At 69.2% G+C, this 226,875-nt stretch carries 201 protein-coding genes, 1 tRNA gene, 5 pseudogenes and 2 CRISPR repeat arrays (2 of these 209 cut by a window edge); of the genes and pseudogenes, 124 read left to right on the plus strand and 83 right to left on the minus strand.

Annotated features, from left to right (window positions below; all coding sequences use genetic code 11):
• The 3 genes from mutS to BN940_RS18315 form a co-directional block, all read right to left on the minus strand.
• Positions 1-2,216, minus strand: the 5' portion of a protein-coding gene (gene mutS, locus BN940_RS04535) for a DNA mismatch repair protein MutS (RefSeq protein ID WP_043680618.1). Its footprint begins 382 nt before the window's first position; 2,216 of the gene's 2,598 nt are visible here — the first part of the coding sequence; its start codon is at positions 2,214-2,216; its stop codon lies off the left edge, out of view.
• Positions 2,217-2,503: 287 nt separating this feature from the next.
• Positions 2,504-2,893 carry a type II toxin-antitoxin system HicB family antitoxin gene (locus tag BN940_RS04540; RefSeq protein ID WP_043680621.1) on the minus strand — a complete coding sequence of 130 codons (390 nt, stop codon included), beginning with the start codon at positions 2,891-2,893 and terminating at the stop codon, positions 2,504-2,506.
• A 24-nt stretch (positions 2,894-2,917) separates the two neighbouring features.
• Complete coding sequence (locus BN940_RS18315; protein WP_084330515.1) at positions 2,918-3,100, minus strand: type II toxin-antitoxin system HicA family toxin; 183 nt, start codon at positions 3,098-3,100, stop codon at positions 2,918-2,920.
• A 169-nt stretch (positions 3,101-3,269) separates the two neighbouring features.
• On the opposite strand from BN940_RS18315, the gene BN940_RS04545 reads away from it, so the two are divergent.
• From BN940_RS04545 to cas3f, 3 genes and pseudogenes are all read left to right on the plus strand, one after another.
• The gene (locus BN940_RS04545; protein ID WP_043680624.1) at positions 3,270-5,312 is read left to right on the plus strand and encodes an OPT family oligopeptide transporter; all 2,043 of its coding nucleotides are present in this window, start codon (positions 3,270-3,272) and stop codon (positions 5,310-5,312) included.
• Positions 5,313-5,426: 114 nt separating this feature from the next.
• A complete protein-coding gene (gene cas1f / locus BN940_RS04550) occupies positions 5,427-6,434 on the plus strand; it encodes a type I-F CRISPR-associated endonuclease Cas1f (protein WP_043680627.1) in 1,008 nt (335 codons plus the stop codon).
• Positions 6,431-9,825, plus strand: a pseudogene (cas3f, locus tag BN940_RS04555) (type I-F CRISPR-associated helicase Cas3f). Before cas1f ends, cas3f begins: the two are co-directional and overlap by 4 nt.
• A gap of 32 nt (positions 9,826-9,857) precedes the next feature.
• Here the strand turns inward: cas3f and BN940_RS04560 are convergent.
• Together BN940_RS04560 and BN940_RS04565 are read right to left on the minus strand one after the other, a co-directional pair.
• Entirely contained in the window at positions 9,858-10,169 is a 312-nt protein-coding gene (locus tag BN940_RS04560) for a HigA family addiction module antitoxin (protein ID WP_043680630.1), read from the minus strand.
• A gap of 52 nt (positions 10,170-10,221) precedes the next feature.
• Positions 10,222-10,504: pseudogene (locus BN940_RS04565) on the minus strand (type II toxin-antitoxin system RelE/ParE family toxin).
• A gap of 179 nt (positions 10,505-10,683) precedes the next feature.
• Here BN940_RS04565 and csy1 point away from each other — a divergent pair.
• The 4 genes from csy1 to cas6f are packed head-to-tail and all read left to right on the plus strand — an operon-like array spanning position 10,684 to position 14,734.
• Complete coding sequence (gene csy1 / locus BN940_RS04570; RefSeq protein ID WP_043680632.1) at positions 10,684-12,060, plus strand: type I-F CRISPR-associated protein Csy1; 1,377 nt, start codon at positions 10,684-10,686, stop codon at positions 12,058-12,060.
• Positions 12,057-13,100 (plus strand): type I-F CRISPR-associated protein Csy2, encoded by a 1,044-nt coding sequence (gene csy2, locus BN940_RS04575; RefSeq protein WP_052355608.1) that lies wholly within the window; start codon positions 12,057-12,059, stop codon positions 13,098-13,100. The genes csy1 and csy2 overlap by 4 nt, the downstream gene beginning before the upstream one ends.
• 36 nt (positions 13,101-13,136) lie before the next feature.
• Positions 13,137-14,162: a type I-F CRISPR-associated protein Csy3 gene (gene csy3, locus BN940_RS04580; protein ID WP_043680635.1), complete on the plus strand. Its 1,026-nt coding sequence runs from the start codon at positions 13,137-13,139 to the stop codon at positions 14,160-14,162.
• Positions 14,163-14,167: 5 nt separating this feature from the next.
• The gene (gene cas6f / locus BN940_RS04585; protein ID WP_052356039.1) at positions 14,168-14,734 is read left to right on the plus strand and encodes a type I-F CRISPR-associated endoribonuclease Cas6/Csy4; all 567 of its coding nucleotides are present in this window, start codon (positions 14,168-14,170) and stop codon (positions 14,732-14,734) included.
• Positions 14,735-15,095: 361 nt separating this feature from the next.
• Here the strand turns inward: cas6f and BN940_RS04590 are convergent, their stop codons facing one another.
• Positions 15,096-16,409, minus strand: a complete 1,314-nt coding sequence (locus tag BN940_RS04590) for an IS1380 family transposase (protein WP_043680420.1) — start codon at positions 16,407-16,409, stop codon at positions 15,096-15,098.
• A 102-nt stretch (positions 16,410-16,511) separates the two neighbouring features.
• Positions 16,512-17,319: direct repeats of the CRISPR family, unit length 28 nt; unit sequence GTTCGCTGCCGCGCAGGCAGCTGAGAAA.
• 154 nt (positions 17,320-17,473) lie between these two features.
• On the opposite strand from BN940_RS04590, the gene BN940_RS04595 reads away from it, so the two are divergent.
• On the plus strand, positions 17,474-18,988 hold the full coding sequence (locus tag BN940_RS04595; RefSeq protein ID WP_148304855.1) for an IS5 family transposase: 1,515 nt from the start codon (positions 17,474-17,476) through the stop codon (positions 18,986-18,988).
• Between the two features lie 65 nt (positions 18,989-19,053).
• Positions 19,054-22,385: a CRISPR direct-repeat array (repeat unit 28 nt; unit sequence GTTCGCTGCCGCGCAGGCAGCTGAGAAA).
• Between the two features lie 201 nt (positions 22,386-22,586).
• Positions 22,587-23,660 carry a phosphogluconate dehydrogenase (NAD(+)-dependent, decarboxylating) gene (gene gnd / locus BN940_RS04600; RefSeq protein WP_043680638.1) on the plus strand — a complete coding sequence of 358 codons (1,074 nt, stop codon included), beginning with the start codon at positions 22,587-22,589 and terminating at the stop codon, positions 23,658-23,660.
• Positions 23,661-23,908: 248 nt separating this feature from the next.
• On the opposite strand, the gene BN940_RS04605 is transcribed toward gnd, so the two are convergent.
• Together BN940_RS04605 and BN940_RS18820 are read right to left on the minus strand one after the other, a co-directional pair.
• Complete coding sequence (locus tag BN940_RS04605) at positions 23,909-25,069, minus strand: methyl-accepting chemotaxis protein (protein WP_052355609.1); 1,161 nt, start codon at positions 25,067-25,069, stop codon at positions 23,909-23,911.
• A 343-nt stretch (positions 25,070-25,412) separates the two neighbouring features.
• Positions 25,413-25,604 carry a hypothetical protein gene (locus BN940_RS18820; RefSeq protein WP_148304884.1) on the minus strand — a complete coding sequence of 64 codons (192 nt, stop codon included), beginning with the start codon at positions 25,602-25,604 and terminating at the stop codon, positions 25,413-25,415.
• 17 nt (positions 25,605-25,621) lie between these two features.
• On the opposite strand from BN940_RS18820, the gene BN940_RS04610 reads away from it, so the two are divergent.
• Positions 25,622-26,470: a mechanosensitive ion channel family protein gene (locus tag BN940_RS04610; RefSeq protein ID WP_052355610.1), complete on the plus strand. Its 849-nt coding sequence runs from the start codon at positions 25,622-25,624 to the stop codon at positions 26,468-26,470.
• 103 nt (positions 26,471-26,573) lie between these two features.
• Here the strand turns inward: BN940_RS04610 and cysE are convergent, their stop codons facing one another.
• Positions 26,574-27,590, minus strand: coding sequence for a serine O-acetyltransferase (cysE, locus tag BN940_RS20285; protein WP_084330516.1), 1,017 nt, complete (start codon positions 27,588-27,590; stop codon positions 26,574-26,576).
• Positions 27,583-28,464, minus strand: a complete 882-nt coding sequence (locus BN940_RS04620) for an RNA methyltransferase (protein ID WP_148304885.1) — start codon at positions 28,462-28,464, stop codon at positions 27,583-27,585. Before BN940_RS04620 ends, cysE begins: the two co-directional genes overlap by 8 nt.
• A 40-nt stretch (positions 28,465-28,504) precedes the next feature.
• Here BN940_RS04620 and BN940_RS04625 point away from each other — a divergent pair, with 40 nt between their 5' ends.
• Positions 28,505-29,287: an inositol monophosphatase family protein gene (locus BN940_RS04625; protein ID WP_043680642.1), complete on the plus strand. Its 783-nt coding sequence runs from the start codon at positions 28,505-28,507 to the stop codon at positions 29,285-29,287.
• Between the two features lie 12 nt (positions 29,288-29,299).
• A complete protein-coding gene (locus tag BN940_RS04630) occupies positions 29,300-30,877 on the plus strand; it encodes a TerC family protein (RefSeq protein WP_043680645.1) in 1,578 nt (525 codons plus the stop codon).
• 73 nt (positions 30,878-30,950) lie between these two features.
• Here the strand turns inward: BN940_RS04630 and BN940_RS04635 are convergent, their stop codons facing one another.
• The 3 genes from BN940_RS04635 to BN940_RS04645 form a co-directional block, all read right to left on the minus strand.
• Complete coding sequence (locus BN940_RS04635) at positions 30,951-31,715, minus strand: UDP-2,3-diacylglucosamine diphosphatase (protein WP_043680647.1); 765 nt, start codon at positions 31,713-31,715, stop codon at positions 30,951-30,953.
• Positions 31,708-32,217 (minus strand): peptidylprolyl isomerase, encoded by a 510-nt coding sequence (locus tag BN940_RS04640; protein ID WP_184142929.1) that lies wholly within the window; start codon positions 32,215-32,217, stop codon positions 31,708-31,710. The genes BN940_RS04635 and BN940_RS04640 overlap by 8 nt, the downstream gene beginning before the upstream one ends.
• 154 nt (positions 32,218-32,371) lie before the next feature.
• Positions 32,372-33,097 carry a tetratricopeptide repeat protein gene (locus BN940_RS04645; protein WP_148304886.1) on the minus strand — a complete coding sequence of 242 codons (726 nt, stop codon included), beginning with the start codon at positions 33,095-33,097 and terminating at the stop codon, positions 32,372-32,374.
• Positions 33,098-33,255: 158 nt separating this feature from the next.
• On the opposite strand from BN940_RS04645, the gene cysS reads away from it, so the two are divergent.
• The 7 genes from cysS (at position 33,256) to BN940_RS04680 (ending at position 40,569) form a co-directional block, all read left to right on the plus strand.
• Positions 33,256-34,698, plus strand: a complete 1,443-nt coding sequence (gene cysS, locus BN940_RS04650) for a cysteine--tRNA ligase (protein ID WP_043680653.1) — start codon at positions 33,256-33,258, stop codon at positions 34,696-34,698.
• A gap of 2 nt (positions 34,699-34,700) precedes the next feature.
• Positions 34,701-35,354, plus strand: a complete 654-nt coding sequence (locus BN940_RS04655) for a DNA-3-methyladenine glycosylase family protein (protein ID WP_084330517.1) — start codon at positions 34,701-34,703, stop codon at positions 35,352-35,354.
• Between the two features lie 45 nt (positions 35,355-35,399).
• Positions 35,400-36,362, plus strand: coding sequence for an acetyl-CoA carboxylase carboxyltransferase subunit alpha (locus tag BN940_RS04660; RefSeq protein WP_043680657.1), 963 nt, complete (start codon positions 35,400-35,402; stop codon positions 36,360-36,362).
• Between the two features lie 232 nt (positions 36,363-36,594).
• Positions 36,595-37,557, plus strand: a complete 963-nt coding sequence (gene tilS / locus BN940_RS04665) for a tRNA lysidine(34) synthetase TilS (RefSeq protein WP_052355612.1) — start codon at positions 36,595-36,597, stop codon at positions 37,555-37,557.
• A 41-nt stretch (positions 37,558-37,598) separates the two neighbouring features.
• Complete coding sequence (locus BN940_RS04670) at positions 37,599-38,867, plus strand: aspartate kinase (protein WP_043685884.1); 1,269 nt, start codon at positions 37,599-37,601, stop codon at positions 38,865-38,867.
• Between the two features lie 71 nt (positions 38,868-38,938).
• Positions 38,939-39,031 (plus strand) — tRNA-Ser (locus BN940_RS04675).
• A 395-nt stretch (positions 39,032-39,426) separates the two neighbouring features.
• Positions 39,427-40,569, plus strand: a complete 1,143-nt coding sequence (locus BN940_RS04680) for a YbfB/YjiJ family MFS transporter (protein ID WP_052355613.1) — start codon at positions 39,427-39,429, stop codon at positions 40,567-40,569.
• Between the two features lie 30 nt (positions 40,570-40,599).
• Here BN940_RS04680 and BN940_RS04685 read toward each other — a convergent pair whose 3' ends face one another.
• On the minus strand, positions 40,600-41,130 hold the full coding sequence (locus tag BN940_RS04685; RefSeq protein WP_409360353.1) for a hypothetical protein: 531 nt from the start codon (positions 41,128-41,130) through the stop codon (positions 40,600-40,602).
• Positions 41,131-41,287: 157 nt separating this feature from the next.
• Here BN940_RS04685 and BN940_RS04690 point away from each other — a divergent pair, with 157 nt between their 5' ends.
• Positions 41,288-42,292 (plus strand): ATP adenylyltransferase family protein, encoded by a 1,005-nt coding sequence (locus BN940_RS04690; RefSeq protein WP_198408290.1) that lies wholly within the window; start codon positions 41,288-41,290, stop codon positions 42,290-42,292.
• Positions 42,293-42,305: 13 nt separating this feature from the next.
• Here BN940_RS04690 and BN940_RS04695 read toward each other — a convergent pair whose 3' ends face one another.
• Both BN940_RS04695 and BN940_RS04700 read right to left on the minus strand, forming a co-directional pair.
• Positions 42,306-43,535 carry a nucleoside recognition domain-containing protein gene (locus BN940_RS04695; protein WP_043680664.1) on the minus strand — a complete coding sequence of 410 codons (1,230 nt, stop codon included), beginning with the start codon at positions 43,533-43,535 and terminating at the stop codon, positions 42,306-42,308.
• The gene (locus BN940_RS04700) at positions 43,529-44,689 is read right to left on the minus strand and encodes an alpha-hydroxy acid oxidase (protein ID WP_043680667.1); all 1,161 of its coding nucleotides are present in this window, start codon (positions 44,687-44,689) and stop codon (positions 43,529-43,531) included. The genes BN940_RS04695 and BN940_RS04700 overlap by 7 nt, the downstream gene beginning before the upstream one ends.
• A gap of 172 nt (positions 44,690-44,861) precedes the next feature.
• Between BN940_RS04700 and BN940_RS04705 the strand changes: the two genes are divergently transcribed.
• The 4 genes from BN940_RS04705 to BN940_RS04720 all read left to right on the plus strand — a co-directional run bounded on the left by BN940_RS04705 (position 44,862) and on the right by BN940_RS04720 (position 48,452).
• Positions 44,862-45,233, plus strand: a complete 372-nt coding sequence (locus tag BN940_RS04705) for a type II toxin-antitoxin system RelE/ParE family toxin (protein ID WP_043680669.1) — start codon at positions 44,862-44,864, stop codon at positions 45,231-45,233.
• Entirely contained in the window at positions 45,223-45,546 is a 324-nt protein-coding gene (locus tag BN940_RS04710) for a helix-turn-helix domain-containing protein (protein ID WP_043680672.1), read from the plus strand. The genes BN940_RS04705 and BN940_RS04710 overlap by 11 nt, the downstream gene beginning before the upstream one ends.
• 276 nt (positions 45,547-45,822) lie before the next feature.
• A complete protein-coding gene (locus BN940_RS04715) occupies positions 45,823-46,980 on the plus strand; it encodes a porin (protein WP_043680674.1) in 1,158 nt (385 codons plus the stop codon).
• 296 nt (positions 46,981-47,276) lie between these two features.
• On the plus strand, positions 47,277-48,452 hold the full coding sequence (locus BN940_RS04720; protein ID WP_052355615.1) for a porin: 1,176 nt from the start codon (positions 47,277-47,279) through the stop codon (positions 48,450-48,452).
• Positions 48,453-48,572: 120 nt separating this feature from the next.
• On the opposite strand, the gene BN940_RS04725 is transcribed toward BN940_RS04720, so the two are convergent.
• A complete protein-coding gene (locus tag BN940_RS04725; RefSeq protein WP_043680676.1) occupies positions 48,573-48,965 on the minus strand; it encodes a type II toxin-antitoxin system HicB family antitoxin in 393 nt (130 codons plus the stop codon).
• 10 nt (positions 48,966-48,975) lie between these two features.
• The gene (locus BN940_RS18325; protein WP_084330806.1) at positions 48,976-49,158 is read right to left on the minus strand and encodes a type II toxin-antitoxin system HicA family toxin; all 183 of its coding nucleotides are present in this window, start codon (positions 49,156-49,158) and stop codon (positions 48,976-48,978) included.
• A 340-nt stretch (positions 49,159-49,498) separates the two neighbouring features.
• On the opposite strand from BN940_RS18325, the gene BN940_RS04730 reads away from it, so the two are divergent.
• The 16 genes from BN940_RS04730 (at position 49,499) to BN940_RS20290 (ending at position 65,257) form a co-directional block, all read left to right on the plus strand.
• Positions 49,499-49,768, plus strand: coding sequence for a CopG family antitoxin (locus tag BN940_RS04730; RefSeq protein WP_043680679.1), 270 nt, complete (start codon positions 49,499-49,501; stop codon positions 49,766-49,768).
• Positions 49,769-50,068: 300 nt separating this feature from the next.
• Positions 50,069-50,428, plus strand: coding sequence for an NADH-quinone oxidoreductase subunit A (locus BN940_RS04735; protein WP_043680682.1), 360 nt, complete (start codon positions 50,069-50,071; stop codon positions 50,426-50,428).
• 13 nt (positions 50,429-50,441) lie between these two features.
• A complete protein-coding gene (locus BN940_RS04740) occupies positions 50,442-50,918 on the plus strand; it encodes a NuoB/complex I 20 kDa subunit family protein (RefSeq protein ID WP_043680684.1) in 477 nt (158 codons plus the stop codon).
• A gap of 40 nt (positions 50,919-50,958) precedes the next feature.
• Positions 50,959-51,573: an NADH-quinone oxidoreductase subunit C gene (locus BN940_RS04745; protein ID WP_043680687.1), complete on the plus strand. Its 615-nt coding sequence runs from the start codon at positions 50,959-50,961 to the stop codon at positions 51,571-51,573.
• Between the two features lies 1 nt (position 51,574).
• Positions 51,575-52,828, plus strand: coding sequence for an NADH-quinone oxidoreductase subunit D (locus BN940_RS04750; protein ID WP_043680689.1), 1,254 nt, complete (start codon positions 51,575-51,577; stop codon positions 52,826-52,828).
• Positions 52,829-52,856: 28 nt separating this feature from the next.
• Positions 52,857-53,342 (plus strand): NADH-quinone oxidoreductase subunit NuoE, encoded by a 486-nt coding sequence (gene nuoE / locus BN940_RS04755; RefSeq protein WP_043680702.1) that lies wholly within the window; start codon positions 52,857-52,859, stop codon positions 53,340-53,342.
• Entirely contained in the window at positions 53,339-54,706 is a 1,368-nt protein-coding gene (gene nuoF / locus BN940_RS04760; protein WP_043680705.1) for an NADH-quinone oxidoreductase subunit NuoF, read from the plus strand. The genes nuoE and nuoF overlap by 4 nt, the downstream gene beginning before the upstream one ends.
• Positions 54,707-54,720: 14 nt before the next feature.
• Positions 54,721-57,051, plus strand: coding sequence for an NADH-quinone oxidoreductase subunit NuoG (gene nuoG, locus BN940_RS04765; RefSeq protein WP_043680708.1), 2,331 nt, complete (start codon positions 54,721-54,723; stop codon positions 57,049-57,051).
• Entirely contained in the window at positions 57,051-58,124 is a 1,074-nt protein-coding gene (gene nuoH, locus BN940_RS04770) for an NADH-quinone oxidoreductase subunit NuoH (protein WP_043680711.1), read from the plus strand. Before nuoG ends, nuoH begins: the two co-directional genes overlap by 1 nt.
• Positions 58,125-58,134: 10 nt before the next feature.
• Positions 58,135-58,623 (plus strand): NADH-quinone oxidoreductase subunit NuoI, encoded by a 489-nt coding sequence (gene nuoI, locus BN940_RS04775; protein ID WP_043680713.1) that lies wholly within the window; start codon positions 58,135-58,137, stop codon positions 58,621-58,623.
• 16 nt (positions 58,624-58,639) lie between these two features.
• Positions 58,640-59,266, plus strand: a complete 627-nt coding sequence (locus BN940_RS04780) for an NADH-quinone oxidoreductase subunit J (protein ID WP_043680718.1) — start codon at positions 58,640-58,642, stop codon at positions 59,264-59,266.
• Positions 59,263-59,571: an NADH-quinone oxidoreductase subunit NuoK gene (gene nuoK / locus BN940_RS04785; protein ID WP_043680720.1), complete on the plus strand. Its 309-nt coding sequence runs from the start codon at positions 59,263-59,265 to the stop codon at positions 59,569-59,571. The genes BN940_RS04780 and nuoK overlap by 4 nt, the downstream gene beginning before the upstream one ends.
• 7 nt (positions 59,572-59,578) lie before the next feature.
• Entirely contained in the window at positions 59,579-61,657 is a 2,079-nt protein-coding gene (gene nuoL / locus BN940_RS04790; RefSeq protein ID WP_043680721.1) for an NADH-quinone oxidoreductase subunit L, read from the plus strand.
• Complete coding sequence (locus BN940_RS04795; protein WP_148305030.1) at positions 61,654-63,156, plus strand: NADH-quinone oxidoreductase subunit M; 1,503 nt, start codon at positions 61,654-61,656, stop codon at positions 63,154-63,156. The genes nuoL and BN940_RS04795 overlap by 4 nt, the downstream gene beginning before the upstream one ends.
• A gap of 12 nt (positions 63,157-63,168) precedes the next feature.
• Positions 63,169-64,653 (plus strand): NADH-quinone oxidoreductase subunit NuoN, encoded by a 1,485-nt coding sequence (gene nuoN / locus BN940_RS04800; protein WP_043680724.1) that lies wholly within the window; start codon positions 63,169-63,171, stop codon positions 64,651-64,653.
• Positions 64,654-64,912: 259 nt separating this feature from the next.
• Positions 64,913-65,257 carry a DUF2818 family protein gene (locus BN940_RS20290; RefSeq protein ID WP_420864854.1) on the plus strand — a complete coding sequence of 115 codons (345 nt, stop codon included), beginning with the start codon at positions 64,913-64,915 and terminating at the stop codon, positions 65,255-65,257.
• Between the two features lie 120 nt (positions 65,258-65,377).
• Here BN940_RS20290 and BN940_RS18825 read toward each other — a convergent pair whose 3' ends face one another.
• Positions 65,378-65,749, minus strand: coding sequence for a PilZ domain-containing protein (locus BN940_RS18825; RefSeq protein ID WP_043680727.1), 372 nt, complete (start codon positions 65,747-65,749; stop codon positions 65,378-65,380).
• Between the two features lie 224 nt (positions 65,750-65,973).
• Here BN940_RS18825 and BN940_RS18830 point away from each other — a divergent pair, with 224 nt between their 5' ends.
• Complete coding sequence (locus BN940_RS18830) at positions 65,974-66,537, plus strand: hypothetical protein (RefSeq protein ID WP_148304888.1); 564 nt, start codon at positions 65,974-65,976, stop codon at positions 66,535-66,537.
• 98 nt (positions 66,538-66,635) lie between these two features.
• On the opposite strand, the gene BN940_RS04820 is transcribed toward BN940_RS18830, so the two are convergent.
• Positions 66,636-67,730: an alpha-hydroxy acid oxidase gene (locus tag BN940_RS04820; protein WP_043680732.1), complete on the minus strand. Its 1,095-nt coding sequence runs from the start codon at positions 67,728-67,730 to the stop codon at positions 66,636-66,638.
• A gap of 238 nt (positions 67,731-67,968) precedes the next feature.
• Between BN940_RS04820 and BN940_RS04825 the strand changes: the two genes are divergently transcribed.
• The 3 genes from BN940_RS04825 to serB all read left to right on the plus strand — a co-directional run bounded on the left by BN940_RS04825 (position 67,969) and on the right by serB (position 69,585).
• Complete coding sequence (locus BN940_RS04825) at positions 67,969-68,340, plus strand: type II toxin-antitoxin system RelE/ParE family toxin (RefSeq protein WP_043680734.1); 372 nt, start codon at positions 67,969-67,971, stop codon at positions 68,338-68,340.
• Positions 68,333-68,656 carry a helix-turn-helix domain-containing protein gene (locus BN940_RS04830; protein WP_043680736.1) on the plus strand — a complete coding sequence of 108 codons (324 nt, stop codon included), beginning with the start codon at positions 68,333-68,335 and terminating at the stop codon, positions 68,654-68,656. Before BN940_RS04825 ends, BN940_RS04830 begins: the two co-directional genes overlap by 8 nt.
• 77 nt (positions 68,657-68,733) lie before the next feature.
• Entirely contained in the window at positions 68,734-69,585 is an 852-nt protein-coding gene (gene serB / locus BN940_RS04835) for a phosphoserine phosphatase SerB (RefSeq protein ID WP_043685896.1), read from the plus strand.
• On the opposite strand, the gene BN940_RS04840 is transcribed toward serB, so the two are convergent.
• The 5 genes from BN940_RS04840 to BN940_RS04860 all read right to left on the minus strand — a co-directional run bounded on the left by BN940_RS04840 (position 69,582) and on the right by BN940_RS04860 (position 74,086).
• Entirely contained in the window at positions 69,582-69,932 is a 351-nt protein-coding gene (locus BN940_RS04840; RefSeq protein WP_043680738.1) for a type II toxin-antitoxin system HicB family antitoxin, read from the minus strand. The two genes, serB and BN940_RS04840, sit on opposite strands and share 4 nt — an antisense overlap.
• The gene (locus BN940_RS04845; protein WP_043680740.1) at positions 69,929-70,183 is read right to left on the minus strand and encodes a type II toxin-antitoxin system HicA family toxin; all 255 of its coding nucleotides are present in this window, start codon (positions 70,181-70,183) and stop codon (positions 69,929-69,931) included. Before BN940_RS04845 ends, BN940_RS04840 begins: the two co-directional genes overlap by 4 nt.
• A 99-nt stretch (positions 70,184-70,282) precedes the next feature.
• Positions 70,283-70,963, minus strand: coding sequence for a Fe2+-dependent dioxygenase (locus tag BN940_RS04850; RefSeq protein WP_043680743.1), 681 nt, complete (start codon positions 70,961-70,963; stop codon positions 70,283-70,285).
• Between the two features lie 40 nt (positions 70,964-71,003).
• Positions 71,004-71,846, minus strand: coding sequence for a tetratricopeptide repeat protein (locus tag BN940_RS04855; protein ID WP_420864845.1), 843 nt, complete (start codon positions 71,844-71,846; stop codon positions 71,004-71,006).
• Between the two features lie 2 nt (positions 71,847-71,848).
• Positions 71,849-74,086, minus strand: coding sequence for a TonB-dependent receptor (locus tag BN940_RS04860; RefSeq protein ID WP_043680746.1), 2,238 nt, complete (start codon positions 74,084-74,086; stop codon positions 71,849-71,851).
• Positions 74,087-74,281: 195 nt separating this feature from the next.
• Here BN940_RS04860 and BN940_RS04865 point away from each other — a divergent pair, with 195 nt between their 5' ends.
• Complete coding sequence (locus tag BN940_RS04865) at positions 74,282-76,399, plus strand: S9 family peptidase (protein WP_084330809.1); 2,118 nt, start codon at positions 74,282-74,284, stop codon at positions 76,397-76,399.
• Here the strand turns inward: BN940_RS04865 and BN940_RS04870 are convergent.
• The 4 genes from BN940_RS04870 to BN940_RS04885 all read right to left on the minus strand — a co-directional run bounded on the left by BN940_RS04870 (position 76,396) and on the right by BN940_RS04885 (position 84,586).
• On the minus strand, positions 76,396-77,712 hold the full coding sequence (locus BN940_RS04870) for an MFS transporter (RefSeq protein WP_043680754.1): 1,317 nt from the start codon (positions 77,710-77,712) through the stop codon (positions 76,396-76,398). The two genes, BN940_RS04865 and BN940_RS04870, sit on opposite strands and share 4 nt — an antisense overlap.
• Positions 77,703-79,853: a TonB-dependent siderophore receptor gene (locus BN940_RS04875; RefSeq protein ID WP_084330522.1), complete on the minus strand. Its 2,151-nt coding sequence runs from the start codon at positions 79,851-79,853 to the stop codon at positions 77,703-77,705. The genes BN940_RS04870 and BN940_RS04875 overlap by 10 nt, the downstream gene beginning before the upstream one ends.
• A gap of 328 nt (positions 79,854-80,181) precedes the next feature.
• Complete coding sequence (gene mfd, locus BN940_RS04880) at positions 80,182-83,724, minus strand: transcription-repair coupling factor (protein ID WP_043680756.1); 3,543 nt, start codon at positions 83,722-83,724, stop codon at positions 80,182-80,184.
• Between the two features lie 28 nt (positions 83,725-83,752).
• On the minus strand, positions 83,753-84,586 hold the full coding sequence (locus BN940_RS04885) for an SIS domain-containing protein (RefSeq protein ID WP_043685907.1): 834 nt from the start codon (positions 84,584-84,586) through the stop codon (positions 83,753-83,755).
• 330 nt (positions 84,587-84,916) lie between these two features.
• Between BN940_RS04885 and edd the strand changes: the two genes are divergently transcribed.
• On the plus strand, positions 84,917-86,749 hold the full coding sequence (gene edd, locus BN940_RS04890) for a phosphogluconate dehydratase (RefSeq protein ID WP_043680759.1): 1,833 nt from the start codon (positions 84,917-84,919) through the stop codon (positions 86,747-86,749).
• A 10-nt stretch (positions 86,750-86,759) separates the two neighbouring features.
• Here the strand turns inward: edd and pgl are convergent, their stop codons facing one another.
• Genes pgl through zwf form a run of 3 tightly spaced genes read right to left on the minus strand, consistent with a single transcriptional unit; the run spans position 86,760 to position 89,880 of the window.
• Positions 86,760-87,422, minus strand: a complete 663-nt coding sequence (pgl, locus tag BN940_RS04895; RefSeq protein ID WP_043680761.1) for a 6-phosphogluconolactonase — start codon at positions 87,420-87,422, stop codon at positions 86,760-86,762.
• Entirely contained in the window at positions 87,419-88,429 is a 1,011-nt protein-coding gene (gene glk / locus BN940_RS04900; RefSeq protein WP_043680764.1) for a glucokinase, read from the minus strand. The genes pgl and glk overlap by 4 nt, the downstream gene beginning before the upstream one ends.
• A complete protein-coding gene (zwf, locus tag BN940_RS04905; protein WP_043680766.1) occupies positions 88,426-89,880 on the minus strand; it encodes a glucose-6-phosphate dehydrogenase in 1,455 nt (484 codons plus the stop codon). Before zwf ends, glk begins: the two co-directional genes overlap by 4 nt.
• Positions 89,881-90,001: 121 nt before the next feature.
• On the opposite strand from zwf, the gene BN940_RS04910 reads away from it, so the two are divergent.
• The 8 genes from BN940_RS04910 to BN940_RS04945 all read left to right on the plus strand — a co-directional run bounded on the left by BN940_RS04910 (position 90,002) and on the right by BN940_RS04945 (position 97,023).
• Positions 90,002-91,027: a LacI family DNA-binding transcriptional regulator gene (locus BN940_RS04910; RefSeq protein ID WP_043680767.1), complete on the plus strand. Its 1,026-nt coding sequence runs from the start codon at positions 90,002-90,004 to the stop codon at positions 91,025-91,027.
• Positions 91,028-91,205: 178 nt separating this feature from the next.
• Positions 91,206-91,880: an amino acid ABC transporter permease gene (locus tag BN940_RS04915; RefSeq protein WP_043680769.1), complete on the plus strand. Its 675-nt coding sequence runs from the start codon at positions 91,206-91,208 to the stop codon at positions 91,878-91,880.
• Positions 91,877-92,533, plus strand: coding sequence for an amino acid ABC transporter permease (locus tag BN940_RS04920; protein WP_043680771.1), 657 nt, complete (start codon positions 91,877-91,879; stop codon positions 92,531-92,533). Before BN940_RS04915 ends, BN940_RS04920 begins: the two co-directional genes overlap by 4 nt.
• Before the next feature lie 78 nt (positions 92,534-92,611).
• On the plus strand, positions 92,612-93,421 hold the full coding sequence (locus BN940_RS04925) for a transporter substrate-binding domain-containing protein (protein WP_043680775.1): 810 nt from the start codon (positions 92,612-92,614) through the stop codon (positions 93,419-93,421).
• Between the two features lie 20 nt (positions 93,422-93,441).
• A complete protein-coding gene (locus BN940_RS04930) occupies positions 93,442-94,212 on the plus strand; it encodes an amino acid ABC transporter ATP-binding protein (protein ID WP_052355618.1) in 771 nt (256 codons plus the stop codon).
• 9 nt (positions 94,213-94,221) lie between these two features.
• Complete coding sequence (locus BN940_RS04935; RefSeq protein ID WP_043680778.1) at positions 94,222-95,019, plus strand: TIM barrel protein; 798 nt, start codon at positions 94,222-94,224, stop codon at positions 95,017-95,019.
• Positions 95,006-95,956 carry a sugar kinase gene (locus tag BN940_RS04940; RefSeq protein WP_043680780.1) on the plus strand — a complete coding sequence of 317 codons (951 nt, stop codon included), beginning with the start codon at positions 95,006-95,008 and terminating at the stop codon, positions 95,954-95,956. Before BN940_RS04935 ends, BN940_RS04940 begins: the two co-directional genes overlap by 14 nt.
• Before the next feature lie 98 nt (positions 95,957-96,054).
• Positions 96,055-97,023: a 2-hydroxyacid dehydrogenase gene (locus BN940_RS04945; RefSeq protein ID WP_043680783.1), complete on the plus strand. Its 969-nt coding sequence runs from the start codon at positions 96,055-96,057 to the stop codon at positions 97,021-97,023.
• 147 nt (positions 97,024-97,170) lie between these two features.
• On the opposite strand, the gene eda is transcribed toward BN940_RS04945, so the two are convergent.
• Positions 97,171-97,797 carry a bifunctional 4-hydroxy-2-oxoglutarate aldolase/2-dehydro-3-deoxy-phosphogluconate aldolase gene (gene eda / locus BN940_RS04950; RefSeq protein ID WP_043680786.1) on the minus strand — a complete coding sequence of 209 codons (627 nt, stop codon included), beginning with the start codon at positions 97,795-97,797 and terminating at the stop codon, positions 97,171-97,173.
• Between the two features lie 456 nt (positions 97,798-98,253).
• On the opposite strand from eda, the gene BN940_RS04955 reads away from it, so the two are divergent.
• The gene (locus BN940_RS04955) at positions 98,254-98,994 is read left to right on the plus strand and encodes an IspD/TarI family cytidylyltransferase (RefSeq protein ID WP_052355619.1); all 741 of its coding nucleotides are present in this window, start codon (positions 98,254-98,256) and stop codon (positions 98,992-98,994) included.
• Positions 98,995-99,024: 30 nt separating this feature from the next.
• Complete coding sequence (gene ispF, locus BN940_RS04960) at positions 99,025-99,516, plus strand: 2-C-methyl-D-erythritol 2,4-cyclodiphosphate synthase (RefSeq protein ID WP_043680789.1); 492 nt, start codon at positions 99,025-99,027, stop codon at positions 99,514-99,516.
• A 10-nt stretch (positions 99,517-99,526) separates the two neighbouring features.
• On the opposite strand, the gene BN940_RS04965 is transcribed toward ispF, so the two are convergent.
• From BN940_RS04965 to ompR, 3 genes are all read right to left on the minus strand, one after another.
• Positions 99,527-100,075, minus strand: a complete 549-nt coding sequence (locus BN940_RS04965) for a peroxiredoxin (protein ID WP_043680791.1) — start codon at positions 100,073-100,075, stop codon at positions 99,527-99,529.
• 92 nt (positions 100,076-100,167) lie between these two features.
• Entirely contained in the window at positions 100,168-101,535 is a 1,368-nt protein-coding gene (locus BN940_RS04970) for an ATP-binding protein (protein ID WP_043680794.1), read from the minus strand.
• 57 nt (positions 101,536-101,592) lie between these two features.
• Positions 101,593-102,327, minus strand: a complete 735-nt coding sequence (gene ompR, locus BN940_RS04975) for an osmolarity response regulator transcription factor OmpR (RefSeq protein WP_043680797.1) — start codon at positions 102,325-102,327, stop codon at positions 101,593-101,595.
• 132 nt (positions 102,328-102,459) lie between these two features.
• Between ompR and tsaB the strand changes: the two genes are divergently transcribed.
• Genes tsaB through BN940_RS04985 form a run of 3 tightly spaced genes read left to right on the plus strand, consistent with a single transcriptional unit; the run spans position 102,460 to position 104,692 of the window.
• Positions 102,460-103,263 carry a tRNA (adenosine(37)-N6)-threonylcarbamoyltransferase complex dimerization subunit type 1 TsaB gene (gene tsaB / locus BN940_RS20215; RefSeq protein WP_338075602.1) on the plus strand — a complete coding sequence of 268 codons (804 nt, stop codon included), beginning with the start codon at positions 102,460-102,462 and terminating at the stop codon, positions 103,261-103,263.
• The gene (gene rimI / locus BN940_RS20220; protein ID WP_338075610.1) at positions 103,260-103,697 is read left to right on the plus strand and encodes a ribosomal protein S18-alanine N-acetyltransferase; all 438 of its coding nucleotides are present in this window, start codon (positions 103,260-103,262) and stop codon (positions 103,695-103,697) included. Before tsaB ends, rimI begins: the two co-directional genes overlap by 4 nt.
• Positions 103,694-104,692, plus strand: coding sequence for a uracil-DNA glycosylase (locus BN940_RS04985; protein WP_052355620.1), 999 nt, complete (start codon positions 103,694-103,696; stop codon positions 104,690-104,692). Before rimI ends, BN940_RS04985 begins: the two co-directional genes overlap by 4 nt.
• A gap of 1 nt (position 104,693) precedes the next feature.
• Here the strand turns inward: BN940_RS04985 and lplT are convergent, their stop codons facing one another.
• The gene (lplT, locus tag BN940_RS04990) at positions 104,694-105,998 is read right to left on the minus strand and encodes a lysophospholipid transporter LplT (protein ID WP_043680800.1); all 1,305 of its coding nucleotides are present in this window, start codon (positions 105,996-105,998) and stop codon (positions 104,694-104,696) included.
• 178 nt (positions 105,999-106,176) lie between these two features.
• On the opposite strand from lplT, the gene smc reads away from it, so the two are divergent.
• The 3 genes from smc (at position 106,177) to ligA (ending at position 112,887) form a co-directional block, all read left to right on the plus strand.
• The gene (smc, locus tag BN940_RS04995; RefSeq protein WP_043680803.1) at positions 106,177-109,710 is read left to right on the plus strand and encodes a chromosome segregation protein SMC; all 3,534 of its coding nucleotides are present in this window, start codon (positions 106,177-106,179) and stop codon (positions 109,708-109,710) included.
• A gap of 19 nt (positions 109,711-109,729) precedes the next feature.
• Positions 109,730-110,716 carry a cell division protein ZipA C-terminal FtsZ-binding domain-containing protein gene (locus tag BN940_RS05000; RefSeq protein WP_043680807.1) on the plus strand — a complete coding sequence of 329 codons (987 nt, stop codon included), beginning with the start codon at positions 109,730-109,732 and terminating at the stop codon, positions 110,714-110,716.
• 86 nt (positions 110,717-110,802) lie between these two features.
• Positions 110,803-112,887 carry an NAD-dependent DNA ligase LigA gene (gene ligA / locus BN940_RS05005; protein ID WP_043685918.1) on the plus strand — a complete coding sequence of 695 codons (2,085 nt, stop codon included), beginning with the start codon at positions 110,803-110,805 and terminating at the stop codon, positions 112,885-112,887.
• 77 nt (positions 112,888-112,964) lie between these two features.
• Here ligA and BN940_RS05010 read toward each other — a convergent pair whose 3' ends face one another.
• The 4 genes from BN940_RS05010 to msrB are packed head-to-tail and all read right to left on the minus strand — an operon-like array spanning position 112,965 to position 115,077.
• Positions 112,965-113,747: a peptidylprolyl isomerase gene (locus BN940_RS05010; protein WP_043680808.1), complete on the minus strand. Its 783-nt coding sequence runs from the start codon at positions 113,745-113,747 to the stop codon at positions 112,965-112,967.
• Positions 113,744-114,031 (minus strand): BolA family protein, encoded by a 288-nt coding sequence (locus BN940_RS05015; protein WP_043680811.1) that lies wholly within the window; start codon positions 114,029-114,031, stop codon positions 113,744-113,746. Before BN940_RS05015 ends, BN940_RS05010 begins: the two co-directional genes overlap by 4 nt.
• 40 nt (positions 114,032-114,071) lie before the next feature.
• Positions 114,072-114,656, minus strand: coding sequence for a septation protein A (locus BN940_RS05020; RefSeq protein WP_043680814.1), 585 nt, complete (start codon positions 114,654-114,656; stop codon positions 114,072-114,074).
• Between the two features lie 25 nt (positions 114,657-114,681).
• Positions 114,682-115,077, minus strand: a complete 396-nt coding sequence (msrB, locus tag BN940_RS05025) for a peptide-methionine (R)-S-oxide reductase MsrB (protein WP_043680816.1) — start codon at positions 115,075-115,077, stop codon at positions 114,682-114,684.
• 232 nt (positions 115,078-115,309) lie between these two features.
• On the opposite strand from msrB, the gene BN940_RS05030 reads away from it, so the two are divergent.
• From BN940_RS05030 to BN940_RS05045, 4 genes are all read left to right on the plus strand, one after another.
• Positions 115,310-116,479: an ABC transporter substrate-binding protein gene (locus tag BN940_RS05030; protein ID WP_409360367.1), complete on the plus strand. Its 1,170-nt coding sequence runs from the start codon at positions 115,310-115,312 to the stop codon at positions 116,477-116,479.
• Positions 116,480-116,564: 85 nt separating this feature from the next.
• Positions 116,565-117,602: a branched-chain amino acid ABC transporter permease gene (locus BN940_RS05035; protein ID WP_043680819.1), complete on the plus strand. Its 1,038-nt coding sequence runs from the start codon at positions 116,565-116,567 to the stop codon at positions 117,600-117,602.
• A complete protein-coding gene (locus tag BN940_RS05040) occupies positions 117,602-119,461 on the plus strand; it encodes a branched-chain amino acid ABC transporter ATP-binding protein/permease (RefSeq protein WP_052355621.1) in 1,860 nt (619 codons plus the stop codon). The genes BN940_RS05035 and BN940_RS05040 overlap by 1 nt, the downstream gene beginning before the upstream one ends.
• Positions 119,458-120,258: an ABC transporter ATP-binding protein gene (locus BN940_RS05045; protein ID WP_052355622.1), complete on the plus strand. Its 801-nt coding sequence runs from the start codon at positions 119,458-119,460 to the stop codon at positions 120,256-120,258. Before BN940_RS05040 ends, BN940_RS05045 begins: the two co-directional genes overlap by 4 nt.
• Positions 120,259-120,547: 289 nt before the next feature.
• On the opposite strand, the gene BN940_RS05050 is transcribed toward BN940_RS05045, so the two are convergent.
• The 10 genes from BN940_RS05050 to BN940_RS05095 all read right to left on the minus strand — a co-directional run bounded on the left by BN940_RS05050 (position 120,548) and on the right by BN940_RS05095 (position 129,235).
• Positions 120,548-121,516 (minus strand): branched-chain amino acid ABC transporter permease, encoded by a 969-nt coding sequence (locus tag BN940_RS05050; RefSeq protein WP_043680821.1) that lies wholly within the window; start codon positions 121,514-121,516, stop codon positions 120,548-120,550.
• Entirely contained in the window at positions 121,513-122,400 is an 888-nt protein-coding gene (locus BN940_RS05055) for a branched-chain amino acid ABC transporter permease (RefSeq protein ID WP_043680824.1), read from the minus strand. The genes BN940_RS05050 and BN940_RS05055 overlap by 4 nt, the downstream gene beginning before the upstream one ends.
• A gap of 87 nt (positions 122,401-122,487) precedes the next feature.
• Positions 122,488-123,693 (minus strand): ABC transporter substrate-binding protein, encoded by a 1,206-nt coding sequence (locus tag BN940_RS05060; RefSeq protein ID WP_043680827.1) that lies wholly within the window; start codon positions 123,691-123,693, stop codon positions 122,488-122,490.
• A gap of 63 nt (positions 123,694-123,756) precedes the next feature.
• Positions 123,757-124,467, minus strand: a complete 711-nt coding sequence (locus BN940_RS05065; RefSeq protein ID WP_043680828.1) for an ABC transporter ATP-binding protein — start codon at positions 124,465-124,467, stop codon at positions 123,757-123,759.
• The gene (locus BN940_RS05070; RefSeq protein ID WP_043680831.1) at positions 124,464-125,246 is read right to left on the minus strand and encodes an ABC transporter ATP-binding protein; all 783 of its coding nucleotides are present in this window, start codon (positions 125,244-125,246) and stop codon (positions 124,464-124,466) included. Before BN940_RS05070 ends, BN940_RS05065 begins: the two co-directional genes overlap by 4 nt.
• Positions 125,247-125,499: 253 nt before the next feature.
• A complete protein-coding gene (nth, locus tag BN940_RS05075) occupies positions 125,500-126,138 on the minus strand; it encodes an endonuclease III (protein WP_043680834.1) in 639 nt (212 codons plus the stop codon).
• On the minus strand, positions 126,135-126,743 hold the full coding sequence (locus BN940_RS05080; RefSeq protein ID WP_043685930.1) for an RnfABCDGE type electron transport complex subunit B: 609 nt from the start codon (positions 126,741-126,743) through the stop codon (positions 126,135-126,137). Before BN940_RS05080 ends, nth begins: the two co-directional genes overlap by 4 nt.
• A 147-nt stretch (positions 126,744-126,890) precedes the next feature.
• On the minus strand, positions 126,891-128,108 hold the full coding sequence (locus BN940_RS05085) for a polyhydroxyalkanoate depolymerase (protein WP_043680836.1): 1,218 nt from the start codon (positions 128,106-128,108) through the stop codon (positions 126,891-126,893).
• A 188-nt stretch (positions 128,109-128,296) separates the two neighbouring features.
• Positions 128,297-128,623, minus strand: a complete 327-nt coding sequence (fdxA, locus tag BN940_RS05090) for a ferredoxin FdxA (protein WP_043680839.1) — start codon at positions 128,621-128,623, stop codon at positions 128,297-128,299.
• 108 nt (positions 128,624-128,731) lie between these two features.
• Positions 128,732-129,235: a flavodoxin family protein gene (locus tag BN940_RS05095; protein WP_043680842.1), complete on the minus strand. Its 504-nt coding sequence runs from the start codon at positions 129,233-129,235 to the stop codon at positions 128,732-128,734.
• 98 nt (positions 129,236-129,333) lie between these two features.
• Between BN940_RS05095 and BN940_RS05100 the strand changes: the two are divergent.
• The 4 genes and pseudogenes from BN940_RS05100 to accD all read left to right on the plus strand — a co-directional run bounded on the left by BN940_RS05100 (position 129,334) and on the right by accD (position 134,666).
• Positions 129,334-131,528 (plus strand): annotated as a pseudogene (locus BN940_RS05100) (RelA/SpoT family protein).
• Positions 131,529-131,671: 143 nt separating this feature from the next.
• Positions 131,672-132,871, plus strand: a complete 1,200-nt coding sequence (gene trpB / locus BN940_RS05105; RefSeq protein ID WP_043680845.1) for a tryptophan synthase subunit beta — start codon at positions 131,672-131,674, stop codon at positions 132,869-132,871.
• 79 nt (positions 132,872-132,950) lie between these two features.
• On the plus strand, positions 132,951-133,781 hold the full coding sequence (gene trpA, locus BN940_RS05110; protein ID WP_043680848.1) for a tryptophan synthase subunit alpha: 831 nt from the start codon (positions 132,951-132,953) through the stop codon (positions 133,779-133,781).
• A gap of 6 nt (positions 133,782-133,787) precedes the next feature.
• On the plus strand, positions 133,788-134,666 hold the full coding sequence (gene accD / locus BN940_RS05115) for an acetyl-CoA carboxylase, carboxyltransferase subunit beta (protein ID WP_043680851.1): 879 nt from the start codon (positions 133,788-133,790) through the stop codon (positions 134,664-134,666).
• 93 nt (positions 134,667-134,759) lie between these two features.
• On the opposite strand, the gene BN940_RS05120 is transcribed toward accD, so the two are convergent.
• Positions 134,760-136,160, minus strand: coding sequence for an MFS transporter (locus tag BN940_RS05120; RefSeq protein WP_043680854.1), 1,401 nt, complete (start codon positions 136,158-136,160; stop codon positions 134,760-134,762).
• A gap of 129 nt (positions 136,161-136,289) precedes the next feature.
• Complete coding sequence (locus BN940_RS05125) at positions 136,290-139,451, minus strand: Rne/Rng family ribonuclease (protein ID WP_043680858.1); 3,162 nt, start codon at positions 139,449-139,451, stop codon at positions 136,290-136,292.
• A gap of 469 nt (positions 139,452-139,920) precedes the next feature.
• On the opposite strand from BN940_RS05125, the gene BN940_RS05130 reads away from it, so the two are divergent.
• The 4 genes from BN940_RS05130 (at position 139,921) to BN940_RS05145 (ending at position 143,378) form a co-directional block, all read left to right on the plus strand.
• On the plus strand, positions 139,921-140,895 hold the full coding sequence (locus tag BN940_RS05130) for an RluA family pseudouridine synthase (RefSeq protein WP_043680861.1): 975 nt from the start codon (positions 139,921-139,923) through the stop codon (positions 140,893-140,895).
• Positions 140,892-141,608 (plus strand): HAD-IA family hydrolase, encoded by a 717-nt coding sequence (locus BN940_RS05135; RefSeq protein WP_084330523.1) that lies wholly within the window; start codon positions 140,892-140,894, stop codon positions 141,606-141,608. The genes BN940_RS05130 and BN940_RS05135 overlap by 4 nt, the downstream gene beginning before the upstream one ends.
• A 124-nt stretch (positions 141,609-141,732) precedes the next feature.
• Positions 141,733-142,707, plus strand: a complete 975-nt coding sequence (gene msrP / locus BN940_RS05140) for a protein-methionine-sulfoxide reductase catalytic subunit MsrP (RefSeq protein WP_043685935.1) — start codon at positions 141,733-141,735, stop codon at positions 142,705-142,707.
• Complete coding sequence (locus tag BN940_RS05145; protein WP_043680863.1) at positions 142,707-143,378, plus strand: protein-methionine-sulfoxide reductase heme-binding subunit MsrQ; 672 nt, start codon at positions 142,707-142,709, stop codon at positions 143,376-143,378. The genes msrP and BN940_RS05145 overlap by 1 nt, the downstream gene beginning before the upstream one ends.
• A gap of 170 nt (positions 143,379-143,548) precedes the next feature.
• Here BN940_RS05145 and BN940_RS05150 read toward each other — a convergent pair whose 3' ends face one another.
• Together BN940_RS05150 and BN940_RS05155 are read right to left on the minus strand one after the other, a co-directional pair.
• The gene (locus BN940_RS05150) at positions 143,549-144,259 is read right to left on the minus strand and encodes an SAM-dependent methyltransferase (protein ID WP_148304889.1); all 711 of its coding nucleotides are present in this window, start codon (positions 144,257-144,259) and stop codon (positions 143,549-143,551) included.
• Complete coding sequence (locus BN940_RS05155; protein ID WP_043680874.1) at positions 144,253-144,861, minus strand: Maf family nucleotide pyrophosphatase; 609 nt, start codon at positions 144,859-144,861, stop codon at positions 144,253-144,255. Before BN940_RS05155 ends, BN940_RS05150 begins: the two co-directional genes overlap by 7 nt.
• 206 nt (positions 144,862-145,067) lie before the next feature.
• On the opposite strand from BN940_RS05155, the gene BN940_RS05160 reads away from it, so the two are divergent.
• The 18 genes and pseudogenes from BN940_RS05160 to rarD all read left to right on the plus strand — a co-directional run bounded on the left by BN940_RS05160 (position 145,068) and on the right by rarD (position 161,189).
• Entirely contained in the window at positions 145,068-145,517 is a 450-nt protein-coding gene (locus tag BN940_RS05160; RefSeq protein ID WP_052355623.1) for a YceD family protein, read from the plus strand.
• Positions 145,518-145,582: 65 nt separating this feature from the next.
• Entirely contained in the window at positions 145,583-145,765 is a 183-nt protein-coding gene (gene rpmF, locus BN940_RS05165) for a 50S ribosomal protein L32 (protein ID WP_043680877.1), read from the plus strand.
• A 31-nt stretch (positions 145,766-145,796) separates the two neighbouring features.
• Entirely contained in the window at positions 145,797-146,855 is a 1,059-nt protein-coding gene (gene plsX, locus BN940_RS05170) for a phosphate acyltransferase PlsX (RefSeq protein ID WP_043680879.1), read from the plus strand.
• 21 nt (positions 146,856-146,876) lie between these two features.
• Complete coding sequence (locus tag BN940_RS05175; RefSeq protein WP_043680882.1) at positions 146,877-147,851, plus strand: beta-ketoacyl-ACP synthase III; 975 nt, start codon at positions 146,877-146,879, stop codon at positions 147,849-147,851.
• Positions 147,852-147,875: 24 nt separating this feature from the next.
• Positions 147,876-148,808 carry an ACP S-malonyltransferase gene (fabD, locus tag BN940_RS05180; RefSeq protein WP_043685940.1) on the plus strand — a complete coding sequence of 311 codons (933 nt, stop codon included), beginning with the start codon at positions 147,876-147,878 and terminating at the stop codon, positions 148,806-148,808.
• A 1-nt stretch (position 148,809) separates the two neighbouring features.
• On the plus strand, positions 148,810-149,550 hold the full coding sequence (fabG, locus tag BN940_RS05185) for a 3-oxoacyl-ACP reductase FabG (RefSeq protein WP_043680885.1): 741 nt from the start codon (positions 148,810-148,812) through the stop codon (positions 149,548-149,550).
• A gap of 187 nt (positions 149,551-149,737) precedes the next feature.
• Positions 149,738-149,977, plus strand: a complete 240-nt coding sequence (gene acpP, locus BN940_RS05190; RefSeq protein ID WP_043680887.1) for an acyl carrier protein — start codon at positions 149,738-149,740, stop codon at positions 149,975-149,977.
• A 259-nt stretch (positions 149,978-150,236) separates the two neighbouring features.
• A complete protein-coding gene (fabF, locus tag BN940_RS05195) occupies positions 150,237-151,466 on the plus strand; it encodes a beta-ketoacyl-ACP synthase II (protein ID WP_043680890.1) in 1,230 nt (409 codons plus the stop codon).
• 31 nt (positions 151,467-151,497) lie between these two features.
• Positions 151,498-152,097 carry an RNA polymerase sigma factor RpoE gene (rpoE, locus tag BN940_RS05200; protein WP_043680893.1) on the plus strand — a complete coding sequence of 200 codons (600 nt, stop codon included), beginning with the start codon at positions 151,498-151,500 and terminating at the stop codon, positions 152,095-152,097.
• A 9-nt stretch (positions 152,098-152,106) separates the two neighbouring features.
• Positions 152,107-152,613 (plus strand): sigma-E factor negative regulatory protein, encoded by a 507-nt coding sequence (locus BN940_RS05205; protein WP_043680896.1) that lies wholly within the window; start codon positions 152,107-152,109, stop codon positions 152,611-152,613.
• On the plus strand, positions 152,613-153,602 hold the full coding sequence (locus BN940_RS05210; RefSeq protein WP_043680898.1) for a MucB/RseB C-terminal domain-containing protein: 990 nt from the start codon (positions 152,613-152,615) through the stop codon (positions 153,600-153,602). Before BN940_RS05205 ends, BN940_RS05210 begins: the two co-directional genes overlap by 1 nt.
• Before the next feature lie 26 nt (positions 153,603-153,628).
• Positions 153,629-155,116, plus strand: a complete 1,488-nt coding sequence (locus BN940_RS05215) for a DegQ family serine endoprotease (RefSeq protein WP_052355624.1) — start codon at positions 153,629-153,631, stop codon at positions 155,114-155,116.
• A 92-nt stretch (positions 155,117-155,208) separates the two neighbouring features.
• Positions 155,209-157,002, plus strand: coding sequence for a translation elongation factor 4 (gene lepA, locus BN940_RS05220; protein WP_043680900.1), 1,794 nt, complete (start codon positions 155,209-155,211; stop codon positions 157,000-157,002).
• A gap of 21 nt (positions 157,003-157,023) precedes the next feature.
• Complete coding sequence (gene lepB, locus BN940_RS05225) at positions 157,024-157,911, plus strand: signal peptidase I (RefSeq protein ID WP_043680903.1); 888 nt, start codon at positions 157,024-157,026, stop codon at positions 157,909-157,911.
• A pseudogene (rnc, locus tag BN940_RS05230) lies at positions 157,911-158,654 on the plus strand (ribonuclease III); the annotation flags it as partial. The gene lepB and the pseudogene rnc, both read left to right, overlap by 1 nt.
• 122 nt (positions 158,655-158,776) lie before the next feature.
• Positions 158,777-159,691: a GTPase Era gene (gene era / locus BN940_RS05235; protein ID WP_043680906.1), complete on the plus strand. Its 915-nt coding sequence runs from the start codon at positions 158,777-158,779 to the stop codon at positions 159,689-159,691.
• The gene (recO, locus tag BN940_RS05240; protein WP_043680909.1) at positions 159,684-160,274 is read left to right on the plus strand and encodes a DNA repair protein RecO; all 591 of its coding nucleotides are present in this window, start codon (positions 159,684-159,686) and stop codon (positions 160,272-160,274) included. The genes era and recO overlap by 8 nt, the downstream gene beginning before the upstream one ends.
• A gap of 15 nt (positions 160,275-160,289) precedes the next feature.
• Positions 160,290-161,189, plus strand: coding sequence for an EamA family transporter RarD (gene rarD, locus BN940_RS05245; RefSeq protein ID WP_043680912.1), 900 nt, complete (start codon positions 160,290-160,292; stop codon positions 161,187-161,189).
• Between the two features lie 40 nt (positions 161,190-161,229).
• Here the strand turns inward: rarD and BN940_RS05250 are convergent, their stop codons facing one another.
• The 3 genes from BN940_RS05250 to BN940_RS05260 form a co-directional block, all read right to left on the minus strand.
• A complete protein-coding gene (locus BN940_RS05250) occupies positions 161,230-161,931 on the minus strand; it encodes a Bax inhibitor-1/YccA family protein (protein WP_043680914.1) in 702 nt (233 codons plus the stop codon).
• A gap of 155 nt (positions 161,932-162,086) precedes the next feature.
• Positions 162,087-162,548 (minus strand): DNA polymerase III subunit chi, encoded by a 462-nt coding sequence (locus tag BN940_RS05255; protein ID WP_043685948.1) that lies wholly within the window; start codon positions 162,546-162,548, stop codon positions 162,087-162,089.
• Positions 162,545-164,059 (minus strand): leucyl aminopeptidase, encoded by a 1,515-nt coding sequence (locus tag BN940_RS05260; protein ID WP_043680917.1) that lies wholly within the window; start codon positions 164,057-164,059, stop codon positions 162,545-162,547. Before BN940_RS05260 ends, BN940_RS05255 begins: the two co-directional genes overlap by 4 nt.
• 60 nt (positions 164,060-164,119) lie before the next feature.
• Here BN940_RS05260 and lptF point away from each other — a divergent pair, with 60 nt between their 5' ends.
• Entirely contained in the window at positions 164,120-165,235 is a 1,116-nt protein-coding gene (lptF, locus tag BN940_RS05265) for an LPS export ABC transporter permease LptF (RefSeq protein WP_043680920.1), read from the plus strand.
• Positions 165,236-165,389: 154 nt separating this feature from the next.
• On the opposite strand, the pseudogene BN940_RS05270 reads toward lptF, so the two are convergent.
• Positions 165,390-166,298, minus strand: a pseudogene (locus BN940_RS05270) (LysR family transcriptional regulator); the annotation flags it as partial.
• A gap of 275 nt (positions 166,299-166,573) precedes the next feature.
• Between BN940_RS05270 and BN940_RS05275 the strand changes: the two are divergent.
• The 3 genes from BN940_RS05275 to BN940_RS05285 all read left to right on the plus strand — a co-directional run bounded on the left by BN940_RS05275 (position 166,574) and on the right by BN940_RS05285 (position 170,567).
• Positions 166,574-167,788 (plus strand): ABC transporter substrate-binding protein, encoded by a 1,215-nt coding sequence (locus BN940_RS05275; RefSeq protein ID WP_043680924.1) that lies wholly within the window; start codon positions 166,574-166,576, stop codon positions 167,786-167,788.
• A gap of 89 nt (positions 167,789-167,877) precedes the next feature.
• Complete coding sequence (locus tag BN940_RS05280; protein WP_043680927.1) at positions 167,878-169,371, plus strand: CoA-acylating methylmalonate-semialdehyde dehydrogenase; 1,494 nt, start codon at positions 167,878-167,880, stop codon at positions 169,369-169,371.
• A gap of 233 nt (positions 169,372-169,604) precedes the next feature.
• Entirely contained in the window at positions 169,605-170,567 is a 963-nt protein-coding gene (locus tag BN940_RS05285; RefSeq protein WP_043680930.1) for a CysB family HTH-type transcriptional regulator, read from the plus strand.
• On the opposite strand, the gene BN940_RS05290 is transcribed toward BN940_RS05285, so the two are convergent.
• The 5 genes from BN940_RS05290 to BN940_RS05310 all read right to left on the minus strand — a co-directional run bounded on the left by BN940_RS05290 (position 170,564) and on the right by BN940_RS05310 (position 175,161).
• Positions 170,564-171,307 carry an ABC transporter ATP-binding protein gene (locus BN940_RS05290; protein ID WP_052355625.1) on the minus strand — a complete coding sequence of 248 codons (744 nt, stop codon included), beginning with the start codon at positions 171,305-171,307 and terminating at the stop codon, positions 170,564-170,566. The two genes, BN940_RS05285 and BN940_RS05290, sit on opposite strands and share 4 nt — an antisense overlap.
• On the minus strand, positions 171,304-172,038 hold the full coding sequence (locus BN940_RS05295) for an ABC transporter ATP-binding protein (protein ID WP_043680934.1): 735 nt from the start codon (positions 172,036-172,038) through the stop codon (positions 171,304-171,306). The genes BN940_RS05290 and BN940_RS05295 overlap by 4 nt, the downstream gene beginning before the upstream one ends.
• Positions 172,039-172,105: 67 nt before the next feature.
• Positions 172,106-173,053, minus strand: coding sequence for a branched-chain amino acid ABC transporter permease (locus BN940_RS05300; protein ID WP_043680936.1), 948 nt, complete (start codon positions 173,051-173,053; stop codon positions 172,106-172,108).
• The gene (locus BN940_RS05305; RefSeq protein WP_043680938.1) at positions 173,050-173,913 is read right to left on the minus strand and encodes a branched-chain amino acid ABC transporter permease; all 864 of its coding nucleotides are present in this window, start codon (positions 173,911-173,913) and stop codon (positions 173,050-173,052) included. Before BN940_RS05305 ends, BN940_RS05300 begins: the two co-directional genes overlap by 4 nt.
• Positions 173,914-173,943: 30 nt before the next feature.
• Positions 173,944-175,161, minus strand: a complete 1,218-nt coding sequence (locus BN940_RS05310) for an amino acid ABC transporter substrate-binding protein (protein ID WP_043680942.1) — start codon at positions 175,159-175,161, stop codon at positions 173,944-173,946.
• Positions 175,162-175,420: 259 nt separating this feature from the next.
• Here BN940_RS05310 and BN940_RS05315 point away from each other — a divergent pair, with 259 nt between their 5' ends.
• The gene (locus BN940_RS05315; RefSeq protein WP_052355626.1) at positions 175,421-175,846 is read left to right on the plus strand and encodes a DUF2325 domain-containing protein; all 426 of its coding nucleotides are present in this window, start codon (positions 175,421-175,423) and stop codon (positions 175,844-175,846) included.
• A 100-nt stretch (positions 175,847-175,946) separates the two neighbouring features.
• On the opposite strand, the gene BN940_RS05320 is transcribed toward BN940_RS05315, so the two are convergent.
• Positions 175,947-176,720 carry a C40 family peptidase gene (locus BN940_RS05320; protein WP_084330526.1) on the minus strand — a complete coding sequence of 258 codons (774 nt, stop codon included), beginning with the start codon at positions 176,718-176,720 and terminating at the stop codon, positions 175,947-175,949.
• Positions 176,721-177,134: 414 nt separating this feature from the next.
• On the opposite strand from BN940_RS05320, the gene BN940_RS05325 reads away from it, so the two are divergent.
• The 3 genes from BN940_RS05325 (at position 177,135) to acs (ending at position 182,984) form a co-directional block, all read left to right on the plus strand.
• Positions 177,135-179,021: a propionate--CoA ligase gene (locus tag BN940_RS05325; RefSeq protein WP_043680945.1), complete on the plus strand. Its 1,887-nt coding sequence runs from the start codon at positions 177,135-177,137 to the stop codon at positions 179,019-179,021.
• Positions 179,018-180,457: an MFS transporter gene (locus BN940_RS05330; RefSeq protein WP_242404271.1), complete on the plus strand. Its 1,440-nt coding sequence runs from the start codon at positions 179,018-179,020 to the stop codon at positions 180,455-180,457. The genes BN940_RS05325 and BN940_RS05330 overlap by 4 nt, the downstream gene beginning before the upstream one ends.
• Positions 180,458-181,004: 547 nt before the next feature.
• Positions 181,005-182,984: an acetate--CoA ligase gene (gene acs / locus BN940_RS05335; protein WP_043680948.1), complete on the plus strand. Its 1,980-nt coding sequence runs from the start codon at positions 181,005-181,007 to the stop codon at positions 182,982-182,984.
• A 163-nt stretch (positions 182,985-183,147) separates the two neighbouring features.
• Here the strand turns inward: acs and BN940_RS05340 are convergent, their stop codons facing one another.
• Positions 183,148-184,056, minus strand: a complete 909-nt coding sequence (locus tag BN940_RS05340; RefSeq protein ID WP_043680951.1) for a LysR family transcriptional regulator — start codon at positions 184,054-184,056, stop codon at positions 183,148-183,150.
• A 202-nt stretch (positions 184,057-184,258) separates the two neighbouring features.
• On the opposite strand from BN940_RS05340, the gene BN940_RS05345 reads away from it, so the two are divergent.
• Both BN940_RS05345 and BN940_RS05350 read left to right on the plus strand, forming a co-directional pair.
• Entirely contained in the window at positions 184,259-185,998 is a 1,740-nt protein-coding gene (locus tag BN940_RS05345) for a methyl-accepting chemotaxis protein (RefSeq protein WP_052355627.1), read from the plus strand.
• Between the two features lie 99 nt (positions 185,999-186,097).
• Positions 186,098-187,411, plus strand: coding sequence for an IS1380 family transposase (locus BN940_RS05350; protein ID WP_043680954.1), 1,314 nt, complete (start codon positions 186,098-186,100; stop codon positions 187,409-187,411).
• A gap of 169 nt (positions 187,412-187,580) precedes the next feature.
• Here the strand turns inward: BN940_RS05350 and BN940_RS05355 are convergent, their stop codons facing one another.
• The 3 genes from BN940_RS05355 to BN940_RS05365 form a co-directional block, all read right to left on the minus strand.
• Positions 187,581-188,234 (minus strand): MarC family protein, encoded by a 654-nt coding sequence (locus BN940_RS05355; protein ID WP_043680956.1) that lies wholly within the window; start codon positions 188,232-188,234, stop codon positions 187,581-187,583.
• Positions 188,234-189,880, minus strand: coding sequence for an electron transfer flavoprotein-ubiquinone oxidoreductase (locus tag BN940_RS05360; protein ID WP_043680959.1), 1,647 nt, complete (start codon positions 189,878-189,880; stop codon positions 188,234-188,236). Before BN940_RS05360 ends, BN940_RS05355 begins: the two co-directional genes overlap by 1 nt.
• A 312-nt stretch (positions 189,881-190,192) precedes the next feature.
• Positions 190,193-190,903: a TetR/AcrR family transcriptional regulator gene (locus BN940_RS05365; protein WP_084330527.1), complete on the minus strand. Its 711-nt coding sequence runs from the start codon at positions 190,901-190,903 to the stop codon at positions 190,193-190,195.
• Positions 190,904-191,005: 102 nt separating this feature from the next.
• Here BN940_RS05365 and BN940_RS05370 point away from each other — a divergent pair, with 102 nt between their 5' ends.
• The 17 genes from BN940_RS05370 to BN940_RS05450 all read left to right on the plus strand — a co-directional run bounded on the left by BN940_RS05370 (position 191,006) and on the right by BN940_RS05450 (position 207,844).
• Positions 191,006-191,965 carry an SDR family NAD(P)-dependent oxidoreductase gene (locus tag BN940_RS05370; RefSeq protein ID WP_084330528.1) on the plus strand — a complete coding sequence of 320 codons (960 nt, stop codon included), beginning with the start codon at positions 191,006-191,008 and terminating at the stop codon, positions 191,963-191,965.
• Between the two features lie 15 nt (positions 191,966-191,980).
• The gene (locus BN940_RS05375; RefSeq protein WP_158386231.1) at positions 191,981-193,651 is read left to right on the plus strand and encodes a class I adenylate-forming enzyme family protein; all 1,671 of its coding nucleotides are present in this window, start codon (positions 191,981-191,983) and stop codon (positions 193,649-193,651) included.
• 58 nt (positions 193,652-193,709) lie between these two features.
• Positions 193,710-194,156, plus strand: coding sequence for a VOC family protein (locus tag BN940_RS17845; RefSeq protein ID WP_052355628.1), 447 nt, complete (start codon positions 193,710-193,712; stop codon positions 194,154-194,156).
• A gap of 44 nt (positions 194,157-194,200) precedes the next feature.
• Positions 194,201-195,001, plus strand: a complete 801-nt coding sequence (locus BN940_RS05385; protein WP_043680967.1) for a MaoC/PaaZ C-terminal domain-containing protein — start codon at positions 194,201-194,203, stop codon at positions 194,999-195,001.
• 9 nt (positions 195,002-195,010) lie between these two features.
• Positions 195,011-195,805, plus strand: coding sequence for an alpha/beta fold hydrolase (locus BN940_RS05390; protein ID WP_198408291.1), 795 nt, complete (start codon positions 195,011-195,013; stop codon positions 195,803-195,805).
• A 117-nt stretch (positions 195,806-195,922) separates the two neighbouring features.
• On the plus strand, positions 195,923-196,681 hold the full coding sequence (locus BN940_RS05395; protein ID WP_052355629.1) for an SDR family NAD(P)-dependent oxidoreductase: 759 nt from the start codon (positions 195,923-195,925) through the stop codon (positions 196,679-196,681).
• Positions 196,674-198,041: an amidase gene (locus BN940_RS05400; protein ID WP_043680973.1), complete on the plus strand. Its 1,368-nt coding sequence runs from the start codon at positions 196,674-196,676 to the stop codon at positions 198,039-198,041. Before BN940_RS05395 ends, BN940_RS05400 begins: the two co-directional genes overlap by 8 nt.
• Positions 198,042-198,079: 38 nt before the next feature.
• Positions 198,080-198,844, plus strand: a complete 765-nt coding sequence (locus tag BN940_RS05405) for an enoyl-CoA hydratase/isomerase family protein (RefSeq protein ID WP_043680975.1) — start codon at positions 198,080-198,082, stop codon at positions 198,842-198,844.
• A gap of 55 nt (positions 198,845-198,899) precedes the next feature.
• Entirely contained in the window at positions 198,900-199,907 is a 1,008-nt protein-coding gene (locus BN940_RS05410) for a zinc-binding dehydrogenase (RefSeq protein WP_052355630.1), read from the plus strand.
• 99 nt (positions 199,908-200,006) lie between these two features.
• The gene (locus tag BN940_RS05415) at positions 200,007-201,035 is read left to right on the plus strand and encodes an ABC transporter substrate-binding protein (protein ID WP_409360349.1); all 1,029 of its coding nucleotides are present in this window, start codon (positions 200,007-200,009) and stop codon (positions 201,033-201,035) included.
• Positions 201,036-201,257: 222 nt separating this feature from the next.
• Positions 201,258-201,998: an ABC transporter permease gene (locus BN940_RS05420; protein WP_242404298.1), complete on the plus strand. Its 741-nt coding sequence runs from the start codon at positions 201,258-201,260 to the stop codon at positions 201,996-201,998.
• Between the two features lie 2 nt (positions 201,999-202,000).
• A complete protein-coding gene (locus BN940_RS05425) occupies positions 202,001-202,804 on the plus strand; it encodes an ABC transporter permease (RefSeq protein ID WP_043680979.1) in 804 nt (267 codons plus the stop codon).
• Complete coding sequence (locus tag BN940_RS05430; protein ID WP_043680981.1) at positions 202,797-203,876, plus strand: ABC transporter ATP-binding protein; 1,080 nt, start codon at positions 202,797-202,799, stop codon at positions 203,874-203,876. Before BN940_RS05425 ends, BN940_RS05430 begins: the two co-directional genes overlap by 8 nt.
• Before the next feature lie 192 nt (positions 203,877-204,068).
• Positions 204,069-204,509: an acyl-CoA thioesterase gene (locus BN940_RS05435; protein ID WP_043680984.1), complete on the plus strand. Its 441-nt coding sequence runs from the start codon at positions 204,069-204,071 to the stop codon at positions 204,507-204,509.
• Between the two features lie 108 nt (positions 204,510-204,617).
• A complete protein-coding gene (locus tag BN940_RS05440; protein WP_043680987.1) occupies positions 204,618-205,313 on the plus strand; it encodes a CoA transferase subunit A in 696 nt (231 codons plus the stop codon).
• Positions 205,314-205,324: 11 nt separating this feature from the next.
• On the plus strand, positions 205,325-205,978 hold the full coding sequence (locus tag BN940_RS05445; protein WP_043680988.1) for a CoA transferase subunit B: 654 nt from the start codon (positions 205,325-205,327) through the stop codon (positions 205,976-205,978).
• A 51-nt stretch (positions 205,979-206,029) separates the two neighbouring features.
• A complete protein-coding gene (locus BN940_RS05450; RefSeq protein WP_409360363.1) occupies positions 206,030-207,844 on the plus strand; it encodes an aminopeptidase P family protein in 1,815 nt (604 codons plus the stop codon).
• 84 nt (positions 207,845-207,928) lie between these two features.
• On the opposite strand, the gene yghX is transcribed toward BN940_RS05450, so the two are convergent.
• Complete coding sequence (gene yghX, locus BN940_RS05455) at positions 207,929-208,816, minus strand: YghX family hydrolase (protein ID WP_043680991.1); 888 nt, start codon at positions 208,814-208,816, stop codon at positions 207,929-207,931.
• A 270-nt stretch (positions 208,817-209,086) separates the two neighbouring features.
• Here yghX and BN940_RS05460 point away from each other — a divergent pair, with 270 nt between their 5' ends.
• The 4 genes from BN940_RS05460 to ftsB all read left to right on the plus strand — a co-directional run bounded on the left by BN940_RS05460 (position 209,087) and on the right by ftsB (position 213,394).
• Entirely contained in the window at positions 209,087-210,784 is a 1,698-nt protein-coding gene (locus BN940_RS05460) for a CTP synthase (RefSeq protein ID WP_052355632.1), read from the plus strand.
• Between the two features lie 29 nt (positions 210,785-210,813).
• Positions 210,814-211,668 (plus strand): 3-deoxy-8-phosphooctulonate synthase, encoded by an 855-nt coding sequence (gene kdsA, locus BN940_RS05465; RefSeq protein WP_043680994.1) that lies wholly within the window; start codon positions 210,814-210,816, stop codon positions 211,666-211,668.
• Between the two features lie 147 nt (positions 211,669-211,815).
• On the plus strand, positions 211,816-213,102 hold the full coding sequence (gene eno, locus BN940_RS05470) for a phosphopyruvate hydratase (protein WP_043680996.1): 1,287 nt from the start codon (positions 211,816-211,818) through the stop codon (positions 213,100-213,102).
• Positions 213,103-213,118: 16 nt separating this feature from the next.
• A complete protein-coding gene (gene ftsB / locus BN940_RS05475; RefSeq protein WP_043680999.1) occupies positions 213,119-213,394 on the plus strand; it encodes a cell division protein FtsB in 276 nt (91 codons plus the stop codon).
• A gap of 86 nt (positions 213,395-213,480) precedes the next feature.
• Here the strand turns inward: ftsB and BN940_RS05480 are convergent, their stop codons facing one another.
• From BN940_RS05480 to BN940_RS05540, 13 genes are all read right to left on the minus strand, one after another.
• Positions 213,481-214,353: a TadE/TadG family type IV pilus assembly protein gene (locus tag BN940_RS05480; RefSeq protein WP_148304892.1), complete on the minus strand. Its 873-nt coding sequence runs from the start codon at positions 214,351-214,353 to the stop codon at positions 213,481-213,483.
• Between the two features lie 278 nt (positions 214,354-214,631).
• On the minus strand, positions 214,632-215,564 hold the full coding sequence (gene hslO / locus BN940_RS05485; protein ID WP_043681001.1) for an Hsp33 family molecular chaperone HslO: 933 nt from the start codon (positions 215,562-215,564) through the stop codon (positions 214,632-214,634).
• Between the two features lie 34 nt (positions 215,565-215,598).
• On the minus strand, positions 215,599-216,120 hold the full coding sequence (locus BN940_RS05490; RefSeq protein ID WP_043681004.1) for an RDD family protein: 522 nt from the start codon (positions 216,118-216,120) through the stop codon (positions 215,599-215,601).
• A 233-nt stretch (positions 216,121-216,353) separates the two neighbouring features.
• On the minus strand, positions 216,354-216,542 hold the full coding sequence (locus BN940_RS05495; protein ID WP_043681006.1) for a hypothetical protein: 189 nt from the start codon (positions 216,540-216,542) through the stop codon (positions 216,354-216,356).
• Positions 216,543-216,669: 127 nt separating this feature from the next.
• Positions 216,670-218,382: a THUMP domain-containing protein gene (locus BN940_RS05500; protein ID WP_043681009.1), complete on the minus strand. Its 1,713-nt coding sequence runs from the start codon at positions 218,380-218,382 to the stop codon at positions 216,670-216,672.
• A 6-nt stretch (positions 218,383-218,388) separates the two neighbouring features.
• The gene (locus BN940_RS05505; protein WP_043681011.1) at positions 218,389-218,805 is read right to left on the minus strand and encodes a CopD family protein; all 417 of its coding nucleotides are present in this window, start codon (positions 218,803-218,805) and stop codon (positions 218,389-218,391) included.
• 28 nt (positions 218,806-218,833) lie between these two features.
• Entirely contained in the window at positions 218,834-220,099 is a 1,266-nt protein-coding gene (locus tag BN940_RS05510) for a glutamate-5-semialdehyde dehydrogenase (protein ID WP_043681012.1), read from the minus strand.
• Positions 220,100-220,190: 91 nt separating this feature from the next.
• Positions 220,191-221,240 carry a DNA polymerase III subunit delta gene (gene holA / locus BN940_RS05515; RefSeq protein WP_043681015.1) on the minus strand — a complete coding sequence of 350 codons (1,050 nt, stop codon included), beginning with the start codon at positions 221,238-221,240 and terminating at the stop codon, positions 220,191-220,193.
• A 3-nt stretch (positions 221,241-221,243) separates the two neighbouring features.
• Entirely contained in the window at positions 221,244-221,864 is a 621-nt protein-coding gene (locus tag BN940_RS05520; RefSeq protein ID WP_242404274.1) for an LPS-assembly lipoprotein LptE, read from the minus strand.
• 9 nt (positions 221,865-221,873) lie between these two features.
• Positions 221,874-224,525, minus strand: a complete 2,652-nt coding sequence (leuS, locus tag BN940_RS05525; protein ID WP_043681018.1) for a leucine--tRNA ligase — start codon at positions 224,523-224,525, stop codon at positions 221,874-221,876.
• 185 nt (positions 224,526-224,710) lie between these two features.
• On the minus strand, positions 224,711-224,878 hold the full coding sequence (gene rpmG / locus BN940_RS05530) for a 50S ribosomal protein L33 (RefSeq protein WP_003810296.1): 168 nt from the start codon (positions 224,876-224,878) through the stop codon (positions 224,711-224,713).
• A 23-nt stretch (positions 224,879-224,901) separates the two neighbouring features.
• Positions 224,902-225,138: a 50S ribosomal protein L28 gene (rpmB, locus tag BN940_RS05535; RefSeq protein WP_043681023.1), complete on the minus strand. Its 237-nt coding sequence runs from the start codon at positions 225,136-225,138 to the stop codon at positions 224,902-224,904.
• 64 nt (positions 225,139-225,202) lie between these two features.
• On the minus strand, positions 225,203-226,420 hold the full coding sequence (locus tag BN940_RS05540; RefSeq protein WP_242404275.1) for a Bcr/CflA family multidrug efflux MFS transporter: 1,218 nt from the start codon (positions 226,418-226,420) through the stop codon (positions 225,203-225,205).
• 150 nt (positions 226,421-226,570) lie between these two features.
• On the opposite strand from BN940_RS05540, the gene BN940_RS05545 reads away from it, so the two are divergent.
• Positions 226,571-226,875, plus strand: the start of a protein-coding gene (locus tag BN940_RS05545) for a class I SAM-dependent methyltransferase (protein WP_409360360.1). The gene runs 907 nt beyond the window's last position; the window shows 305 of its 1,212 coding nt (coding positions 1-305); the start codon lies at positions 226,571-226,573; its stop codon lies beyond the right edge, outside the window.

Consider the following 226,875-nt stretch of genomic DNA (forward strand, 5'->3'; position numbering starts at 1 on the left):
TGCGTGGCGAACAGCGTCAGGGCGCGGTTGTGCGTCAGCAGCCGGTGGGCGATCGCCCAGGCCAGCGCCAGGCCGTCGTAGGTGGACGTGCCCCGGCCGATCTCGTCCATCAGCACCAGGCTGCGCGGCGTGGCCGCCCCCAGGATCACGCCCGCCTCCATCATCTCCATCATGAAGGTCGAGCGCCCGCCCGCCAGGTCGTCGGCCGCGCCGATGCGCGTGAAGATGCGGTCCACCGGACCGATGCGCGCCCGCGCGGCGGGCACGTAGCTGCCGGCGCGCGCCAGCAGCGCGATCAGCGCCACCTGGCGCATGTAGGTGGACTTGCCGCCCATGTTCGGCCCCGTGATGAGCAGCATGCGGCGCTCTTCGTCCATGCGGCAGTCGTTCGGGGTGAAGGACTCGATGCTGTGTTCCACCACCGGATGGCGGCCCGCCTGGATGTCCAGGCAGACGTCGTCGGACAGCTCCGGCGCCACCCAGCCGTGGGCGCGCGCGTGGTGGGCCAGCCCGGCCAGCGCGTCGATCCGCGCCAGGGCGGCGGCACTGCGCGCCAGGGCCGAGGCGTGCTCCGCCGCCTGCGCCAGGATCCGCTCGTACAGCAGTTTCTCGCGCGCCAGGCCGCGGTCCCGGGCCGACAGCACCTTGTCCTCCCAGGCCTTCAGTTCGGGCGTGATGTAGCGCTCGGCGTTCTTCAGCGTCTGGCGGCGGCGGTAGTCGTCGGGCACCTTGTCGGCCTGGCCGCGCGTGACCTCGATGAAGAAGCCGTGAACGCGGTTGTATTCCACCCGCAGGTTGGCGATGCCGGTGCGCTCCCGCTCGCGGGCCTCGACTTCCAGCAGGAAGGCGCCGTTGTCGCCCGCCAGCTGGCGCAGTTCATCCAGTTCGGCATCGTAGCCCGGGGCGATCACCCCGCCGTCGCGCACCATCGGGGCGGGTTCGGCGGCGATGCCCCGCGCCAGCAGCGCGTGCAGCGCCGGGTCCACGGGCACGTCGCGCAGGCAGTCGGCCAGCAGCCCCCGGGCGTCGAAGGCGGATGCGGTGGCCTGCGCCAGCGCGTCCAGCCCCGCCAGCGCCTCGCGCAGGCTGGCGAGTTCGCGCGGGCGGATCGTGCCCAGCGCCAGGCGGGTCGCCATGCGCTCCAGGTCGGGCAGCGGCCGCAGCGCGTCGCGCAGGGCGCGCAGCGCGCCATCGGCGTCCGGCGCCCGCAGGAACTGCGTGATCACGTCCTGTCGGGCGCGCGCCTGCGGGTTGTCGCGCAGCGGCGCCTGCAGCCAGCGGCGCAGCTGACGGCTGCCCATGGGCGTGCGGGCGTGGTCCAGTGTGCTGAACAGCGTCGGACCGTCGCCGCCGTTCAGCGTGTCCGTGATTTCCAGGTTGCGCCGCGTGGCCGGGTCCAGCACCACGTAGTCGCCGCCCGCGTCCACCGCCAGGCTGTGCACATGGTTGAGCGCCTGGGCCTGCGTCGCCCCGACGTAGCGCAGCAGCGCGCCCGCCGCCCGCGTCGCCAGCGGCAGGTGGTCCAGTCCGAAGGCGCCCACGTCGTTCACGCCGAAATGGCGCAGCAGCGTGTCGCGCGCGCCGTCGGCCTCGAAGTGCCAGTCCGGCACCCGGCTGATCGCCGCGTCCAGGCCGCAGGCCTCCAGCGCCCCGGTGTCCGCCTGTTCCGCGCAGACCAGCTCGGCGGGCGCGATGCGGCCCAGTTCCGCGTCCAGCAGTTCCGATGTCGATTCGCAGGCCTTGAAGTCGCCGTTGGCCAGGTTCATCCAGGCCAGGCCCACGGTCTCGCGCCCGTGGCCGCGCCCCGTGATCAGGGCCGCGATCCGGCGGTCGTCGTCGGCCGGCAGCAGCGCGTCGTCGGTCAGCGTGCCGGGCGTCACCACCCGCACGATCCGGCGTTCGACCGGCCCCTTGCTGGCGCCCGGGTCGCCGATCTGCTCGCAGATGGCGATGGATTCACCCATCGCCACCAGCCGCGCCAGGTAGCTTTCCATGGCATGGTGCGGCACGCCCGCCATCGGGATCGGCGCGCCGTTGGACGTGCCGCGCTTGGTCAGCGTCAGGTTCAGCAGCCGCGCCCCGCGTTCCGCGTCGTCGTAGAACATCTCGTAGAAGTCGCCCATGCGATAGAACAGCAGATGCGACCCGGCCTGGGCCTTGAGCTGGAGGTACTGCTGCATCATGGGGGTGTGGCCGGAGAGATCGGGGGTGGACATGGACGGAATGCTGACAGGGGGTGGAACGGGGAGGTACGTATTATCGTTCAATGGGGCGGGGGTGTCAGGGGGAGGGGTGTGTCAGTGAGCGATGGTTCTGGCACGGGGACCCTTTGTTTGCTGCCGCGCAGGCAGCTTAGAAATGCGCCAGGCCGTCCGCAATCTGGATGATGCCGTTTGCTGCCGCGCAGGCAGCTGAGAAAACAGGGGGCGCGACAGCGCTGGTTGTGGCGGTAATGTGCGTTGTTGCGCAAGCAGCGAAGGAGTGCCGGACTCGGGCCCTCACTTCAAGTTTCCGCCATTTCTCGCTCGGCTGCTTTTGCCAGGAAGGCGGAGCGCGATAAGTGCTGGGCCTTGGCCATGGCATCGATGCGATGCACCAGGTTTTCCGGCAGGCTGATGTTCAGGCGAACGGCCTTGGTGTTGACCTTGGACAGGTCGATATCCACCATCATCCAAAAGCCGCCCTCGAAGTCCTCGTGACCTTTCCAGGCTTCGGGTGCGCTGGGCCCGGGGATCGCTTCGGTTTCGCCATGGAAGTGCGCCTCGACGGCTTCCTGGGCGGCGCGGGGCAGATCCTGCAATTCGTCGGCGCCGGCAAAGCAGCCGGGGAAGTCGGGGAAGGACGCGCCGTAGGCACTGTCGCGGTCCTTGTGCACGTGGATCGGATAGAGCATGGGGGTTTCTCCTGGCCGGGTCGTTTATCGGAGACCGGCCTGTTTGAGGATGCTGCGTTGTGTCGGTAGGGGCAGTTCCTTCTTAGGGTGGGGCACCGTGACCTTGCCGGGCTTGGTCGGATGCTTGAACTGGTGATGCGACCCAACGGTATGCACCAGATACCAGCCGTCGGCCTTCAGTTGCTTGATAAGGTCTGTGCTGTTCATTTGTGTAATTATACACAACACACAAGAATACACAATGATGATAGGCACTGGAGAAAGCCGGTATTCAACAAAGATCGGGTGGCGGTTTGAAAGGGCTGTTTCACAGCGGGTCGCTGCGGGTGGATACAATGCGCGGATGACTGTTTTCCCCCGAGGATCGCACACCATCATGCCCAAGTCGCACGCATCGCTGAAGGAACTCACCCTGCGGGGCGTGATCCTGGGCGCCTTGATCACCCTGGTGTTCACCGCCTCCAACGTCTACCTGGGCCTGAAAGTGGGCCTGACCTTCGCGTCCTCGATCCCGGCGGCGGTGATTTCCATGGCGGTCCTGCGGGCGTTCCGGGACTCCAATATCCTGGAGAACAACATCGTCCAGACGCAGGCGTCCGCGGCGGGCACCTTGTCCGCCGTCATTTTCGTGCTGCCGGCGCTGCTGATGATGGGATACTGGACGGGGTTCCCCCTGCTGCAGACCGCCATGATCTGCGCCTGCGGCGGGATTCTGGGCGTGGTGTTCACCGTGCCGCTGCGGCGCGCGCTGGTGGTCAACAGCGAACTGCCGTATCCGGAAGGCGTGGCCGCGGCCGAGATCCTGAAAGTCGGGCAGAAGCCGGGCGGTGAGGATGGCGGCGAGACCCGGCCGGCCGGCGGCTTGCGCGAGATCATGCTGGGCGGAGTGCTGGCGGGCGGCTTCAGCCTGCTGACGAGCGGCCTGCGCGTGGCTGGCGACAGCGTGAGCCATTGGTTCAGCATCGGGCGCGCCGTGTTCCAGTTGCCTCTGGGCCTGTCCTTCGCGCTGGTCGGGGCGGGCTATCTCGTCGGCATCGTCGGCGGCGTGGCGATGCTGCTGGGCGTGGTGCTGGCCTGGGGCGTGGCCGTTCCCTGGCTGACGTGGCTTTCGCCCATGCCCGAGGGCGCCAGCCTGGCCAGTTTTGCCACCGGCGTCTGGGTCTCCAAGGTGCGCCTGATCGGTGCAGGCATGATCGCCGTGGCGGCCGTCTGGACGCTGTTGACGCTGATCCGGCCGATGGTCGAGGGCATGCGGATTTCCCTGTCGGTGTTCAAGCAAGGGCCGGGCGAGTCGGGGCTGGACCGCACCGACGCCGACCTGCCGCCCAGGCTGCTGCTGAAGCTGACGCTGCTCATGATCCTGCTGCTGGGCGCGACCTTCCAGTCCTTCGTGGCGGACTCGGGCCTGCCCACGCTGGCCGCCTGGACCCTGGTCGTGGCCGGTGTCGTGCTCGCCTTCGTCTTCGGCTTCCTGGTGGCGGCCGCCTGCGGCTACATGGCAGGCCTCGTCGGGTCGTCGGCCAGCCCGATCTCCGGCATCGCCGTGATCGCCATCCTGGCCTCGTCCATGATCTTCATCGGCATCGGCCAGGCGCAGGACCTGCTGGGCAGGCCGGAATCCGTACGGTTCATGACGGCGCTCGCGCTGTTCTGCACCTCGGTCGTCGTGGCCGTGGCGGCGATTTCCAACGACAACCTGCAGGACCTGAAGACGGGCTGGCTGGTGCACGCGACTCCGTGGCGCCAGCAGGCGGCGCTGATCATCGGCTGCGTGATCGGCGCGGTGACGATCCCGCCGGTGCTGGGGCTGCTTTACGAGGCGTACGGCTTCATCGGCAGCCTGCCGCGCGCGGGCATGGATCCCGCGCAGGCCCTGGCCGCGCCGCAGGCATCGCTCATGATCACCATTGCGCAGGGCCTGTTCAGCCATACGCTCGACTGGACGTACATCCGCATCGGCGTGCTGGTGGGGGCCGCGCTGATCGTCTTCGACTGGATTCTCGGCCGGTTCAGCCGGTTTCGCGTACCGCCGCTGGCGGTGGCCATGGGCGTCTACCTGCCGCCCACGGTGGCCACGGCGCTGTTCGTCGGCGCCCTGATCTCGTGGTTCGTGCGGGGCCGCGTCCGCGCCCAGGCGCTGCAGGCCGGTGCGGACCGCGCCCGCTGCGAGCAGGCAAGCGAACGCACGGGGACGTTGTTCGCCTCGGGGCTGATCGTGGGCGAGAGCCTGGTGGGCGTGGTGCTGGCCATCGTGATCGTCGGTTCCATGGCCTCCGGCGGCGGCGATGCGCCACTGGCCGTGGCGGGTCCCGGGTTCGCGCCGATCGCCACCCTCATCGGGCTGCTGGCTTTCGTCCTCATGTGTGTCGTGTTCGTGCGGCGCGTGCTGGGGGCGGCGGGGGCGGTTGGGAGGGGGTGAGGCGTCGGAGGGAGGGACGCCGCGTTGGCCTGCAGGCTGCGCGGACGCTTGCAGGATGGCCTGGCCCTCAGAGTTTTCTACGCGGCCCTCGTCCTTTGTGTTACAAAAGGATTCATGGATGATATCGCGGCTTCCGACCTCAAGACGATCCTGCACTCCAAGCGGGCCAATATCTACTGCCTGGAGCATTGCCGGGTGCTGGTCAACGGAGGCCGCGTCGAGTATGTGACGGACGCGGGCAAGCGTTCCCTGTACTGGAACATACCGATCGCCAACACCACCAGCATTTTGCTGGGAACAGGGACTTCCATCACCCAGGCCGCGATGCGGGAACTGGCCAAGGCCGGCGTGCTGGTGGGCTTCTGCGGAGGCGGCGGGACGCCTTTGTTCTCCGCCAACGAAGTCGACGTCGAGGTCGCCTGGCTCAGTCCGCAAAGTGAATACCGGCCGACGGAATACCTGCAGGCATGGGTGGAATTCTGGTTCGATGATGCCCGTCGGCTGGTCGCCGCCAAGGCTCTGCAGCAGGCCCGCATCCGACGTCTGGGCGCAGAGTGGCGCCAGGCGGGTTTGCGGGAGTCCGGCTTCAATGTGAATGTCGAGCGGCTGGACGGCTTGCTGGCGCAGAGCGCGCGGCGTGTGGATCAGGCCGGTGAAACAGTCGATCTGCTGACCGAGGAAGCCAGACTGACCAAGGCGCTATTCAAGCTGGCCGTCGACGCGGTTGGCTATGGCGAAGACTTCACCCGGGCCAAGCGCGGGTCCGGCGTCGATCCCGCCAACCGTTTCCTGGATCATGGCAATTATCTTGCCTATGGGCTGGGTGCCACGGCATGCTGGGTGCTGGGCTTGCCGCATGGTCTGGCGGTCCTGCACGGCAAGACACGGCGCGGTGGGCTGGTGTTCGACGTGGCGGATCTGGTGAAGGACGCCTGCATCCTGCCACAGGCTTTCCTGTCCGCCATGCGGGGCGATGATGAGCAGCAGTTCCGCCGCAACTGCATCGAGGCGCTGACGCGCGGCGAGTCCCTGGATTTCATGATCGATGCGGTCAAGGACATCGCCATGACGGCCGCCCGCCAGGCTGCTCCAGTCGCTTCGGGCCGTGAAGGCAAGGCATGAATGTCCTGCTGGTTTCCCAATGCAGCAAGCGGGCTTTGACGGAAACACGCCGGATCCTGGATCAATTTGCCGAGCGGCGGGGCGATCGGACCTGGCAGACCGCGATGACCCGGGCAGGTCTGGATACCCTGAGGAAGCTGCTGCGCCAGACGGCGCGCAAGAACACGGCCGTGACCTGTCACTGGATCCGGGGCCGGGATCATAGCGAACTGCTGTGGATCGTCGGCGATGCCCGGCAGTTCAACGCCGAAGGCGCCGTGCCGACGAACACGACCGCAAGCGACGTCCTGCGGCGCGACGACGAGAATGATTGGCACAGCCTGCGGACGATCCGCAGAATTGCCGCCCTGGCCGCGCTATTGCATGACCTGGGCAAGGCGACCCAGTCCTTTCAAGAGCGTTTGCAGCACAAAGCACCCCAGGAAAGGAACCGCTATCGCCATGAGTGGGTCTCCGTGCGCCTGTTCCAGGCATTTGTCGGCCAGGATGATGACGCAGGGTGGCTGCGGCGCTTGATCGATGGGGGCGGGGAAAACGTCGACGGAGAGCGTTTCGAGGCTCCCTGGCTGGATCATAGGAAAGGCCGCCTGTTGCGTGACGGCCTGGATGCGGCTGCGCGCGACAACAAGCCGTTCGCTTCATCGGACAAGGGTCTGCCTCCCCTGGCTCGGGCGGTGGCCTGGCTGGTGCTGACGCACCACCGCCTGCCCGCCCTGCCGTACAGCGCAAGCGAGTCCCTCGAGTCGACCCGTTTATGGCATGGCCGATCACCTCGAGGGGTGAATGGCCGGACCCTGGATGCCGTCTTGAGCCAGATCGACGCGGACTGGAACGAGCCTTGGGGCGAGCAGCCGGCAATATCCAAAAGGAAGATCGAACCCTATTGGAAATTTCTCCACGGCTTGCCGGTGCGAACCTTGAAATGGCGCAAGCGGGCCGCGCGCATCGCCCGGGATCTGCTGGGGGATTTGCCGGGGATCGAGGACTGCCTGGGCGATCCCTACATCATGCATGTATCGCGCCTGGCCTTGATGCTGGGGGATCATCACTATTCCAGCCTGGAAGCGGAAGAGGATCGAACCACGGGAGAGAAGGATTTTCCCTTGTTCGCCAATACCCGGCGCAAGACCGGCGCATTGTTGCAGCCGCTGGACGAGCATCTGCTGGGCGTCGAGTTGCATGCGGGCCGGATCGTGCATTCACTGCCGGTCCTGACGCGGGATCTGCGCCATTTGGCCGGGCACCGGGGGCTGAAAAAACGCAGCCTGAATCCTGCGTTCCGCTGGCAGGACAAGGCGGCTGATCTCGCCGCCGGAGTGCGCTCGCGCGCGGCGGATCAGGGTGCCTTCATCGTCAACATGGCATCGACCGGCTGCGGCAAGACATTGGGAAACGCCCGGATCATGAATGCGCTGGCCGACCCCGTGCTGGGCCTGCGCTGCGCATTCGCCGTCGGCCTGCGCACCCTGACCTTGCAGACGGGCCGGGTATTTCAGAAAGACCTGGGCCTGCCGGATGACGAACTGGCCATCCGGGTCGGGGCGCGGCCAGCCGCGAGCTGTTCGAGTATTACGCGCAGCTTGCCGAAGACAGCGGTTCCGCCTCCCGGCAATCCTTGCTGGACGAGACCACCCATGTCGTCTACGACGGCGATGACCGCCATCCGGTGCTGGATCATCTGGGAAAGGATGCCGGGGTCCGGCGCTTTCTGGCGGCGCCCCTGCTGGTTTGCACCGTCGATCATCTGACACCGGCCACGGAGGGTTTGCGGGGTGGCCGCCAGATCGTGCCCATGCTGCGTTTGATGACGGGAGACCTGGTGCTGGATGAGCCGGACGACTTCGATCTGTCCGACCTGCCGGCGCTGGCTCGTCTCGTGCACTGGGCGGGCTTGCTGGGTGCGCGTGTCCTGGTGTCCTCGGCGACCTTGCCGCCCGCACTGATCCAGGGCTTGTTTATGGCTTACCTGGAGGGCCGCCGCTGGTTCCAGCGCAATCGCGGTGCCCGGCCGTCGGAAGCGCCCTCCGTGTGTTGCCTCTGGATCGATGAATTCGCGCAGACCCACGCGGACTGTCCGGATACGGAACGATTCGGTCAGGCGCACCAGACTTTTGCTGCGGACCGTGCCCGGCGGCTGGGAGAGCAGGCGGTACGTCGCATGGTCCGCCTGCTGCCGTTACCTGGGGAATTGGGCAAGCTGGATCAGGCGAGCCGTCGGGGCGCCTTTGCCGGCCTCCTGCGGGATGCCGCTTTGGATTTGCATGCCGTGCATTGCACCGAAGACCCGCATAGTGGCAAGCGGATCAGCTTCGGCCTGATCCGCATGGCGAATATCGACCCGTTGTTCGAGGTGGCCCTGGCTTTGTTCCGCCTCGGGGCGCCTCCAGGAGTGCACGTCCATCTGTGCGTCTACCACGCCCGGTTTCCGTTGTTCCTGAGATCCCGGATCGAACATTTGTTGGATACCGCCTTGGATCGGCGTCAGGAGGCCGCCGTGTTCGACCTGCCCGACGTGCGCCGGCGCATCGACGCGGTGGAGGCCCGGGATCAGTTGTTCGTGGTGCTGGGATCCCCCGTGACCGAAGTCGGGCGCGATCATGACTATGACTGGGCCGTGGTCGAGCCCTCTTCGATGCGGTCGCTGATTCAGCTCGCGGGCCGGGTGTGGCGTCATCGCCGTGACAAGGCCGTGTCACAGCCCAATCTGCTGGTGTGCGACAGCAATCTGAAGCATTTCGACAGGCCGGGCCAGCCTGCTTTCTGCCGACCGGGTTTCGAGAGTCCGGACTATCCCCTGCGGCCGCACCGTCTGACGGCGCTGCTGGCGCCCTGGCTGGATGGCGATCAGCGCATGCCCATCGACGCGCGGCCGCGAATCGTTGCGCGCGCCGGATCGGATCGCCTGCCCGCCGGTAATCTGGTCGATCTCGAACATGTCCGGATGGAGCATCAGATGCTGCCGCCGGAGCGGGTGCATGCATTGAACGCCACCAGCTTCTGGTTGCGGGACCATGCGCGGCTGACCGCTTTCCTGCAGCAGGCGCAGCCGTTCCGTGATCAGCCCCAGCCCGATGTGGAGGTGGTCTGGTTGCCCGATGAGGACGATGTGCTCCGCCTGTACCGAGTCGAGGAGGGCGAGCGGAGGTTTCTGGAACTTCATGTTTGCATCGATGCCAGCCAGCGCTGGGATGTGCCGGACGCTGCGGTTCGGGGCGAGGGGATCGGTTGCTGGAGTGTGGAAGAGGATTTCGCGCGCTGCATGGCGGATCAGGCCGAGGCCCTGGGCCTGTCCCTGGACGCATTCGCCCAGCGCTATGCGCGCGCTACGCTGCCCGCCAGTGAGCAAGGCTGGTTCTGGCATCCGGCGCTGGGGTTTGCGGTGAAGGGGTGACGGGACTGGAAGCTGGATCGGCAGGTCGCCGCTTATGCTGGAACGGATTCCATGGGGCGGAGCGTTGCCAGCGCCGTCTGCAACTCTGGGTTCAGTTCCGCGGTTCGCAGATCGAAAGAGGCCTGGAGATTCAGCCAGGATTGCGCGTCACCGCCGAAATAACGGGCCAGGCGCAGCGCGGTATCTGCCGTGATGCCGCGCCGTTCGAGCAGGATGTCGTTGATGCGGGAGGCGGGGACGAGCAGGTGGCGAGCCAGCGCATTGGCGCTCATTCCCAGGGGGATCAGATAGTCCTCGCGCAGGACCTCGCCGGGATGTACGGGGCGCATGCCGTTTTTGATCATGTCGGAGTCCTCCTGTTCCTGTCGACGTGTCATTTGCCATCGAGGTATTCCGTCAGTGATAGTCCACGATCTCGACCTCTGCCGGGCCTTCGTCTGTCCAGATGAAGCAGATGCGCCACTGGGCATTGATCCGGATGCTGTAGCGCCCCAATCGATCTCCCGCCAACCTTTCCAGGCGGTTGCCGGGCGGGCTGCGCAAAAAAGTCCAATGTGGCCGCGGCGTCCAACTGTGCCAGCTTGCGTTCAGCCGCCCGTTGGATGTTGGCGAAGCGGCGGGTGCTGCCAGTCATGAACAGACTCCGGCTTTCCTCGCAGAGGAAGGATTGGATGGTCATGTGTGCACCATTTTATACCGTTTACCGGGATTCGGGATGCTGCCTGTGCGGCAGAAAGGATGACTGTTACGAGAAAGTCTCACGAACAGTTTTCTCAGCTACTTGCTCAGTAGATTACCTATTCAAAAGTTTCACAAACAGTGGTATTGTACCTAAAACAGTTCTATGTTGGGGGATTCATGTCGAAAGCACAAGACCTCGCAAGACAAATTCATCACATCCGTGAAGTGATCGCGGCTTTTCTGCAAGACCGCCTGGAAGCCAAACTGTCGAAGTTGCCAACGGACGATCCCAAGCGGGAGGACCTGATCGCCCAATACCAGCCCGCCGCCTGGCTGGAAGATGCCGCCCGGCGTGTCCGCCAGATCCAGGCGGTAACGCATGCTCTGAAGGCGGTGCATCCCGACGCGCGAGGCACCAACCTGTTCGTGGAGCCATCCGGGATGACGCCTCACGCGGTGGTGGGCAGTCATGTGCTGGGAGCCGGGTTTGCCAGTGACGTGGTCGGCAATGCGGCGGCGCTGGATGTCTATAAATTCCTGAAGCTGGAGGTCGATGGCCGTGCGCTCCTGGATTGGCTGTCGGAGGATGACCCGGCCGCGGTACAGGCGCTGAGTGATGATGAGACCAAGGCGCGGGAGTGGCAATCGGCGTTTGTGGGGTTGGTGCAAGCCCGCGATGAAGATGTGGCAAGCCATGCCCTGGCCAAGCAGATCTATTGGCTGGCGGGTGAAGACGCCGCCGATGATGCGCAATATCACCTGCTGGCCCCGTTGTATGCGACATCCCTGGCTCAGTCCGTCCATGAGGTGCTCCAGGAAGGCCGGTTTGGCGAAGCCAACAAGGCTGCTCGGGCCGCACGAAGGGAGGGCAGGGAGCACGAGGGCGTCTTCCGTGACTACCCCGCGTTGGCTGTGCGCAAGCTGGGCGGCACGAAGCCACAGAATATTTCTCAGCTCAACTCGGAGCGTGGCGGGGTCAGCTATCTGCTGGGTTCATTGCCTCCGCAATGGGACCTGAGCGTGTACCGCCAGTTCTGGGGCGTGACCTCTGTGTTCGGGCCTGTATTGATGCGGTATGGCGATGTGAGGGCGACTCTCCGAGCCTTGCTGCGTTTCCTGCGAAAAGACCCGCCATCCAACATGGAAACCCGAAATCGGGTGGATGCCTATGTGGATCGTCTGATCGATGAACTGGTCGCCATGGCCAGCGAAATCCGGCGCAGCTTGCCCACGGGCTGGACGGCAGATCCTCGGTGCGTGCTGGTCCGTGAGGAGCGGTTCTGGCTCGACCCATGGCGCGCCGAAGAAGACAGCGAGTTTCGCAGTGGCTGGCTGTTCATGGACTGGCCGGCGCAGATCGGCCACCGCTTCGGTAATTGGCTGAACGGACGGCTCAGAGAGCATTTCAAGTACGTCGGTGAAATCGAGCACCGTCAGTGGAAAAAAGAGCTGCTGCTCGATGAGGATGAAGCAGGCTGGGCGCGTGCCTTGCATGAACTGCGGACAGACCTGGATGCGCCGCACTACATCCCGACGCGGGAGGGCACCGTATGAATCTGAAAGACCGGGAACCCGACGGCTTGCTGGTTCTGCCGCATGTGCGTGTCCAGAATGCCAATGCGATTTCCAGCCCGTTGACGCATGGCTTCCCATCCATGACGGCCTTTCTGGGTTTCATGTGGGCGCTGGGGCGCAAACTGGCGCAGGCGGATATCCCCCTGAAGCTGGAAAAGATCGGGGTGATCTGCCACTGGCATCAGGAGCAGACCCAGGAGGGTTACGTACGGACTTTCCACCTGACCCGTAATCCGGTGGACAAGGATGGCAGCACGGCCGCCATCGTTGAAGAAGGCCGTATCCATCTGGACCTGACCTTGGTATTCCAGCTGGGCGTGGTCGAGCAAGAGGGCGAGACGCATTCCCTGTTTCGCAGCGATGGAGCATTGCGCCAGAAAATCGCCTGGGATATTCGGGATCTGGTGGGGGCCATGCGGATTGCCGGCGGGTCTGTGTTGCCGCCAAAACCTGGTCCCGGTATTCGAGTCACGCCGTCGCTGATCGGTTGGCCCGACCAGGAAGCGGAGCGGCAGGCACTGTTCCGGCGCTTGCGTCGCCAGTGGCTGCCGGGATTCGCTCTGGTGGGGCGGGATGACTTGCTGCAGCGGCGTCTCGAGCAACTGCGCCTGCAGGATCGGGGGGCCACCGTGCTGGACGCCTGGCTGGATCTGTCCCGTTTCAATTACCGCAGTGGCCGGGACGAGAAAGATCGTGTCATCTGGACCCATGATCGGCCCGAGGGTTCGGGCTGGATCGTGCCCATCCCTGTCGGCTATGCCGCTTTGTCGGATTTGTACGCGGGTGGGCAGGTCGCCAATGCGCGCGATCAGACCACACCGTTCCGGTTCGTGGAGGGCGTGTATTCCATCGGCCAGTGGATCGGCCCGCATCGTTTGCAACGCGTCCAGGACCTGCTCTGGTGGGGCGAAGCGCATGACGACGGACTCTACCGCTGCTGCAACGGCTATGAGCCCTTGCTGGAGGAAGATGACGCCGAGTATCCATCCTATCCGCCGATGAGCGCGGAAACCCTTTGATTGCAATCCACTATTCATCAGGAAAGGAAATCTGCCATGTCCTTGAAAACCGCTTCCGTCCTTGCGTTTGAGCGCAAGCTGGACCCGTCCGATGCCTTGTTCGCCGCGGGGCAGTGGGATGATCAGTCCGAAGCCGACCAGTGGCCTGCCGTCGGCATCAAGGAAAAGTCCGTGCGCGGCACGATTTCCAATCGCCTGAAGGCCTCCGAGCAGGATCCCGCCAAGCTGGATGCCGCGATTGAGAACCCGAATCTGCAGACGGTGGATGTGGCCGCTCTGCCGGCCGATGCGGATACGCTGAAGGTGAGCTTCACGCTGCGCGTGCTGCCCGGAACCGGGAAACCTTCCGCTTGCAATAGCGCGGAGTATGAAGCCAAGCTGCTGCAGGTGGTGGGTGGTTATGTCGAGGCCAATGGCTACACCGAACTGGCGCGCCGGTATGCCCATAACCTCGCCAATGGCCGTTTCCTGTGGCGCAACCGGGTCGGTGCCGAAGAAGTGAGCGTGATCGTCTCCCTGCTGGAGCGGGGGAGGGTCACGCAAAGCTGGACTTTCGATGCCTTGTCCTTGGGACTGAGGAATTTCGAGGCGGGTGGCGCGCAGGCGGACCGGGATGCCGTGGCGGCCTTGATCGCGGACGGTCTGGCGGGCAAGCGCCATGTCCTGCTGCAGGTTACGGCTTTCGCCCGGATCGGGGCGGGTCAGGAGGTCTTTCCTTCTCAGGAACTGGTGCTGGAGCGGGGCCGGGGTGACAAGAGCAAGACGCTCTACGATGTGGGTGGCGTAGCCGCCATCCATTCCCAGAAACTGGGCAATGCCATCCGGACCATCGATGATTGGTACAGCGGGGCGGACGGTCTGGGACCCATCGCGGTGGAGCCGTATGGCTCCGTCACGACGCAAGGCAAGGCCTATCGCCAGCCCAAGGTCAAGCCGAGCCTCGACTTCTACAATCTGTTCGATGACTGGGTGCTCAAGGATAAGGTCCCCGATATCGAGCAGCAGCATTTCGTCATGGCGGTGCTGGTGCGGGGCGGCGTGTTCGGCGATGCCGGGAAGTGATGCCCATGATCACCCACTACATCGACGTCAGGTTGCTGCCTGATCCCGAATTCAGCCAGGCCCACCTGCTGGGGGCCTTGTATGCCAAGTTTCACCGCGCCTTGGTGGGCTTGGGTGCAGATGCAATCGGAGTCAGTTTCCCTCAGTACAGCATGCAGCCGCGCACCCTGGGGCGGATCATGCGGGTGCATGGCAGCGACAGTGCCTTGAATACCTTGCTGTCCACCGACTGGCTGCGAGGGATGCGTGACCATGTGGAGTTGGGGGCTTTGTCTGCCGTGCCACAGGATGTCCAGCATCGCCGTCTGCTGCGCCGCCAGTTCAAGACCAGTGCGGAGCGTCTCCGTCATCGACGAATGCGCAGAAAGGGGGAAACCTACGAGCAGGCGGTGCAGGCCATCCCCGACAGCGTGGAACGGCAGCCGGACCTGCCCTATGTGCAGTTGCGCAGCGCCAGCACGGGGCAGCGGTTTTGCCTGTTCCTGGCCTTGGGGGACGCGGAACCGCAGCCCGTGGCCGGTGTGTTCAATACCTATGGCTTGAGCAGCACGGCCACACTGCCCTGGTTCTGACCCTTTTCTGAGGGGTTCTTGCGATCCCCTTATCAATCAGTAGGTTACGAAACACTCAAGAAATTGGGTGTTTCGTGCTTTCCTGCTGGAGATCTTTAACAAATCAATAGGTTAGGAGTTTTTGTTTCTAGTTCGCTGCCGCGCAGGCAGCTGAGAAACTAGCAATTCACGGAAATAAAATCTTTATTTAGCCCGGACATTTCGTCAGCAAGCCTGTTTAAGTGATTTCCCGGTAGTCCGGCTGCCTCGGCGACGCGGCGGAGGGGATCGGCGGCGCGGGAAGCTGTTTTTCAGTACCGCAGGCGCAATGGTCCCTACCCCCGTTGCTTTATCGCGTGCCGGGGACAGCACTTTCTCGGCGCTACGGGGCCATGGCGCGCGCGGCGTGCGCGTAGACGTGGCGCAGCGGATGATGCGAGGCCAGCAGGATGCGGACCCGCCGGGTATTGCGCACGATGGCCGCACCGACCTTCAGCAGGCGCACCCGGATGGTGGCGGCGCTGGCGCGCTCCAGTTCGGTGCCTCGTAGCGCCGTCTCGCGCAGCCGCTGCATCAGCGTATAGGCCAGGGCCGCCAGCAGCAGCCGGAACTGGTTGGCGGCGAACCGGTGGCAACTGGCGCGCGTACCGAACAGATCGAGTTGCGCTTCCTTGATGCGGTTCTCGGCTTCGCCCCGGGCGCAGTACAGCTGATCGTACAGTTGCATGGCATCGCAGTCCCGGATGTTGGTGACCACGAAGCGCGGGTTCACGCCCTGGGCACCGTACTCCAGGCGGGTGAGCACGCGCCGGGGCCGATCCCACGACCCGGCCGCGTAGGTGAACTCACTGACCAGGCGCTGCTTGCGCCCGGTGCGCTCGTAGCCGTCCTTGAGGATTTCCTCGGCCTGCGCAACGCGCGCCTGAAGCCGTTTATTGCGTGCCAGGCCGATGATGTATTGCACGCCGCTGCGTTCGCACCAGCGGATCAGCGGCTGACGGCAGAACCCCGAGTCCCCACGGATGATGATCCTGACCTCGGGCCATGCCTGACGCAGCCGGTTCACCAGCAGGCGCAGCACCGCCGCCGCGTGCCTGGCCCCGTCAATGCGGCTGGGGCGCAGCAGGCAGGCCAGCATCGACTGGCCGCAGAACACGTACAGCGGCAGATAGCAGTGGTGGTCGTAGTAGGCGTGGAACTGCTTGAGCTCCTGCTCGCCGTGCAGCGGGATATCCGAGGCATCCACATCCAGAATCAGTTGCCTGGGCGCGGTGGCGAAGCTGGCGATGAAGTGTTCGACCAGCACCCCATGCAGCGCCCACGCATCGGCGCGGGTCGCCCCCGTCTCCAGGCGGCTGAGCGTGGGTGAACTGGCCAGGGCACGATCTCGCCCAACAGCCGTTTGCATCAGCAGATCCCCGCGCAGCGTATCGTGGTCGTTCAGGTCTTCGTAGCCGCAGCACAGGCCGTACAGGCGCTGGGCCAGCAGATCGCGCAGGCGGTGATGAATGCGGCCAGCGGCCCGGCGCTCGGTCAAGGCCTTGGCCGCCATGCGCGACAGGCCCGTGCGCGCATCAATTCTTCGCAGCAGCATCAGCCCGCCGTCGGAGCTGAGATCGCCGCCTTGGAAATTGGCCTGTAAATGGCGCCGTCCAAGGCGTCCAAAGTCCAGTTCTTCAGTGGTACGATTTGGCATAGGCGGTTCTTTTTGGTTGTATGGCGTGAGACCCAATAACCATAAGCCCTCGGGCAGGAATCGCCTATTCCTTTTTACCCGCCTGACGAAATTTCCGGGTTAGTTCGCTGCCGCGCAGGCAGCTGAGAAATCGATGTACGCCATGAAGCCATCAAATGAATCGTTCGCTGCCGCGCAGGCAGCTGAGAAATGCTGGCCCTGGCGTCCGACCGCATCGCGGCCGTTCGCTGCCGCGCAGGCAGCTGAGAAATGCCCAATCATGCTGCCCCTGCGCATCGATGCGTTCGCTGCCGCGCAGGCAGCTGAGAAAAGAGCCGGTATGTTCCGCCTGTTGGCCTGATCGTTCGCTGCCGCGCAGGCAGCTGAGAAAGTGGGGTCGGGCCTGTGCGCCTACAGGCTGGCGTTCGCTGCCGCGCAGGCAGCTGAGAAAAATCCGCCGTCCGCCACCTGCGCCTGACGGTGGTTCGCTGCCGCGCAGGCAGCTGAGAAATGGCTGACTACGACATATTCCAGTTCGAGAACGTTCGCTGCCGCGCAGGCAGCTGAGAAAACTGAACGACAGGCGCTGAAGGTGCCCGTTTAGTTCGCTGCCGCGCAGGCAGCTGAGAAACGGCGTATGCGCGTCCATGTCATCCAGATATCGTTCGCTGCCGCGCAGGCAGCTGAGAAAGAACTGAGCGCAGCTTGCCGGTCCTGGGAACAGTTCGCTGCCGCGCAGGCAGCTGAGAAATATGAGGCGGTCTTGAATGCGCTGGACAACCTGTTCGCTGCCGCGCAGGCAGCTGAGAAATGGCACCTGGACGACTCCATCCGCCCCATCCGGTTCGCTGCCGCGCAGGCAGCTGAGAAAAAGCTGCGCGGCGTGAACGGCGATGAGATCAGGTTCGCTGCCGCGCAGGCAGCTGAGAAACACAGGGTCAGCTCGTCAAAGCCGATGTAATTCATCGGCCCTGAATTATAAATAACTCATTGATTTTATTGTAAAATAAAGCCACTCCAGACTATCAAATCCCCCAAAAACAGCCCGCTGGGGCTCATTTTCTGGGAGATTGCCCCGAAACCGCATGAGTCAGATTGACGATTTTTTCCGCAGCCGCCTGGACCAGATGATTGATCTGCGTAAACCCCTGGCGGTGCTTGCCACGCATATTCCTTGGCAGGAACTGGAGGCGGCTGTCGCACACCGTTTTGCGCGTCAGGTGCGCACCGGCCGGCAGGTTGAGGATATTGATCTGTTTGGCCCGACGATGGCCGTGGTAGGGGCCGGCCATTCAAACGCGGGGCGTCCCCGGCTGCCGATGCGGCTGATGATTTCGCTGCTGTATCTGAAGCACACCTTCAACGAGAGCGATGAAGGCGTCTGCGAACGCTGGAGCGATGCACCCACCTGGCAGTATTTTTCGGGGCAGGAGTATTTCGAGAATCGCCTGCCGTGCGATCCCAGCGCCATCAGCCGATTCCGGGGGCTGTTGGGTGAGGAAGGCGTCGAAGAGCTGCTGGTGCAGACTTTGGTGGTGGCCATCAAGCTGGGGCTGATCGAGCGCACGGCGATGCAGTCGGTGATAGTGGACAGCACCGTGCAAGCCAAGGCGGTGGCGCATCCCACCGACAGCCGTTTGCTGGAGGTGGCGCGCCAGAAGATCGCCTGCGCGGCCAAGGCGCACGGCATTGCGTTAAAGCAGAGCTACGCCAAGGAAGGCCGGGAGCTGGCCAGGAAAGCGGGCCGCTATGCGCATGCCAAGCAGTATCGGCGCATGCATAAGACGATCAAGCGCCAGCGCACGATTCTGGGCCGTCTGGCGCGTGACATTGAGCGCAACAAGACAGTGCTGGCGCAGAGCATCCAGGACGCCTTGGACCCGTTATTGGCTCGCGCACATAAGATCGCGGCTCAGAGCCGTCGGGGCGCGAAGGTGAAGGGAAAAGACAAGGTCTACAGCTGGCACGCCGATGAGGTGGAGTGCATCAGCAAGGGCAAGGCCCGTACGCCCTATGAGTTTGGAGTGAAGGTGGGCATTGTCACCACCTTGAAGGGGAATCTGATCGTGGGAGCACGCAGCTTCCCTGGCAATCCGTACGATGGCCACACACTGGCCGAGCAGTTGGAGCAGTCCCGCATCCTGATGGAGGCGGTGGACGTGGCTCCGCAGACCGTCTACACGGATCTGGGCTATCGAGGCGTTGATGCCGAGATCCCGGAATATAGCCTTAAACACCGAGGCAAATTCAAACGTCTCACCGACCAGGAGCGCCGAATGCTTAAACGGCGCCAGGCGGTGGAGCCGGTCATTGGGCATCTGAAAAGCGATCATGGAATGAATCGCTGTCATTTGAAAGGCCAAACGGGTGATGCGATCCATGCGGTGTTGTGCGCGGCAGGCTTCAATATCAAGTGGCTGCTGCGCATGATTGCCCGCAAGGGCATCGGCCCTTTATTTTTGTGCCGATTTATTGCGTGGATTGGTCGTCAGATTCAACGCCTGATGCCCATGATGGGCTCAAGAGGCGATTGGGTTGATCCGGTGGGCTGCCTGCCCTATCGAAATCCGTGGCCTCGGATCGCCGGAAATTCGGCCTGAAACAGGACAAATGAATTTTTCAGGGACGACAAATTACATGCCGGGATCAGCTCCGGCCACCATCAGTTCGCTGCCGCGCAGGTAGCTGAGAAATCGATCGCGTGCGCGGGCTGGGGCTGGATGCTGTTCGCTGCCGCGCAGGCAGCTGAGAAAAATGCCCCTGTCGCCCAGGACCCCAGCGTTGCGTTCGCTGCCGCGCAGGCAGCTGAGAAATGTTCGAAGATGAGCTGGTCGAACTCCAGCGCGTTCGCTGCCGCGCAGGCAGCTGAGAAAAGGGTGCGCGAGGCGCTGGAAGAGGCCATCAAGTTCGCTGCCGCGCAGGCAGCTGAGAAAACCAGTACCGCCGGCACCAATGACCACTGTCAGTTCGCTGCCGCGCAGGCAGCTGAGAAACGAAACGTATGCGCCAGATGCGGGCGCGGGCGGTTCGCTGCCGCGCAGGCAGCTGAGAAAATGTCGAGGGTGATGGCGTATTCCTTGGATGGGTTCGCTGCCGCGCAGGCAGCTGAGAAATTCGCCATTGCGCTGGCCTCGCGCTTGCTGCCGTTCGCTGCCGCGCAGGCAGCTGAGAAAGATGCGTCGGCCTCCAGTTGATCGATGCGGGCGTTCGCTGCCGCGCAGGCAGCTGAGAAATGGACGCTGAACATGCGCCAGCACCGGCGCCAGTTCGCTGCCGCGCAGGCAGCTGAGAAATGCTGCAACTGTTGGCACCTGAATCCCATCGCGTTCGCTGCCGCGCAGGCAGCTGAGAAAAAACACGAACACATGACGCTGATCGGCCGCACGTTCGCTGCCGCGCAGGCAGCTGAGAAAACCGAAATCCGCGCCGTGACGCGCCAAGACATGTTCGCTGCCGCGCAGGCAGCTGAGAAAATACGGTCAAGCATGAGGGCAACCAGCGGATCGTTCGCTGCCGCGCAGGCAGCTGAGAAAGATGGCTGCCCGGTGCATGTAGTGCAATTCATGTTCGCTGCCGCGCAGGCAGCTGAGAAAACTCGACGCCATCGGTTGTTTCGCGCAGATGGGTTCGCTGCCGCGCAGGCAGCTGAGAAATTGCATGCCGCCGCGATGTCTTCGTCGCTCGGCGTTCGCTGCCGCGCAGGCAGCTGAGAAATGTGCCCGTGCCGCTGGCCGCGCGCGTCCGAAGTTCGCTGCCGCGCAGGCAGCTGAGAAATGATGCGCTGGCGTATGCCGCGATTGCGGCGAGTTCGCTGCCGCGCAGGCAGCTGAGAAAAAGGCCGCTGCGGATAACTCCGCGCCCGGCAAGTTCGCTGCCGCGCAGGCAGCTGAGAAATGTCCAAGTGCCCGCCGCACGCCGAGGACATCGTTCGCTGCCGCGCAGGCAGCTGAGAAATGCAGCCTTGGCCGGAAGGGATCGGGAGGGTGGTTCGCTGCCGCGCAGGCAGCTGAGAAATGGTCTCATGCTGTCCTCCAGGCATGAATTCCGTTCGCTGCCGCGCAGGCAGCTGAGAAATGCCACTCCGGCGGAATTGCTACCCAAGCCGCGTTCGCTGCCGCGCAGGCAGCTGAGAAATGGATCGTCAGCGATATCGGCGCGGTCGAGCCGTTCGCTGCCGCGCAGGCAGCTGAGAAACCCAACGCCCGTGCGATCCTGCCGGCAGTGTCGTTCGCTGCCGCGCAGGCAGCTGAGAAATGTCCAAGTGCCCGCCGCACGCCGAGGACATCGTTCGCTGCCGCGCAGGCAGCTGAGAAATGCAGCCTTGGCCGGAAGGGATCGGGAGGGTGGTTCGCTGCCGCGCAGGCAGCTGAGAAAATCTGTGCGGTCTGCATCGACACCTTCTCTTCGTTCGCTGCCGCGCAGGCAGCTGAGAAATTTGGAGGGCAGCCCTGGGAAATCCCGAGCTGATGTTCGCTGCCGCGCAGGCAGCTGAGAAATGGTACACGTCGCAAAAATCACCGGCGACGGTGTTCGCTGCCGCGCAGGCAGCTGAGAAATGGATCGCATCAGCCGAGAAATGGGCGGTGACGTTCGCTGCCGCGCAGGCAGCTGAGAAAGATTGGCCCGGACAATAAGCCGCTGCCAGCGGGTTCGCTGCCGCGCAGGCAGCTGAGAAAGATTGGCCCGGACAATAAGCCGCTGCCAGCGGGTTCGCTGCCGCGCAGGCAGCTGAGAAAACTTTCCTCGAGAGGCCGCGTTCGACGACGAAGTTCGCTGCCGCGCAGGCAGCTGAGAAAATCCCCGCCGATGCCGAGATCCTGCTGTCTGTGTTCGCTGCCGCGCAGGCAGCTGAGAAATCGACCAGCGGCCTGGCGGTGCCGGCGATGCCGTTCGCTGCCGCGCAGGCAGCTGAGAAATTCCCGACATGGGCGCAGGCCCAGGTGCGTCCGTTCGCTGCCGCGCAGGCAGCTGAGAAACACGGCGGGCACCTGGTCCTGGGGCGCGTCTTGTTCGCTGCCGCGCAGGCAGCTGAGAAATTCGATGCGCAAACTAACAATCGCAATTGCGGGTTCGCTGCCGCGCAGGCAGCTGAGAAATTCATGCCGCAGGTGTCCCATTCGAGAGCAAAGTTCGCTGCCGCGCAGGCAGCTGAGAAAGCCATGGCATTCTCGCCAGCGGCCCAGGCAATGTTCGCTGCCGCGCAGGCAGCTGAGAAATCGCGCAGCTGGCGCACTTCCACGATCAGCTCGTTCGCTGCCGCGCAGGCAGCTGAGAAATTACTGACACGAGCTTTGGGGTCCAGCGACTTGTTCGCTGCCGCGCAGGCAGCTGAGAAAGTTTCTGAATGCCGCAGCGGGGGCGCTGGGGCGTTCGCTGCCGCGCAGGCAGCTGAGAAATCCTGACCCACCGCTGCCGCCGATTGCCTCAAGTTCGCTGCCGCGCAGGCAGCTGAGAAAAAATGTTGACCTACCCCATCACCCTCACACGGGTTCGCTGCCGCGCAGGCAGCTGAGAAACAGGCGCGACGGCATCTGTTGCAGTCTCGCCAGTTCGCTGCCGCGCAGGCAGCTGAGAAAATCACCGTCCGCCTGTCTGTCGCATGGTGGGCGTTCGCTGCCGCGCAGGCAGCTGAGAAATGAGCCGGTGGCGACGGTGGTCGATCACACGGGTTCGCTGCCGCGCAGGCAGCTGAGAAAAGTTCGCATTTCGTGATGCTCAATGCCTGCAAGTTCGCTGCCGCGCAGGCAGTTGAGAAATAATGGCGTCATCTTATGAGCGCGAACGCGCCGTTCGCTGCCGCGCAGGCAGCTGAGAAATTCGACACAATGCACTCCTTTTCTTGAATTTAGTTCGCTGCCGCGCAGGCAGCTGAGAAATGGTGGCGGCCGCAGGCGTGCTCGAACAGATCGTTCGCTGCCGCGCAGGCAGTTGAGAAACAGACGCCCATCTGCTGAAACCCCTTGGGCGTGGTTCGCTGCCGCGCAGGCAGCCGAGGAGCCTGGCCCGAAGCGGAACCCCTGCTGCCATCAGCTCATCGCCCGCATAAGCAATCACAGAACAGCGGGAACACCCTCCTCCTTGGCTGGACGCCCGCCCATCGTGGTCCCAGGCCTCCCAAGAAAAACCTGGACGATGACGGTAATATCTCGCAGAAGCACGCTGCCGCGCAGGCAGCTGAGAAACATGGAGATCCACCCAATGCACATCGGCATGGTAGGTTTGGGACGCATGGGCGCCGGGATGGCGCGGCGGCTCATGGACAAGGGGCTGAGTTGCGTCGTCTACGACCCCCAGGAAGACGCCGTCGCCCGGCTGGTGGCGGACGGCGCCGTCGGGGCGGCCTCGCTGGCCGAACTGGTCGAACGGCTGCCGCGACCCCGGGCGGTGTGGCTGATGGTGCCGGCGAGCCTGGTGGACGGGGTGCTGGACCAGCTGGCGCCGCAGCTCGATGCGGACGACGTCGTGATCGACGGCGGCAATTCCTGCTATCACGACGACATCCGGCGGGCGAAGGCGCTGGCGGACCGGGGTGTTCATTATCTGGACGTCGGCACCAGCGGCGGCGTGCATGGCCAGGCCCGGGGCTATTGCCTGATGATCGGCGGCGACGCCGCCGCGGTCGGGCGGCTGGATCCGGTGTTCGCGGCGCTGGCGCCGGGCCGGGACGCCGCCCCGCCCACGCCGGGCCGCGGCAACGGCAACGGCAACAGCAACGGCGCGGGTACGGACACGAGTACGGGCACGGGCACGGCAGAGCATGGCTATCTGCATTGCGGCCCGGCCGGAGCGGGGCATTTCGTGAAGATGGTGCACAACGGCATCGAGTACGGGATCATGCAGGCCTACGCCGAGGGCTTCAATCTGCTGCGCCACGCGAACGTGGGCAAGGGCAGCCATGCCGCCGACGCGGAGACGGCGCCGATGCGCGATCCGCAGCTCTATCAGTACGACATGGACCTGCCGGAGATCGCGGAGCTCTGGCGCCGCGGCAGCGTGATCGGTTCGTGGCTGCTGGATTTGACGGCGCGGGCCTTCCAGGCCGATCCGGGGCTGGACGGCTACGCGGGCCGGGTGTCCGATTCCGGCGAGGGGCGCTGGACGCTGCACGCGGCCATCGACGAAGGCGTGCCGGTGCCGGTGCTCAGCGCCGCGCTGTTCGAGCGTTTCCAGTCGCGCGGCAATGCGGAATTCGCGAACAAGGTCCTGTCGGCGATGCGCAAGGGCTTTGGCGGCCACGAGGAACCGAGGACGGAAATCAACCATCCATCGTAAGCCTTTGTCACGCCGCTGGAATCGGGGAAAGCCCTGGGCTTGTCCATGGGCTTATCCACAGACGGGGTGGATAATTTCGCGCGGCCGCCCTTCGTCATGGAACGGTCATTTTTCTGCCCGAGAACCTATCCCATTGATCTGAAAAGAGGAAAACGACTCTCCCAGGACTTGTCCATGGGATTGTCCACAATCCGCGTGGATAAAACAGTCATTTCCGGCCCGGGCGCCCGCGGCATCCGGAACCGCCCTCAGGCCGTCGCCGGCAGGGCGGGGTAGCCCGTCCCCCGTTCCACCACCGGTTCGCCCAGCCGGAACACGGCCAGGGAATCCTTCACTTCGTCGGCCATGCGCTCCTGCAGGCCGGTGGCGCGGGCGGACTGCTGCACGAGCCGGGCGTTGTGCCGCGTGACGGCATCGATCTGCGACATGGCCTGGTGGATCTGCTCGATGCCGGCGGACTGCTCCACGGTGGCGGCGCTGATCTCGCCCATGATGCCGGATACCTTCCGGACCGCCGTGACGATTTCCTGCATGGTTTGGCCCGCCTGCTGCATGCGGGCCGAGCCTTCGTCGATGCGCAGGGCGGATTGCTCGATCAAGGTCTTGATTTCCCGCGCGGCGGCGGCGCTGCGCTGGGCCAGCGCCCGCACTTCGGCGGCCACGACGGCGAAGCCGCGGCCTTCCTCGCCGGCGCGGGCGGCCTCCACCGCGGCGTTCAGGGCCAGGATGTTGGTCTGGAAGGCGATGCCGTCGATCACGCCGACGATCTCGCCGATCCGCCGCGAACTGTCGGAGATGCCGTCCATGGTCTGGACCAGCTCGTCCACGGTGTGCCCGCCATCCGTGGCCACGCCCGAGGCCTCTTCGGCCAGCTGGTTGGCCTGGCGGGCGTTATCCGCGTTCTGCCGGGTGGTGCAGGCCAGTTCCTCGATGCTGGCGGCGGTCTGCTGCAAGGCGGCCGCCTGCTGCTCCGTGCGCGCGCTCAGGTCCTGGTTGCCGGCCGCGATCTCGCGCGCGCCCTCGATCATGTGGCCGGTGCGCTCCAGCACCATGGCGATCATGGTCCGCAGGCTGTCCTGCGTGTCCTTCAGGCTCTGGAACAGCTGTCCGATTTCGTCCCGGGTCCAGACTTCGATGGTGGACGTCAGGTCCCCGGCGGCGATCCGGTGCAGCAGCTGGCCGCCGTCCAGCAGGGGATTGAGGATCATGCGCAGCAGGATGCGATAGACCATCCCCGCGAGCAGGATGGCCGCCAGCCCCAGCCCGATCAGGCCGCCGCGCAGCGGGGCCGGCATCGGCGGCGCCAGCCACAGGGTGCCGCCGACGGCCAGCAGGGCGGGCAGCAGCAGCGTCAGCGTGGACAGCGTCAGGCGGACGCGCAGGGAGCGCGTCAGAAAGAAGTGCTTCATGTCGTGTCTCCGGCACGCGGCCCGCGGGCCGGCGCTGTCTTTATCGATTTATGGGCTTGCCCGGACGGGGGCCGGCGAGCCGGACGCCGGGGGCGATGCGCGCAGCCACTATATCGGTCCGCCGGACCGCCGGACATTCCCGCGCGTCAATACTCATCATCACGCGGCGGGAAGGGGGGGGCGACCGCAAGGCCGGAGGCTGCGGCGCGTCTGGACGATTTGCGACCGCCGCCGCTAAGCGCTTGAGGCGCAGGGAAAACCCCGAGATGCTCCGGGTTTGTCCATGGAATTGTCCACAGGCCGGGTGGATAAATCCGCGCGTTCAGCGGCGGTCGCGGAACGGTCATTTTCCCGCCATGGCATCCATCCATTTGATTTGAAATGAATAAATTGGATCTTCCGGGACTTTTCCATGGAATTGTCCACAATCGGCGTGGATAAAACGTTCATGCCGGAGGCCGATCCGGCCCGCGGCCGGGTCCGCCGTCGGCGGCGGATGCGGGCCGACGTAAAATCGCCGTTCCATTCGCTTCATTCTGGGAGATTTCCGCCATGGAACAGCTTCAGGCTTTCTGGTCCAGCATGCCCGATCCGGGCGGCATCGTGATCCATCTCGGCGTCACGCTGGCGATCCTGGTGGTCGGCTGGACCGTGTCCAACCTGCTGGGCCGCTGGATGCGCCACATCGCGGACCGTTCGCCCCGGATCGATCCAACCATCGTGCCCATGGTGCGCAGCGTCACCGTCTGGTCGGTGCGCATCGTGGTGCTGCTGGCCGTGCTGGCCCGCCTGGGCGTGCAGACCGCCAGCTTGGTCGCGATGCTGGGCGCCTCCGCCCTGGCCATCGGCCTGGCCCTGCAGGGCACGCTGCAGAATTTCGCCGCCGGCATCATGCTGCTGGTGCTGCGGCCGGTGCGCGCGGGGGAATTCGTCTCGATCGGCGGCCAGGGCTCGGGCACGGTGGACGAGATCGGCCTGTTCATGACGCGCTTCGTGCAGGCCGACGGCATCCAGATTCTGCTGCCCAACACGCTGGTCTGGGGCAGCCCGATCACCAATTACAGCCGCAACAAGACCCGCCGCCTGGACATGATGCTGGGGGTGCGCTACGACGACGACCTGGATGCGGCGCTGGCCACGCTGCAGGCGCTGGTGGACCGCCACGAGGACATCCTGGCCGATCCGGCGCCGCAGGTCATGGTGATGGAATACCGGGACAGCACCATCATGGTGAACATCCGCGTGTGGGCGCTGGCCGCCAAGTACTGGGACGTGTATTTCGACCTGCACCGCCGGGCGCCCCAGGCCCTGCGCCAGGCGGGCCTGCGCTCGCCCATCCCCCTGCGCGAGGTCCGGTCGATCCCGGCCGCGGCGGCGGGGGCCAAGGCGGCCGGCGCCTGAGCCTGGTCGCGGGCCGGCTCCTGCCGGGCTGGCCCGATCAGTCCCCCATCAGACCGTCATCAGTCCGCCGCCACACCCCCGCCAGACCCCCGCCAGACCGCCATCATTCCACCATCCGGTTCAGCCGCTCCGCATCCAGCGGATGCTGGCCGTTCTCGATGCGCTGGCCCAGGTCTTCCAGGGCCGAGCACAGGCGCTGGATGCGCGCGTCCTGCTGGGCCGTGTGGTTGATCAGTTCGTGCAGCACCTTGACCAGCGGGTCGTCGTCCGTGCGGCCCACGCCGTAGGGCGCGAAGTCCTCCTGCGGAACCGCGCCGTCGGCGGGCGCGGAGTCGGCGCGGCCGCGCTGCAGCAGCTCCTGCAGGGGCCGGGCGGCCCATTCGGCTTGCGAAGGCGGGGTTTCCTCCTGGCAGGGCGACCCGGCGGCGCGTCCGGCGGCGGAAGCCGGGGCGGAACCCGCGGCGCCCGTCCCGGCCTGAGACCCAGCGGCGGCCGGCGCGGCCGGACCTGAAGCCGAACCTGAAGCCGGACCTGAAGCCGGACTTGAAACCGAAGCCGCAGACGAAGCCGCCGCCTCGCCGGCCGCCGTGGGCGCCGCATGGTCCTCGGGCAGGATCACCCGCGCCGGGTTGCCCACGGCGGTCGCGCCGGCGGGCACGGGCTTGATCACCACGGCGTTGGAGCCGATCCGGGCATGGGCGCCCACGGTGAAGCCGCCCAGGATCTGGGCGCCCGCGCCCACGACCACGCCTTCCTCCAGCGTGGGGTGGCGCTTCTCGCCCTTGTACAGCCGGGTGCCGCCCAGGGTGACGCCCTGGTAGATGGTGCAGTCGTCGCCGATCTCGGCGGTCTCGCCGATCACCACGCCGAAGCCGTGGTCGATGAAGACCCGCCGGCCGATGCGCGCGCCGGGGTGGATCTCGATGCCGGTGAGCAGGCGCCCCAGGTGCGACACGAAGCGGCCCGCCCAGTACCAGCCGCGCCGCCACAGGCCGTGCGCCAGGCGGTGGACCAGGATGGCGTGCAGCCCGGGATAGCAGGTCAGGATCTCGATGCGGCTGCGGGCCGCCGGATCGCGTTCGTGGATGCAGGCGATGTCTTCGCGAAGCTGGTCAAACATGTCGGTCGGGGCTGAGGGCCTGTTCGTATTCATCGGGGAAATCGCGCCCGGCTGGCGCGCTTTCGGACGCCGCGCCGCCGGCGCTGCGGATCATGGCGGTGCACAGGCCGCGCACCATGTCCACTTCGTCGGCGCTCAGCCGGCTGCGCGTCCACATCTGCCGCATGCGCGGCACGAGCTTCTTCGGATGCCGGGGATCGAGGAAGCCCACGGCCAGCATGGCGCGCTCGAAATGGTCCAGCATGGCCTGGACGCGCGCGCTGCTGGCCGGATCCGTTCCCGGATCGTGCCGGGCGTGGGTGTCGGGCAGGCGCGCCGCGCCGGCCAGCGGCAGCAGGGCGTAGCGCATTTCCCAGGCGGCCAGCTGCAGCGCCTGGGACACGTTCAGCGAACTGTACGCCGGATTGGCCGGGATGTGGCAGACGCGCTGGCACAGGGTGATGTCCTCGTTGGACAGGCCGGTGCGCTCCGTGCCCAGGACGAGGGCGATGCGCGCCTGCGGCCGGGCCAGCTCGGCGGCCGACTGCAGGGCGGCCTCGCGGATGTCGCAGGGCGGGGGGCCGAGGGCCCGCGCCCGCGCCGTCAGGGCGAAGGCCAGGGTCGCGGACCCCAGCGCGTCGGCCAGGCCGGCGTGCATGCGGGCCCGCTCCAGAATGTCGCCGGCCCCGCTCGCCAGGGCGAGGGCGTCGGGATGGCGCAGGATGTCCGGGTCGGCGGGGGCCACCAGGCGCAGGTCGCGAAAGCCCATGGTCTTGATCGCCCGGGCCGCCGAGCCGACGTTGCCGGGGTGGCTGGGGCTGACCATGACGAAGCGCACCCGGGCGAAGAGATCCGCGGGGTCGGAAGGCGTGTCGGAGGAAATTGGCGGAGTCATTTAAAATGGGGGGTCTGCTACCCGTGATCTTTGGAAACCTATGCACCCGATGCTCAACACCGCCATCAAGGCGGCACGCCGTGCCGGCGCCATCATCAACCGCGCCAGCCTCGACCTGGAACGCCTGAACGTGGCGCGCAAGGGGCCGAAGGACTACGTCACGGAAATCGACCGGGCCGCCGAGGAATCCATCATCGACATTTTACGCACAGCCTATCCCGACCACGGCATCCTGGCCGAGGAATCGGGCCGCCACCAGGCGGCGGGCGGCCAGGCCGGCGCGGAATTCCAGTGGGTGATCGATCCGCTGGACGGCACCACCAACTTCATCCACGGCTTCGCCCACTATGCCGTGTCCATCGCGCTGATGCATCGCGGCCAGGCCGCGCACGCCGTGGTCTACGACCCCACGCGCAATGAAATGTTCACCGCCAGCCGGGGCAGCGGCGCCTTCCTGAACGACCGCCGGGTGCGGGTGTCCAGCTGCGTGCGTTATCACGACACGCTGCTCGCCTCGCACATTCCCCAGTCCACGGCGCTGCCGGCGACTTCGCCCTTCGTGCCCCTGCTGGCCGAATGCGCGGCGGCGCGGCGCACGGGCTCCACGGTCCTGGACCTGGCCTGGGTGGCCAGCGGCCGCCTGGACGGCTTCTGCGGCGTCGGCCTCAAGCCCTGGGACATGGCCGCCGGCGGCCTGCTGGTGCTGGAAGCCGGCGGCCTGCTGGCCGATTTCCAGGGCGAGCAGGGCTGGATGGAATCGGGCAACGTGCTGGCCGCGCCGCCCAAGATATTCGCGCAGATGATGGCCCATCTGCGCGCCTGACGGGATACGACTATGGAATGGTTGCTGGATCCGGCAGCCTGGGTGGGCCTGTTCACCCTGATCGTCCTGGAAATCGTCCTGGGCATCGACAACCTGGTGTTCATCGCCATCCTGGTCGACAAGCTGCCGCCCAAGCAGCGCGACCGCGCCCGCGTCCTGGGCCTGAGCCTGGCGCTCGTCATGCGCCTGTTCCTGCTGACGCTGATGTCCTGGCTGGTGAAGCTCACCGAGCCGCTGGTGCACCTGGGCGACCTGTCCTTCTCGGGCCGTGACCTGATCCTCATCACGGGCGGCTTCTTCCTGCTGTTCAAGGGCACGTTCGAGCTGCACGACCGCATCGAGGGCCGCACCCAGCACGCCTCCGGCTCGCGCCTGCACGCCGGCTTCTGGGTGATCGTCACGCAGATCGTCATTCTGGACGCGGTGTTTTCCGTCGACTCGGTGATCACGGCCGTGGGCATGGTCGATCACCTGGCGATCATGATGGCGGCGGTGGTGATCGCCATGGCGATCATGCTGGTGGCGTCCAAGCCGCTGACCGCCTTCGTCAACGCCCACCAGACGGTGGTGATCCTGTGCCTGGGCTTCCTGCTGACGATCGGCTTCTCGCTGGTGGCCGACGGCTTCAGCTTCCACGTGCCCAAGGGCTATCTGTACGCCGCCATCGTGTTCTCGGTGCTGATCGAGACCCTGAACCAGTGGGCGCGGCGCAACGTGCGCCGGGCCGAGATGCGCCGGCCGCTGCGCGAGCGCACCGCCGAGGCCGTGCTGCTGATGCTGGGCCGCAAGCCCCTGGACGGCCCCGAGCCCGAGGACGGACAGGACGTGCCGGCGCCCGTGGAGGCCTTCGGCGACGAGGAACGCAACATGGTCAGCGGCGTGCTGACGCTCAGCGACCGCAACGTGCACTCCGTGATGACGCCGCGCACCGACGTGTCCTGGATCAACCTGGACGCGCCCGTGGAAGACCTGCGCGCCCAGCTCATCCGGGAGCCGCACAGCTTCTTCCCGGTGTGCCGCGGCACGCTGGACGAGGTCGTGGGGGTGGGCCGCGCCAAGGACCTGCTGCTGGATCTGCTGGAGCACGGCGGCATCCGCGAGACCCGGCTGCGCGAGCCCATCATCGTGCACGAGACCATCCCCATCCTGCAGCTCATGGAAACGCTCAAGCGTTCGCACGGACTGCTGGTCCTGGTGGCCGACGAGTTCGGCTCCATCGTCGGGGTGGTGACGCCGATCGACATCTTCGAGGCCATCGCCGGCGAATTCCCCGACGAGGACGAGGCCCCCGACATCATCGACCAGGGCAACGGCCGCTGGCGCGTGGACGGCGCCGCCGACCTGCACCACCTGGAGCAGATCCTGCACACCGACGGCCTGGTGGACGAGCACGAGGAATACTCCACGCTCGCGGGCTATCTGCTGAGCCGTTTCGGGCGCCTGCCGCAGGTCGGCGACCACTGCGAACTGGTGCGCGGCTATGGCGGCTTCCGTTTCACCGTCGCCGCCCTGGAAGGCCGGCGCATCGCCGCCGTGCAGATCGACAGCCTCGACCCGTTCGACCCCGAGGCCGAGACGCGGGAAGACTGACGGGGCGCGGCCCGCCCCCCGGGGCCGGCGCCGCGTCCGCCACCGGGTCGGAACGCCCGCGGCCGGCGTTCTCCTACAGCTGTTCCAGCCGGATTCCAGCCGCGTCGATCTCGATCCAGCCGCCCCGGGGGGGCGCATCGTGGTCGAATTCCCAGTCGGGCAGCACGTAGCGCCGCGCCGCGCGGCCGTCCAGCTCCAGCGCGTGGACGGCGGGCCGGTGCGTGTGGCCGTGGATCAGGGTGTCGCAGCCGGCGGCGCGCAGGGCCTGGGCCACGGCCGCCGGATTCACGTCCATGATCGCCATCGGCTTGCTGCGCCGGGCCTGCCGGCTGCGGGCGCGCGCGCGCGCCGCGATCGCGCGCCGCGCGCCCAGCGGCAGGGCGAGGAAGATCCGCTGGATCCAGGGCGTATGGACGATGCGGCGGAAGCGCTGATAGGCGAGGTCGTCGGTGCAGAATTCGTCGCCGTGGGCCAGCAGGATGGGGCCGGCGTCGGTGTCCAGGACGGCGGGGGCCTCCAGCAGCCGGGCGCCCAGCGCATCGGCCAGGGCGCGGCCCATCAGGAAATCGCGGTTGCCGCGCGCCAGCCACAGGGGGAGGGCGCCGGCGGTGGCGCGCAGCTCGTCCAGGGCCGTCGCCAGCCAGCGGGGCGGCCGGCGCAGGGCGTGGTCGTCGCCGATCCAGGCGTCGAAGAGGTCGCCGCACAGGATCAGGGTGCCGGCCTCGCGCCGGGCCCGGCCCAGGAAATCGTAGAAGGCGCGGGCCGTCTGCGGGACGGCCTCGCCCAGGTGGATGTCGGAGGCGACCCAGACGGTGCCCCGCAATGCCAGTCTATTCAACCAGCGTGGCGCTTTCGATGACGACGTCCTCGGCGGGCACGTCCTGGTGGAAGCCCTTGCTGCCGGTCTTGACCTTCTTGATCTCGTCGACGACCTCGGTGCCCTCGATGACGCGGCCGAACACGGCGTAGCCCCAGCCGTTGGAGGTGGGTGCGGTGAAGTTCAGGAAATCGTTGTCGGCCACGTTGATGAAGAACTGGGCCGTCGCCGAATGCGGATCGGCGGTGCGCGCCATGGCGAGCGTGTAGCGGTCGTTCTTCAGGCCGTTGTTGGCCTCGTTCTCGACGGGGGCGTGGGTCTGCTTCTGCTTCATGCCGGGCTCGAAGCCGCCGCCCTGGATCATGAAGTTGTTGATGACGCGGTGAAAGACGGTGCCGTCGTAGAAGCCTTCCTTCACGTAGCGGAGGAAGTTTTCGACGGTCTTGGGGGCTTTCTCGGCGTCCAGTTCGATCAGCAGGTCGCCCTTGCTGGTGTGCATTCTGACGTGCGGATGAGTGCTCATGGCTGTGCTTTGGGTGGAAGGGTTGGAATCGGCCTGCGCGGCGGCGGCGCCGCCCGCCAGGACCAGGGCGCAGCCCAGGCTGCAGGCCCGCGTCCAGGGCAGGACGCGGGAAAGGAACGAGGAATGGGACATGGAAGCGTCCAGGGCAAAAGCCCTATTGTGCCTGACGGGCGGAGGTTTTGTCGTGCGTCGGTGTGGCGGGCGCCGCGGCCGGAGCGGCCTGGCCGGCGGGCGCTGCGGCCGGAGCGGGAGAAGCGCCCGCCGCCCGGGCGCGGTCGAAGGATTCCTGGGCCATGCGCATCTGCACGTGCCCCAGGTTTTCCAGCGCCGGCGCGAAGGACGGGTCGGACACCAGGGCCATGTCGAGCGCGTCGCGGGCGAGCTGCAGCTGGCCCCGGCGGGCGTATTCGATCGCCAGCGCGTTCCAGGGCTCGGGCAGTTCGGGATAGTCGGTGGTCATCTGGCGCCAGACGGCCATGGCCTCGTCGTGCCGGCCCAGCGCCGCCAGGGCGCGGCCCTGCTGGTAGCGCAGCTGCACGTCGGCGCCCGGCACGGCGGCCGCGTCGCGCGCGGCCTGCTGCTTGCCGATGATGTCCAGCGCTTCCGCGGCGCGGCCCGCGTCGATCAGCGCCGCCACGTGGCCGGCGACCTGGGCGGGCGTCAGCGGGATGGCCGTGTCCACCGAGGGCGCGGCTTTTTTCAGCAGCTCGGCGAAGGCCTGCCAGCCGCGCTCGGGCGGGAGGGGCTCGGTGAACGCCCCGGTTTCGGGGTTGTAGTTCAGGCTCGAAGGGCCCGCGCCGGCGCCCGAAGATGCCGCGATGGACGGACCCGCCGCCAGGCAGGCGCACAGGGCCAAAACAGGAAGGAAGGGGCGGGTCACGTCTCGGGGCGCCTATGGATGGGGTTCTGGGACTGGTCCAGGGAACCGACGTGTTCAGAGGTTCCCTAGGGACGGTATACTTGTCAGTCCATTTTACATCCCCGCGCGCTGCCCGCCTGGTCCGGTGCGGCGGGTTTGCTCGTCTCCTGCGGCCCGACATGCTCCATATCCACGACACCCTGACACGCCAGAAAATTCCGTTGCGGACGGTGGAGCCGGGGGTGGTGCGCATGTACGTCTGCGGCATGACGGTCTACGACTTCTGCCACCTGGGCCATGCACGGATGCTGGTCGGCTTCGACGTGGTGCAGCGCTGGCTGCGGGCCTCGGGCTACCGGGTGCGCTACGTGCGCAACATCACCGACATCGACGACAAGATCATCCGCCGCGCCGTCGAGCGCGGCGTGACGATCCGCGCGCTCACGGCATTCTTCATCGACGCCATGCGCGCCGACGAGCGCGCCCTGGGCGTCCAGCCCCCCGACGACGAGCCGCGCGCCACCGAGCACGTGGCCGGCATGCTCGACATCATCCGCACGCTCGAATCCAAGGGCCTGGCCTACCAGGGCGCGGACGGCGACGTCAACTTTCCGGTGCGCAAGTTTCCCGGCTACGGCAAGCTCTCGGGCAAGTCGCTCGACGACCTGCGCGCGGGCGAGCGCGTCGCCGTGTCGGCCGGCAAGCAGGACCCGCTCGATTTCGTGCTGTGGAAATCCGCCAAGCCCGACGAGCCCGCCGACACCCGCTGGGATTCCCCCTACGGGCCGGGGCGCCCCGGCTGGCACATCGAATGCTCGGCCATGAGCCACGCTCTGCTGGGCATGCCGCTGGACATCCACGGCGGCGGTCCGGACCTGAAATTCCCCCACCACGAAAACGAGATCGCCCAGAGCGAGGGCGCCTTCGGCGGCACCCTGGCCACGACCTGGATGCACTGCGGCCCGATGATGGTGGACGCCGAAAAGATGTCCAAGTCCCTGGGCAATTTCCGGCGCATCCGCGACACGGTCGCGCTGGACGCGGCCGACGACCGCGCGGACTACGCCGTCAACCCGCGCGAAGCCGAGATGCTGCGCTTCTTCCTGGTGCGCAGCCACTACCGCAGCGCGCAGAACTACGCGCCGGACAACCTGCTGGATGCCCAGAACGCCCTGGACCGGCTCTACCAGACCCTGGCCAGCGTGCCGCCGGCCGACGTGGCCGTCGATTGGGACGATCCGGCCGCGCAGGCCTTCCGCGCCGCCATGGACGACGATTTCAACACGGCCGGCGCCGTGGCCGTGCTGTTCGATCTGGCCGGCCAGGCCAACCGCGAATCCAGCGCCCGGGCCAGCGGCCTGCTGCGCGCGCTGGGGAGCATCCTCGGCCTGCTGCAGACCGATCCGGCCACCTACCTGAAATCCCCCACCCGTTTCCTGGCGGGCGGCGCCCGCGCGGACACGCTGTCGGCCGACGCCATCGAGGCCCTGGTCGCCGAACGCGCCCAGGCCAAGGCCGCGCGCGATTTCGCCCGGGCCGATGCCATCCGCGCCCGGCTGCGCGAGCAGGGCGTGGAGCTGGCCGACGCGGCCGGCGGCGCCACCCGGTGGCGGCGGGTGTGACCATGGACATGCAGCACCACAGTTCCGCCGCGCTGCGGCCCGTCTACTGGACGCAGGCCTGCGAGCACCTGATGCAGCGCGACCGCATCCTGCGCAAGCTGATCCCGGTCTACGGCCACGAATCCATCCAGGCGCGCCACAGCCCGTTCCAGACCCTGATCCGCATCATCGTCGGCCAGCAGATTTCCCTCGCGCTGGGGCGCAAGCTCTGGGCACGGCTGGTGCAGGCCTGCGGCAGCGACGTGCAGCCCGCCTGCATCGCCGGCTGCACCGAAGCCGAACTGCGCGCGCTCGGGCTGTCCCTGCGCAAGGCCCAGTACCTGCGCGACGCGGCCGAATTCTTCGCGCTGCCCGACCGGCTGGACCCGGCCTGGTGGGAATCGCGCGACGACGCGGCCGTGATGGCGCTGCTGTGCGACATCCGCGGCGTGGGCCGCTGGACGGCGGAAATGTTCCTGATCTTCTTCCTCGGGCGTCCCGACGTCCTGCCGCTGGACGACACGGCGCTGCTCAAGGCCATCTCCCACCACTACTTCAGCGGCGAGCCGGTCTCGCGCTTCGAGGCGCGCGAGGTCTCCCAGGCCTGGGCGCCGTGGCGCACGGTCGCCAGCTGGTACCTGTGGCGCAGCATGGATGCCGCCGCCGTCGAGTACTGAAGCCCCGACCGAGTCCCGAAATTCCGTCCTAGGACCCCTGCTCCCATGCGAAATACATTTCTTGAATTTGAACAGCCTCTGGCCGAGCTCGACCAAAAGATCGAAGAACTGCGCTACGTGCAGACCGATTCGGCCGTCGACATCTCCGAGGAAGTCAACCGCCTGCAGCAGAAGAGCCAGTCCCTGGCCAAGAGCATCTACGCCAAGCTCACCCCCTGGCAGACCGCGCTGGTGGCCCGCCATCCCCAGCGGCCCTACACCATGGACTACGTCCAGGCGCTGTTCACGGATTTCCACGAACTGCACGGCGACCGCATGTACGCCGACGACCAGTCCATCGTGGGCGGGCTGGCGCGCTTCAACGGCACGCCCTGCATGGTGATCGGCCACCAGAAGGGCCGCGACACCAAGGAACGCGCCCTGCGCAACTTCGGCATGCCGCTGCCCGAGGGCTACCGCAAGGCCCTGCGCCTGATGAAGCTGGCCGAGAAATTCCGCCTGCCGGTGTTCACCTTCGTCGACACCCCGGGCGCCTATCCCGGCGTCGGCGCGGAAGAACGCGGCCAGTCCGAAGCCATCGGCCACAACCTGTACGCCATGGCCGGCCTGAAAGTCCCCATCATCGTCACCATCATCGGCGAAGGCGGCTCGGGCGGCGCGCTGGCGATCGCCGTGGGCGACACGGTCATGATGCTGCAATACGCCACCTATGCCGTCATCTCGCCGGAAGGCTGCGCCTCCATCCTGTGGCGCAGCGCCGACAAGGCTTCCGTCGCCGCCGAGGCCCTGGCCATCACCGCGCCGCGCCTGAAGGACCTGGGCCTGATCGACCGCGTGGTCAACGAGCCCGTGGGCGGCGCCCACCGCGATCCGGCCACCATGGCCCGCCAGCTCCAGCGCGCCCTGGCCGACGCCCTGCGCGAGCTCTCCGGCATGGACGTGGACGAACTGCTGCGCCGCCGCCTCGAACGCATCTCCGCCTATGGGCGCTTCCAGGAAGCCCGCTAGGAAGCCCGCTCCCCGCACGACGCCCCCCGGCGGGACGCGGCCGTCCGGCGAGCCCGTCCCGCGTGCTCCGCGGCGGCCCGCCGCCGCGTCCTTCTCACGTTCTTCGCAGCGGCCCGCCGGCGAGTCCGTTCCGCCTTCCCTGAAGCGGCCCGCCACCGCGTCCGGCGACGATGCCGGCCCCTGGCGGGCGGCGCTCGATCCGGCGCTGCTGCGGGCGGTCGATACCGCCCTGATGGCGGGGCCGGCCGGCTCCGCCGTCGGCGTGGCGCTGAGCGCCGGTGCCGATTCCGCCATGCTGGCGCTGCACGCCGCCCATGCGGCCCGGCGGCGCGGGCTGCGCCTGCATTGCTTCCACGTCCACCATGGCCTGCAGCCCGAGGCCGACGACTGGCTGATCCGCGCGCACCGGCTGGCGGGGCTGCTGGAGGCGGACTGCCACAGCCGCCGGGTGACCGTCGAGATCGACGGGCGGGGCCTGGAGGCCGCCGCGCGCGACGCCCGCTACGCCGCCCTGGCCGGGCTGGCCGCCCATGCCGGCGTCGGCCACCTGCTGCTGGCCCATCACCAGGACGATCAGGCCGAGACCGTGCTGCTGCGCCTGCTGCGCGGGACCGGTCCGCTGGGCCTGGCGGCCATGCGCCCCGTGATGGAGCGCGACGGCCTGGTCTGGAGCCGGCCCTGGCTGGATCAGCCCCGGTCGGTGATCCTGGCCTGCGCCCGGCGCTTCGGGGACCTGAGCGGCTGGCAGCCGGCGCGCGATCCCAGCAATGCCGACGCCCGCTACGCCCGCGCCGCCCTGCGCACCGGGCTGGCGCCGGTGCTGGACGCGCATTGGCCCGCCTGGCGCCGGACCCTGGCCCGCCACGCCGGCCAGGCGCAGGCGCTGTCGGACTGGGTGGAGGAGGCCGCCCAGGCCGACTGGCAGGGGCTGGATCCCTCGCCCGACGGGCGGGAATTCTCGCTTGCCGCCTGGCGCGCGCTGCCGGCCCACCGCCAGGCCCAGGCGCTGCGCCATTGGCTGCGCGCCCTGGGCCTGCGCATGCCCACCGAAGCCCGCCTGCGCGCCTGGCTGCGCACGCTGCGCGGCGTCCATGCCCTGGGGCACGACCGCGACGTGCGGCTGCTGCACGAGGGCGTCTGGATCGCGGTGCGGCGCGGCCGCGTCCTCTGCCTGCCGAAAACCCAGGTAGAATAATCCGTTTTGCTGGTTCACCGGGCTTCAACCTTCGTCAAGGCATCATGCTAATCGTCCAGAAATACGGCGGCACCTCGATGGGCTCCGTCGAACGCATTCAGAACGTCGCGCGGCGGGTCGCCAAATGGCACGCCGCCGGCCACCAGGTCGTCGTCGTGCCCTCGGCCATGTCGGGCGAAACCAACCGCCTGCTGGGCTTGGCCAAGGAAATCTCTCCCCAGCCCGACCTGCGCGAGCTCGACATGCTGGCCGCCACCGGCGAGCAGGCCAGCAGCGCGCTGCTGGCCATCGCCCTGATGCGCCAGGGCGTGGCCGCCCGCAGCTACGCCGGCTGGCAGGTTCCGGTGCGCACCGACAGCGCCTACACCAAGGCGCGCATCCGCTCCATCGACGACACCCGCATCCGCGCCGACCTGGACGCGGGCCGCGTGGTGATCGTCACCGGCTTCCAGGGCGTCGACGACGAAGGCCACATCACCACCCTGGGGCGGGGCGGCTCGGACACCTCGGCCGTGGCGGTCGCCGCGGCCATGGGCGCCGACGAATGCCTCATCTTCACCGACGTGGACGGCGTCTACACCACCGACCCGCGCGTGGTGCCCGAAGCCCGCCGCATGAACGTCATTTCCTTCGAGGAAATGCTGGAAATGGCTTCGCTCGGCTCCAAGGTCCTGCAGATCCGCTCCGTGGAATTCGCCGGCAAATACCAGGTGCCGCTGCGGGTCCTGTCCTCGCTGACCGATCCCATGATCCCGGTCGACGAGGAAATGCACTCGGGCACGCTCATCACTTTCGAGGAAGACCAGAAAATGGAAACCGCCGTTGTCTCCGGCATCGCCTTCAGCCGCGACGAAGCCAAAGTCACCCTGCGCAACGTCCCCGACACCCCGGGCGTGGCCTATTCGATCCTGGGCCCCGTGGCCGCGGCCAACATCGACGTGGACATGATCCTGCAGAACATCTCGCAGCAGGGCATGACCGACTTCTCCTTCACGGTCAACCGCAACGACTTCGCGCGCACCCTGGACCTGCTGAAGAACCAGATCGGTCCGGCCGTGGGCGCCGGCGAGATCGTCTCCGACGACAAGGTCGCCAAGGTCTCCATCGTGGGCATCGGCATGCGCAGCCACGTCGGCGTCGCCAGCCTGATGTTCCGCACCCTGGCCGAAGAGGGCATCAACATCCAGATGATCAGCACCTCGGAAATCAAGACCTCCGTGCTGATCAACGACAAGTACATGGAACTGGCCGTGCGCGCCCTGCACAAGGCCTTCGAGCTGGACCAGGAAGTCGTCCAGGCCGAAGCCTGAGCGGCCGCCCCGGACGCGGCGCCGGTCTTGCCGGCGTGCGCCGCGTCCTGTGCTAGAATGCCCGCTTTGCTGGAGACGTGGCCGAGTGGTTGAAGGTACTCCCCTGCTAAGGGAGCATGCGGCTTATACCCGCATCGAGGGTTCGAATCCCTCCGTCTCCGCCAGTTTGGCTGGCCTGAAGCCCTGTTGACTCAGGGCTTTTCCTTTTCTGGCGGCCGCGTGAGCTGAGGAGATGCTGCCGGGTCAATACGGCCGGGCACTGCGGATGGGCCGCGGAAACCACGCGGCCGATGGCGTCGGTTTCGGCGGACATCCGGCTTCCGGCGGACATCTGGCTTCCGGCGGGCATCCGGCTTCCGGCCGGCGTCCGCGCCGGGAATCCGCTTCGCGCAGGCCTCCCTCATCAAGGCCAGGCTGTGCCCGTATTGCCCGGCTCCCCGCTCCGCATGATGCGCGTGTCTGGTATCGTCGTATCCGGTATCCGTATGATGTGCGTGATGAACCCTACACCTCCCCGATCCCGGAGTCCCCGCCTTGATGCGTCCCCGCGGAGCCGCGCATGAGGCCGGCCGCCTCGGCGTGGGCGCTGTCCGGCGGCTCGGCGGTCGCGGTGGGCTTCGCGCGCTTCGGCTACGCGCTGATCCTGCCGGCGATGCGCACCGACCTGGCGCTGAACTATGCGCAGGCGGGCTGGCTCAATACCGTGAACGCGCTCGGATACCTGCTGGGCGCCGTGCTCGCCATCTACTTCGTCGCCCGGCTGGGCAACCGGCGCCTGTTCATGTGGGGCATGGCGCTGACGACGCTGTCGGTGCTGGCCAGCGGGCTGACGCGCGACTTCTTCTGGCTGAGCGTGTTCCGCTTCGTGGCCGGATTCGGCGGCGCGGGGGCGTTCGTCTGCGGCGGCGTGCTGGCGGGGGTGCTCGGCACGCGCGCCATCGTGATCTTCTTCAGCGGGGGCGGCCTGGGCACGCTGCTGACGGGCGCGGCCTTGCCGTGGCTGTTCGAGCTGCGGGGGCCGGCCGCGTGGCCGGCGGCGTGGATTGCGATGGGGGCCGTCTGCCTCCCGTGTTCCATCGCCGCGATCCGCGCCGCGGCCGCCATCGCGGAGCCCTCGTCCATGCGGTCCGACGCCCGCTGGCCGTGGCGGCCTTGCCTGCCGGTGCTGGCGGCGTATTTCATTTTCGGCCTGGGCTACATCGCCTACATGACCTTCATCGTGGCCTGGGTCCGGCAGCACGCCGCCGACCCGGCGCGCCTGGCCGTCACCACGTCCGTCATGTGGGCGCTGCTGGGCGTGATGACCCTGCTCGCTCCGCTGCTCTGGGCGCGGCTGTTCGACGGCCGCCGGGACGGCTGGCCCATGGGCGCCGCGCTGTTCGTATTGGCGGCGGGCGCGGCCCTGCCCCTGGTCCTGCCCAACCTGGCGGGCGTCTGGCTCTCCGCGATGCTGGTGGGCGGCAGCGTCTTCATGGTGCCGTCCGCGGTGACCGGCTTCGTCAAGGGCAATCTGGCCCGGCCGGCCTGGGGCAACGCCATGGCGGTGGCCACCAGCCTGTTCGCCATCGGCCAGACGATCGGCCCGGCCGCCTGCGGCTGGATCAGCGACCGGGCCGGCTCCCTGTCCTTCGGGCTGGCCGTGTCGGCCCTGATGCTGCTGCTGTCCGGCGCGCTGGCGCTGCGCCAGAGGCCGCTGGCCTGAGCCGGCGCGGGCTCAGAGTCTCGCGCGGGCTCAGAGCCTCGGGTACGCATCCTCGCGGTCGTACATGGGATCGGGCCCCGGATGAAAGCGCGTGACCCGCGTCCCGTCGGGCCCCATGAACACGTACATCAGCGAATTCCAGACGTGGTCCTGCTTGTAGCGGTAGCTCCAGACGATCTGGCGCACGCTGGGCAGGCCGGCCGTGTCGACGATGGCGGGCGGGCCGAACTCGCAGCGCACCTGGTCGGCCGTCCATTCGCCCTGCTTCAGCACCTGGAAATGCTCGTCGGTCAGGATGGGCTCGATGCCCTGGACGAGGCCGCCGGCGTCCACCGTGGCGCCCCAGGCATACTGCCCCAGCGGCTGCTGCGACCAGACGACGCGGTTTCTGCCCTGGCGGTCGGTGCATTGCAGCGTGGGCGCGCCGAACTGTGCGCTCACCTGGGCCAGCGGCGTGCCCGGCGGGGTGGCGGCGATGCTGGCGCAGCCCGCCAGCCAGAGGCCCGCCCCCGTGGCGAGGGCGCTTCGGATCAGGGTCCGCATGCGTGGGCAGGAAAACATGAAACGTCTCCATGTGCGGTTTTCATCCCCTGAACGGGCATCTTTGGCGGCGATCTCCTACAATCGGGAAAAATCGCCGGCGCCCTGCGGAATCCGCCGATGCGGCCGGCGGGACGACAAGCGCCCATGCAGGGGGAGGAACATGCATTCTAACTTCATGGATGCCGTACGCGCGCGCAGCAGCCAGGCCATCGCCTCGGGCGAGCTGCAGCCCATCGTGGCCGAGGAAGTCCTGATCCAGGACCAGGGCCTGCCCTTCACCATCCGCTGGGTGGCCGCCCTGGCCGCCAAGGATGCGGCCGCCAGGGAGATCGCCAAGGATGCGGCCGCCAGGGACGCCGCCGCCCGGGGCGAGGCCGCCGGGGGGCCTGCCGTCCCGGATGCGGCCGGAGATCCTGCCGCGCGGAGCGCGGCGGCGGGCGCCCCCGCGCCCTCGGCCCGGCAGGCCGTCGTGCTGCCCGGCGGGCCGCGCGATCCGGACTTCAATCCCTTCCTGAAACCCGATCCCGCCCTGCTCGTCGGCCCGGTGGGGGAGCATCACGCGGCCATCCTCAACAAGTTCCCGGTGTGCCTGCACCACCTGGTGCTGGCCCGGCGCGCGTTCGCGGAACAGCTCTCGCCGCTGGAGGAGATCGACTTCCGGGCCCTGGCCTCCATCCTGTCGGCGGAGGGCGGCCTGGGCTTCTACAACGGCGGCGCCGCCGCGGGCGCGAGCCAGCGGCACAAGCACGTCCAGTGGATCCCCGATGCGCCGGGCAACGCCTCGCTGCGCGCCCTGGCGGCCGGCCTGCCGGCCGACCAGGCGCAGGGCGCCATCGTGCGCCATCCCGCGCTGGATCTGGCGCACTGCTTCGTGCGCGTGGACGCCGGCCTGGGCGCCGATGCCGGGTCCAGCGCCCGTGCCATGCTGATCGCCTTCGGCCAGGCCTGCGCCGCGCTCGACCTGCGCCCGGGCGCCGACGGCCTGCTGCCGCCCTGCAACATGCTGGTGGGCGACGGCTGGATGCTGGTGCTGCCCCGCAGCCGGGAACACTTCCAGGGCGTGTCCCTGAACGCCCTGTCCTTCGGCGGCGTACTGTACGTGCGCGATCCGGTCCAGGTCGACGCCATCCGCGCCGCCGGCCCCTTGCGGGCGCTGGCCAGCGTCGGAGTGCCGGGCTAGGGCTGGGGCATCGTCAGCCGAAAAACCAGTAGCACACCCCGATCGAGGCCAGCACGCCCGCCACGTCCGCCAGCAGCGCGCAGCCCACGGCGTGGCGCGCGCGCTGGATGCCGACCGCGCCGAAATACACGGCCAGCACGTAGAAAGTCGTCTCGGTGCTGCCTTGGACGGTGGCGGCCAGCAGGGCGGCAAAGCTGTCCGGCCCCGAGTGTTGCATGGTTTCGATCATCAGGGCGCGTGCCGCGCTGCCGGAGAACGGCTTGACCAGGGCGGTCGGCAGGGCGTCGACGAAACGGGCGTCCAGACCGCCCGCGTGCGCCAGCCAGCGGATGCCGTCCAGCAGCACGTCCAGCGCCCCGGAGGCGCGCAGCACCCCCACCGCGCACAGCATGGCCACCAGATAGGGCAGCAGACCCTTGCAGACGTCGAAGCCGTCCCTGGCGCCCTCGATGAAGCTTTCGTAGACCGGGATGCGTTTCCAGGCGCCGGCGGCCAGAAAGGCGATCAGGATGCCGAACAGTGCCAGATTGCCCATCAACGAAGACAGGGCGGCCACGGCGGCGGCGCTCATGGACGCCAGCAGCGCCATGAAACCGCCCAGCAGCAGCGCGCCGCCGCCCAGCCAGGCCAGGACGACGGGATCGTGCAGCCGCAGCCGCTGCATGAAGGCCACCGACAGCAGCCCCGCCAGCGTCGAGGCCGAGGTCGCCAGCAGGATCGGCAGGAACACCAGCGTCGGATCGGCCGCGCCTTGCTGCGCCCGGTACATGAAGATCGTCACCGGCAGCAGCGTCAGCGACGAGGAATTGAGCACCAGGAACAGGATCTGCGCGTTGCTGGCGGATCGGGGTTCTGGATTGAGCGTCTGCAGCGCGTGCATGGCCCGCAGGCCGATGGGTGTGGCGGCGTTGTCCAGTCCCAGCGCGTTGGCGGCAAAGTTCAGCGTGATCAGGCCCAGGGCCGGGTGCCCTGCCGGCACTTCCGGCATCAGGCGCCGGAACAGCGGACCCAGCAGCCGGGCCAGGCCGGCCACCAGCCCCGCCGATTCGGCGATCTTCAGGAAGCCCATCCACAGCGTCAGCGTGCCGAACAACATCAGCATCAGCTTGACCGACAGGTCCGCCATGTCGAACAGGCTGGTGATCAGGCGGGCGAACACGGCCGGATCGCCCAGGACCAGCCATTGGAACAGCGCGGCGGCCGCCGCGACGAGGAAGAACCCGAGCCAGAGGATGTTCAGCATGCGGCTTCCGGATTCACCAGCACGCGCCGGTCCACGTCCTGGATGCGCGTGCGGCCGCAGAAGGCCATGGTCACGTCCAGTTCGTTGGCCAGGATTTCCAGGCAGCGCAGCACGCCGGCCTCGCCGCGCGCGGCCAGTGCGTACAGGAACGCCCGGCCGATCAGCACCCCGCGCGCGCCCAGCGCCAGGGCGCGCAGCGTGTCCTGGCCGCTGCGCACGCCGCCGTCCATCCAGACCTCGATGCGCCCGCCCACGGCCTGCGCGATGGCGGGCAGGGCGGCGATCGACGAGGGCGCGCCATCCAGCTGGCGTCCGCCGTGGTTCGACACCACCAGCGCGTCCGCCCCTGCGTCCACCGCGCGGCGCGCGTCCTGCGCGTCCATGATGCCCTTGACGATCAGCTTGCCGCCCCAGCGCTCCTTGATCCAGGCCAGGTCGCTCCAGTTCAGCGTGGCGTCGAACTGCTCCGCCGTCCAGGACGCCAGGGAACGCATGTCCGCCACGCCTTTGGCGTGGCCCACGATGTTGCCGAACGCGCGCCGGGGCGTGCGCAGCATCTCCAGGCACCACTGCGGCTTGAGCGCCAGGTTCGCCAGGTTGGCCAGCGTCGGGCGCGGCGGCGTGGACAGGCCGTTCCGGATGTCCTTGTGCCGCTGCCCCATCACCTGCAGGTCCAGCGTCACCATCAGGGCCGAGCAGCGCGCCGCGCGGGCACGGTCGATCAGCCGGCCGATGAACTCGCGGTCGCGCATCACGTACAGCTGGAACCAGAACGGCCGGCTGGTGCGGGCCGCCACGTCCTCGATCGAGCAGATGCTCATCGTCGACAGCGTGAACGGCACGCCGAAGCGCTCCGCCGCCCGCGCGGCCAGGATCTCGCCGTCGGCGCGCTGCATGCCCGTCAGCCCCGTGGGCGCCAGCGCCAGCGGCATCGCCACGTCCTCGCCCAGCAGGCGCGCCCGCAGGCTGCGCCGGGCGATGTCCACCGCCACCCGCTGGCGGAACTTCAGCGCCTGCAGGTCGGCTTCGTTGGCCCGGTAGGTGGATTCGGTCCAGGATCCGGAATCCATGTAGTCGTAGAACATGCGCGGCACGCGGCGCCGCGCGAGGCGGCGAAAGTCCTCGACGCAGGTGATCTGGTTCAGGGCGGGCAAGGGAAGGCTCCGGAAGGCGGGGGTGATGGGATTTCCCCCAATGGCAAATTCGGTCAGAACGGTCTGTGTCGGCAGAAGGATAAACCGCTTGTCATGGATACTGCGTGGAGTTCTGATCGTTCTTCATGTTTATAGCACTCAGTGCTACAATTTAACACGACAGGTGGCGTTGATGAGCAAAGGCAACCCCCGTTTTTTCAAGACCAAGGCATTCGCCAAACTGGCGGCCAAGGCGCGGATTTCCGACTTGGAACTGTTTCAGGCGGGCTTCGATCTGACACAGGGGAAAGGCGCCAATCTGGGCGGTGGCGTCTGGAAGAAGCGGCTCAACAAGAACATGCACCGCAGCATCGTGGTTGAGCAAGTGGCGGATTGGTGGTTTTTCGTCTACCTGTACGCAAAGAGCGATCGTGAAAATATTGACCAGGCGGAAGAGGCCGCTTTCAAGCTGCTGGCCGCCCAGTATGCTGCCATGCGTGACGAGCAGCTTGATGATCTACTGGTTCTGAAGGAAATCCTGGAGGTTTTCAGCCATGACGACTAAGCCCCACTTCAAGAGCGATGCGTTCGAAGCGATTCATAGCGCAGCCACGGGCCTTCACCGGGCCGGCGTGGTGACCAAACGGACCCTGCGGGATTTCGATGCGATGTGTCTTGCGGCGGCGCCCCGGCTCGATGCCAAGGCCGTCGTCCAGATTCGCAAAGACGCACAGGTCAGCCAGTCCGTATTTGCCAAGTACCTGAACACGAGCACGTCGACCGTACAAAAGTGGGAAAGCGGTGCCAAACAACCCAGCGGCATGGCTGCCCGCCTGCTGCAGGTCGTCAAGAAGCATGGGCTCGATGTGCTGGCGTGAGGGTGGGCCGGATCGCCGCCCGCAGGGTTTGATCCAGACTTTCACGATTGGATACCGGTTCAGGGTAATCCCCGATCCTCCCGGGAGGCGTCCGGACCGATGTTGTGAACAAGCAACGCCTTCCCGGGAAACTGGCGGTTTTGGCCCGGTCAACGTGGCGTTCGCTCCGGATTTTTGATGCAATACCTACAACTTCCCATCGCGGAGTTGGAAGAGCAGCAGCAAGGGATGTTGTTGGCCTGCTCTGATTCACACAAATCTACGGAGATTTCTTACATGAAAAAGACTCTGCTCGCTGCTGCTCTGCTGGCCGGCTTTGCCACCGCTGGCGTTGCTCAAGCGGAAACGTCCGTGACGCTGTACGGCATTCTGGACACCGGCTACGGCTACCAGAACTACAAGTACGACCACGCTGGCGCTGACATCACCTCCAAGTCCTCGGGCCTGCGTGACGGCACCTTCAACGGCAACCGTTTCGGTCTGAAGGGCTCCGAAGATCTGGGCGACGGCCTGCGCGCCATCTTCCAACTGGAACAAGGTTTCAACCTGGGTGACGGCACCGCCGCCAACAGCACCCGCGCCTTCCACCGCCAAGCCTTCGTGGGTCTGTCCAGCGACAACTGGGGTACCTTCACGATGGGCCGCCAGTACTCCGCCGGCGTGGACACCTTCCTGGTCCCCAACGGCGTGAACCTGGGTGATGCCGACAAGATCTTCGGCTCCACCGGTCTGGGCGAAGGCACCCGCGTCGACAACTCCTTCAAGTACGTGACGCCTGACCTGTCCGGCTTCAAGTTCATCGCCCTGTACGGCACCGACAACGACGGCGGCACCACCGTGGGCCGTCGTACGGATGGTTCCTCCTTCGCCAACCGTGGCACCCGCGTGTCCGTCGGCGCCCTGTACGCCAACGGCCCGATCGGTGTCGGCGCCAGCTACGATCGCCAAAGCCAGACTTCCTCCGTCGGCGGCGTGGAACGCAGCGCTGCGACCTCCTGGCAGATCAACGGCTCCTACGACTTTGAAGTCGTGAAGCTGGGTCTGGCCTACGGTCAGGACCGCCATGGCAAGATGGGCTGGAACGGTGCCCCGGGCGCCATCGTGGGTGGCAACGTCGTCGCCCCCGGCGTTGGCTTCCCCAACACCGCCGCCCTGTTCGACGACTTCAAGTCGAACAACTACCACGTCGGCCTGAGCGCTCCTCTGGCTGGTGGCACCCTGTACGCCGGCTGGAACTACTCCACGTCCAACCTGGACAACGGCGACAAGCTGGGCGACGACGCCGGCAGCATCAGCACGTACCAGCTGAACTACGTGTACCCGCTGTCCAAGCGCACCAGCCTGTACACCTACGCGTCCTATGCCAAGAACATTGGCTACGTGAAGGACCTGAAGGGTACGGAAGCCGGTGTCGGCCTGAACCACAAGTTCTAATCGTCTCGCGTGGCTCGTCCACGCTGGCGATGCGGTCCGGTTCGCCGGGCCGTCACGAACGACGGGAACTTCGGTTCCCGATGCAAAAAGCCACCTCTCGGGGTGGTTTTTTGCGTCTGTTCTCGATTTTTTTCCGGTGGAGCCTGTATAATACGAGAATGATTCTCATTAATGTTTGAGATGTCATGTATTTTCGGCCGGCGAGCGGGAGAACGCCGTGCCGATGGTCGTTGCGCCCTGTCGACAAGCACCCGCGCGCCGCTCATGCATGTCGCCAGGCCTGGATGGAGTATCGAATGCTGAAGAAAACCTTATTGGCGGCGGCGTTGCTGGCCGGTTTCGCAGCCGCCGGCGCGGCCCGGGCGGAAACGTCCATCACGCTGTACGGCATCGTGGATGCCGGCTACGGCTACCAGAACTACAAGTACGATCGCGGCGGCGCCGACGCCACCGCGAAATCCTCGGGCCTGCGCGACGGGACCCTCAACGGCAGCCGCTTCGGCCTGAAGGGCTCCGAAGACCTGGGCGACGGCCTGCGCGCCATCTTCCAGCTGGAGCAGGGCTTCGACATCGGCACCGGCCAGAGCTCCAGCGATCGCCAGTTCCACCGCCAGGCGTTCGCCGGCCTGTCCAGCGACGCCTGGGGCTCCCTCACCATGGGCCGCCAGTATTCCGCCGGCGTGGACACCTTCCTGGTGGACAACGGCTTCAACATGGGCGATGCCGACAAGGTCTTCGGTTCCATGGGCATGAACGAAGGCAACCGCGTCGACAATTCCTTCAAGTACACGACGCCCAGCCTGTCGGGCTTCCAGGCCATCGTGATGTACGGGACGGGCGACAGCGGCCGGCTGACGGCCGACGGCTACGCGGCTTCGGCCACGGTGGGCCGCGCCAACGGCGTCTCGTTCGACGACCGCGGCTCCCGCGTCTCGCTGGGCCTGCTCTATGCCGGCGGCTCGATCAGCGCGGGCGCCAGCTATGACCGCCAGAGCGTGTACGGCGACGACATCGGCGGGGGCGACGCCTCCGCGGCCACGAACTGGCAGATCAACGGCTCCTACGACTTCGAGGTCGTGAAGCTGTCCCTGGCCTACGGCCAGGACCGCCACGGCAAGATCGGCTGGGGCGGCAGCGTCGAGGACTTCGCCGATTTCGAGGGCCTGGGCCTGGGGAACTTCTTCGGCACGGACTTCAAGTCGAACAACTACCACGTCGGCCTGAGCGCGCCCGTGGCGGGCGGGACGCTGTACGCGGGCTGGGGCTATTCCACCTCGAACGCCGACGACCTGGCGCCGGGCGGGGCCGCCGGCGATCTCTCCGGCAGCATCAGCACGTATCACCTGAACTACATGTACCCGCTGTCCAAGCGCACCAGCGTCTATGCCTACGGCACGTACGGCAGGAACCTGGCCTACGTGAGGGACCTGAAGGGCACCGAAGCCGGCGTCGGCCTGAGCCACAGCTTCTGATCGTCCCGTGGGGCGCGTCATGCGCCCGATGCGGCCCGGCTTGCCGGGCTGCCGCGAAGGGCCGGGGGCTTCGGCTCCCGATGCAAGAACCACCCTCCGGGGTGGTTTTTTGCGTGTGCGTCAGCGCGTCAAGGTCATCTGTGCGATGTAGCCGGATCGGGTTTCGCCCGCAGACTTGGCCCGCTGGTCCAGCAGGGCAAGAATGCGACGGGGCAGGGTGATGTTCACGCGTTCGATCGTGTCGTCGATCAGGGCCGGGTCGACCTCGGCGATTGCCCATATCCATCCGTCGTATTCACCAGACTGCTGCAGATCGGTGATGCTGGAGGGCCTGGGGATGGCCTCTTTGTGGGCGATGGCGTCTTCTATCCACAAGCTGATCGCCTCTTTGGCGTTCTCGATGGCTTCGTCGATACCGTTGTCGGCGGCGGAGAAGCAGCCGGGCAAGTCAGGCACCACGACCCCCCAGGCGGAGGTGTCGTTGCCGGGCTCGATGGCAATGGGGTATTTCATGAAGGCCTCCTTATTTCATGCCAGCGTGACGAAGCAGCTTGGTGACGAGTCCGATGCCTAAAGCCTTTTTGGGATGTGGCACGCTGATATGGCCAGGCAGTTCTGGATGTCTGTACACGTGATGTGAGCCTTTGACGTTCTGCAATCGCCATCCGGCCTGTTCAAGTTGTTTGATGAGGTCTTTGCTGTTCATCGTGTGTGCTATACACATTATAGCGAATGAAATCGGAAGGAGCATGATGCGGCTCCACGCGCCGCACCGAAAGGCGATCCGGCCGGTCTTGATCGTGTTTGCCACTGCGGGGAAATACGGGCTGCGGAGGCGGGGCGTTTTCATCTCATCGTAGTTTTGCGATCTGGCCGCCCGCCTGCGATCCGGCCATCATGACGCTTCTGACCCCATGCGGGTTTGTTTTGCTTTTGTCTACACAAAGGCGTAAGCTGAAACGGGTTCGTGCTGCGAACGGTGGGCGGGCAGCTGAAAATACGTCCGATCAGTGCTCGGTACATGCACGAAAAAGAGATCAAGCACTATGAGCGCCAGATTGAAATCGATCCCCTCTTTCCCCAGCGATGAGGCGGCGGAAGACTTCGTCGCCAATGCCGATCTGTCGGAGTACGACCTGTCGCAGTTCGAGCCCATGCGCTTCGAACTCGAACCCAAATCTGCGTCGCTGAACATGCGTCTGCCTGCCGCGCTGCTCGACGCGGTCAAGGCCCGCGCGAAGGCTCGGGGCATCCCCTACACCCGCTACGTGCGCATGCTGCTGGAATCGGACGTCGCGCGCCACCGGCGTTCGTAGGCCGCCTCGGGCGTGTCGTCCGCCCGACGCATGTCTTGCAACCCTGGCCCGCCTCCGGCCGCGCCGCGCCCCGGCGATGCGCCGCCCGCGCCCGCGGCCCGGGCCCGGCCGTCCCTCCGCGCTCCTTGGCACGGTCCTTGCGCCGCCGGCGGGAGACGCGCTTTCAGGCGCTTGAAAGGCGCCCCGTGATCTTCTGAAATTCTTGATCTCGAATATGTTTCCACTCCGGGTTTTCCCGGCGGTCGGGCTTGTCGAAATGCTACAATCCCGTGGTTTGATCATCTGGAACAGGGGCTGCTCATGAATCTGGCACAGTACTTTCCCGTGCTGCTTTTCATCATCGTCGCCACGCTGATCGGTGCGGCCCTGCTGGGTGCCGGCCGCCTGCTGGGCAGGAACGTGCCGGACGCCGAAAAGCTCTCGGCCTACGAATGCGGCTTCGAGACCTTCGGCGACTCGCGCATGAAGTTCGACGTGCGCTACTACCTGGTGGCCATCCTGTTCATCATGTTCGATCTGGAAATCGCCTTCCTGTTTCCCTGGGCCATGGCCAATGGCACGGTGGGCATGGTGGGCTTCTGGACGGTCGCCATCTTCCTGGGCGTGCTGACGGTCGGCTTCATCTACGAATGGCGGCGCGGCGCGCTCGACTGGGAATAAACGGGGGTACATCATGGCTATCGAAGGTGTCATGGACAAAGGCTTCATCACCACCAGCGCGGACAAGTTCCTCAACTGGGCAAAGACGGGCTCGCTGTGGCCCATGACGTTCGGCCTGGCCTGTTGCGCGGTCGAGATGATGCACGCCGGCGCGGCGCGCTACGACCTGGACCAGTTCGGCATCATCTTCCGTCCCAGCCCGCGCCAGTCCGACCTGATGATCGTGGCCGGCACGCTGTGCAACAAGATGGCGCCGGCCCTGCGCAAGGTCTACGACCAGATGCCCGAGCCGCGCTGGGTGGTGTCCATGGGTTCCTGCGCCAATGGCGGCGGCTACTACCACTACTCGTATTCCGTGGTGCGCGGCTGCGACCGCATCGTGCCCGTGGACGTCTACGTGCCGGGCTGTCCGCCCACGGCCGAGGCCCTGGTCTACGGCCTGCTGCAGATGCAGAACAAGATCCGCCTGACCAACACCATCGCCCGCTAGGCACCGCCCGGCGCCATCCAACACCGCTGACACAACCGCTATGACACGGCTACAGACTTTAGACACGAATCTGCGCGCGGTCCTGGGGGCCTCGGCCGATCTGACCGAGGACCGCGGCGAACTCACGCTGCAGGTGGCCGCAGACGCCTGGGTGGACACCTGCCGCGTGCTGCGCGACCACGCCAGCCTGCGCTTCGAGACCTGCATCGACCTCTGCGGGGTCGATTATTCCGCCTGGAAGGCGCCCACCTACGACGCCTCCCACGCCCCGCATCCGCAGCGCTTCGCCGTGGTGATCCACCTGCTGTCGGTGACGCACAACTGGCGCCTGCGGGTGCGCGCGTACACGCCGGACGACGCCTTTCCGGTGATCGCCTCGCTGGTGGACATCTGGCCCTCGGTCAACTGGTACGAGCGCGAGGCCTTCGACCTGTACGGCATCGTCTTCGAGGGCCACCCCGACCTGCGCCGCATCCTGACGGACTACGGCTTCATCGGCCACCCGTTCCGCAAGGACTTCCCGATTTCCGGCCACGTCGAAATGCGCTACGACGCCGAGCAGAAGCGCGTCGTCTACCAGCCCGTCACGATCGAGCCGCGCGAGATCACCCCGCGCGTCGTGCGCGAAGACCACTACGGCATTGAACGGTACTGACATGGCAGAGATCCAGAACTACAACCTGAACTTCGGCCCGCAGCATCCGGCCGCGCACGGGGTGTTGCGCCTGGTGCTCGAACTGGACGGCGAAGTCGTCCAGCGCGCCGACCCGCACATCGGCCTGCTGCACCGCGCCACCGAAAAGCTGGCGGAAACCCGCACCTACCTGCAGACGCTGCCCTACATGGACCGGCTGGACTACGTGTCCATGATGTGCAACGAGCACGCCTACTGCATGGCCGTCGAACGCCTGCTGGGCATCGAAGTCCCGCTGCGCGCGCAGTACATCCGCGTCATGTTCGACGAGATCACGCGCATCCTGAACCACCTGATGTCGCTGGGCTCGCACGCGCTGGACGTGGGCGCCATGGCGGTGTTCCTGTACGCCTTCCGCGAGCGCGAGGACCTGATGGACTGCTACGAGGCGGTCTCGGGGGCGCGCATGCACGCGGCCTACTACCGCCCGGGCGGGGTGTACCGCGACCTGCCCGACACCATGCCGCAGTACAAGGGTTCCAAGTACCGCTCCGACAAGGAACTGCGCGCCATGAACGAATCGCGTTCGGGCTCGCTGCTGGACTTCATCGAGGACTTCACCAACCGCTTCCCGTCCTGTGTGGACGAATACGAGGTCCTGCTGACGGACAACCGCATCTGGAAGCAGCGCCTGGTGGACGTCGGCGTGGTCTCGCCCGAACGCGCGCTGGCGCTGGGCTTCACCGGCCCCATGCTGCGCGGCTCCGGCGTCGAATGGGACCTGCGCAAGCACCAGCCCTACGACGTCTACGACCGCCTGGAATTCGACATCCCCGTGGGCAAGAACGGCGACTGCTACGACCGCTACCTGTGCCGCATCGCGGAAATGCGCGAATCCAACCGCATCATCCGCCAGTGCGTCGAATGGCTGCGCAACAATCCCGGCCCCGTCATCACCGGCAACCACAAGGTCGCCCCGCCCAAGCGCGCGCGCATGAAGTCGGGCATGGAAGACATGATCCACCATTTCAAGCTCTTCACCGAGGGCATGCACGTCCCCGAAGGCGAGACCTACGCCGCCGTGGAGCACCCCAAGGGCGAGTTCGGCATCTACCTGGTGTCCGACGGGGCCAACAAGCCCTATCGCATGAAGATCCGCGCGCCGGGCTTCGCCCATCTGCACTCGCTGGAAGAAATGTCCAAGGGCCACATGATCGCCGACGTGGTCACCATCATCGGGACCCAGGACATCGTGTTCGGCGAGATCGATCGCTAGCCGCGCGGACATCACAGGGAATCTGATTATGCTGCTTTCCGAACAAGCCTACCGGGACATCGACCGGGAAATCACCAAGTACCCGGCGGACCAGAAGCAGTCCGCCGTGATGGCGGCGCTGACGATCGCCCAGGGGGAAAAAGGCTGGGTGTCGCCGGACATGATCCGCGAGGTGGCCGCCTACCTGGGCATGCCGCCGGTCGCCGTCCAGGAGGTCGCGACCTTCTACAACATGTACAACACCAAGCCGGTGGGCCGCTACACGCTGACCATCTGCACCAATCTGCCCTGTGCGCTCCAGGGCGGCACGCAGGCGGCCGAACACCTCAAGCGCACGCTGGGCATCGATTTCCACGAAACCACGCCCGACGGCCTGTTCACCCTGATCGAGGGCGAATGCATGGGGGCCTGCGGCGACGCGCCGGTGATGCTGGCCAACGGCACGCACATGTGCTGCCGCATGCAGCCGGAAAAAATCGACGCCCTGATCGGTGAACTGAAGGAATCCGCATGAGCGCTCTGGACGTACTGCAGAAATTCTCCACGGACGCGCTGTCGCCCGACCTGGGCGGAGACCCCGCCCGCAGCATGATCTTCCACGACCGCCACATCCAGCCGCAGATCCTCGCCGGCCTGGACGGGCACAACTGGGGCATCCGCGACTACATGGCGCGCGGCGGCTACGAGGCCCTGAAAAAGGTCCTGTCGGGCATGACGGCCGACGACGTGATCGCCGAACTGAAGGCCTCCAACCTGCGCGGCCGCGGCGGCGCGGGCTTCCCGACGGGCCTGAAATGGTCCTTCATGCCGCGCAACATCCCCGGCCAGAAATACGTCGTCTGCAACTCGGACGAAGGCGAGCCCGGCACCTTCAAGGACCGCGACATCCTGCGCTACAACCCGCACGCCGTGATCGAAGGCATGATCATCGGCGGCTACGCGATGGGCGCCTCGGTGGGCTACAACTACATCCACGGCGAGATCTTCCAGATCCACCGGCGCTTCGAGCAGGCCCTGGAAGAAGCCCGCGAGGCCGGCTTCCTGGGCGATGACATCCTCGGCTCGGGCTTCAGCTTCCAGCTGCACTCGCACCACGGCTTCGGCGCCTACATCTGCGGCGAGGAAACCGCGCTGCTGGAATCCATCGAAGGCAAGAAGGGCCAGCCGCGCTTCAAGCCGCCGTTCCCGGCCAGCTTCGGCCTGTACGGCAAGCCCACCACGATCAACAACACCGAAACCTTCGCCGCCGTGCCCTGGGTGATCCGCCTGGGCGCGCAGGCCTACGCCGAACTCGGCGTCGAGAAGGCGGGCGGCACCAAGATCTTCTCGGTCTCGGGCGACGTCGAACGCCCCGGCAACTACGAAATCCCGCTGGGCACGCCGTTTCCCAAGCTGCTGGAGCTGGCCGGCGGGATGCGCGGCGGGCGCCGGCTCAAGGCCGTGATCCCCGGGGGCTCCTCGGCTCCGGTGCTGCCGGCCGACATCATGATGCAGACCAACATGGACTACGACTCCATCGCCAAGGCCGGCTCGATGCTGGGCTCGGGCGCGGTCATCGTCATGGACGAGACCCGCTGCATGGTGAAGTCGCTCATGCGCCTGTCGTATTTCTACTTCGAGGAGTCCTGCGGCCAGTGCACGCCCTGCCGCGAGGGCACCGGCTGGCTGTACCGCATGATGAACCGCATGGAACACGGCCAGGGCACGATGGAGGACATCGAGACCCTGGATTCCGTGGCGCACAACATGATGGGGCGCACGATCTGCGCCCTGGCCGATGCGGCCGCCATGCCCGTGCGCAGCTTCATCAAGCACTTCCGCGACGAATTCGTGCACCACGTGGACCACAAGGACTGCGTGGTCGCCAAGTATCTGTAGGGTCAGGACACGCCATGGTAGAACTCACCATCGACGGGCTTAAGGTCGAAGCCGCAGAAGGCAGCATGGTCATCCAGGCTGCCCACGCGGTAGGCCTGTACATCCCCCATTTCTGCTATCACAAGAAGCTCAGCATCGCCGCCAACTGCCGGATGTGCCTGGTCGAGGTCGAAAAGGCGCCCAAGGCCCTGCCGGCCTGTGCCACGCCGGTCACCAACGGCATGGTGGTGCACACCCGCTCGCCCAAGGCCATCGACGCCCAGCGCGCGGTCATGGAATTCCTGCTGATCAACCACCCGCTGGACTGCCCGGTCTGCGACCAGGGCGGCGAATGCCAGCTGCAGGACCTGGCCGTGGGCTACGGCGAATCGGCCTCGCGCTACAAGGAACCCAAGCGCGTGGTCTTCCACAAGCCCATGGGCCCGCTGATCTCGGCCGAACAGATGCAGCGCTGCATCCACTGCACCCGCTGCATCCGCGTGGGCCAGGAAATCGGCGGCTACATGGAAATCGGCATGCTGAACCGGGGCGAGTTCTCCGAGATCACCACCTTCGTGGGCGAGGCCGTCGAATCCGAGCTCTCGGGCAACATGATCGACGTCTGCCCGGTGGGCGCGCTGCTGTCCAAGCCCTTCATGATGGGCGCGCGCACCTGGGAACTGGCCCGGCGCCGCTCGGTCAGCCCGCACGACAGCGTGGGCGCCAACCTGGTCGTGCAGACCAAGATGGACCGCGTGCTGCGCGTGGTGCCCTTCGAGAACGAGCCGGTCAACGAATGCTGGATCAGCGACCGCGACCGCTTCTCCTACGCCGGCCTGTACGTCGAGGACCGCCTGCAGCACCCGATGGTGCGCGGCTGTGACGGCCAGTGGCACGAGGCCTCCTGGTCCGACGCCCTGCAGTCCGTGGTCACCGGCCTGAAGCAGGTGCGCGAGGACGGCGGCGGTGCCCAGATCGGCGCGCTGGCCACCGAGACCGCCACGCTCGAAGAACTCGCCCTGCTGGCGCGCCTGACGCGCGCCCTGGGCTCGGACAACATCGACTTCCGCCTGCGCGGCGACGGCGCGGCCTTCGACGCCGTGCGCACCGGCGCGCCCTGGCTGGGCATGCCGATCGCCGACCTGAACACCCTGGACCGCGCCCTGGTGGTGGGCTCCTTCCTGCGCAAGGATCATCCGCTGCTGGCGCAGCGCCTGCGCCAGGCGGCCAAGCGCGGCATGCAGCTCTCCCTGGTGGACAGCGTCGCCGCCGATCCGCTGGTGCCGGTGGCCGGCCGCCTGACGGTCAAGCCCTCGGCCCTGGTCCAGTCCCTGGCCGAGATCGCCGCCGCGCTGGCCGGGCTCAAGTCCCAGCCCGTGCCCGCCGGCCTGGCCGGCGTGCAGCCGGGCGAGTCCGCGCGCGCCATCGCCGCCAGCCTCGCCTCCGGCGAGCGGGTGGCGGTGCTGATGGGCAACCTGGCCCTGGCCGACGACCAGGCCGCGCAGCTGGCGGCCAACGCCCAGGCCATCGCGCAGCTGGCGGGCGGGCGCTTCGGCTTCCTGACCCCGGGCGGCAACACCGTGGGCGGCTACCTGGCGGGCGCCGTGCCGGCCGACGGCGGCCTGGACGCGCGCCGCATGCTGGGCGGCGAGCCCCTCAAGGCCTACCTGGTGCTGCACGCCGAGCCGCGCCTGGACAGCGACCTGGGCGAGCGCGCCGTGCGCACGCTGCAGGGCTCGGCCATGGCGGTGGCCTTCACGGCCTTCCGCTCGGCGGCCGAGGACTGGGCCGACGTGATGCTGCCGATCGCGCCCTTCACCGAGACGTCCGGCACCTTCGTCAACGCCGAGGGCCGCGTGCAGAGCTTCAAGGGCGTGGCCGCCCCGGTGGGTGACACCCGCCCGGCCTGGAAGGTCCTGCGCGTGCTGGGCAATCTGATGGACCTGCAGGGCTTCGACGACGAGACCTCCGAATCGGTGCGCGACACCGTGATGGTGGGCGGCCTGGACGGCCGCCTGTCCAACGAGATCCGCCTGGCGCCGGCCGCCGCGGCCCCGGCCGCCGGCCTGGAGCGCGTGGCCGAGCTGCCCATCTACCGCACCGACGCGCTGGTGCGCCGTTCGCAGCCGCTGCAGGAGCACGTCAATTCCGCGCCGCCGCGCGCGGCGATGAACGCCGCCACGCTGCGGGCGCAGGGCCTGGCGGCCGGGGACGCGGTGCGCGTGTCCACGGCCCACGGCTCGGCCGAACTCGAAGCCGCCCTGGACGACACCGTGGCCGACGGGGCCGTGCGCATCGCCGGGGCCTTTGAACAGACCGCCGCCTTGGGCATGGGCTCGGGCGCAATCCAGGTGGAGCGTCGCTAATGGACTGGTTGAACACCCTCAACGCCTTCGGCACGGGCCTGATCGGCGAGACCCCCTGGCTGGTGGTCTGGACGCTGGTGAAGATCGTCGTCATCGCCGTGCCCATCATCCTGTGCGTGGCCTACCTGACGTACTGGGAGCGCAAGATGATCGGCGCCATGCACGTGCGCCTGGGGCCCACCCGGGTGGGCTACCGCGGCCTGCTGCAGCCCTTCGCCGACGTGTTCAAGCTGCTGACCAAGGAACTGATCGTCCCGTCCAAGGCCAACCGCGTGCTGTACATCCTGGCCCCGGTGGTCACGCTGATGCCGGCGCTGGCGGCCTGGGCCGTGATCCCCTTCCAGCCGGAAGTGGTCCTGGCCGACGTCAACGCGGGCCTGCTGTTCATCCTGGCCATCACCTCGATCGAAGTCTACGGCGTCATCATGGCCGGCTGGGCGTCGAACTCCAAGTACGCCCTGCTGGGCGCGCTGCGCGCCTCGGCGCAGATGGTGTCCTACGAGCTGGGCATCGGCTTCGTCATGGTGACGGTGCTGCTGGTGTCGGGCACGCTGAACCTGTCGGGCATCGTCGAGGGCCAGACCGTCGGCCACTTCGCCGGCATGGGCCTGAATTTCCTGTCCTGGAACTGGCTGCCGCTGCTGCCGCTGTTCGTGATCTACGTCGTGTCCTCGGTGGCCGAGACCAACCGCCACCCCTTCGACGTGGTGGAAGGCGAATCGGAAATCGTGGCGGGCCACATGGTGGAATATTCCGGCATGGGCTTCGCGCTGTTCTTCCTGGGCGAATACGCCAACATGATCCTGCTGTCGGCGATGGCCTCGATCATGTTCCTGGGCGGCTGGGCCGCGCCGCTGGACTTCGCGCCCTTCACCTGGGTGCCGGGCTGGCTGTGGCTGGGCCTGAAGACCTTCGTGGTGGTGTCCATGTTCATCTGGTTCCGCGCGACCTTCCCGCGCTACCGCTACGACCAGATCATGCGGCTGGGCTGGAAGGTCTTCATTCCCCTGACGGGGATCTGGCTGGTGGTGGTGGCGATCTGGATGCAGACGCCCTGGAACATCTGGCAGTAAGGGGTACGAGATGGAAGCGATCAAGGATTTCTTCGGCAGCCTGATGCTGAAGGAAATGCTCGAAGGCATGCGCCTGACGGGCAAATACTTCTTCAAGCGCAAGATCACGCTGCGCTACCCGATGGAAAAGACGCCGGCCTCGCCGCGGTTCCGCGGCCTGCACGCGCAGCGCCGCTACGCCAACGGCGAGGAACGCTGCATCGCCTGCAAGCTGTGCGAGGCGGTCTGCCCGGCCCTGGCCATCACGATCGAATCGTACGAGCGCGAGGACGGCACGCGCCGCACCACGCGCTACGACATCGACCTGGCCAAGTGCATCTTCTGCGGCTTCTGCGAGGAAGCCTGTCCCACCGACGCCATCGTGGAGACGCACCTGCACGAATACCATGGCGAAAAACGCGGCGACCTGTACTACACCAAGGACATGCTGCTGGCCGTGGGCGACCGCTACGAGTCGGAAATCGCGGCCCGCCGCGCCGCCGACGCGCCCTACCGTTGATGCCGGGAACCCGACCATGAGTTTCGATACCGTTCTGTTCTACCTGCTGGCCATCGTGCTGGTCGTGGCGGCGTTCCGCGTCATCACGGCCTCCAGCCCCGTGACCGGGGTGCTGCACCTGATCCTGACCTTCTTCACCGCGTCCATGATGTGGATGCTGATCCAGGCGGAATTCCTGGCGCTGGTGCTGGTGATCGTCTACGTCGGCGCCGTGATGGTGCTGTTCCTGTTCGTCGTCATGATGCTCGACATGCGCACCGAGGGCCTCAAGCAGGGCCTGCGGGTCTACCTGCCGCTGGGCCTGACCATCGGCGGGATCATGGTGCTGGAGATGGCCTTCGTGCTGCTGCGCTCCTGGGGCGAGGCCCCGGCGCTGCCGGTCCCGGCCGACGACTTCGACAACACCCTGGCCCTGGGCACGGCGATGTACACCCAGTACGCCTACGCCGTCGAGATCGGCGGGGTGGTGCTGCTGGTCGGCATGATCTGCGCCATCGCCCTGACCATGCGCAAGCGCGCCGACTACAAGCGCACCCATCCCGGCAAGCAGGTGCGCGTGCGCGCCGCCGACCGCGTGCGCCTGGTGAGCATGCCCGCGCAGGTCGAGACGGCCGACGCGCAATCCGAAGGAGCCCAAAAATGACCATAGGCCTGAGCCATTACCTGATCGTCGGGGCGATCCTGTTCGCCATGGGCGTGTTCGGCTTCTTCCTGAACCGCCGCAACCTGATCGTGCTGCTGATGTCGATCGAGCTGATCCTGCTGGCGGCCAACATGAACTTCGTCGCCTTCTCCATCGGGTCGGGCGACCCGGCCGGGCAGATCTTCGTGTTCTTCGTGCTGACCGTGGCCGCCGCCGAGGCCGCCATCGGGCTGGCGATCCTGGTGCTGCTGTTCCGCAATCTCAGCACCATCAACGTCGACAAGCTCGACTCGCTGAAGGGGTAGTCACGCCATGTCCGCACAGAATCTGTATCTCCTGATCGCGCTGGCGCCGCTGGCCACCGCGGTGATCGCCGGCTTCTTCGGCACGGGCTTCCTCGGCTCGTGGCTGGGGCGCCGCGGCTCGCACCTGCTGACCATCCTGGGGGTGGCGGTGTCCTTCGCGGGCTCGCTGCTGGTGCTGCAGCAGGTGCTGGACGGCCAGACCTTCGAGGGCACGGTCTACACCTGGTCCATGATCGGCTCGGTCAAGTTCGAGATCGGCTTCCTGATCGATCCGCTGACGGCGCTGATGATGGTGGTGGTGACCTCGGTGTCGCTGATGGTGCACATCTACACCATCGGCTACATGTCCGACGATCCGGGCTACCAGCGCTTCTTCTCCTACATCTCGCTGTTCACCTTCTCCATGCTGATGCTGGTGATGTCGAACAACATGCTGCAGCTGTTCTTCGGCTGGGAAGCCGTGGGCCTGGTGTCCTACCTGCTGATCGGCTTCTACTACGGCCGTCCGTCGGCGGTGTTCGCCAACCTCAAGGCCTTCATGGTGAACCGCGTGGGCGACTTCGGCTTCGTGCTGGGGATCGGCCTGCTGTACGCCTACACCGGCAGCCTGAACTACGCGGAAGTCTTCGCCCAGGTCGACCGGCTCTCGGGCCTGCTGTTCCCGGGCACCGAATGGCACCTGCTGACCGTGGCCTGCCTGGCGCTGTTCGTGGGCGCCATGGGCAAGTCGGCCCAGGCCCCGCTGCACGTCTGGCTGCCCGACTCCATGGAAGGCCCGACGCCGATTTCCGCCCTGATCCACGCCGCCACCATGGTGACGGCCGGGATCTTCATGGTGGCGCGCTTCTCGCCCGTGTTCGAGATGTCGCCCACGGCGCTGTCGGTCATCCTCGTGATCGGTGCCTTCGGCGCGCTGTTCCTGGGCATCCTCGGGGTGGTGCAGAACGACATCAAGCGCGTGGTGGCCTATTCCACGCTGTCGCAGCTGGGCTACATGACGGTGGCGCTGGGCGCCTCGGCCTACCCGGTGGCGATCTTCCACCTGATGACGCACGCCTTCTTCAAGGCGCTGCTGTTCCTGGGCGCGGGCTCGGTGATCCTGGGCATGCACCACGACCAGGACATGCGCCACATGGGCGGCCTGCGCAAGTACATGCCGATCACCTGGATCACCATGCTGATCGGCACGCTCGCCCTGGTGGGCACGCCGTTCTTCTCCGGCTTCTATTCCAAGGAACACATCATCGAGGCCGCCGGCGCGGCCAACGTCTGGGGGGCGAACTTCGCCTACTACGCGACGCTGTGCGGCGTGTTCGTGACCTCGCTGTATTCCTTCCGCCTGTACTTCCTGGTCTTCCACGGCAAGGAGCGCTTCGACACCGTGCACGGCCCGGCCCACGTCCATCATGACGAAGGCCGCACCCTGGCGGGCCACGGCCACGATGCGCATGCGCATGGCCACGATCACGGTCATGGTCATGGCCATGACGACCATCACGGCGGCGGCCTGCCCAAGGAATCGCCCTGGGTGGTGACGCTGCCGCTGGCGCTGCTGGCGGTGATGTCGGTGGTGGCCGGGGTCTGGTTCATCGACCCGCTGCTGTTCGACGGCTATTTCGGCAAGGCCATCACGGTGGCGTCCCACCATCCGGCCATGGCCGAGCTGGCCCACGAATGGCACGGCTGGGTGGCCTTCGCGCTGCACGGCTTCACCTCGGTGCCGTTCCTGCTGCTGCTGGCCGGCTTCGTGGTCGCCTGGTACTGCTGGCTGGTGAACCCGTCGGTGCCCGCCGCGCTGGCGCGCAGCCTGGCGCCGGTCTACCGCCTGCTGGACAACAAGTACTACTTCGACTGGTTCAACGAGAACGTCATCGCCCGCTTCGCCCGCGCCCTGGGACGCGGCCTGTGGCAGGGCGGCGACCGCGGCCTGATCGACGGCCTGATCATCAACGGCAGCGCGCGGCTGGTGGGGGCCGCGGCCGCCACGGCCCGCCTGCTGCAGTCCGGCTACATCTATCACTACGCCTTCGCCATGATCATCGGCATCATGGTGTTTCTCACTTTCTTCGTCTTGATGGTTCACTGATGGCTAGCGAAATGGCGTCCTCTACACTCCCCTGGCTGACCCTCTCGATCTTCGTCCCGATCTTCTTCGGGCTGCTGGTGCTGCTGGTCGGCCGGGACGACAATCCGGGGCCGGCCCGGGTGCTGTCGCTGGTCGGCTCCATCGCCGGGCTGCTGGTGACCATCCCCCTGTACACCGGCTTCAACCCGGACACGGCCGACATGCAGTTCGTCGAGAAGACGCCGTGGATCGAGGCCTTCAACCTCAACTACCACCTGGGGATCGACGGCATCTCGGTGTGGTTCGTGCTGCTGACGGCCTTCATCACCATCATCGTGGTGCTGGCCGGCTGGGAAGTCATCAAGTCGCGCGTGGCGCAGTACATGGCCGCGTTCCTGATCCTGTCGGGCCTGATGGTCGGCGTGTTCTGCGCCCTGGACGGCATGCTGTTCTACGTGTTCTTCGAGGCCACCCTGATCCCGATGTACATCATCATCGGCGCCTGGGGCGGTCCGAACCGCGTGTACGCGGCTTTCAAGTTCTTCCTCTACACGCTGATGGGCTCGCTGCTGACCCTGATCGCCTTCATCTACCTGTGGCACGCCTCGGGTGGGTCCTTCGACGTGGCGACCTGGCACAAGCTGCCCCTGAGCTACACCGAGCAGGTCTTCATCTTCGTGGCGCTGCTGGCGGCCTTCGCGGTCAAGGTGCCGATGTGGCCGGTGCACACCTGGCTGCCCGACGCCCACGTGGAAGCCCCCACGGGCGGCTCCATCGTGCTGGCGGCGATCATGCTGAAGCTCGGCGCCTACGGTTTCCTGCGCTTCTCGCTGCCGATCGCGCCGGATGCCTCGCACAGCCTGGCCGGCCTGATGATCGCGCTGTCGCTGATCGCGGTGATCTACATCGGCCTGGTCGCCATCGTCCAGGACGACATGAAGAAGCTCGTGGCGTATTCGTCCGTGGCGCACATGGGCTTCGTCACCCTGGGCTTCTTCCTGTTCAACGTCACCGGCCTGGAAGGCGCCATCGTGCAGATGATCTCGCACGGCTTCGTCTCGGGCGCCATGTTCATGTGCATCGGCGTCATGTACGACCGCCTGCACACGCGCCGCATCGACGCCTACGGCGGGGTGGTGCACCGCATGCCGCGCTTCGTCACGTACTTCGTGCTGTTCTCCATGGCCAACGCGGGCCTGCCGGGCACCAGCGGCTTCATCGGCGAATTCACGGTGATCCTGGGCGCGGTGCAGTACAACTTCTGGATCGGCCTGCTGGCCGCCTCGGCGCTGATCTGGGGCGCGGGCTATTCGCTGTGGATGGTCAAGCGCGTGGCCTTCGGCCCCGTGGCCAACGAGCAGGTGGACGGCATGTCCGACCTGTGCGGCCGCGAGTTCCTGATCCTGGGCCTGCTGGCCATCCTGACCCTGTTCATGGGCATCTATCCCAAGCCCTTCACGGACCTGATGCATCCCTCGGTGCAAGCCTTGCTGCAGCACGTGTCCATCTCGAAACTGTAGGCCGGAACCACTATGCAAAATCTTTTCGACTTCGCGCTGGCGACTCCCGAGATCGTGCTGCTGGTGCTGACCGGAGCCGTGCTGCTGATCGACGCCTTCGGCAACGAGCCCAGCCGGCGCATGACCTTCATGCTGACCATGGGCACGCTGCTGGTCGTCATCCTGGTGTCCTGGGGGCAGTGGGGCGAAGCCACGCAGGGCCGCACCTTCAGCAGCCTGTACGTGGCCGATTCGCTGGGCCATTTCCTGAAGATCCTGTCGGCCATCGCCGTGGGCGTGACGCTGATCTACGGCCGCGCCTATGCCGAGAAGCGCGACATGGTGGCGCGCGGCGGCGAGATGTATTCCCTGGCGCTGCTCACCCTGCTGGGCGAGTTCGTCATGATCTCGGCCGGCAGCATGCTGACGGTGTACCTGGGCGTGGAGCTGATGTCCTTCGCCCTGTACGGCCTGGTGGCCCTGCGCCGCGATCACCTGGCCTCGGTCGAGGCCGCGATGAAGTACTACGTGCTGGGCTGCCTGGCTTCCGGCATCCTGCTCTACGGCATGTCCATGATCTACGGCGCCACCGGCCAGCTTGGCCTGGTCGAGATCGCCCAGGTGATCCGCGACGGCGGCGCCGACCGCATGCCGCTGGTGTTCGGCGTGGTGTTCATCGTCTCGGGCCTGGCCTTCAAGCTGACGGCCGCGCCCTTCCACATGTGGACGCCCGACGTCTACCAGGGCGCGCCGACCACCGTCACGCTGCTGGTGGGCACGGCGCCCAAGTTCGCCGCCTTCGTCATCACGCTGCGCCTGCTGATCGAGGCGCTGCACGGCATCGCGGTGGACTGGCAGCCGATGCTGCTGATCCTGGCCGTGCTGTCGCTGGCCATCGGCAACATCGTCGCCATCGCCCAGACCAACTTCAAGCGCATGCTGGCCTACTCGACCATCGGCCAGATGGGCTTCGTGTTCCTGGGCCTGCTGTCGGGCGTGTACGAGGGCCAGGCCGGCGCCAGCGCCGCGGCCTACGGCTCCTCGCTGTTCTACGTGGTCATCTACGTGCTGACCACGCTGTCCACCTTCGGCCTGATCCTGCTGCTGTCGCGCCAGGGCTTCGAGTGCGAGGAGATCTCGGACCTCAAGGGCCTGAACCGCCGCAATCCGCTGCTGGCCGGCGTGCTGCTGCTGTCCATGTTCTCGCTGGCGGGCATCCCGCCGCTGTCGGGCTTCTACGCCAAGCTGGTGGTGCTGCAGGCCGTGGTCGGCGCCGGCCACGTCTGGCTGGCGGTGTTCGCGGTGATGTGCTCGCTGATCGGCGCCTTCTACTACCTGCGCGTGGTGAAGATGGCCTATTTCGACGAGCCCGAGGACAGCGTCACGCTGGGTTCGGGCACGCTGGCCACGCGCGGCGTGATGTCCGTCAACGGCCTGCTGGTGATCGGCCTGGGGATCCTGCCGGGCGGCCTGATGTCGCTGTGCGTGGACGTCATCCGCCAGTCGCTCAACTTCTGACCGGGCCGGGCGTTTCATGTCCCTGACGGCGGCGGCCTGGATCGTCATTCTCTGCGCCCTGGTCATGGCCAACCTGCCGTTCCTGCTGGAACGGCGGCTGGCGCCCTGGCCCTGGGCACCGGACGGCGCGCTGTCCGGCCTGGCGCGCTGGGGCCTGGGCCTGGCCTTCCTGGCGGGGATGGCGCTGTGGTCATGGGGCACGCTCAAGCTGGTGGGCGGGACCTTCGCCGGCGGCGGCGCGACGGCGGGGCTGTTCTTCCTGAAACTGCTGGCGAGCCTGCTGGCGGCCGGCCTGCTGCTGGCCCTGCCGGGCTGGCGCCGGCCGGCGGCGGGCGCGTCCGCGGACGCGGCGGCTGGCGCCGCCGCGGCGCGCCATCCGGGCAGCCGGCTTTCCGGCGCGGGCGCCAAGTCCTTCTTCGACCGCCTGCTGGAAGTCCTGGTGGGCTACGTGCTGGTCGGCACGCTGGGCTTCGCCCTGGAACTGAACCTGGGCAACGCCTTTCCCCAGCGCTGGGAGTTCTATGCCGTGACCCTGGCCCTGTTCCTGGTGCTGGGCTACCCCGGTTTCGTCTGGCGCTACATGCTGCGCCGCCGGCACGCCTGAATCCGCCCGAGAGCTTGGACTTCGCGGGGCGCAGCGCCTTGCGCCGCCCTGGCGCTCCGGTCCTCGCGGAGCGGGAGAACTGGGCGGGACGGCCGCTGGGTCCACTGACTCATTTCTGGCTCATTGCCGGCTCAATGCCTGGGCGCGCTGCAGCAGCTGGCGCTCGATCCGGTCGATGTACTGCTGGATGGCGACCAGCTGGGGCGGGGCGAGATCCTGCAACTGCGCCGCCGCCGTGTTGACCGTGTGGCGGCCGTCGCGCAGCGCTTCCCGGGCCCGCAGGAGCAGGCAGTCCACCTGGACGGAGGGGCCGTCGGGGAAGTCGAGCCGCCCGTGCACGGTGTGGCCGAGTAGCTCGCCCAGGCGGTCGTCCTTATCCACCAGGCGCAGCCCGCCGGTGCCGAGGTCGTACAGCGGCAGGCAGACGTTGAACACCGGGATGGTGGGGTCGAGAATCGTGAACGTGGCCGGATGCCGCCGGGGGACCCGCACCCGGAAGGACGCCCGCCGCTGCTCGCAGACTTCCGCTTCGGCTGCGACAGGCGATCGGACGGCCCTTCCGGCGGACCGGCGCCCTGGCCCCGTTCGAGGGCGCGGATGCCGCGCCAGGTGATGCCGGCGGTCAGGGCGAGTGCGATCAGGCTGTTGACGATGAGGCCGCACAGGCTGATCTGGCCGATGTCCGCCGCCTGGATGCCCAGTTCGGACGCCAGGCGTTGATGGTAGGCGGCGAGCGCCGCGGCGCTGTCCTGGTAGGTTTTTTCCCGTTCGCTCGTGTGTTCGCTGGCGATCAGCCGGCTGGCCTGCGCGGGGTGGCGGGGCAGGAGTTCGAGGGCGGCTTCCACATCGGCGACGTAGGGCTGGCGGGCCTGCAGCAGGGCCTGGAACAGGGGGTGCGCTTCGCCTTGCGGCAGCAGCGAAGCCAGCTGCGTCTGCAGGGCGGCATTGCTCTGCGCGATGCCCTGCAGATTGGACTGGTAGAAGGTGCGGGCGGCGGGCTCGGCGACCTGGACGTAGGCCCTGGCCTGGCTGTGGCCGAATTCGATCTGCTGCGCCAGGGTGTCGGCCAGCGAGGCGGCCAGGGCGTGCTGCCGGGCCTGCGCCTCCAGGGGCCGGCTGGCGCGCATGTGCCACAGGCTGACGCCGCCCAGGGTGACAATGAGCAGGAGGAGGCAGAAACACGCGGCCAGCTGCAGCGCGGGCCGGCAAGTGCACAGACCGGGAGGCATGGACAACCCCTCGAGTGTCTTACTAATAGATTAGTAACAACGGATGGGTAACGAGGATCCTGGCCAGCAAAGCGTGAAAAGTTACTACGAATGTGATGATTTGTACAGAGGCCTTCCATGGAGGCCTTTCCGCGTACCGGGTCTTGCTTTCATCGGGGCGGCGGCGCGGCGAGCACCGAAGGCCCGATGTCGGCCAGCGTGCGGCAGCCCGTCAGGGCCATCGCCACTTCCAGTTCCCCGCGCAGCACCTGGATCAGGTGCGCCAGGGCGGGCGCGCCGCCCGCCGCCAGGGCATGCAGCGCGGGCCGGCCGATCAGCACGCCCCGGGCACCCAGCGCCAGCGCCTTGAGGATGTCCGTGCCGCGCCGGATGCCGCCGTCGGCCAGGAGGGGGATGCGGCCCGCCACGGCCCGCGCCACGGCCGGCAGGGCCTCGCAGGTGGACGGCAGGGTGTCCAGGCAGCGGCCTCCGTGGTTGGACACGATCAGGCCGTCGATGCCGTGCGCCAGGGCCAGGCGCGCGTCCTCGGGGTCCAGCACGCCCTTGAGCCACAGCGGCGTGCCGGCGGGCAGGTGTTCGCGCAGCCAGGTCACGTCGTCCCAGGTAGGGGCAGATTCCAGCAGGCCGCTGCCGAACAGCGGGCTGCCGCCGGCGGGCGCCGGCCGGGCGGCGGGCGGCGAAAGGCCTTCCAGGTGCACGCTGCGGATGTGCGCCGGCGGCCGGAAGCCGCTGCGCTGCTCGGCGTTGCGCACGCCGTTGACGGGCGCGTCCACGGTCAGCACCAGGGCGCGGGCGCCGGCCCGCAGGGCGCGCGCCGCCAGGGCCAGGGTGTCCTCGCGGCGGACCTGGGCATAGAACTGGAACCACAGCAGGGGCGGCTCGGGCAGCGTGGCCAGGGCTTCGATGGCGGTGCCGGACTGCGCGCTCAGGACGTAGGGCGTGCCGGTGGCCGCGGCGGCCAGGGCGGTGGCGGTCTCGCCGTCCGCATGGACCAGGCCGTGCCAGGCGGTGGGGGCGATCAGGATCGGATGCGCCAGGGCCTGGCCGCCCAGTTCCAGGCGGGTATGGGCGCCGGCCAGCGGCCGCAGCACGCGGCCGCGCAGCCGCAGGGCCGGCCAGGCGTCGAGATTGGCCCGGGTCGTGCATTCGTCCGCGCCGCCGGATTCCAGCCAGGCCCAGGTCGCCGGGTCCAGGCGCGCGCGGGCGAGTTCGGCATAGTCCTGGGCGCAGAGGGGAGCGGTCATGGGCGAGGCACCGGTGTCGTGACGTGAAGCCTGAAGAATGCCACAGAGTCGCCGGGGGCGGGGTGGGAGGGCATGTCCTGACCCGCAGCCCGTATTTCCCCGCAGTGGCAAACACGATCAAAACCGGTCCGATTGCCTTTCGACTCGGCGTCGGAGTCCGCATCATGGTTTCCGGACTGTTGCAGTCATGGACATCGTGAATGAATAATGCCACTGAGTGGTATGCTATGGGGAAGCGATGCGCATCTTCAAAACCCGCCACTTCCAGCGCTGGGTGCGCAAGACGGCATTGAGCGATGCCGCTTTGCGCAAGGCTGTCCAGGAAATGACAGCCGGATTGATCGACACCGATCTTGGCGGTGGCGTGGTGAAGAAACGCATCGGACTGGCCGGGCGCGGCAAGCGAGGTGGGGCGAGAACGCTGGTCGCCACCAACAAGGGCAACCGCTGGTTCTTCCTGTTCGGCTTCGAGAAGAGCGAGCGGGACAACATCGGTGGCGATGAATTGCAGGCCCTGCAGGCCTACGCTGCTGACTTGTTGCTGCTCTCCGCCGCGCATCTGGATGCAGCCGTAGCCGACGGCGCCTTGCTGGAGATCACCGATGACTGAAAAAGCCCGATCCAGGAGCCGCATGATGGATGCGGTGCATGAAGGCGCCAGTGATCTGCATCGCCTGGGGTTCATCGACAAGCGCAAGATGCGGAAATACGACGTGCTGTGCCTGGAACCGGTGCGGAACTACGATGCCGCCAGAATCAAGGCGCTGCGCGAGCGTTTGCAACTGAGTCAGGCCGTTCTGGCCTCGGTTCTCAATACCAGCGCATCTACCGTCCGAAAATGGGAGGTGGGTGACAAGCGCCCCAGCGGCCCATCGCGAAAATTGCTCGATCTCATCGAGCGCAAGGGACTGGAAGCCGTGCTCTGAATCCGAGGCGGGCTACGGCGCGAGGCAGGTCGTGTGCAGACGGTAAAATGGCCGCGCTGATTTCCAAGGACCTCCATATGGCACACATCATCCTGCAGGCGCCGCGCCTGTCGGCGGCGGATATCGAACGGCTCGCGGCCGTGGCCTGCGCGAGCGGGGTCCAGGAGCTGGGACCCACCGCCGTGCGCCTGCTGGACGTGGATCCGGACTGCCGGGACGAGGCCCTGGCGCAGGCCGCGGCCGCGCGCATGGACGCGGCCTGGCTGGACACGGTGCATCGCCTGGCGGACTGCCGGGTACTGGCCATGGACATGGATTCCACCCTGGTCAACATCGAGTGCATCGACGAGATCGCCGACGCCGTGGGCCGCAAGGCCGAGGTCGCCGCCATCACCGAGGCGGCCATGCGCGGCGAGATCAAGGATTTCGCCGAAAGCCTGCGCCGCCGCGTGGCGCTGCTGCGCGGCGTGCCGGAAACCGCGCTGGAGCAGGTCTTCACCCAGCGCCTGCGGCTGAACCCGGGGGCCGAGCGCCTGATCGAGGTCGCCCGCGCCCATGGCCTGAAGACCCTCCTGGTGTCCGGCGGATTCACTTTCTTCACCGAGCGCCTGCGCCGCGGGCTGGCGCTGGACGAGGCCCATGCGAACACCCTGGAGGTCGCGGACGGCGTGCTGACGGGCCGGGTGCTGGGCGACATCGTCGACGGCGCCGCCAAGGCGGCCCACGTGCGCGCGCTGGCGCAGTCCACGGGCGCGGCGCCCGAGCAGATCATCGTGCTGGGGGATGGCTCCAACGACCTGCCGATGATGGCGCAGGCGTTCTATTCAGTGGCCTACCGGGCCAAGCCCGTGGTGCGCGCCCAGGCGCGCTTCGCCCTGGATCACAGCCCGCTGGACGCGGTGCTGAACTGGTTCCGGCTGCGGCATTAGGCCGGGGCGTGGGCGTGCTCCAGCGCTTCCTGGAGTATGCCGGACACCCATTGGTTCAGGCTTTCTCCCCGGGCGGCGGCGGCCAGGGCGGCGGCCTCGTGGAGGCCGGGGGCGACGCGCAGCACGAACCGGCCGGAGTAGTGCTTGCGCGGCTCGATCCCGCGCCGCCTGCATTCGTCCAGGAAGACCTGGAGCGACTGCTCGCCCTCCTGGCGCAGTCCGGCGATGTCGGCCGCATAGAAATCGGCTCCGCCGTTGAGCCCGACGAATTCGCCGCGGAACATTTCCAGGTCCGGATCGTAGATGATGGCGGCCTGGTGGCCGCCGATCGTCATGACGTTTTTCATGGCCGTACTCCGTGTGCTGCGGGCCACCGGCGCAGGGAGGCGATGGCGCCCTTGTCCATGTCCGGCGAGGGATGGGGCCGGTGCATGACCCTCACCTGCCCGAACAGGAAGATCGAGACGCGGGAACCTTCGCACTCGGTGATCTCCGTGCCCAGTTCGATCAGCAGCGCCTTGGCGTCGGCCCATTTCACCCCTGCAGGGATGGGTTTGGAGAAGATGGGCGCCAGGGTCTTGCGATGCCGGATTTTCATTTTGGATGATACTGAAAAACAGTATTCCTAGAAAGCGGATCCCCGCGGCCGTGCCGCATCGGCCGCGGCGGCATGGAAGGCGGGGGCGGGGTCGGCGCCTTACGGCTCCGACCACATGCGCAGCAGGTTGTGATAGACGCCGGTGAGCTGGGCGACGGTTTCGGGGTCGGCGCCGGCCTGGATCAGGCGCTGGATGGCGACGTCCTGCTGCAGCAGCAGGGCGCGGCGGCCGTCGTCGCGCACCAGGCTTTGGGTCCAGAAGAACGAACCGTAGCGCACGCCCCGGGTGACGGGGGTGACGCGGTGCAGGCTGGTGCCGGGGTAGACCACGGCATGGCCGGCGGGCAGCTTGACGCGCTGTTCGCCGTAGGTGTCCTGGATGACCAGCTCGCCGCCCTCGTATTCGTCGGGGTCGCTGAAGAACACCGTGGTGGACACGTCGGTGCGGATGCGCTCCGGCGTCCCGGGCACCTGGAAGATCGCGTTGTCGATGTGGAAGCCGTAGTGCTCGCCGCCTTCGTAGCGGTTGAAGCGCGGCGGCAGGATGCGGGCGGGCAGGGCGGCGGACTGGAAGACGGGGTGCCGGCTCAGCGCCTGGACGATGTGCTCGCCGATCCGCCGGCCCGTGGGGTCGTCCAGGGCCAGCTGGCGGTTGGCCTTGATGTGGGCCGCGACATGGCCCGCCGTCCGGCGGCCGTCCGTCCACGGCGCGGCCTCCAGGGCGGCGCGGCATTGCCGCACTTCGTCGGGGGACAGCAGGTCGGGGATGGAGATCAGCATGGCGGCGTTCGGGTCGGGTGTTGGGCGCGGGCGGCAAAAGTCAGGCCCGCGGGCCGGCGATCCCCGCGCCGGGCGGAGGCGTGCCCGGATGCCGCTCGTAGAGCCCGATCAGGCGCCGGATCGAATCGGCGGTTTCGGCGGCGAGCGCTGGCGCGGCCCGGTCTTCGGGGTCGATCCAGTCCCGCAGCCAGGCGGCCGCCTTGCGCAGAAAGGCCGGGGTGGCGGTGTCCGGGACCCGCTCCAGCCAGGGCAGGGCCTGGTCCGGCCGGCCGCGCGCGACGAGCAGGCGGGCGGCGTTGAAGCGGCCGCGGAAGTCGCCGCCCTGCGCCGCCCGCAGATAGTGCGCCAGGGCGGCGTCCTCGTCGCGGTCCACGACCCAGCCGTCCTCGTGGAAGCTGCCGATCATGTTGCTGGATTTGGCGTGGCCCAGCGCGGCCGCCTTGCGGAACCAGTCCAGCGCGGCGGCGCGGTCCGCGGGGATGCCCTGGCCCAGGGCCAGGGCGGTGGCGTAGTTGTACATGCCCCAGTCCAGGCCGCCCAGGGCCGCCAGGCGGAACCAGTAGGCGGCCAGCAGGGGATTGGCCGGGACGCCCCAGCCGTGGGCGTGGCACTGGCCCAGCATGTTCAGGGCCATGGGTTCGCCCTTGCGGCTGGCGTGCTCGAACCACTGCACGGCCTGGGCCGGGTCGCGGGCGACGCCCCGGCCGTCCAGCAGCCATTGGCCGTACACCAGCTGCGCCTGGACGACGCCGCCCTCGGCGGCCGCGCGCAGCGTCGCGGCCGCCTGTTCGGGCGGGCCGGCCAGGATGCGTTGCAGGTCGGCCGCCAGGGCCTCCGGAGAGGCCTGGTTGATGGCGCGGCTGTCCAGCGCGGCGCTGTCCACGGTCAGAAGTGCAGGTTCACCGTGGCGACGGCCGAGCGTCCCGGAGCGATGGAGGCGTAGTGCGACGGGTAGGCCTTGTCGTAGTAGGTCTTGTTGAACAGGTTGTTCACGTTGACCTGCAGGTCCACCGTCTTGCTGAACCGGTAGCTGGCCATGGCGTCGAAGCGCCAGTAGGACGGGATGCTGACGGTATTGGCCTCGTTGCCGTATTGCTTGTCCACGAAGTAGGCGCCGACGCCGGCCGTGAACTGCGGCGTGAAGTCGTAGGTGTTCCACAGGCTGAAGCTGCTTTCCGGCGTATTGGGGAAGACGTTGCCCTCGTATGCGCTGTTCTTGCCGCTGTCGCCGATGCGGCTCTTCAGGTAGGTGTAGCCCGCATAGACCTGCCATTCCGGCGTGATGTTGCCGGATGCGCCCAGCTCGAAGCCGTCCACGCGCTTGTCGCCCGCCATGGCGTAGGTGTTGTCGGGCAGGGTGATGCGCGCATTGGTCGTCTCGACGCGGAACACGGCGGCGGTCAGGCCCAGGCGCCCATCCAGGACGTCCCACTTGGTGCCCAGTTCCATGGTGCGGTTCTTTTCCGGCGCCAGATCGGCGGCATTCAGGCCCACGCCGCCACGTCCCGGGGTCAGGCCCTGCGTTTCGCTGCCTTCGCCCATGGTGGCGCCCGCCGGGGTGGACGAGGTGCCGTAGGACACGTAGATGCTGCCGTTGGGGGCCGGCTTGTAGACCAGGCCGAGCTGGTAGTTGAACAGGGTGTCGTGGCGGTCGACGCGGTCTCCGCCCGTGGGGTCCCGATGCGTGGCGTAGTCATCCACGCGCAGCCCCAGCGTCGTCTGCCAATGTTCGTTGAATTCGATGGTATCGAAGCCGTAGATCGACTTGGTCAGGGTGCGGGTGTAGGTGGGGGCGCCCTTGGGGCCGCCGTTCAGCGGATTGACCCAGGGATCGCCCGGGTTCGGGTCGTAGAGGCTGGTGCAGGTGTAGTTGCCGGCCGCGCCGATGCCGGCGGGGCACTTGCTGTTGCCGCGGTCCACGTTCAGGCTGTCCGAACGCGCGTCTTCCACCGACAGTTCGAGCCCCGTCAGGAAACGGTGCTTCAGCTGGCCGGTCTGGAATTCGCCCTGCAGTTCCGTCTGGTTGGCCCAGGTGCTGACGCGGCTGTCGCGCGTATTGGTGCGGCGCCAGACCATGCCCTTGTTCACATTGCCCTGGCTGTCGTCCGGCTGCGTCCAGACGTACCGCTGCGTGCCGCGCGTATAGCGGGTCCGGTTGCGCAGGGTCAGGCGGTCGCTGAAGTCGTGCTCGGCCAGCAGCGTGCCCATGTCGTTGCGCGTGCGGCGGTAGTCGCTGTCCAGGCCGTAGAAGTTGTCGCGGTCCACGCTGGTGATCGGGCTGCGATGGAAATCCGGATCGCTGGAGCCCTTGGGGGAGATCGTGTACGGAATCCCGCCGTCGGGCGTATCGTCCGATTCCATGTGGTAGTAGCTCAGCGACACGCGCGTGGGCGTGCCCAGGCCGAAGGAGATCGTCGGCGCCACGCCCCAGCGCTTGTAGTCCACGGCATCCCGGCCATCGACGTCCTGGCTGTGGTTCATGGCGTTCAGGCGGAAGGCGGTGGATTCGCCCAGCTGCCAGTTGCTGTCCACGGTCTGGCGGAAATACTTGGCGGTGCCGAATCCGGCCGACACGTCGGTGAAGTCGCGCAGCTTGGCGGTCTTGCTGATCAGGTCGATGCTGCCGCCCGCGCCGCCGCGGCCCGCGTAGGCGCCGTCCGCGCCCTTGATGACCTCGACCTGTTCCAGGTTGAAGACCTCGCGGGAAGCGGCTCCGATGTCGCGCATGCCGTCGACGAAGGTGCTGGACTGGGCGTCATAGCCGCGGATGAAGGGGCGGTCGCCCAGGGGGTTGCCGCCTTCGCCGGCGCCGAAGGTGATGCCCGGGGAATTGCGCAGCACGTCGGTCAGCGTGGTGGCGGCCTGGCTCTGGATCAGTTCCTTGGGGATGATTTGCAGGGATTTGGCCGTGTCCAGCACGGGCGCGGTGAACTTCTCGGAGGCGGATTCCTTCACCAGGAAGGGTTCCGGCCTTTCGCCCTGGACCTTGATGGGGCTGAGCTGGGCCGGGTCCGTGTTCTGGGCCTGGGCGGCCTGCGGCAGCAGGAACAGGCCGGGGGTGGCCAGCGCCGTGGCCAGGCCGCCGGCCAGCTTGCCCGTCCGGGACTCTAGAGTGTCTTCCACACAAAATCTCCCTGAAATGGTAAATACCATGAAAATAATTCTCAATTAGGGATGGAATTCTAAACAAGAATTGTTCGTAGTTCAAATTGTGTGGGAATTATGAAAGAATGATACGTTTGAAGTAGGCGGGCCGCTCCAGCCGGGGTGCGGACCGCCGCCTCGCCGGGCCGCCCGGCGGGATTCCGCCTCCCGATCATGTCCTCCGCCGCATCGTTCCGTCCCGCCGCCTGGCCCGCGACCGCTCCTCCCGTCGCGCCCCGCGAACCCCATGAAATCCGCCAGCTCGGGCGCGTGCGCACCGACGCCTATGCCTGGATGCGGTTCGTTCCCGCCGCCGGCACGCGCACGCTGGACACCCTGCCGCCGCGATTGCGCGCGCACCTGGCAGCCGAGATGCGATATGCGCGGGACGTCCTCGGTCCCCTGGAGCCCGCCGTCCGGTGGTTTTACGAGCGCCTGGCGGGCGGCGCGCCGGAGGTCCGCGAGCCGCTGTCCGACTCGCCCGCGGGCTGGCGCTACCACGCCGCGGTGCCCGAGGGCGGCGCGCATCGCGTCTTTGCGCGCACCGGCGTGGACGGGCGGACGCAGCGCCTGCTCGACGAGGCCGCGCGCGCCGGCGGCCATGCCTACTACCGCGCGACCGACCATCAGCCCAGCCCGGACGACCGCTATTTCGCCTGGGCGGAGGACGTGGTCGGCGACGACCGCCACCGGATCTGCGTGCTCGACACGGAGAGCGGCGCCCTCCGCACCCTGGTGGCGTCCGACGCGTTCGGCTACGGCGGCTTCGCCTTTTCGCCCTCGTCCCGCTACCTGTTCTGGATCTGGCGCGACGCGCACAGCCGCCCCGCGCGCCTGTACCGGTCCCCTGTCGAGGGCGGCGAGCCGGTGCTGGTCCACGAGGAGCGCGATCCCGCGATCTTCATGCGCGTGGCGCGCACGGCCGCCGGCCGCTTCGTGGCGCTGACGCTGGCCGGCCCGGACACCGGCGAGGTGCGCCTGATCGCCGCCGACGCCGAGACGGAGCCGCCCCGGCCGGTGCGGCCGCGCCGGCGGGGCGTGCGCTACGAGGTGGACGAGTGGAACGGCGCCCTGCTGATGCTGACCGATGCGGACGGCGCGTTCGACCGCAAGCTGCTGCGTCTCGATCCCGCCACGCTGGCCGTGCGCGACGAACTGGTGCCCCACCGCCCCGGCGTGCCTGTCGTCGCGGTCCGGCCCTTCGCCGAGGCGCTGGCGCGGCTGGAACGCGTGGACGGCCTGCTCCGCCTCGTGCTGATGCATCCCGACGGGCGCGAAACCCCCATCGGCTTCGACGAGCCCGCCTGCAGCCTCGAACTCGCCGCTTCCCAGCCATATGGCGCGAAGCGGGTGCGGATCACGCACCAGACGCCGGCCAGCCCGCCGCGCTGGCTGGACGTGGACCTGGCGAGCGGACGGTGCGAGGAGGCGGGGCGGGCCGATCCGCGCGGCTTCGATCCGGCAGCGTACCGCGTCGAGCGCCTGGAGGCGCGGGCGCCCGACGGAGAGATGGTTCCCGTCACCGTGCTGTCCCGCCGGGATGCGCGGGGGCCGCAGCCCCTGCTGCTGACGGGCTACGGCGCCTACGGCATCGCCCGGGAACCCGATTTCTCCTGGCCGGCGGCCGTGCTGGTCGATGCGGGATTCCGCCATGCCATCGCGCACGTGCGCGGCGGCTCGGAGAAGGGCGCGCGCTGGTACCAGGGCGGATGCCGCGAGCGCAAGCGCAATTCCATGACCGATTTCATCGCCTGCGCGCGCCACCTGGTGGAGATCGGCTACGCCGCGCCCGGCCGGATCGTGGCCCACGGCGTGTCGGCCGGCGGGCTGCTGGTCTGCGGCGCCATGAACGAGGCGCCGGAGCTGTGGGCGGGCGTGATCGCCCAGGTGCCTTTCGTGGACATGCTCAACACCATGAGCGACGCCGGCCACCCGCTGGTGCCGCTGCTGCGGCCGGACTGGGGCGATCCGCTGGCCGATCCCGCGGCCTACGACTGGATCGCCGCGATCTCGCCCTGCGAGAACGTCGGCCGGGCCGCCTATCCGCCCCTGCTGTGCACGGCCGGGCTGAAGGACGACCGCGTGCCCTACTGGGAGCCGGCCAAGCTGGTGGCGAACGTGCGCCATCGGGGGACGGGCGGCAATCCGGCGATCCTGGTGTTGGATCCGGACAGCGGCCACCAGGGCAGCGACGACCGGGACCGCGCGTTCGCGCAGGCGGCGCTGTTCTGGGCCTATGCCTGCCGGTGCGCGGGGGTGCCGCTGCCGCCCGGCGGCGCGGACCGGGCCTAGGCGGGGCGGCCGGCGGCCAGCCCCCGTTCCCGCCGCGCGCGCAGGACGGTGCGCAGGGCGCAGCCGGCCGACACGGCCAGCGCGGGCAGGGCGACCGCGGCGGCGGCGTCCAGCATGCGCCGCTCGAACAGCCAGTCCGAAAGCGTGCCCGCGAGCAGCGGGCCGGCGGCGCCGAACAGCGAGACGACGAAGCTCCAGATGGCGAAGCAGCGCGCCCTCAGCGGCGCGGGGGCCAGGTCCTGCAGCATGGTGGGCACCAGGGCGTTGGCCGTGCAGGTCAGGAACAGGAACAGCCCGGCGGCGACGAAGGCGTGGTCGAGCGTGCGCACCGAACCCAGCAGCAGGAGCACCGGCATGGCCGCGATCACCGACAGTCCCATGATGAGGGGGCGCGCCGCCTGTCCGATGCGCCGGGCCAGAGCGCGGTCCAGCAGCCCGGCCGCCGGCAGGCAGCCCACGCTCGTGGCCAGGATGATCAGGCCCATGGCGTGGCCGATGTCGCCGGGCGCCGCGCCGAACCGGCGCTCCAGCGCCAGCGCGATCAGCTGGTTGAGCGCCTGCACCGCGGTGATGAGGCAGCCGGCCGTGCCGACGAACAGGCCGACGGCCCGCCAGCGCAGCCGCAGGAACAGGCGCAGCGACGAGGCCGCCGCGAGATCCGCCGCCGCGGTGCGCCGGGCGGGATCGGCGGTGAGCGTGCCGAGCAGCAGCAGCGGCAGGCCGGCCAGGCCGAGCAGCAGGAAGGCCTTGCGCCAGGGTTCCGCGTCCCGGGCGAACAGCGCGTCCGCCGCGGACAGGAGGGCGCCGCTGAAATAGAAGCCGCCGCTCGCCCCGGCCGCCACCAGGGCCGCGAAGCCGAGGTTGGCCGCCACCCGGTGCCGTTCCGGCGCGAGGTCGGGAATCATGGAATAGACCAGCGGGACCATGGCGAATTCGGTGATGCCCGCCGCCGAGCGGCCGATGAAAAAGAGCGGGAAGTCGCGTGCGAGCCCGCTCAGCGCCATCATGGCCGACGAGGCGGCGATCAGCCACAGCAGCACCCGCTTGCGCGAGAACCGGTCCGAGAAGCGCGCCAGCGGGATCGCCAGCGCGCTGCCGATCAGGACGCCGGCCAGGCCCTGCAGCGCGCCCAGGGCGGCGTCTCCGACGCCGAAACTGCGCTGGATGGCGGACAGCGACACGGCCTGCAGCCCCATGTCGCCCAGCTGCAGGCCGGCGGCGATGCCGAGGAAGGCGACCGTGAAAACGCCCCGCGAAGCCCAGGCGGCGGGCTCGGTGGGGCGATGCGGCGCGGTCTCCGGGCTCAGCGCCATTGATACTGGAGCTGCATGTCGATGGTGCGTTCGCCGCCGTAGTAGCAGTAGAAGTCGCAGCCGCTGACGTAGGTCTTGTCGGCCAGGTTGCGCGCGTTCAGTTGCACGGCCCAGTTGCGGTCGATCTGGTAGCGCGCCATCAGGTCGAACAGGGTGTAGCCGGGAATGGTCTCGCCGGGGTAGTACTGCTGGTCCTCGGTCGGGCCGTTGTAGCGCGCGCCGGCCGCGAGCGTGAGCGCGCCGCCGTTGGGCAGGCCCAGGCGGTGGCTCAGCCAGAGGCTGGCCTGGTGCCGGGGAATCAGCGGCGTGCGGACCGTCTGGCCGCCGTTGACGTCCTGGCGCGAATGGTTGTAGGTATAGGACACCCTGAGGCGGGTGGCGGGCGTGAGATCGAAATCGCCCTGCAGTTCCACGCCGCGGTTGGTGCGCTTGCCGCTTTGCGACTGGATGTTGGACGCGTCCGAGATCAGGGCGTTGCGCTCCTCGACGTCGAAGTAGGCGAGCGTCAGGGTGCCGCCCAGCCAGTCGGGGTCCAGCTTGATCCCGGCTTCCTTCTGTTTCCCCACGTAGGGCTGGTAGGTGTTGCCGTAGCCGTCGACGCCGGCGATGGGCTTGAACGATTCGGAATAGCTGACGTAGGGCGAGACGCCGTAGTCGCTGACGTACATGGCGCCGACGTTCACGCTGTTGCGGCTGACGTCGTAGCCGGAGTCGACGCCGGCGATCATGCCGTCGCTGCGGGCGCGGTCGTGGCGGATGCCGGCGTTGAAGTTCCAGTGCGAGCCGACGCGCGCCTGGGCGGCGGCGTACAGGCCGAGCTGGTTGGTGCGCAGTTCGTAGGGCGGCGCGGAGAGCGGGAAGGGCTGGCCGTAGACCGGATCGAACATGTCCAGGTTCGGCACCCAGCCGAAGCCGTTGTTGCTGCCCGAGGTGTCGGACTTCAGGTAGTCGATGCCGACGACGGGCAGGATCTCCACCGACTCGCCCAGGCGCACGCGGCCCTTGATGCGGTTGTCGATGTAGTGGTTGCGGGTGCTGCCGTCGGTGAGCGAATAGCCGCGCAGCAGTTCGCGGTTGCCGTCGGAGCCCCAGGCGAACACGTTGCGCTGGTCGATGTCCAGGTGCGAGAACCTGTAGTTCTGCATGAAGGTCCAGTCCGGGGCGAACGTGTGGCTGAACAGCCAGCCGGCGCTGGCCTGCGTGCGCTTCAGGTGGTCGAAGCCGGGTTCGCCCGCGTTCAGGCGCCGGTCGATCTTGCCGTAGGGGGTGCCGATGACGGTGCCGTAGGCGGGCAGGAAGCCGTTGGTCGGGCGGCCGTCCTCGCGCTGGATGCTGGCGAGCAGCGTCAGAGAAGTGCGCTCGCTGAAGTCGATGGTCAGGCTGGGCGCGAGGTAGTAGCTCTTCATGTCCGTCTGCCGCTGCATGCCGTCGGCGCGGCGCGCCTGGGCGACGATGCGGTAGTAGACGCTGCCCGCCTCGTTGGCGAGCCCGTTGTAGTCGATGCCCAGGCCCAGGCGGCCGCGGTGGCCGGCCTCGGCGTTCATCCGCAGGGATTCTTCCTTGTGGGGCCGCTTGGTCACCAGATTGACCACGCCGCCCGGCTCGGAGGCCCCGAATTCCAGGGAGTTCGGCCCCTTGAGCACTTCGACCGACTCGATGCCGAAGATCTCGGGCTTCCAGACGAAGAAGCCGTTCGGGGTCGTGGGCGTGCCGTCGAGCGAGACGGAGGCGTCGAAGCCGCGGATCTTGAACCACTCGACCTTGTTGTCCGCGCCGAAGGGTTCGCTGAGGATGCCCGCCTGGTATTGCAGGGCCTCGTCGAGCTTGCGGGCGCCTTGGGCCTCGATGTCCTTGGCGCTGATCACGGCGCTGGAATTGGGGGCGTAGAAGTCCAGGCCCTGCAGGTCGTCGACGGTGCCGACGACGGTGACCGCGTCGAGTTCGCCGACGGCGCGGCCGCCTGCGCCGGCGGCCTCCGGCCGGGCCGCCGGCGCCGCGCTTCCGGACCGGATCGCCGGGGCGTCGGCGTTGGCCGCATCCGTCGCGGCGTTCTGCGCATGGCCGGGGGCCGATGCCAGCGCCAGGCACCCGGTCGCAGCGAGCGCCGCCCAGGCCTGGAGTCTATGGATCGATTTCCGCATGTCTTTCCTGCTTGATGGTCGGTGGAGGAACGGAAAGGGAGGGGAAGGCCCGGGCGGATCTTCTGGACCCGGCGGCGGCTTCGACGCGAATTTCCTCTCGGAGGCGGGAGCGGCGCGCAGGCGATTGGCGTTGGCGTGCGGATCCTGCCAGGATGAGGGTGAAATTCTAAACAATAATAATTATCAGTTCAAATAATGCGGGTCGGCGGGAAGGCGGGTCGGCGGGAAGGCGGGTCGGCGGGAAGGCGGGCCGGTAGAGCGGCGCGCGGGTTCAGCCGCCGGCCGGCCGCAAGGGCGGCCGGCCGCCCTTGCGGCCGTTGGCGCGCGGCTACGCCGCCGCGCCCGCCAGCCTTTGCAGCAGGCCGCGCAGCCTCTGCACGCGGCCGGGCACGTCCACCGTGCCGCCGAAGGCGATCTTCAGGCGGTCGGGGCCGTTCAGGCGGACCTGGCGGTCCTGCTGCACCAGCTCGATGATGCGGATCGGGTCCACGTTGGGCTGGGCGGCGAACTGGATCGAGGCCTGGGTTTCGCCGGCGTCGATCTTGATCACGCCCAGCGGCTCGGCCAGCAGCCGCAGGCGGTGCAGCGACAGCAGGGTCTGGCCGGCCTCGGGCAGCTTGCCGTAGCGGTCGATCAGCTCTTCCTGCAGCAGGGCGAGCGCGTCGGCGTCGGCGGCGTGCGCCAGGCGCTTGTACAGGCCCAGCCGGGCCTGGACGTCGGCGCAGTAGTCCGAGGGCAGCAGCGCCGGGGCGTGCAGGTTGACCTCGCACTGGCTGCCGAAGGGCGATTCCAGGTCGGGCTCCTCGCCGGACTTCAGGGCGCGCACGGCGGCGGCCAGCATGTCGTTGTACAGGCTGTAGCCGATCTCCTGGATGTTGCCGGACTGCGATTCGCCCAGCACTTCGCCGCTGCCGCGGATCTCCAGGTCGTGCATGGCGAGGAAGAAGCCCGCACCCAGTTCCTCCATGGACTGGATGGCCTCCAGGCGCTTCTTGGCGTTGGCGGTCATGGCGTCCTCGCCCGGGGTCAGCAGGTAGGCGTAGGCCTGGTGGTGGGACCGGCCCACCCGCCCGCGCAGCTGGTGCAGCTGCGCCAGGCCGAGCTTGTCGGCGCGGTGGATGAGGATGGTGTTGGCCGTGGGCACGTCGATGCCGGTCTCGATGATGGTGGTGCACAGCAGCACGTTGAAGCGCTGCTGGTAGAAGCCCTTCATGACTTCTTCCAGCTCGCGCTCGGCCATCTGGCCGTGGGCGACGGCGATGCGGGCCTCGGGGACGAGTTCCTCCAGCCGCGCGCGGCGGTTGTGGATGGTCTCGACCTCGTTGTGCAGGAAGTAGACCTGGCCGCCGCGCTTGAGCTCGCGCAGAATGGCCTCGCGGATGGTGCTGCCGTCCTCGCGGCGCACGAAGGTCTTGATCGCCAGCCGCTTCTGCGGCGCGGTGGCGATCACGGAGAAGTCGCGGATGCCTTCCAGCGACATGCCCAGGGTGCGCGGGATGGGCGTGGCCGTCAGGGTCAGCACGTCCACCTCGGCGCGCAGGGCCTTCAGGGCCTCCTTCTGGCGCACGCCGAAGCGGTGCTCCTCGTCGATGATGACCAGGCCCAGCTGCTTGTAGCGCACCTCCTTGGAGAGGATCTTGTGCGTGCCGATGACGATGTCCACCGAGCCCTCGGCCAGGCCGGCGATGGCCTTGGCGGTTTCCTTGCCGGTGCGGAAGCGGGACAGCTCGGCGATGCGCACCGGCCAGTCGGCGAAGCGCGTGGCGAAGTTCTGCGCGTGCTGCTCGGCCAGCAGGGTGGTGGGGCACAGCAGCGCCACCTGGCGGCCGTTCATGACGGCCAGGAAGGCGGCGCGCAGGGCGACCTCGGTCTTGCCGAAGCCCACGTCGCCGCAGACCAGGCGGTCCATGGGACGCCCGGAGGTCATGTCCTGGATCACCGCCGCGATGGCGGCGGCCTGGTCGGGGGTTTCCTCGAAGCCGAAGCCCTCGGCGAAGGCCTGGTAGTCGCGGGTGGGGAACTTGAAGCGCAGGCCTTCGCGGGCGGCCCGCTTGGCGTACAGGGCCAGCAGTTCGGCGGCCGTGTCGCGCGCCTGGCGCGCGGCCTTGCGGCGGGCCTTCTCCCACTGGCCCGAGCCCAGCGGATGCAGCGGCGCCTGGTCCGGATCGGCGCCGCTGTAGCGGGCGATCAGGTGCAGCTGCGAGACCGGCACGTACAGGGTGGCGTCGCGCGCGTATTCCAGGTGCAGCAGCTCGATGGGGCCTTCGCCCAGGTCCATGCTGACCAGGCCGCGGTAGCGGCCGATGCCGTGCTGCACGTGCACCACCGGGTCGCCCACGTGCAGCTCGGCCAGGTCGCGCACCATGGCGTCGACGTCGCTGCTGCGCTCGTGGCGGCGCGTGCGCGGCGGGCGGCCGGCCTGGGCGGGGTAGAGGTCGTTTTCCGTCAGCACCGCCAGGCCGGCGGGCGGCGCCTGGAAGCCGCCCGACAGCGGGGCCACCACCAGGGAAAAATGGCCCCCGCGCTGCGCCTCCGGCTTGCCGCCGCCCGAGGGGGCGCCTTCCGTCCCGGGGCGGTCCGGCGAGGGAAGGCGCGCTTCGCTCTGCAGCCAGTCTTGCCAGGTATCGAAGATGGCGTCGGGCTTCAGATGGTAGTCGGCCAGCAGTTCGGCGATGGTCTCGCGCCGGCCGGCGGAGTCCACGCACAGCGCCGTGCGTAGCGGGGTCGCGTCCAGGTGGCGGCGCAGGTCGGCCAGGGGGTCGTCGGCGCGGCGGTTGACGGCCGCGGGCGGGCAGGGGGCGAAGTCCGGATGCGTGCCTTCGCCGGTGAACGCCAGGCGGGCCAGGCCGCGCAGGCGGGCGTGAAAGGCCTCGTCGTCCAGGAACAGGGCGTCGGGCGGCAGCACCGGGCGTTCCGGGTCGGACTTCAGGAACTGCCAGCGGTTGCGCGCGTCCTGCGTGAAGCGGTCGATGGCCGCCGGGGCGTCGCCCAGCGTGACGGCGAGCGTGTCGGGCGGCAGGTAGTCGAACAGCGTGGCCGTCTGCTCGAAGAACAGCGGCAGGTAGTACTCGATGCCGGCGAAGGCGATGCCGCTGCCGATGTCCCTGTAGGGCAGGGCGCGCGACGGGTCGCCCTCGAAGACTTCGCGGAAGCGCGCGCGGAAGCGGTTGCGTGCGGCCTCGTCCATGGGGAATTCGCGGCCGGGCAGCAGCTCGATCTCGCGCACCGGGTACAGGCTGCGCTGGGTGTCGCCGTCGAAGCTGCGGATGGATTCGATCTCGCGGTCGAACAGGTCGATGCGGTAGGGCAGGGCCGATCCCATGGGGAACAGGTCGATCAGGCCGCCGCGGATGCAGAATTCGCCGGGCGCGCCGACCTGGGTGACGTGGCTGTAGTTGGCCAGGGTCAGCTGGGTGCGCAGGCGGTCCTCGTCCAGGGCGTCGCCCTGGCGGAAATGGAAGGTGTAGGCCGCCAGGAAGGCGGGCGGGGCCAGCCGGACCAGCGCGGTGGTGACCGGCACCACCAGGATGTCCACGGCGCCCTGGCTCAGGGCGTGCAGGGTGCGCAGGCGTTCGGAAATCAGGTCCTGGTGCGGCGAGAAGCTGTCGTAGGGCAGGGTTTCCCAGTCGGGCAGGAAGCGCACGCGCAGGTCCGGGTCGAACAGGGCGGTCTCGTCGGCCAGGCGCCGGGCGGCCAGCGGGTCGGCGCAGAAGGCGGCCAGGGGATGCCGGGCCTCGCGCGCCAGGGCGGCCAGCAGCAGGGCGTCGCCCGAGCCCGGCGGGCGCGGCTGGGCGTAGCGCTGGCCGGGCCGCAGGGCGGCCAGGGTGGGGCCGACCGAGGGCAGGGAAGGAATGGAAATCGGGTGGTCCATGAGGGTCCGGTGGGAGTGGCGGCGGGGGTTACGGCCGGCGCTTGCCGAGCAGGCTTTTCTTGGTCTTTTCCAGCACCCGGCTGGCCTGGTCGCCGCGCCGCAGGGCCACGCCCAGGGCCAGCACGTCGATGATCGCCAGGTGCGCCAGCCGCGAGATCATGGGGCTGTAGAGCGCGGTGTCCTCCTGGGTGTCGGCGCGCAGGTGCAGCGTCGCCAGTTCGGCCAGGGGCGTGCCCGAGGCGGTGATGGCGACGAGGGGGCAGCCGTTGGCCCGCGCCAGGCCGGCGGCTTCGAGCAGTTCGCGCGAGCGGCCCGAGTGCGAGATGGCTACCAGCGCGTCGGCCGGACCCAGCAGCGAGGCCGCCATGGCCTGGATGTGGCTGTCGGCATAGGCGGCGACCGCCAGGTCGTAGCGGAAGAACTTGTGCTGCGCGTCGGCGGCGACGATGCCGGAATTGCCCACGCCGTAGAACTCGATGCGGCGCGCCCGCGCCAGCAGGTCGATGGCCGCTTCGAGCGCGGCGGGGTCGAGCGCGTCGCGCACGCGCAGCAGCGCCGAGACGGCGTTGTCGAAGACCTTGCCGGTCAGGCCGGCCACGCTTTCGTCGGGCCGCAGCGAGGAATGCACGTAGGGCACCCCGGCCATCAGGCTGGCGGCCAGCCTGACCTTGAAATCCGGCCATCCCGCATGGCCCAGCGCGCGGCAGAAGCGGATGACCGTGGGCTCGCTGACTTCGGCCGCCCGGGCGATCTCGCCGATGGTCATGCGCGCGACCTCGCCGGGCTGGGCGAGCGCCAGGCGCGCGACGCGGGCGGCGGCGCGGCTCAGCCTGGGCAGGCGGGCGCGCAGCTCGGGCAGGATGGATGTGTTCATGAGGGCATCAGTATAAAGGCGGGATGAGATCGGACACGGAATGGTCCCTGCGGACCATTCCGTGCCTATCGAATCCGACCGGCCTGCAGGCCGGGAGGTGGGGGGGATCGGACACGGAATGGTCCCTGCGGACCATTCCGTGCCTATCGAATCCGACCGGCCTGCAGGCCGGGAGGTGGGGGGGATCGGACACGAAAGTAGCAAAACTACGTTAAATAAGAAAAATTCGTTTTTAACGAAGAAAAATGTAGTTCGACTATAAAAAGACCTATACTGAAACTCCCTCGTCCCATTCCATCCCGCCCTCCGGAGGCTGCCGTGACCCTTCATCCCGTCGTCCAGTCCGTCACCGAACGCATCGCCGCCCGCAGCCGCGCCACGCGCGAGCGCTACCTGGCGCGCAGCCGCGCCGCCTATGGGAAAAAGACCCAGCGCGCCGGGCTGGCGTGCGCCAACCTGGCCCATGCCCTGGCGGCCGAGCCCGCGCACGCCAAGGCGCGCCTGGCGGGCTCCGAACGGCCCAACCTGGCCATCGTCTCGGCCTACAACGACATGCTCTCGGCGCACCAGCCGCTGGGGCGCTATCCGGCCTGGATCCGGCAGGCCGCCTTCGCCGCCGGCGGCAGCGCCCAGTTCGCGGGCGGCGTGCCCGCCATGTGCGACGGCATCACCCAGGGCCAGGCGGGCATGGAACTGAGCCTGTTTTCCCGCGACGTGATCGCCATGGCCACGGCGATCGCGCTCAGCCACCAGATGTTCGACGCGGCCGTCTGCCTGGGGGTGTGCGACAAGATCGTGCCGGGCATGCTGATCGGCGCGCTCGGCTTCGGCCACCTGCCGGTGGTCTTCGTGCCGGCCGGGCCGATGCCCTCGGGCCTCTCCAACGAGGAAAAGTCCCGCGTGCGGCAGCGGCATGCGCAGGGCGAGGTGGGCCGCGACGCGCTGCTGGCCTCGGAAATGGCGGCCTATCACGCGCCCGGCACCTGTACCTTCTACGGCACGGCCAATTCCAACCAGATGCTGATGGAGATCATGGGCCTGCACCTGCCGGGGGCGTCCTTCGTGCCGCCGGGCACCGCGCTGCGCGAGGCCCTGACGCGCGAGGCCGCGCGCCACGCGCTGGGCCTGGCCGCCGGGGGCGGGCGCTTCACGCCGGTGGCCGAAGTCATCGATGAGCGCGCGCTGGTCAACGGCATCGTCGGCCTGCTGGCCACCGGCGGCTCCACCAACCACACCCTGCACCTGGTGGCGGTCGCCCGCGCGGCGGGCATCGCCATCGACTGGGACGATTTTTCCGAGCTGTCGGCGGTGGTGCCGCTGCTGGCGCGCGTCTATCCGAACGGCCCGGCCGACGTGAACCAGTTCCAGGCGGCGGGCGGCATGGCGGTCCTGATCCGCAGCCTGCGCGCGGCCGGGCTGCTGCACGAGGACGTGACCACCATCATGGGCCGGGGGCTGGAGGCCTACACGCGCCGCCCGGCGTTGCGCGACGGCGCGCTGGTCTGGGAGGACGGCCCGCGCGCCTCGGCGGACGCGGCGGTGCTGCGCGCGGCGGACGCGCCCTTCAGCCCCGACGGCGGGCTGAAGCTGCTGCGCGGCAACCTGGGGCGCGCGGTGATCAAGGTGTCCGCCGTCGCGCCCGAGCACCGCGTGGTCGAGGCCCCCGCGCGGATCTTCGAGACCCAGGCGGCGCTGCTCGAAGCCTTCGGGCGCGGCGAACTGGAGCGCGACCTGGTGGCGGTGCTGCGCTTCCAGGGGCCGCGCGCCAACGGCATGCCCGAACTGCACCAGCTCACGCCCGCGCTGTCCGTGCTGCAGGCCCGCGGCCACCGGGTGGCCCTGGTCACCGATGGCCGCATGTCGGGCGCCTCGGGCAAGGTGCCGGCCGCCATCCACGTCACGCCCGAGGCCCGCGCGGGCGGGCCGCTGGCGCGGCTGCGCGACGGCGACCTCGTGCGGCTGGACGCCGTCGCCGGCACGCTGGAGGTGCCGGGGGACGCGGCCTGGCTGGCGCGCGCGCCGGCCGCCTTCGATCCGGAGGCATCCGCGCAGGGGATCGGCCGCGACCTGTTCGGCGTGGCCCGCGCCCACGCGGACGGGGCCGAGCAGGGCGCCTGCTTTTTCCAGTGGCCGCAGTGGGCGGGCCGCTGAGCGGATGCCGCTAGGGGCACCAGTGGATTTCCGGCGCGGCGGCCCCGGCCAGGACCGCGCCGATCGGCGGGCCGGCGCGGCCCGCGCGCAGCGCCCGTTCCAGCACGGCGCGCTTGTCCTCGCCCGAAAGGGCGACGAACAGCCGGTCCGCGCCCAGGATCGCCGCCAGGTTCAGGGTGACGCGGCGCCAGGGCGCGGCCGGCGGGGTGACGAAGACGTAGGCGGGCGGGCGGCCCGGATCCAGGGCGTCGGCCAGTTCCGGCGCATCGGGAAACAGGGAGGCGGTGTGGCCGTCGGCGCCCATGCCCAGCACCAGCGCGTCGATGCGCGCGGGCGCGCGGATCGGCCGCCCGGCGGCGTCCAGGGGCGGCGTGAAGCGCGCGGCGGCGGCCGGCCCGCGCAGCAGGCGCCGGCGCACCAGCCCTTCATTGCGCTCGTCCGAATCCTCCGGGGCGAGGCGCTCGTCGACCAGGACGACGCGGATGCGCGCCCAGGGCAGGGCCGCGTCGTGCAGGACGTCGAACAGCGGGCCGGGCGAGCGGCCGCCCGAGACCGCCAGGCAGGCCTCGCCGTGGCGGCCGGCGGCCTCCGCCAGCACGGCGGCCAGCGCCGCCGCGAGCGCGCGGGCCTGGGCCGCCGGATCGGCGGCGATGCGCCAGACGGGCGGATTCATGCGGCGGGCTCCCCGGATCGGGCCAGTTGGGCGAGGACGCGGGCCGCGCCCAGCAGGGCGGGGTGCTGCGCCTGGATGACCCGCGTCGGGATGCGGGCCAGGTAGCCGCGGAACCGCCCCTGGTCCTCGAAGCGGGCGCGGAAGGGAGAGCGGTCGAAGAACGCGCCCAGCCGCGGCACGATGCCCCCGCCGATGCAGATGCCGCCGTGCGCGCCCAGGATCAGGGCCAGGTCGGCGGCGGCCGTGCCGAGGAAGGCGCACAGGCTGTCGAGGGCCTGCACGCACAGCGGATCCGTGCCGGCGAGCGCCCGCGCGCCGATTTCCGCCGCGTCCAGCGCGGCCACGGCCACGCCCTGGCGCGCGGCGTGGGCCAGGTACAGGTTTTCCAGCCCGGGGCCGGACACCAGGCGTTCGGCCGAAACGTGGCCGCGGCGCTCGCCGATCCATTCGATCAGCTCGGCCTCCTCGCGTCCGCGCGCGGCCAGCGTGGCGTGGCCGCCTTCCCCGGCCACGGGGACATAGTCCGCGCCGCAGGGGACGAGCCCGGAGACGCCCAGGCCCGTGCCGGGGCCGATCAGGCCGATCGCCGCGCCGGCCCGGGGCGCGCCGCCGCCGACCTGGCGCAGGTCGGCGGGGCGCAGCGCCGGGATCGCCATGGCCAGCACGGCGAAATCGTTCATCACCCGCAGCACGTCCAGCCCCAGGGCGGCCCGCAGCGCCGAGATCGAGAAGCGCCAGTGGAGGTTGGTCATGCGCACCTGGTCTTCCCAGACCGGGCTGGCGATGCCGAAGGCGCACCAGCGCGGCGCGGGCGCGCGGACCGCTTCCAGGTAGGCGGCGATGGCCTGCGCCGGGCCGCCGAAGGCCGGGCTGGGCAGGACGCGGGTGTGGACCAGGGGCTCGCCCTCGGCCAGGATCAGGGCGAAGCGGGCGTGGGTGCCGCCGATGTCGCCGACCAGCCGGGGGAAGGTATCCCCGGCGGCCGTGGGAAGCGCCGCGCGCGTCATGGGTCCTGCCCTTCGAGATCCAGCCCGGTGTGCCAGTACAGGCCGTGGCGGGCCAGCATGGCCTCGGCCGCGGCGGGGCCCCAGGAGCCGGCGGCGTAGGGTTCGGCGGCCTGGCCCACCTCCGTCCAGGCCCGCAGGATGGGCTCGATCCAGCGCCAGGCGGCCTCCTGCTCGTCGCGGCGCACGAACAGGGTCAGGTTGCCCTTGAGGATGTCGCCCAGCAGCCACTCGTAGGCCGCCAGCCGGCGGGACTGCGAGGCCTTGGAAAAATCGAGGTTCAGCGACACCGGCTGCAGGCGCATGCCGTCGCCGGGCCGCTTGGCCATCAGGTGCAGCGACAGGGTTTCCTGCGGCTGCATGCGGATGACGATGCGGTTGGCCTGGAGGCCGGCCAGGGGCGTGTCGAAGATCGACGTGGGCACGTCGCGGAACGAAATCACGATTTCCGCCAGGCGCCGGTGCATGCGCTTGCCGGTGCGCAGGAAGAACGGCACGCCGGCCCAGCGCCAGTTGTTGATGCGCGCCGTCAGGGCGACGAAGGTCTCGACCTGGCTGTCGGCCTGGACGCCGGCTTCCTCGCGGTAGGCGGGCCCGGCCGCCGAGGCCAGATATTGGCCGCGCACCGTGTGCGTCAGCACGGCCGCGCCGCCCAGCGGCTCCAGCGCGGCGAGCACCTTCAGCTTTTCGTCGCGCACGGCGTCGGCATGGGTGCTGGGCGGGGACTCCATGGCGATGATGCACAGCATCTGCAGCAGGTGGCTCTGCACCATGTCCCGCAGCGCGCCGGTGTGGTCGTAGAACTCGCCGCGCGAGCCGATGCCTTCCTGTTCGGCGACCGTGATCTGGACGTCGCGCACCCATTCGCGGCGCCAGAGCGGTTCGAGCAGGGTGTTGCCGAAGCGCAGGGCCAGCAGGTTCTGGACCGCTTCCTTGCCCAGGTAGTGATCGACGCGGTAGGTCTGGGATTCCAGGAAATAGCGGCCGATGTCGTCGTTGATGGCCTGCGAGGAGGCCAGGTCCTGGCCGAGGGGCTTTTCCACGGCGATCCGGCTGTCGGGCAGGATCAGGTCGTGGGCGTGGAGCCCGCGGCAGATGGGGGAGAACAGCGACGGCGCGGTGGACAGGTAGAACACGCGCGTGCGGTCCGGCCGCAGGCGCGCGGCCAGCGCGGCGAAGCCTTCCTGCTGGTGGACGTTCAGCGGCTGGTAGTGCAGCCGCTGCTCGAAGCCGGCCCAGTCGCGCAGCAGCAGGCCGCGCGCCTCCAGCGCGGCGCGCAGCCATGCCCGGTAGGCGTCGTCGTCGTGGGGCGTGCGCCCGCTGGCGACGATCCGCATCGGGTCGGGCAGCAGGCCCTGGCAGTGCAGGCGGTACAGGGCGGGCAGCAGCTTGCGCACGGCGAGATCCCCGGTGCCGCCGAAGAGGATGAAGTCGGTGTCTGGAAGCGCGCTCATGGTTTCGGTGCGGGGGGCGGGTCGGCAGTGTGGGGTGGTATGGAATAGGGCTCCGCATCCATTATGTAGTAAAAGTACAGTCCCGCTCCGCTCCCCGCGCATCCTTCCGGACTTTCCGCCCATGAGCAATCATCCGCCGCGCAGCACGATCGCCGACGTGGCCCGCCACGCGGGGGTTTCCAAGGCCACGGTATCGCGGTTCCTGAACCACCGCGACACCCTGCTGTCGCCGGAAATCGCCCGCCGGGTCGAGGCCGCGATCGAGGCCCTGTCCTATACGCCCAGCCCGATGGCCCGGGCGCTCAAGCGCGGCCGCTCGCGGCTGATCGGCCTGGTGGTGGCCGACATCACCAATCCCTATTCCGTCGCCGTGCTGAGCGGGGCCGAGCAGGCCTGCCGCCAGGCGGGCTACCTGATGATGCTGTTCAACCTGGGCAACGAGCGCGAGCGCGAGAGCGTGGGCCTGCAGGTGCTGTCCACCTACCAGGTCGAGGGCTTCATCCTGAACACCATGGGCCTGGAGCAGGGCGCGGTGCTGACGCCGGCCCTGCGCGGCCGGCCGGTGGTGCTGGTCGATCGCCTGCACCAGGGCCTGGACGTCGATTTCGTCTCGCTGGACAACCGCCAGGCCGTCGATGCCTGCCTGGACCACCTGATGGCCGCGGGCTACCGCGATTTCCTGTTCGTCAGCGAGCCGCTGGGCGCGGTCAGTTCCCGCATCGAGCGCATCCGCGCCTACGAGACGCGGCTGGCGGCCCTGGGCGCGCCGGCCACCGGCTGGTGGATCGAGGCGGGCGCCGGCGATCCGGCCGGCCTGGCACGGGCCTTGCGGGACCTGCGCGCCGGCGCGCGCCGCCCGCCCGCGGTGATCGCGGGCAACGGGGTCGTGACCATGCGCATCGTGGCCGCCGTGGCGGAACTGGGCTGGCGCCTGGGGCCGGACATCGGCCTGATCGGCATCGACGACACGCCCTGGGCGCCATACGTCGGGCCGGGCATCAGCGCGGTGGCGCAGCCCACCGACGCCCTGGGCAGCCTGGCGGCGCAATGCCTGATCGAGCGCATCGGCGGGCTGGCCGTGCCCGCCCGCACGATCCGCCTGCCCGGGACGCTGATGGCGCGGGGTTCGACGCGGCTGGAGCCGTAGGCGGGCCGCCGGCGGCCGCCCGGATCGGCGCGCTCCGCCGGGCGCGGCGTGGAAAGATGTGCCATCGGACGGGTGGCGACGCGATCCGATGCGCCCAGGGTTAGCCCCGATTTTCAAAGGCGGTGCGCTTCAGTACAATGAAACCGGTTTCATCGATGCGGATTCCCCGGCGATCCCCATGAATTACACCTTCCAGTTCGGTCCGGTATTCCAGGCATGGCCGCTGCTGCTGCACGGCACGTGGATGACGATCCAGCTCTCCGGCCTGGCGATGTTGCTCGGCCTGGCGGTGGCGGTGCTGTGCGCCTGGGGCAAGACGTCGGGGCCGGCGCCGCTGCGGGCGCTGATCCAGGTCTACATCGAACTCATCCGCAACACGCCGTTCCTGGTCCAGCTGTTCTTTTTCTTCTTCGCGCTGCCGGCCGTCGGCGTGCGCTGGTCGCCCTACACGGCGGCGCTGGTGGCCATGACGGTCAATCTGGGCGCCTACGCCACGGAAATCGTGCGCGCCGGGATCGAGGCCATCCCGCGCGGCCAGATCGAGGCCGGCCTGGCGCTGAATCTCACGCGGGTCGAGATCTTCCGCTTCGTGGTGCTGAAACCCGCGCTGCGCGCCATCTATCCGGCGCTCACCAGCCAGTTCATCCTGCTGATGCTGGCCTCCAGCGTGGTGTCGGTGATCTCGGCCGACGACCTGACCTCGGTGGCCGCCACCCTGCAGTCCGAGACCTTCCGCAGCTTCGAGATCTACATCGTCATCACCCTGATCTACCTGGCGCTGACGCTGTGCTTCTCCTACGTCTTCCGCCGGATCCACGACCGGTATCTCAGCTATCCGGACGGCCGCTCATGAGAACCTTCGGCTCCTCCGACTTCTGGTACATCCTGCAGGCCGCCCAGTGGACGGTGCTGCTGTCGATCATCGCCTTCATCGGCGGCGGCCTGGTCGGGCTGGCGGTGGCCCTGGCGCGCACCGGCGCGAACCGCGCCGTCCGGGCGCTGGCCACGGGATTCATCAAGGTGTTCCAGGGCACGCCGCTGCTGCTGCAGCTGTTCCTGGTGTTCTTCGGCGCGCCGGTGGTCGGCTTCGAGGTCGATCCCTGGACGGCCGCGGCCGTGGCGCTGACGCTGAACGCGGGCTCGTTCCTGGGCGAGATCTGGCGCGGCTGCATCGAAGCCGTGCCGCGCGGCCAGTGGGAAGCCGCCGCCGCCCTGGGGCTGAACTACCGCGACCGCCTGCGCGACGTGATCCTGCCGCAGGCGCTCAAGATCGCCGTGCCGCCCACGGTCGGCTATCTGGTCCAGGTCATCAAGGGCACGTCGCTTGCCGCCATCATCGGCTTCACCGAACTGACCCGCGCCGGCCAGATCGTGAACAACGCCACGTTCGAGCCCATGGTGGTGTTCTCCATCGTGGCGGCCCTGTATTTCCTGCTGTGCTGGCCGCTGTCGCTGCTGGCCGGGCGGATGGAGCGGCGCCTGGCGCTTTCCCAGGCGCGCGAATGAGCGCCTGATTTCCGGGGCGAGTCCCGCCCCTTTTCAGTGTCAACAGGCCCCAGGCCGACAACCTCACGGAGACGTACTATGTTCAAGAGTCACACCTTGCGCGGCATATTGGGGGGCACCCTGCTGGCCGCCTGCGCCACCCTGGCCGTCGGCCTGGCGCCCGCGGCTTCGGCCGAGACCATCGACCAGGTCAGGCAGAAGGGCGAGCTGACGGTCGGCATGCTGGTCGATTTCCCGCCCTACGGCATCATGAACGCCGAGAACCAGCCCGACGGCTACGACGCCGACGTGGCCAAGCTCCTCGCCAAGGACCTGGGCGTGAAGCTCAAGATCGTGCCGGTCACCGGCCCCAACCGCATCCCCTACCTGCTGACCGACAAGGTCGACGTGCTGGTGGCCTCGCTGGCGATCACGCCGGAGCGGGCCAAGCAGGTGCAGTTCTCGCACCCGTACTCGGCCGCGCAGATCGTGGTGTTCGGCGGCAAGGACCTGAAGATCTCCGGTCCGGAAGGCCTGTCGGGCAAGAAGATCGGCGTGGCGCGCGCCAGCACCCAGGACATCGCGGTCAGCAAGATCGCCCCGAAGGACGCCGACATCCGCCGCTTCGACGACGACGCCTCGGCCATGCAGGCCCTGCTGTCGGGCCAGGTCGATGCGATCGGCTGCTCCACCACGGTGGCCGCCGGCATCGCCAAGCGCGCCCCGGACCGCTTCGACAACAAGTTCGTGCTGCTGCAGCAGGAAATGGCGGTCGCCATGCGCCCGGGCCAGCCGGAAACGCTCAAGGCCGTCAACGAGCTGATCGACCGCAACGTCCAGAACGGCGAATTCAGCAAGCTCTACCAGAAGTGGCTGGGCACGCCGCTGCCCCAGCTGAAGCAATCCTGATCGACTCCCGACCCGCCGCCATGACCGCGACCCCGACCCGCAACGCGCCTCCGGGCGCTCCGATCATCCAGATCGAGAAGCTCAACAAATGGTATGGGCAGTTCCATGCCCTGACCGACATCGACCTGACGGTGGCGGCGGGCGAGCGCATCGTGATCTGCGGGCCTTCGGGTTCGGGCAAGTCCACCCTGATCCGCTGCATCAACGGCCTGGAGTCCATCCGGGACGGGCGCATCGTGGTGGACGGCATCGTCCTGGGCGCCGACGGGCGCGGGGTCGATGCCGTGCGGCAGGAAGTCGGCATGGTGTTCCAGCAGTTCAACCTGTTTCCGCACATGACGGTGCTGCGCAACTGCATGCTGGCGCCGATGCGCTCGCGCGGGCTGAAGGCCGACCAGGCCGAGGCCCTGGCGATGGAATATCTGTCGCGCGTGCGGATCGCCGAGCAGGCGCACAAATACCCCAGCCAGCTCTCGGGCGGGCAGCAGCAGCGCGTGGCCATCGCCCGCGCGCTGTGCATGACCCCCAAGGTCATGCTGTTCGACGAGCCCACCTCCGCGCTGGACCCGGAAATGGTCAAGGAGGTCCTGGACACCATGATCGGCCTGGCGCGCGACGGCATGACCATGCTGTGCGTGACCCACGAGATGGGCTTCGCCCGCAGCGTGGCCGACCGGGTGATCTTCATGGCCGACGGCCGGATCGTCGAGCAGGCGCCGCCGGACCAGTTCTTCGAGAACCCGAGCCACGAGAAGACGCGCAGCTTCCTCGGCCAGATCCTGAATCACTGAGGGCCGGCCATGCACATGCAGATTCCGGCGCGCGGCGCGCTGGTGTCCCTGACGGCGTTCGGCGCCGACGAAGTCCGGCGCCATGGCCAGGCCTGGTTCGCGCGCCTGGCGCGCACGGCCGGCGCCGACGGCATCGAGGTGCGCGGCGAGCTGCTGCGCGAGGATGCCGCGGGCGAGCTCGACGCGCTGGCGGCGCTGGCCGCCGAGGCCGGCCTGGCGCGCGTCTATTCCAGTCCGCGCGGGATCTGGGACGCCTCCGGCCGCCTCGACGAGGCCGCGGTGCGCGAAGGCCTGGAGCGCGCGGCCCGGCTGGGGGCGGCCTGGCTGAAAATGTCGATCGGCGGCTTCGCACCGCACGCCCCGGCGGGCCTGGACAGCCTGCGGATCCTGCTGGCCGGCGCGCCGGTCGAGCTGCTGGTGGAGAACGACCAGACGGAATCGGCGGGCACGGTCCCGGCCCTGCGGGCCTTCTTCCGCGCGGCCGACGATGCCGGGCTGCCGCTGGGCATGACCTTCGACATGGGCAACTGGCACTGGGTGGGCGAATGCCCCCTGCGGGCGGCCGGCGTCTTCGGGTCGCGCGTGCGCTACGTGCATTGCAAAGGGGCGCTGCGGCGTCCCGACCGCTGGGTGGCCGTGCCGCTGGAGTCGTCCGCCGCGCCCTGGCGCGCGGTGCTGCGGGCGCTGCCCGCCGCCGCCCCCCGGGCCATCGAATATCCGCTGACGGGCGCGGATCTCGCCCGGATCACCGGCCAGGCGCTGGACGCGCTGCGCCGACTGGAGCAATCTTCCCATGACAACGACTGAACCGCTCGACGTCGTCACGCTGGGCGAGGCGATGGTGATGCTGGTGGCCGGGCAGCCCGGGCCGCTGGAACAGGTGGAGATCTTCCACAAGCGCACCGCCGGCGCCGAGACCAACGTGGCCATCGGCCTGGCCCGCCTGGGCCTGCACGTGGGCTGGGGCAGCCGCCTGGGACAGGATTCCCTGGGCCGCTACCTGCTCGACAGCCTGCGTGGCGAGGGCGTGGACTGTTCGCGCGTGGCCCTGGCGCCGGGCGAGCGCACCGGCCTGCTGTTCAAGGGCCGGGTCCTGGACGGCAGCGACCCCAAGGTCGAATACCACCGGGCGGGCTCGGCCGCCAGCCGCATGCGCCTGGACGACGTGGACCTGGACTGGCTGCTGTCGGCCCGCCACCTGCACGCCACCGGGGTGTTCGCGGCGGTGTCGGCGGACAGCTTCGAGGTGTCGCGCCAGACCATGCGCCTGATGCGCGAGGCCGGCCGGACCGTGTCCTTCGATACCAACCTGCGTCCCACGTTGTGGGCCTCGACCGAGGCCATGCGCGCCGGCATCAACGAACTGGCCGCCCTGGCGGACTGGGTGCTGCCCGGCATCGAGGAAGGACGCCTCCTGACCGGCGAGCACGAGCCCGAAGCCGTCGCGCGCTTCTACCTCGGCCTGGGCGCGCGCCTGGTGGTCGTCAAGCTCGGCCCCGACGGGGCGTATTACGATGACGGCACGCGCAGCGGCCACGTGCCGGCCAGCCCGGTGGAGCGCGTCGTCGATACCGTCGGCGCGGGCGACGGCTTCGCCGTGGGGGTGATCAGCGGCCTGCTCGAAGGCCTGCCGCTGGAACGCGCCGTGGCGCGCGGGGCCTGGATCGGCGCGCGCGCGGTGCAGGTGCGCGGCGACACCGAAGGCCTGCCCACCCGGGCCGTGCTGGGGCTGGCCGGGCTGTAGCCGGCCGGTTCGTCGGCCGGCTTGCCGGCCTGCCGCCCGCGGGGCGGCGCGGCGACCGGTCCATCTTGGCCAATCCATCTTTTCAGGGAGTCCGTCTCATGCCACGCCAGACCGTCCTCGTCTACCGCGAACTGCCCCAGCCGCAGCTGGCGCGGATCCAGGCGGAGCACGAGGTCATCCAGGCCGATCCCCGGCGCGAGGACCAGCGCGAGGCGTTCTTCCAGGCGCTGGGCCGGGTCCAGGGCATGATCGGCTCCAGCGTCCGCCTGGACGCGGCGATGCTCGACCGGGCGCCCGCCCTGCGGGTGGTGTCCAGCATCTCGGTGGGCGTGGACGCCTATCCGCTGGCCGCGCTGCGCGAGCGCGGCATCGTGCTGTGCCACACGCCCGGGGTGCTGACCGAATCGGTGGCGGACCTGCTGTTCGGCATGGTGCTGGCCACCAGCCGCCGGCTGTGCGACATGGCGAGCCTGGTGCGCGAAGGGCGGTGGGTGCGCAACGTCGGCCCCGAGGAATACGGCTGGGACGTGCACGGCAAGACCCTGGGCATCGTCGGCTACGGCCGCATCGGCCAGGCGCTGGCGCGCCGGGCGGCGCTGGGCTTCGGCATGCCGGTCGTCTATCACGCCCGGCGCCCGGTCGGCAGCGGCCTGCCGCCCGGCAAGGCGCGCGCCGCCGGACTGGACGAGCTGCTGGAGGCGGCCGATTTCGTGGTGCTGGTCCTGCCGCTGACCGACTCCACGCGCGGCCTGATCGGGCCGCAGGCCTTCGCCCGCATGAAGCCCGGCGCGATCCTGATCAATGGCGCGCGCGGCCCCATCGTGCAGGAGCGCGCCCTGCTGGACGCGCTGGAGAGCGGGCGCCTGCGCGCGGCCGGGCTGGACGTGTTCGACGTCGAGCCGCTGCCGCCGGATTCGCCGCTGCGCGGCCATCCGCGCATCCTGGCGCTGCCGCACATCGGCTCGGCCACGCACGAGACGCGCACGGCCATGGCGGCCATGGCGGTCGACAATCTGTTGCGGGTGCTGCGGGGCGAGGCTCCGGCGGCCGCCTATCCGCTCGGTTGATGGCAGGTTGAAGTCAGGCTGACGCCTGGTTGATGTCCGGTTGATGTCCGGTCGGGCGCGCGGCGCCGGCATGATGCGGCGAGCCGTGCCGGGCTCCGCCGGCCGGGGCGCGGCCGGCGGCTGCGCCGGCCCGCCGCCGCAACGGATTCAGGGGTTGCCCAGCGCGTGGGCCTCGCGGGCGAGGGCCGTGATGGCGTCCCATTGGCGGGCCTCGACGGCGGCCGCCGGAGTCAGCCAGGAGCCGCCCACGCAGCCGACGTTGGGCAGGGCCAGGTACTGGGCGGCGTTGCCCGCGTGAATGCCCCCCGTGGGGCAGAAGATCAGGTCGGGCAGGGGGCCGTGCCAGGCCTTCAGCAGCGCCGCGCCCCCCACGGCCTCGGCCGGGAACAGCTTCTGCACCAGGAAACCCAGCTCGGCCGCGCGCATGGCCTCCGACGCCGTGGAGACCCCCGGCAGGAAGGGTATGCCCGAGGCGTGCGCGGCGCGCGCCAGGTCTTCGGTGAGGCCGGGACTGATGCCGAAGCGGGCGCCGGCGCGCACGGCGGCGTCCAGCTGCTGCGGCGTGCGCACGGTGCCCACGCCGACCACCGCCTCGGGCACCTGGGCCCCGATGGCGGCGATGGCGTCCAGCGCCGCCGCCGAACGCAGCGTGATTTCCAGCGTGCGCACCCCGCCCGCGACCAGCGCGCGGGCCAGATCCACGGCCGTGTCCGGGTCGCGGACCACGATGACCGGCATGACGGGGCTGAGTTCGATCAGTTCGAGGGCGTTCATGGGCAGGAGGGCGCGGGCGCCGAAGCGGTGAATGTAGCCATTCTACATGCGAAAGAGGATGGCATCGATGTTTTCACGATCGTGATATTCCGGCTACTTTTCCGGGGAACCTTTCCGGGGAACCTTTCCGGATGATCCTTCACGGATGATCCTTCACGGATGATCCTTGCCGGATGATCCCTCACGGATGATCCTTCACGGATGAGCTGTGCCGGATGGATTTTTCTGGATGAGCCTCCCCCGCCGGCCTTTCCCGGCCGGATCTTCCGCAGCCGGCCCTTTCGGGAGAGCCTTGCCGGGAACTTCTTTGGCGAACACCTTCCGCGCGGCCCCTGCGGGGCGCGCCGGATTCCAGGATCGCCGTGGGCTAAAATCGCTCCCCATGAACGCACCCTTGCGCCCGCCCGGCGCGGCACGGCCCGCGCGCCCGCCCGGCCTGGACGGGAAGGCTTCCCGATGACCGCGTCCCTGATCGCCCTGGTGCCCGCCGCCGGCATCGGCGCGCGCGCCGGCGCCGCCGACGGCCGGCCGAAGCAGTACCGCGCCCTGGGCGGCGAGCCCATGCTGCGCCATGCCGTGCGCGCGCTGCTGGCCGATCCCCGCATCGCGCAGGTCCGGGTGGCCGTGGCGCCCGGCGATCCCTGGGCGGACGAGGCGCTCGCGGGCCTGCCGCGCACGGTCTGGCGGCCCTGCGGCGGCCCCACGCGCGCCGAGACGGTGCGCGCCGCCCTGCGGGACGCGGCCGCCGACGCGGCCCTGGCCGACGACACCTGGGTGCTGGTGCACGACGCCGCCCGGCCGGGCCTGCCGGCCGACGCCCTGGCGCGCCTGATCGACGCCTGCCTGTCGCGGGACCGGGGCGGGCTGCTGGCCCTGCCGGTGGCCGACACGGTCAAGCAGGCCGCGGATGCGCCCGCCGATCACGCCCGCGTGGCGCGGACCCTGCCGCGCGAGGGCCTGTGGCTGGCGCAGACGCCGCAGATGTTCCGCGCCGGCGAGCTGCGGGCGGCGCTGGACGCGTGCGCCGGCGACCCGCGCGTGACCGACGAGGCCTCGGCGGTGGAGCTGGCCGGCGCGCCGGACCGCGCGCCGCTGCTGGTGCGCGGCGCGCGGGCCAACGACAAGCTGACCTGGCCGGAAGATTTCGCCTGGTTCGAGGACCGGCTGGCGGCGCGTGGTGCGCCGCGCGTCCGCTGAACGGCACCCCACTGGAGCACGCCCCCCATCATGACGTCCCCCTTTCCTTTCCGCATCGGCCAGGGCCACGACCTGCACGTCCTGGCCGAAGGCCGGCCGCTCATCATCGGCGGCGTGCGCATCCCCCACGACCGGGGCCTGGTCGGCCATTCGGACGCCGACGTGCTGCTGCACGCGATCACCGACGCGGTGCTGGGCGCCGCCGGGCTGGGGGACATCGGCCGCCATTTCTCCGACCGCGATCCGCGCTGGGCCGGCGCCGACAGCCGCCTGTTCCTGCGCGAGGCCGCGCGCCTGGCCCGCGCGGCGGGCTGGACCGTGGTCAACGTGGACGCCACGGTGCACGCGCAGGCGCCGAAGATCGCGCCGCACGCGCCGGCCATGGCCGCCTGCATCGCCGGTGAATTGGGCATCGAGGCGGCGAGGGTGAACGTCAAGGCCAAGACCAACGAGGGCCTGGGCTACCTGGGCCGGGGCGAGGGCATCGCGGCCAGCGCCGTGGCGCTGCTGGCCCAGGTTTAAGGGGCTACAGCTACAGCGTACCGCCCCCGATGGGGCGGTTGCAGGCGCACAGCTCGTCGGTGAGCAGCGCGTCGAGGACGCGCAGGGTTTCCTCGGGGTTGCGGCCGACGTTGAAGTTGTTGACCGACACGTGCTGGATGATGTTGTCCGGATCGACGATGAAGGTGGCCCGCAGGGCGACGCCCTCGGATTTTTCGCGGATGCCCAGCGGATCGACCAGCGCGCCCGCCGTGTCGCTGAACTGGTAGTGATTGAGCTTGTCGAATTCGGGGCTGGCGCGCCGCCAGGCGAGCTTGACGTATTCGTTGTCGGTCGAGCCGCCCATGAGCACGGCGCCGCGCGCCTCGAATTCCTCGGCCAGGGCGTTGAAGCCGAGGATTTCCGTCGGGCAGACCTGGGTGAAGTCCTTGGGGTAGAAGTAGATCACCTTCCATTTGCCGGGGAAGGACGATTCCGTGATGTCCTCGAAGGCCGAGACGCCGTTTTCCTCGTGCTGATTGAATCCCGGCTTGACGCCGGTGACGCGGAAGGCCTCGAGCTTGTCGCCTATGGTTTTCATCGGGGCTCCTGAGATGAGTACGGCCATGGGGGCCGCCGCCTCATTCTACGCCATGGCTCCGTCCGCGCGGGCCGGTGCGCATCGGCGCCGCGCTACCCCTTGGCCTTGGGGATCTCGATGCGCGCCAGCAGCCCATGCGGGATGTTGGGCGCCAGGGTGAACTTGCCGCCCACCTGGCCCAGCAGCCGCTCGACGATGGACAGGCCCAGGCCGGCGCCGCTCACCCCGGTGCGGGCGGATTCGCCGCGCGCGAAGGGCCGCAGCAGCCGCTGGATGTCGGTCTGGGGGATGCCCACGCCCTGGTCGCGGACCTCGATGGTGAGCTGGTTGCCGGCCTGGTAGGCGACCAGCCGGATGTGGGCGCGCCCGTCGCTGGCGCTGCGGCCGTAGCGCCGCGCGTTCTCGATCAGGTTGCTGACGATGCGCTTGAGGTCGTTGGCGCTGATCCGCGCCTGCAGGCCGGGCTGGATGGAGGCTTCCAGCTCGCCGCCCAGGGATTCGGTGTGGCTGCGCTCGCGCTCGAACAGGTCCCGCAGCACGGAGGACACGTCGACGCCGGTTTCGGGCACCTGGCCGGCCGGCCGCGCGTATTCCATCAGCTGGCCGATGCTGTGGTTGATCTGGGCCAGGTCCTCGTCGATGGCCTGGCGGGCCTCGTCGGTCATGTGGCTCATCTCGATTTCCAGGCGGATGCGCGCCAGCGGGGTGCGCAGGTCGTGGGAGATCCCCGCCAGCATGATTTCCCGGTCGGCCTCGTTCTGCCGCAGGTCGCGCGCCATGCGGTTGAAGGCGATGTTCATGTCGCGGATCTCGACCGGCCCCTTTTCCGGCAGCGGGGTGGGGGTCTCGCCGCGCGCGAGCTGCTGGGCGACCTTGGCCAGCTGGGCCAGGGGCTGGTTGATGAAGCGCACGCTGATGGCCGCGCCCAGCAGCGCCAGCATCAGGGACGCCGCCACCCAGCCCAGCCATTCGCGGCCGGTGGTCAGGCGCAGCTGGTCGCGGTCGAAGACCAGCCAGTACAGGTCCTCGTTGATGTTGAAGCTGATCCAGATGCCGGGCACCTGGTTCACGGACCACATGATGGCCGTCTGGCTGCCCAGGCGGTTGCGGATCTCGCCGGACACGTTGGTCCAGTAGTCGGAGTGGGGCAGGGGCTCGAGCACGTCGGAACGCTCGCGCGGCTGGACGCGCAGGCTTTCCTGGGTGGCCAGGTCCAGCAGCAGGGAGGGCCGCACGGGCGGCGGCGCGTACACCAGGGCCGAGCGCGTGATGCTGACCGTGGTGGCGATGCGCTGCGCCAGCTGCGCGGCGCGCGGGCCTTCCTCGATGTTGAAGACGATCTGCAGCCACGCCCCCAGGCTGACCAGCATCAGCGAGGCGATCAGCAGGAAGGACCGGCTGAACAGCCCCAGCCGCAGCCGGAGCCGGATGCCGTGCCGGAGCCGCCTCGAAAAAGTCATGGATGCCTGCACCTGGATGCTGGACGCGGGTGCGCGGCCCGCGGGAGGGAAGAGGGCCTACTGGCCGCCGTCGGGCACGAACACGTAGCCCAGCCCCCAGACCGTCTGGATGAAGACCGGCTTGGAGGGGTTGGGCTCGATCAGCTTGCGCAGGCGCGAGATCTGCACGTCCAGGCTGCGGTCGAAGGCTTCGTATTCGCGGCCCCGGGCCAGTTCCATGAGCTTGTCGCGCGACAGCGGGACCTTGGGGTGGCGGGCGAAGACCTTGAGCACGGAGAATTCGCCGGTGGTGATGGGCACGGCTTCGCCGTTGCGCGTCAGGGTGCGGGTGGAGAGGTTCAGCACGTAGGGGCCGAATTCCACGGATTCGTTTTCCTGGCTGGGGGCGCCGGGGTGTTCTTCGGTGCCGCGGCGGCGCAGGATTGCGTTGACCCGGGCGAGCAGCTCGCGCGGGTTGAAAGGCTTGGTGAGGTAGTCGTCGGCGCCCATTTCCAGCCCGACGATGCGGTCGATTTCCTCGGCCTTGGCGGTCAGCATGATGATGGGCGTGTTGTCGTGGCTGCCGCGCAGGCGGCGGCAGATGGACAGGCCGTCCTCGCCGGGCAGCATCAGGTCCAGCACCAGGAGATCGAAGTGTTCGCGTTGCCAGAGCTTGGCCATTTCCTTGGCGTCCTCGGCGACGTAGACATTGAAACCCTGCTCGGACAGGTAACGGCGCAGCAGATCGCGCAGCCTGGGATCGTCGTCGACGATGAGGATCTTGCGGGTGAGGGTCTGGGTTTGCGTGTTCATGCGGAAAATGTAACAGGGTCGGGAAATGGGCACCAGCGCTTATCACAACAAATTACACAATAAGCGTTTGGTCGTCGTTTGGGAAACAGGAATAAGCGCCACCCTTGGCCTCTCCTTTAAAATGGCCGGGCCATGGACGATTTTCACATTCTCGCGTTTGAAACATCAAGCACTTTGTGCGGCGTCGCGCTGCTGTCCCGGACGGCCGGCCGCACCCGGCTGCGCACGGCCCAGCACGAGGGCCGCGGCGCGCACGCCGAGCGCATCCTGCCCATGGCGCAGGGGCTGCTGGACCAGGCCGGCCTGGCGCGGCGCGACCTGTCGGCGATCGCCTTCGGCCAGGGGCCGGGGGGCTTCACGGGGCTGCGCGTGGCCTGCGGCGTCGCCCAGGGCCTGGCCGTGGCGCTCGACGTCCCCGTGCTGCCGGTGGATTCCCTGTGCGCGGTGGCGCTGCAGGGGGCCGGCGAGGACCCGGCGGGGGTGCACGTGGTGCTGCAGGACGCGCGCATGAACGAGGTCTACGCCGCCGCCTACCGCGCGGGCGGCGCGGACTGGGTCACGCTGCAGGCGCCGGCCCTGCTGGCGCGCGCCGACGTGGCGGACTGGGCCGCGCGCGAATCGGCCGGCTGGGGCATGCGGGCGGGGGCGGCTGGACGGCGCATGGCGATGCGCTCGACGTCTTTCCCGGCCTGGCGCGCGAGCTCGAAGCCCTGGGCGCGCGGCGCGCGGCCGCGGCGCCGGAGGGCGCGCACGCCCAGGCCGGCACCATCGCCCGGCTGGCGGAGCAGGCCTGGCGGGAAGGGCGGGCGGTGGACGCCGCCCTGGCCTCGCCCGCCTACGTGCGCGACAAGGTCGCCTACACCACGGTCGAGCGCGCCGGCGGGCTGGGGGGCAATCCCCAGGTGGATGCGGCGGCCCTCACCCTGCACGACATGACGGCCGCCGACGTCGACGAGGTCGCCGCCATCGAGAGCCGGGTGCAGTCCTTTCCCTGGACGCGCAAGAATTTCGCCGACGGCCTGGCCGCCGGCTATCGCGGCTGGGTGGTGCGCCGCATGGGGGCGATGCTCGGCTTCGCCCTGGTGATGGATGCCCCGGACATGGCGCACCTGCTGGTCATCGGCGTGCGCCCCGACGCGCAGCGCCAGGGCGTGGGCGAGCGCCTGCTGCGCCGCTGCATCGACCATTGCCGCCAGGCCGGCCTGCCGGCCCTGACGCTGGAAGTCCGCCCCAGCAACGAACGCGCCATCGCCTTCTATCGCCGCCACGGCTTCGCCCAGGTGGGACTGCGGCGTGGCTATTACCCGGCCACCCAGGGACGCGAGGATGCCTGGATCATGACCCTGGCCCTGGCGGCGGACGCCGCATGACGCCGCGCGTCCCGCTGCGCCCGGGCCAGCTCGCCTGGCTCGCCGAGATCGGCCTGGACACCCACTGGCTGGCGGAGCGGCCGGCGCCGGCGCCCGCCGGGACCGGTGCCGTCGATGCCGATGCGGTCGATGCCGATGCGGTCGATGCCGATGCGGTCGATGCCGGTACCGTCAATGCCGATGCCGCCGTCGAAACCGCAGCGCGCACCGGAGCTGGATTCCGCGCTCCCTCGCCCCCCGTGCCGGCTCCCGGCCCGACGCGCGTGCGCGCTCCGGCCGGGCTCGCCGTGCCGCCCGCGCCGGCCGCCGACGCCGCCGCGCCGGCGGATTGCCCCGACCTGGCCGCGCTGGACGCGGCGGTGTCGGCCTGCCGCCGGTGCGAGCGCCATGGCCAGCGCGTGCGGGCGGTGCCCGGGGCGGGCGAGGCGGTCCGGCCGTACTACCTGATCGTCGGCGAGCAGCCCGGCATCGAGGACGACGCCAGCGGCCGGCCCTTCCAGGGCGACCAGGGCCGCCTGCTGGCGGCCATGCTGGCGGCCGCGCGCCTGCCGCAGGGGGAATCGGCCTACCTGACCCATGTCGTGAAATGCCGCGCCGTGGGCGGACGCGAGCCGTCGGCGCAGGACATCGCGGCCTGCCTGCCGTGGCTGCGCCGGCAGATCGCCCTGCTGCGGCCGCGCTGGATCCTGGCGCTGGGCCGGGTGGCCGCGCAGGCGGTGATCGGGACGGATGCGGACCTGGACGCCTTGCGCGGCGGCCCTCACCGGCACGTGCCCGGGCAGGGCGAGCCGATCCCGGTGTGGGTCACCCACCCGCCTTCTTCGCTGCTGGTGCGCTCCGCCTGGAAGGCCGAGGCCTGGCGCGACCTGGCCGGCCTGGCCGCCGCCGTCCGCGAGGCGGAAGCGGCCGCCCCCGGAACGGGGGCTGATCGGGTTTCGTCGGGACGGCGGCCGGGGTCCATGCCAAGGCCGATGGTTCGAGGCCGCTGGCCGTGAATCAGTTCAGCGCCGTGCCGTGGCCCGGCTGCCCGATCATCTGGCTCAGTTCGGGGTGGGCGCGGTGGTTGAGCCGGTTCCACTGGATGAAGACCAGCATCAGGCAGGCCACCAGGATGCCGAACAGGGCGATGATCAGGTTGATCGACAGGCCCAGCCACAGCATGAGGCTGTACATGGCCAGCATCAGCAGGATGTTCAGCTGCTCGTTGAAGTTCTGCACGGCGATCGAATGGCCGGCCGACAGCAGGACGTGGCCGCGGTGCTGCAGCAGGGCGTTCATGGGGACCACGAAGAAGCCCGACAGGCCGCCGATCAGCAGCAGCAGGCAGTACACCGCCCAGGGCGCGTAGACGGCCGGCATCAGCAGCACCACCAGGCCCATCACCACGCCCACCGGCAGCACCGCCAGCGCGCCGCGCAGCGGCACCCGGCCGGCGCAGATCGCGCCGATCACGGTGCCGAAGGCGGCCACCCCCATCAGCACCGAGGCCTGGTCCAGGCGGTAGCCCAGGTGCTGGGCGCCCCACTCGATGACGATGAACTGCAGGGTCGCGCCCGCGCCCCAGAACAGGGTGGTGACCGCCAGCGAGATCTGGCCGAGCTTGTCGGTCCACAGGATGCGGACGTAGCGGGTGAAATTGCGGATCAGGGCCGCCGGATGGGTTTCCTGGCGGGGATAGAAGGCGTGCGTGTCGGGAATCAGCAGGTTGCAGAGAGCGGCGGCGACGTAGACCAGGCCGATCATCAGGATGGCGCTCTGGGCGGCGTTGTCGGCCAGGCGGTCCACCCACTCGAAGGACATCAGCCAGGCCGAGACCGCCGGGCTGATGAGCACCCCCCCCAGCACGGTGCCGACGATGACCGACAGCACGGTCAGGCCCTCGATCCAGCTGTTGCCCTTGACCAGCAGCTCGGGCGGCAGCATCTCGGTGACGATGCCGTACTTGGCCGGGGAATAGGCGGCCGCGCCGATGCCGACGACGGTGTAGGCCACGAAGATCAGCACCAGTTGGTGGCCATGGGCGAGCCCGAACGCGCCGTAGCTGAACATCAGCAGACAGCCGCAGGTCTTGAGCGCGTTGGTGGCGAACATGACGCGGCCCTTGGGGAAGGCGTCGGCGAAGGCGCCGACGAAGGCCGCGAGCACCACGTAGGCCAGGGCGAACCACCACTTCATCATGGGGGCCATCCAGTCCGGGCCGCTGAGGTCGGCGATCAGCCCGATGGCGGCGATGAGCAGGGCGTTGTCCGCGACGGACGAAAGCGCCTGCGCGGCCATGACCATGTAAAAGCCCTTGTTCAATCGCGGACCCCGAAGTGGTTGACGAAGGGGGCGGCCGCCGCGAGGCGCGCCCGTAAAAAAGAGTTGCAGTATAGCGGGTCGCCGCGCGGGCGGCGGCGCGCGCGGGCCGTCGCCCGGACCCGGTGCGTTATCATACGCTGTCATTCACGCGCCACGATTTTCCGTCCGCCTCAGCACCGTGCGCCTCACGCAGATCAAACTTGCCGGATTCAAGTCCTTCGTGGATCCGACCGTGATTCCCACGCCCAGCGAGCTGGTCGGCGTGGTGGGTCCCAACGGCTGCGGCAAGTCCAACATCATCGACGCCGTGCGCTGGGTGCTGGGCGAGACCAAGGCGTCCGAACTGCGCGGCGCCTCGATGCAGGACGTGATCTTCAACGGCTCGGGCCAGCGCAAGCCGGCCGCGCGCGCCTCGGTCGAGCTGGTGTTCGACAACAGCCAGGGCCGGGCGGCGGGCCAGTGGTCCACCTTCGCGGAGATCGCCGTGCGCCGGGTGCTCACGCGCGACGGCGCCAGCAGCTACTTCGTCAACAACCAGCCGGTGCGCCGCCGCGACATCCACGACATCTTCCTCGGGACGGGGCTGGGCACGCGCGGCTACGCCATCATCGGCCAGGGCATGATCAACCGCCTGATCGAGGCCCGCCCCGAGGAGCTGCGCGTCTACCTCGAAGAAGCCGCCGGCGTGTCGCGCTACAAGGAACGCCGCCGCGAAACCGAGAACCGCCTGAGCGACACGCGCGAAAACCTCACCCGGCTGGAAGACATCCTGCGCGAACTCGCCGGCCAGCTCGAAAAGCTCGAATCCCAGGCCCGGGTGGCGGCCGACTACCGCGCGCTGCAGGCCGAAGGCGAACTCAAGCAGCACGCCCTGTGGCTGCTGCGCGAGCAGGCCGCGCGCGAAAGCCGCCAGACCCTGGCCGTGGAAACCGAACGCGCCCAGGCCGAGCTGGAATCGGCCGTGGCCGGGCTGCGCGCCCTGGAGTCCGACCTGGAAACCCGCCGCGCCGCGCATTTCGAGGCCAGCGAGCGGGCCCACCAGGCGCAGGGCCGGCTGTTCGAGGCCGGCGCCCAGGTCAGCCGCCTCGAAGCCGAAATCCGCCACGTGGTCGATTCGCGCAACCGCCTGCAGGTCCGGCGCGCGCAATTGCAGGCCCAGCAGCAGGAATGGGGCGACCAGCGCGCCCACAGCCAGGCCTCGATCGAGGACACCCAGGTGCAGATCGAGGAAGCCGAGGCCCGCGCCGAACAGCTCGCCGAGCAGGCGCAAAGCGCCCAGGACGGCCTGCCGGAACTCGACGCCCGCCTGCGCGGCCTGGCGGCCCAAAGAGACGAATGGCGGCGCGCCCTGGCGCGCACCGAACAGGACCTGGCGCTCGCCGCGCAGTCCCAGCGCGACGCCGACGGCCAGTGGCGCGCCCTGGAAGACCGCCGCGCGCGCCTCGAAGCCGAGCGCGCCGCCCTGGGCGCGCCGGACCCGGCCGAACTGCAGCGCTGGGCGGGGGAATGCGCCGTCGCCCAGGAACGCCTGGAGGAAGCCCAGGCGCGGCTGCTCGAACTCGAATCCCGCCTGCCGGACCTGGAGGCCGCCCGGGCCGAGGCCCTGCAGGCCAGCCAGGCGGCCCGGCTGGACCTCGAAAGGCTCGACGCGCGCCGCCAGGCCCTGATCGCGCTCCAGGAAAAGATCCAGTCCGAGGACGCGCTGGAGCCCTGGCTGCAGCGCCAGGGGCTGGGCGGCCTGACCCGCCTGTGGCAGCAGCTGCGGGTCGAGGCGGGCTGGGAAACCGCCCTGGAAGCCGTGCTGCACGAACGCATGAACGCCCTGGGCCTGCGCACGCTGGACCACGTGCGCGCCTTCGCCCAGGACGCGCCGCCCGCGCGCCTGGCCTTCTACCAGGTCCCCGAGGCGGCCGCGGCGCCCGCGCCGGCGGGGCCGGACGCGCCGCGCCTGCTGGATTTCGTCCAGGCGCGCGATGCCGCCCTGCAGGCCCTGCTGGCCGTGTGGCTGCGCGACGTGCGCGTGGCCGACGACCTGGGCGCCGCCATCGCCCGGCGCGGCGAGCTGCCGCCGGGCGGCGTCTGGGTGCTGCGCGACGGCCACCGGGTCGATGCCTGCAGCGTGCGCTTCTACGCCACCGATTCGGAGCAGGCCGGCCAGCTGGCGCGCCGCCAGCAGATCGACAACCTGGCGCTGGAGATCCGCGCCGCCCGGCTGATCGCCGACCAGGCCCTGGACGCCCATGCCCAGGCCGACGCCGCCTGCCGCAACCTCGCTCAGGCGCTGCAGCCCGCGCGCCAGCAGATCGCCGAGCGCATGCGGGCGCAGCACGACGCGCAGATCCGCCACCAGCAGCTCAGCCAGCAGGCGGCGCAGTCCGACGAGCAGTCCCGCCGCCTGGCGCGCGACCTGGACGAGCTGGCCGGGCAGCAGGCCGCGCTCGACGCGCGGCGGGCCGAGGCCGAGGCCCGCTTCGAGTCCCTGGACCAGGTCCTGGCCGAACAGCAGGAACGCCTGGCGGAGCTGGACCTGCAGGCCGAGGACCTGTCGCGCCAGGCCGAGCAGGCCCGCCAGCGGGGCCGCGACCAGGAGCGCGCCGCCCAGGAAGCCGAATACGCCGTGCGCACCCTGCGCCACCGGCTCGACGAACTGCGCCGCACCCTGCAGCTGGCCGAGGAACAGGCCCGCCGTTCGGGGGCCGAGCTCGAATCCCTGCAGGGCGAGCTGTTCGAGCTGGACGAATCCATGGCCCAGGCCGGCCTGCAGGACGCCCTGGAAACCCGGGCCGCCTGCGAGGACGCCCTGCGCGAGGCGCGGCTGGAGCAGGAGCGGGCGGCCGCCGCCCTGCGCGAGGCCGACGAGGGCCGGCTGACGCTGGAGCGCGGCCTGGACCCCCTGCGCGCGCGCATCACCGAGCTGCAGCTCAAGGAACAGGCCTCGCGCCTGTCGGTCGAGCAGTTCGCCGAGCAGCTCGACGCCCGCCAGGTGGACCGCGACGCCCTGCGCCGCCACCTGGACGAGCAGCCGCCCCCGTGGCGGCGCCTGGACTGGCTGCAGTCCGAAGTCCAGCGCATCACGCGCGGCATCGAAGCGCTGGGCGCCGTGAACCTCGCGGCGCTCGACGAGCTGACGGCGGCGCGCGAGCGCAAGGGCTTTCTCGACGCCCAGCAGGCCGACCTGCTGGCCGCCATCGACACTCTGGAGAACGCCATCCGCCGCATCGACCGCGAGACCCGCGAGCTGCTGTCGCAGACCTTCGAGACGGTCAACGGCCATTTCGGCGAGCTCTTTCCCCAGCTGTTCGGCGGCGGCGAGGCCCGCCTGACCATGACCGGCGAGGAAATCCTGGACGCCGGCGTTCAGGTCATGGCCCAGCCGCCGGGCAAGCGCAACAGCACCATCCACCTGCTGTCGGGCGGCGAAAAGGCCCTGACGGCGACGGCCCTGGTGTTCGCCTTGTTCAAGCTCAATCCGGCGCCGTTCTGCCTGCTCGACGAGGTCGATGCGCCGCTGGACGACGCCAATACCGAACGGTACGCGAACCTGGTGCGCGGCATGAGCGGCCAGACGCAGTTCCTGTTCATTTCACACAACAAAATCGCCATGCAGATGGCACGGCAGCTGGTCGGGGTGACCATGCAGGAGCAGGGCGTGTCGCGGATCGTGGCCGTGGACATGGACTCGGCCCTGCAATGGGCGGCCGAGGCGGCCTGATCCGGACGAAGAGGGTTCTATGAGCGACTTGCAGATCTTGCTGATTTCGATCGGGGTGGCGCTGATCGTCGTCGTCCTGCTGTACAACGCGTGGCAGGACTGGCGGGCGCGGCGCAGCATGCGCCAGTCGCTGCCCGACACCGGCCACGACGTGCTGATGCGCGATGCGGCGCCCCGGCGCGAACCGGTGTGGCAGGCCGGCCGCCCGGCGGCCGACGAGAGCGCCGAGGCCGACCCCGCCTGCGAGGCGGTGATCGACATCGCCCTGGCCCATCCCGTGGCGGGCGAGTCCCTGGCCGAGGCCCTGCGCTCCATCACCCGCGTCGGCAAGAAGCCGGTGCGCGTGTTCGCCGAGCGCGAGGGCGGCGGCCACCGCGCCGAGGCGCTGCCGGGCGAATCCTACGTGTCGCTGCAGCTGGCGGTGGTGCTGGCCAATCGCAGCGGCCCGCTCACGGCCATCGAATGGTCCAACCTCTGGACCCTGGCGCAGAACCTGGCCGAGCGCTTCGAGGGCCTGATCGAGGCTCCGGACCAGGATGCGGTGCTGCGCCAGGCGGCGGAGCTGGACGCGCGCTGTGCCGCCATGGACGCCCAGGTCGGGCTGATCCTGCAGCTGGCGCAGCCGCGTCCGGTGGCGGCGATCCTCCAGGCGGCCGCCGAGGCGGGCTTCGTCCAGGCGCGCGGCCAGTGGGCCTGGATGGCGGAAAACGGCCTGCCGCGCTTCGCCCTGCAGATCGATGCCGCGGAAGGCGGGTCCGCGCACCGCGTGGACCTGGTGCTGGACGTGCCCAACAGCCTGCCCGACGACCAGGCCTTCAGCCGCATGGTGGCCGTGGGACGCGACCTGGCCACGCGCCTGGACGCCCACGTGCTGGACGACCAGGGCCGCACCTTCCAGGACGGTTCCGCGCCCGCCATCGACCGGCAGATCAGCGCGCTGTACGACCAGCTCGACCAGGCCGGCTTCCTGGCCGGCACGGACCGCGCGGCACGGGTGTTCTCGTGACCGCACGCGCCGACGCGCACGCCGCCGGCCAGGGAGGCTCGCGGCCGGACCCGGCGGCGCCGGACGCCGCGGCCGACACGGCCGCCGTGGCCCGGGCGGCCGCCGACCGGCAGCGCCTGGAGGCCCTGCGCGCCGAGATCGAGAGCCACAACCGCCGCTACTACGTCGAGGACGCGCCCTCCGTCTCGGACGCGCAGTACGACCGCCTGATGGCCGAGCTGCAGGCCCTCGAACGCGAGCATCCGGACTGGGTGACGCCCGATTCCCCCACGCAGCGGGTCGGCGCGGCGCCGCTGGCGCATTTCGCCACCGTGCGGCACGCCGTGCGCATGCTGTCGCTGGGCAACGCCTTCGACGCCGAGGACATCGTCGCCTTCGACGAGCGCATCGTCTCCACCCTGATCGGATCCGGCCTGCTGGCCGGCGCGGCGCCCGAAGCCGGCGTCGCCTACGTCGCGGAATACAAGTTCGACGGCCTGGCCGTCAGCCTGCGCTACGAGGGCGGGCGCCTGGTGCAGGCGGCGACCCGGGGCGACGGCGCCCGGGGCGAGGACATCACCGCCAACATCCGCACGCTGCGCTCGGTGCCCCTGCGCCTGCGGGGCGAGGCGCCCGCCGTGCTCGAAGTGCGCGGCGAGGTCCTGATGACGCGGGCGGACTTCGCGCGCCTGAACGAGGCCCAGGTCGCCCGGGGCGACAAGCCCTTCGTCAATCCGCGCAACGCCGCGGCCGGCAGCCTGCGCCAGCTCGATCCGCGTGTGACGGCCACCCGGCCGCTGCGCTTCTACGCCTACGGCTGGGGGCAGATCCAGGACGATCGCGGCGCCGACCTGCGGCCGCGCCCCACCCATTCCGCGATGCTGGACTGGCTGGCCGGCTTCGGCTTCGCCGTCAGCCCCGGCCGCACGGCGTGCCGGGGCGCGGCCGGATTGCTGCGCTTCTACGAGACCGTGGGGGCGTCGCGTGCGGAGCTGCCCTACGAGATCGACGGGGTGGTCTACAAGGTGGACGACCTGCGCGCCCAGGACGTGCTGGGTTTCGTCGCGCGCGCGCCGCGCTTCGCCATCGCGCACAAATTCCCCGCCCAGGAGGAAACCACCCGGCTGATCGGCATCGAAGTCCAGGTGGGGCGCACCGGCGCGCTGACGCCGGTGGCCCGGCTGCAGCCGGTCTTCGTCGGCGGCGTGACCGTCACCAACGCCACGCTGCACAACGAGGACGAGATCCGCCGCAAGGACGTGCGCATCGGCGACACCGTGGTGGTGCGCCGCGCCGGCGACGTGATCCCCGAGGTGGTCGGGCCGGTGCTGTCGCTGCGCCCGGCAGACGCCCAGGTTTTCGACCTGCTGGCCGCCTGTCCGGTGTGCCCCGTCTGCGGCTCGGCGGTCGAGCGCCCGGGGGGCGAGGCCATCACGCGCTGCACCGGCGGGCTGTTCTGCCCCGCGCAGCGCAAGCAGACCCTGTGGCATGCCGCCAGCCGCAAGGCCCTGGACATCGACGGCCTGGGCGACAAGCTGATCGAGCAGCTGGTGGACAGCGGCAGGGTCCACACCCTGGCCGACCTGTACAAGCTGGCGGACCCGGCGGGCGGGGGGGAACTGGTGCTGGCCAGCTATCCCCGCATGGGGGCGAAATCGGCGCGCAACCTGGTGGAGGCGATCAATCAGCGCCGCCGCCCGCCGCTGTCGCGCCTGCTGTACGCCCTGGGCATCCGCCACGTGGGCGAGACCACCGCGCGCGACGTGGCGCGGCATTTCGGCTCCATCGAGGCCATCATGGACGCCTCCGAGGAAGAACTGCTGCAGGTGCCGGACGTCGGCCCGGTGGTGGCGGCCTCGATCCGGCGCTTCTTCGCCGAGGCGCACAACCGCGAGGTCATCGCCGCGCTGCGCGCCGAGGGAGTCGAGCCCCAGGCCGACGCGGCGCCCGCCGGCGAAAAGCCCCTGGCGGGCAAGACCCTGGTGCTGACGGGCACCCTGCCCACCCTGAGCCGCGACGAGGCCACGCGCCTGATCCTGGCCGCCGGCGGCAAGGTCAGCGGCTCGGTATCGCGCAAGACCGCCTGGGTGGTGGCCGGCGAGGACGCCGGCAGCAAGCTCGCCAAGGCCGCCGAACTGGGCGTGGCCGTGATCGACGAAGCCGGACTGCAGGCGCTGCTGGGGCAGGGCTGAATCCCTGATCGAATGAAAACGGCCTCCCGGACGGGAGGCCGTTGAAGGCAAGCAAGCGGCCGAAAGCTGCCAGATCCTTATTTATCCTCGATCTTGGCGTCCTTCATCAGGCTCTTCTGGTAGTCGGCCAGGGCCTGCTGGCGCATCATTTCCTCCAGCTGCGGCTTGGCTTCCTCGAAGGAGGGGAAGGCGATCGGGCGCACGTCCTCGACCTGGATCACGTGCCAGCCGAACTGCGTCTGCACGGGCTGGGCGCTGAGGTCGCCCTTCTTCATGCTTTCCACGGCCTGGGCGAATTCCGGCACGTAGTTGGTGGCCGGGCCCCAGCCCAGTTCGCCGCCGTTCTTGCCGCTGCCGGTGTCGATGGAGTCCTTTTTCGCGGCGGCCTCGAACGAGGTCTTCTTCGCCTTGATCGACTTGATCAGGTCCTTGGCCTTGGCCTCGTCCTTGACCAGGATGTGGCGCAGCTTGTATTCCTGGCGCGAGGCCTGCTGGGCCTTGATGGTGTCGTATTCCTTCTTCAGGTCGGCTTCGCTGACGGGGTGGTCCTTCAGGTACTTGGCCATCAGGGCGCGCACCAGGATGCTCTGCGAGGCCAGCTCGGTTTCCTGCTGGACGGCGGGGTCCTTCTGCAGCCCGGCCTTCTCGGCGGCCTGGACGGCCACCAGGCGGTTGATCATTTCCTGCTTGACCTGGTCGCGCAGCTGCGGCGTATCCTGGGCGCCCTGGGAGACCAGCATGCTGACGAACTGGTCGAATTTGGCCTGGGAGATGCCCTGGCCGTTGACGGTGGCGATGTCCTTGGCCCAGACCGGCAGCGTCAGGGAGCAGGCCAGGGCGACAGCAGCGATACGTTTCATGAAAATCCTTCGATGGGAGGGGTGCCGGCCTCGATGGCCAGCGCGTGGATCGGATGGGGCATCAGATCCCGCACGCAATCATACACAAGACGATGGCGGGCGAGGGTGCCGAGCCCCTGGAATTGCTTGGACACGATGCGGACGCGAAAGTGCCGCGCGCCGCCCCGGGCGCCGGCGTGGCCGGCGTGCAGGTGGGATTCGTCGATCAGTTCCAGCCGCGCGGGTTCGAGCGCGGCCAGGCGTTCGGCCAGCACGGCCTGCAGGTCGGGGCCGGCGGAAGTCATGGGCGGTCTGCGGTGGCGGGGCAGGGGGCGCGGCGCGGCTTCATCCGCGCGGCTCGCTGTCGGAGGCCCCGGCCGGGGGCGCGGCGGCCTCGGTCTGGATGTGGCGGCCCAGCCACAGGGACTGCCCCACCACGAACAGCAGCAGCAGGATCATCAGGCCGAAGACCTTGAAATTCACCCATTGCGCCTCGGTGAAGCGGCCGGAGAAGGCCACGTACAGGTTCAGCGCGCCCGAGGCGACGAAGAACCCGGCCCAGCTGTCGTTCAGGCGGTTCCAGGCGCGCTCGGGCAGGGCGATCTTCTCGCCCATCAGGCGGCGCATCAGGTTGCGGCCGGCGAACAGGCGCGCGCCCATCAGGATGGCGGCGAACAGCCAGTACAGGACCGTGGGCTTCCACTTGATGAAGGTGTCGTCGTGGAACAGCAGCGTCGCCCCGCCGAACACGACGATCACCGTCAGGTTGATCCAGTGCGTGGGCTCGATCGCGCGCCCGGTCAGGCGCAGCCAGAGGATCTGCAGCACGGCCGCCGCCATGGCCGTTCCGGTGGCGACGTAGATGTCGGCGAAGCGGAACGCCAGGAAGAACAGGATCAGCGGGAAGAGGTCGAAGAGGAACTTTTTCACGGGTGATCTTACGCGGGGCCCGGATTCATTCGGCCGGGACGAATTTCAGGGAAAGCGAATTGATGCAGTAGCGCAGCCCGGTGGGGGGCGGGCCGTCGGGGAACACGTGGCCCAGGTGGGCGTCGCAGACGGCGCACAGGATCTCGGTGCGGATCATGCCGTGGCTGGTGTCGCGCAACTCGCGCACGCGGTCGGGGGCCACCGGCTGGAAATAGCTGGGCCAGCCGCAGCCCGCGTCGAATTTCGTGTCGGAGGCGAACAGCGGGGTGCCGCAGCAGACGCAGACGTAGGTGCCCGCCTGGGTGGCGTCCCAGTAGCGCCCCGTGAAGGGCCGCTCGGTGTGCTTGAGCCGCGTGACCGCGAATTCGTCGGGGGAAAGCTGCGCGCGCCATTCGGCGTCCGTGCGCGTGATCTTGTCCACGAGGAACCTGTCCAGAATTTCGCTTCAATCCTCCATCTTAATCGACTTTCGCCCGGATGGCGGACCGGCCGGCGCGGGGCGATCGGCCGAGGCGGCGCGGCCGCGGCGCGCCGGGCAGCAACAAATTGCGCCGTGCTGCGATAATATGACGCCCGTTCATGTGTTTATGCCGTGGCCCGCAGGGTTCGCGGTCATGAATTGCACGGTCCGTCAAAAACATTCGGAGACAAACATGACATTCCCGCTTTCCATGCGGCTCACCCTGGGCGCCGCCGCGCTGCTGGCCGCGCTGCCCCTGGCCGCCACGGCCCAGATCAAGGTCGGCGTGACGGTGTCGTCCACCGGCCCGGCCGCCTCGCTGGGGATTCCCGAGCGCGACACCGTGGCCCTGCTGCCCACGGAGATCGGCGGCCAGGCCGTGCAGTACATCGTGCTGGACGACGCCACCGACACCACCCAGGCGGTGAAGAACATCCGCAAGCTCACGGCCGACGACCACGTGGACGTGGTGCTGGGCACCTCCGTGACGCCGGCCTCGCTGGCCATGTCGGACGTGGCCGCCGAGACCGGCACGCCGATGATCAGCGTGGCGGCCAACGCCAAGCTCGTCGAGCCGGTGGACGGCCCGCGCAAGTGGGTCTACAAGACGCCGCAGAACGACGCGCTGATGGCCGCCGCCCTGGCGCAGGCGATGGTCAAGCAGAACGTCAAGACGCTGGGCTTCATCGGCTTCAGCGACGCCTACGGCGACGGCTGGCTGCAGGAAATGAAGGCCGCCGCCGAGGCCAAGGGCATCAAGCTCGTGGCGGAGGAACGCTTCGCCCGGCCCGACACCAGCGTCACCGGCCAGGTCCTGAAGCTGCTGTCGGCCAAGCCCGACGGCATCCTGATCGCCGCTTCCGGCACGCCGGTGGCCCTGCCGCAGCGCGAGCTGGTCGAACGCGGCTACAAGGGCCATATCTACCAGACCCACGGCGCGGCCAACAACGACGTGCTGCGCGTCTGCGGCAAGGCCTGCGAAGGCATGATCCTGCCCGCCGGCCCGCTGCTGGTGGCGGCCCAGCTGCCCGACAGCAACCCGGTCAAGGCCAGCGCCCTGGTGTACGTCAAGGCCTACGAGGCCAAGTACGGCGCGGGCACGACCAACACCTTCGGCGGCCACATGTGGGACGCCGGCCAGCTCATCAACGACGCCATCCCCCGCGCCCTGAAGACCGGCGCCAAGCCGGGCACGGCGGAATTCCGCGCGGCCCTGCGCGACGCGCTGGAGCAGGTCAAGGAACTGCCCGCCTCGCAGGGCGTCTTCACGCTCAGCCCGACCGACCACGCCGGCCTGGACGAGCGCGGCCGCGTCATGGTGCAGGTCGTGGACGGCAAGTGGACCTACCAGCCGGACCTGTGATGCGGCGCGGCGCCTCCCTTCCCGTGTCGCGGCCCGGCCGCCGGCATGCCCTGGATGCCGGCGCGCGCGCCGGCGGGCGGGCGCCGTGGATCTGACCATCGCCCTGATCCTGCTGCAGGACGGCATCCTGAACGGCGCCATCTACGGCCTGCTGGGCCTGGCGCTGGTGCTGGTGTTCGTGGTGACGCGGGTGATCCTGATCCCCCAGGGGGAATTCGTCACCTTCGGCGCGCTGTCGCTCGCCTTCCTCGCCAACGGCCGGGTGCCCGGGACAGCGCACCTGCTGGTGCTGATGGGCGTGCTGGTGTGCCTGGTCGAGGCGGTCTCGTGCTGGCGTGCGCGCCAGTGGCGCGGCTACGGCCGCACCCTGGGCTGGGCCCTGGCCCTGCCGCTGGCGCTGGAGGCCCTGGCGCCGCTGGCGGCCGGGCCGGACGTGCCGCTGGCCCTGCGCGTGCTGTTCGCGCTGGCGCTGGTGGTGCCCCTGGGCCCGATGATCTACCGCCTGGTGTACCAGCCGGTGGAGCAGGCCAGCGTGCTGGTGCTGCTGATCGTCTCGGTCGCCGTGCACTTCGCCCTGACCGGCCTGGGGCTGCTGTTCTTCGGCGCGGAAGGCTGGCGCACCCCGGCCCTGGTCGAGGGCACGGTGCAGATCGGGCCGGTGGCCTGGACGGCCCAGACCTTCGCGGTGCTGGCCACCTGCGCCGCGCTGATCGGCGGGCTGTGGCTGTTCTTCAGCCGCACCCTGTACGGCAGCGCCCTGCGGGCCACCGCCGTCAACCGGCGCGGCGCGCGGCTGGTGGGCATCAGCACGCGGGTGGCCGGCAGCCTGACCTTCACCCTGGCGGCGGCCATCGGCGCGCTCTCGGGCATGCTGATCGCCGCCATCACCACCATCTACTACGACACGGGCTTCCTGATCGGCCTGAAGGGCTTCGTGGCGGCCATCTTCGGCGGCCTGGTCAGCTATCCGGCGGCCGCGGCGGGCGCCCTGTTCGTCGGCATCCTGGAGGCCTTTTCCTCCTTCTGGGCCAGCCCCTTCAAGGAAGCCATCGTCTTCACGCTGATCATCCCGGTGCTGCTGTGGCGCTCCTTCGGCAGCGTCCACCTGGACGAGGAGGACTGATGCGCCCGCGCCATGCCCTGATGGTCCTGGTCCCGCTCCTGGCGCTGCTGCCCTGGCTGCCGGGCGTGCCCGCCTTCTGGATCACCCAGATGAACTACATCGGGCTCTACAGCCTGGTGGTGCTGGGGCTGGTCCTGCTGACCGGCGTGGGCGGGCTGACGTCCTTCGGCCAGTCGGCCTTCGTCGGCCTGGGGGCCTACACCACCGCCTGGCTGACCACGGCGGGCGGCGTCTCCCCCTGGCTGGGCCTGGCGGCGGGCCTGCTGCTGACCTGCCTGGTGGCCTACGCGCTGGGCGCCATCACGCTGCGCCTGTCCGGCCACTACCTGCCGCTGTGCACCCTGGCCTGGTGCCTGGCGCTGTACTACCTGTACGGCAACCTGGATTTCCTGGGGCGCTACGACGGCATCGCCGGCATTCCGCCGCTGTCCATCGGCGGCTGGTCCCTGGGCTCGGGGCCGCGCATGTACCTGCTGATCTGGCTGATCCTGCTGCTGGCCCTGTGGGCCACGCACAACCTGCTGGACTCGCGCGCGGGGCGGGCCATCCGCGCCCTGCGCAGCGGCTCCATGGCCGAATCCTTCGGCGTGGACCTGGCGCACTACAAGGTCGTGATCTTCGTCTACGCCGCCCTGCTGGGCTGCGTGTCGGGCTGGCTGTACGCGCACATGCAGCGCGCCGTCAGCCCCAGCCCCTTCGGCCTGGGCTACGGCATCGAATACCTGTTCATGGCCGTGGTGGGCGGCTCGGGCAGCGTCTGGGGCGCGGTGGCGGGCGCCGCCGCCATCCTGATCGTCAAGGACCAGCTGCAGAACGTCCTGCCCGGCCTGGTGGGCACCACCGCCAACCTGGAACTGCTCGCCTTCGGCGTGCTGATGATCCTGGTGCTGCAGTTCGCCCGCGACGGCCTGTGGCCCGTGCTGGCCCGGCTGTGGCGGCGGCTGGGCGGGCGCGCCGAGCCCGGCGGCCACGATCCGGCGCGCCTGGCCGCCGCGCCCGAACTGCCGCGCCGGCCGGCGCCCGCGGCCGGCGACGTGGTGCTGGAAGTCGACCGGGTGCGCAAGCAATTCGGCGGCCTGGTGGCGGTCAACGACATCAGCTTCCGCCTGCGCGCGGGCGAGATCATGGGGCTGATCGGCCCCAACGGGGCGGGCAAGAGCACCACCTTCAACCTCATCAGCGGCGTGGCGCCGCTGTCCGGCGGCGCGGTGCGCTTCATGGGGGACCGCATCGACGGCCTGCCGGCGCGCGAGATCGCCCGCCGGGGCATGGCGCGCAGCTTCCAGCACGTGCAGCTCCTGCCGGACATGAGCGTGCTGGAAAACGTCGCCCTGGGCGCCCACCTGCGCAGCCGCGCCGGCGTGGTGCCGGCCGCGCTGCGCCTGGACCGCACGGCGGAGGCCTCGCTGCTGCGCGAGGCCGCGCGCCAGATCGAGCGGGTGGGCCTGGGCGACGTGATCGACCAGCCCGCCGGCAGCCTGCCGCTGGGCCGCCAGCGCATCGTGGAGATCGCCCGGGCGCTGTGCTGCGACCCCATCGCGCTGCTGCTCGACGAGCCGGCGGCCGGCCTGCGCTACCAGGAAAAGCAGGCGCTGGCGGCGGTGCTGGACCAGCTGCGCCGCGAGGGCATGAGCCTGCTGCTGGTCGAGCACGACATGGATTTCGTGATGAACCTCACCGATCACCTGCTGGTCATGGATTTCGGCACGATGCTGGCCGAGGGCGTCCCGGCGGATATCCAGCGCAATCCGGCCGTGCTGGAGGCCTACCTGGGCGGCCTCGACGAGACCTGGAGCGTGCCCGAGGCCGCGCCGCAGCCCGTCGCCGCCCGCGCCACGCCGCAGGAGAGCGCCCCATGAGCACCGGAAACCCCGCCGCCGCCGGGACGGCCGCGGCCGCGCCTGTCGCCGTGCCTGTCCTGTCGGTCCGGGGCCTGTCGGCGCACTACGGCAAGGTGGCCGCCCTGGATCCCATCGACCTGACGGTGGGGCGCGGCGAGATCGTCACCGTCATCGGCGCCAACGGCGCCGGCAAATCGACCCTGCTGGGCGCCATCATGGGCGCGCTGCCGCTGCGGGGGCACAGCCGGGGCTCGGTCGTGTTCCTGGGCGCCGAGGTGCAGGGCTGGGACATCGAGCGCCGCGTCGGTCAGGGCCTGTCGCTGGTGCCGGAACGCCGGGAACTGTTCGCCAGCATGTCCGTGCGCGAGAACCTGCTGCTGGGGGGCTTCCGCCTGTACCGCGCCGGCGTGCGCGGCTGGCGCGACACCCTGGACGAGGTCTACGCGCTGTTTCCGCGCCTGCGGGAGCGCGCCGGCCAGGCGGCGGGGACGCTGTCGGGCGGCGAGCGCCAGATGCTGGCGCTGGGCCGCGCCCTGATGGCGCGCCCGGCGCTGCTGATGCTCGACGAGCCCAGCCTGGGCCTGGCGCCCCGGGTGGTGCGCGAGATATTCCAGACCATCGCCCAGCTGCGCAGCACCGGCGTGTCCATCCTGCTGGTGGAGCAGAACGCCCGCGCCGCCCTGCACGTGGCCGACCGCGGCTACGTCCTGGAGACCGGCGCCGTCGTCCTGGAAGGCGAATCGCGCATGCTGGCCGGCCACCCCCGCGTCATCGAAAGCTATTTGGGACTTGCCGGGACGCAGAAGAGTCCTTGAGGACTGTTCTGCGCCAGGCGAGTCCGAGCGGCATGCAGGCCGCGAGGTGGGGGGGCGAGCCGGGACTGATCACAGTCCCCTGCGGACTGTGATCAGCCAGGCGAGCCGGAGCCGCTTGCAAGCGGCGACGTGGGGGTGTCGGACGAGTCCTTGAGGACTGTTCTGCGCCAGGCGAGTCCGAGCGGCATGCAGGCCGCGACGTGGGGAGCTGCTTCGGCTTGAGAGCGCATCCCCCAACAAAAATGGCCCCGACGGGCCATTTTTGCGACTGCGTCAACCGGATACCGGATCAGCCGGTCTTCTGCCGCCAGGCCAGCCATTCGCCGACGATGCCGCGGCGGAAGGCCAGCACGCAGACGATGAAGATGAGGCCGATGACGATCGTGACCGATTCGCCCAGCACGCGGAACCATTCGATGCCGGTCTGCTGCATCAGGAAGCGGCCGAACTCGCCGACCTTGTTTTCCAGCGCCACCACGATGACCGCGCCCAGCACCGGGCCGGTGAGCGTGCCCATGCCGCCGATCAGCGTCATCAGGATCACCATGCCCGACATCTGCCAGGTGGCGTCCGACAGCGTGGCCGAGACGAACACCAGCGACTTGGTGGCTCCGGCCAGCCCGGCCAGGGTGGCCGAGAGCACGAAGGCCAGCAGCTTGAAGCGGTCCACGTCGTAGCCCAGCGAGATCATGCGCGGCTCGTTCTCGCGGATGGCCTTCAGGACCTGGCCGAAGGGCGAGTGCACGGTGCGCCAGATCAGGGCGTAGCCCAGCACGAAGATCGCCAGCACCACGTAGTACAGGTTGATGTCGCGGCTCAGGTCCAGCCCCAGGATGGAGCCGCGCGGAATGCCCTGCAGGCCGTCCTCGCCGCCGGTGAACGGCGCCTGGAGGAAGTAGAAGAACAGCATCTGGGCGAGCGCCAGGGTGATCATGGCGAAGTAGATGCCGCTGCGCCGGATCGAGAGGATGCCGAAGACCAGCCCCAGGACCCCGGCGGCGGCGGTGCCGAAGAGCAGGCCGCCGGCTGTGGGCCAGCCCCAGATGGCGAGCGACTGGCCGCAGGCGTAGGCGGCCAGCCCCAGGAAGGCGGCGTGGCCGAAGGACAGCAGCCCGGTGTAGCCCAGCAGCAGGTTGAAGGCGCAGGCGAACAGGGCGTAGCACATGACCTTCATGATGAAGATCGGATAGCCGCCCAGCGCGGGCAGCGCCGCCAGCAGGACGATGGCGGCCAGATAGGCGATCAGTTGTCGATTCATGATTCTTTCCCGAACAGCCCGGCCGGGCGGGTGAGCAGCACGATCACCATGATGATGAACACCACGGTGCTGGAGGCCTCGGGCCAGAAGACCTTGGTGAAGCCCTCGATGACCCCCAGCCCCAGGCCGGTGACGATCGAGCCCAGGATCGAGCCCATGCCGCCGATGACCACCACGGCGAAGACGACGATGATCAGGTTCGAGCCCATCAGCGGCGAGACCTGCAGGATGGGGGCGGCGAGCACCCCGGCGAAGCCCGCCAGCCCGACGCCGAAGCCGAAGGTGAGCGAGATCATCAGCGGCACGTTCACGCCGAAGGCCTCGACCAGCTTGGGGTTTTCGGTGCCGGCGCGCAGCAGCGCGCCCAGGCGGGTCTTCTCGATGACGAACCAGGTCAGCAGGCAGGCCAGGACCGAGGCCACGACGACCCAGGCGCGGTAGATGGGCAGGAACATGAAGCCGAGGTTCACGCCGCCCTGCAGCAGGGCCGGCGTGCTGTAGGGCTGGCCGGAGACGCCGTAGAAGCTGCGGAACAGCCCTTCGATGAGCAGCGTCAGGCCGAAGGTGAGCAGCAGTCCGTAGAGCGGGTCGAGCTTGTAGAGGCGGCGCAGCAGCAGGCGTTCGAGGACGATGCCGAACAGGCCCACGATCACCGGGGCCGCGGCCAGCATGATCCAGTAGTTCAGTCCCAGGTACTGCAGGCCCATCCAGGCGACGAAGGCGCCCAGCATGTAGAGCGCGCCGTGGGCGAAGTTGATGATGTTGAGCAGGCCGAAGATGACGGCCAGCCCCAGCGAGAGCACGGCGTAGAACGAGCCGTTGACCAGGCCGAGCAGGAGCTGGCCGAGCAGGGCCTGGAGGGGAACACCGAAAAGTTGTGTCATAGGGCTGCGGCGGAATCGGGCGGAAGGGGTGAAACGGATCGCGGATTCCCGCCCGGCGGCGGGAATCCGGCGTTCATGCGCCGCGCGCTACTTGAGGGCGCAGGTGGAGGTCGATTCCGCGCCGAAGACCGATTCGGCCGGCAGGGTGCGCACGATGTTGTAGTAGTCCCAGGGCGCCTTGGACTGGTCGGGCTTCTTCACCTGGGCCAGGTACATGTCGTGCATCGTCAGGCCGTCCTTGCGGATGTGGCCGTTCTTGATGAACATGTCGTTGATCTTGACGCTCTTGAGCTGCTTCATGACGGCGTCGCCGTCGTCGGTGCCGATGGCCTTGACGGCTTCCAGGTAGGTCTTGGCGGCGGAGTAGTCGCCCGCCTGCAGGAAGGACGGCGCGCGGTTGTGCTTGTCGAAGAAGCGCTTGGACCAGGCGCGCGAGGCGTCGTCCTGGTTCCAGTACCAGGCGGTGGTCAGGTACAGCCCGGCGGTGTTGTCCAGGCCCAGGGCGTGGACGTCGTTGATGAACACCAGCAGGCCGGCCAGCTTCATGGTCTGGGTGACGCCGAATTCCTTGGCGGCCTTGACGGAATTGATGAAGTCGCCGCCCGCGTTGGCCAGGCCCAGGACCTGGGCGCCGGAACTCTGCGCCTGCAGCAGGAAGGAGGAGAAGTCCGTCGTGGCCAGCGGCGCGCGCACGGCGCCGAGGTTCTTGCCGCCGGATTTTTCCACGACCTTCATCGTGTCCTGTTCCAGGGAGTGGCCGAAGGCGTAGTCGGCCGTCAGGTAGAACCAGGACTTGCCGCCTTCGCGCACCACGGCCGAACCCGTGCCGTTGGCCAGGGCGACGGTGTTGTAGGCATAGTGGACGGTGTAGGGCGTGCATTGCGCGTTGGTCAGCGCCGAGGAGCCGGCTCCCACCACCAGGAAGGGCTTCTTCTTTTCGGCCGCGACGGCGGCCATGGCCAGCGCGGTGGCGGAATTGGTGCCGCCCACCAGCATGTCCAGGTGCTGCTGGTCGAACCACTCGCGGGCGCGGGCCGAGGCGATGTCGGCCTTGTTCTGGTGGTCGGCGGTCAGCAGCTCGATCTTCTTCCCGTTGATCTCGCCCCCCATGTCGGCGATCGCCATGCGGATGGCGTCGGCGCCGGCATTGCCGTCGATGTCCGCATACACGCCGGACATGTCGGCGATGAAGCCGATGCGGATCACGTCGTCGGAAATCCCCGCGGCCTGGGCCGAAAGGCCGAAGCCCAGGCCGGCAACGGCCAGCGCGGCGGATAGGGTACGCAGTTTCATGGGAAGTCTCCTGTATGTGCCGGTTGTGCCGGCGGATCGGTGAAAAAGAGGCGCGGGCGTCGGTCAGACGCCCAGCAGGCTGTCGAGGGTGGACTGTTTTTCCTGGAGCTGGCTGGCGGGGAACTGTTCCACGATCTGGCCGTGTTCCATGACGTAGAAGTGGTCGGCCAGGGGCGCGGCGAAGCGGAAGTTCTGTTCGACCATGACGATGGTGTAGCCCTTGGTCTTGAGGGTGCGGATCATGCGGTCGAGCGCCTGCACGATCACCGGCGCCAGGCCTTCGGAGATTTCGTCGAGCAGCAGGAGGTTGGCCCCGGTGCGCAGGATGCGGGCGACGGCCAGCATCTGCTGTTCGCCGCCGGACAGGCGGGTGCCCGGCGAATGACGCCGTTCGAGCAGGTTGGGGAACATGTCGTAGATCTCGGCCAGCGACATGCCCCCGCCCAGGGTGTCGCCCACGGTGGGCGGCAGCAGCAGGTTTTCCTCGCAGGAGAGCGAGGCGAAGATGCCGCGTTCCTCCGGGCAGTAGCCGATGCCCAGGTGCGCGATGCGGTAGGTGGGCAGGTGGATCGATTCGGTGCCCTGGATGCGGATCGAGCCGGTGCGCCGGCTGGTCAGGCCCAGCAGCGCGCGCAGCGTGGTGGTGCGCCCGGCGCCGTTGCGCCCCAGCAGGGTGACGACCTGGCCGGGCTCGACACGCATGTCCACGCCGTGCAGCACGTGCGATTCGCCGTACCAGGCGTGCAGATCGGAGATTTCGAGTGCCAGGCTCATGCATGGATCCCTTCGAGTTCGCCCTGGGTGGTGCCCATGTAGGCTTCCATCACGGCGGGGTTGTTCGAGACGGCGGCGTAGTCGCCTTCGGCCAGCACGGCGCCGCGCGCCAGCACGGTGATGCGGTCGGCGATGGAGGAGACGACCTTCATGTTGTGCTCGACCATCAGGATGGTGCGTCCGGCGCTGACCTGCTTGATCAGCCGGGTGACGCGGTCGACGTCCTCGTGGCCCATGCCCTGGGTGGGCTCGTCGAGCAGCATCAGGCTGGGCTCCATGGCCAGGGTGGTGGCGATTTCCAGGGCGCGCTTGCGGCCGTAGGGCAGGTTCACCGTCATCTGCGAGGCGAAATCGGCCAGGTCCACCTCGGCGAGCAGTTCCATGGCGCGGCCGTCCAGGTGGCGCAGGCTGGCTTCGCTGCGCCAGAAGTGGAAGGACAGGCCGGTGGCGCGCTGCAAGGCGATGCGTACGTTGTCGAGCACCGTGAGCTGGGGGAAGACGGCGGAGATCTGGAACGAGCGGATGATGCCCTTGCGGGCGATTTCCGCCGGCTTGTCGCGGGTGATTTCCCGGCCGTCGAAGAAGATCTGGCCCTGGCTGGGTTCGAGGAATTTGGTGAGCAGGTTGAAGCAGGTGGTCTTGCCTGCGCCGTTGGGCCCGATCAGCGCGTGGATGTGGCCGCGCTGGATTTTCAGGTCCACGGAATCGACGGCGGTGAAGCCGAGGAAGGTTTTCGAGAGCTGGCGGGTTTCGAGGATGATGTCGGGTTCTGTGCCCATGATGCCCTGTGTCCAATGTCGCACTGCGGCGCCCGATGGCGGATTGCTTCAAGTATGGAACTGTCCGGCTCTCGGCTCCATAGGGGTTTTACAGGGTTGCCGCCGCGCCGGCCGGATATTGCAGCGCAATAGCGAAGCGACGCCCGGGCGGCCCACGGGGGACGGGCGACAGGCGGCCGGGGGCTGGCCGGTCCGGGTTCAGCCCAGGGCCAGTCCGGAGCCGGTCCGGGTCCAGTCCAGGCCTAGTCCGGGCTCAGTCCGGCCGGGTCTTGTCCGGATATTCGCACAGGTCGGCGATCGGACACTGGGGGCATTTGGGCTTGCGCGCCACGCAGACGTAGCGGCCGTGCAGGATCAGCCAGTGGTGGGCGTCCAGCAGGTATTCCCTGGGCACTCGGCGCAGCAGCGCCTGCTCCACGGCCAGCACGGTCTTGCCCGGCGCGATGCCGGTCCGGTTGGCCACGCGGAAGATGTGCGTGTCCACGGCCATGGTGGGCTGGCGGAAAGCCGTGTTCAGCACCACGTTGGCGGTCTTGCGGCCGACGCCGGGCAGGGCTTCCAGGTCTTCGCGGCGGTCGGGGACCTGGCCGCCGTGCCGCTCCAGCAGCAGCTCGCAGGTGCGGATGACGTTGCGCGCCTTGGTCTTGTACAGGCCGATGGTGCGGATCGCCTCGGCCAGTCCCGCCTCGCCCAGCGCCAGCAGCCCTTCGGGCGTGCCGTGCCCGGGGAAGAAGCCGCGGGTGGCGAGGTTCACGGAGCGGTCGGTCGCCTGGGCCGAGAGCATGACGGCCACCAGCAGCTGGAAGACGCTGCCGTATTCGAGCTCGGTGCGGGGCTGGGGGTTGGCTTCGCGCAGGCGGCGGAAGCATTCTTCGATGGCGGCGCGGTTCATGGGCGTCGGGCGCGCGCCCGGGCCAGGGCCTGGGCGATGCGGTCCTGCTTGTCGTGGGGATCGGGGGCGGCCAGGACGGGCTTGTTGGCCAGGGTGCGCGCGGCGGGGCCGGCGGCCTCGTCGTGGCGCGCCCGCAGGCGGGCGTTGCGCGCCTGGTAGCGTGCGCGGGCCGCGCCGGCGTCCTCCGCCGTCCAGTCGTGGCCGGCGGGAACCATGGCGATGCAGTCCACCGGGCAGGGCGCCACGCAGCGTTCGCAGCCGGTGCAGTCGGCCTCGATGACGGTGTGCATGCACTGGTTGGCCCCGAGGATGGCGTCCACCGGGCAGGCCTGGATGCACAGGGTGCAGCCGATGCAGTGCGCCTCGTCGATGAGCGCCACCCGGAAGGGCTGGTGCGTGCCGCAGGCGGGATCCAGGGGCCGCGCCGGGCGGCCCAGGACGCGCGCCAGGGCCTCGATCGTGCGCGCGCCGCCGGGCGGGCAGCGGTTGACGTCGGCCCGGCCCTCGGCCATGGCCTGGGCGTAGGGACGGCAGCCGTCGTAGCCGCATTGCGTGCATTGGGTCTGCGGCAGCAGGGCGTCGAGGGTGTCGGTGAGTGTGGGCACGGCGGCGGAAACGCACAGGGGACGGCGCGAGCCGTCCCCCGGAAACGGGCTTGCATTCAAATCACGGATCACGTCGTGGGTTCGCCTCGCCGTGCACACGCACCGCCTTCGGCGTCCCGTCCGGTGCTCCGCCTGAATGCGGGCCCGTCAGGCATGCGACCGGATGAATGCGGATATTTTAGGACAGATCTGCTGGCGCCAGCGGCGTCCGGAGAAGATGCCGTAGTGGCCGCAGTCGGTGGCGGTGTGGATTTCCCGCATGGACGGGGACAGGTTGGCGCACAGGTGGTGGGCGGCGTGCGTCTGGCCCTGGCCGGAGATGTCGTCCAGTTCGCCCTCGATGGTCAGCAGGGCGGTCTTGCGGATGGCGGAGGGATCGACGCGTTCGCCGTCGATCGTCCAGGTGCCGCGCGGCAGGCGGAATTCCTGGAAGACGATGCGGATGGTGTCCAGGTAGAAGCGGGCCGGCATGTCGAGCACGGCGTTGTATTCGTCGTAGAAGCGGCGGTGGGCTTCCGCGTCGCTGTCGTCGCCGCGCAGCAGGTGCAGGTAGAAGTCGTAGTGGGACTTCAGGTGCCGGTCCGGGTTCATGGCGACGAAGCCGGCGTGCTGCAGGAAGCCGGGGTAGACCAGCCGGCCGGCGCCCGGGTAGCGGGCCGGCACACGGTGGATCAGGTTGTCCTCGAACCATTCGTAGGGCTTGGTCGTGGCCAGGCGGTTGACCTGGGTGGGCGATTTGCGCGTGTCGATGGGGCCGCCCATCATGGTCATGCTGCGCGGCTGACAGGGGTCGTCGGCGGCGGCCAGCAGCGAGATCGCGGCCAGGACCGGCACCGTGGGCTGACAGACCGAGATCACGTGGGTGTCGGGCCCCAGGTGGCGCAGAAAGGCCTGGACGTAGTGGACGTAGTCGTCCAGGCTGAAGGTGCCGTCGGCCGCCGGCACCATGCGCGCGTCGATCCAGTCGGTGACGTAGACCTCGTGGTTGGGCAGCAGGGCGCGCACGGTGTCGCGCAGCAGGGTGGCGTGGTGCCCGGACAGGGGCGCCACCACCAGCACGCGCGGATCGTGGCGCCGGGTGTCGCGGCGGAAATGCACCAGGCGACAGAAGGGCAGGGCCAGGGCGATGTCCTCGTGCAGGGCGACTTCGCGTCCGCCGATCTGGGTGGAGGCCAGGTTCCAGGCGGGCTTTTCGTAGTCCTTGCCCACGCGGTGGGCCAGCTCGTAGGCGGCGGCGAACTGTCGCGACAACGGGGTGTAGGCCAAGGGGCTGTAGGGATTGGAAAACAGGTGTGAACCGGTTTCAGTGAAAGCCGTGAAGGGGGCGAGGATCGAGCGTTGGAGCTCGTGCAGGTCATACAGCATGAGTAGGCGTTCCCGTCGGTCTGGTCCTGCGCGGATCACACGCAGGAGTATCGGTCATCCGAACCTAAAGTACCGGTAAACGTGACAGAGCGCTACCGGAATTTCCCGTATACGGATCATATATGACCCGAATGTGGGGTTTTGCAGACGGATCGGGCGGGCGGCCGGCGGCAGGCGCCGGCGGGCTGCTAGGGGCGTTCCAGGTACTTGAGCTTGTCGGCGACGCCGTTCCAGTCGTCGGCGCCCGGGAGCGGATTGACGGAGCGGTTGATGGGCCGGAAGGTGGGCGACAGTTCGGCGTTCAGCGGGATGTAGTCGAGCTGGTCCTGGGGGACGTCTTCCTCGGCGAAGATGGCGTTGGCCGGGCATTCGGGCACGCAGACGGCGCAGTCGATGCATTCCTCGGGGTCGATGACCAGGAAATTCGGCCCCTCGCGGAAACAGTCCACGGGACAGACATCGACACAGTCGGTGTACTTGCACTTGATACAGTTTTCGGTGACGACGTGGGTCATGAGGGTGCTCCGGGCTTGCAGACGGGTGCCTTGAAACGGGCCTGTCGGGATTTTACCGAATTTATCAGGGAGAACCCGAAGATCCCGCGCGCCGGGTAGTGCGAATGGTCAGAGCAGCAGGGCGGCCAGGGTGCCGCCCAGTTCGGCGCCGCGCGCCAGCCATGCGCCGGGCACGGTCTTGGGCGCCAGGATGGCCTCGGGCGTCTGGGCGCGCATGGGCACGATCAGAGTGGGTGCGACCGGTTTCAGGCGCCAGCCGGTGCAGATGCGCTCCAGCTGCCGGCGGGCGCCGTCGCCGTCGGAGCCGGCGGTGATCACGGCGCCGTAGGGCCGGCCGTTGAGCCGGTCCAGCACGTGATAGTAGGTGCGGTCCAGGCATTCCTTCATCGCGCCGCTGAGCGCCGCCAGGTTTTCCGGGGCGGCGAACAGATAGCCGTCGGCGGCGAGCAGGTTTTCGGTGCGCACGGTGTCGGCGGGGCGCACCTGCAGGTCGAAGCGCCCGCCCGCGTCCAGTTCGTCGGCCACCGCCTGCGCGCCGGCCGCCGCCGCCCGGGCCATCTGCAGGGCGGCGCCGGTGCGGGAATGCCAGATGATGAGCAGCTGGGTCGTCATGGGGGTCGTTCCTGCGGGGCCGGACTCACTCAAGTAGTATAGAGGCTCAGAGTCCGGAGGCCTGGTTGGAAGGCTCCGTTGTCCCTTGGTCCGGCGTCATGAGTGTCTCCCCGCAATCCGTTTCCGCAGATCCTTTCGGCCCCGAGTGGTTCCAGGCCGCCCGCGGCGGGCTGGACGACGCGGACGCGGCGGTGCTGCGCCAGGCGGCCGACTGGGTGCGCGAGCCCCTGCGCGGCGCGCAGGCCAGCACGGGCGAGGCCCTGGACGCGCACGCCGCCGCCGTGGTCCTGATCCTGCGCGACCTGGATTCGGATGCGGCCACCCGCGCGGCCGCCCTGCTGGCGGTGCAGCCGGTGCCGGCGGGCGAACTGTCGCGCGCCGATCCGCTGCGCAAGGCCTTCGGCCCCGAGATCACCTCCCTGGTCCAGGGCGTGCGCGCCCTGCTGCGCCTGGGCGCCGTCGCGGGCCGGGCCGGCGACGTGTCCGGCACCGACCAGAAGGAAATGCAGCGCAAGATGCTGCTGGCCATGGCGGCGGACCTGCGCATCGTGCTGATGCGGCTCGCCTCGCGCCTGCAGTCGCTGCGCTGGCATGCCGCCAGCCGCACGCCCTGCCCGGCGGAATTCGCGCGCGAGACCATGGCGCTGTACACGCCGCTGGCCAACCGCCTGGGGATCTGGCAGCTGAAATGGGAAATGGAGGACCTGTCCTTCCGCTTCCTGCAGCCGGACACCTACAAGGCCATCGCCCGCCAGCTGGAGGAAAAACGCGCCGAGCGCGAGGCCTTCATCGAGGACGTGATGGCGCGCCTGCGGGCGGCGCTGGCCGAAGCCGGCATCCGGGCCGAACTCAGCGGCCGGCCCAAGCACATCTACAGCATCTGGAACAAGATGCGCATCAAGCACCTGGAATTCCGCCAGCTCTTCGACCTGCGCGCCTTGCGCGTCATCGTCGAGGACGAGCGCGCCTGCTACGCCGCGCTGGCCCTGGTGCATGCGCTGTGGACGCCGGTGCCCGAGGAATTCGACGACTACATCGCCCGCCCCAAGCCCAACGGCTACCGCTCCCTGCACACCGTGGTGGCCGACGCCGAGGGCCGGGCCTTCGAGATCCAGATCCGCACGCGCGACATGCATCATTTCGCCGAATACGGGATGGCGGCCCACTGGCGCTACAAGGAAGCCGGCGCCCGGGGCGGCCAGGTGTCGGCCGCGGGGGAATACGACCAGAAGATCGCCTGGATGCGCCAGCTGCTGGCCTGGCGCGAAGAGGGCGGCGCGGCGCCCGCGCCCGGCGCGCGGCCCGACGAGCGCATCTATGTCATGACGCCCCAGGCGCGCGTGCTGGAGCTGCCCGCCGGCTCCACGCCGGTGGACTTCGCCTATCTGCTGCACACCGACCTGGGCCACCGCTGCCGGGGCGCCCGGGTCGACGGCCAGATCGTGCCGCTGTCCACGCCCCTGCGCACGGGCCAGACGGTGGAAATCATCGCCGCCAAGTCCGGCGGCCCCTCGCGCGACTGGCTCAATCCGCAGCTGGGCTACCTGGCCAGCCCGCGCGCGCGCGCCAAGGTCCGGGCCTGGTTCAACGCGGTCGAGCTGCAGCAGCGCATCGCCCAGGGCCAGGCCCTGGTTGAAAAGGAACTGCAGCGCCTGGGCCGCACCGCCGTCAACCAGGAACACCTGGCCCAGCAGCTGGGCTTCGCCCGCGCCGACGACCTGTACGTCGCGGCGGCCAAGGAAGAATTCAGTCTGCGGCAGATCGACCACGTGCTGCGCGAGCCCGAGCCGGCCCGCGAGCAGCCCGACGAGGCGCGCGTCTACGCCAGCGACGCCGGCAGCGTCGCCCGCACGGGCAAGAGCGGGGTGCTGGTGGTGGGGGTCGATTCCCTGATGACCCAGCTGGCGCGCTGCTGCCGGCCCGTGCCGCCCGACGCCATCGAAGGCTTCGTCACGCGCGGCCGGGGGTGTCGATCCACCGCCGCGACTGCCCCTCCTGGGCGGTCCTGGCGCAGCGCCACCCGGAACGCTGCATCGAGGTCGCCTGGGGCCAGACCGGCCAGGCCATGTATCCCGTGGATCTCGGCATCCACGCCCAGGACCGGCCCAACCTGCTGCGCGACCTGTCCGAGGTCTTCGCGCGCCTGCGGCTGCGGGTGGTGCGCGTCACGACCCACAGCCGCCGTTCGCTGGCGCACATGGTGTTCACCGTCGAAGTCCGCGACGGCGAGCAGATCCGCCAGGCGCTGGCCGCCGTCAACGAACTGCCCGGGGTCCAGGCCGCGCGGCAGTGAGCGGGCCGCCCGGCGGGTGGCGCGGACTCCCCCGGGCCGGGGCGGGCGGCCGGAGGCACCGGGCCGGACGGGGCTGCTAAAATGGCCGTTTGGCCCGTGCCCGCCCGGAGATCCCCGGCGGCGCCTTTGATGCGAGACTGGACTTGAAACCCTATCATCTGCCGGATGCCCAGGGGCATTTCGGGAAGTTCGGCGGTTCGTTCGTCGCCGAAACGCTGGTGCACGCCCTGGACGCGCTGCGCGAGGCGTATGCGCGCTACCGCGACGACCCCGAATTCCAGCGCGAATTCGCCTACGAGCTGGAACACTTCGTCGGCCGGCCCAGCCCGGTCTACCACGCCCGGCGCTGGTCCGAGCAGCTCGGCGGCGCGCAGATCTGGTTCAAGCGCGAAGACCTGAACCACACCGGCGCCCACAAGGTCAACAACTGCATCGGCCAGGCCCTGCTCGCCAGGCGCATGGGCAAGCCGCGCGTGATCGCCGAGACCGGGGCGGGCCAGCACGGGGTGGCCACGGCCACCGTGGCGGCGCGCTACGGCATGGAATGCGTGGTCTACATGGGCAGCGAGGACGTCCGCCGCCAGGCGTCGAACGTCTACCGCATGAAGCTGCTGGGCGCCCGCGTGGTGCCCGTGGAATCCGGCTCGCGCACCCTGAAGGACGCCCTGAACGAGGCCATGCGCGACTGGGTCACCAACGTGGAGGACACCTTCTACATCATCGGCACCGTGGCCGGCCCCGATCCCTATCCCCGGATGGTGCGCGACTTCCAGACCATCATCGGCCGCGAGTGCCGCGAGCAGATGCCGCGCGACGCGGGCCGCCAGCCCGACTACGTGATCGCCGCCGTGGGCGGCGGATCCAACGCCATCGGCATCTTCCACCCCTACATCGAGGACGAATCCGTCCGGCTGATCGGCGTCGAGGCCGCCGGCGAGGGCCTGGATTCGGGCCGCCACGCGGCCTCGCTGAACCGCGGCGTGGTCGGCGTGCTGCACGGCAACCGCACCTACCTGCTGCAGGACGAGCACGGCCAGATCACCGAGACCCATTCCGTGTCCGCCGGCCTGGACTACCCCGGCGTCGGGCCGGAACACGCCTGGCTGCACGACAGCGGACGTGCGCAGTACGTCGGCGTCACCGACCAGGAAGCCCTGGCCGCCTTCCACGACTGCTGCCGCATCGAAGGCATCATGCCGGCCCTGGAATCCTCGCACGCCATCGCCCAGGCGGTGAAGCTCGCCCCCACCCTGTCGCGCGACCGGATCATCCTGGTCAATCTGTCCGGCCGGGGCGACAAGGACATGCACACCGTGGCCGAATACAGCGGCATCACGCTTTGAAGGCTCCGCGGGCCTTGAAGGCTCCAAAGGGCTCCAAAGGTTTGGGAACCAAGGTTTAGGAACCGCTTTAGGAACATCCATGACTTCTTCAAATGCCCGTCTGGCGACCCGTTTCGCCTCCCTGGCGGGGCGGGCGGCCCTGATCCCGTACGTCACGGCGGGCGATCCCCTGGTGGCGTCCACGCCGGCGCTGATGCACGCGCTGGCGGCGGCCGGCGCCGACGTGATCGAGCTGGGCGTGCCGTTTTCCGATCCCATGGCCGACGGCCCGGTGATCCAGCAGGCCGGCGAACGCGCCATCGCCGCGGGCGTCAGCCTGGGCGCGGTGCTGGACATCGTCGCCGAATTCCGCCGCCAGGACGCTGAAACGCCGGTCGTGCTGATGGGCTATGCCAACCCGATCGAATGCATGGGCCAGGAGGCCTTCGTGCGGCGCGCCGCCGAGGCGGGCGTGGATGGCGTACTGACGGTGGACTACACGCCCGAGGAATCCGCCGGATTCGCCGCCCTGCTGGGGCGGGCCGGCCTGGATCCCATCTACCTGCTGGCGCCGACCTCGGCCGAGTCGCGCATCCGCGAAGTCGCCCGGCTGGCGCGCGGCTATGTCTATTACGTCTCGCTCAAGGGCGTGACCGGCGCCGGCCACCTGGACACCAACGACGTGGCGCGCCATCTGGCGGAAATCCGCCGCCACGTGAGCATCCCCGTGGGCGTGGGCTTCGGCATCCGCGACGCCGACAGCGCCGCGCGCGTGGCGCGGCACGCCGACGCCGTGGTGATCGGCAGCAAGCTCATACAGATCATCGAGGAAGCGTCCCTGCGCGACGGCCCGCAGGCCGCCATCGGCGCGGCGGCCCAGTGGCTGGCCCAGGTGCGCCAGGCCATCGAACCCATCCGGAAAGAAGGTTGACCGACCATGAGCTGGTTTGAAAAGATTCTCCCTCCGCGCATCAACCGCAGCGGCGATTCGGCCTCCAAGCGCGTGCCCGAGGGCCTGTGGGTCAAATGTCCCTCCTGCGAATCCGTCCTCTACAAGGAAGACCTGCAGGCCACCCTGAACGTCTGCCCCAAGTGCAGCCACCACATGCGCATCGGCGCCCGGGCGCGCATCGACGCGCTGCTGGACCCGGAAGGCCGCGTGGAGATCGGCGCCCAGACCCGCCCCATGGACCCGCTGAAGTTCAAGGACTCGCGCAAGTACCCCGAGCGCCTGGCCGAGGCCGTCAAGCAGACCGGCGAGACCGAGGCGATGGTGGTGGTGAGCGGCACGGTGCTCTCGGTGCCCACGGTGCTGGCGTGCTTCGAGTTCGCCTTCATGGGCGGTTCGATGGGCTCGGTGGTGGGCGAGCGCTTCGCCCGCGGCGTCCAGGCGTCCATCGAGCGGCGGATGCCCTTCGTCTGCGTGTCGTCCTCGGGCGGCGCGCGCATGCAGGAATCCCTGTTCTCGCTGATGCAGATGGCCAAGACCACCGCCATGCTGCACCAGCTGTCCGAGGCCGGCCTGCCCTTCATCAGCGTCCTCACCGACCCGACGATGGGCGGGGTGTCGGCCTCCTTCGCCTTCATGGGCGACGTGGTGCTGGCCGAGCCCAATGCCCTGATCGGCTTCGCCGGTCCGCGCGTGATCGAGCAGACCGTGCGCGAAAAACTGCCCGAAGGCTTCCAGCGCGCCGAATTCCTGCTGGGCAAGGGCGCCATCGACCGCGTGGTCGACCGCCGCGAGATGCGCGCCGAGCTGGCCCACCTGCTGGCGCTGTTCACGCGCCAGCCCATCGAGGTCGTGAAGGCCGCCTGAGGCGGCGGGCGGCCGCCCCGGCGGCGCCCCTGACGGCCCCTGGCGGCGCGGCGCGCGCGCCGGGATCCCGCCGTCCGGCCCCGGCGCGGGTCCCTACCGGGGCCGCGCCACGAAGTGGTCGCCGGCACCCTTGGGCAGCCGCACCGTGTCGAGCAGCCCGGCTAGGGCGATCCCGGCCGCGATCATGAACGCGACCCGATAGGGAAATGCCTGTCCGGCGATGTCCAGCGCGCCGGCCAGCGCCTCGCCCAGGCGTACCGCCAGGGCGCCCAGGGTGATGCCCGCGGCCATGCCGAGCTGCGAGACGACGTTGAACAGCCCGTTGGCATCGGCCATGCGCGCCTCGGGCACGTCGGCGAAGGCAAGCGTCCCCAGGCAGGTGAACTGCATCGAGCGGGCCATGCCGTGGACGAACAGGATGGGCAGCAGCAGCGGCAGCGGCATGGACGGCGTCAGCAGCGCGCAGGCGGCCAGGCTGGCCGCCGCCAGCAGCCCGTTCCACAGCATCACCGGGCGGTAGCCGAAACGGCGCAGGATGGGCGTGGTCACCGCCTTCATCCCCAGGTTGCCGGCGAAGACCACCAGCAGCAACAGGCCCGCCTCGAAGGCGTTCATGCCGAAGCCGAGCTGGAACATGAGCGGCAGCAGGAAGGGCAGGCTGCCGATCGCCATCCGCGTGACCGAGCCGCCGATCGCCACCACCCGGAACGTGGCGATGCGCAGGGGGGCCAGGCTCAGCATCGGCGCGGCCGCGCGGCGCAGGTGCCGCAGCGCGGCCGCCGCCAGGACGGCGCCGCCGGCCAGCAGGGCGAGGCCGGCCGGGTCGATCGTGGCCGCCAGCCGTTCCAGCGCGCCGAGCAGTGCGAAGATGCCCAGGCCGCACAGGGCGAAGCCGGTCCAGTCGAAGGGCCGGCGCGGCGCCGGTTCCAGCGGCGGGATCAGCCAGAGCGCCAGGACGAAGCCCAGGATGCCCAGCGGCACGTTGAGGAAGAAGATCCAGTGCCAGTCGAGATGGCTGGCGATGAAGCCGCCCAGCGGCGGCGCGATCACCGGCGCCACCAGCGCCGGCCAGACCAGGTTGGACATCGCCGCCATGCGGCGCTCCTGCGGCGTATGGCGCAGCACCAGCAGCCGGCCCACGGGCACCATCAGCGCGCCGCTGGCGCCCTGCAGCACGCGCAGGACGACGAAAGCGTGCAGGTTTTCGACCAGGCCGCAGCCCAGCGAGGTCAGCGTGAAGCCCGCGATGGCGCAGGCGAACACCCGGCGCGGCCCGTAGCGGTCGGTCATCCAGCCGCTCACCGGAATGAAGGCGCCCAGCGCCAGCAGGTAGGCGCTGATGGCAACGTTCAGCCGGACCGCGTCGATGCCGAAGGAGCGGCTCATGTCCGGCAGGGCGGTGGCGATGATGTTGCCGTCCAGCACCTCCATGAACATGGCGCCGGTGACGAGGAACATCGCCAGCCGCAGGCGCGCGTCCTGGAGTGCGCTCATGATGCGTGTCCCGTGGTCCCGTGAATGAAAAATGCCCGAAGCCGGGGCTTCGGGCATGGTGTGCCGCCGGGCCGCTCCAAGGCAGGCGGCGCCCTCCTTTCGGGGGAGGGGCGCCTTCCCGGGGTGGCCTCAGTGCGAGGTTTCCACCTGTTGCAGCGGTTCGTCCTGCGTCCGCGCGGCCGGCTTGCGGGCGCGGCCCAGGGGCTTGGGCGGCGCGGGCGGCACGTAGGGCGCGGTGGAGCGGGTCTCGACCATCTGCATGCCGGCGGCCTGCAGGGACTCGTCCAGCGAGGGCAGGGCGATCGGGTGGGACGCGTCCGGCGCGGCGGCCACCGAAGCCGGGGCCGGGGCCGGAGCCGCAGGCGCGGCTGCCGGCGCGGCCTGAACGGCGGCGGGCGCTTCCTGGGCCGCGGCTTCGTCCGCCTCGGCCTGGGCCGCGTCTTGCGCGGCCGGCTCGGCCGCCGGAGCGGCTTCGACGACGGGCGCGGCCTGGGTGGCGGGCTCGGCTTCGGCGACAGGCTTGGCCTGGGCGACCGGCTTGGCGGCAGGCGCGGCCTCGGCCACGCGGGCGGGTTCCGCCGCCGGTGCAGTTTCCACGGGAGACTGGACGGGCGCCACGGGGGTCCGGGCGGGTGCTTCGCCGGCGGCTTCGGCCTGGGCCTGGGCCGGCTCGACCGGCGTGCGGGCGGGCTCGGTGGGCGCGGGCCGGGCAAGCGGGGCATCGGCCGTGGTTTCGGCCGACGCCGGCGCGGCGGAGGCTTCGGCTGTCAGCGCTTCGGGGTCGAAGCGCGGCGTCTCGTGTGTTTCGATGGTCGGCGCATCGCCATCGGCCGAGGCGTCCTCGGTGGCGGCCAGGTCGGCGGCATCGCCGTTGCGGCGGCCGCGGCGGCCGCGGCGGCGGCGGCGCTTGCGTTCCGGGTCCGGGCTGTCCAGGTCGCCGTCGGCATCGGCGTCCACGGCCGGGCCGGCGACCGGCGCATCCTCGTCCTCGGCTTCAGGCAGGCTGCGCGGCGCATCCGGCAGGCCGTAGGCGTTTTCAGAGGGGGCCTGGACGGCGGCCGGCGCGTCGGCCGCCGGGGCGGTCAGCTCGTCGGCCTGGAGGTCGGCCGTTTCGCCCGCCTGCACGGCCATTTCGTCCGTGCGGCCGCGGCCCCGGCCACGCCGGCTGCGGCTGCGGCGCGGTTCGGCGGTCTCGTCCTGGACTTCGGCGACGACGGCGGTGTCGGCCTGGGCCGGCACGGCGGCGTCCGCGGCCGGGCGTTCGCGGCGGGAGGCCGGCCGGCCTTCCGGACGTTCCGCGCGCTCGGCGCGTTCCGGCCGTTCGGCGCGTTCCGGCCGTTCGGCGCGTTCCGTGCGATCGCCGCGTTCCGTGCGTTCACCGCGTTCGGCACGCTCGCCGCGGCCGGTGCGTTCGCCGCGGGGCGCGTCGGTGCGGCGTTCGCCGCGGCGGCCGCCATTGCGGCCGGTGGTGCCGCGCCGGCGGCCGTCGCCGGATTCACGCGACGGAGCGGGCGCGGCCGGCTCGGCGGCGGGGGCTTCGGCTTCGGCGGCCGAGCCCGTGAACCAGCCGAACAGGCGCTTGAGCAGTCCGCCCTGCGGCGCGGCGGGCGCCGCGGCGGCGGGCGCGGGAAGGGGGGCGGGGATTTCGGCGGCGCGCGGCGCGCGTTCCACGTGGGCCGGCGCCGGCTCGGCGGGCTGGATGCCCTTGACCAGGGCCTCGGGCCGGGCCTTGGCTTCCTGGGCCTTGTTCGGCTGCCAGACGAGCTTGTCCTCGGGTTCCTGGGCGAGCTCGAAGCTGGTCTTGTTCTCGTCCAGGCGCGGATCGTCGTGGCGCAGGCGCTCGATGTGGTGGTGCGGGGTTTCCAGGGACTTGTTCGGGATCAGGACCAGATTGACCTTCAGGCGGGACTCGATCTGGCCGATGTCGCGGCGCTTTTCGTTGAGCAGGAAGGTGGCGACGTCGACCGGCACCTGGGCGTGCAGGGCGGCCGTGCCTTCCTTCATGGCTTCTTCCTGGAGCAGGCGCAGCACGTGCAGGGCGCTGGATTCGGCGTCGCGGATCACGCCGGTGCCGGTACAGCGCGGGCAGGTGACGTGCGAGCCTTCGTTCAGGGCCGGGCGCAGGCGCTGGCGGGACAGTTCCATCAGGCCGAAGCGCGAGATCTTGCCCATCTGCACGCGGGCGCGGTCGAAATGCAGGGCGTCGCGCAGGCGCTGTTCGACGGAGCGCTGGTTCTTGCTGTCCTCCATGTCGATGAAGTCGATCACGATCAGGCCGCCCAGGTCGCGCAGGCGCAGCTGGCGGGCGACTTCGTCGGCGGCCTCCAGGTTGGTGCGCAGGGCGGTTTCCTCGATGTCGGCGCCGCGCGTGGAGCGCGCGGAGTTGACGTCCACCGCCACCAGGGCCTCGGTGTGGTCGATCACGATGGCGCCGCCCGAGGGCAGGGTGACCGTGCGCGAGTAGGCGGTCTCGATCTGGTGTTCGATCTGGAAGCGGGAGAACAGGGGCACGTCGTCGCGGTAGCGTTTCACGCGGTTGACGTTGTCGGGCATGACCACGCTCATGAAGGCGGTCGCCTGATCGTGAATGTCGTCCGTATCGATCAGGATTTCGCCGATTTCAGGCGAGAAGTAGTCGCGGATGGCGCGGATGACCAAGCTGGATTCCAGGTAGATCAGGATCGGCGCCTTGTTTTCGCGGGCGGCGGCGTCGATGGCGGTCCAGAGCTGCAGCAGGTAGTTCAGGTCCCACTGCAGTTCCTCGACGCCGCGGCCGATGCCGGCGGTGCGGGCGATCATGCTCATGCCGGCCGGGATTTCCAGCTGGTCCATGGTGTCGCGCAGTTCCTGGCGGTCTTCGCCCTCGACCCGGCGCGACACGCCGCCGCCGCGCGGATTGTTGGGCATCAGCACCAGGTAGCGGCCGGCCAGGGAGATGAAGGTGGTGAGGGCCGCGCCCTTGTTGCCGCGCTCTTCCTTTTCGACCTGGATGATGAGTTCCTGGCCTTCGGCCAGGGCGTCCTGGATGCGGGCGCTGCGCACGTCCACGCCTTCCTTGAAGTAGCTGCGCGCGACTTCCTTGAAGGGCAGGAAGCCGTGGCGGTCTTCCCCGTAGTTGACGAAGCAGGCTTCCAGTCCCGGCTCGATGCGGGTGATGACGCCCTTGTAGATGTTGCCCTTGCGCTGCTCGCGCCCGGCGGTCTCGATGTCCAGGTCGATCAGTTTCTGGCCATCGACAATCGCGACGCGTAATTCTTCTTGGTGCGTCGCATTGAACAGCATGCGTTTCATGAGTGTGTTTCTCCGTAGTCAGGGCGCGCCGGATTCGGCGCACGGCCACGGGTCACTCGGTGTGCGATGCGGCAGTCTGCGAGGGGATCGGTGCGCTGACGAGGTCAGGCCGCGCCGGTCTCCTGGGGAGGGGGCACGGTGCGCCGGGGGGCGCGGGGTTCTGTCAGCAGGGAGGTCAAGGGCACGATACGTGGTTGACGAAATTGATTGCTGGGAACGGCGGACGCCGGCCATGGGGCCGCATCCGGTGCGGAAGAGCGAGCAGAATCTGCGGCGTCGCACGCGGCCTGACGTCGATTCCAGCGCCCGGCGGCAGCGCGCGGGGGAGGGAACCGGGACGGAGCCGGCGACCAAGGACCTGGAGGCTGGAAGTGAGGCAGTACAATGGGGTCCCTGCTGCCCGACGGAGATGCATCCATTGCGTCTCTACGCCCGGCGGTTTCCAGCCTCTATGGGCTGTTGCGATTATATGCCGCTTTTCCCTATGCGCAAAATAGTTGATCCGCCCGCCCCGCCGCCGGCCGTCCGCCTCGTGGTGGTCGGAACCGAGCACGAGGGGCAGCGGCTGGACAATTTCCTGCTGCGGGTCTGCAAGGGCGTGCCCAAGAGCCACGTCTACAAGGCCATCCGCGACGGCCAGGTCCGGGTCAATAAGGGCCGCAGCCGGGCCGACGTCCGCCTGGCCAGCGGCGATTCGGTGCGCATCCCGCCGCTGCGCCTGCCCGCGCCGGGCGCCGCCGCGCCGGTGCCGCCGGCCGACTTCCCGGTGCTGTACGAGGACGCCCACCTGCTGGTGATCGACAAGCCCGCCGGGGTGGCCGTGCACGGCGGCAGCGGCGTGTCCTTCGGGGTGATCGAGCAGCTGCGCGCCGCGCGCCCCGCCGAGCGCCTGCTGGAACTGGCGCACCGCCTGGACCGGGAAACCTCCGGTGTGCTGATGGTGGCGCGCAGCCGCAAGGCCCTGGTGGCCCTGCACGACATGATGCGCGAGAGCCGGGGGCGCAAGCACTACCTGGCGCTGGTCGTGGGCGACTGGGTCAACGACCGCCAGCACATCCGCCTGCCGCTGCTCAAATACCTGACGCCGGACGGCGAGCGCCGGGTGCGCGTCGACGCCCTGGGCAAGCCCGCCCACACCATCGTCACCCTGCAGCGCCGCTACGCCGGGCGCTATTCCCTGGTGGGGGCCGAACTGCGCACCGGGCGCACCCACCAGATCCGGGTGCACCTGGCCGCGCAGGGGCACCCGATCGCCGGCGACGAGAAATACGGCCCGGACGCCGTGCGCGCCGCCCTGGCCGCCCAGGGCTTCCGGCGCATGTTCCTGCATGCGCACCGGCTGGAGATCCCCCATCCGGTCTCCGGCGAACCCCTCGTCTTTGAATCCCCGCTGCCGCCCGCCTGCCGGGCGCTGCTGGACCAACTGGAGCATGCCCGCCCATGAACGCCCCCGACCCGACGGCGATTCCCCCGGCACCGGTTCCGGGCCTCGACGCGCCGGTCAAGCAGTATCGCGCCGTGATCTTCGACTGGGACGGCACGCTGCTGGACTCCACCCATCACATCGTCGGCGCGCTGCTGGGCGCCTGCCGCGACCTGGGGCTGCGCGAGCCGTCCCGCGAGGAAGCCGGCTGGGTCATCGGGCTGTCGCTGCAGGCGGCCCTGTACCGCCTGGTGCCGGAACTGGGCGCCGACCGCGTGGACGCCTTCGTCGGCCGCTACCGCGCGCACTTCATGGCGCTGCAGCACGAAATGCGGCTGTTCGAGGGCCAGGCGCGGCTGCTGCGCGAACTGAGCGCGGGCGGGGCGGTGCTGGGCGTGGCCACGGGCAAGAGCCGCCGCGGCCTGGACGAGTCGATCGAGCGCCTGGGGCTGCACGATCTGTTCCACGCCACGCGCACCGTCGACGAGGCGCGCGGCAAGCCGGATCCGGACATGCTGCTGCAGCTGCTGGCCGAGCTGGACCTGGCGCCGGAGACGGTGCTGATGGTGGGCGACACCACCCACGACGTGCTGATGGCGCAGGCGGCCGGGGTGGACAGCCTGGCGGTCGCCTACGGCGCGCATGCGCCGTCCCTGCTGGAGTCCGCCCGGCCGACGGCGCTGGCCGCCACGGTGCCCGACATGCAGGCCTGGATCCGGGCGCGCGCGGGCTGATTTTCGGCGCATGGCAAGCCCATGCATCCGAAACGGGGCGTTCAGGCTGGAAGGCAATCCGCCGGCGGGCGGGGAACCTTTCCGCACGATTGAGGCCTAAACTGGATTGTCTTCCGACCGGTGGATCATCATGCGTGCACCCTGGGAAATCGGCATCCGGCCCTCCGAAATCACGCCCGAGCCCGTCTGGCGGTCGCGGCGGCGATGGCTGCGGCAGGCGGCCCTGGGCACGCTGGCGCTGGGCGCGGGCGGTGGCCTGGCCCGGGCGGCCGGCCCCGCCGACGGGGCGGAGGGCCCCGCGCTGCCGGCCCCGCGCGCGGCCCGCTGGTCCACCGACGAGCCGCCCAACGTCTGGCGCGACATCACCACCTACAACAATTTCTACGAATTCGGCACCGGCAAGGGCGATCCGGCCGAATACGCGGGGCGGATGCGGCTGGAGCCCTGGACGGTGCGGATCGACGGCGCCGTGCGCAAGCCCCTGACCCTGGACCTGGACGCGCTGCGCCGGCTGGCGCCCCTGGAAGAGCGCGTCTACCGGCTGCGCTGCGTCGAGGCCTGGTCCATGGTGATCCCCTGGACCGGCTATTCGCTGTTCCATCTGCTGCGCCACGTGGAGCCGACGGCCGACGCCCGCTACGTGGTGTTCACCACGGCCCTGCAGCCCGAGGCCATGCCGGGCGTGTCGGCCGGCATCCTGGACTGGCCCTACGTCGAAGGCCTGCGCATGGACGAGGCCATGCATCCGCTGGCGCTGCTCGCCTTCGGCGTCTACGGCCGCGCCCTGCCGCCGCAGAACGGCGCGCCCCTGCGGCTGGTCGTGCCCTGGAAATACGGCTTCAAGTCGGCCAAGTCGCTGGTCGGCATCCGCCTGCAGGCGCAGCCGCCGGTCACCAGCTGGATGCGCGCCGCGCCCCGGGAATACGGCTTCTACGCCAACGTGAACCCGGCGGTGCCGCATCCCCGCTGGAGCCAGGCGACCGAACGCCGCATCGGCGCCGGCTTCTTCGCGCCGCGCCTGCCCACCCAGCCCTTCAACGGCTATGCCGAGGCGGTGGCCGGGCTGTACGCGGGCATGGACCTGGCGCGCAACTTCTGATGGGCGCGCGCGCGGATGGGGCCCGTCCCGCGGCTTCGGCCTCGGCCCCGGCTGCCGCCGCGCGCCGGCCGCGGCCGGGCGGCGGCCGGGTGCTGGGCGCCTGCGTCCATGCCTGCGGCCTGTTTCCCCTGCTGCGCTGGATCGCGCTGGGTCTGGCCGGGGGCCTGGGCGCCAATCCGCAGGAATTCCTCACCCGTTCCTCCGGCCTCTGGGCGCTGGCGCTGCTGTGGGCCACCCTGGCCGTGACGCCGGCGCGCCGCCTGGGCTGGTCCGGCCTGCTGCGCCACCGGCGCAAGCTGGGCCTGTACGCCTTCTTCTATACCGCGCTGCACGTCCTCGCCTGGGCGGTCTGGGACCGGGGCGGAGCGCCGGCCTCGATGTGGACGGACCTCTGGGCGCGCGACTTCATCGGCGTGGGCGCGCTGGCCGTACTGTGCCTGATCCCGCTGGCGGCGACCTCCACGCAGGGCTGGATGCGGCGCCTGGGGCGCGGCTGGAAGCGCCTGCACATGCTGGTCTACCCGGCCGCGATCCTCTCGGCGCTGCATTTTGACTGGATGCGGGCGGGCAAGAACGATTTCCTGGAACCGCGCCTGTACGCGGCGGTCCTGGCGCTGCTGCTGGCCGCGCGCCTGCCGGGGTGGTGGCGCGGCCGGCGCGCGGCGCGGTAATCGGCCTGTTTTGCCGCCGGGCCGCCCCAAGGCAAAACGCGCCCCCTCGGGGGGATGAGCCCGGTCATCGGTCAGTCCCTGCGGACTGACCGATGCCTGGCGAATCCAAGCGGCTTGCAAGCCGCGCGGTGGATAGCAAGCAGCCAAAGGCTGCGCAGCGTGGGGGCCCTTTACTCCGCCAGGTACAGGAACAGCGTCGGCTTGCGCTCGAAGTCCGGCGGCCCGGCCTTGCGCCACTGGGCGATGGTGCGCGTGGCGATGGCCTCGTCGTCGCAGGTCAGCGCGCTGGCGACGCACAGCCGCGTCGTGTCGCGCAGGGTGCGCAGCAGCGCCTCGAACAGCGCGGCGTTGCGGTAGGGGGTCTCGATCAGGATCTGGGTCTGCCGCTGCTTGTGGGACGCCGATTCCCAGGCGCGCAGCTGGGCGTCGCGCTCGTGCGCCTTGACCGGCGCGTAGCCGTGGAAGGCGAAGCGCTGGCCCTGCAGGCCGCTGGCCATCAGGCCCAGCATGATGGACGAGGGCCCGGTCCAGGGCACGACGCGGATGCCGGCGGCATGCGCCTGGGCGACCACCAGCGCACCGGGGTCCGCGACGGCCGGGCAGCCGGCCTCCGAGACCAGGCCGAGGTCCTGGCCGGCGGGCACGGCGGCCAGCCAGGCGCGGATTTCCTCCGCCCGCGTGTCCGGCTTCAGGGTGTGGATGGTGATGTCCTGCAGCGGGACGGCGGTCTCGATCTGCTTGAGGAAGGCGCGCGCCGATTTCGCGTTCTCGGCGATGAAGCAGCGCAGCGTGGCGGCGATCTCGCGGGCGGCGCGGGGCAGCCAGCGTTCCGGGTCCGCCTGGCCCAGGCCGACGGGGATCAGGTGCAGGGTGGTCATGATCGGGGTGAATAAGGCTGGGTCTCAGGATGGGAGGCGAGGGGTTCCAGGCCGAAGGCCCGCAGCATGCGGCACAGCGCGATCAGGGGCAGGCCGATCAGGGCGGTGGGGTCGTCGCTGCGCATCCGCTCCATCAGCGCGACGCCCAATTGCTCGGCCTTGGCGCTGCCGGCCGTGTCGAAGGGCTGCTCGACGCGCAGGTAGTGTTCGATCCGGGCGTCGTCCAGGGCCAGGAAGCGGCATTCGGTCGGCACCTGCTCCAGCAGGTGGCGCCGCCCGTCAGTGACGCACAGGGCGGTATGGAACAGGACGTCGCGGCCGCCGAAGCGGCGCAGCTGGTCGCGGGCGGCCTCGAAGGAGCCCGGCTTGCCGATGGGTTCGCCCTGGAACACGGCGACCTGGTCCGAGCCGATCACCAGGGCGCCGGGGTGGCGCGCGGCGATCGCGGCGGCCTTTTCGCGCGCCAGGCGCAGCGACAGGTCGAGCGGCGATTCGCCCGGGCGCGGGCTTTCGTCGATGTCCGGCGACCGGACGGAAAAAGGCAGGTTCAGCCGCCGCAGCAGGGCGCGGCGGTAGGGCGAGCTGGAAGCCAGTATGAGCGGCATGGGGAAATCCTGGTGAAGTCCGTCAGTTTAGCGTGCACAGGATTGAGCGCGTACGGAAGCAGCATGCACAGGAACACACAGAAACATTGACCCTGCCCCCCATGATCAGGTATCATCTAGAGTTTTCCCGAGTACCAATTTCCATGGTCATCGATGCGAGCGGTGATATGGCCGGTTTTGCGCGGGCCGGACGGAGCCTGGAGGGTGTGACGCGAACGGGCCAGTTCGCGCGCCTGTGCCAGGACCTGCCCGGGCAGCAGGACGGCGACATCCGCTGGCGCGTGCGCGGGCGGTTCGATGCGCCGACCGGACGGTCCTGGCTGGATGTCGAGGCCGAAGGGCCGGTGCGGGTCGTCTGCCAGCGTTGCCTGGAAGCCTTCAGCCTGACGCTGCGGGTGTCCAGCACGCTGGGCCTGGTGGAAACCCAGGCGCAGCTGGATGCCATGGATGCGCTCGAAGCCGAAGGCCAGGGCCCCGAGATCGAATATCTCGTCGCCGGGCAGCGCCTGGATGTCCCGGGCCTGGTCGAAGACGAACTGATCCTGGCGCTGCCCTACGCCCCCCGCCACGACGTGTGTCCGGGGGACGGGGACGCGGCGGAGCCGCCCCGCCGGCCTTCGCCGTTCGCGGTCCTGGAACGGCTCGGGAAAGACTGAATTTTCGTTCAACACACGGGCTCGTGCTTACCTTAAAATGAGCGGCCCCGATCACAGGAGTCATCATGGCTGTCCAGCAAAACAAAAAGAGCCCGTCCAAGCGCGGCATGCACCGCTCGCACGATTTTCTCACGGCTCCCGCCACGGCCATCGAGCCGACCACCGGTGAACTGCACCTGCGTCACCACATCAGCCCGAACGGCATCTATCGCGGCCGCAAGGTCCTGAAGACCAAGAACGACGAATAAGTCATCCGCGCACCGGTCTTTCCCCGCGCCGATGTCCCATTCCCATCCGATCATCGCCATCGATTGCATGGGCGGTGACCATGGCCTGCCGGTCACCGTGCCGGCGGCGATGGCCTTCGCCCAGTTGCATCCCGATACCCGGTGCCTGCTGGTCGGCGACGAGGCCCTGATCCGTCAGGTCCTGCAGCAGAACGCGGCGTCCGCCGGCCAGTTCGAGATCCTGCACGCCTCCGAAGTCGTCACCATGCACGATTCGGTGGAAGTCGCCCTGCGCCGCAAGAAGGATTCCTCGATGCGGGTGGCGGCCCAGGCCGTGAAGGACGGCCGCGCCGACGCCGCCGTGTCGGCCGGCAACACCGGCGCCTGGATGGCGATCTCCCGCTACGTGCTCAAGACGCTGGACGGCATCGACCGTCCGGCCATCGCCACCGCGCTGCCCAACCAGCAGGGCGGCTCCACCACGGTGCTGGACCTGGGGGCCAACGTGGACTGCACGGCCGAGCACCTGCTGCAGTTCGGCCTCATGGGGGCCGCGCTGGTGTCCGCCGTGGACCGCCGCGCGCAGCCCTCCGTCGGCCTGCTGAACATCGGCGAAGAACTCATCAAGGGCAACGAGGTCGTCAAGCAGGCGGCCGACCTGCTGCGCGGCAGCGGCCTGAACTTCTACGGCAACGTCGAGGGCGACGACATCTTCAAGGGCACGGTGGACGTGGTCGTCTGCGACGGCTTCGTCGGCAACGTGGTCCTGAAGTCCATCGAGGGCCTGGCGCGCATGATCGGCGCCATGATGCGCGAGGAATTCCGCCGCAACCCCTTCACCATGGCGGCGGGCCTGGTCGCCACCCCCGTCCTGCAGCGCTTCCGCGCCCGCGTGGACAATCGCCGCTACAATGGGGCGGCCCTGCTGGGCCTGCGCGGCATCGTCATCAAGAGCCACGGCTCGGCCGACGCCTATGCCTACGGCCAGGCGCTGCAGCGCGCCCGCGAGGCCGTGCTCAACGGCCTCCTCGAAGGCACCATCCAGCGCCTCGACGCCCTGCGCGGCCGCACGCCGTCCTCCGCGGCCGGCGAATCGGCCCCGACGGCCTAGTCCTCTTTTTCCGGAATCGATATGCCTTACGCCAGGATCACAGGAACGGGCGGCTATCTGCCCCCACGCGTCGTCAGCAACGATGATCTGGCCGCCGACCTGGCCACGCGCGGCATCGAGACTTCCGATGCCTGGATCACCGAGCGCACCGGCATCCGCCAGCGCCACATCGCCGATCCGGGCACCAAGACCAGCACCCTGGCCACGGCGGCCGCGCGCGCGGCGCTGGACAACGCCGGCCTGACGGCCGAGCAGCTCGACCTGATCATCGTCGCCACCTCCACGCCGGACTTCATCTTTCCCAGCACCGCCTGCCTGGTGCAGGCCAATCTGGGCGTGGGCGGCGCCGCCGCCTTCGACGTCCAGGCCGTGTGCAGCGGCTTCGTCTACGCCCTGGCCACCGCGGACGCCTTCGTGCGGGCCGGCCGCGCGCGCCACGCCCTGGTGATCGGCGCCGAGGTCTTCTCCGGCATCCTCGACTGGAACGACCGCCGCACCTGCGTGCTGTTCGGCGACGGGGCCGGGGCCGTGGTGCTCAGCGCCGCCGACGAGCCCGGCATCCTGGCCGCGCGGCTGAACGCCGACGGGCGCCAGCAGCACATCCTGTGCGCCGCCGGCAGCGTCGCGGGCGGGCAGGTCACGGGCGATCCCTTCCTGCGCATGGACGGCCAGGCGGTGTTCAAGCTGGCCGTCAATTCCCTGACGCGCTCGGCGCGCGAGGTCTGCGACGACGCCGGCATCGACGTCTCCGAACTCGACTGGATGGTGCCGCACCAGGCCAACATCCGCATCCTGAATTTCATCGGCCGCAAGCTCGGCCTGCCCGAAGAAAAGCTCATCGTCACCCTGGACCGCCATGCCAACACCTCGGCGGCCAGCGTGCCGCTGGCGCTGGACGTCGCCTGGCGCGACGGCCGCATCCGTCCCGGCCAGACCGTGCTGCTGCAAGGGGTGGGCGGCGGCTTCACCTGGGGCTCCGTCCTCGTGAAAATCTGAAGACCACATCCTGAAGACCGCATGATGAAGATCGCATTCGTATTTCCCGGCCAGGGCTCGCAGGCCGTCGGCATGATGGACGCCTGGGCCGGGGACGCCGGCGTCCAGGCCACGCTGCGGGCCGGCGACGAAGCGCTGGGCGAGGACCTCTCCGGCCTGATCGCCCACGGTCCCGCCGAGACCCTGAACCTCACCGTCCACACCCAGCCCGCCATGCTGCTGTGCTCCGTCGCGATGTACCGCGCCTGGCGCCAGGCGGGCGGCGCCGCCCCCGCCCTGGTGGCCGGCCACAGCCTGGGCGAGTATTCCGCCCTGGTGGCGGCCGGCGCGCTGGACCTGGCCGACGCGGTGCGCACCGTGCGCGTGCGCGCCGAGGCCATGCAGTCCGCCGTGCCGGTGGGCGAGGGCGCCATGGCCGCCATCCTGGGGCTGGACGACGAGGCCGTGCGCCAGGCCTGCGCCCAGGCCGCGGAAGGCCAGGTCGTCGAGGCCGTCAACTACAACGCCCCGGCCCAGGTCGTGATCGCCGGCCACACGGCGGCGGTCGAGCGCGCCTGCGAGCGCGCGCGCGCCGCCGGCGCCAAGCGCGCCGTGGCCCTGCCGGTGTCAGCGCCCTTCCATTCGCGCCTGCTGGAGCCGGCCGCCGCCGTGCTCGGCCGGACGCTGGCCGGCGTGGCCCTGGCGTCCCCGGCCATCCCCCTGATCAACAACGTCGATGTCGCCCGCCCGGCCGAGCCGGACGCCATCCGCGACGCGCTGGTGCGCCAGGCCTGGCACCCGGTCCGCTGGGTCGAGACCATCCAGGCCATGAAGTGCGACGGCGTCACCCACGTCGTCGAATGCGGGCCGGGCAAGGTCCTGGCGGGCCTGGTCAAGCGCATCGACCGCGAAATCAACACGTTCAACATCACCGATCCGGCGTCCCTGCAACAGACGCTGGAAGCTCTGGGAGGCTGACATGTCGGAACCTGTACTGACGGGCAAGATCGCCCTCGTGACGGGCGCATCGCGCGGCATCGGCCGCGCCATCGCCCTGGAACTGGCGGCCGCGGGCGCCACGGTCGTGGGGACGGCGACGTCCGAGGCCGGCGCCCAGGCCATCACCGAAGCCCTGGCGCCCCAGGGCGGGCGCGGCGCGGTGCTCGAAGTCAACGACGCGGCGGCCTGCGACGCGCTGCTGGCCGAACTGGCCGCCGAAGGCGGGCCGCACATCCTGGTCAACAACGCCGGGATCACCCGCGACGGCCTCATCCTGCGCATGAAGGACGAGGACTGGGCCGCCGTGCTGAACACCAACCTGTCGGCCGTGTTCCGCCTGTCGCGCGGCGTGGCCAAGACCATGATGAAGGCCCGCTGGGGCCGCATCGTCAACATCACCTCGGTGGTGGGCTACAGCGGCAACCCGGGCCAGGTCAACTACGCCGCCGCCAAGGCCGGCGTGGCGGGCCTGTCGCGTTCCCTGGCGATGGAGCTCGGCAGCCGCGGCATCACGGTCAACTGCGTGGCCCCGGGCTTCATCGACACCGACATGACGCGCGCGCTGAACGAAACCCAGACCGCCGCGATCCTGGGCCAGATCCCCCTGGGCCGGCTCGGTTCGGCGGCGGAAGTCGCCCACGCGGTCGCCTACCTGGCCAGTCCCCAGGCGGGCTACGTAACAGGGACGACGCTCCACGTCAATGGTGGTATGTACATGTAGGCATTCGGAACGGAGCCGGCCCGTCTAAGGTAAAATCCGTTCAACCTCAGCAGGCAGGCCCCGGCGCGACCGCGCTTCCGGAATGGAAGCCGTCCGGCGGCGGGGGCTGTTTTTTTGACACAAACCCGCAGCCCCGTCGGTCTCATTTGGCTATAATTCGCGGGATTTTTCTCAACTGGAGATATGCATGGAAAGCATCGAACAGCGCGTCAAGAAGATCGTCGCTGAGCAACTCGGCGTCAACGAAGCCGAGATCAAGAACGAATCTTCCTTCCTTGACGACCTCGGTGCCGATTCGCTCGATATGGTCGAGCTCGTGATGGCCCTCGAAGACGAATTTGAAACCGAGATTCCCGACGAGGAAGCCGAGAAGATCACGACGGTCCAGCAGGCGGTCGACTACATCACCTCGCACAGCAAGCAATAATCATCACCACCCTGCTGCGGCTTGCCGCGCCAGGGCTCGACGGCCTGACGCACCGAGCCGGACAGGCTGCCGGGGCGGTTCGCGGCGGGCGCCATCGGCGGGCTGAAACAGCCCGTCCCATCCGGCCCGCCGCGGACCGCCTTTTTCGTCCCGCGGCCATGCCGGGACGAAAACGCCCCCCGGCGGGGCGGCGGGCCGATCCGGTCCGCGGAGTCCTTTTTCATTTTCATTCTTCGTTCTAGCATCAGGAGCCGAGTCAGTGAAACGACGTGTCGTCATAACCGGATTGGGCATCGTCTCGCCCGTGGGCAACGATGTCCAGACCGCATGGGACAACCTCATCCACGGGCGTTCGGGCATCGGCCGGGTGACGCGTTTCGACGCCTCGGTGCTCAACAGCCAGATCGCGGGCGAGGTCAAGGGCTTCAACGTCACCGACTACATGGGCGCCAAGGAAGCCAAGCAGATGGATACCTTCATCCATTACGGCGTGGCGGCCGGCATCCAGGCCTGGCGCGATTCGGGGATGGACATCGCCACGGAAGACGCCGACCGCGCCGGCACCATCATCGGCTCGGGCATCGGCGGGCTGCCGCGCATCGAGGAAACCCAGATCGAATACCTGCAGCGCGGCGCGCGGCGCATCTCGCCGTTCTTCGTGCCGGCCTCGCTGATCAACCTGATCTCGGGCCAGCTCTCCATCATGCTGGGCCTGAAGGGCCCCAGCTACGCCGTGGTCTCGGCCTGCACCACCGGCCTGCACTGCATCGGCGATGCCGCGCGCCTGATCGAATACGGCGACGCCGACGTCATGGTGGCGGGCGGCGCCGAAAGCTCGGTGTCCCCCCTGGGCATGGGCGGCTTCGCCGCCATGCGCGCGCTGTCCACCCGCAACGACGATCCCGAGACGGCTTCGCGGCCCTGGGACCGCGACCGCGACGGCTTCGTCCTGGGCGAAGGCGCCGGCGCGCTGGTGCTGGAAGAATACGAGCACGCGCGCCGCCGCGGCGCCCGCATCTACGCCGAATTCCTCGGCTTCGGCATGAGTTCCGACGCGCACCACATCACCAGCCCGGACCAGGACGGTCCGCGCCGGGGCATCCTGCACGCGCTGCGCAACAGCGGCGTCAGCCCCGAGCAGATCAGCTACGTGAACGCCCACGGCACCTCCACCCCGCTGGGCGACAAGAACGAAACGGCGGCGCTCAAGCTCGCGTTCGGCGACCATGCGTACAAGCTGGTGGTGAATTCCACCAAGTCCATGACCGGGCACCTGCTGGGCGCGGCGGGCGGCATCGAGGCCGTCTTCACGACCCTGGCGGTGCACCACCAGATCTCGCCCCCGACCATCAATCTGTTCAACCAGGATCCCGAATGCGACCTGGACTATTGCGCCAACGAGGCGCGCGACATGAAGATCGACGTGGCGCTGTCCAATTCCTTCGGTTTTGGCGGCACCAACGGCTCGATGCTGGTGGGGCGCCTCTGATCGCGCGCCCGCGCGGCACCCGGGGGATCGCATGACCGAGCGCGAGGTCGATCTCGCGCTGGTCGAGCGCGTCAGGCGCGGCGAGCGCCACGCCTTCGATCTGCTGGTCATCAAGTACCAGCGCAAGATCATGCGGCTGCTGTCGCGCATGATCCACGACCCGGCCGAAATCGAGGACGTCGCCCAGGAGGCCTTCATCAAGGCCTACCGCGCGCTGCCGCAGTTCCGCGGCGACAGCGCCTTCTACACCTGGCTCTACCGCATCGCCCTGAACACCGCCCGCAACTGGCAGGCGGCCAGCTTCCGCCGGCCCGCCACCGTGACGCCCCTGGAAAACGAGGACGGTGAAACTTTTGACCAGATCGATGGCCTAAGCGATCACAGTACCCCAGAATCGCTGATGGCCAGCCGGCAGGTCGCCCAGGCCGTCAACGAGGCCATCGACGCACTGCCGGACGATCTGCGTCTTGCGATCGTGCTGCGGGAAATCGAAGGGATGAGTTATGAAGAGATCGCCAGCACCATGCAATGCCCCATCGGCACCGTCCGTTCGCGCATCTACCGCGCCCGCGAAGCCATCGCGGCCCGCCTGCGGCCGGTCATGGAACGCGATTCCGAGCGCCGCTGGTAAGGAGCCGTCATGAACGCCAAACCCGATTCCGCCGCGACCGAACGCGCCTGGGAGGCCTCCGTGTCCTCCTGGGTGGACGGCGAGGCCGACCTCCGTGCCGAGGAGCTGGACACGCCCTACGGGCGCCAGCTCTGGGACACCTACCACCTGATCGGCGACGTCATGCGCAGCCCGGACCTGGCGATCCGCCCGTCCGAGCGCTTCTACGTGCGCGTGTCGGCCGCCATCGAGGCCGAACCGCCGATCGTCGCACCCTCGCCGCTGGCGCGGCGCCACCTGGTGCGCAACGGCCTGTCGGGGCTGGCGGTGGCCGCGGCCGTGGCCTCCGTCGTCTGGATGGCCCGTCCCTTCTTCTTCGCGTCGGACGCGCCGCCCGCCGCCGCGCCGGTCGTGGCGCAGGCCGACGAGCCCGAGGCCGCCGATCCGGGGCTGGCCGACTACATGGCCGCGCACCAGTCGATGGCGGGCGCCGGCGCGGTGCGCCAGGTGTCCTACGACGGGATGGGGGCGCGCTGATGCCGGGCTGGGCGCGGGCCGGACGCCGGGCGGGGCTGTGCCTGGGGCTGGCCCTGTCGTGGGCCGCCGCCGTCGGCGCGGCCGAGGCCGATCCGCTGGCCTTCCTGCGCCAGGTCCAGGCCGCCGCCCGCACCCTGGACTACGCCGGCGTCACCGTCTACCAGCAGGGCCGCATGCTGCAGGCCACGCACCTGGTGCACCAGGTGGACGGCACCGGCGAACGGGAGCGCCAGGAAGTCCTGGACGGCTCGCCGCAGGAATGCCTGCGGCAGAACGGCATGGAACAATGCCTGCTGCCGGAGCACCGGCTGATCGTCATGCGGCCCGCGCACAGCGACCATTTCCCGGCGCTGCTGCTGGGCGAGGGCGAGGCCGTCCCGCGGCACTACGAATGGACGCCGCTGGGGCGCACCTACCGCGTGGCCGGGCGCGAATGCGCCGTGTCCGAACTGCGCGCGCGCGACGCCCTGCGCTACAGCTACCGCCTCTGCACCGACCTGCAGAACCACCTGCTGCTCAAGAGCCAGACGCTGGATGCCGAGGGCCGCCTGGTGGACCAGGTGGCCTTCAGCAGCATCCATTTCGGCGCCGACATCCCAGCCGGCGCGCTCGCCTCGCGCTGGAACACGCGCGACTGGCGCCTGCGCACCGAAACCAGCCGGCCGGCCAATCTCGCCGCCCAGGGCTGGCGCTTCGCGCCGCCCGCCGGATTCCAGCCCATCGCCGAACTGACGCGTCAGATGGGGGCCGGTCACGCGGTGGACCAGCTCGTGCTGTCCGACGGACTGGCGGCGATTTCGATCTTCATTGAAACCTTTGATCCGAAACGCGATCAAAGCATCAGACAGGGCGGCCTGCGACAGGGCGCGATCAGCATCTACCGCATGCGGCTGGCCTCCTACTGGCTGACCGCGGTCGGCGAGGTGCCCGCACAGACCGTGCATGACCTGGCGCACGCCGTGCAGTACCTGCCCCAGGCCGCCCACTGATCCCCTCATCCTCGAAGGAGAATTCCATGGCTTTTCATCTGCCGTATTCCGCCGTGGCGCGCGCGGCGGCGGGCGCCGCCCTCAGCCTGGCGCTGGCGGCCGCCCTGCCCATCGGCGCCGCCCAGGCGCAGCCGGTGGCCGCGCCCAGCGCGGCGCTGCCCGATTTCACCCAGGTGGTCGAGGCCACCGAAGCCTCGGTGGTCAACATCCGCACCACCGAGGCCGTGCCGGTGCGCCGCTCGCCCATGATGCCCGGAGACGGCGATCCCTCGGAACTGTTCCGCTGGTTCTTCGGCCCGGACTTCATGCCGCCCGGCTTCGGCCAGCCGAACCCGCAGGGTCCGCGCGGCCGGCAGCGGCAGCAGCCCGCGCCCTCCGAGGGCGAGCGCACGGTGCCGCGCGGCATCGGCTCGGGCTTCGTGATCTCGGCCGACGGCTACATCCTCACGAACAACCACGTCGTGGACAATTCCAACGGCATCTTCGTCACCATGACCGACGGCAAGGAATACAAGGCCAAGGTCATCGGCACCGACGCGCGCACCGACATCGCCCTGATCAAGATCGAGGCGTCCGGCCTCAAGCCGCTGCCCATCGGCGACTCGGACAAGCTGCGCAAGGGCCAGTGGGTGCTGGCGATCGGCTCGCCCTTCGGACTGGATTCGACCGTCACCGCCGGCATCGTCAGCGCGATCAACCGCGACACGGGCGACTACCTGCCGTTCATCCAGACCGACGTGGCCGTCAATCCGGGCAATTCCGGCGGCCCGCTGATCAATCTGCAGGGCCAGGTGGTCGGCATCAATTCCCAGATCGTCTCGCGCAGCGGCGGCTTCATGGGCATTTCCCTGGCCATCCCCATTGACGAGGTCATGCGCGTGGTCGAGCAGCTCAAGGCCCACGGCAAGGTCACGCGCGGGCGCATCGGCGTGCAGATCACCGAGGTCCAGGACGAGGTCGCCAAGGCCCTGGGGCTGGACAAGGGCCAGGGCGCCCTGGTCAGCAGCGTCGAGGCCGGCGGCCCGGCCGCCAAGGCGGGCGTGCATCCGGGCGACGTGATCACGGCCTTCAACGGCCAGGCCATCAAGCACATGACCGACCTGCCGCGCCTGGTGGGGGCGACCCGTCCGGGCACCACCGCCACGGTCCAGGTCTGGCGCAAGGGCAAGTCGCTGGAATTGAAGGCCACCGTCGCCGAGCTCGACGACAAGGCCGCCGCGGCCCAGAACGGCGAGGCGCCGTCCTCCGGCACCGGGGCGGACCGCCTGGGCCTGACGGTCAAGGCGCTGCCGCCCGACACCGGCGAGCAGGGCGTGGTGGTGGACCAGGCCGAAGGCGCGGCCGCGGAGGCCGGGATCGAGCCGGGCGACGTGATCCTGCGGATCAACGACGCCGACATCACCAGCCCGAAGCAGTACGCCCAGATCGTCAAGGACCTGGACAAATCCCGCCCGGCCGTGCTGCTGGTCAGCCGCGATCAGCAGTCGCAGTGGGTGATCATCAAGCCGCAATGATGCCCCCTGCGGGAAAAAGCTAAAATACGGCCTGAACGAGAAGGGGACGCCCCGCGGCGTTCCCTTTTCCATTTTTTCTTCCTTTCTATCCTATGGACCACATCCGCAACTTTTCCATCATTGCGCACATCGATCATGGCAAATCGACCCTGGCCGACCGTCTGATCCAGCGCTGCGGGGGCCTGCAGGACCGCGAAATGGAAGCCCAGGTCCTGGATTCGATGGACATCGAGCGCGAGCGCGGCATCACCATCAAGGCCCAGACGGCGGCGCTGCGCTACACGGCGGCCGACGGCCGCGTCTACGACCTGAACCTGATCGACACCCCGGGCCACGTGGACTTTTCCTACGAAGTCAGCCGCTCGCTGTCGGCCTGCGAGGGCGCGCTGCTGGTGGTGGACTCCACCCAGGGGGTGGAGGCCCAGACCGTGGCCAACTGCTACACCGCGATCGAGCTGGGCGTCGAGGTCGTGCCGGTCCTGAACAAGATGGACCTGCCCTCGGCCGACCCGGACGCCGCCGCCGCCGAGATCGAGGACGTGATCGGCATCGACGCCACCGACGCCATCCTGGCCAGCGCCAAGACCGGCCTGGGCATCGACGAGATCCTCGAAGCCGTCGTGGCGCGGATCCCGCCGCCCCAGGGCGATCCCGACGCGCCGCTGCAGGCCCTCATCATCGATTCCTGGTTCGACAACTACGTCGGCGTGGTGATGCTGGTGCGCATCGTCAACGGCACCCTGCGGCCCAAGGACAAGATCCTGCTGATGGCCACCGGCGCCACCCACCTGTGCGAGCAGCTGGGCGTGTTCACGCCCAAGTCCCAGCCGCGCGAGCGCCTCTCGGCCGGCGAGGTCGGTTTCATCATCGCCGGCATCAAGGAACTGCAGCACGCCAAGGTCGGCGACACCCTGACGCTGGCCGGCAAACCGGCCGCCGCGGCGCTGCCGGGCTTCAAGGAAGTCAAGCCCCAGGTATTCGCCGGGGTCTACCCGGTCGAATCCAGCGAATACGACCAGCTGCGCGATTCCCTGGAAAAGCTCAAGCTCAACGATTCCTCGCTGATGTTCGAGCCGGAAGTCTCCCAGGCGCTGGGTTTCGGCTTCCGCTGCGGATTCCTCGGCCTGCTGCACATGGACATCGTCCAGGAGCGCCTGGAGCGCGAGTTCGACATGGACATCATCACCACCGCGCCGTCGGTGGTCTACGAGGTCCTGCACCGCGACGGCACGCTGCTGCGGGTGGACAGCCCCTCGCGCATGCCCGAGGTCGGCCACATCCAGGAAATCCGCGAGCCCATCATGACGGTGACGCTGTTCATGCCGCAGGAATACGTCGGGCCGGTGATGTCGCTGTGCACGGCCAAGCGCGGCGTGCAGCTGGACATGAGCTACCACGGCCGCCAGGTGCACCTGCGCTACGAGATCCCGCTGGCGGAAATCGTGCTGGACTTCTTCGACCGCCTGAAGTCCGTGTCGCGCGGCTACGCGTCCATGGACTACGAGTTCAAGGAATACCGCGTGGCCGACGTGGTGCGCGTGGACCTGCTGATCAACGGCGACCGGGTCGATGCCCTGTCCATGATCGTGCACCGCGCCAACGCCCGTCCGCGCGGGCGCGAGGTGGTCACGCGCATGCGCGGCCTGATCCCGCGCCAGATGTTCGACATCGCCATCCAGGCCGCCATCGGGGCGGAAGTCGTCGCCCGCGAGAACGTCAAGGCGCTGCGCAAGAACGTGCTGGCCAAGTGCTATGGCGGCGACATCTCGCGCAAGAAGAAGCTGCTCGAAAAGCAGAAGGCCGGCAAGAAGCGCATGAAGCAGGTCGGCAACGTGGAAATCCCGCAGGAGGCCTTCCTGGCCGTCCTGCAGGTCGAGGACAAGTAGGAAAGTGAGAAAGGACGCCGCATGAGCTGGGATTTCGCCCTGTTGCTGTTCGTCGCGCTGGTCGTGACGGGCCTGGTCTGGCTGCTGGACGTCGGGGTCCTGCGCGGCCGGCGCCGCGCCCGCGCCGAGGCGGCCGCGCAGGCCTGCCGCAACAACGCCGCCGGGCTCGATCCCGCCGCCCTGCAGGTCGAGTGCGACCGGATCTACGAGCGGGCCAACCGCCCGTCCTGGTGGGTGGAATACTGCGTCAGCTTCTTCCCGGTGATCCTGTTCGTGTTCGTGCTGCGCTCCTTCGTGGTCGAGCCCTTCCGGATCCCGTCGGGCTCCATGCTGCCGACCCTGGAAAACGGCGACCTGATCCTGGTGAACAAGTACGAGTACGGCATCCGCCTGCCGGTGATCGACCGCAAGATCCTCGACGTGGGCTCGCCGCGGCGCGGCGACGTGGTCGTGTTCCGCTATCCGGTCGATCCCTCGGTGGACTACATCAAGCGGGTGATCGGGGTGCCGGGCGACGTGATCGAATACCGCAACAAGGTCCTGTCGGTCAACGGCACGCCGGTGCAGCGCGTGCGCGACGGCGACTACTACGAGCCCGACCGCGCGGTCTACGTGGGACAGTACCGCGAGCAGCTGGGCGAGGTGTCGCACCGCATCCTGCTCAACGTCCAGGCGCCGCAGGAACTCATGCCGATCACGCGCTTCCCGGATTTCCAGGCCTGCGCCTACCTGCCCGACGGCGTGCGCTGCACGGTGCCGGCCGGCCACTACTTCATGATGGGCGACAACCGCGACAACAGCCTGGACAGCCGCTACTGGGGCTTCGTGCCGGACCGCAACATCGTCGGGCGCGCCTTCTTCATCTGGATGAACTTCGGTTCGCCCAGCCGGATCGGCGGGTTCGAGTGATGGCCTCCCTGGAATCCCTGCAGTCCGCCCTGGACTACCGCTTCCGCGACGCGCGCCTGCTGGAACGCGCCCTGACCCATCGCAGCCACGGCATGCCGCACAACGAGCGCCTGGAATTCCTGGGGGATTCGGTCCTGAATTTCGTCGTCTCCACGCTGCTGTTCGCCGAGCACGCCGAAATGGACGAGGGCGACCTGTCGCGGGTGCGCTCCAATCTGGTCAAGCAGTCCGCCCTGGCCGACATCGCCCAGAACCTGTCCCTGTCGGCCCACCTGCGCCTGGGCGAGGGCGAGCTCAAGAGCGGGGGCTTTCGCCGGCCCTCGATCCTGGCCGATGCGCTCGAAGCCCTCTTCGGCGCCGTCTACCTGGACGGCGGCTATCCCGAGATCAGCCGCGTCATCGAGCGCCTGTACCGCCCGATCCTCGCGCACATCGACCTGCGCACCTTCGGCAAGGATCCCAAGACCCTGCTGCAGGAGCTCGTCCAGGGGCGCGGCCATCCGCTGCCGCGCTACGAGGTCGTCGCCACCCGGGGGGCGGCGCACGACCAGCTCTTCGACGTGGTCTGCGAGATCGCCCCGCTCGGCATCCGGGCGCAGGCCTCGGGCAGCAGCCGGCGGGCGGCCGAGCAGGCCGCCGCCGGCCAGGCGATCGCCGCCATCGAATCCCTGGGGCCGGTGCGCCGGGCGGCGCGCCGCCGCAAGCCGGCCCAGCTGTCCCTGCCCGTGGCCGTGGCGCAGGACGGAGCCCGGGATCCGCTCCCGGGCCAGGACCCGGCCCCGGCCCCGAAACAGGTTCAGACCCAGGCCCAGGAACAGGTCCAGACCCAGGCACGGGCGCGGGGCCAGACTCAGGACCAGAAGACATGAACGACGCTCCCGCCCCGCACGACGCTCCCCCCCCCAGCCGCTGCGGCTTCGTCGCCATCGTGGGCCGCCCCAACGTGGGCAAGTCCACCCTGGGCAACGCCCTGGTCGGGGCCAAGCTGTCCATCGTCTCGCGCAAGGCCCAGACCACGCGCCACCGCATCCACGGCGTGCTCACGCGCGGCCCCGACCAGTTCGTCTTCGTCGACACCCCCGGCTTCCAGACGCGGCACGGCGGCGCCATGAACCGCATGATGAACCGGGTGGTCACCCAGGCCCTGGCGGAAGTGGACGTGGTGGTGCACGTCGTCGAGGCCGGCAAATGGTCGGCGGGCGACGCCGGCGTGGTGCCGCTGCTGCCGCAGAACCGTCCGGTGATCCTGGCGGTCAACAAGGTCGATGCCCTCAAGGACAAGAACGCCCTGTTCGCCTACGTGTCGCGCCTGATGGAGCAATTCCCCTACGCGGCGGTGGTGCCGGTCAGCGCGCTGCGCGACGTGCAGCTCGAAGTCCTGCTGCGGGAGATCGCCCGCCACCTGCCCGAGGGCGAGCACCTGTTCGAGCCCGACACCCTGACCGACCGGCCGCTGCGCTTCCTCGCCGCCGAGCTGATCCGGGAAAAGATCTTCCGCCTGGTGGGCGACGAGCTGCCCTACGGCTGCACCGTGGTCATCGAGCAGTGGGAAGAAAACGCCGAGGGCGCGCGCATCGCCGCCTGCATCGTGATCGAGCGCGACAGCCACCGGCCCATCCTGCTGGGGGCGGGCGGCCAGCACATGAAGCGCATCGCCACCGAGGCCCGCCAGGACATCGTCAAGCTGCTCGAAAAGCCGGTCTTCCTGGACGTCTACATCAAGGTCCGCAAGGGCTGGTCCGACCGCGAGGCGGCGCTGCGGGAACTGGGCTATGAGTAGACGCGGCCGGCGCATCCTGGATGCGCGCGGCTACGTGCTGCACGCCAGCCCCTGGCGTGAAACCTCTCTCGTCGTGCAGGCCTTCACCCGCGACCACGGCTGCGTCGCGCTGGTGGCCAAGGGCGCCAAGCGCCCCTATTCGGCGCTGCGCGCGGTGCTGGTGGGCTTCCAGCCGCTGTGGCTGTCCTGGACCGGCTCGGCCGAGGTCCATACGCTGACGCGCGCCGAATCCGGCCCGGTGCGGCTGCTCGACGGCCGGGCGATGATGTCGGGCTGGTACATGAACGAACTGATCCTGCGCCTGCTGGGGCGCGAGGACCCGCACCCGGGCGTGTTCGACGCCTACGAGGCCGCGCTGGACGCCCTGGCCGGCGCGCGCGGCCGCCCCCACGCCGCCGCGCTGCGCCGCTTCGAGTGGCTGCTGCTGGAGCAGGCCGGCTACGGGCTGGACGTCCCGATGCCGGACTTCGAGCAGGCGGGCGCCGAGCCGGCGCTGCGCCAGGCGCTGCGCGAGCGCCTGGACGAGCTGCTGGAAGCGCCCCTGCGCACGCGCCAGGTGCTGATGGACCTGCAGCGCTACTGAACGGGCCGCCGCGCGATGAAAAAAGGCATTCTGCTGTCGGTGGCGTCCTCGGCGCTGTTCGCCACCATGTATTTCTACGCCACGCTGATGCAGCCCTTCGACGGCGACATCGTGTTCGCCTGGCGCATCCTGATGGGGCTGCCGATGCTGGCGCTGGTGGTGCAGCGGGCGCGCGGCTGGGGGGCGGTGCGCCAGACCGCCCGGAATTTCTCCCGCGGCCGCTTCCTGGCGGCCATGATCGTGTGCTCGCTGCTGCTGGGGGTGCAGCTGTGGCTGTTCGTGTGGGCGCCGCTGCACGGTCACGCGCTGAACGTGTCCATGGGCTATTTCCTGCTGCCGCTGGTGATGGTGCTGGTCGGGCGGCTGTTCTACCGCGAGCGGCTCAGCGCCTGGCAGGCCTGGGCGGTGGCGTTCGCCGCCCTGGGCGTCGGGCACGAATGGTGGCGGCTGGGGACGGTGTCCTGGACCACGCTGCTGGTGGCCCTGGGCTATCCGCCGTACTTCATGCTGCGCCGCCGGCTGCGGGTCGATGCGCTGACCAGCCTGTGGTTCGACATGTTCTTCCTGCTGCCCGCGGCGGTCGTGATCCTGCAGGCCCAGGCGGCCGAGGCCGTGCGCCTGTTCGCCGCGCATCCGCGCCTGATCCTGCAGGTGCCCGTGCTGGGCCTGCTGAGCGCGGTGTCGCTGTCGATGTACCTGGCGGCCAGCCGCATGCTGCCCCTGTCCCTGTTCGGCCTGCTGAGCTACGTGGAACCCGTGCTGCTGTTCTGGGTGGCGTTCCTGCTGATGGGCGAGCCCGTGGCCCCGGCGCAGTGGCTGACCTACGTGCCGATCTGGATCGCGGTGGGCCTGGTGGCCGCGGAGGGGATCAGAAAATTGAAGGCCGCGCCGCCTGCGGGAGGCGGCGCGGCCTGAACCGGCCGTGCGGGCCGGGGCCCGCTTGGGAGGTTGGATGCTATTCGCGGTTGCCGCCGAAGATGCCCAGCAGCATGAGCAGGTTGGCGAAGATGTTGTACAGGTCCAGGTAGACCGCCAGGGTGGCGGAGACGTAGTTGGTTTCGCCGCCCTGGACGATGCGCTGCAGGTCGACCAGCAGGAAGGCCGAGAAGATGCCGATGGCCAGCACCGACAGGGTCAGCATCAGGGCCGGGAGCTGCAGGAAGATGTTGGCCACCATGGCGACCAGCAGCAGCACCACGCCCACGAACAGGAATTTCTGCAGATGGGTGAAGTCGCGCTTGGTGGTGGTGGCGACGGCGGCCATGACGCCGAACACCGCCGCGGTGCCGCCGAAGGCCAGCATGATCAGCTGGGCGCCGTTGCCCAGGCCCAGGACGTGGCCCAGCAGGCGCGACAGCATCACGCCCATGAAGAACGTGAAGCCCAGCAGCAGGGCGACGCCCAGCGAGGAGTTCTTGTTGCGTTCGATCATGAACATCAGGCCGATGGCGCCGACCAGGAAGATCAGCGTGCTGATGCCGGGGCTGGTGGCCATGGCCTGGTTCATGCCGAAGGACAGGCCGACGGCGGCCCCCAGGACCGTGGGGATCAGCGACAGCGCGAGCAGCCAGTAGGTGTTGCGCAGGACGCGGTTGCGGACGGCGGCCGGTGCGGCGTAGGCGCCGGCGTCGGGAAGCGTGTGGCGGAAGTCGGTCATGATGGCGGATTCCTGTGGTGCGTGGGGCCGGCGCGAAACGCCGGCTGGAATGACTCCAATCTTACAACAAGCTGAACGGTATCGTCCATGCGAGGAAGACATCGTCCGGCACCCTCCCGGAAGGCCGGGACGGGGTGGTTCAAGGACTTGGACACTCAGCCGCCGGGATGGTTCCCCACGGCGGGGTGGTCGGCCGGCAGGCGGTGGCCCCGCACCTCGTGGCCGGCCTGCTGGTACAGGGACCAGCGGCGCCGGGCGGCCTGAATGTCGGCCTCGTGGCCGGAGACGATTTCCAGGATGCGCTCGAAGCGTTCGGCCCGCGGCGGGCAGTCCAGGTCCAGGTTCAGCAGCCAGCCCAGGGGCGGCGTGCCGGCCAGGGTCCCGGCGTCGGCCACCAGGACCACGTCGGCCTGGCCGGCCAGGGGATCGCCGGCCAGGGCGTGCGGGATGAAGCTGGCCGGCTCGAATTCCCAGAGCAGGGCGTCGAAGCGCTGCAGGCGGCGCGCGTCGGTGCAGTACACCAGCAGCCGGCGGCCGGCGCCGACGTGGCGCGCCGCCGTGCGGCAGGCCATGCGCAGCCGGTGCGCCGCGCCGTAGGCGAAATCCACCCGGGTCATGCGGCCGCGGGCGCCTGCGCCGGGCACTGGCCCAGCAGGTAGCTCACCAGCAGGGGCACGGGGCGGCCGGTGGCGCCCTTCTGCTTGCCTTCGTGCCAGGCCGTGCCGGCGATGTCCAGGTGCGCCCAGGGATACTTGCCGGTGAAGCGCGAGAGGAAGCAGGCGGCGGTCACCGAGCCGGCGGGCCGGCCGCCGATGTTGGCCATGTCGGCGAAATTGGATTTCAGGAGATCCTGGTAGGCATCGTCCAGGGGCATGCGCCAAGCCGGGTCCAGCGCCCGGCGGCCGGCGGCGAGCAGGTCCGTGGCCAGGGCCTCGTCCTGGGTGAACAGGCCGCTGTTGACGTGGCCCAGGGCGATCACGCAGGCGCCGGTCAGGGTGGCGACGTCGATCACCGCGGCGGGCTTGAAGCGTTCCGCGTAGGTCAGGGCGTCGCACAGGATCAGGCGGCCCTCGGCGTCGGTGTTGAGGATCTCGATGGTGCGGCCCGACATGCTGGTGACGATGTCGCCGGGCTTGTTGGCCGTGCCGCTGGGCAGGTTCTCGCAGCTGGGGACGATGCCGATGATCTCGCGCGGCAGGTTCAGCTCGGCCACGGCGCGCATCGTGCCCAGCACGCTGGCGGCGCCGCACATGTCGAATTTCATTTCGTCCATGCCCGGGCCGGGCTTGAGCGAGATGCCGCCGGCGTCGAAGGTGATGCCCTTGCCCACCAGCACGATGGGGGCGGCCTTGCGGGCGGCGGCCCCGGCCGGGGTGTGGCGCAGGACGATGAAGGCGGGGGGCTCGGCCGAGCCGCGCGCCACCGACAGGAACGAGCCCATCTTGAGGGCCTCGATCTTCTTCTGGTCCAGCACCTCGGCCTTCAGGGTCTTGAACTGCTTGGCCAGGCTGCGCGCCGTATTGCCCAGGTAGGTGGGGGTGCAGACGTTGGGGGGCAGGTCGCCCAGCAGGCGGGCGAGATTCATGCCCGCGCCGATGGCCGCGCCCTGGTCCAGGCCGACGCGCGCGCGGGCGGCCTGGCCGCGGCCCAGGTGCAGGACGAAGGCGCGCAGCTTGGCCGCGGGCTTGGGCTTGCTGAAGGTGGTGTCGTAGCGGTAGGCGGCGGCGCTGACCGATTGCGCGGCCGTGCGGGCGCAGTCGGCGACGTCGGCGTCGGCGCAGGGCAGGGCGCACAGGGTGGAGACCGCGTGACCGACGCCGGCGCGCACGCAATAGGCGGCCAGGGCCTCGTGGGCGCGCGCCAGGGTGGCCGCCGGGAGGCGTTCCTGGGCGCCCAGCCCGAGTAAAATGACGCGTTCGGCGGCGATGCCGACGGGGGCGTGCAGCGTCAGGATGGCGCCGGGGGTGGCATCGAATTCCGCCTTGGCGATGGCCCGGATCGCGCCCTTGGACGCCTGGTCCAGGGCCTCGGCCGCGGGGCTCAGGACGCCGTCCTGGAACACGCCCACGGCCAGGGCCTGGGTCTTCAGCGTGTGCAGGGATGCCGACGTCGTTGTGCTAAATTCCATTCGTTTTCCTTGGGTCCGGTGGATTCGGGGATCAGACGGTCCATTATTCCGCATTTTTCCATGACATTGTTCAAGCGCGCCGTCTTTTCCGAGATCACCAGCCATGCGGGCATCGTGTTTTCCACCCTGCTGGTGGTGTGGCTGAGCGTGCTGATCGTGCGCCTGCTGGGCGAGGCCGCCAACGGCGACATCGGCGCCAACGTGGTGCTGGGCCTGGCGGCCTTCTCCAGCATCACCGCGCTGCCGGTGATCCTGTCGGTGTCCCTGTTCGTGGCGGTGCTGACCACCGTCACGCGCAGCTACCGCGAGTCGGAGATGGCCGTCTGGTTCGCCAGCGGCCTGTCGCTGGCCCAGTGGCTGCGTCCGGTGATGCGCTTCGCCCTGCCGGTGGCAGCCGTGGTGGCGGTGCTGACCCTGTCCGCCTCGCCCTGGGCCTACGGCCAGATCGCCGAATACCGCCAGCGCTTCGAGCAGCGCTCGGACCTGTCCAAGGTCTCGGCCGGCCAGTTCATCGAGACCGACGACGGGCGCCGGGTCTTCTTCGCCGAATCGCCCGTCCGGCCGGACGACGAGCTGGGCCGGGTGGTGGCGCGCATCATCGAGCCCGAATGGCTCAGCGTGGTTACGGCCGAAAGCGCCGCCATCCGCACCGAGCCCAACGGCGACCGCTTCCTGGTGCTGGGGCCGGGCCATCGCTACGATCTCAAGCCCGGTTCGCCCGAGATGCGGCTGCTGAACTTCGACCGCTACGGCGTGCGCATCGAAAGCCGCAGCGATCCCGGCGCGCTGGAAGCCCGGCGCCAGGAGGCCCTGCAGCAGATCAAGGCGCGCCCGACCCTGGACCTGATCGCCCAGGGCGACGCCGAATCCCTGTCGCAGCTGATGTGGCGCCTGTCGCTGCCGCTGGCGGTGCTGAACCTGGCGCTCATCGCCCTGCCGCTGGGGGCGGTGAATCCGCGCCTGGGGCGCTCGGGCGACCTGCTGATCGCCGGCCTGCTGGCGCTGCTGTACATGAACCTCATCAATCTGTCGCGCGGCTGGATCGCCAACGGCGTGCTGTCGTTCGGCGTCGGCCTGTGGCTGGTGCACGCCGCCTTCCTGGCCCTGGGCCTGGGGCTGATGTGGCGGCGCCTGCGCATGCCTCGGCCCAGGCGGCGCAGGGCCCGGGCGGCCTGACGGCCCGGATTCCGCCCGACGCGGGCCGCCGGCCGCGCGCGGCGACCCCGGGACGTGCGCTTCGCGCGCAGGTTCGCCCGCGGGGCGGCTCAGGCGGCCGCCGGCGCGGCGCGGCGCCCGGGGCGTAGGACGGCGTCCAGTCGCCGGCGGGAGTGCGCAGTTCGCGGGCGCGGCCCTGCAGCAGGTCGCGGTTCAGCGCCACGGCCTGCTTCAGGTAGTCCCACAGGGCCATCACGCGGCGCGTGCGGCGCAGGTCCTCGTGGCAGTACATCCAGAAACTGCGCGTGACCAGGATCGAGTCGGCCAGCACGGGCTCCAGGCGCTCGTCCTGCGCCGCCAGGAAGCAGGGCAGGATCGCCAGCGCCTGGCCGCCCAGGGCGGCGTGGTACTGGGCCAGCACGCTGGTGCTGCGGAACACCACGCGCGAAGGCTGCACCAGGTCGTCCAGGTAGCGCAGCCGGTCGCTGAACAGCAGCTCGTCCACGTAGCCGATGAAGGTATGCCGGCCCAGGTCCGCCTGGCGCCGGATCGGCGCGTGGCGCGCCAGGTAGTCGCGGGTGCCGTACAGCCGCAGGCTGTAGTCGGCCAGCTTGGTGCACAGGTAGGGGCCGCGCTGGGGGCGTTCGAGCGCGATGGCGATGTCGGCCTCGCGCTTGGACAGGCTGATGAAGCGCGGCACCGGCATGATGTCCAGCGTCATCGCCGGGTGGCGGCGCTGGAAATCCACCATCAGCGGGGTCAGGACCGTGCTGCCGAAGCCTTCCGTGGAGCCGATGCGCAGGTGGCCGGAAGGCATCTGGGCGGCGCCGGACAGGGATTCGCGGGCCGCCAGCAGGGTGCTTTCCACCTGCTCGGCGTGGGCGAAGAAGCGCAGGCCTTCCTCGGTGGGGGTGTAGCCGCTGGCGCGGGATTTCTCGAACAGCGTCACGCCCAGGTCCTGCTCCAGCGCGCGGATGCGCCGCGTGACGGTGCTGTGCCGCACGCCCAGGCGCTGGGCGGCGGCGCTGGCCCGCTGCGTGCGGGCGACTTCCAGGAAATAGCGGATCGCGTCCCAGTCTGCCATGGTGTTCCCCCTGCACGTTTCCTTGTGCAATTATCGTCAACGAATGTGCAAATATTTTGATGGTAATAAGTTTTTTACACAACTAAACTGGGCCAGGGAGCAAGGGAACCTTTGCCCGGATGCGCCGATGCACGCGGCGCGAGACTCGTCCGGAGGTTTCCGATTCCTCATCCCGCCGCGCAGACGGCGGACCTGCGGGCCCGCCGGACGCGCCAGGCCTGCGCGCGGCGCGCGGACGTGTCCACGGGATCCCCAACGACAACGGAGACAAGACCATGCAGAGATTCACCCCCACCCTGGCGGCGGCCCTGTGCGCCACCGCGATGTCCCTGTCCGTTTCGCAGGCGGCGACCCCGCCCGTCAAGATCGGGGTGCTGACCGACATGTCCGGCACCTACGCGTCCATGGGCGGCATGGGCTCGGTGGCGGCCGCACAGCTGGCCATCGACGACTGCCTGAAGGCCGAGTGCAAGGACATGAAGATCGAGCTGGTCTCGGCCGACAACCAGAACAAGGCGGACGTGGGGGCGGCGCGCGCCCGCGAGTGGTTCGACCGCGACGGGGTGACGGCGATCGCCGACCTGACCAATTCCGCGGTGGCCCTGGCGGTGCAGAACATCGCACGCGAAAAGAACAAGGTGGTGATGTTCTCCGGCCCGGCCACCACGGACCTGACCAACAAGAACTGCTCGCCGGTGGGCTTCCACTGGATGTTCGACGTGTATTCGCAGTCGATCGGCGGCGTCAAGGCCATGTTCGACAAGGGCGGCAAGTCCTGGTTCTTCATCACGGTGGACTACGCCTTCGGCCACTCCCTGGAAAAGGGCGCCTCCGACATGGTCAAGGCCCTGGGCGGCACGGTCAAGGGCTCCGTCCCGCATCCGCTGAACGCGCCCGACTTCGCCTCCTACCTGCTGCAGGCGCAAAGCTCCGGCGCCCAGGTCGTGGCCCTGGCCAACGGCGGCCAGGACACCGTCAACGCGATCAAGCAGGCGCGCGAATTCGGCATCGTCAAGGGCGGCCAGCGCCTGGCGTCCCTGCTGGTGTTCCTGTCCGATCTGCGCGCGCTGGGCCTGGAAAACGCCCAGGGCCTGAGCTACGTGGACGGCTTCTACTGGGACTTCGACGACGCCTCGCGCGCCTGGTCCGACCGCTTCGCCCAGGCCTACCAGGGCAAGAAGCCCACCATGACGCAGGCCGGCGTGTATTCCAGCGTGCGGCATTACCTGAAGGCCGTGGCGGCCACCGGCTCCACCCAGGGCGACACGGTGGCGGCGAAGATGCGCGAGATCCCGATCCAGGATCCGATCATGCACAATGCCTCGATCCGTCCCGATGGCCGGGTGATCCACGACATGTACCTGTACGAGGTCAAGACCCCCGCCGAATCCAGGGGCGAATGGGACCTGTCCAAGCTGGTGGCCACGATCCCGGCCCAGGACGCCTTCCAGCCCCTGTCGGCCTCGACCTGCCCGCTGGTCAAGCATTGAACCGGGCCCCGGGCCCGATACCGATTTCCGCTTTGTTCCGCTTTGACGAACGTCACCGGACGTTCACCGAATCTACCCAGGAGGTTTTAATGAGCGACATCCCACGCGTCCCGCTGCTGATCGGCGGGAAACTCGTCCAGTCCGAAACCACGGAATGGCGCGACGTCATCGATCCGGCGACCCAGGAAGTGGTCGCACGGGTGCCTTTCGCCACGCCGGCCGAAGTCGAGCGGGCGGTGGCCGATTCCAAGGAGGCCTTCAAGACCTGGCGCAACACCAGCCAGGCCAAGCGCCGCCAGATCATGGTGGATTTCGCCCAGCTGCTGCGCGAACACACCCCGAAGATCGCCGAGGCCATTTCCCGCGAGCACGGCAAGACCCTGCCGGATGCCGAGGGCGAGGTCGCGCGCGGCCTGGAAGGCGTGGACCACGCCGCGTCGGCCCACACCCTGCAGCTGGGCGACTATGCCGAAAATGCCGCCACCGGCATCGACGTCTATTCGGTCATCCAGCCCCTGGGCGTGTGCGCTGGGATCACGGCCTTCAACTTCCCCGTGATGCTGCCGTGCTGGATGTTCCCCATCGCCGTCACCTGCGGCAATACCTTCGTCTACAAGCCTTCCGAGCAGGATCCCACGGCTTCGCTGATGGTGGCCCAGCTGGCCCTGGAAGCCGGCCTGCCGCCCGGGGTGCTGAACGTGGTGCACGGCGGCGCGGACGTGGCCAACGCCCTGTGCGACCATCCCGACATCAAGGCCGTGTCCTTCATCGGCTCGACCCGCGTCGGCACGGAAATCTACCGCCGTTCCTCGCACGCCGGCAAGCGCTGCCAGGCCATGATGGGCGCCAAGAACCACAGCGTCATCATGCCCGACGCCGACCGCGAGGCCGCCCTGAACTCGATGCTGGGCGCCGCCTTCGGCGCGGCCGGCGAGCGCTGCATGGCGATCTCCGTGCTGGTGCTGGTGGGCGAGGCGCAGAAGTGGCTGCCCGACTTCGTCGAGCGCGCGCGCAAGCTGAAGGTCAACATCGGCCTCGACCGCCAGGCGGACCTGGGCCCGCTGATCTCGCCCGCCGCCAAGCAGCGCGTCGAGGGCCTGATCCAGAAGGGCGTGGACGAAGGCGCCGAGCTGCTGCTCGACGGCCGCGGCATCCAGGTGGCCGGGTATGAAAAGGGCAACTTCGTCGGGCCGACGGTGTTCAGCGGCGTGAAGCCCGACATGAGCATCTACCGCGAGGAAATCTTCGGGCCGGTGCTGTCGGTGGTGCTGGTGGACACGCTGGAAGAGGCGGTGGAGTTCATCAACGCCAATCCCAACGGCAACGGCACCTCGATCTTCACGCAGGACGGCGGCCATGCCCGCTACTTCCAGAACAACATCGACGTCGGCCAGGTCGGGATCAACATCCCCATCCCGGTGCCGGTGGCCTGGTTCAGCTTCACCGGCTCGCGCGCCTCGAAGCTGGGCGACCTGGGCCCCAACGGCCGCCAGTCGGTCTACTTCTGGACCCAGACCAAGACTGTGACCGCCCGCTGGCAGGCCCATCCGCGCGAGGTCAACACCACGATCTCGATGAAGTAGGCTCGCGCCGCGGGCCAGCACTCCGGCCTTCGCGCCGGAGTTTTCTTTGCCCGGCCGGCGCGCGCCGGCCCCGGGGGCGCCCGGTCCCCCGGCGTCCGGCCGGGATGCCGTCCGGCAGGCCCTCAGGATACCGTCCGGGACCCTCCCGCCCCCGGAACCTAAACTAATAACAAAAAATCATATGAACAAGGTTCTATATTACATATAATGGCTCTTCCTATAGGGCCATCGTCATGAACCTGCAGCAATTCCGTTTTGTCCGCGAAACGATCCGGCGCAACTTCAACCTGACCGAAGCCGCCCGTTCGCTGTACACGTCCCAGCCGGGGGTGTCCAAGGCCATCATCGAATTCGAGGACGAGCTCGGCGTGCGGATCTTCGAGCGGCACGGCAAGCGCCTCAAGGGCCTGACCAAGCCGGGTCAGGCCGTGTCGGCGGTCATCGACCGCATCATGCGCGAGGTGGACAACCTGAAGAAGGTGAGCGACGAATTCGCCCAGCGCGACGAAGGCTCCCTGGTCATCGCCTGCACCCATACCCAGGCCCGCTACCTGCTGCCGCGCGTGATCCCGGCGTTCCGCGCGCGCTTCCCCAAGGTCCACGTGTCCCTGGCCGAAGGCAACCCCGAACACCTGGCCAGGCTGGTCCTGCACGAACAGGCGGACCTGGCCATCGCCACCGAGACCCTGGCCCAGACCCCGGGCCTGGTGGCCCTGCCGGTGTACGCCTGGGAGCACACCCTGGTGGTGCCGCCCGACCATCCCCTGACCGAACTGACCTCCAGCGCCGCGCGCAACCTGTCGCTGGATCACCTGGCCAAATACCCCATCGTCACCTACGACCGGGCGTTCTCGGGCCGGCGCGCCATCGACGCGGCCTTCGAGCGGGCCGGGATCGAGCCCGACATCGTGCTCGAAGCCATCGACGCCGACGTCATCAAGACCTACGCCGACATCGGCCTGGGCATCGGCATCATCGCCGGCATGGCCTTCGACCCGCGCCGCGACAAGGGCCTGGTCGGTCTGCCCGCCGGCCACCTGTTCGGCCGGCACACCACCAGCGTGGCGATCAAGCGCGGCGTGTTCCTGCGCGATTTCGTCTACGTGCTGATGGAGATGCTGGCGCCGGAACTGACGCGCGACGTGGTGTCCGAGGCCGTCGCGCAGCCGGCCCCGCCGGTCCGCGACGCGGCTTAGACGCCCAGATACGCCCGCTTGAGCTCCGGATCCTCGATCAGGTCGCGGGCCGGGCCTTCGCGCACGATCTGGCCGGTCTCCAGCACGTAGGCCCGGTCGGCCGCCGCCAGCGCCAGGTGGATGTCCTGCTCGACCAGCAGGATGGTCACGCCCTGGTCGCGGATGGCCGTCAGGTTGTCCATCAGCTGGTCCACGATGATCGGGGCCAGTCCCAGGCTCATCTCGTCGACCATCAGCAGGCGCGGGCGCGCCATCAGGGCGCGCGCCATGGCGCACATCTGCTGCTCGCCGCCGGACATGCTGCCGGCCAGCTGGCGCCGCCGCTCGGCCATGCGGGGAAACAGGCCGTAGACCTTGTCCAGGTCGGCGCGCACCTCCGCCTTGTCGTCGCGCCGGTAGGCGCCCATCAGCAGGTTGTCCTGCACCGACATGCGCGGAAAGAGCTGGCGGCCCTCGGGCACCTGCACGATGCCCAGGCGGAAGATCGCGTCGGGCGTGAGTCCGCCGATGGAGCGGCCTTCCCATTCGATGGTGCCCGACTGGACCGGCAGCAGGCCCGAGAGCGTGCGCAGCAGGGTGGTCTTGCCCGCGCCGTTGCTGCCCACCAGCGCCAGGAACTCGGCCGGCCGGACGTCCAGGGAGACCGACTGCAGCACCCCGACCAGGCCGTAGCCGGCCGACAGGCCGCGGATCCGCAGCAGCGCGTCCCGCGGGGCGGGTGCGGGCGTGGTGGCGTTCATGAGCGCTTCTTCCCGAGATAGGCTTCGACGACGCGGCTGTCGGTGAGCACGCTGTCGGGCGCGCCGTCGGCGATCTTCTCGCCGTGGTGCAGCACCATGATGCGGTCCGACAGGGTGCGGATCGCCTTGATGACGTGCTCGATGACGATGATGCTGATGCCGGTGCCGCGCACCTTGCGGATGATGTCGATGACTTCGTCGATCTCCACCAGGTTCAGGCCGGCCATGACCTCGTCGCACAGCAGCACGCGCGGCTGCATGGCCAGGGCCTTGGCCAGCTCCAGGCGCTTGCGGTCGGGGCCGCCCAGGTCCTCGGCGCGGTGGCCGGCGTGCCGGCCCAGCCCGACGAAGTCCAGGCATTCGCGGGCGCTTTCGCGCGCCAGCGCGAGTTTGGCCTGGCCCCGCCCGCGGCCGAACAGGGCGCCGACCGCCACGTTGTCCAGCACCGACAGGCCGGGGAAGGGCTGCATGATCTGGAAGGTGCGGCCGATGCCCAGGCGCGCGCGGCGGAAGGCGGCCAGGCGGTCGATGCGCCGGCCGTCGAACCAGACCTCGCCCTCGGTGGGGTCCAGGGTGCCGCTCAGCAGGCTGATCAGCGTGGTCTTGCCCGCGCCGTTGGGGCCGATGAAGCCCAGGATCTCACCGGGCAGCAGCGAGAAGCTGACGTCGTGCACGGCCACCAGCCCGGCAAAGCGGCGCGTCAGGCCGCGGGCTTCGAGGATGGGCTTCATGCGGCCTCCCCGGCGCCGCGCGCCGTCCCGGCGGAAGGGAATTCGCCTCTGGAGCGGTCCTGCGTGCTCATAGCCGATGCATCCGGATGTTTTCGATGAAGTAGCGCCAGCCCGTGCGGCGGTAGCGCCGGGCGACGTCGGCCAGGCCGCGCGGCATCAGCACCACGGCGACGACGATGACGGCGCCGAAGAACAGGCCGGCGATGCTGGTGACCTCGCTGGACAGGAACTCGGAGAGGGCCGACAGGATGAGCGAGCCGACGATGGGGCCGAGGACCGTGCCCGGGCCGCCGAAGACCGCCATGATGATCATCTTCACGTTCAGCGTGATGTCGAAGGCGCTTTCCGGGTCGAGGAAGGTGATCCAGTAGGCGTGGATGCCGCCGGCCAGGGCGCTGAACACGCCGGCCAGGGCGAAGGCCAGGACCTTGTAGCGCGTGGTGTCCACGCCCATCACGACCGCGCCTTCCTCGTTCTCGCGGATGGCGATCAGGCCGAAGCCGAAGCGGCTGCGCGTCAGCCACCAGACCGTCAGGGTGGCCGCGACGAGCAGGCCCAGCGACAGTTCGTAGAACAGGGGATCGTCGTTCAGCGGCGGCAGCACCAGGCCGATGTTCTGGCCGGCCAGCTCGACGTTGGAGACGATGGCCGCCATGACCTGGGCCAGGGCCAGGGTGGCGATGGCGAAATAGTGGCCCTTCAGGCGCAGCACCGGGACGCCCAGGCAGATGGCGAAGACCACCGCCAGCAGCACGCCGAAGGCCAGTCCCGCGGCGAAGGGCAGCTGCCACTGCACCATGGCGATGCCCACGCCGTAGGCGCCCAGGCCGTAGAAGGCGGAATTGCCGAAGGACGGGTAGCCGGCGTAGCCGCCGATGATGTTCCAGCCCTGGGCCAGCACGGCCAGCAGCAGGGTGCTGATGCCGAACTGCACGAGCGTGTCCGAGCCGTACAGCGGCAGCAGTGCGAGCGCGACCAGCACGGCCAGGGCGAGGAGGATGCGCGCGGCCGTCATGCGGTCCTCCCGAGCAGGCCGCTGGGGCGCAGGATCAGCACCAGCACCAGCACGCCGAAGCTGGCCACGTCGGCGAAGGTCGGGCCGACGTACAGGGTGGTCAGCGCCTCGATCAGGCCCAGCACCAGGCCGCCGGCGATGACGCCCAGCGGCGTGTCCAGCCCGCCGATGATGGCAATCGCGAAGGACTTGGCGGTCAGGGTCGCGCCGATGTAGGGGTTGATCTGCGACACGGTGCCGTACAGGCCGCCGGCCGCGCCGGCCAGCGCCAGGCCCAGGCCGAAGGTCACGGCGTACAGGTGGCGCGGCTCGACGCCGTGCAGGCGCGCCGCCGCCAGGTTCTGGGCGGTCGCGCGGATCGCCCGGCCCAGCCGCGTGTGCAGCAGGAAGCGCCACATGGCCAGCGTCAGCAGGATGGCCAGGCCCGACGCCGCCAGGCGCACCAGCGGCACGGTCACGCCCAGGACGTCGATGTTCCGCCCCGAGTAGGACGGGTTGATGGTGCGGAAGTCGGCCGAGAACGCCAGCTGCGCCAGGTAGGTCAGCACGACCTCCAGGCCGAAGGTGATCAGCAGCGTGTTGAACATGGGCGCCCGGGCGATGAGGTTCAGGATGCCGCGCTGGATCGCGTAGCCGACGCCGAACATCAGCACCGCCGTGAGCGGCAGCCCGAGGAAGGGGTCCAGGCCCAGCCAGGTGTAGCTGTACCAGGAGATGTAGGCGCCCAGCATGATGAAGGCGCCGTGGGCCAGGTTGACGATGTTGAGCACCCCCCAGACCAGGGCCAGGCCGAGCGCCATGATGGCGTACAGCCCGCCCTGCAGGATGCCGTTGACGAGGACTTGCAGCAGAAGGTCCAAGGCGGGCTCTCCCGGGATCGTGAAGGGGGATCAGCGCTTGGACCAGTCGGGCATCGGGTATTTCGCGTCGCGCAGGAACTTGCTGCCGTCGAACACGGCCGCCGGCTTGCCGTCCTGCACCTGGATCACCACTTGGTCGAGGTCGATCTGGCCGTTGCCGGCGAAGGCGATGTGCCCGTAGAGGCTCTGGAAGTCGCTGGCGGCCAGGGCGTCGCGCACGGCCTTGGGATCGAGCGACCCGGCCTTCTCGATGGCCTTGACGATGGCCTCGACGTCGGCCACGCCCGAGGCGGCGTGGTAGTCGGGCTCGTAGCGGTACTGGGCGCTCCAGGCCTTGGCGAACTGGGCGGCGTTGCCGAACCAGTCGTCCTTCAGCGTCTCGCTGGGCAGCCAGGCGGACATGCCGAAGGCATATTCGGCGTCCGCCCCCAGCGCCTTGCGGAAGTCCTCGCTGGGTACGCCCACGGTGAAGGAATAGAGCTTGGGCGAGACGTCCAGGCTCTTGGCCTGGCGGATGAAGTTCAGGATCTCGGTCTCGTGGCCCGCCACCAGCACGGCGTCGGCCTGCTTGGACTTGATCTGCGACAGCAGGGTGTTGAAGTCGCTGGCGTTGCTGCTGTAGCGCTCGTCGATCACGGTCTTCAGGCCGGCCTGCTCCAGCAGCGGGCGCGTGCCCTTGGCCACCGACACGTCGAAGGCGTCGTCCGCGTAGAGCAGGGCGATCTGGGCGGGTGCCGGCTTGAGCTGCTTGAGCATGGCGATGGTGCTGCCGAAGTAGTTGCTGGCCGGCGCGAGGGTGCCGAAGACGTACTTGAAGCCGCGCGAGAAGATCTGGTCCGAGGCGCCGCCGCCCTGGACCATGGGAACCTGGTATTTTTCCGAGACGGCGGAGTCGGCCAGGGCGAAGTTGCTGGCGAAGGGTCCGAGCAGGAAGTTCACCTTGTCCTTGGAGACCAGCTGCGTGTACTGGCGCACGCTCAGGTTCACGTCCGACTGGTTGTCGTAGATCTTCAGCGCCAGGGTGTATTTCTTGCCGCCGACCTGGACGCCGCCCTTGCGGTTGATCTGGTCCACCGCGAGCTGGTAGGCGTCCTTGTAGTAGCGCCCGGTGTTGGCCACGGGCCCGGTCAGCTGGACCGAGGCGCCCAGGACGATCTCGTTGCCGGCCGCCTGGCTGGCGGGGCTGCCCAGGCTCAGGGCCAGGGCCAGGGCCGCGCAGGGCAGCCCGTCGCGCAACAGGGTGTGCATGGTGTGTCTCCGTTGGAAGGGTTCTTATCCGGGGATTGTGCGCCGCGCCCGGTAACAGTTTTCTGAACGGAAATTGACGGGAAACTGAATTCCCCGGGGGAAGGGAGGGAGCGCGTCAGGGTAAATCCCGAGGCTCTGCCAGCACTTGTTACATCAAACGGAATTGCGTTTGTTAATAGGAATGATTATCATTAACTATCAAAACCACGATCACAGGCCGGTCATCCACCGCACCGGCTCACCACCCGGAGTCGATTTCATGGCGCAATCGCAACTGCAACCGCAATCGCAGTCCCAAGTCAGTGCACTGATCGTCGGCGCGGACCGGCTGGGCAACATCCCGGACCTGCTGCGCGACCACAACATCGCCATCCGCCATCACATCAGCGGCCGCGATCCCGCGCATCAGAAAAAGGCGCCCGCGCTGCCTTCCGGCACCGACCTGGTCATCCTGCTGACGGATTTCCTGGGGCACAACGTGATGAAGACCTTCCGCCTGGCGGCGCAGCGCGCCGGCATCCGCGTGCTGGCATGCCGGCGGTCGGTGTGCAGCATGCAGCAGGCGCTGGACCAGTGCGGCTACTGTAAAGCATGCCCGCTGCGGGAAGAGAACACGGCCGGCTCGGGGGCGCGCGTCTCGTGCAAGCGGCGGGGCGGGCACGGCGGGCTGGCTCTGCAGGCGTAGGCGGCCGCGTCGGACCACGGCATGAAAAAACCCCGGAGGCGTCTTGGGCGCCTGCCGGGGTTTCGTTTCGAGCGAGGCCGTCTCAGCGGGTGAGGCCGTCTCAGCGCTTGGCGGCCGCGCGCCTGGTGCTCGTGTGCCGGGCGGTGGCGGGCTTGGTGGCCATGCGCTTGGGGGCGGCGTGCTTGCCAGCCGCGGGTTCGACGGCCGCGGACTGGCCGGCGTCGGCCTGCACCTGGAGGCGCCGGGCGCCGTTGTAGCGCTTGCGCCAGTAGGCCATGTCCATGCTGTCGACGCGGATGCTGGCGCCGGTGCGCGGCGCGTGCAGGAATTTGTGGTCGCCCAGGTAGATGCCGACGTGCGAGTAGCGGTGCCCCAGGGTATTGAAGAACACCAGGTCGCCGCGCCGCAGTTCGTCGCGGTCCACGGAGACGCCCTGCTGGGCCTGCTCGCGCGCCCGGCGGGGAAGTTTCAGGCCCAGGGACTTCTCGGCGGCGTAGGCGACCAGGCCGCTGCAGTCGAAGCCTTCGCCGGGGGCATCGCCCCCGTAGCGGTATTTGACCCCCAGGAACTTCATGGCGGTGGCCGCCAGGGTCCTGGGCGCCTGGCTGGTGCCGTAGAGTTCCGCTTCGGGGGTGTCGATGGCCAGGCTGCGCTTGTTGTCCAGCCAGGCGCCCAGCGGGTCGGCCTGGGTGCTGAGCAGGTAGCTGTCGCGCAGGAGATGATTGGAGGTGAGGCTGGCGTCGGCCGTCTTGCGGGGCTGGTGCGCGCATCCGGCCAGCGCCACGAGGCCCGCGCACAGCAGCAGTTTCAGGGAACGGACCGCCAGGGGGCGGGGTGGATTCGGCTGATCTGGGGCGGAATGGGGCGGTGGCATGGGCGGATGGCTACGGATGTCGTCGCCCGCAGCCGCCTCGCGTGGCCGCGGCGCTCGCATGAGCGCGGCACGGGTCGCAGGCTGGCCGGATACCGGACGCCGGGTTGATCTGATGGGTTGCCCGCCCTGCGGACAACTCTTCGAGTGTAGTGGATCGAGCCGGTCGAGTAAAGCCGGAGTTTCGCCCCCCTTGGTCCGCCTCCGGCCCGCCCCTCCCGGATGTCCTTCGCGCGCTTGCTGCGCGCTTTTCCTCCGCCTTCCGCGCGTCCCCGTCAGCCTCGCGTCAGGCGGGCGTTGTATGTTCGGCGCCAGGGTGTAGCATGTCACCCATTCAGCATGCCATCCTTTCCATCCACTCTATATAGAAACTCCCGCGGTCCGCACGGGCCGCAGGGCGGCACCGGAGACGAACCCATGCAGAAAGTCCGCGAATTCCATCGCCAGTCGATCCAGGACCGGGAGGCCTTCTGGGCGCGCGAGGCCCAGCGCATCCACTGGGAAACCCCCTTCACCCGCGTGCTGGATTATTCCCGGCCGCCGTTCGCGCGCTGGTTCGTCGGCGGGCGCACCAACCTCTGCTACAACGCCGTCGACCGCTGGCTCGACACCCAGGGCGACCAGCCCGCCCTGATCTGGGTGTCCACCGAGGTCGACCAGGAAATCGTCTACACCCGCGCCGATCTCGCGCGCGAGGTCAACGCCGCCGCCGCCACGCTGCAGGAACTCGGGGTCGTCCAGGGCGACCGCGTGCTGATCTACCTGCCCATGATTCCCCAGGCGGCCTTCTTCATGCTGGCCTGCGCCCGGCTGGGCGCCATCCATTCGGTGGTGTTCGGCGGCTTCGCCGCGCACAATCTGGCCCAGCGCATCGACGACGCCCAGCCCCGGGTGATCGTGTCCACCGACGCGGGTTCGCGCGGCGGGCGGCCGATCGCCTACAAGCCGCTGCTGGACCAGGCGATCGAGCAGTCCTCCCATGCGCCCGAGCGCGTCGTGCTGGTGAACCGGGGCCTGGCGCCCATGGACCTGACGCCGGGCCGCGACCTGGAATACGCGCCCTTGCGGGCGCGCCACCTGGATGCCCAGGTGCCGGTGGTCTGGCTGGAATCCAACGAACCCAGCTACATCCTGTACACCTCGGGCACGACCGGCAATCCCAAGGGCGTCCAGCGCGACGTCGGCGGCTACGCGGTGGCGCTGTGCGCGTCCATGGAATACATCTACGGCGGCAAGCCGGGCGACGTCTATTTCTCCAGCAGCGACGTGGGCTGGGTGGTGGGGCACTCCTACGTGGTCTACGGGCCGCTGCTCAACGGCCAGGCGACCGTCATGTACGAGGGCACGCCGGTGCGCCCCGACGCCGCCATCCTCTGGCGCATCGTCGAGACCTACCGCGTCAACGTGCTGTTTTCCGCGCCGACGGCGATCCGCGTGCTGAAGAAGCACGATCCCGCCCTGCTGAGCCGCCACGACCTGTCCAGCCTGGAGCGCATCTACCTGGCGGGCGAGCCGCTCGACGAGCTCACCGGCCAGTGGCTGTCCGAGGCGCTGGGCAAGCCCGTGATCGACAACTACTGGCAGACGGAGACCGGCTGGCCGATCCTCTCGGCCCAGCCCGGGATCGAGGAAGTCCCCACCCGCTTCGGCAGCCCGTCCTTCCCGGTCTACGGCTACGACGCGCGGGTGGTCGACGAGACCACCGGGCGGGACTGCGGCCCGAACCAGAAGGGCGTGGTGGCGATCGAGCCGCCGCTGCCGCCGGGGGCGATGAGCACGATCTGGGGCAACGACGAACGCTTCGTGCGCACCTACTTCCAGTCCTTCCCCGGCCGCCTGTGCTATTCGACCTCCGACTGGGGGCTGGTGGACGACGACGGCTACTGGTACATCCTGGGCCGCACCGACGACGTGATCAACGTCGCCGGGCACCGCCTGGGCACGCGCGAGATCGAGGAATCGGTCAACACCCACCCGGCCGTGGCCGAATCGGCGGTGGTGGGGGTGGCGGACCAGCTCAAGGGCCAGGAGGCCATGGCCTTCGCCGTGCTGCGCAATCCCGCGCTGCTGGAAGAATCCGGCGCCCGCGAGCGCCTGGAAGCCGAGATCAAGCGCGTCATCGAGCAGCGCAACGGCGCCGTGGCCCGCCCGGCGCGCATCCTGTTCGTCAACACCCTGCCCAAGACGCGCTCGGGCAAGGTCCTGCGCCGGGCCATCGTGGCGCTGTGCGAAGGCCGCGATCCGGGCGATCTGACGACGATCGAGGATCCGGGCGCGCTCGACCAGATCCGCGCCGCGCTGTGAGCGACGCGCGGGACGGGGCCGGACCCGGGCCGGGCGCATCCCCGGGCGGGCCGGCTGCGGGCCGGCCGGACACGGGCGGCCCAGGCGCGGGCCAGCCGAATGCGGGCCGGCCGGGCGAGGCCGGGGCCGCCGCGCGCGCCGGGTCGCCGCTGCGGCCGGGCGTGGGGCGGCGCGAGGTCTGGTCCTGGGCGATGTACGACTTCGCCAATTCCGGCTACACCACCGTGGTGCTGACGACGGTGTTCAACGCCTATTTCGTCGGCGTGGTGGCGGCCGGGAAAAGCTGGGGCACCCTGGCCTTGACGGCGGCCCTGTCGCTGTCCTATCTGGTGGTGATGCTGTCGATGCCGGGCCTGGGCGCGCGGGCCGACGCCCGCGCCGGCCACCGCCGGCTGCTGTTCGCCAGCACCGCCGGCTGCGTGCTGGCCACGGCGATGCTGGCCAGCGTGGCGCCGGGCGACATCGTCTGGGGCCTGCTGTGGCTGGCGCTGTCCAATGTCTGCTATTGCATCGGCGAGTCGGCGGTGGCGTCGTTCCTGCCGGGGCTGGCGCGGCCCGAGGCCATGGGGCGGGTGTCCGGCTGGGGCTGGAGCTTCGGCTATTTCGGCGGCATGCTGGCCCTGGGCCTGGCGCTGTGGGTGGCGGCCGCGGCGGAATCCGGCGGCCTGCCGGCCCAGGCCTACGTCCCCTGGATCATGGGGCTGACGGCCGTCCTGTTCGCGGCGGCGGCGCTGCCGGCGTTCCTGTGGCTGCGCGAACCCGCCACCGGGGCCGGCCGGCCGCCGGTCGCGATGCTGGCCCAGCTGCGGGCGGCGTGGCGCGAGACCCGCCGCGACTTCCCCGACTTCCGCCGCCTGCTGCTGTGCATTGCCTGCTACCAGGCGGGGATCGCGGTGGTGATCACGCTGTCGGCCGTCTACGCCACCGAGGTCATGGGCTTCGGGATGCAGCAGACCATGCTGCTGGTGTTTCTGGTGAACATCGGCGCCGCCGTCGGGGCCTTCGGCTTCGGCTACCTGCAGGACCGCATCGGCCACCGCAAGGCGCTGGCCCTGACCCTGCTGGGCTGGATCGCCATGGTGCTGCTGGCGGCCTCGGCCCGTTCGCTGCCGCTGTTCTGGTCGGCCGCCGCCCTGGCGGGGCTGTGCATGGGGACCAGCCAGAGCGCGGGCCGGGCCATGGTCGGGGTGCTGGCGCCGGCCAGCCGCCCGGCCGAATTCTTCGCCCTGTGGACCTTCGCCGTGCAGCTGGCGGCCGTCGTCGGGCCGCTGTCCTACGGCGTGCTGGTCTGGGCCACGGCGGGCAACCACCGCGCCGCCCTGCTGGCCACCGGGCTGTTCTTCCTGGCGGGGCTGGCGCTGCTGGGACGGCTGGATTTCGCGCGCGGCATCCGCGCCCGGGATGAGCCCGGACACAGGTCAGTCCCTGCGGACTGACCTGTGCCGGGCGAATCGGAGCGGCCTGCAAGCCGCGACGTGGAGAGCTGCCACGGCTGGAGAGTCCCTGCGGACTGACCTGTGCCGGGCGAATCGGAGCGGCTTGCAAGCCGCGACGTGGAGAGCTGCCACGGCTGGAGAGTCCCTGCGGACTGACCTGTGCCGGGCGAATCGGAGCGGCCTGCAAGCCGCGACGTGGAGAGCTGCCACGGCTGGAGAGTCCCTGCGGACTGACCTGTGCCGGGCGAATCGGAGCGGCTTGCAAGCCGCGACGTGGAGGGCTGCCACGGCTGGAGAGTCCCTGCGGACTGACCTGTGCCTGGCGAATCGGAGCGGCCTGCAAGCCGCGACGTGGAGAGCTGCCACGGCTGGGGAGTCCCTGCGGGCCGCGACGAGGGCAAGTCACGCGGTAGACCGCCCGACCCTGCGCCGCAGCGCCTTCCCGCCCGGAGGCGGGTAGCATTTGTCAGTATCGAGTAAGCAACGTGCGGTACGGTTGCAACATTCAAACATAAAGTGAACGCATCACTAAACTCAGGAGCGAGCCATGACCACGGAGATCGAATCCATATTGGTGGAAAACCGGGTGTTTCCGCCGCCTGCCGACCTGGTCGCGCAGGCCAATGTGTCCGGGATGGAGGGCTACCAGGCCCTGTGCGACGAAGCCAAGCGCGATCCCGACGCCTTCTGGGCCCGCCTGGCCAATGAAAACCTGGTCTGGTCCAAGCCCTTCACCCAGGTGATCGACGAGTCGGACAAGCCGTTCTACAAGTTCTACGCCGACGGCCAGATGAACGTCTCGGCCAACTGCCTGGACAAGCACCTGGGCACCCCGGCCGAGAACCGCACCGCCATCATCTTCGAGGCGGACGACGGCAAGGTCACCAAGGTCACCTACAAGGAACTGCACGCGCGGGTCGCGCAGTTCGCCAACGCCCTGAAGTCCCTGGGCTACCAGGCCGGCGAGCGCGCCATCATCTACCTGCCCATGTCGATCGAGGCCGTGGTCGCCATGCAGGCCTGCGCCCGCCTGGGCATCATCCATTCCGTGGTGTTCGGCGGCTTCTCGTCCAAGAGCATCCACGAGCGCACCGTGGACGTCGGCGCCTCGCTGGTGATCACGGCCGACGCGCAGTTCCGCGGCGGCAAGGCCATCGCGCTGAAGGACGCCGTGGACGAGGCCATCGCCATGGGCGGCTGCGAGGCCGTGCGCAAGGTCATCACCTACAAGCGCGCCGGCACCGAAGTCCAATGGAACGACGGGCGCGACCTGTGGTGGCACGACGTCGTCCAGGGCCAGTCCGCCGATTGCCCGCCCGTGGCCGTCGACGCCGACCATCCGCTGTTCATCCTGTACACCTCCGGCTCCACCGGCAAGCCCAAGGGCGTGCAGCATTCCAGCGCCGGCTTCCTGCTGTGGTCGCTGATGACCATGAAATGGACCTTCGACGCCAAGCCGACCGACGTGTTCTGGTGCACGGCCGACGTGGGCTGGGTGACGGGCCACTCCTACGTCACCTACGGCCCGCTGGCCGCCGGCGTGACCCAGGTGGTCTTCGAGGGCGTGCCCACCTATCCGGACGCCGGGCGCTTCTGGAAGATGATCCAGGAGCACAAGGTCACGATCTTCTACACCGCGCCCACGGCCATCCGCTCGCTGACCAAGCTGTCCGAGGCCGATCCCAAGGTCCATCCCAAGTCCTTCGACCTGAGCACGCTGCGCATCATCGGTTCGGTGGGCGAGCCCATCAACCCCGAAGCCTGGGTCTGGTACTACAACAACGTCGGCGGCCAGCGCTGCCCGGTGATCGACACCTGGTGGCAGACGGAAACCGGCGCGCACATGATCACGCCGCTGCCGGGCGTCACCCCGCTCAAGCCGGGCTCCTGCACGCTGCCGCTGCCGGGCATCGATGCCGCCATCGTCGACGAGACCGGCGAAGAGGTCGAGCGCGGCAAGGGCGGCTTCCTGGTGATCCGCCGCCCGTGGCCCTCGATGATCCGCACGATCTGGGGCGATCCGGAGCGCTTCAAGAAGACCTACTTCCCCGACGAGCTGAAGGGCTACTACCTGGCCGGCGACGGCGCCCAGCGCGACAAGGACGGCTACTTCTGGATCATGGGCCGCATCGACGACGTGCTGAACGTCTCGGGCCACCGCCTGGGCACGATGGAAGTCGAGTCGGCCCTGGTGGCGCACGAGATGGTGGCCGAGGCCGCCGTGGTCGGCCGCCCGGACGACACCACCGGCGAGGCCGTGGTGGCCTTCGTGGTGCTCAACGGCCCGCTGCCCCAGGGCGATCAGGCCGCCGTCGTGGCCAAGCAGCTGCGCGACTGGGTGGCCAAGGAAATCGGCCCCATCGCCAAGCCGCGCGAGATCCGCTTCGGCGAAAACCTGCCGAAAACCCGCTCGGGCAAGATCATGCGCCGCCTGCTGCGCGTGGTCGCCAAGGGCGAACCCATCACCCAGGACGTGTCCACCCTGGAAAATCCCGGCATCCTGGACCAACTGGCCCAGGTGCGGTAACGCGTGTCGGACGATGCGCTGTGATCCAGCGCATCGGACACAAGCAAAGGGGCGGGGGAATCCTCCGCCCCTTTTTTATGTGCGCCCAGCATGGGCGCACTCCTGGAGGGGCCGCCCCAAGGCAAAAAGCGGCCCCCTCCCCGTTTACGCCCCCCTCATTTCCTCATTCGCATTCCAGCAGGGGCGTCAGCAGGCCGTCGAGCCAGTCGTTGAAGATCAGCAGGCGCCGGGGCCGGTAGCGGGCGTAGGGGTGCACCAGCTGGATCGGCATGGCGGGCGCCGGCCAGGCGGGCAGGACTTCGACCAGTTCGCCGCGGTCCAGGTGCTCCTGGACGTCGAACGCCGGGACCTGGATCATGCCCAGTCCCGCGAGGCAGCAGGCGATGTAGTTCTCGACGTTGTTCACCGCCACCGGCCCCGGCATCCTCAGGGCGTGGCGGGCCGGACCTTCCATCCATTCCCAGGGCACGGGCTGCTCGCCGATGGTCGCCGGCAGGTAATGGATCGCCTGGTGGCGCGGCAGGTCGTCCGGGGATGCGGGCATGCCGAACCGCGCCAGGTAGTCGGGGCTGGCGCAGTTGACCATGCGCAACCGGCCCAGCGGCCTGACGATCAGGCTGTCGAGCCCCGCCGAGCCGACCCGCAAGGCGCAGTCGAATCCCTCCCGCGCCAGATCGGTGAGCCGGTCGCTGGAGCCGAGCAGGATCTCCAGCCTGGGGTGGCGCGCGTGGAATTCCGGCAGTGCCGGCGCGATCAGCCGCCGGGCGATGCGGCTGGGAACGTCCACGCGCAGGCGCCCGGTCATCTCGGTCTCCTGCGTATGGAAGAAATGCTCCAGGCTTTCCGCATCCTCGATGAAGAGACGGGCGCGCTCGAAGAACTCCTCGCCGTCCGGCGTCAGCTTGACGTGCCGCGTCGTCCGGTTGAACAGGCGCGAGCCGAGCCGCCTTTCGAGTTTCTGGATGGCCAGCGAAGCCGTGGGCCTGGGAATGCCCAGGAGCGCCGCGGCGGTGGTGAAGCTGCCGCTGTGGGTGACGCTGACAAAGACCCGGATTTCGTCGATCAGGCTCATGGATTGGTATTGGAAGCTGACAGGTGAATCAATATTTCCGCTATTTATTACTTTATGAATATCCCATACACTGCTGTTCCCATCAAGGTGACGATGCAAAATCCGCATGAGCGATAAGGACATGGGTGGCCGTCATTACGTTTGAAATAGATGGAAAACGCTTAACAAACAAGCAGCTCCATCTCGAAACCCAGGCGGAACCATGCGCAAGAACCTGCCCGTCACGCAAAACGTCCATGCGTATCCGGCACACCAGACGCTCATCTCCATCACCGACCTCAAGGGGCGGATCACCTATTGCAACGACGATTTCGTCAGCGTCAGCGGCTATCGGCGCGAGGAATTGCTGGGGCAGCCGCACAACATCCTGCGGCACCCCGACATGCCCGAAGAGGCCTTCCGCGACTTCTGGGAAACCATCCAGGCGGGCGGGATCTGGAGCTCCATCATCAAGAACCGGCGCAAGAACGGAGATGCCTACTGGGTGAGGGCCAATGCGACGCCCATGCGCAAAGGGCATGAAACGGTCGGCTACCTGTCGGTCCGCACCTTGCCGACTCCCGCGGAAATCGAGACAGCCGAGAACCTGTTCGCCCTCATGCGCGGCGAAGCCGCGAAGGCGGCCGGAAACGGCCGGCGCCTGAAGCACGTCTTCAGGAACGGCATGCTCAGGCGCCGGGGCCTGGCGGGCCTGGCGGGCGCCGTCCTGCATCCCGGCCGGATGGCGGCGCTGGGCCTGTTCGTCGTCCTGGCCGCCGCGGGCGCGCCGGTCGCCGCATTGCTCGGCGCGCCCGCCTGGGGCGAGGGGCTGGCGGGCCTGCTGGCCGCCGGGGTGGCGCTGGCCGGCATCCGGTCCGTCGCGATCCGGCCGGTGGCCGACGTCGCGCAGGTGGCCGAGCGCCTGGCGAGCTGCGATCTGTCGGCCTTCGTCCGGATGGCCGAGCAAGGCGCCACGCGCAGGCTGCTGCTGCCCATCGGCCAGCTGGCCCTGGCGACCCGCACCGTCATGGTGGACGTGCGTAACGATCTGCGGACCCTCTCCGACATGGCGAAAGCCGTCGCCTCCCAGAGCTCGGACCTCGCCTCGCGCACGGAAACACAGGCCGCGAACCTGGTCCAGACCGCCGCCGCGATGGACGAGATCAGCAGCACGGTGGGGCAGACCTCGGACGTGAGCAAGGCGGGCCTGGAAGCCGCGCAGGAAGCCGTCCGGGCCGTGGAAGCCAGCCAGGAAACCACGCGCGACGTCTCGGACGTGATGAAGGAAATCGCGCAGTCCTCCCTGGATGTCGGCGCCTTCGCCAAGGTGATCGAGGACGTCGCGTTTCAGACCAACATCCTGGCGCTCAACGCCGCGGTCGAGGCCGCGCGGGCCGGCGAGCACGGCCGGGGTTTCGCCGTGGTCGCGGCCGAAGTGCGGGCGCTGTCCCAGCGCACCACGACGGCGGCCAAGGACATCCGCAACCTGATCCAGCAATCCCAGGAGCGGGCGAGCCAGGGCAACCAGAGCGTGGCGCAGGCGCAGGCGCGGATGGCCGACGTGGTCGCCAGCGTCGAGCGCGTCAAGCAGATGCTGGAAGAAATCAGTGGCGCGGCCGGCGAGCAGGCGCGCGGCGTGAACGAGATCAGCGCCGCGCTCCAGCAACTGGACCGCATCACGCAGGAAAATACCTCGATGGTGGAGGTGCTGACGGGCGCCTCGACCCGGATGAGCGCCAAGGTGGACCAGGCCGGGAGCAACATCATGGTGTTCCGGATCTCCCCGGACGACAGGACGCATGCCGAAACCGACGCGGTGGAACTGCGCCGGCAGATCAGGGCGAATGGCCTGGACCTGGAGGACGCCGCGTTGGCTCCGGGGCTCCCGTCCACGGAGCCCCCGCGCGGGCGGCGGGCCGGGCGCCCGGGGCCGGCTCGGGCGCCTGCCCAGGTGGCCTGCTAGCCCGGAAATTTCGTCAGGCGGGTAAAAAGGAATAGGCGATTCTTGCCCGAGGGCTTATGGTTATTGGTTCTCACGCCAAACAACCAAAAAGAATCGCCTATGCCGAATCGTACCACTGAAGAACTGAACTTTGGACGCCTTGGACGCCGCCATTTGCAGGCGAATTTCCAAGGCGGTGACCTCAGTTCCGACGGCGGGCTGATGCTGCTGCGAAGAATTGATGCGCGCACGGGCCTGTCGCGTATGGCGGCCAAGGCGCTGACGGATCGTCGAGCCGCGGGCCGGGTCCACCACCGCCTGCGCGATCTGCTGGCCCAGCGCCTGTACGGCCTGTGCTGCGGCTACGAAGATCTGAACGATCACGATACGCTGCGTGAGGACCTGCTGATGCAAACAGCCGTCGGACGGGATCGTCCCCTGGCCAGCTCACCCACGCTCAGCCGTCTGGAAACGGGTGCTACCCGCGCCGACGCCTGGGCGCTGCATGGGGTGCTCATCGAACACTTCATCGCCAGCTTCGCCACGCCGCCTGAGGAGCTGATTCTGGATGTGGATGCCTCGGATATCCCGTTGCACGGTGAGCAGGAGCTCAAGCAGTTCCATGCTTATTACGACCATCACTGCTACCTGCCGCTGTACGTGTTCTGCGGCCAGTCGATGCTGGCCTGCCTGCTGCGCCCCAGCCGCATTGACGGGGCCAGGCACGCGGCGGCGGTGCTGCGCTTGTTGGTGAACCGGCTGCGTCAGGCATGGCCCGAGGTCAGGATCATCATCCGTGGGGACTCGGGGTTCTGCCGCCAGCCGCTGATCCGCTGGTGTGAGCGCAGCGGCGTGCAGTACGTCATCGGCCTGGCACGCAATAAACGGCTTCAGGCGCGTGTCGGGCAGGCTGAGGAAATCCTCAAAGGCGATTACGCGCGCACTGGGAAAAAGCAACGTCTGGTCAGCGAGTTTACCTACGCGGCCGGGTCGTGGGATCGGCCCCGGCGCGTGCTGACCCGGCTCGAATACGGCGCCCAGGGCGTGAACCCGCGCTTCGTGGTCACCAACATCCGGGACGGCGATGCCATGCAGCTGTACGATCAGCTGTACTGCGCTCGGGGCGAAGCCGAGAACCGCATCAAGGAGGCGCAGCTCGATCTGTTCGGCACACGTGCCAGTTGCCACCGGTTCGCCGCCAACCAGTTCCGGTTGTTGCTGGCGGCCCTGGCCTATACGCTGATGCAGCGCCTGCGCGAAACGGCCCTGCGAGGGACTGAACTGGAGCGTGCCAGCGCCGCCACGATCCGGGTACGCCTGCTGAAGATCGGTGCGGCCATCGTGCGCAATACCCGGCGGGTCCGCATCCTGCTGGCCTCACATCATCCGCTGCGCCATGTCTACGCGCATGCCGCCCGCGCCATGGCCCCGTAGCGCTGAGAAAGTGCTGCCCCGGCACGCTATAAAACAACGGGGGTAGGGGGAATTGCGCCTGCGGCACTGAAAAAACGCTTCCCATGCCGCCGATCCCCGCCGCCGCGTCGCCGGAGCAGCCTGACCACCCGAAAATCACTTCACCAGGCTTGCTGACGAAATGTCCAGGCTAGTGCGCCAGCCCCGGCAGCAGCGCCTTGGTGCCCGCGAAGGTCATTTCCACGGCGATGGCCGCCAGGATCATGCCCATGACGCGGGCCATGATGACGCGCATCTTGGTCGAGAGCAGCTTGCCGATGGACGCGGCGAAATACAGCACCGCGAAGACCGAGGCCAGCACGGCCACCAGCACGATGCCGAACCCCAGGTACTGCGCCGAATGGCGCGCCTGGGCGCCGTAGATGATGAGCGTGGCGATGGTGCCGGGGCCCACGATCATGGGGAAGGTCAGGGGATAGAAGGCGGGGTTGTCCTCGACCTCGGCGCGGGCCGCCAGGCCGCCGACGTTCTTTTCCTGGGTGGCGCGCTCGTGCGAGGTGATCGGCTGGCCGTTGAGCATGGACAGCGCGATGCCGCTCAGCACCAGCCCGCCGGCGACGCGGAAGGAATCCAGGCTGACGCCGAAGAAGCGGATGATGTGGCTGCCCGCCAGCGAGATGACGATGCACATCGCCGTGGTGTAGATCAGGATCGCCACCGCCTGGCTGCGCTGTTCGGCCACGGTCTTGTTGCTCGTGACCGCCAGGAACAGCGGCAGGATGATGAACGGATTCATGATGGCGAACAGCGCGCCCAGGAACTTGGTGGCGAAGGTGATGTCCATCACATCCCGTTGTAGACCGGCCCCTCGCCGCCCTGCGGCGTCACCCAGACGATGTTCTGCGTCGGGTCCTTGATGTCGCAGGTCTTGCAGTGGACGCAGTTCTGGGCGTTGATCTGCAGGCGGTCCTCGCCGGTCTCGGTCTTGACGAACTCGTACACTCCGGCCGGACAGAAGCGCGCTTCCGGGCCGCCGAATTTCGCCAGGTTGATCTTCACCGGCACCGTGTCGTCCTTCAGCGTCAGGTGGACGGGCTCGTTCTCGTCGTGGTTGGTGTTGGAGATGAACACCGAACTGAGGCGGTCGAAGGTCAGCTTGCCGTCGGGCTTGGGGTAGTCGATGCGCGCGCATTCGGCCGCCGGCTGCAGGCAGGCGTGGTCGGGCTTGGTGCGGTGGATGGTCCAGGGCATCCGGCCCTTGAACAGCCATTGCTCGATGCCGGTCATCAGCGTGCCGACGGTGCGGCCCTTCTTGAACCACTGCTTGAAGTTGCGCGACTTGTTCAGCTCGGCGTGCAGCCAGGAGCGCTCGAAGGCGGCCGGGTAGGCGGTCAGTTCGTCGTGGCTGCGGCCCGCGGCCAGGGCGTCGAAGGCGGCCTCGGCGGCCAGGGCGCCGGACTTGATGGCCGAATGGCTGCCCTTGATGCGCGAGGCGTTCAGCATGCCGGCCTCGCAGCCCACCAGCACGCCGCCGGGGAAGCAGAGCTTGGGCAGGGACAGCAGCCCGCCGGCCGTGAGCGAGCGCGCGCCGTAGGCGATGCGCTTGCCGCCCTCGAAGGTGGCGCGGATCGCCGGATGGGTCTTGTAGCGCTGGAATTCCTCGAAGGGCGAGAGCCAGGGATTGGCGTAGTCCAGACCCACGACCAGGCCCACGGCCACCAGGTTGTCGTTCAGGTGGTAGAGGAAGGAGCCGCCGTAGGTGTCCGAATCCAGCGGCCAGCCGGCGGTGTGCATCACCATGCCGGGGCGCGCCTGCGCGGGATCGACTTCCCAGAGTTCCTTGATGCCGATGGCGTAGCTCTGCGGGTCGCGGCCGGCGTCCAGGCGGTATTTCTCGATCAGCTGGCGGCCCAGGTGGCCGCGCGAGCCTTCGGCGAAGATCGTGTAGCGCGCCAGCAGTTCCATGCCGGGCTGGTAGGCGTCGGTGTGGCTGCCGTCGCGCGCCACGCCCATGTCGCCGGTCAGCACGCCGCGCACGGCGCCGGACTCGGTGTAGAGGATCTGCGCGGCGGCGAAGCCGGGGAACACGTCCACGCCCAGGGCCTCGGCCTGCTCGCCCAGCCAGCGGGTGACGTGACCCAGGCGCACGATGTAGTTGCCGTGATTCTTGAAACAGTCCGGCAGCAGCCAGGCCGGCGTGGCGCGCGCGCCCGATTCGGTCAGGAACAGGAAGCGGTCGTCGGTGACGGCCACATCCAGCGGCGCGCCGCGTTCCTTCCAGTCGGGGATGAGCTCGGTCAGGGCCTGGGGATCCATCACGGCGCCCGAGAGGATGTGGGCGCCGATCTCGGCGGCCTTTTCCAGGACGCAGACGCTGACGTCCTGGCCGCGCTCGGCGGCCAGCTGTTTCAGGCGGATCGCCGCCGAAAGACCGGCCGGCCCGCCTCCGACGACGACGACGTCGTATTCCATCGATTCACGTTCAGTCATGGGTGCATTCCCGTTGCTTGATGAGCGTTGAGGATACTCTGGACAAGTCCCCGCGCCGCGTGCATCTGCGGACTCGGGCGGTCTGCGGCGTTGCTCGTCCTTGCCATGGCGCCGGCCATGGCTGCGGTTCGCGCCTTGCATCCCATATCCCGATCCGCGGCGCCCGCTTTCCGCTCGACTTGTTCAGAATATCCTGGCGAGGCCGGACCCCGCCATGTTGCGGGCCATTGTATTGCAGAACCCGGCCGCGGCCATGGCCAGGATCGGTTCATATCGGGACAGGCGAAATGCCGCGGCTTGTCCATGTTCTCTTCACGTTCTTTCCATGTCCGTGCGGCCTTGCCGCCCTTCGCTGCGCGCGGGCGGGTCCTGGCGGCCCGCGCCGCGCGGGGAGAAGAGGGTGCAGCACCAGATTTCGCTGACGATGCGCGCCGCGTCGTCCACGGGCAGCATCTCCGCCGCCGTGTCGGGGTGGGCGTACCAGACGTAGGCCGACTGCTCCGTCATCGAGGCCAGGGCTTCCAGGGAGACCCGCGCCGGCATGCCGTTGATCTCGGTGATGCCGTGGTCGCGCTCCAGCGCCGTGGCGACCCGCACGATGTGGCGCTCGCGCATGTACCACCACATGTCGTCGTAGCGCTGGTCCACCATGGTCGCCTCGATGAAGGCCCGCATCACCTTGCGGTGGTTGCGGTAGTGGCCCAGGTAGCCGCGGTTGGATTCGAGGATCGCCTCGTCGGGGCGGTCGCGGAAGCTCTGCCGCTCGCCCGGCCGGCTGGCGGCGTACAGCTCGTTGTGGATGTCGTGGATGATCGCCAGGAAGACGTCGTCCTTGTTGTCGAAGTAGCGGTACAGGGCGCCCATCGAGAGGTGGGCCCTTTCCGCCAGATCGCTCATGCGCATCGAGACGTAGCCGGCTTCGCCGAAGATTTCTCTGCCGCTCGCCAGGATGCGGGCCAGGGTCGCCCGCCCCTTCGGGGTGGTGGGCTGGGGAAGGTTCGGTTCCGGGGCTTTTTTCAGCATTTCCTGTTTTTTTAAAAAAAGCGACATCACTATTGCTTTTTGGCGCAGCGTCGCTTAGAGTATGGGCATACAAGAAAAAATTCGGTTAGCGAGGATGGAGACATGGTACATCAATCGAGTGGTTTGCCGGCTGGGGATTTCCGTTACGAGGGCCAGGTCGCGATCGTGACCGGCGCGGGCAGCGGGCTGGGGCGGGCGTACGCCATGCTGCTGGCCGCCCGCGGCGCCCGCGTGGTGGTCAACGACATCGGCATGCGTCCGGGGCCCGACGGCGCGCCCGTCAGTTCGGCGGAGCTCACCGTCCGCGAGATCCGCGCGCTGGGCGGCGAGGCCGTGGCGGACACTTCCTCGGTGGCCACCCGCGAAGGCGGGCAGGCGATCGCCGAGCGGGCGCTGTCGGCCTACGGGCGCATCGACATCCTGGTGAACAACGCCGGCAACATCTCGCTCACTTCGTTCAACAAGCTCGACCTCGCCGACGCCGCGCCGATCTTCGACGTGCACGTGTGGGGCGCCTTCAACGTGACGCAGCCGTGCTACCAGCAGATGGTGCGGCAGCAGTACGGCCGGATCGTCTTCACCACGTCCGGCGTGGCGCTCTTCGGCAACGGCGGCATCGCGCCCTACGCGGCCGCCAAGGGCGGCGTGTTCGGGCTGCTGCAGGTGCTCAAGCTCGAAGGCGCCCGCCACGGCATCCGGGTGAACGCCGTCGCTCCCATGGCCTCCACGCAGCTCACCGAGGACGTCGAGATGCCCCAGTACCACCAGGTCAGCGAGGACATGGTCGTCCCCGAGCTGGTGGCGCCCGTGGTGGGCTATTTCGCGTCGCGCGAATGCCCCTGGAGCGGCGAGACCTGGTCCGCCGGCTCGGGCTCGGTCGCGCGCATCTTCATCGGACGCACGCCGGGCTTCTTCAAGCATCCCATCGACCAGGGCGCCCTGACGGTCGAGGACGTGGCGGGCCACGTCGATCGCATCCGCAGCGAAGCGGACTACACGACGCCGGAAAGCTGGCCCGCCGAATGGGCGCTTCTGGTCGATCTTCTGACGGACCGCAAGTGAGTGCCGGAGCGCATCGTGAACCGTACGGAAATCCATGAATTCCTGAAGACCCTCGATTTCGAGGGGGCGGGCCGGCTGACCCTGCCGGATCTGCTGGAAAAGCGCGTGCAGGCGACGCCGGAGGCGGTGGCCGTCCGCTCGCCCGCGGGCAGCCTGCGCTTCGACGAATGGCTGGACGGCGCCCGCGCCGTGTCCGCGCGGCTGCGGTCGTCGGGCGCCTACCGGCCCGGGACCCCGGTCCTGGTCTGGGTCGATACGGCCGACGCGCGCCAGGTGGTGATCGCGCAGCACGGGGTGCTCGACGGCGGCTGCATCGTCGCCCCGCTGGACGACCGCCTGAGCGTGGCGGAAGTCCGGCGCTTCGCCCAGGACGTCGCGGCGAGCGCCGTGATCGCCAGCCGGGGGCTGCTGTCCTCGCGCAAGGACGAGGACCTGCTGGAATTCATCCCCGAGGGCCTGCCGCCCGAAGGCGATCCGCTGGACCTGCTGCTCTTCGCCGCCGTGGACGGGGCCTTCCGGCTCGTGCCGTCTCCCGGAGACGGGGCGGCGCCGGCCGAAGGGGTGCGCGCGCAGGCGGACGATTGCGCGCTGCTCGCCTTCACCTCGGGCACGACGGGGCGGCCGAAGGCCGCGATGATCACCCACGGCGGCTGCGTGCAGCTGGCCGAAAGAATGGTCAACGGCGTGTTTCCCGCGCCCCGCGGGGGGCGGCCCGTCGGTCCGGACGACGTGATCCAGTCGCCCGTGCCCGCCTACCTGCCCACCAGCATCGTCAATACGCTGTACGCCGCGGTGCTGGCCGGATGTCCCCTGAGCTACCGGGGCCGCCGCTTCGACCCCGAGGCCGAGGAAAGGGAAATGGCGCTGGCGGGCACGACCATCTACGCGGGCGCGCCGGCCCACTACGCCATGATGTGCCAGCGGCCGGCGAGCGACGATTCCCGCGGCGCCCGGGTGCAGGTCATGACCGCGAGCGGCGCCCCCATGACCGCGGCGCTCTACCGCACGATGCGGGAGCGCTGGCCGCGCGCCGCCGTCGCCAACTGGTACGCCCTGAACGAAACGATGGTCGGCCAGACGCTCAATTTCGGCCCGGACATGGAGCTCGATCCCACGGCCATCGGCCGGCCGGTCTGGCCGACCGAGCTCGCCGTGGTCGACGAGGCCGGCCGGCGATGCGCGCCGGGGGAATCCGGCGAGGTGCTCCTGCGGGCGCCGGGGCAGATGGTGGGCTACTACCTGAACGAGGCGGAGACGGCCAAGCGCATCGACGCGGACGGCTGGGTGCACACCGAGGACATCGGCTTCGTGGGCGCGGAAGACGGCCTGCTGCGGCTCACCGGGCGCAAGAGCGACCGCATCAACCGGGGCGGCTTCAAGTTCTATCCCGCCGAGGTCGAAGAAGTGCTGCTGGGCCACGAAGGTCTGGCCGACGCGGCCATCCTGGCCATCCCCGATCCAATTCTGGGCCAGGACCTGGTGGCGATGGTGGTGGCGGCCGAGGGCGGGCAGATGCTGGCCGAAGCCGACATCCGGGCGTTCTGCCAGGACCGGCTGTCGCGCAACAAGGTGCCCAGCCGGGTGTATTTCGTCGACCGGCTGCCGCGGAGCGGATTCGGCAAGGTGGTGAAAAAGGAACTGATCGCGCTCTGGGAAGCCATCGAGTCCCGCGGCGCCGGCCGGTGACCGGGTCTGGTCTCGGCTTCTTATCTGGATTTCAACCCGAGGAAATAGGGAGACAGCAATGGAACCGTTGTTCTACAGCATGCAGGAAATCGTCATCGCCGTGAAGGACCTGGACAAGGCGACCGACCGGCTGAGCGAAATCTTCGCCGCGCCCGCCGACGGCCTGGCCTCCGAGCCCCTGGAAGGCATCGAGCTGATCCAGCGCGGCGTCTGGATCGGCAAGGAAAGAATCGCCATCGTCGCCGACGCCACCGGCACCGGCCCGCTGGCCCAGGCCATCGAGAAGCGCGGCGAGGGCATCCACGAGATCTGCGTGAGGACGCGCAACCTGGAGGAAGCGATCGCGCACTTCAAGGCCAAGGGCGTGCGGCTCACGCGCGACGAGCCCTACGTCCTGAAGAACTACGAATACCGCGGCGAAGTCTTCTCCGAGGTCCGCATCGTGTTCATCCATCCCGCGAGCTGCTATGGCGTGCTCGTCGAGGTCCAGGAATGGGTCAAGTAGCGTCCGGCCCCGGACGATCCCGCGCACCGACACCGGAAACAGCCATGTCCAACGATCTTGCTCAACTGGCCGGGAAGGACCTCGGCGCCCATGCGGCCGCATACGACGCGAACAAGGCGATCCTGTACGCGCTCGCCGTGGGGGCGGCCGCCGCGGAACTCGACCTGGTCTACGAACGCAACCTGCGCGTGCTGCCGACCTTCGGCTGCGCGCTGGGCCTGTGGGCCGTGGAGGCCGCGGGCCGGCTGGGCGCCTACGATCCCAAGTCGTCCCTGCACGTGGCGCAGAAAATCCGCGTCCACCGGCCGCTGCCGGCCTCCGGCAGCATCGGGATGCGGGGCCGGGTGGCCCACGTCTACGACAAGGGCAAGGCGGCCCTGCTCGAAATCGAGGTCGAATCGGAATTCTTCACCGCGGCCTACACCATCTTCCTGCCCGGCCTGGGCGGCTGGGGCGGGGACCGCGGGCCGTCGGCCGCGCCGGCGGCGGACCTCGCCTTCACGCAGGCCACCGAAGTGGCGACCACCCCCGAGCTGGCGGCCCTGTACCGCCTCACGGGCGACCTGCATCCCGTCCACATCGACCCCGAGGTCGCCCGCACCAACGGATTTTCCCGCCCGATCCTGCACGGGCTGTGCACCCTCGGGATCTCGGCGCGCGTCGTCGCCCGACAGCACGGCGCCCACCCGGCCGACCTGCGCAGCCTGGAGGCCCGGCTCACCTCGCCGGTGCTGCCCGGGGAGGCGCTGACGGTGGAATCCGGGCGCGCGGCCGAGGGCATCCATTTCCGCACCCTCTCCAACGGCATGGCGGTCCTGAGCGGCGGCAAGGCCGTGTTCGGCTGAAGCGAGGCCATGAAAATGAATCGAGCGACCCTCAACGACATCGACGTCGCCTACACCGTGGAAGGATCGGGGGATCCGGTCGTGTTCGTCCATGGCCTGGCCGAGGACCGCCACACCTGGAGCGGGCAGCAGCAGGCCCTGGGCGGCCGGTACCGCGGCTATGCCTGCGACCTGCGCGGGCATGGCCTGACGTCCCTGGGGCAGGCCGACGGCACCCTGGCGCAGCTGGGCCACGACCTGCTGGCCTTCCTGGAGCGGGTCACCGGGCCGGCCCGCGTCGTCGGATTCTCGCTGGGGGGCACCATCGCCCTCTGGGCGGCCGCCGAACGCCCCGACCTGGTGCGCAAGTCGGTGGTGCTGGGGACCTCGTCGGTCGTCGGCCGCGCGGCCGTCCAGTTCTACCAGGACCGGATCGCCCAGGCCGCCGACACCGGCTCGGCCGCGTTCCGGGACGCCCTGCGGGCCGACACCGAGGCCGGACTCCACCGGCAGCACGCGTCCCTCGGGCGGATCGTCGACGCGCGCCTCGCGGCCGTCGGCGACGGCCGGGGCTACGTCAATGCCGCCCGGGCCATGATGGGCCTGAATGCCGAGCCGCTGACGCCGCGCCTGGCGCGCATCGAGACCCCCGTGGTGGTGATCGGCGCCGAGCACGACCGGTTCTGCCCCCAGAAGGCGGCGACGATTCTGCTGGACGCCCTGCCGGGCGCCGCCTTCCTGACGATCCCCGAGGCCGGGCACCTGATGAACGTGGACAACCCCGATGCGGTGACGCAGGCCCTGCGCCAGGCCCTGGCCGGCTGAGGCGGCGGCGCCCCCCTTTACCCGCTTTCCCCGCGGGCATGGCGGCCGGGATCCCGGACCGCCGCGCGATGCGGGCAGTCCGATCTCGAAGTGGTTCGATCTCAAGGAGATGTTGAAATGGTTGAAGGCAAAGTGGCACTCATTACCGCCGCCTCGGGCGCGGGCATCGGCAGCGCGATCGCCCGGCAGCTCGCCGAGGACGGCTACGACGTGGTCATCACGGATGCGCACGAACGCCGCTGCCGCGAGTTCGCGCAGCAGCTGTCCGAACAATACGGGCGTCCGTTCCTGGCCGTCCCCCTCGACGTCAGCGACGCCGCCGGGGTCGAGCGCTGCGCCGCGCAGGTGCTGGACGAGAAAGGGCGGATCGACGCGCTGGTCAACAACGCCGGCTGGTCCACCATCGCGCCCGTGGCGGAACTGGCGCTGGCGGACTGGCAGCGCTGCCTGGACATCGACCTGACGGGGACGTTCCTGACGATGCGCCACATCCTGCCCGCCATGATCGCGCGCGGCAGCGGGGCGATCGTCAACATCAGCTCGATCGCGGCCTACGAGACCTCCACCGAGCACGGCGCCGCCTATTCCGCCGCCAAGGCGGGCGTGCTGGCCCTGACGCGCGTCGCCGCGGCCGAGAACGGCCGGCACGGCATCCGCGTCAACGCCATCACGCCGGGCCTGATCTACAACGATTTCCTGCGCAAGATCTATCCGGCCGAATTCTTCGACGGCTACGCGGAAAACCGCTCCCTGGTGGGCCGGATCGGACGGCCCGAGGACGTGGCCGCGCTGGTGTCGTTCCTGCTGTCGGACAAGGCCGGCTACATCACGGGCGAGGTCTACGGCATCAGCGGAGGAGTCCATCCCCATGGCTAAGGACGTCAGCCTTCTCTCGATCGCGGAACTGGTGCGTTCGTACCGGGACCGCTCGCTCAGCCCGGTGGACGTGGCCGAAGCGTTCTTCGCGCGCATCGAACGGTACGACGGCGCATTGCACGCCTACGTCGAGACCACCCGCGACCTGGCGCTGGCGCAGGCGCGCGAGGCCGAGCGCGCCTACGCGTCGGGGAAGGCGGACGCCGCGCTGGCCGGCATCCCGGTCGCCATCAAGGACGCCTTCCACGTCGCGGGCGTCCCCACCACCCTGGGCTCGGACGTGTACCGCGGCCTGGTCTCCAAGGGCGATTCCGGCCTGGTGCGCCGCCTGCGCGCCGCCGGCGCCGTCTTCCTGGGCAAGACCAATACGGCGGAATTCGGCCAGTCCGCGACGACCGAGAACCTGCTCGGGCCGGACACCGCGACGCCCTGGGATACCGCGCGCACGGCCGGGGGGTCGAGCGGCGGGTCGGCGGCCGCGGTTGCGGCCCGGCTCGCCACGGTCGCCGTGGGCTCCGACGGCGGCGGCTCGATCCGCATTCCCGCGGCCTTCTCGGGCATCTTCGGCCTCAAGCCGTCGCCCGGCCTGTGCGGCGACGAACACGGCTTTCGCGGCATGTCGGAATTCGTCGGCGCCGGGCCGATGGCCCGGTCCGTGGCCGATGCGCGGATCCTGCTGGGCGTGCTGGCCGGCGCGCGCTTCGAGCGCGGCGCGGACACGCGGCCCCTGCGCGTGTGCTACTGCCCGGCGCCCGAGGGCCGGCCGGTCGATCCGGCCGTGGCCGATCTGGTGGAACGCGCCGCCAGGGTTTTCGAGGAGATGGGGCATTCCCTTGAGGAAGATCATCCTCCGATCCAGGGCTGGGGTGATATTTTCGGACCCCTGGTCCTCGAAGAGGAACACCGCGAACGGGGGCACCTCTTGAAGCTCTGTCCGGACAGGCTCACCCGCTACGAGCGATCCACCCTCGAGGCCGCCGTCGCGCTGGATCCCGACGACGTCCTGCGCGCCCGCGCGCTGCTGCCCGATTTCCGCGGCCGCCTGGACGCCTTCTTCGACCGCTACGACGTCGTGCTGGCGCCCGCGACGGCCGTGCCGCCCTTTCCCCTGGGGCAGCGGCCCAAGTTCATCCGCGGCGTCGCCGTGGACCGGCTGTGGGGCGCGTTTCCGTTCACCGCGCCGTTCAACGTGGGCGGCGTCGCCGCGGCGGCGGTGCCCTGCGGCCTGGCCGGCGGCCTGCCGGTGAGCGCGCAGCTCGTGGTCCGGGCGGGAGCGGAGCGGCTGCTGCTCGATGCCGCGCAGGATTTCGAGGAAGCGGTCGGGTTCGATCGCGGCCCGCTGGATTCGATGTGGACCTGACCCCGCGGATGCGGCCCTGACACCCCCGGAACGAACCCATGCGCGCAGACCTCGTCAAGCAAACCCTCGAAGGCTCCGTCCTGGTGCTGGAGATGCACGATCCCGCCGCCCGCAACGCCCTGTCCCTGGGCCTGCTGTCGGCCCTGTCCGAGGCTGTCGGGCAGGCCGGCGAGGACGTGCTCGGCATCGTGATCACGGGCGGCGCGGAGTGTTTCAGCGCGGGGGGGGATTTCCGCGAACTGAAGGGCACGAGCGAGGACCTGGCCTACGACGATGCGGTGTCCGCCGCCGTCGCCACGATCCTGGCATCGGACCGGATCGTCGCCGCGGCGATCGAAGGACCGTGCATGGGCGCGGCGGCCGACCTCGCCCTGGCGTGCGACTACCGCATCGCGGGCGCCGGCAGCTACGTGCAGATTCCCGCCGTGCGCCTGGGGATCCTGTACAACCCGGCGGCGCTCGAGCGCATCGGGCGGTCCTATCCGCGCGACACCGTGCGGCGCCTGCTGCTGGCGGGCGAGCGGTTCGACGATCACGAGGCCCGCCGCGCCGGCCTGTTTTCCCGCGTCGTGCCGCGGGGCGAGGCCCTCGGCGCGGCGCTGCGGGATCTGGCGCGGCTCGATGCGCGGCAGGCGGACGCCGTGCGGGCGACCAAGCGGCTGCTGGCCGAGCTGGAGGCGGGCACGGCCGACCGGGCGCAGTGGCAGCGGCGGCGCGCCGAGCTGCTGGATTCCGAGCAGCGGGGGGCCGCCATCCGGCAGGCGCATGCACGTTTTATCGACAAACCGGAAACGCGCCGGTGAGCCGCCTCGCGGCACGGCATCGAGCGGTTCCCCGAACGAGGATGGAGAGAAGCAGATGGCACGGAACATGAAGGCGGCGGTCATGCGCCAGCACGGCGGCCCCGAGGCGCTGACGGTGGAAGAGGTGGCCCGGCCGGTTCCCGGCGCGGGCGAGGTCCTGGTCAAGGTGGCGGCGTGCTCGCTCAGCCGGCTGGACATCTTCATCCGCGACGGCATGCCGGGGCGCGTCATCCCGATGCCGCACGTCGGCGGCTGCGACGTGGCGGGCTGGATCGAGGAGATCGGGCCGGAGGTGTCCGGCGTGGAAATCGGCGCGCCGGTCCTGATCGACCCGTTCTGGAACGGCGAGATGCTGGGCGAGGCCTACTGGGGCGGGTTTGCCGAATACGTCGCGGTGTCGGCCCAGGGCCTGCTGCCGCTGCCGCAGGCCGCGCGCTTCGTCGAATATTCCTGCCTGCCCACGGCCTACGGCACGGCCTACCGCATGCTCCACACCCGGGGCCGGCTGCAGGCCGGCGAATCCCTGGTGGTGGTGGGCGCCAGCGGCGGCGTGGGCGTTGCCTGCGTCCAGCTGGGCGCGCGGGCCGGCGCGCACGTCATCGCCTGCACCAGCAGCGAGGACAAGGCCGCGCGGCTGAGGACGATCGGCGCCGACGAATGCGTGGTCGCCCCGGACGGGCAGTTCGGCAAGCAGGTCTGGAACCTGACCGGCAAGCAGGGGGCCGACGTGGTGGTCGACTTCACCGGCAGCGCCACCTGGACCCAGTCCCTGCGCTCCGTGAAGCACGGCGGCCGCCTGCTGTGCTGCGGCGCGACCACCGGCTTCGAGGCGCACACCGACCTGCGCTATCTGTGGACGCGCGAGATGGACATCCGGGGGTCGGACGGGTGGAAGACCGAGGACCTGCGGGAGCTGCTGGGGATCATGGCCGGCCATGAATTCGATCCGGTGATCCATGCCGTGTTCCCGCTGAGCAGGATACAGGATGCCATGCGCGAACTGGAGGGACGCACATGCTTCGGCAAGATCGTCGTCGTGCCGGACGGCGTGCAGGCTGCGTGACGTAGAAGACAGATGGACGACATGCAGCAGATGTAGCAGACGTGTAGAAGACTTGCGCCGACCCGGCGCCCCGGCGCGCAAACCATGATTCCATTATCAATAGACAGGAGACAGATCATGAAAACCAGGCCGCTATTCCTTGCCCTTGCAATGACGTTTTCCGCGAGCAGCTTCGCCGCGGACCCTTCCCTCGTGTTCACGTCCTGGGGCGGCACCACGCAGGACGCCCAGAAGAGCATCTGGGCCGACGGCTTTTCCAAGGCGCAGAACATCGCCGTCCTGCAGGACGGCCCCACCGACTACGGCAAGATCAAGGCCATGGTCGAATCCGGCAACGTGTCCTGGGACGTGGTGGACGTCGAAGGCGACTACGCGGTCCGGGCCGGCATGGAGGGCATGCTGGAAAAACTGGACTTCTCCGTGATCGACAAGAGCCGCCTGGACCCGCGCTTCGTCACCGACTACTCGGTCGGCAGCTTCTACTATTCCTTCGTCATCGGCTGCAACAAGGACGCCGTCAAGGCCTGCCCCAAGACCTGGGCCGACCTGTTCGACCTGGCGAAATTCCCCGGCAAGCGGACGTTCTACAAGTGGTCGGCCCCGGGCGTCATCGAGGCCGCGCTGCTGGCCGACGGCGTTCCCGCCGAAAAACTCTATCCGCTGGACCTGGACCGGGCCTTCAAGAAGCTGGACACCATCAAGTCCAGCATCGTCTGGTGGAGCAGCGGGGCGCAGTCCCAGCAACTGCTCGCCTCGGCGGAGACGCCCTACGGCTTCTTCTGGAACGGCCGCCTGACCGCGCTGACGAAAACCGGTGTCAACGTCGAGACGTCCTGGGACCAGAACATCACGGCCGCCGACATGCTGGTGGTGCCCAAGGGCGCCAAGAACAAGGCGGCGGCGATGAAATACATCGCCTTCGCCACCAGCGCCGCGTCGCAGGCGAAATTCGCCGAGCTCACCGGCTACGCGCCGATCAACCTGGTCTCGCCCACGCTGATGCCCAAGGAGGTCCGCGACACCTTGCCGGACAAGCAGGCCGCCACCCAGGTCAACGCCAACCTGGGATACTGGGCCATGCACCGCGACGACATCGGCACGCGCTGGTACGCCTGGCAGGCGCAGTGACGGACGCGCCATGACATCGGCATGACAACGGCATGACATGCGGATCCGGGCCGCCGCGGCGGCCCGGATCCGGGGGCAGGGATACGCCATATGGTTTCTTCGATTTCGACGGGCGGGGCCGGCGGGCGGGGAGCGGGGAAAAGACCGCTTCCTTCCGGCCCCATCGCCTACATTGCGCCGGCCCTCGTGCTGATCGCGCTGTTCTTCATCGTTCCGGTCCTGATGCTGCTGCTGCGCAGCGTCCTCGAACCGGTCCCGGGGCTGGAGAACTACGCGACGCTCTTCGGCTCGACCACCTACCTCAAGGTGTTCTCCAACACCTTCCTGGTGGCCTCGCTCGTGACGATCGTTTCCGTCGTCATCGGCTTCCCGGTCGCCTGGGCGCTGGCGATCCTGCCCCGGCGCTGGGCGGTCTTCCTGCTCGCGGTCATCGTCCTCTCGATGTGGACGAACCTGCTGGCGCGGACCTACGCCTGGATGGTGCTGCTGCAGCGCACCGGCATCATCAACAAGACCCTCATGAACCTGGGCATCATCGACAGCCCGCTGGCGCTGGTGAACAACATCACCGGCGTGACGATCGGCATGGTCTACATCATGCTGCCGTTCATCATCCTGCCGCTCATGGGGGTGATCTCGTCGATCGACGCCTCGATCCTGCGCGCCGCCGCGCTGTGCGGGGCCGGCAAGTGGCAGAGCTTCACGCGCGTGCTGCTGCCGCTGTCGCTGCCGGGCGTGGCCGCCGGGGCGCTGATGGTCTTCGTGATGTCCCTGGGCTACTTCGTCACCCCGGCGCTGCTTGGCGGCGCATCGAGCATGATGCTCGCCGAGCTCATCGCCCAGCTGGTCCAGTCGCTGGTCAAGTGGGGGCTGGGGGGCGCGGCCGCGTTCGTCCTGCTGGTGGTGACCCTGGGGCTGTATTTCCTGCAGCTGCGTTACCTGAAGGTCGACAAGAGGAGTTAGCCATGCTGCTGGATTTCAATCGCCTCGGGGGCCTGCGCTACTTCCTGATCCTCGTCACGGGACTGGTGCTGCTGTTCCTGATCCTGCCCATCGTCTTCATCGCCGCGCTCTCGTTCGGCTCATCGCAGTGGCTGATCTTTCCGCCGCCCTCGTGGACGCTGAAGTGGTACTACGAGCTGTTCGCGGATCCGCGCTGGCTGTACACCGCCCTGACGAGCCTGAAGATCGCGGTCATCGTCACGGTGCTGTCCGTCGCGCTGGGCTTTCTCGCCTCGCTGGGCCTGGACCGGGGGGAGTTCCGCGGCAAGGAGCGCATCCGCGCGCTGTTCCTGACCCCCATGATCCTGCCCGTGATCGTGCTGGCCGTGGCGCTCTACGCCCTGTTCCTCAAGCTCGGCCTGGCCGGGACCACCGTCGGCTTCGTCATCGCGCACCTGCTCGTCGCGCTGCCGTTCTCCATCATCTCGATCAGCGGCGCGCTGGAAGGGTTCGACAAGTCGATCGAGGACGCCGCCATCCTGTGCGGCGCCTCGCCCTGGGAGGCGCGGCTCAAGATCACCATCCCGTCCATCCGGCACGGCCTGTTCACGGCCGCCGTCTTCTCCTTCCTGGCCTCCTGGGACGAGGTGGTCCTGGCGATCTTCATGTCCAGCCCGACCCTGCAGACGCTGCCCGTCAAGATCTGGACCACCCTGAGGCAGGACCTGACCCCCGTGGTCGCCGCCGTATCGACCATCCTGGTGGCGCTCACCGCCGTGCTGATTTTCGCTCCGCTGGTATTTCGCAAGAGGCAAAAAGATGACTAGACCTTTCCTGAGCATCCAGGGGATCCGCAAGGATTACGGGGATTTCACCGCCATCCGGGACGTGACGCTCGACATCGCCCGGGGCGAGTTCATGACCTTCCTGGGGCCCTCGGGCTCCGGCAAGTCCACCACCCTGTACATCCTGGCCGGTTTCCAGGATCCCACCGAAGGCGACATCCTGCTCGACGGCGAGAGCCTGCTTTCGGTGCCTTCCCACAAGCGCAACATCGGCATGGTGTTCCAGCGGTACACGCTGTTCCCGCACCTGAGCGTCGGGGAAAACGTGGCCTTTCCCCTGCGGGTGCGGCGCTGCGCCAAATCCGAGATCGAGGACCGGGTGCGGGCTGCGCTCAAGCTCGTCCACCTGGAGGATTTCGCCGACCGCAAGCCCGCGCTGATGTCGGGCGGCCAGCAGCAGCGCGTGGCCCTGGCGCGGGCCCTGGTCTACGATCCTCCGCTGCTGCTGATGGACGAGCCGCTGTCGGCGCTGGACAAGAAGCTGCGCGAGGACCTGCAGTTCGAGATCCGGCGCATCCACCAGGAAACCGGCGTCACCATCCTCTACGTCACCCACGACCAGGAGGAAGCCCTGCGCCTGTCCGACCGCATTTCCGTCTTCAGCCAGGGCCGCATCGAGCAGATCGGCACCGGCCAGGAACTCTATGCGCAACCCGCGACCCGCTTCGTGGCCGGCTTCATCGGCGACAGCAATTTCCTCGCGGCCGACATCCTTTCCGTGGCGGAGAACAAGGCGAAGCTGTCCATCTGCGACGGCGTGGTCGTCGACGGCGTGCCGGTCCAGGGGCGGCCGACGGATGCGGACCGCCCGACGCTGCTGCTGCGGCCCGAGCGCATCTCCATCTCGCTCGACCCGCAGGAGTGCGGCGTGCCCGTGACGATCCGCGACCTGACCTTCCTGGGCAACATGGTCGAGGTGAGTTCCGTCACGGACCGGGAGGAGCCCGTCAAGATCCGGATTCCCTTCGGCAACCGGATCGTCTCGGAACTGGCCTCGGGCGATCGCGTCTGGGCCAATTTCGATCCCGGGGCCCTGCACGCCTTCTACGGCTGAGCGCCCTGGCGCGGGCGGCGCGTCCGGCAGGAGCGGCAGGGACAGCGCGGGCGGCAGGGGCGGCGTGTGGCGCCGGCGGCGGTGCGGGCGGCGTGTGGCGGTACGGTGGTACCATATTCCGGCTGCGGACCCTGGCGGGTCCGCGGTCTTCCGGTCCCGCTACTCACGGCCCCCCACTCACGCAGCCCGCCCATGTCTTCGGATTCCACCGCCACGCCGCCCGCTTCCGGCACCTTCACAACTCCCCCGATCGACGTCCGCTGGGGCGACATGGACGCCCTGCGCCACGTCAACAACGCGGTCTACTTCTCCTATTTCGAGGAAGGCCGGGTGCATCTGTTCGCCGCGATGGGCCTGGGCGCCGCTGCGGGCCGCTACGGCGTGCTGGCCCATGCCTCGTGTGATTTTCTCAGACCGCTGTTGTATCCTGCCCGTGTCGTCGTCGGCATGAAGCTCCTGCGCGTCGGGCGGACCAGCCTGGAACTGGACTGCTGGGTCGCCGATGCCGGGGATGCCGCGACGCTCTACGCCCGCGGCCGCAACGTGCTGGTGTGCACCGATGGCGCCACCGGCCGGCCGGTGCCCTGGACCGACGCCGACCGGCGGGCGCTGGACCGCTGCTTCGCCGCCTGATACCGTTGCCGCTTTCGATTTCGATTCCCGTTCGATTTCTATTTGATTTCTGTTTGATTTCTATTCGATTTCTGTCCGATTTCTGTTCATCTACGAAGGAACCGTTGTATGGATAAAGTCTACGAGAGTGCCGATGCCGCCTTGCGCGGCGTCGTGGCCGACAATCAGATGATCGCCGTCGGCGGCTTCGGGCTGTGCGGCATCCCCGAGGCCCTGATCGCGGCCCTGCGGGACTCGGGCGTGCGCAATCTCACCTGCATCAGCAACAACGCCGGGGTCGACGGCTTCGGTCTGGGGCAGCTCCTGTCCACGCGCCAGATCACCAAGATGATCGCGTCCTACGTGGGCGAGAACAAGGAATTCGAGCGCCAGTACCTGGCGGGCGAACTGGAACTGGAATTCACGCCGCAGGGCACGCTGGCCGAAAAGCTGCGCGCCGGCGGCGCCGGCATCCCGGCGTTCTTCACCGCCACCGGCGTGGGCACCGTGGTGGCCGAGGGCAAGGAGACCCGCGAATTCGACGGCCGCACCTACATCATGGAACGCTCCCTGGTGCCGGACGTGTCCCTGGTCAAGGCCTGGAAGGCCGACCGCAGCGGCAACCTGAAATTCCGCCGCACGGCGCGCAACTTCAATCCCAACGTCGCCATGGCCGGCCGCATCACCATCGTCGAGGTCGAGGAAATCGTGCCCACCGGCACCTTCGATCCGGACGAAGTCCATCTGCCGGGGATCTACGTGCACCGCATCGTCCTGAACGCGCATCCCGAAAAGCGCATCGAACAACGCACCATTCGTCAATAAGGAGGCAGATCATGGCTTGGGATCGTGAACAGATGGCGGCGCGCGCCGCGCAGGAACTGCGGGACGGCTACTACGTCAACCTGGGCATCGGCCTGCCCACCAAGGTCGCCAACTACGTGCCGGAGGGCATGGAAGTCTGGCTGCAGTCGGAAAACGGCCTGCTGGGCATCGGCCCCTTCCCCACGGAAGACGAGGTCGACGCCGACCTGATCAACGCCGGCAAGCAGACCGTGACGACGCTGCCGGGTTCCTCGATCTTCGCCTCGGCGGATTCGTTCGCCATGATCCGCGGCGGCAAGATCAACCTGGCCATCCTGGGGGCCATGCAGGTGTCCGAAAAGGGCGACCTGGCCAACTGGATGATTCCCGGCAAGATGATCAAGGGCATGGGCGGCGCCATGGACCTGGTGGCCGGCGTGGGCAAGGTCGTGGTGCTGATGGAGCACGTCGCCCGCGCCAAGGACGGCACCGAATCCCAGAAGCTGCTGCCCGCGTGCACGCTGCCGCTGACCGGGGTGGGCGTGGTGAATCTCATCATCACCGACCTGGGCGTGATGGAAGTCACCGACGACGGCCTGCGCCTGACCGAACTGGCCCCGGGCGTGACGGTGGACGAGATCCGCGCCAAGACGTCCGCCAAGCTGGACGTGTCCGCCGTCGCCTAGGGAGGTTCTGAACACGTTTCCGCTCGACGCATTCAGACCTTCCCCGAGGAAATCGCCGTGACCCTGCCGCACCCCCTGGAGACGCCCGCCGATCGCATCGCCGCCCTGCGCGGCCGGCTGGCGCAGTCGGGCCTGAGCGCCTGCCTGGTGCCGACCGCCGATCCGCACCTGTCGGAATACCTGCCGGACCATTGGGCCGCGCGCGCCTGGCTGTCGGGCTTCGACGGTTCGGCGGGCAGCCTGCTGGTCACGGCGGACTTCGCCGGCCTGTGGACCGACAGCCGCTACTGGGTCCAGGCCGAAGCCCAGCTGCGGGGTTCCGGCATCGTCCTGATGCGGGCCGGCGCGCCCGACGTGCCGGATCCGCTGGACTGGGTCCTGGCGCATCTGGCGCGCGGCGGCCGGGTGGCGGCCGACGGCCGGGTGCTGGACCTGGCGGCGGAAAGCCGCTGGCGCGCGGCCCTGGACGAGGCCGGCCTGGCGCTGGTGCTGGACCAGGACCCGGTCGGCGCGATCTGGGCGCAGCGCCCGGCCCTGCCCGAGGCCCCGGTCTTCGAGCACCTGCCGCCGTACGCCTGCCGCGCGCGGGCCGGCAATCTCGCCGCCGTGCGGGCCGCCATGCGCGAACACGGCGCGGCCTGGCACCTGCTGTCCTCGCTGGACGACATCGCCTGGCTGCTGAACCTGCGCGGCGCCGACGTGGACTACAACCCGGTCTTCCTCGCGCACGCGCTGCTGGACGCGGATCGGGCGCGCCTGTATGTGGCGCCCGGCAAGATCGACGCCGCGCTGGCCGCCCGCCTGGCGGCCGACGGGGTGGAACTGCGCGACTACGCCGCGCTGGCCGCCGACCTGGCGGCCCTGCCAGCCGGCGCCGCGCTGCTGGTGGATCCGGCGCGGGTCACGGCGGGCACGCTGTCGCACGCGCCCCAGGCGCGGCGCATCGAGGCCATCAATCCGTCCCAGCTGCTGAAATCCGTCAAGAACGCCGCCGAGGCCGACCACATCCGGGCCGCCATGGCCCAGGACGGCGCCGCCCTGTGCGAATTCTTCGCCTGGTTCGAGGCCGCCCTGGCGGCGGGCGAGCGCATTACCGAGATCGACGTCGATGTTCATCTGTCGGCGGCGCGCGCCCGGCGCCCGGGCTTCGTCAGCCTCAGCTTCGCCACCATCGCCGGCTTCAACGCCAACGGCGCCATGCCGCACTACCGCGCCACCGAATCGTCCCACGCCGTCATCCAGGGCGACGGCCTGCTGCTGATCGATTCCGGCGGGCAGTACCTGGGCGGCACCACCGACATCACCCGGGTCGTGCCCATCGGCACGCCCTCGGACGAGCAGCGCGCCGACACCACCACCGTGCTGCAGGCCCACATCGCCCTGGCGCGGGCGCGCTTCCCGGAAGACACGCCGTCCTCCGTGCTCGACACCCTGGCGCGCATGCCGCTGTGGCGCCGGGGCCTGGACTACGGCCACGGCACCGGCCACGGCGTGGGCTATTTCCTCAACGTTCACGAAGGCCCGCAGACGATTTCCGTGCGCGGCCACGCGCGCCCCCACCAGGGCATGAAGGCCGGCATGCTGACGTCCAACGAACCCGGCCTGTACCGCGACGGCCGGTGGGGCATCCGCATCGAGAACCTGGTGCTGGCCGTCCCGGCCGGGCGGAGCGAATTCGGCGCCTTCCTGGAATTCGAGACCGTCACCCTGTGCCCCATCGACACGCGCTGCGTGATGCGCGAACGGCTGTCCGCCGACGAGATCGCGTGGCTGGACGCCTACCACGCCCGCGTGCGCGAGCGCCTGCTGCCCCTGGTGGACGGCGCGGCGCGCGACTGGCTGCTGGCGCGCACCGAAGCGCTGTAGTCCGGCCGGGCCGTGGCGGCGCCGCCGTCGCGGAAGACCGCTCCGGGATCCGAGGCCGGCGGCGCCGCGGCGCGCGGGTCCGCCCTACGCCAGCCAGCGCCCGAACCAGGCGAGGGTGCGGCTCCAGGCCAGTTCGGCCGCGTCCTTGTCGTAGCGCGGGGTCGAGTCGTTGTGGAAGCCGTGGTTCACGTCCGGGTAGATGTGGGCCTCGTAGGTCTTGCCGTTGGCCTTCAGCGCGGCCTCGTAGGCCGGCCAGCCGGCGTTCACCCGGCTGTCCAGGCCGGCGTAGTGCAGCAGCAGGGGCGCCCGGATCCGGGGCACGTCCCCGGGGCGCGGCTGCATGCCGTAGAACGGCACGGCCGCCGCCAGCTCGGGATAGGCGACGGCGGCCGCGTTGGCCACGCCCCCGCCATAGCAGAAGCCGACGATGCCGACCTTGCCGGTCGAGCCGGCCACGGTGGGCAGGAATTCGATCGCGGCGAAGAAATCGTTCATCAGCTTTTCCGGATCGACCTGCTGCTGCAGCTCGCGGCCCTGGTCGTCGTTGCCGGGATAGCCGCCCTTGGACGTGAGGCCGTCGGGCGCCAGCGCCATGAAGCCGGCCTTCGCCAGGCGCCGGGCGACGTCCTCGATGTAGGGGTTCAGGCCGCGGTTCTCGTGGACCACCACGACGCCGGGCACGTCGCCCGCCGCCTTGGCCGGCCGCACCAGGTAGGCGCGCACCGTGCCGTTGCCCCTGGGCGAGGAATAGGCCAGGTATTCGGCGTGGATGTCCGGATCGGTGAAGGACACCTGCTCGGCCAGCGCGTAATCGGGCGACAGCGCGGCCAGGATGGAGGCCGCGCCCACGGTGCCGACGGCGTAGCGGGACGCGCGGTTGAGGAATTCGCGCCGGTCGATCAGGCCGTGCGCGTAGAAATCGTAGAGTTCCAGCAGTTCCGGCGCGAAGTCCTTGGCGGTGAGTCTGGACATGGCGTCCTCCCGGGGCGTGCATGATGGGGACGGAATCATGGTAGGCGAGAGGCGGCGTGGCGGTAAAGTGTCGACTGGATACAGTCCCTGCGTCCGGTGCCGGACCCGGACGCCGCCCACGGAAGCCGGACTCGCAAGCCCGACGCATCAGCCGGGCTGGCAAGCCGGAATCGGGCGCCGAGTCGGCCCCGAAGGACTGGCTGTCGCCCGGGACCGAGCGGTTATAATCCAAATTTCCCGCTGCGCCCGTCCACACCGGGCACCTATGAAATGACCAAATACGTATTCGTCACGGGGGGAGTGGTCTCCTCCCTGGGCAAGGGCATTGCCGCGGCGTCGCTTGCCGCGATCCTCGAATCCCGCGGGCTGCGGGTCACGATGCTGAAGCTGGATCCCTACATCAACGTGGATCCGGGCACCATGAGCCCCTTCCAGCACGGCGAGGTCTTCGTCACCGAGGACGGCGCGGAAACCGACCTGGACCTGGGCCACTACGAGCGCTTCGTGTCCGCCCGGATGCACAAGGTCAACAACTTCACCACCGGCCAGATCTACGAATCGGTGCTGCGCAAGGAACGGCGGGGCGACTATCTGGGCAAGACCGTGCAGGTCATCCCCCACATCACCAACGAGATCCAGGACTTCATCGCCCGCGGCGCCAAGGCGGCCTTCGACGGCCAGGCCGACGTGGCCATCGTGGAGATCGGCGGCACGGTGGGCGACATCGAATCGCTGCCCTTCCTGGAAGCCGCGCGCCAGATGAGCCTGCGCCTGGGCCGCAACCAGTGCGCCTTCGTGCACCTGACGCTGGTGCCCTTCATCGCCTCGGCGGGCGAACTCAAGACCAAGCCGACCCAGCACTCGGTGCAGAAGCTGCGGGAAATCGGCATCTACCCCAACGCCCTGCTGTGCCGCGCCGACCGGCCCGTGCCCGACGACGAGCGCGCCAAGATCTCGCTGTTCTCGAACGTGCCCCTGGACGCGGTGATCTCGGTCTGGGACGCGGACTCGATCTACAAGATTCCCGCCATGCTGCACCAGCAGGGTCTGGACAGCCTGGTCTGCGACGCGCTGGCCCTGACCCCGCCGCCGGCCGACCTGACGGTCTGGGACCGCCTGGTGCACGACCTGGAAAACCCCCGCGAATCCGTCACCATCGGCATGGTGGGCAAGTACGTCGACCTGACCGAATCCTACAAGTCCCTGTCCGAGGCCCTGGTCCACGCGGGCATCCACACGCACGCCCGCGTCAACATCGAATACCTGGATTCCGAGGAAATCGAGACCCAGGGCACCGGCTGCCTGGTCGGACTGGACGCCATCCTGGTGCCGGGCGGCTTCGGCAAGCGCGGCACCGAAGGCAAGATCAAGGCCATCCGCTACGCCCGCGAGCACGGCATCCCCTACCTGGGCATCTGCCTGGGCATGCAATTGGCCGTGGTGGAATTCGCCCGCCACGTCGCCGGCCTGGGCGGGGCCAACAGCACCGAATTCGATCCCTCGGCGGCCCACCCGGTGGTGGCCCTGATCACCGAATGGCAGGACCGCGAGGGCCGGGTCGAGCGGCGCGACGCCTCTTCCGACCTGGGCGGCACGATGCGCAAGGGCGCCCAGCGCTGCCCCGTCAAGCCGGGCACCCGCGCCTTTGAGATCTACGGTCCGGAGGTCAACGAGCGCCACCGCCACCGCTACGAGGTCAACAACGTCTACGTCCATCGCCTGGAAGAGTCCGGCCTGGTGATCAGCGCCCGCACGCCCACCGAAAACCTGCCGGAAATCATGGAGATTCCCTCGCATCCGTGGTTCATGGGCGTGCAGTTCCACCCGGAATTCACCTCCACCCCGCGCGACGGGCATCCGCTGTTCACCAGCTACATCCAGGCCGCGCTGGCCCACCAGCGGCGCCAGGCGGAAAAGTCCGGCTCGGAAAAGTCCGGCTCGGAACAGCCCCAGGCGCAGAAGGCCTGAGCCCGGCCGCACCGTTCAAGGAGCCTCCCATGCAGCTGTGTCACTTCCAGGCCGGCATCGACCATCCCCTGTTCCTGATCGCCGGGCCCTGCGTCATCGAGTCGCGCGAGCTGGCCTTCGAGACGGCCGGCATCCTGCAGGAAATGACCCGGGCGCTGGGGATTCCCTTCATCTACAAGAGCTCCTTCGACAAGGCCAACCGCAGCTCCGGCGCCTCGTTCCGCGGCCCGGGCATGGACGAAGGCCTGAAGATCCTGGACGACGTGCGCCGCCAGCTCGGCGTGCCGGTGCTGACCGACGTGCACGAGACCGGCCAGGTGCGCGAGGTCGCGGCCGTGGTCGACGTGCTGCAGACGCCGGCCTTCCTGTGCCGCCAGACCGACTTCATCCAGGCCTGCGCGGCGACGCTGAAACCCGTCAACATCAAGAAAGGCCAGTTCCTGGCGCCGGAAGACATGGTCCAGGTCGTGTCCAAGGCGCGCGCCGCGGCCCTGGAGGCGGGCGGCGACGGCGGCAACATCCTGGTCTGCGAGCGCGGCGCGTCCTTCGGCTACCACAATCTGGTGTCGGACATGCGCTCGCTGGCCATCATGCGCGGCACCGGCTGCCCGGTGGTGTTCGACGCCACGCACTCGGTCCAGCTGCCGGGCGGACAGGGCACGCATTCCGGCGGCCAGCGCGAATTCGTGCCGGTACTGGCGCGGGCGGCCGTGGCGGCCGGCGTGGCGGGGGTGTTCATGGAAACCCACCCGAACCCCGACCAGGCCCTGTCCGACGGCCCCAACGCCGTGCCGCTGGACCGGATGCGCGGCCTGCTGGCCTGCCTGGCCGAGCTGGACCGCTGCGTCAAGCAGTCCGGCGCGCTGCGCGACGGCGGCCTGTGAAGCCGCCGGCAGGGCGAAATAGTCGTTATAAACGCCGTCGTGTGCGGCCGGCCGGCGCCCCGGGGTAGACTGGCTGCGCGAGCATCCCGTTAAAATGGCGGGATTCCCATTTTCACCCACCCCCTACACAGGCAGGACTGTCAGACCATGAGTGCAATCGTAGACATCATCGGACGCGAAATCCTCGATTCGCGCGGCAACCCCACCGTGGAATGCGACGTGCTGCTCGAATCGGGCGCCATGGGGCGGGCGGCGGTGCCCTCCGGCGCGTCCACCGGTTCGCGCGAGGCCATCGAACTGCGCGACGGCGACAAGTCCCGCTATCTGGGCAAGGGCGTGCTGCGCGCCGTCGAGCACGTCAACACCGAGATCTCCGAGGCCCTGATGGGCCTGGACGCGCAGGAACAGACCTTCATCGACCGCACCCTGATCGACCTGGACGGCACGGAAGACAAGAGCCGCCTGGGCGCCAACGCGATCCTGGCCGCCAGCATGGCGGTGGCCCGCGCGGCCGCCGACGACGCCGGCCTGTCGCTGTACCGCTATTTCGGCGGCAGCGGCCCCATGCAGATGCCGGTGCCGATGATGAACGTCATCAACGGCGGCGCGCACGCCAACAACACCCTGGACCTGCAGGAATTCATGATCCTGCCGGTGGGCGCCTCCAGCTTCCGCGAGGCCCTGCGCATGGGGGCGGAAGTCTTCCACGCCCTGAAGAAGATCATCGGCGCCAGCGGCATGTCCACGGCGGTCGGCGACGAGGGCGGCTTCGCCCCCAACGTGGCCAACCACGAGGCCGCGATCGAGCTGATCCTGAAGGCCATCGGCGAGGCCGGCTACGAGGCCGGCTCCCAGGTGGTGCTGGGCCTGGACTGCGCCAGTTCCGAGTTCTACCGCGACGGCAAGTACCACCTGGCCGGCGAAGGCGGCATCGCCCTGGGCTCGCAGGACTTCGCCAACCTGCTGGCGTCCTGGTGCGACAAGTACCCCATCGTCACCATCGAGGACGGCATGGCCGAGGACGACTGGGAAGGCTGGAAGCTGCTGACCGAACAACTGGGCCGCAAGGTGCAGCTGGTGGGCGACGACCTGTTCGTCACCAACACGAAGATCCTGCAGAAGGGCATCCAGCAGGGCATCGCCAATTCGATCCTCATCAAGATCAACCAGATCGGCACCCTGACGGAAACCTTCGCCGCCATCGAAATGGCCAAGCGCGCCGGCTACACCGCGGTGATCTCGCACCGGTCCGGCGAAACGGAAGACTCCACCATCGCCGACATCGCCGTGGCCACCAACGCCATGCAGATCAAGACCGGCTCCCTGTCGCGTTCCGACCGCATGGCGAAGTACAACCAGCTGCTGCGCATCGAGGAAGAGCTGGCCGAGGTCGCCTCCTATCCCGGCGTGTCGGCCTTCTACAACCTGCGCTGACCCGCGCCTCGCGCCCATGCGCCTGCTGAGCCTCGTCCTGCTGGCCCTGACCCTGGCGACACAGTATCCGCTGTGGTGGGGCAAGGGCGGCTGGCTCAGCCTGCGCGACCTGCAGGCGCAGGTGCAGGCGGAGACCGAGGAAAACGAGGCCCTGACCGCGCGCAACAATGCTCTGCAGGCCGAGGTCCAGGATCTCAAGACCGGGATCTCGGCGATCGAGGAGCGCGCCCGCAGCGAATTGAACATGATCCGCGAGGGCGAGTACTTCGTCCAGATCCTGCCCCGGCAGTGAGGGGGCGGGCCGCGGCCGGGGTGCGCAGGCCGCGCCGCCGGCGGGCCGGCCGCCCCTTCCGGCGCGCAGGTTTCAGGGCGCGGGTTTCAGGGCGCGGGCGCGCAGGCCTCGGGTCCGGGCCCATCCCCGTTCACGTCCCCATCCGCCGCCGCCTCGTCGGCCGGAGCCGTCTCCGCCGCGGGCGGGTTTCCCACGTCTTCCGCATCCCCGCCCGGCACCGCACTGCCGGGGGCCGAGGCCGGGGCGGGGGCCGCACCCCGTGTCACCCGTCCGTCGGCCAGGTCCGTCCAGGCGGCCGGGTGCGACTGCATGGCGACGCTCACCCGGCGGCGGAAGGGCAGGTAGCCCGCCGCCATCAGGCGGGCCTGGTCGGGGTCGCCGGCCAGGGGCGCCAGGGCGCGTACGATGGCCGCCGTGCCCGGCACCAGGGGGCGGTGCGGCCACCACAGTTCCAGCACCAGCGTATTGGCTTCGTGGATGGTGAGGCCGGAGCGGGGGCCGCGTCCTTCCGGCCAGCCCTGGGCCAGCCGGCGGGCCTGCTGCAGCGCCTGGTAGTCGTTGCGGATGAGCGGCTGGCCGGGATGGTCGCGTGGCCCCCGCAGGGCGGGATCGGCGTGGTCCAGGAAGGCCTCGGGGCTTGGCCGCGCGATGCGGATGCGCCAGGGCGCGCCCAGGGCGGCCCGGCGTTCGCGCAGGGCGCGGGCGGCGGCGCGCGGATCGGGGTAGGCCATGCGCAGGCCGTGCTCGAAGGCCTGGGCGATGGCCTGCGGCCGCGCCTGGCGCGTGGCGCCCGCCCGGGCGGCCTCCATCAGGGCCAGGCTGAGCGTCTGGCGCAGGCCCGACCAGTGGGCGGCCTCGACGCCGCCCAGCCCCAGCGTCAGGATCGGGATGGACGCCAGCAGGAAACCGGCCGCGCCCGCGCCGCGCTGGCGGTGGCCGGCGGCGCGGGAGACGGGCACGGGCACGGGCGCCGGCGCGCGCCGCGTGCGGACGGGCGGGAGGCGGAGCGGCGCGGAAGCGGCATGGCATGGATTCGGCATGCGGGACAGTATGCGGCCCGTCCGGCGGCCCCGCCAGTGGGACAATTACGCCGTGACCGGGATGTCACGCGCGGCGCCGTCCGGTTGCGCTCCTGCCGGTGCCGTCCGGTCCAGCTCCTGCCGGCGCCGCCCGCTCCAGGTTCTGCCGGTGCCGTCCGGCCCGGGCCTTGCCGGTGCAATCCGGGCCGGGCCTGGCCTTACTGCAGCGTGTCCGAGCCAGGCGCCTGCAGGGAGCCGCCGGCGTCGGTGAACAGGGCGGCGCAATCCACCGCGTCGAAATCGTAGGGCCGGCCGCAGAAGTTGCAGGCGATGTGCACGTGGCCCTGCTCGGCCAGGATGTCCTCGACTTCCCCGCGTCCCAGGGTGCGCAGCATGGCGGCGACGCGCTCGCGGCTGCAGGGGCAGTGCCAGCGTACCGACCGCTCCGGAAAGACCAGCAGGTCGTCCTCCCAGAAGAGGCGGCGGATGAGCGTGTCGGTGTCGGTCGTGCGCAGTTCCTCGCGGCCCAGCGTATCGGCCACGGTGGCGCAGTGTTCCCAGGACGCTTCGGCGGCGTCGGACCGTTCCTGCGCGCCGGCGGGGCCGGCCTCGCCCGGCATGCGCTGCAGCAGCAGTCCGGCGCAGACCTGGGCGTCGGCGGCGAGCCAGAGCCGGGTGTCCAGTTGCTCCGAATGCTTCATGTAGTGCTCCAGGACGGCGGCGACCGTGTCGCCTTCCAGCGGCACGATGCCCTGGTAGGCGGCGGCGCCCGCCTGGCGGTTCGCGGGATCGAGCATCACCATGAAGCGGCCCTGGCCGTCGGCGTTGAGCAGGTCCTGCAGGGTGGCGTCGGCGGGCGGCGCGGCGTCGTCGCGCAGGTGCGCCGTGGCACGCAGGTCCAGGGTCGAGGTGCATTCGACCATGATGAGACGCACCGGGCCGTTGCCCTGCAGCTGCAGCACCACCGAGCCGTCGAACTTGATGTTGCCCGCCAGCAGGGCGCTGGCGGCGGCCAGTTCGCCCAGCAGGCCGACGAGGACCGGGGGCAGGTCCTGGTGGGCCAGCCCGGTGCGCCAGGCCTGGGTCAGGCGCAGGGCCTGGATGCGGGTGCCGCGGTCGGCGGTCAGGTATTTTTTCAGGATGTCGCTCATGCGGGGATTCCGGAGGCGCGCGGCCGGGCGGGATTCAGGCGGCGGAGGCGGCGGGGCGCAGGTCGCGCAGTTCGGTGCCCAGCAGCCGGTCGTGCAGGAACTGGCCCTGGGGGTCGATCCAGGTCCAGAGGAAGATCGAGAACGGCGCGCAGACGATCAGCAGGTCGAAGGAGACCCAGCCGGTGGCGCGCGACAGCCCGGCGATCGCCAGGGCGAAGAGCAGCGGCACCGGCCACAGCAGCAGGTAGCGCAGCAGCATGCGCGAGCCCCGCAGGGGCAGGCCGCCCCGGTCCGTGAGGCGGATGTTCCAGGTCTTCATCGGCAGGGTCTGGCCGCCGCGCCGCCAGCAGGCGATGAAGTAGACGCCGATGGCCAGGAAGAGGAACGCCTGGCGGCCATGGCGCAGCATCAGGCCGCTGCGGCTCTGGGTCAGGGTGTCGAACAGGTAGCCCGCGAGAAACACCACGCCAAAGAGCAGCACGCCTTCGTACATCATGCAGGCGAAGCGGCGCAGGCGCGGGGGAGCGGCGGGGACGGCCGGTGCGGGATCGGACATGTGCGGCGGATGGGCTTGAAAACCGCTCATTATCGCTGAATTCGCCGCGGGGCATGGCCGGGCGGAAATGACACCGGGCGAAAATGACCGGAGGAAGACCCGTTCAGCCCAACCCCGCCGGCGAACCTACGCCGGCTGAAACCTGGCCGGGCAAAACCGCACCGGGCAAAGCCGTACCGGACAAAAGACGAGGGCCGCCCGATGGGGCGGCCCTGGGATCCGGCCGGAGGGGATCAGTGGGCGGTGCGGACCGAGTGGTGCACGCGGCCTTCGGGGGCCTTGAAGAAGCTCGCGACCTTGTGGAACATCTGCTTGATGGCGTGGTCCAGGGCGTATTCCTGTTGGGCGTTGATGGCTTCTTCCAACAGCTGGCGCTCCAGGGCGTCGGTCAGGCGGATGTCGGTGTTCTGCAGGGTCTTCATAGCAAGCCTCTTTGCTTGAGAAAGAGCGTTTCGCTCGGGTTAACCCTATTATAGGGAAAACCCTAGGTTCTATGCAAGTCCCTGGCCCGGATCGCCGGCCGGCCCCGCGATCCCCGTGGCGAAAAGCCTACGCCTTGTCCCGGTAGCCCGCCGCCACCAGCTCGAACTGGAACAGGCGGCAGTCCAGGGCGCCGTTGTGCAGCGGGTGGCGCCGCCGGGCCTTGAGCCGCATCCGCGACGGCAGGTCGAGGTCGCTGGTGATGACGTTGAGCTGCCAGCCGCCGTAGTGGCGCTTCAGCCAGCTCGCCCATTCGGGCCACAGGTCGCCGTCCTCGTCCGCCAGCCGTTCGCCGTAGGGCGGGTTGGTGACGATCCAGCCGGCCGGCGCCGGGGGCGGCATCCGGCGCGCATCGCAGACCTCGAAGCGGATGGTGTCCGGGCTCAGGTGCGCGCGCTCGGCGTTGGCGCGCGCCGCCTCGATGGCGCCCGGGTGGATGTCGCAGCCCGCCAGGGGCTGCTCCAGGCGCGGCGCGATCCGCGCGCGGGCGTCTTCCTTCAGGTCGCGCCACAGACGGGCGTCGTGGGCGCGCAGCCGCTCGAAGCCGAAGGGCCGCCAGATGCCCGGCGGCACGCCCAGGGCGATCCAGGCGGCCTCGATCAGCAGGGTGCCGCTGCCGCAGAAGGGGTCGAGCAGGGGCGCGTCGGGCGGCCAGTCGGACAGGGCCAGCAGCCCCGCCGCCAGATTCTCGCGCAAGGGCGCCTCGCCCTTGTCGAGCCGCCAGCCGCGCTTGAACAGGGATTCTCCCGAGACGTCCAGGTACAGGGTGGCGTGGCGCTCGTCGAGGAACAGGTGGACGCGGGCGTCCGGGCGGACCGTGTCGATGTCGGGCCGTGCGCCCTCGCGCTCGCGCAGGCGGTCGCAGATGCCGTCCTTGGCGCGCAGGTTGCAGTATTGCAGGCTGCGCATGGGGCTGCGGACGGCCGAGGTGTCCACGCGCAGGGACTGTTCCGGACCGAACCAGCGCTCCCATTCGGTATCGCGCGCCAGGGCCAGGATGTCGTCCTCGTCGCGGACTGCGGCGTGGGCCACCTGGACCAGGATCCGGGTGGCCAGGCGCGAATACAGGTTGGCGCGCAGCACGCCGGACCAGTCCGCCTGGAAGTGGCAGCCGGCGCGCCCGGCGCGCACGGCCTCGTAGCCCAGGGCCTGGAGTTCCAGCGCGAGGGCTTCTTCCAGGCCGTGCGGGCAGGGCGCGAAGACCTCGAAGGTCTCGGCGCGGCGCGGCTGGCGCGGCGTGCGCGGCAGGCGCTGGATGCGCGGCCCGTCCGCGCCGGAGGCCTCCGGCACCGGGGCGACGTCCGCGTCACGGGGCGTGGAAGGCGGCGCATCGGGCGCCGGGCGCCGGGGCGGCCGGGCGTCCGGCCGGTCGGCGCCCGGTTTGCGCGGCCCGTCCGGATGGGGGCGGCCGGCGGCGGGCCTGTCCGCCCGGTCCCGTGCCGGCGCGCCGGATTTCGGACGCGGGGCGGAACGGGCGGCCGTACCGGAGCGGTCGGGGCGGTCGGTCGCCGCTTCCCGGGCCGGCCGCCGGGGGCCGGATCCGGTTCCGGCGGGGGCCTCGGTCCTGGTGGGGCGCGTCGTCCTGGCCGGAGCCTGCGCCCTGGCGCCGGCTTCCGCTTCGGCCTGCGGCCGGGTCTGCTGGGCGTGTTCGCGCAGGGCCGCCTGGCGCGCGCGGGCGCCCGAGCGCTTGCGGGGCTCCTCGTCCGCGCCGGCGCGGGCGGTGGGGGCGCCGGGCGCCTTTTTCTTCAGGCTGAGGGTCTTGCGTGTCGTGGAATCGTTCATCGGCGATCAGAAGGGTTTGACGACCACCAGGATCAGGACCAGCAGCAGCAGCAGGACCGGAATTTCGTTGAACCAGCGGAAGTAGCGGTGGGAATGCCGGCTGGTGCCGGCGGTGAGGGCGCGCAGGTGGTGGCGGCAGGCCAGGTGGAAGACCAGCAGGCCGGCCACGGCCAGCAGCTTGGCGTGCATCCAGCCCTGGCCCCGGCCGATGCCGTAGCCCAGCCACAGCCACAGGCCCAGCGCCAGCGCCAGCGCGGCCAGCGGTGTCATGAAGCGGTACAGGCGCCGCGCCATGCCCAGCAGCGTGGCGCGCACGGTCGGGTCGCCCGCCTGGGCCAGGTTGACGTAGATGCGCGGCAGGTAGAACAGCCCGGCGAACCAGGACGTGACGAACAGGATGTGGAAGGCCTTGACCCAGAGCATGAGAATCCTTGCTATGACGATGGGATGCTCATCCCCGCAGCTGGCCTTCTCCGGTCAGCACCCATTTCTGGATGGTCAGGCCTTCGAGCCCGACCGGGCCGCGGGCGTGCAGGCGGTTGGTGGAAATGCCGATCTCCGCGCCCAGGCCGTATTCGTAGCCGTCGGCGAAGCAGGTGGGCAGGTTGACGTAGACCGAGCTGGAATCGACCTCGCGCTGGAAGCGCTGGGCGGCGGAGAGGTCCTCGGTGACGATGGACTCGGTGTGCTCGGAGCTGTAGCGCGCGATGTGGTCCATGGCCTCGTCCAGGGAGTCCACCACCCGCACGGCCAGGATGGGGGCGTGGAATTCCGTGGCCCAGTCGGCCTCCGTGGCCGGGACCGAGCCGGGCAGCAGGGCGGCGGCGCGCGGACAGGCGCGCAGTTCGACTCCCAGTTCGGCGAAGCGGGCGCCGGCGCGCGGCAGCCAGGCGGCGGCGACGTCCGCGTGCACCAGCAGGGTTTCCATGGCGCCGCAGATGCCGGTGCGGTAGGTCTTGGCGTTGACCGCGATGTCCAGGGCGCGGTCCGGGTCGGCGGCCTTGTCCACGTAGACGTGGCAGTTGCCTTCCAGGTGCTTGATCAGGGGCACGCGCGATTCGTCGGCCAGGCGGGCGATCAGGCCCTTGCCGCCGCGCGGGATGATGACGTCGATCCATTCCGGGTGGGTGATCATCTCGCCCACGGCGGCGCGGTCGGTGGTGTCCACGACCTGCACCGCGTGCGGCGGCAGGCCGGCGGCTTCCAGGCCCGCCTGGATGATCGCGCCCAGGGCGCGGTTGGAATGGAAGGCCTCGCTGCCGCCGCGCAGGATGGTGGCGTTGCCCGATTTGAGGCACAGGGCGGCGGCGTCGATGGTCACGTTGGGGCGGGATTCGTAGATGATGCCGATCACGCCCAGCGGCACGCGCATGCGCGCCACGCGCATGCCGTTGGGCCGGGTGGTGGTTTCGCTGAGGCTGCCGACGGGGTCGGGCATGGCGGCGATCTGGAGCAGGCCCTCGATCATCAGGTCCAGCGCCCGGTCGGACAGGCGCAGGCGGTCCATCATGGGGGCGTCCAGCCCGCGTTCGGCGGCGGCGCGCAGGTCGTGTTCGTTTTCGGCCTGCAGCCAGGCGCGGCGGGCGCGCAGGCCGTCGGCCATGGCGCGCAGAGCGGCGGCCTTGGCGGCGCCGGAGGCCGAGCGCAGGATGCGCGCCGCCTGGCGGGCCTGGCGGCCCAGGGTCTGCATGGAAAAGCCGGTGGTGGTGTCGTTCATGTCGTGTCCGTCAAAAAGCCCCCGCGCCGCGCCCGCGGAGCGCGTCCCGGGCGGGGCGCCTTCCGCCCGGGGGCGGCCCGGCGGCGGAAAGTCATCGTCGCGGCGATCCCGCGGTGGCGATGCGCATCACCAGCCGCTCCAGTTCGTCCCAGGGATCCTGCAGGCGTCCGGCGACCGGGATTCCCTTGATGATACGGTCGATTTCGTGGGCGTGGCGCAGGGCCGGGGCCCAGGCCGCCGCGGGCACCCGGGCCAGCGCCTGGCGCGCCAGCTTTTCGCGCGCGCCGAACAGGCGCTGGGCGCGCAGCGCGGCGTCCAGGCCGCTGCGGGCGTGGGGCGCCAGGCGCGCCAGGATGCGGATTTCCTCGCCGACGGCCCAGAGCACCAGCAGCAGGGCCTCGCCTTCGGCCTGCAGCCCGCGCAGCACGGTCAGCGCCCGGTCCGCCTGTCCCAGCAGCATGGCGTCGCGCAGATCGTAGAGATTGTAGCGGGCCACGTTCAGCACGGCGGCCTGGACCTGTTCCAGGCCGAGCGGCCCGGCGGGATGCAGCAGGGCGAGCTTCTGGATTTCCTGATGGGCGGCCAGCAGGTTGCCTTCGACCTTGTCGGCCAGCCAGGCCAGCGTTTCGGCGTCGGCCGTGTGGCCCTGGCGTTCCAGGCGGGCGGCGATCCAGTCGGGCAGCGCCGTGCGCGGGATCGAGGGGATGTCGGTCCAGGCGGCGCCGGCCTTCAGGACCTGGACCCACTTGGCCTGCTGCGTGGCCCGGTCCAGCTGCGGCAGGCGGATCAGGATCCGCACGTCGGGCAGGTGTCCGTCGCCGGCCATCGCGGCCAGTTTCTGCAGGGTGTCGGCCCCGGTCTTGCCGGGCTTGCCGGTGGGCACGCTGATTTCCAGCAGGCGCAGGTCGCCGAACAGGGAGGTGTTCTGCGAGGCCGCCAGCGCCGTGCTCCAGTCGCTGCGGGCGTCCATCACCAGGTGGGTGCGCTCGGCGCAGCCCAGCCGGAGGGCGGCGGCGCGGTAGGCGTCGGCCGCCTCGGTGAGCAGCAGGATCTCGTCGCCGCTCAGGACCGTGCAGGCCGGCAGCTCGCCGGCGCCGGCATAGTGCTCGGTCAGGCGGTCCGCAGCCGAGGCGCGCGCCATGGCCTAGGGCCGGATCGGGGCCGGCCCGGCCGGCGGCGCGGCGTCGAGGACGGCGTCGTCGGGCATGGGCACGACGGGGCGCTCGGCGGCGTTGGCGTAGGCGGCGCGGACCTCGGGCGAACTCATGCGGCGCAGGATCTGGTCGATCAGGCTGTTGCGCATGTCCCTGAAGGTGCGCTCGATTTCGCCTTCCTTGGCCTGGACGATGCGGTCGTTGTAGGGCAGCTCGCGCACGCTGAGCAGGGTGGTGGGCGGCAGCAGCACGTGGCCGCCGCGGTCCAGCAGCTCGAACTGGAAGGCCAGGTTCAGCTCGTATTCCTCGACCCGGCCGTCGGCGTCCAGGGACAGCTGGCGCAGGTTCTGCGATTCGGAGGTCTGGTGCAGGTAGACGTCGGCGTCCTGGCGGCGGTCGGTGAAGCGGGTGCCGGGCGAGTTGGCCGTGATGGCGCGGCGCAGCCGGGCGCCGAATTCGGAATCCAGGTTGATGTTGGTGTAGATCGTCTGGAAGGGCAGCGGCGTGGCGCCCTTCAGGTGGAAGCCGCAGGCGCCCAGCACCAGCAGGGCGAGGCCGGCCAGGGCGAGGCGCAGGAGGCGCGGCAGGAAGGCGAAGGGAACCATGGGCATGTTGTGGCCTCAGCCGACGACGTTGACCAGCCGGCCCGGCACGACCACCACGCGCTTGGGCTCGCGGCCTTCGAGGAAGCGGGCGACGGCTTCGTGCGCCCGGGCCAGGGCCTCGATGGCGGGCCTGTCGGCTTCCTGGGGTACGTCGAGCTGGCCGCGGACCTTGCCGTTGACCTGCAGCACCAGCTCGACCGTGTCGGCGCGCAGGGCGGCTTCGTCCACCTGGGGCCAGGGGGCGTCGAGCAGGTCGCCCAGCGCGTCGGCCAGGCCCAGTTCGCGCCACAGCTGCCAGGTGACGTGCGGCACGACGGGGTACAGGACGCGCAGCAGGATGGAGGCGGATTCTGCCAGGGCCGGGCCGGACACGCCCGCCTGGGCGGCCGATTCCAGCGTGTTGAGCATCTTCATGGCCGTGGAGACCACGGTGTTGTACTGGATGCGCTGGTAGTCGTAGTCCGCCTGGCGCAGCAGGCCGTGGATCTGGCGGCGCAGGCCGGCGGCGGCCTCGTCCAGCGCGGCCCCGTCGAGGGGCACGGCGGCGTGCCGGCGGATGTCGTCGTGGTGGCCGTGGCAGAAGGCCCACAGGCGGCGCAGGAAGCGGTGCGCGCCCTCGACGCCGGAGTCCGACCATTCCAGGGTCTGCTCGGGGGGGCTGGCGAACATCACGAACAGGCGGGCGGTGTCGGCGCCCAGGCCGTCGATCAGGGACTGCGGATCGACGCCGTTGTTCTTGGACTTGGACATGGTGCCGATGCCGCCGTAGTCCACCGGCGAGCCGTCGGACTTCAGGCGCGCGCCGACGATGCCGCCCTTGTCGTCGGTGATGTTCTCCACCTGGTCGGGCCAGAAGTATTCGATGCCGCCGCGCGCGTTCTTGCGCGAATAGATGTGGTTGAGCACCATGCCCTGGCACAGCAGCCGCGTGAAGGGCTCGGAGAACTTCACCATGCCCAGGTCGCGCATCACCCGCGTCCAGAAGCGCGCGTACAGCAGGTGCAGCACGGCGTGCTCGATGCCGCCGATGTACTGGTCCATCGGCATCCAGTAGTCGTTGCGGGCGTCCACCATGGCCTGGTCGTTGCCCGGCGAGGTGTAGCGCATGAAATACCAGGACGAATCGATGAAGGTGTCCATGGTGTCGGTTTCGCGCCGCGCCGGCTTGCCGCAGGACGGGCAATGGCAGGACAGGAAGCCTTCGTGTTTCGCCAGCGGATTGCCGGTGCCGTCGGGCACGAGGTCCTCGGGCAGCACCACGGGCAGGTCCTTTTCGGGAACCGGGACCGGGCCGCAGTCGGGACAGTGGATGATGGGGATCGGGGTGCCCCAGTAGCGCTGGCGCGAAATGCCCCAGTCGCGCAGGCGCCAGGTGGTGCGCAGTTCGCCCAGGCCCTGGGCCTTCAGGTCGGCGGCCACGGCCTGGATGGCTTCGGCGGTGCTCAGGCCGTCGTACTTGCCGGACTGGACGGTGCGGCCGATCTGCTTGTCGGCGTACCAGTCCTGCCAGGCTTCGGTGGAATAGGTCTTGCCTTCGGCGGCGATGACCTGGCGGATGGGCAGGCCGTACTTGCGCGCGAAGGCGAAGTCGCGTTCGTCGTGGGCGGGCACGCCCATGACCGCGCCGTCGCCGTAGCTCATGAGGACGTAGTTGCCGACCCACACCGGCACGGGCTCGCCCGTGAGGGGGTGGATGACGGACAGGCCGGTGGGCAGGCCTTCCTTTTCGCGCGTGGCGAGTTCGGCTTCGGTGGTGCCGCCCTGGCGGCAGGCCTCGATGAAGGCGGCCAGCCCGGCGTTGCCGCGCGCGGCGTGGGCGGCCAGGGGATGTTCCGGCGCCACGGCGCAGAAGGTGACGCCCATGATGGTGTCGGCGCGCGTCGTGAAGACGTGCATCAGGCCGTCCTGGATCAGCCGGCCCTGCTCGTCGCGGATGTCGTGGCGGAAGGCGAAGCGCACGCCCTCGCTCTTGCCGATCCAGTTTTCCTGCATCAGGCGCACGCGTTCCGGCCAGCCGGGCAGGCCGTCCTTCAGGGTGTCGAGCAGTTCGTCGGCGTAGTCGGTGATGCGCAGGTAGTAGCCGGGGATCTCGCGTTTTTCGACCAGGGCGCCGGAGCGCCAGCCGCGGCCGTCGATGACCTGCTCGTTGGCGAGCACGGTCTGGTCCACCGGATCCCAGTTGACGACCTGGGTCTTGCGGTAGGCGATGCCCTTTTCCAGCATCTTCAGGAACAGCCACTGGTTCCATTTGTAGTAGGCCGGATCGCAGGCGCACATCTCGCGCGACCAGTCGATCGCCAGCCCCATCGCCTGCATCTGCTTCTTCATGTAGGCGATGTTGTCGTAGGTCCACTGGGCCGGGGGGACGCCGGACTTCATGGCGGCGTTTTCCGCCGGCATGCCGAAGGCGTCCCAGCCCATGGGCATGAGGACGTTGTATCCGCGCATGCGCAGCTGGCGGGTCATCATGTCGTTGATGGTGTAGTTGCGCACGTGACCCATGTGGAGCTTGCCGCTGGGGTAGGGCAGCATCGAGCAGGCGTAGAACTTGGGCTTGGGCGAGCCGTCCGCAAGGGTGGCGTGCTCGGTGACGCGGTAGACGTCGCCTGCGCGCCAGTGGGCCTGGGCTTCGGTTTCGACCTGGTTCGGGAGGTAGCGTTCCTGCATGGATCTGTCTGGGAAAGGGGAATGAAAAGGGCCAGCCCGACATTATAGAGGGTCTGTGTGTCTGGTCGGGACAGGCCCGCCCAGCCTGCCCCTGGAAGTGTCTTGGCGCGACAAAGAAAAATCCCCGCTCGCGGGCGGGGATTCGAGGAAAACCGGTGAGACGGTCCGGGAGAGGCGGCCCCGGATTATTTCAGCTTGGTTTCCTTGTAGTCGACGTGCTTGCGCGCGACCGGATCGAACTTCTTGATCAGCATCTTTTCCGGCATGTTGCGCTTGTTTTTCGTGGTCGTGTAGAAGTGACCCGTGCCGGCGGTCGATTCGAGCTTGATTTTCTCGCGGATGCCTTTAGCCATGATGTGCTCCTAGGGGCGGCCGATCAGGCCAGTTCGCCACGGGCACGCAGGTCGGCCAGGACGGCGTCGATGCCGTTCTTGTCGATGGTGCGCAGGGCCTTGGTGGATACGCGCAGGCGCACCCAGCGGTTTTCGGACTCGACCCAGAACCGGCGCGATTGCAGGTTGGGCAGGAAACGACGCTTGGTTTTGTTGTTCGCGTGCGAGACGTTGTTGCCCACCATCGGGCCTTTGCCGGTTACTTGGCATACGCGTGCCATGGTCTCACCTCTGTATATGTATATCGGGAAAGCCTTGCATTCTATACTCAAATTGCCATGCAGATCAAGCGGGTTGCCGGGGCGATCGCATGGCGATGCGGCCGGAAAGCCACGACAGGACCGCGCAGGCCGCCAGCACGGCGGTCAGCGGCAGGGGAGTGCCGGTGTGCCAGGCGCTGACGGCGAAGCCCGCCAGGGCGCCGCAGAGCATCTGCAGCGAGCCCATCAGCGCCGAGGCCACGCCCAGGCGCGGGCCCTGGTCGGCCAGGGCCAGGGCGGCGGCGTTGGGGCCGACGAAGCCCTGGCTGGCCATGAAGCCCATCAGGCACAGCATCAGCAGGGGCAGGGAGATCCAGTCCAGCAGGGTCAGCGCCAGGCCGCACAGCGTCATCAGCACCAGCGTGCCCTGGGCGCGCGCCAGCAGGCGGATCGGCGGATGGCGGTTCAGCAGGCGGGCGCTGGCCTGCGAGGCCACGATCAGCGCGGCGGCGTTCAGGCCGAACAGCAGGCCGAACCAGCGCGGATCGATGCCGTAGATCGTGATGAAGACCTGGGGCGAGCCGGAGATGTAGGCGAACAGGCCGCCCGAGCCGAAGCCGCCCGCCAGGGTGTAGCCCATGAAGCGGCGGTGGGTCAGCAGCAGGCGGAAGCTGGCGGCGATGGCGCCGACGGCCAGCGGCGCGCGCCGCGCCGGGTCCAGGGACTCGCGCATGTACAGCGCCACGGCCAGCCACAGGCCGACGCCGGCCAGGCCCATCAGGTAGAACACGGTGCGCCAGGAACCCAGCGTCACGGCCTGGCCGCCCAGCAACGGCGCCAGGATGGGCATCACGCCCATCACCAGCATCAGCAGGGACAGGGCCTGGGCGGCCTCGCGCGTGTCCAGGTGGTCGCGGATCACGGCGCGGGGGACGACCATGCCGGCGGCGCCGCCGAAGGCCTGCACCACGCGCCACAGGATCAGGTGGTCGATGTCCCGGCTCAGCGCGCAGGCGACGGATGCCACAGCGAACAGCGTCAGGCCCAGCAGCAGCGGCGGCTTGCGGCCGTAGCGGTCGGCCAGCGGGCCGTAGACCAGCTGGGCCAGGGCCAGGCCCAGCAGATAGCTGGCCAGGGTGCGCTCGACCTGCCCCGGATGGACGCCCAGGTCGGCCGCCATGGCGCCGAAGGCGGGCAGGTACATGTCGATGGCCAGGGGGCCGAGAGCGGCCAGCGCGCCCATCAGGATCAGCCAGGGAGGCAGCAGCGGCGGGGACGAGGGGGAAGCCGAAGGGAAAACCATGGGAGCGGGGAGGGGCCGGAAACGCGCCGGAGGCGGATGCTTGAAGCGGTGGGGATTGGCGCTACTATAACAAGGTCTTTCATATGACTGAGGGAGGCCCCGTTGAGTGCAACCGCATCGATCATCGAGAACAAACTTGGGTCATTGCCCATGCCGGTTTCCATGGAACTGCCGGACGGACAGAAGATCGGCCCCGCCGACGCCGCGGTCCGCCTGCGCGTGCGCGACGCGGCCGTGCTGGCGCATTTCGCGGCGGGCGAGGTCGGCGTCCTGGGCGAGGACTACGTCGAGGGCAAGTTCGAGTTCGACGGCTCCATGCGGGACCTGATGCGCATGGCGGCCAGCATCCTGCCCGGGTCGCCCGTCGATCTGGCCCGCTCGGGCTGGCTCACCAGCCTGGTGAAGCGGCTGGTGTCGGTCTGGCGCCATTCGATCGAGCGCGACGCGCGGCAGAT

The sequence above is a fragment of the Castellaniella defragrans 65Phen genome (assembly GCF_000612685.1).
Classification (GTDB): domain Bacteria; phylum Pseudomonadota; class Gammaproteobacteria; order Burkholderiales; family Burkholderiaceae_B; genus Castellaniella; species Castellaniella defragrans.

Excerpts from the sequence above, each read along its gene's own strand:
- BN940_RS04875 (WP_084330522.1), bottom strand. The coding sequence starts at position 79,853 with ATGCGGAAATCGATCCATAGACTCCAGGCCTGGGCGGCGCTCGCTGCG.
- BN940_RS05010 (WP_043680808.1), bottom strand. The coding sequence starts at position 113,747 with ATGAAACGTATCGCTGCTGTCGCCCTGGCCTGCTCCCTGACGCTGCCG.
- BN940_RS05500 (WP_043681009.1), bottom strand. The coding sequence starts at position 218,382 with ATGAACGATTCCACGACACGCAAGACCCTCAGCCTGAAGAAAAAGGCG.
- BN940_RS05130 (WP_043680861.1), top strand. The coding sequence starts at position 139,921 with ATGCCGCTTTTCCCTATGCGCAAAATAGTTGATCCGCCCGCCCCGCCG.
- BN940_RS05345 (WP_052355627.1), top strand. The coding sequence starts at position 184,259 with ATGCGCAAGAACCTGCCCGTCACGCAAAACGTCCATGCGTATCCGGCA.
- BN940_RS04965 (WP_043680791.1), bottom strand. The coding sequence starts at position 100,075 with ATGAAAACCATAGGCGACAAGCTCGAGGCCTTCCGCGTCACCGGCGTC.
- csy2 (WP_052355608.1), top strand. The coding sequence starts at position 12,057 with ATGAATCTGAAAGACCGGGAACCCGACGGCTTGCTGGTTCTGCCGCAT.
- BN940_RS04725 (WP_043680676.1), bottom strand. The coding sequence starts at position 48,965 with ATGAAATACCCCATTGCCATCGAGCCCGGCAACGACACCTCCGCCTGG.
- BN940_RS05390 (WP_198408291.1), top strand. The coding sequence starts at position 195,011 with ATGAAAATGAATCGAGCGACCCTCAACGACATCGACGTCGCCTACACC.
- BN940_RS05260 (WP_043680917.1), bottom strand. The coding sequence starts at position 164,059 with ATGGAATTTAGCACAACGACGTCGGCATCCCTGCACACGCTGAAGACC.
- csy1 (WP_043680632.1), top strand. The coding sequence starts at position 10,684 with ATGTCGAAAGCACAAGACCTCGCAAGACAAATTCATCACATCCGTGAA.
- ispF (WP_043680789.1), top strand. The coding sequence starts at position 99,025 with ATGACGTCCCCCTTTCCTTTCCGCATCGGCCAGGGCCACGACCTGCAC.
- BN940_RS04640 (WP_184142929.1), bottom strand. The coding sequence starts at position 32,217 with ATGAGCACTCATCCGCACGTCAGAATGCACACCAGCAAGGGCGACCTG.
- pgl (WP_043680761.1), bottom strand. The coding sequence starts at position 87,422 with ATGAATCCGCCCGTCTGGCGCATCGCCGCCGATCCGGCGGCCCAGGCC.
- BN940_RS05030 (WP_409360367.1), top strand. The coding sequence starts at position 115,310 with ATGACATTCCCGCTTTCCATGCGGCTCACCCTGGGCGCCGCCGCGCTG.
- csy3 (WP_043680635.1), top strand. The coding sequence starts at position 13,137 with ATGTCCTTGAAAACCGCTTCCGTCCTTGCGTTTGAGCGCAAGCTGGAC.
- BN940_RS04710 (WP_043680672.1), top strand. The coding sequence starts at position 45,223 with ATGACGACTAAGCCCCACTTCAAGAGCGATGCGTTCGAAGCGATTCAT.
- BN940_RS05505 (WP_043681011.1), bottom strand. The coding sequence starts at position 218,805 with ATGCTCTGGGTCAAGGCCTTCCACATCCTGTTCGTCACGTCCTGGTTC.
- BN940_RS05055 (WP_043680824.1), bottom strand. The coding sequence starts at position 122,400 with ATGACACAACTTTTCGGTGTTCCCCTCCAGGCCCTGCTCGGCCAGCTC.
- kdsA (WP_043680994.1), top strand. The coding sequence starts at position 210,814 with ATGCAGCTGTGTCACTTCCAGGCCGGCATCGACCATCCCCTGTTCCTG.
- BN940_RS05065 (WP_043680828.1), bottom strand. The coding sequence starts at position 124,467 with ATGAGCCTGGCACTCGAAATCTCCGATCTGCACGCCTGGTACGGCGAA.
- BN940_RS05445 (WP_043680988.1), top strand. The coding sequence starts at position 205,325 with ATGGCTTGGGATCGTGAACAGATGGCGGCGCGCGCCGCGCAGGAACTG.
- BN940_RS04750 (WP_043680689.1), top strand. The coding sequence starts at position 51,575 with ATGGCAGAGATCCAGAACTACAACCTGAACTTCGGCCCGCAGCATCCG.
- BN940_RS05315 (WP_052355626.1), top strand. The coding sequence starts at position 175,421 with ATGGCGCAATCGCAACTGCAACCGCAATCGCAGTCCCAAGTCAGTGCA.
- trpA (WP_043680848.1), top strand. The coding sequence starts at position 132,951 with ATGACTTCTTCAAATGCCCGTCTGGCGACCCGTTTCGCCTCCCTGGCG.
- BN940_RS04705 (WP_043680669.1), top strand. The coding sequence starts at position 44,862 with ATGAGCAAAGGCAACCCCCGTTTTTTCAAGACCAAGGCATTCGCCAAA.
- ftsB (WP_043680999.1), top strand. The coding sequence starts at position 213,119 with ATGCGCCTGCTGAGCCTCGTCCTGCTGGCCCTGACCCTGGCGACACAG.
- BN940_RS04735 (WP_043680682.1), top strand. The coding sequence starts at position 50,069 with ATGAATCTGGCACAGTACTTTCCCGTGCTGCTTTTCATCATCGTCGCC.
- BN940_RS05095 (WP_043680842.1), bottom strand. The coding sequence starts at position 129,235 with ATGACGACCCAGCTGCTCATCATCTGGCATTCCCGCACCGGCGCCGCC.
- eno (WP_043680996.1), top strand. The coding sequence starts at position 211,816 with ATGAGTGCAATCGTAGACATCATCGGACGCGAAATCCTCGATTCGCGC.
- BN940_RS04920 (WP_043680771.1), top strand. The coding sequence starts at position 91,877 with ATGAGAACCTTCGGCTCCTCCGACTTCTGGTACATCCTGCAGGCCGCC.
- BN940_RS04560 (WP_043680630.1), bottom strand. The coding sequence starts at position 10,169 with ATGATCAAAAACGGCATGCGCCCCGTACATCCCGGCGAGGTCCTGCGC.
- BN940_RS04850 (WP_043680743.1), bottom strand. The coding sequence starts at position 70,963 with ATGCTGATCTCCATCCCCGACCTGCTGTCCCCCGACGAAGTGCGGCAA.
- BN940_RS05385 (WP_043680967.1), top strand. The coding sequence starts at position 194,201 with ATGTCCAACGATCTTGCTCAACTGGCCGGGAAGGACCTCGGCGCCCAT.
- BN940_RS04870 (WP_043680754.1), bottom strand. The coding sequence starts at position 77,712 with ATGGCGCTGAGCCCGGAGACCGCGCCGCATCGCCCCACCGAGCCCGCC.
- gnd (WP_043680638.1), top strand. The coding sequence starts at position 22,587 with ATGCACATCGGCATGGTAGGTTTGGGACGCATGGGCGCCGGGATGGCG.
- lptF (WP_043680920.1), top strand. The coding sequence starts at position 164,120 with ATGACATTGTTCAAGCGCGCCGTCTTTTCCGAGATCACCAGCCATGCG.
- BN940_RS05425 (WP_043680979.1), top strand. The coding sequence starts at position 202,001 with ATGCTGCTGGATTTCAATCGCCTCGGGGGCCTGCGCTACTTCCTGATC.
- BN940_RS05015 (WP_043680811.1), bottom strand. The coding sequence starts at position 114,031 with ATGACTTCCGCCGGCCCCGACCTGCAGGCCGTGCTGGCCGAACGCCTG.
- cas1f (WP_043680627.1), top strand. The coding sequence starts at position 5,427 with ATGGATGATATCGCGGCTTCCGACCTCAAGACGATCCTGCACTCCAAG.
- acs (WP_043680948.1), top strand. The coding sequence starts at position 181,005 with ATGACCACGGAGATCGAATCCATATTGGTGGAAAACCGGGTGTTTCCG.
- BN940_RS04910 (WP_043680767.1), top strand. The coding sequence starts at position 90,002 with ATGAGCAATCATCCGCCGCGCAGCACGATCGCCGACGTGGCCCGCCAC.
- BN940_RS04820 (WP_043680732.1), bottom strand. The coding sequence starts at position 67,730 with ATGACCGCTCCCCTCTGCGCCCAGGACTATGCCGAACTCGCCCGCGCG.
- BN940_RS05370 (WP_084330528.1), top strand. The coding sequence starts at position 191,006 with ATGGTACATCAATCGAGTGGTTTGCCGGCTGGGGATTTCCGTTACGAG.
- BN940_RS05040 (WP_052355621.1), top strand. The coding sequence starts at position 117,602 with ATGCGCCCGCGCCATGCCCTGATGGTCCTGGTCCCGCTCCTGGCGCTG.
- BN940_RS04970 (WP_043680794.1), bottom strand. The coding sequence starts at position 101,535 with ATGACTTTTTCGAGGCGGCTCCGGCACGGCATCCGGCTCCGGCTGCGG.
- BN940_RS05435 (WP_043680984.1), top strand. The coding sequence starts at position 204,069 with ATGTCTTCGGATTCCACCGCCACGCCGCCCGCTTCCGGCACCTTCACA.
- lepB (WP_043680903.1), top strand. The coding sequence starts at position 157,024 with ATGAGCTGGGATTTCGCCCTGTTGCTGTTCGTCGCGCTGGTCGTGACG.
- BN940_RS05120 (WP_043680854.1), bottom strand. The coding sequence starts at position 136,160 with ATGAGCGCACTCCAGGACGCGCGCCTGCGGCTGGCGATGTTCCTCGTC.
- nuoK (WP_043680720.1), top strand. The coding sequence starts at position 59,263 with ATGACCATAGGCCTGAGCCATTACCTGATCGTCGGGGCGATCCTGTTC.
- BN940_RS05460 (WP_052355632.1), top strand. The coding sequence starts at position 209,087 with ATGACCAAATACGTATTCGTCACGGGGGGAGTGGTCTCCTCCCTGGGC.
- BN940_RS04745 (WP_043680687.1), top strand. The coding sequence starts at position 50,959 with ATGACACGGCTACAGACTTTAGACACGAATCTGCGCGCGGTCCTGGGG.
- BN940_RS05360 (WP_043680959.1), bottom strand. The coding sequence starts at position 189,880 with ATGACTGAACGTGAATCGATGGAATACGACGTCGTCGTCGTCGGAGGC.
- BN940_RS18820 (WP_148304884.1), bottom strand. The coding sequence starts at position 25,604 with ATGAAGCGAATGGAACGGCGATTTTACGTCGGCCCGCATCCGCCGCCG.
- BN940_RS05510 (WP_043681012.1), bottom strand. The coding sequence starts at position 220,099 with ATGAACGACACCACCACCGGCTTTTCCATGCAGACCCTGGGCCGCCAG.
- BN940_RS05045 (WP_052355622.1), top strand. The coding sequence starts at position 119,458 with ATGAGCACCGGAAACCCCGCCGCCGCCGGGACGGCCGCGGCCGCGCCT.
- BN940_RS18315 (WP_084330515.1), bottom strand. The coding sequence starts at position 3,100 with ATGAACAGCACAGACCTTATCAAGCAACTGAAGGCCGACGGCTGGTAT.
- lepA (WP_043680900.1), top strand. The coding sequence starts at position 155,209 with ATGGACCACATCCGCAACTTTTCCATCATTGCGCACATCGATCATGGC.
- BN940_RS04680 (WP_052355613.1), top strand. The coding sequence starts at position 39,427 with ATGAGGCCGGCCGCCTCGGCGTGGGCGCTGTCCGGCGGCTCGGCGGTC.
- BN940_RS05320 (WP_084330526.1), bottom strand. The coding sequence starts at position 176,720 with ATGCCACCGCCCCATTCCGCCCCAGATCAGCCGAATCCACCCCGCCCC.
- BN940_RS05365 (WP_084330527.1), bottom strand. The coding sequence starts at position 190,903 with ATGCTGAAAAAAGCCCCGGAACCGAACCTTCCCCAGCCCACCACCCCG.
- BN940_RS04865 (WP_084330809.1), top strand. The coding sequence starts at position 74,282 with ATGTCCTCCGCCGCATCGTTCCGTCCCGCCGCCTGGCCCGCGACCGCT.
- BN940_RS05125 (WP_043680858.1), bottom strand. The coding sequence starts at position 139,451 with ATGAAACGCATGCTGTTCAATGCGACGCACCAAGAAGAATTACGCGTC.
- BN940_RS04730 (WP_043680679.1), top strand. The coding sequence starts at position 49,499 with ATGAGCGCCAGATTGAAATCGATCCCCTCTTTCCCCAGCGATGAGGCG.
- BN940_RS05085 (WP_043680836.1), bottom strand. The coding sequence starts at position 128,108 with ATGCTGTATGACCTGCACGAGCTCCAACGCTCGATCCTCGCCCCCTTC.
- BN940_RS04685 (WP_409360353.1), bottom strand. The coding sequence starts at position 41,130 with ATGTTTTCCTGCCCACGCATGCGGACCCTGATCCGAAGCGCCCTCGCC.
- holA (WP_043681015.1), bottom strand. The coding sequence starts at position 221,240 with ATGGCGCGCGCCTCGGCTGCGGACCGCCTGACCGAGCACTATGCCGGC.
- BN940_RS04840 (WP_043680738.1), bottom strand. The coding sequence starts at position 69,932 with ATGAAAAACGTCATGACGATCGGCGGCCACCAGGCCGCCATCATCTAC.
- nuoE (WP_043680702.1), top strand. The coding sequence starts at position 52,857 with ATGCTGCTTTCCGAACAAGCCTACCGGGACATCGACCGGGAAATCACC.
- BN940_RS04940 (WP_043680780.1), top strand. The coding sequence starts at position 95,006 with ATGACAACGACTGAACCGCTCGACGTCGTCACGCTGGGCGAGGCGATG.
- mfd (WP_043680756.1), bottom strand. The coding sequence starts at position 83,724 with ATGGACCACCCGATTTCCATTCCTTCCCTGCCCTCGGTCGGCCCCACC.
- BN940_RS04845 (WP_043680740.1), bottom strand. The coding sequence starts at position 70,183 with ATGAAAATCCGGCATCGCAAGACCCTGGCGCCCATCTTCTCCAAACCC.
- nuoF (WP_043680705.1), top strand. The coding sequence starts at position 53,339 with ATGAGCGCTCTGGACGTACTGCAGAAATTCTCCACGGACGCGCTGTCG.
- rpoE (WP_043680893.1), top strand. The coding sequence starts at position 151,498 with ATGACCGAGCGCGAGGTCGATCTCGCGCTGGTCGAGCGCGTCAGGCGC.
- nuoL (WP_043680721.1), top strand. The coding sequence starts at position 59,579 with ATGTCCGCACAGAATCTGTATCTCCTGATCGCGCTGGCGCCGCTGGCC.
- BN940_RS04695 (WP_043680664.1), bottom strand. The coding sequence starts at position 43,535 with ATGCTGAACATCCTCTGGCTCGGGTTCTTCCTCGTCGCGGCGGCCGCC.
- cysS (WP_043680653.1), top strand. The coding sequence starts at position 33,256 with ATGCTCCATATCCACGACACCCTGACACGCCAGAAAATTCCGTTGCGG.
- BN940_RS04925 (WP_043680775.1), top strand. The coding sequence starts at position 92,612 with ATGTTCAAGAGTCACACCTTGCGCGGCATATTGGGGGGCACCCTGCTG.
- BN940_RS05520 (WP_242404274.1), bottom strand. The coding sequence starts at position 221,864 with ATGCCCATGGTTCCCTTCGCCTTCCTGCCGCGCCTCCTGCGCCTCGCC.
- BN940_RS04660 (WP_043680657.1), top strand. The coding sequence starts at position 35,400 with ATGCGAAATACATTTCTTGAATTTGAACAGCCTCTGGCCGAGCTCGAC.
- BN940_RS05205 (WP_043680896.1), top strand. The coding sequence starts at position 152,107 with ATGAACGCCAAACCCGATTCCGCCGCGACCGAACGCGCCTGGGAGGCC.
- BN940_RS04595 (WP_148304855.1), top strand. The coding sequence starts at position 17,474 with ATGAGTCAGATTGACGATTTTTTCCGCAGCCGCCTGGACCAGATGATT.
- accD (WP_043680851.1), top strand. The coding sequence starts at position 133,788 with ATGAGCTGGTTTGAAAAGATTCTCCCTCCGCGCATCAACCGCAGCGGC.
- BN940_RS04625 (WP_043680642.1), top strand. The coding sequence starts at position 28,505 with ATGCACCCGATGCTCAACACCGCCATCAAGGCGGCACGCCGTGCCGGC.
- BN940_RS05395 (WP_052355629.1), top strand. The coding sequence starts at position 195,923 with ATGGTTGAAGGCAAAGTGGCACTCATTACCGCCGCCTCGGGCGCGGGC.
- BN940_RS04655 (WP_084330517.1), top strand. The coding sequence starts at position 34,701 with ATGGACATGCAGCACCACAGTTCCGCCGCGCTGCGGCCCGTCTACTGG.
- rpmF (WP_043680877.1), top strand. The coding sequence starts at position 145,583 with ATGGCTGTCCAGCAAAACAAAAAGAGCCCGTCCAAGCGCGGCATGCAC.
- BN940_RS04605 (WP_052355609.1), bottom strand. The coding sequence starts at position 25,069 with ATGAAGCACTTCTTTCTGACGCGCTCCCTGCGCGTCCGCCTGACGCTG.
- BN940_RS05210 (WP_043680898.1), top strand. The coding sequence starts at position 152,613 with ATGCCGGGCTGGGCGCGGGCCGGACGCCGGGCGGGGCTGTGCCTGGGG.
- plsX (WP_043680879.1), top strand. The coding sequence starts at position 145,797 with ATGTCCCATTCCCATCCGATCATCGCCATCGATTGCATGGGCGGTGAC.
- BN940_RS04985 (WP_052355620.1), top strand. The coding sequence starts at position 103,694 with ATGACGCCGCGCGTCCCGCTGCGCCCGGGCCAGCTCGCCTGGCTCGCC.
- BN940_RS05290 (WP_052355625.1), bottom strand. The coding sequence starts at position 171,307 with ATGAACGCCACCACGCCCGCACCCGCCCCGCGGGACGCGCTGCTGCGG.
- BN940_RS05295 (WP_043680934.1), bottom strand. The coding sequence starts at position 172,038 with ATGAAGCCCATCCTCGAAGCCCGCGGCCTGACGCGCCGCTTTGCCGGG.
- BN940_RS05050 (WP_043680821.1), bottom strand. The coding sequence starts at position 121,516 with ATGAATCGACAACTGATCGCCTATCTGGCCGCCATCGTCCTGCTGGCG.
- BN940_RS05145 (WP_043680863.1), top strand. The coding sequence starts at position 142,707 with ATGGGCGCGCGCGCGGATGGGGCCCGTCCCGCGGCTTCGGCCTCGGCC.
- BN940_RS05215 (WP_052355624.1), top strand. The coding sequence starts at position 153,629 with ATGGCTTTTCATCTGCCGTATTCCGCCGTGGCGCGCGCGGCGGCGGGC.
- BN940_RS05300 (WP_043680936.1), bottom strand. The coding sequence starts at position 173,053 with ATGACGGCCGCGCGCATCCTCCTCGCCCTGGCCGTGCTGGTCGCGCTC.
- BN940_RS04930 (WP_052355618.1), top strand. The coding sequence starts at position 93,442 with ATGACCGCGACCCCGACCCGCAACGCGCCTCCGGGCGCTCCGATCATC.
- BN940_RS04720 (WP_052355615.1), top strand. The coding sequence starts at position 47,277 with ATGCTGAAGAAAACCTTATTGGCGGCGGCGTTGCTGGCCGGTTTCGCA.
- BN940_RS05175 (WP_043680882.1), top strand. The coding sequence starts at position 146,877 with ATGCCTTACGCCAGGATCACAGGAACGGGCGGCTATCTGCCCCCACGC.
- rpmB (WP_043681023.1), bottom strand. The coding sequence starts at position 225,138 with ATGGCACGCGTATGCCAAGTAACCGGCAAAGGCCCGATGGTGGGCAAC.
- rarD (WP_043680912.1), top strand. The coding sequence starts at position 160,290 with ATGAAAAAAGGCATTCTGCTGTCGGTGGCGTCCTCGGCGCTGTTCGCC.
- recO (WP_043680909.1), top strand. The coding sequence starts at position 159,684 with ATGAGTAGACGCGGCCGGCGCATCCTGGATGCGCGCGGCTACGTGCTG.
- BN940_RS04715 (WP_043680674.1), top strand. The coding sequence starts at position 45,823 with ATGAAAAAGACTCTGCTCGCTGCTGCTCTGCTGGCCGGCTTTGCCACC.
- rimI (WP_338075610.1), top strand. The coding sequence starts at position 103,260 with ATGACGGCCGCCGACGTCGACGAGGTCGCCGCCATCGAGAGCCGGGTG.
- BN940_RS05310 (WP_043680942.1), bottom strand. The coding sequence starts at position 175,161 with ATGCACACCCTGTTGCGCGACGGGCTGCCCTGCGCGGCCCTGGCCCTG.
- rpmG (WP_003810296.1), bottom strand. The coding sequence starts at position 224,878 with ATGGCTAAAGGCATCCGCGAGAAAATCAAGCTCGAATCGACCGCCGGC.
- nuoH (WP_043680711.1), top strand. The coding sequence starts at position 57,051 with ATGGACTGGTTGAACACCCTCAACGCCTTCGGCACGGGCCTGATCGGC.
- leuS (WP_043681018.1), bottom strand. The coding sequence starts at position 224,525 with ATGCAGGAACGCTACCTCCCGAACCAGGTCGAAACCGAAGCCCAGGCC.
- BN940_RS05275 (WP_043680924.1), top strand. The coding sequence starts at position 166,574 with ATGCAGAGATTCACCCCCACCCTGGCGGCGGCCCTGTGCGCCACCGCG.
- BN940_RS05495 (WP_043681006.1), bottom strand. The coding sequence starts at position 216,542 with ATGAAGACCCTGCAGAACACCGACATCCGCCTGACCGACGCCCTGGAG.
- BN940_RS04620 (WP_148304885.1), bottom strand. The coding sequence starts at position 28,464 with ATGACTCCGCCAATTTCCTCCGACACGCCTTCCGACCCCGCGGATCTC.
- BN940_RS04630 (WP_043680645.1), top strand. The coding sequence starts at position 29,300 with ATGGAATGGTTGCTGGATCCGGCAGCCTGGGTGGGCCTGTTCACCCTG.
- fabD (WP_043685940.1), top strand. The coding sequence starts at position 147,876 with ATGAAGATCGCATTCGTATTTCCCGGCCAGGGCTCGCAGGCCGTCGGC.
- nuoN (WP_043680724.1), top strand. The coding sequence starts at position 63,169 with ATGCAAAATCTTTTCGACTTCGCGCTGGCGACTCCCGAGATCGTGCTG.
- BN940_RS05285 (WP_043680930.1), top strand. The coding sequence starts at position 169,605 with ATGAACCTGCAGCAATTCCGTTTTGTCCGCGAAACGATCCGGCGCAAC.
- fdxA (WP_043680839.1), bottom strand. The coding sequence starts at position 128,623 with ATGACCCACGTCGTCACCGAAAACTGTATCAAGTGCAAGTACACCGAC.
- BN940_RS05060 (WP_043680827.1), bottom strand. The coding sequence starts at position 123,693 with ATGAAACTGCGTACCCTATCCGCCGCGCTGGCCGTTGCCGGCCTGGGC.
- BN940_RS05340 (WP_043680951.1), bottom strand. The coding sequence starts at position 184,056 with ATGAGCCTGATCGACGAAATCCGGGTCTTTGTCAGCGTCACCCACAGC.
- BN940_RS04955 (WP_052355619.1), top strand. The coding sequence starts at position 98,254 with ATGACCGCGTCCCTGATCGCCCTGGTGCCCGCCGCCGGCATCGGCGCG.
- BN940_RS17845 (WP_052355628.1), top strand. The coding sequence starts at position 193,710 with ATGGAACCGTTGTTCTACAGCATGCAGGAAATCGTCATCGCCGTGAAG.
- acpP (WP_043680887.1), top strand. The coding sequence starts at position 149,738 with ATGGAAAGCATCGAACAGCGCGTCAAGAAGATCGTCGCTGAGCAACTC.
- fabG (WP_043680885.1), top strand. The coding sequence starts at position 148,810 with ATGTCGGAACCTGTACTGACGGGCAAGATCGCCCTCGTGACGGGCGCA.
- tsaB (WP_338075602.1), top strand. The coding sequence starts at position 102,460 with ATGGACGATTTTCACATTCTCGCGTTTGAAACATCAAGCACTTTGTGC.
- BN940_RS05420 (WP_242404298.1), top strand. The coding sequence starts at position 201,258 with ATGCTGCTGCTGCGCAGCGTCCTCGAACCGGTCCCGGGGCTGGAGAAC.
- BN940_RS05325 (WP_043680945.1), top strand. The coding sequence starts at position 177,135 with ATGCAGAAAGTCCGCGAATTCCATCGCCAGTCGATCCAGGACCGGGAG.
- BN940_RS05280 (WP_043680927.1), top strand. The coding sequence starts at position 167,878 with ATGAGCGACATCCCACGCGTCCCGCTGCTGATCGGCGGGAAACTCGTC.
- nuoG (WP_043680708.1), top strand. The coding sequence starts at position 54,721 with ATGGTAGAACTCACCATCGACGGGCTTAAGGTCGAAGCCGCAGAAGGC.
- BN940_RS04830 (WP_043680736.1), top strand. The coding sequence starts at position 68,333 with ATGACTGAAAAAGCCCGATCCAGGAGCCGCATGATGGATGCGGTGCAT.
- BN940_RS04545 (WP_043680624.1), top strand. The coding sequence starts at position 3,270 with ATGCCCAAGTCGCACGCATCGCTGAAGGAACTCACCCTGCGGGGCGTG.
- BN940_RS05405 (WP_043680975.1), top strand. The coding sequence starts at position 198,080 with ATGCGCGCAGACCTCGTCAAGCAAACCCTCGAAGGCTCCGTCCTGGTG.
- BN940_RS05430 (WP_043680981.1), top strand. The coding sequence starts at position 202,797 with ATGACTAGACCTTTCCTGAGCATCCAGGGGATCCGCAAGGATTACGGG.
- BN940_RS04690 (WP_198408290.1), top strand. The coding sequence starts at position 41,288 with ATGGATGCCGTACGCGCGCGCAGCAGCCAGGCCATCGCCTCGGGCGAG.
- BN940_RS04610 (WP_052355610.1), top strand. The coding sequence starts at position 25,622 with ATGGAACAGCTTCAGGCTTTCTGGTCCAGCATGCCCGATCCGGGCGGC.
- BN940_RS05410 (WP_052355630.1), top strand. The coding sequence starts at position 198,900 with ATGGCACGGAACATGAAGGCGGCGGTCATGCGCCAGCACGGCGGCCCC.
- BN940_RS04935 (WP_043680778.1), top strand. The coding sequence starts at position 94,222 with ATGCACATGCAGATTCCGGCGCGCGGCGCGCTGGTGTCCCTGACGGCG.
- BN940_RS05000 (WP_043680807.1), top strand. The coding sequence starts at position 109,730 with ATGAGCGACTTGCAGATCTTGCTGATTTCGATCGGGGTGGCGCTGATC.
- yghX (WP_043680991.1), bottom strand. The coding sequence starts at position 208,816 with ATGTCCAGACTCACCGCCAAGGACTTCGCGCCGGAACTGCTGGAACTC.
- glk (WP_043680764.1), bottom strand. The coding sequence starts at position 88,429 with ATGACGCGCGCGGCGCTTCCCACGGCCGCCGGGGATACCTTCCCCCGG.
- nuoI (WP_043680713.1), top strand. The coding sequence starts at position 58,135 with ATGGAAGCGATCAAGGATTTCTTCGGCAGCCTGATGCTGAAGGAAATG.
- BN940_RS04915 (WP_043680769.1), top strand. The coding sequence starts at position 91,206 with ATGAATTACACCTTCCAGTTCGGTCCGGTATTCCAGGCATGGCCGCTG.
- eda (WP_043680786.1), bottom strand. The coding sequence starts at position 97,797 with ATGAACGCCCTCGAACTGATCGAACTCAGCCCCGTCATGCCGGTCATC.
- BN940_RS04590 (WP_043680420.1), bottom strand. The coding sequence starts at position 16,409 with ATGCCAAATCGTACCACTGAAGAACTGGACTTTGGACGCCTTGGACGG.
- BN940_RS04825 (WP_043680734.1), top strand. The coding sequence starts at position 67,969 with ATGCGCATCTTCAAAACCCGCCACTTCCAGCGCTGGGTGCGCAAGACG.
- BN940_RS05440 (WP_043680987.1), top strand. The coding sequence starts at position 204,618 with ATGGATAAAGTCTACGAGAGTGCCGATGCCGCCTTGCGCGGCGTCGTG.
- BN940_RS05135 (WP_084330523.1), top strand. The coding sequence starts at position 140,892 with ATGAACGCCCCCGACCCGACGGCGATTCCCCCGGCACCGGTTCCGGGC.
- BN940_RS04945 (WP_043680783.1), top strand. The coding sequence starts at position 96,055 with ATGCCACGCCAGACCGTCCTCGTCTACCGCGAACTGCCCCAGCCGCAG.
- BN940_RS05155 (WP_043680874.1), bottom strand. The coding sequence starts at position 144,861 with ATGCCGCTCATACTGGCTTCCAGCTCGCCCTACCGCCGCGCCCTGCTG.
- BN940_RS04780 (WP_043680718.1), top strand. The coding sequence starts at position 58,640 with ATGAGTTTCGATACCGTTCTGTTCTACCTGCTGGCCATCGTGCTGGTC.
- zwf (WP_043680766.1), bottom strand. The coding sequence starts at position 89,880 with ATGAGCGCGCTTCCAGACACCGACTTCATCCTCTTCGGCGGCACCGGG.
- BN940_RS05490 (WP_043681004.1), bottom strand. The coding sequence starts at position 216,120 with ATGTCCGATCCCGCACCGGCCGTCCCCGCCGCTCCCCCGCGCCTGCGC.
- BN940_RS05070 (WP_043680831.1), bottom strand. The coding sequence starts at position 125,246 with ATGGGCACAGAACCCGACATCATCCTCGAAACCCGCCAGCTCTCGAAA.
- tilS (WP_052355612.1), top strand. The coding sequence starts at position 36,595 with ATGGCGGGGCCGGCCGGCTCCGCCGTCGGCGTGGCGCTGAGCGCCGGT.
- BN940_RS05250 (WP_043680914.1), bottom strand. The coding sequence starts at position 161,931 with ATGACCGACTTCCGCCACACGCTTCCCGACGCCGGCGCCTACGCCGCA.
- BN940_RS05400 (WP_043680973.1), top strand. The coding sequence starts at position 196,674 with ATGGCTAAGGACGTCAGCCTTCTCTCGATCGCGGAACTGGTGCGTTCG.
- cysE (WP_084330516.1), bottom strand. The coding sequence starts at position 27,590 with ATGTTTGACCAGCTTCGCGAAGACATCGCCTGCATCCACGAACGCGAT.
- BN940_RS18325 (WP_084330806.1), bottom strand. The coding sequence starts at position 49,158 with ATGAACAGCAAAGACCTCATCAAACAACTTGAACAGGCCGGATGGCGA.
- BN940_RS05540 (WP_242404275.1), bottom strand. The coding sequence starts at position 226,420 with ATGGTTTTCCCTTCGGCTTCCCCCTCGTCCCCGCCGCTGCTGCCTCCC.
- serB (WP_043685896.1), top strand. The coding sequence starts at position 68,734 with ATGGCACACATCATCCTGCAGGCGCCGCGCCTGTCGGCGGCGGATATC.
- BN940_RS05350 (WP_043680954.1), top strand. The coding sequence starts at position 186,098 with ATGCCGAATCGTACCACTGAAGAACTGAACTTTGGACGCCTTGGACGC.
- hslO (WP_043681001.1), bottom strand. The coding sequence starts at position 215,564 with ATGAGCGACATCCTGAAAAAATACCTGACCGCCGACCGCGGCACCCGC.
- era (WP_043680906.1), top strand. The coding sequence starts at position 158,777 with ATGAACGACGCTCCCGCCCCGCACGACGCTCCCCCCCCCAGCCGCTGC.
- BN940_RS05255 (WP_043685948.1), bottom strand. The coding sequence starts at position 162,548 with ATGACCCGGGTGGATTTCGCCTACGGCGCGGCGCACCGGCTGCGCATG.
- nth (WP_043680834.1), bottom strand. The coding sequence starts at position 126,138 with ATGAACCGCGCCGCCATCGAAGAATGCTTCCGCCGCCTGCGCGAAGCC.
- BN940_RS05355 (WP_043680956.1), bottom strand. The coding sequence starts at position 188,234 with ATGGACATCACCTTCGCCACCAAGTTCCTGGGCGCGCTGTTCGCCATC.
- BN940_RS04740 (WP_043680684.1), top strand. The coding sequence starts at position 50,442 with ATGGCTATCGAAGGTGTCATGGACAAAGGCTTCATCACCACCAGCGCG.
- ompR (WP_043680797.1), bottom strand. The coding sequence starts at position 102,327 with ATGAACACGCAAACCCAGACCCTCACCCGCAAGATCCTCATCGTCGAC.
- BN940_RS04540 (WP_043680621.1), bottom strand. The coding sequence starts at position 2,893 with ATGCTCTATCCGATCCACGTGCACAAGGACCGCGACAGTGCCTACGGC.
- cas6f (WP_052356039.1), top strand. The coding sequence starts at position 14,168 with ATGATCACCCACTACATCGACGTCAGGTTGCTGCCTGATCCCGAATTC.